The 229138-nt window shown below is 65.1% G+C and carries 186 protein-coding genes, 1 tRNA gene and 4 pseudogenes; 80 read left to right on the forward strand and 111 right to left on the reverse strand.

Translation table 11 applies throughout. The features are described 5' to 3' along the window. Positions 1–201 precede the first annotated feature (201 nt). Positions 202–2556: a protein-disulfide reductase DsbD family protein gene (locus C1720_RS07195; RefSeq protein ID WP_233199849.1), complete on the forward strand. Its 2355-nt coding sequence runs from the start codon at positions 202–204 to the stop codon at positions 2554–2556. 136 nt (positions 2557–2692) lie between these two features. On the opposite strand, the gene uvrA is transcribed toward C1720_RS07195, so the two are convergent. Both uvrA and prfA read right to left on the reverse strand, forming a co-directional pair. After that, entirely contained in the window at positions 2693–5809 is a 3117-nt protein-coding gene (gene uvrA, locus C1720_RS07200; protein WP_102283737.1) for an excinuclease ABC subunit UvrA, read from the reverse strand. 199 nt (positions 5810–6008) lie between these two features. Continuing rightward, positions 6009–7097: a peptide chain release factor 1 gene (gene prfA / locus C1720_RS07205; protein WP_102284562.1), complete on the reverse strand. Its 1089-nt coding sequence runs from the start codon at positions 7095–7097 to the stop codon at positions 6009–6011. 101 nt (positions 7098–7198) lie between these two features. Between prfA and murA the strand changes: the two genes are divergently transcribed. From murA to ispG, 6 genes are all read left to right on the forward strand, one after another. Next, positions 7199–8488: a UDP-N-acetylglucosamine 1-carboxyvinyltransferase gene (gene murA / locus C1720_RS07210; protein WP_102283738.1), complete on the forward strand. Its 1290-nt coding sequence runs from the start codon at positions 7199–7201 to the stop codon at positions 8486–8488. 259 nt (positions 8489–8747) lie between these two features. Further along, positions 8748–9173, forward strand: a complete 426-nt coding sequence (ndk, locus tag C1720_RS07215; protein WP_050714966.1) for a nucleoside-diphosphate kinase — start codon at positions 8748–8750, stop codon at positions 9171–9173. A 37-nt stretch (positions 9174–9210) separates the two neighbouring features. Next, positions 9211–10413 (forward strand): dual-specificity RNA methyltransferase RlmN, encoded by a 1203-nt coding sequence (gene rlmN, locus C1720_RS07220; RefSeq protein ID WP_102283739.1) that lies wholly within the window; start codon positions 9211–9213, stop codon positions 10411–10413. A 13-nt stretch (positions 10414–10426) separates the two neighbouring features. Continuing rightward, a complete protein-coding gene (gene pilW, locus C1720_RS07225; protein ID WP_233199851.1) occupies positions 10427–11260 on the forward strand; it encodes a type IV pilus biogenesis/stability protein PilW in 834 nt (277 codons plus the stop codon). Continuing rightward, on the forward strand, positions 11253–12257 hold the full coding sequence (locus C1720_RS07230) for a helix-turn-helix domain-containing protein (protein WP_158241660.1): 1005 nt from the start codon (positions 11253–11255) through the stop codon (positions 12255–12257). The genes pilW and C1720_RS07230 overlap by 8 nt, the downstream gene beginning before the upstream one ends. 58 nt (positions 12258–12315) lie before the next feature. Further along, positions 12316–13605 carry a flavodoxin-dependent (E)-4-hydroxy-3-methylbut-2-enyl-diphosphate synthase gene (gene ispG / locus C1720_RS07235; RefSeq protein WP_102283741.1) on the forward strand — a complete coding sequence of 430 codons (1290 nt, stop codon included), beginning with the start codon at positions 12316–12318 and terminating at the stop codon, positions 13603–13605. Between the two features lie 362 nt (positions 13606–13967). Here ispG and C1720_RS13680 read toward each other — a convergent pair whose 3' ends face one another. The 6 genes from C1720_RS13680 to C1720_RS07260 all read right to left on the reverse strand — a co-directional run bounded on the left by C1720_RS13680 (position 13968) and on the right by C1720_RS07260 (position 26042). Then, entirely contained in the window at positions 13968–14126 is a 159-nt protein-coding gene (locus C1720_RS13680) for a hypothetical protein (protein ID WP_158241661.1), read from the reverse strand. A 458-nt stretch (positions 14127–14584) separates the two neighbouring features. Beyond that, positions 14585–16114 carry an alanine/glycine:cation symporter family protein gene (locus C1720_RS07240; RefSeq protein WP_233199854.1) on the reverse strand — a complete coding sequence of 510 codons (1530 nt, stop codon included), beginning with the start codon at positions 16112–16114 and terminating at the stop codon, positions 14585–14587. 88 nt (positions 16115–16202) lie between these two features. Then, positions 16203–17729: a protein kinase domain-containing protein gene (locus C1720_RS07245; RefSeq protein ID WP_158241662.1), complete on the reverse strand. Its 1527-nt coding sequence runs from the start codon at positions 17727–17729 to the stop codon at positions 16203–16205. Between the two features lie 103 nt (positions 17730–17832). Continuing rightward, positions 17833–24027 carry an excinuclease ABC subunit UvrA gene (locus C1720_RS07250; RefSeq protein ID WP_439650768.1) on the reverse strand — a complete coding sequence of 2065 codons (6195 nt, stop codon included), beginning with the start codon at positions 24025–24027 and terminating at the stop codon, positions 17833–17835. Between the two features lie 258 nt (positions 24028–24285). After that, positions 24286–25206, reverse strand: a complete 921-nt coding sequence (locus C1720_RS07255; RefSeq protein WP_102283743.1) for a lysophospholipid acyltransferase family protein — start codon at positions 25204–25206, stop codon at positions 24286–24288. A gap of 5 nt (positions 25207–25211) precedes the next feature. Beyond that, positions 25212–26042 (reverse strand): lysophospholipid acyltransferase family protein, encoded by an 831-nt coding sequence (locus C1720_RS07260; RefSeq protein ID WP_102283744.1) that lies wholly within the window; start codon positions 26040–26042, stop codon positions 25212–25214. A 169-nt stretch (positions 26043–26211) separates the two neighbouring features. Here C1720_RS07260 and metK point away from each other — a divergent pair, with 169 nt between their 5' ends. The 5 genes from metK (at position 26212) to C1720_RS07280 (ending at position 31205) form a co-directional block, all read left to right on the forward strand. Next, on the forward strand, positions 26212–27393 hold the full coding sequence (gene metK / locus C1720_RS07265) for a methionine adenosyltransferase (RefSeq protein ID WP_102283745.1): 1182 nt from the start codon (positions 26212–26214) through the stop codon (positions 27391–27393). 24 nt (positions 27394–27417) lie between these two features. Further along, positions 27418–28257 carry a substrate-binding domain-containing protein gene (locus C1720_RS07270; RefSeq protein WP_102283746.1) on the forward strand — a complete coding sequence of 280 codons (840 nt, stop codon included), beginning with the start codon at positions 27418–27420 and terminating at the stop codon, positions 28255–28257. 111 nt (positions 28258–28368) lie between these two features. Next, positions 28369–28509: a hypothetical protein gene (locus C1720_RS13685; protein WP_158241664.1), complete on the forward strand. Its 141-nt coding sequence runs from the start codon at positions 28369–28371 to the stop codon at positions 28507–28509. Between the two features lie 149 nt (positions 28510–28658). Further along, on the forward strand, positions 28659–30002 hold the full coding sequence (argG, locus tag C1720_RS07275; RefSeq protein ID WP_102283747.1) for an argininosuccinate synthase: 1344 nt from the start codon (positions 28659–28661) through the stop codon (positions 30000–30002). A 441-nt stretch (positions 30003–30443) separates the two neighbouring features. Next, on the forward strand, positions 30444–31205 hold the full coding sequence (locus tag C1720_RS07280) for a TSUP family transporter (RefSeq protein ID WP_102283748.1): 762 nt from the start codon (positions 30444–30446) through the stop codon (positions 31203–31205). Positions 31206–31370: 165 nt separating this feature from the next. Here the strand turns inward: C1720_RS07280 and C1720_RS07285 are convergent, their stop codons facing one another. The 10 genes from C1720_RS07285 to tlpB all read right to left on the reverse strand — a co-directional run bounded on the left by C1720_RS07285 (position 31371) and on the right by tlpB (position 41271). After that, positions 31371–32315 carry a uracil-DNA glycosylase gene (locus C1720_RS07285; RefSeq protein ID WP_233199856.1) on the reverse strand — a complete coding sequence of 315 codons (945 nt, stop codon included), beginning with the start codon at positions 32313–32315 and terminating at the stop codon, positions 31371–31373. A 21-nt stretch (positions 32316–32336) separates the two neighbouring features. Beyond that, a complete protein-coding gene (gene rimI / locus C1720_RS07290) occupies positions 32337–32792 on the reverse strand; it encodes a ribosomal protein S18-alanine N-acetyltransferase (protein WP_233199858.1) in 456 nt (151 codons plus the stop codon). Next, the gene (tsaB, locus tag C1720_RS07295) at positions 32789–33541 is read right to left on the reverse strand and encodes a tRNA (adenosine(37)-N6)-threonylcarbamoyltransferase complex dimerization subunit type 1 TsaB (RefSeq protein WP_102283749.1); all 753 of its coding nucleotides are present in this window, start codon (positions 33539–33541) and stop codon (positions 32789–32791) included. Before tsaB ends, rimI begins: the two co-directional genes overlap by 4 nt. Positions 33542–33562: 21 nt before the next feature. Beyond that, complete coding sequence (locus C1720_RS07300) at positions 33563–33994, reverse strand: nuclear transport factor 2 family protein (protein WP_050714953.1); 432 nt, start codon at positions 33992–33994, stop codon at positions 33563–33565. Positions 33995–34156: 162 nt separating this feature from the next. Then, entirely contained in the window at positions 34157–34960 is an 804-nt protein-coding gene (trpC, locus tag C1720_RS07305; protein ID WP_102283750.1) for an indole-3-glycerol phosphate synthase TrpC, read from the reverse strand. Continuing rightward, positions 34957–35262: a hypothetical protein gene (locus C1720_RS07310; RefSeq protein ID WP_146006907.1), complete on the reverse strand. Its 306-nt coding sequence runs from the start codon at positions 35260–35262 to the stop codon at positions 34957–34959. Before C1720_RS07310 ends, trpC begins: the two co-directional genes overlap by 4 nt. Positions 35263–35323: 61 nt before the next feature. After that, entirely contained in the window at positions 35324–36349 is a 1026-nt protein-coding gene (gene trpD, locus C1720_RS07315; protein WP_102283752.1) for an anthranilate phosphoribosyltransferase, read from the reverse strand. A 271-nt stretch (positions 36350–36620) separates the two neighbouring features. Beyond that, complete coding sequence (locus C1720_RS07320; RefSeq protein ID WP_102283753.1) at positions 36621–37547, reverse strand: SGNH/GDSL hydrolase family protein; 927 nt, start codon at positions 37545–37547, stop codon at positions 36621–36623. A 130-nt stretch (positions 37548–37677) separates the two neighbouring features. Then, complete coding sequence (locus C1720_RS07325; RefSeq protein WP_102283754.1) at positions 37678–39057, reverse strand: Na+/H+ antiporter family protein; 1380 nt, start codon at positions 39055–39057, stop codon at positions 37678–37680. Positions 39058–39153: 96 nt separating this feature from the next. Beyond that, entirely contained in the window at positions 39154–41271 is a 2118-nt protein-coding gene (tlpB, locus tag C1720_RS07330; RefSeq protein WP_102283755.1) for a transporter-like protein TlpB, read from the reverse strand. 136 nt (positions 41272–41407) lie between these two features. Here tlpB and rpe point away from each other — a divergent pair, with 136 nt between their 5' ends. Beyond that, on the forward strand, positions 41408–42091 hold the full coding sequence (gene rpe, locus C1720_RS07335; protein WP_050716398.1) for a ribulose-phosphate 3-epimerase: 684 nt from the start codon (positions 41408–41410) through the stop codon (positions 42089–42091). 402 nt (positions 42092–42493) lie between these two features. Here rpe and C1720_RS07340 read toward each other — a convergent pair whose 3' ends face one another. The 5 genes and pseudogenes from C1720_RS07340 to C1720_RS14585 form a co-directional block, all read right to left on the reverse strand. Then, entirely contained in the window at positions 42494–42916 is a 423-nt protein-coding gene (locus C1720_RS07340) for a bactofilin family protein (protein WP_102283756.1), read from the reverse strand. A gap of 87 nt (positions 42917–43003) precedes the next feature. After that, on the reverse strand, positions 43004–43990 hold the full coding sequence (locus tag C1720_RS07345; RefSeq protein WP_102283757.1) for a M23 family metallopeptidase: 987 nt from the start codon (positions 43988–43990) through the stop codon (positions 43004–43006). A 216-nt stretch (positions 43991–44206) separates the two neighbouring features. After that, on the reverse strand, positions 44207–44998 hold the full coding sequence (locus C1720_RS07350) for an HAD-IIB family hydrolase (protein WP_050716397.1): 792 nt from the start codon (positions 44996–44998) through the stop codon (positions 44207–44209). A 218-nt stretch (positions 44999–45216) separates the two neighbouring features. Then, a complete protein-coding gene (locus C1720_RS07355; protein WP_233199859.1) occupies positions 45217–46854 on the reverse strand; it encodes a TonB-dependent receptor domain-containing protein in 1638 nt (545 codons plus the stop codon). Positions 46855–46878: 24 nt separating this feature from the next. Beyond that, a pseudogene (locus C1720_RS14585) lies at positions 46879–47205 on the reverse strand (TonB-dependent receptor plug domain-containing protein); the annotation flags it as partial. Here C1720_RS14585 and C1720_RS14230 point away from each other — a divergent pair. After that, a complete protein-coding gene (locus tag C1720_RS14230; protein ID WP_233199860.1) occupies positions 47204–47467 on the forward strand; it encodes a hypothetical protein in 264 nt (87 codons plus the stop codon). The pseudogene C1720_RS14585 and the gene C1720_RS14230 overlap by 2 nt on opposite strands. Before the next feature lie 646 nt (positions 47468–48113). On the opposite strand, the gene prmC is transcribed toward C1720_RS14230, so the two are convergent. From prmC to C1720_RS07375, 5 genes are all read right to left on the reverse strand, one after another. Next, the gene (gene prmC, locus C1720_RS07360; protein ID WP_102284568.1) at positions 48114–48998 is read right to left on the reverse strand and encodes a peptide chain release factor N(5)-glutamine methyltransferase; all 885 of its coding nucleotides are present in this window, start codon (positions 48996–48998) and stop codon (positions 48114–48116) included. Positions 48999–49196: 198 nt separating this feature from the next. Then, positions 49197–49661 carry a hypothetical protein gene (locus tag C1720_RS07365; RefSeq protein WP_146006908.1) on the reverse strand — a complete coding sequence of 155 codons (465 nt, stop codon included), beginning with the start codon at positions 49659–49661 and terminating at the stop codon, positions 49197–49199. A gap of 150 nt (positions 49662–49811) precedes the next feature. Then, positions 49812–49958 carry a hypothetical protein gene (locus C1720_RS13690; RefSeq protein ID WP_158241666.1) on the reverse strand — a complete coding sequence of 49 codons (147 nt, stop codon included), beginning with the start codon at positions 49956–49958 and terminating at the stop codon, positions 49812–49814. Positions 49959–50130: 172 nt separating this feature from the next. Continuing rightward, complete coding sequence (locus C1720_RS07370) at positions 50131–52152, reverse strand: TonB-dependent receptor domain-containing protein (RefSeq protein WP_158241667.1); 2022 nt, start codon at positions 52150–52152, stop codon at positions 50131–50133. Between the two features lie 122 nt (positions 52153–52274). Further along, positions 52275–52700 (reverse strand): cupin domain-containing protein, encoded by a 426-nt coding sequence (locus C1720_RS07375; protein WP_050714941.1) that lies wholly within the window; start codon positions 52698–52700, stop codon positions 52275–52277. Positions 52701–52958: 258 nt separating this feature from the next. Between C1720_RS07375 and C1720_RS07380 the strand changes: the two genes are divergently transcribed. From C1720_RS07380 to C1720_RS13695, 3 genes are all read left to right on the forward strand, one after another. Further along, a complete protein-coding gene (locus C1720_RS07380; RefSeq protein ID WP_102283761.1) occupies positions 52959–54035 on the forward strand; it encodes a CobW family GTP-binding protein in 1077 nt (358 codons plus the stop codon). Between the two features lie 94 nt (positions 54036–54129). Next, complete coding sequence (dksA, locus tag C1720_RS07385; RefSeq protein ID WP_102283762.1) at positions 54130–54741, forward strand: RNA polymerase-binding protein DksA; 612 nt, start codon at positions 54130–54132, stop codon at positions 54739–54741. A gap of 45 nt (positions 54742–54786) precedes the next feature. Continuing rightward, positions 54787–56553: an STAS domain-containing protein gene (locus C1720_RS13695; RefSeq protein WP_158241668.1), complete on the forward strand. Its 1767-nt coding sequence runs from the start codon at positions 54787–54789 to the stop codon at positions 56551–56553. 392 nt (positions 56554–56945) lie between these two features. Here C1720_RS13695 and trhP read toward each other — a convergent pair whose 3' ends face one another. After that, positions 56946–58349 carry a prephenate-dependent tRNA uridine(34) hydroxylase TrhP gene (gene trhP, locus C1720_RS07395; RefSeq protein WP_102283763.1) on the reverse strand — a complete coding sequence of 468 codons (1404 nt, stop codon included), beginning with the start codon at positions 58347–58349 and terminating at the stop codon, positions 56946–56948. A gap of 84 nt (positions 58350–58433) precedes the next feature. On the opposite strand from trhP, the gene C1720_RS13700 reads away from it, so the two are divergent. Next, a complete protein-coding gene (locus C1720_RS13700; protein ID WP_158241669.1) occupies positions 58434–58601 on the forward strand; it encodes a hypothetical protein in 168 nt (55 codons plus the stop codon). Between the two features lie 19 nt (positions 58602–58620). Here the strand turns inward: C1720_RS13700 and C1720_RS07400 are convergent, their stop codons facing one another. Further along, on the reverse strand, positions 58621–59169 hold the full coding sequence (locus tag C1720_RS07400) for a DUF4124 domain-containing protein (RefSeq protein WP_102283764.1): 549 nt from the start codon (positions 59167–59169) through the stop codon (positions 58621–58623). 188 nt (positions 59170–59357) lie between these two features. Between C1720_RS07400 and guaB the strand changes: the two genes are divergently transcribed. The 3 genes from guaB (at position 59358) to C1720_RS07415 (ending at position 63143) form a co-directional block, all read left to right on the forward strand. Beyond that, complete coding sequence (gene guaB / locus C1720_RS07405; RefSeq protein WP_102283765.1) at positions 59358–60827, forward strand: IMP dehydrogenase; 1470 nt, start codon at positions 59358–59360, stop codon at positions 60825–60827. Between the two features lie 101 nt (positions 60828–60928). Then, positions 60929–61561, forward strand: a complete 633-nt coding sequence (locus C1720_RS07410; protein WP_050714935.1) for an NYN domain-containing protein — start codon at positions 60929–60931, stop codon at positions 61559–61561. A 469-nt stretch (positions 61562–62030) separates the two neighbouring features. Next, a complete protein-coding gene (locus C1720_RS07415) occupies positions 62031–63143 on the forward strand; it encodes a 3-deoxy-7-phosphoheptulonate synthase (protein WP_102283766.1) in 1113 nt (370 codons plus the stop codon). A 158-nt stretch (positions 63144–63301) separates the two neighbouring features. On the opposite strand, the gene C1720_RS07420 is transcribed toward C1720_RS07415, so the two are convergent. Then, a complete protein-coding gene (locus C1720_RS07420) occupies positions 63302–64375 on the reverse strand; it encodes a helix-turn-helix transcriptional regulator (RefSeq protein ID WP_102283767.1) in 1074 nt (357 codons plus the stop codon). A 141-nt stretch (positions 64376–64516) separates the two neighbouring features. On the opposite strand from C1720_RS07420, the gene C1720_RS14505 reads away from it, so the two are divergent. The 3 genes from C1720_RS14505 to C1720_RS14245 all read left to right on the forward strand — a co-directional run bounded on the left by C1720_RS14505 (position 64517) and on the right by C1720_RS14245 (position 70644). Then, a complete protein-coding gene (locus C1720_RS14505; RefSeq protein ID WP_102283768.1) occupies positions 64517–66670 on the forward strand; it encodes a TonB-dependent receptor in 2154 nt (717 codons plus the stop codon). Between the two features lie 19 nt (positions 66671–66689). Beyond that, entirely contained in the window at positions 66690–67991 is a 1302-nt protein-coding gene (locus C1720_RS07430; RefSeq protein WP_102283769.1) for an MFS transporter, read from the forward strand. Between the two features lie 232 nt (positions 67992–68223). Then, the gene (locus C1720_RS14245; protein ID WP_102284569.1) at positions 68224–70644 is read left to right on the forward strand and encodes an ABC transporter ATP-binding protein; all 2421 of its coding nucleotides are present in this window, start codon (positions 68224–68226) and stop codon (positions 70642–70644) included. A 184-nt stretch (positions 70645–70828) separates the two neighbouring features. On the opposite strand, the gene C1720_RS07440 is transcribed toward C1720_RS14245, so the two are convergent. After that, positions 70829–72274, reverse strand: coding sequence for a TIGR03862 family flavoprotein (locus C1720_RS07440; RefSeq protein WP_102283770.1), 1446 nt, complete (start codon positions 72272–72274; stop codon positions 70829–70831). Here C1720_RS07440 and C1720_RS12925 point away from each other — a divergent pair. Then, positions 72273–72602 (forward strand): hypothetical protein, encoded by a 330-nt coding sequence (locus C1720_RS12925; RefSeq protein WP_146006909.1) that lies wholly within the window; start codon positions 72273–72275, stop codon positions 72600–72602. The two genes, C1720_RS07440 and C1720_RS12925, sit on opposite strands and share 2 nt — an antisense overlap. Positions 72603–72776: 174 nt before the next feature. Here the strand turns inward: C1720_RS12925 and purB are convergent, their stop codons facing one another. Continuing rightward, complete coding sequence (gene purB / locus C1720_RS07445) at positions 72777–74159, reverse strand: adenylosuccinate lyase (RefSeq protein WP_102284570.1); 1383 nt, start codon at positions 74157–74159, stop codon at positions 72777–72779. A 335-nt stretch (positions 74160–74494) separates the two neighbouring features. Here purB and C1720_RS12930 point away from each other — a divergent pair, with 335 nt between their 5' ends. The 7 genes from C1720_RS12930 to C1720_RS07475 all read left to right on the forward strand — a co-directional run bounded on the left by C1720_RS12930 (position 74495) and on the right by C1720_RS07475 (position 79213). Continuing rightward, complete coding sequence (locus tag C1720_RS12930; protein WP_146006910.1) at positions 74495–74851, forward strand: hypothetical protein; 357 nt, start codon at positions 74495–74497, stop codon at positions 74849–74851. Next, a complete protein-coding gene (locus C1720_RS07450) occupies positions 74835–75665 on the forward strand; it encodes an ABC transporter ATP-binding protein (protein WP_050714932.1) in 831 nt (276 codons plus the stop codon). Before C1720_RS12930 ends, C1720_RS07450 begins: the two co-directional genes overlap by 17 nt. Further along, positions 75662–76444: a lipid asymmetry maintenance ABC transporter permease subunit MlaE gene (gene mlaE, locus C1720_RS07455; RefSeq protein WP_050714931.1), complete on the forward strand. Its 783-nt coding sequence runs from the start codon at positions 75662–75664 to the stop codon at positions 76442–76444. The genes C1720_RS07450 and mlaE overlap by 4 nt, the downstream gene beginning before the upstream one ends. Before the next feature lie 20 nt (positions 76445–76464). After that, positions 76465–76935 (forward strand): outer membrane lipid asymmetry maintenance protein MlaD, encoded by a 471-nt coding sequence (mlaD, locus tag C1720_RS07460; RefSeq protein WP_050714930.1) that lies wholly within the window; start codon positions 76465–76467, stop codon positions 76933–76935. A 7-nt stretch (positions 76936–76942) separates the two neighbouring features. Further along, positions 76943–77749 carry an MlaA family lipoprotein gene (locus C1720_RS07465; RefSeq protein WP_102283771.1) on the forward strand — a complete coding sequence of 269 codons (807 nt, stop codon included), beginning with the start codon at positions 76943–76945 and terminating at the stop codon, positions 77747–77749. Positions 77750–78260: 511 nt separating this feature from the next. Further along, positions 78261–78929 carry an MlaC/ttg2D family ABC transporter substrate-binding protein gene (locus tag C1720_RS07470; RefSeq protein WP_050714928.1) on the forward strand — a complete coding sequence of 223 codons (669 nt, stop codon included), beginning with the start codon at positions 78261–78263 and terminating at the stop codon, positions 78927–78929. 8 nt (positions 78930–78937) lie between these two features. Then, the gene (locus tag C1720_RS07475; RefSeq protein WP_050716395.1) at positions 78938–79213 is read left to right on the forward strand and encodes an STAS domain-containing protein; all 276 of its coding nucleotides are present in this window, start codon (positions 78938–78940) and stop codon (positions 79211–79213) included. 205 nt (positions 79214–79418) lie between these two features. Here the strand turns inward: C1720_RS07475 and C1720_RS07480 are convergent, their stop codons facing one another. The 7 genes and pseudogenes from C1720_RS07480 to C1720_RS07510 all read right to left on the reverse strand — a co-directional run bounded on the left by C1720_RS07480 (position 79419) and on the right by C1720_RS07510 (position 85022). Further along, the gene (locus tag C1720_RS07480) at positions 79419–80513 is read right to left on the reverse strand and encodes an SGNH/GDSL hydrolase family protein (RefSeq protein ID WP_158241670.1); all 1095 of its coding nucleotides are present in this window, start codon (positions 80511–80513) and stop codon (positions 79419–79421) included. 7 nt (positions 80514–80520) lie between these two features. Beyond that, a complete protein-coding gene (locus tag C1720_RS07485; RefSeq protein WP_102283773.1) occupies positions 80521–81963 on the reverse strand; it encodes an MBOAT family O-acyltransferase in 1443 nt (480 codons plus the stop codon). A 208-nt stretch (positions 81964–82171) separates the two neighbouring features. Next, positions 82172–82645 carry an OST-HTH/LOTUS domain-containing protein gene (locus C1720_RS14255; protein WP_233200031.1) on the reverse strand — a complete coding sequence of 158 codons (474 nt, stop codon included), beginning with the start codon at positions 82643–82645 and terminating at the stop codon, positions 82172–82174. A 177-nt stretch (positions 82646–82822) separates the two neighbouring features. Next, positions 82823–83359: pseudogene (locus C1720_RS14590) on the reverse strand (NYN domain-containing protein); the annotation flags it as partial. Next, a complete protein-coding gene (locus C1720_RS07500; RefSeq protein WP_050714925.1) occupies positions 83356–83931 on the reverse strand; it encodes a cob(I)yrinic acid a,c-diamide adenosyltransferase in 576 nt (191 codons plus the stop codon). The pseudogene C1720_RS14590 and the gene C1720_RS07500, both read right to left, overlap by 4 nt. 29 nt (positions 83932–83960) lie before the next feature. Then, positions 83961–84413, reverse strand: a complete 453-nt coding sequence (aroQ, locus tag C1720_RS07505) for a type II 3-dehydroquinate dehydratase (protein WP_102283774.1) — start codon at positions 84411–84413, stop codon at positions 83961–83963. Between the two features lie 36 nt (positions 84414–84449). Then, positions 84450–85022: an adenine phosphoribosyltransferase gene (locus C1720_RS07510; RefSeq protein ID WP_050714923.1), complete on the reverse strand. Its 573-nt coding sequence runs from the start codon at positions 85020–85022 to the stop codon at positions 84450–84452. A 126-nt stretch (positions 85023–85148) separates the two neighbouring features. On the opposite strand from C1720_RS07510, the gene ruvB reads away from it, so the two are divergent. Continuing rightward, complete coding sequence (ruvB, locus tag C1720_RS07515; RefSeq protein WP_102283775.1) at positions 85149–86210, forward strand: Holliday junction branch migration DNA helicase RuvB; 1062 nt, start codon at positions 85149–85151, stop codon at positions 86208–86210. Between the two features lie 318 nt (positions 86211–86528). Here the strand turns inward: ruvB and mnmE are convergent, their stop codons facing one another. Beyond that, entirely contained in the window at positions 86529–87929 is a 1401-nt protein-coding gene (mnmE, locus tag C1720_RS07520) for a tRNA uridine-5-carboxymethylaminomethyl(34) synthesis GTPase MnmE (protein ID WP_233199861.1), read from the reverse strand. Between the two features lie 235 nt (positions 87930–88164). After that, a complete protein-coding gene (locus C1720_RS07525) occupies positions 88165–89064 on the reverse strand; it encodes a CsgG/HfaB family protein (protein ID WP_050714920.1) in 900 nt (299 codons plus the stop codon). A gap of 157 nt (positions 89065–89221) precedes the next feature. Here C1720_RS07525 and C1720_RS13705 point away from each other — a divergent pair, with 157 nt between their 5' ends. Then, positions 89222–89479 carry a hypothetical protein gene (locus C1720_RS13705; protein WP_158241671.1) on the forward strand — a complete coding sequence of 86 codons (258 nt, stop codon included), beginning with the start codon at positions 89222–89224 and terminating at the stop codon, positions 89477–89479. On the opposite strand, the gene C1720_RS07535 is transcribed toward C1720_RS13705, so the two are convergent. The 4 genes from C1720_RS07535 to corA all read right to left on the reverse strand — a co-directional run bounded on the left by C1720_RS07535 (position 89464) and on the right by corA (position 94154). After that, positions 89464–89886, reverse strand: a complete 423-nt coding sequence (locus tag C1720_RS07535; RefSeq protein ID WP_050714918.1) for a barstar family protein — start codon at positions 89884–89886, stop codon at positions 89464–89466. The genes C1720_RS13705 and C1720_RS07535 overlap by 16 nt on opposite strands. Before the next feature lie 23 nt (positions 89887–89909). Then, on the reverse strand, positions 89910–90305 hold the full coding sequence (locus tag C1720_RS07540; protein ID WP_102283777.1) for a ribonuclease domain-containing protein: 396 nt from the start codon (positions 90303–90305) through the stop codon (positions 89910–89912). 262 nt (positions 90306–90567) lie between these two features. Continuing rightward, the gene (locus C1720_RS07545; protein ID WP_102283778.1) at positions 90568–92901 is read right to left on the reverse strand and encodes an NADP-dependent malic enzyme; all 2334 of its coding nucleotides are present in this window, start codon (positions 92899–92901) and stop codon (positions 90568–90570) included. A gap of 266 nt (positions 92902–93167) precedes the next feature. Continuing rightward, positions 93168–94154, reverse strand: coding sequence for a magnesium/cobalt transporter CorA (gene corA, locus C1720_RS07550; protein WP_050714915.1), 987 nt, complete (start codon positions 94152–94154; stop codon positions 93168–93170). Positions 94155–94435: 281 nt separating this feature from the next. Here corA and C1720_RS07555 point away from each other — a divergent pair, with 281 nt between their 5' ends. Both C1720_RS07555 and hprK read left to right on the forward strand, forming a co-directional pair. After that, on the forward strand, positions 94436–94912 hold the full coding sequence (locus C1720_RS07555; RefSeq protein WP_050716394.1) for a PTS sugar transporter subunit IIA: 477 nt from the start codon (positions 94436–94438) through the stop codon (positions 94910–94912). A gap of 13 nt (positions 94913–94925) precedes the next feature. Next, positions 94926–95879 (forward strand): HPr(Ser) kinase/phosphatase, encoded by a 954-nt coding sequence (gene hprK / locus C1720_RS07560; RefSeq protein ID WP_102283779.1) that lies wholly within the window; start codon positions 94926–94928, stop codon positions 95877–95879. 305 nt (positions 95880–96184) lie between these two features. Here hprK and fur read toward each other — a convergent pair whose 3' ends face one another. Then, positions 96185–96640, reverse strand: a complete 456-nt coding sequence (gene fur / locus C1720_RS07565; protein ID WP_050714913.1) for a ferric iron uptake transcriptional regulator — start codon at positions 96638–96640, stop codon at positions 96185–96187. Between the two features lie 186 nt (positions 96641–96826). On the opposite strand from fur, the gene C1720_RS07570 reads away from it, so the two are divergent. The 3 genes from C1720_RS07570 (at position 96827) to C1720_RS07580 (ending at position 99866) form a co-directional block, all read left to right on the forward strand. Then, entirely contained in the window at positions 96827–97348 is a 522-nt protein-coding gene (locus tag C1720_RS07570; RefSeq protein ID WP_439650769.1) for an outer membrane protein assembly factor BamE, read from the forward strand. Positions 97349–97369: 21 nt separating this feature from the next. Continuing rightward, complete coding sequence (dapB, locus tag C1720_RS07575; protein ID WP_102283780.1) at positions 97370–98182, forward strand: 4-hydroxy-tetrahydrodipicolinate reductase; 813 nt, start codon at positions 97370–97372, stop codon at positions 98180–98182. A gap of 190 nt (positions 98183–98372) precedes the next feature. Beyond that, a complete protein-coding gene (locus C1720_RS07580) occupies positions 98373–99866 on the forward strand; it encodes a TrkH family potassium uptake protein (RefSeq protein ID WP_050714910.1) in 1494 nt (497 codons plus the stop codon). Between the two features lie 27 nt (positions 99867–99893). On the opposite strand, the gene C1720_RS07585 is transcribed toward C1720_RS07580, so the two are convergent. From C1720_RS07585 to C1720_RS12935, 3 genes are all read right to left on the reverse strand, one after another. Beyond that, complete coding sequence (locus C1720_RS07585) at positions 99894–100550, reverse strand: TetR/AcrR family transcriptional regulator (protein WP_102283781.1); 657 nt, start codon at positions 100548–100550, stop codon at positions 99894–99896. A 286-nt stretch (positions 100551–100836) separates the two neighbouring features. Beyond that, positions 100837–103281 (reverse strand): right-handed parallel beta-helix repeat-containing protein, encoded by a 2445-nt coding sequence (locus tag C1720_RS07590; RefSeq protein WP_146006911.1) that lies wholly within the window; start codon positions 103279–103281, stop codon positions 100837–100839. A gap of 684 nt (positions 103282–103965) precedes the next feature. After that, positions 103966–104721: a hypothetical protein gene (locus C1720_RS12935; protein WP_146006912.1), complete on the reverse strand. Its 756-nt coding sequence runs from the start codon at positions 104719–104721 to the stop codon at positions 103966–103968. Between the two features lie 291 nt (positions 104722–105012). Here C1720_RS12935 and glyQ point away from each other — a divergent pair, with 291 nt between their 5' ends. Beyond that, complete coding sequence (glyQ, locus tag C1720_RS07600; protein ID WP_050716393.1) at positions 105013–105921, forward strand: glycine--tRNA ligase subunit alpha; 909 nt, start codon at positions 105013–105015, stop codon at positions 105919–105921. 520 nt (positions 105922–106441) lie between these two features. On the opposite strand, the gene C1720_RS07605 is transcribed toward glyQ, so the two are convergent. Further along, positions 106442–107041, reverse strand: coding sequence for a hypothetical protein (locus C1720_RS07605; RefSeq protein WP_102283784.1), 600 nt, complete (start codon positions 107039–107041; stop codon positions 106442–106444). A 302-nt stretch (positions 107042–107343) separates the two neighbouring features. Here C1720_RS07605 and C1720_RS07610 point away from each other — a divergent pair, with 302 nt between their 5' ends. Further along, on the forward strand, positions 107344–109617 hold the full coding sequence (locus tag C1720_RS07610; RefSeq protein ID WP_233199863.1) for a heavy metal translocating P-type ATPase: 2274 nt from the start codon (positions 107344–107346) through the stop codon (positions 109615–109617). A 751-nt stretch (positions 109618–110368) separates the two neighbouring features. Here the strand turns inward: C1720_RS07610 and gyrB are convergent. The 3 genes from gyrB to dnaA all read right to left on the reverse strand — a co-directional run bounded on the left by gyrB (position 110369) and on the right by dnaA (position 115926). After that, positions 110369–112933, reverse strand: a complete 2565-nt coding sequence (gene gyrB / locus C1720_RS07615; RefSeq protein ID WP_102283785.1) for a DNA topoisomerase (ATP-hydrolyzing) subunit B — start codon at positions 112931–112933, stop codon at positions 110369–110371. A gap of 271 nt (positions 112934–113204) precedes the next feature. Beyond that, positions 113205–114335, reverse strand: a complete 1131-nt coding sequence (gene dnaN, locus C1720_RS07625; protein WP_050714899.1) for a DNA polymerase III subunit beta — start codon at positions 114333–114335, stop codon at positions 113205–113207. 148 nt (positions 114336–114483) lie between these two features. Continuing rightward, positions 114484–115926 (reverse strand): chromosomal replication initiator protein DnaA, encoded by a 1443-nt coding sequence (dnaA, locus tag C1720_RS07630; protein ID WP_102284575.1) that lies wholly within the window; start codon positions 115924–115926, stop codon positions 114484–114486. Between dnaA and C1720_RS12940 the strand changes: the two genes are divergently transcribed. The 5 genes from C1720_RS12940 to yidC all read left to right on the forward strand — a co-directional run bounded on the left by C1720_RS12940 (position 115925) and on the right by yidC (position 119004). Continuing rightward, positions 115925–116155 carry a hypothetical protein gene (locus C1720_RS12940; RefSeq protein ID WP_146006913.1) on the forward strand — a complete coding sequence of 77 codons (231 nt, stop codon included), beginning with the start codon at positions 115925–115927 and terminating at the stop codon, positions 116153–116155. The two genes, dnaA and C1720_RS12940, sit on opposite strands and share 2 nt — an antisense overlap. A 142-nt stretch (positions 116156–116297) precedes the next feature. Next, positions 116298–116432, forward strand: coding sequence for a 50S ribosomal protein L34 (rpmH, locus tag C1720_RS07635; RefSeq protein ID WP_006299042.1), 135 nt, complete (start codon positions 116298–116300; stop codon positions 116430–116432). Positions 116433–116458: 26 nt separating this feature from the next. Then, complete coding sequence (locus C1720_RS07640) at positions 116459–116974, forward strand: ribonuclease P protein component (protein WP_102283787.1); 516 nt, start codon at positions 116459–116461, stop codon at positions 116972–116974. Positions 116975–117013: 39 nt separating this feature from the next. Next, positions 117014–117316, forward strand: coding sequence for a membrane protein insertion efficiency factor YidD (yidD, locus tag C1720_RS07645; RefSeq protein WP_102283788.1), 303 nt, complete (start codon positions 117014–117016; stop codon positions 117314–117316). Continuing rightward, positions 117313–119004 carry a membrane protein insertase YidC gene (gene yidC / locus C1720_RS07650; RefSeq protein ID WP_102283789.1) on the forward strand — a complete coding sequence of 564 codons (1692 nt, stop codon included), beginning with the start codon at positions 117313–117315 and terminating at the stop codon, positions 119002–119004. Before yidD ends, yidC begins: the two co-directional genes overlap by 4 nt. Before the next feature lie 670 nt (positions 119005–119674). On the opposite strand, the gene lpxC is transcribed toward yidC, so the two are convergent. The 16 genes from lpxC to C1720_RS12945 all read right to left on the reverse strand — a co-directional run bounded on the left by lpxC (position 119675) and on the right by C1720_RS12945 (position 138760). Continuing rightward, a complete protein-coding gene (gene lpxC, locus C1720_RS07655) occupies positions 119675–120598 on the reverse strand; it encodes a UDP-3-O-acyl-N-acetylglucosamine deacetylase (RefSeq protein WP_102284576.1) in 924 nt (307 codons plus the stop codon). Between the two features lie 122 nt (positions 120599–120720). Beyond that, positions 120721–121947, reverse strand: a complete 1227-nt coding sequence (ftsZ, locus tag C1720_RS07660; RefSeq protein WP_102283790.1) for a cell division protein FtsZ — start codon at positions 121945–121947, stop codon at positions 120721–120723. A gap of 130 nt (positions 121948–122077) precedes the next feature. Then, the gene (gene ftsA / locus C1720_RS07665; RefSeq protein WP_102283791.1) at positions 122078–123307 is read right to left on the reverse strand and encodes a cell division protein FtsA; all 1230 of its coding nucleotides are present in this window, start codon (positions 123305–123307) and stop codon (positions 122078–122080) included. 31 nt (positions 123308–123338) lie between these two features. Continuing rightward, positions 123339–124172 carry a cell division protein FtsQ/DivIB gene (locus C1720_RS07670; RefSeq protein ID WP_102283792.1) on the reverse strand — a complete coding sequence of 278 codons (834 nt, stop codon included), beginning with the start codon at positions 124170–124172 and terminating at the stop codon, positions 123339–123341. After that, the gene (locus C1720_RS07675) at positions 124169–125137 is read right to left on the reverse strand and encodes a D-alanine--D-alanine ligase (RefSeq protein ID WP_102284577.1); all 969 of its coding nucleotides are present in this window, start codon (positions 125135–125137) and stop codon (positions 124169–124171) included. The genes C1720_RS07670 and C1720_RS07675 overlap by 4 nt, the downstream gene beginning before the upstream one ends. A 22-nt stretch (positions 125138–125159) precedes the next feature. Then, positions 125160–126578 carry a UDP-N-acetylmuramate--L-alanine ligase gene (murC, locus tag C1720_RS07680; protein ID WP_050714894.1) on the reverse strand — a complete coding sequence of 473 codons (1419 nt, stop codon included), beginning with the start codon at positions 126576–126578 and terminating at the stop codon, positions 125160–125162. Between the two features lie 258 nt (positions 126579–126836). Continuing rightward, on the reverse strand, positions 126837–127931 hold the full coding sequence (murG, locus tag C1720_RS07685; RefSeq protein WP_102283793.1) for an undecaprenyldiphospho-muramoylpentapeptide beta-N-acetylglucosaminyltransferase: 1095 nt from the start codon (positions 127929–127931) through the stop codon (positions 126837–126839). Next, positions 127928–129196 carry a putative lipid II flippase FtsW gene (ftsW, locus tag C1720_RS07690; RefSeq protein WP_102283794.1) on the reverse strand — a complete coding sequence of 423 codons (1269 nt, stop codon included), beginning with the start codon at positions 129194–129196 and terminating at the stop codon, positions 127928–127930. The genes murG and ftsW overlap by 4 nt, the downstream gene beginning before the upstream one ends. Continuing rightward, a complete protein-coding gene (gene murD, locus C1720_RS07695) occupies positions 129193–130698 on the reverse strand; it encodes a UDP-N-acetylmuramoyl-L-alanine--D-glutamate ligase (RefSeq protein WP_102283795.1) in 1506 nt (501 codons plus the stop codon). The genes ftsW and murD overlap by 4 nt, the downstream gene beginning before the upstream one ends. Before the next feature lie 4 nt (positions 130699–130702). Continuing rightward, on the reverse strand, positions 130703–131893 hold the full coding sequence (mraY, locus tag C1720_RS07700; protein WP_102283796.1) for a phospho-N-acetylmuramoyl-pentapeptide-transferase: 1191 nt from the start codon (positions 131891–131893) through the stop codon (positions 130703–130705). Further along, positions 131883–134936 carry a bifunctional UDP-N-acetylmuramoyl-L-alanyl-D-glutamate--2,6-diaminopimelate ligase MurE/UDP-N-acetylmuramoyl-tripeptide--D-alanyl-D-alanine ligase MurF gene (gene murF / locus C1720_RS07705; RefSeq protein WP_102283797.1) on the reverse strand — a complete coding sequence of 1018 codons (3054 nt, stop codon included), beginning with the start codon at positions 134934–134936 and terminating at the stop codon, positions 131883–131885. Before murF ends, mraY begins: the two co-directional genes overlap by 11 nt. Beyond that, a complete protein-coding gene (locus C1720_RS07710) occupies positions 134936–136657 on the reverse strand; it encodes a peptidoglycan D,D-transpeptidase FtsI family protein (RefSeq protein ID WP_102284578.1) in 1722 nt (573 codons plus the stop codon). Before C1720_RS07710 ends, murF begins: the two co-directional genes overlap by 1 nt. Positions 136658–136692: 35 nt before the next feature. Further along, the gene (ftsL, locus tag C1720_RS07715; protein ID WP_050714889.1) at positions 136693–136992 is read right to left on the reverse strand and encodes a cell division protein FtsL; all 300 of its coding nucleotides are present in this window, start codon (positions 136990–136992) and stop codon (positions 136693–136695) included. Further along, positions 136989–137951, reverse strand: coding sequence for a 16S rRNA (cytosine(1402)-N(4))-methyltransferase RsmH (gene rsmH, locus C1720_RS07720; RefSeq protein WP_102283798.1), 963 nt, complete (start codon positions 137949–137951; stop codon positions 136989–136991). Before rsmH ends, ftsL begins: the two co-directional genes overlap by 4 nt. After that, positions 137926–138354 (reverse strand): division/cell wall cluster transcriptional repressor MraZ, encoded by a 429-nt coding sequence (mraZ, locus tag C1720_RS07725; RefSeq protein WP_050714887.1) that lies wholly within the window; start codon positions 138352–138354, stop codon positions 137926–137928. Before mraZ ends, rsmH begins: the two co-directional genes overlap by 26 nt. Before the next feature lie 31 nt (positions 138355–138385). Beyond that, positions 138386–138760: a hypothetical protein gene (locus C1720_RS12945; protein WP_146006914.1), complete on the reverse strand. Its 375-nt coding sequence runs from the start codon at positions 138758–138760 to the stop codon at positions 138386–138388. Between C1720_RS12945 and C1720_RS07730 the strand changes: the two genes are divergently transcribed. From C1720_RS07730 to C1720_RS07745, 4 genes are all read left to right on the forward strand, one after another. Continuing rightward, a complete protein-coding gene (locus tag C1720_RS07730; RefSeq protein WP_199170975.1) occupies positions 138703–139893 on the forward strand; it encodes a deoxyguanosinetriphosphate triphosphohydrolase in 1191 nt (396 codons plus the stop codon). The genes C1720_RS12945 and C1720_RS07730 overlap by 58 nt on opposite strands. Before the next feature lie 359 nt (positions 139894–140252). After that, a complete protein-coding gene (locus C1720_RS07735; protein WP_102283799.1) occupies positions 140253–140513 on the forward strand; it encodes a lipopolysaccharide assembly protein LapA domain-containing protein in 261 nt (86 codons plus the stop codon). An 8-nt stretch (positions 140514–140521) separates the two neighbouring features. Further along, positions 140522–141721, forward strand: coding sequence for a lipopolysaccharide assembly protein LapB (locus C1720_RS07740; protein ID WP_102283800.1), 1200 nt, complete (start codon positions 140522–140524; stop codon positions 141719–141721). A 98-nt stretch (positions 141722–141819) separates the two neighbouring features. Next, a complete protein-coding gene (locus tag C1720_RS07745) occupies positions 141820–142842 on the forward strand; it encodes a recombination-associated protein RdgC (protein ID WP_102283801.1) in 1023 nt (340 codons plus the stop codon). Between the two features lie 245 nt (positions 142843–143087). On the opposite strand, the gene C1720_RS07750 is transcribed toward C1720_RS07745, so the two are convergent. Continuing rightward, complete coding sequence (locus C1720_RS07750; protein WP_102283802.1) at positions 143088–143795, reverse strand: class I SAM-dependent methyltransferase; 708 nt, start codon at positions 143793–143795, stop codon at positions 143088–143090. A 178-nt stretch (positions 143796–143973) separates the two neighbouring features. Further along, entirely contained in the window at positions 143974–144144 is a 171-nt protein-coding gene (locus C1720_RS13710) for a hypothetical protein (RefSeq protein ID WP_199170976.1), read from the reverse strand. Positions 144145–144521: 377 nt separating this feature from the next. Here C1720_RS13710 and C1720_RS14425 point away from each other — a divergent pair, with 377 nt between their 5' ends. Further along, a complete protein-coding gene (locus tag C1720_RS14425) occupies positions 144522–144647 on the forward strand; it encodes a hypothetical protein (RefSeq protein WP_255397816.1) in 126 nt (41 codons plus the stop codon). 313 nt (positions 144648–144960) lie between these two features. Next, positions 144961–146667, forward strand: a complete 1707-nt coding sequence (locus C1720_RS07765; RefSeq protein WP_102283805.1) for a vWA domain-containing protein — start codon at positions 144961–144963, stop codon at positions 146665–146667. A 237-nt stretch (positions 146668–146904) separates the two neighbouring features. Here C1720_RS07765 and C1720_RS07770 read toward each other — a convergent pair whose 3' ends face one another. After that, a complete protein-coding gene (locus C1720_RS07770; protein WP_102283806.1) occupies positions 146905–147357 on the reverse strand; it encodes a TonB-dependent receptor plug domain-containing protein in 453 nt (150 codons plus the stop codon). A 22-nt stretch (positions 147358–147379) separates the two neighbouring features. Beyond that, positions 147380–147805, reverse strand: a complete 426-nt coding sequence (locus C1720_RS12950; protein ID WP_146006915.1) for a hypothetical protein — start codon at positions 147803–147805, stop codon at positions 147380–147382. 114 nt (positions 147806–147919) lie between these two features. On the opposite strand from C1720_RS12950, the gene C1720_RS12955 reads away from it, so the two are divergent. The 5 genes from C1720_RS12955 to nagZ all read left to right on the forward strand — a co-directional run bounded on the left by C1720_RS12955 (position 147920) and on the right by nagZ (position 151728). Continuing rightward, positions 147920–148114, forward strand: a complete 195-nt coding sequence (locus C1720_RS12955) for a hypothetical protein (protein ID WP_146006916.1) — start codon at positions 147920–147922, stop codon at positions 148112–148114. A gap of 19 nt (positions 148115–148133) precedes the next feature. Continuing rightward, positions 148134–148217, forward strand: coding sequence for an aminopeptidase N C-terminal domain-containing protein (locus C1720_RS14595; RefSeq protein ID WP_369406078.1), 84 nt, complete (start codon positions 148134–148136; stop codon positions 148215–148217). Between the two features lie 52 nt (positions 148218–148269). After that, on the forward strand, positions 148270–148707 hold the full coding sequence (locus C1720_RS12960; RefSeq protein ID WP_146006917.1) for a hypothetical protein: 438 nt from the start codon (positions 148270–148272) through the stop codon (positions 148705–148707). A 165-nt stretch (positions 148708–148872) separates the two neighbouring features. Then, positions 148873–149877 (forward strand): helix-turn-helix transcriptional regulator, encoded by a 1005-nt coding sequence (locus C1720_RS14775; protein ID WP_500797087.1) that lies wholly within the window; start codon positions 148873–148875, stop codon positions 149875–149877. A 777-nt stretch (positions 149878–150654) separates the two neighbouring features. Continuing rightward, positions 150655–151728: a beta-N-acetylhexosaminidase gene (nagZ, locus tag C1720_RS07790; protein WP_102283810.1), complete on the forward strand. Its 1074-nt coding sequence runs from the start codon at positions 150655–150657 to the stop codon at positions 151726–151728. Between the two features lie 204 nt (positions 151729–151932). Here nagZ and smc read toward each other — a convergent pair whose 3' ends face one another. Next, a complete protein-coding gene (gene smc / locus C1720_RS07795) occupies positions 151933–155454 on the reverse strand; it encodes a chromosome segregation protein SMC (RefSeq protein WP_102284580.1) in 3522 nt (1173 codons plus the stop codon). A gap of 285 nt (positions 155455–155739) precedes the next feature. After that, positions 155740–156438 carry an ABC transporter ATP-binding protein gene (locus C1720_RS07800; protein ID WP_050714879.1) on the reverse strand — a complete coding sequence of 233 codons (699 nt, stop codon included), beginning with the start codon at positions 156436–156438 and terminating at the stop codon, positions 155740–155742. On the opposite strand from C1720_RS07800, the gene C1720_RS07805 reads away from it, so the two are divergent. Further along, positions 156437–157114 (forward strand): arylesterase, encoded by a 678-nt coding sequence (locus tag C1720_RS07805; protein WP_102283811.1) that lies wholly within the window; start codon positions 156437–156439, stop codon positions 157112–157114. The two genes, C1720_RS07800 and C1720_RS07805, sit on opposite strands and share 2 nt — an antisense overlap. 112 nt (positions 157115–157226) lie before the next feature. Here the strand turns inward: C1720_RS07805 and C1720_RS07810 are convergent, their stop codons facing one another. Beyond that, positions 157227–157673 (reverse strand): hypothetical protein, encoded by a 447-nt coding sequence (locus C1720_RS07810; RefSeq protein WP_146006919.1) that lies wholly within the window; start codon positions 157671–157673, stop codon positions 157227–157229. Between the two features lie 53 nt (positions 157674–157726). Here C1720_RS07810 and C1720_RS07815 point away from each other — a divergent pair, with 53 nt between their 5' ends. Further along, positions 157727–158659 (forward strand): 1,4-dihydroxy-2-naphthoate polyprenyltransferase, encoded by a 933-nt coding sequence (locus C1720_RS07815; RefSeq protein ID WP_102283813.1) that lies wholly within the window; start codon positions 157727–157729, stop codon positions 158657–158659. A 417-nt stretch (positions 158660–159076) separates the two neighbouring features. Beyond that, a complete protein-coding gene (gene sstT / locus C1720_RS07820; RefSeq protein ID WP_102283814.1) occupies positions 159077–160342 on the forward strand; it encodes a serine/threonine transporter SstT in 1266 nt (421 codons plus the stop codon). Positions 160343–160535: 193 nt separating this feature from the next. Here sstT and rsfS read toward each other — a convergent pair. The 4 genes and pseudogenes from rsfS to C1720_RS07840 all read right to left on the reverse strand — a co-directional run. Next, positions 160536–161027, reverse strand: a pseudogene (gene rsfS, locus C1720_RS07825) (ribosome silencing factor); the annotation flags it as partial. Beyond that, complete coding sequence (gene nadD, locus C1720_RS07830) at positions 161024–161740, reverse strand: nicotinate (nicotinamide) nucleotide adenylyltransferase (RefSeq protein ID WP_369406065.1); 717 nt, start codon at positions 161738–161740, stop codon at positions 161024–161026. The gene nadD and the pseudogene rsfS, both read right to left, overlap by 4 nt. Before the next feature lie 71 nt (positions 161741–161811). After that, on the reverse strand, positions 161812–162717 hold the full coding sequence (gene hemF, locus C1720_RS07835; protein WP_102284582.1) for an oxygen-dependent coproporphyrinogen oxidase: 906 nt from the start codon (positions 162715–162717) through the stop codon (positions 161812–161814). 499 nt (positions 162718–163216) lie between these two features. Then, the gene (locus C1720_RS07840) at positions 163217–164428 is read right to left on the reverse strand and encodes an aminotransferase-like domain-containing protein (protein ID WP_102283816.1); all 1212 of its coding nucleotides are present in this window, start codon (positions 164426–164428) and stop codon (positions 163217–163219) included. Between the two features lie 626 nt (positions 164429–165054). Between C1720_RS07840 and C1720_RS07845 the strand changes: the two genes are divergently transcribed. Genes C1720_RS07845 through C1720_RS07855 form a run of 3 tightly spaced genes read left to right on the forward strand, consistent with a single transcriptional unit; the run spans position 165055 to position 169457 of the window. Continuing rightward, on the forward strand, positions 165055–165792 hold the full coding sequence (locus tag C1720_RS07845; protein WP_233199867.1) for an ABC transporter ATP-binding protein: 738 nt from the start codon (positions 165055–165057) through the stop codon (positions 165790–165792). A 23-nt stretch (positions 165793–165815) separates the two neighbouring features. Next, positions 165816–168206, forward strand: a complete 2391-nt coding sequence (locus C1720_RS07850) for an ABC transporter permease (protein ID WP_102283817.1) — start codon at positions 165816–165818, stop codon at positions 168204–168206. Between the two features lie 27 nt (positions 168207–168233). Then, positions 168234–169457 (forward strand): efflux RND transporter periplasmic adaptor subunit, encoded by a 1224-nt coding sequence (locus C1720_RS07855; protein ID WP_102283818.1) that lies wholly within the window; start codon positions 168234–168236, stop codon positions 169455–169457. A 162-nt stretch (positions 169458–169619) separates the two neighbouring features. Here C1720_RS07855 and C1720_RS07860 read toward each other — a convergent pair whose 3' ends face one another. Continuing rightward, complete coding sequence (locus C1720_RS07860; protein WP_233199869.1) at positions 169620–170159, reverse strand: hemerythrin domain-containing protein; 540 nt, start codon at positions 170157–170159, stop codon at positions 169620–169622. A gap of 222 nt (positions 170160–170381) precedes the next feature. On the opposite strand from C1720_RS07860, the gene C1720_RS07865 reads away from it, so the two are divergent. After that, a complete protein-coding gene (locus tag C1720_RS07865; protein WP_158241674.1) occupies positions 170382–172280 on the forward strand; it encodes an autotransporter assembly complex protein TamA in 1899 nt (632 codons plus the stop codon). Between the two features lie 151 nt (positions 172281–172431). After that, positions 172432–176976 (forward strand): translocation/assembly module TamB domain-containing protein, encoded by a 4545-nt coding sequence (locus C1720_RS07870; protein WP_102283821.1) that lies wholly within the window; start codon positions 172432–172434, stop codon positions 176974–176976. A gap of 883 nt (positions 176977–177859) precedes the next feature. On the opposite strand, the gene C1720_RS13725 is transcribed toward C1720_RS07870, so the two are convergent. The 8 genes from C1720_RS13725 to C1720_RS07885 all read right to left on the reverse strand — a co-directional run bounded on the left by C1720_RS13725 (position 177860) and on the right by C1720_RS07885 (position 189482). Further along, positions 177860–178024 carry a hypothetical protein gene (locus tag C1720_RS13725; protein ID WP_158241675.1) on the reverse strand — a complete coding sequence of 55 codons (165 nt, stop codon included), beginning with the start codon at positions 178022–178024 and terminating at the stop codon, positions 177860–177862. 70 nt (positions 178025–178094) lie between these two features. Next, positions 178095–178748, reverse strand: coding sequence for a hypothetical protein (locus C1720_RS12965; protein WP_146006920.1), 654 nt, complete (start codon positions 178746–178748; stop codon positions 178095–178097). Positions 178749–178819: 71 nt separating this feature from the next. Beyond that, entirely contained in the window at positions 178820–179353 is a 534-nt protein-coding gene (locus tag C1720_RS12970) for a hypothetical protein (protein WP_146006921.1), read from the reverse strand. Positions 179354–179364: 11 nt separating this feature from the next. Next, complete coding sequence (locus tag C1720_RS12975) at positions 179365–180066, reverse strand: hypothetical protein (protein WP_146006922.1); 702 nt, start codon at positions 180064–180066, stop codon at positions 179365–179367. 3 nt (positions 180067–180069) lie between these two features. Further along, complete coding sequence (locus C1720_RS07875; RefSeq protein WP_102283822.1) at positions 180070–181527, reverse strand: RHS repeat domain-containing protein; 1458 nt, start codon at positions 181525–181527, stop codon at positions 180070–180072. 31 nt (positions 181528–181558) lie between these two features. Then, complete coding sequence (locus C1720_RS12980; protein WP_146006923.1) at positions 181559–182224, reverse strand: hypothetical protein; 666 nt, start codon at positions 182222–182224, stop codon at positions 181559–181561. A 4-nt stretch (positions 182225–182228) separates the two neighbouring features. Next, complete coding sequence (locus tag C1720_RS07880; protein ID WP_439650750.1) at positions 182229–187850, reverse strand: RHS repeat-associated core domain-containing protein; 5622 nt, start codon at positions 187848–187850, stop codon at positions 182229–182231. Between the two features lie 135 nt (positions 187851–187985). Further along, entirely contained in the window at positions 187986–189482 is a 1497-nt protein-coding gene (locus C1720_RS07885; RefSeq protein WP_102283824.1) for a helicase HerA-like C-terminal domain-containing protein, read from the reverse strand. A gap of 113 nt (positions 189483–189595) precedes the next feature. Here C1720_RS07885 and C1720_RS07890 point away from each other — a divergent pair, with 113 nt between their 5' ends. The 4 genes from C1720_RS07890 to purD all read left to right on the forward strand — a co-directional run bounded on the left by C1720_RS07890 (position 189596) and on the right by purD (position 192568). Continuing rightward, positions 189596–190321 carry a YebC/PmpR family DNA-binding transcriptional regulator gene (locus C1720_RS07890; RefSeq protein ID WP_050714861.1) on the forward strand — a complete coding sequence of 242 codons (726 nt, stop codon included), beginning with the start codon at positions 189596–189598 and terminating at the stop codon, positions 190319–190321. 104 nt (positions 190322–190425) lie between these two features. Further along, positions 190426–190983 (forward strand): hypothetical protein, encoded by a 558-nt coding sequence (locus C1720_RS07895; RefSeq protein ID WP_102283825.1) that lies wholly within the window; start codon positions 190426–190428, stop codon positions 190981–190983. After that, entirely contained in the window at positions 190980–191267 is a 288-nt protein-coding gene (locus C1720_RS07900; protein ID WP_102283826.1) for a hypothetical protein, read from the forward strand. Before C1720_RS07895 ends, C1720_RS07900 begins: the two co-directional genes overlap by 4 nt. Then, positions 191264–192568 carry a phosphoribosylamine--glycine ligase gene (gene purD, locus C1720_RS07905; RefSeq protein ID WP_050714858.1) on the forward strand — a complete coding sequence of 435 codons (1305 nt, stop codon included), beginning with the start codon at positions 191264–191266 and terminating at the stop codon, positions 192566–192568. The genes C1720_RS07900 and purD overlap by 4 nt, the downstream gene beginning before the upstream one ends. Positions 192569–192839: 271 nt before the next feature. Here the strand turns inward: purD and C1720_RS07910 are convergent, their stop codons facing one another. The 5 genes from C1720_RS07910 to efp all read right to left on the reverse strand — a co-directional run bounded on the left by C1720_RS07910 (position 192840) and on the right by efp (position 196999). Beyond that, entirely contained in the window at positions 192840–193829 is a 990-nt protein-coding gene (locus tag C1720_RS07910) for a L,D-transpeptidase family protein (RefSeq protein WP_102283827.1), read from the reverse strand. Between the two features lie 2 nt (positions 193830–193831). After that, positions 193832–195265, reverse strand: a complete 1434-nt coding sequence (gene glmU, locus C1720_RS07915) for a bifunctional UDP-N-acetylglucosamine diphosphorylase/glucosamine-1-phosphate N-acetyltransferase GlmU (RefSeq protein ID WP_102283828.1) — start codon at positions 195263–195265, stop codon at positions 193832–193834. A 71-nt stretch (positions 195266–195336) separates the two neighbouring features. Then, positions 195337–195413, reverse strand: a tRNA-Pro gene (locus tag C1720_RS07920). Between the two features lie 44 nt (positions 195414–195457). Beyond that, the gene (locus tag C1720_RS07925) at positions 195458–196312 is read right to left on the reverse strand and encodes an LOG family protein (protein WP_050716383.1); all 855 of its coding nucleotides are present in this window, start codon (positions 196310–196312) and stop codon (positions 195458–195460) included. Positions 196313–196444: 132 nt separating this feature from the next. Then, positions 196445–196999: an elongation factor P gene (gene efp / locus C1720_RS07930; RefSeq protein WP_050714855.1), complete on the reverse strand. Its 555-nt coding sequence runs from the start codon at positions 196997–196999 to the stop codon at positions 196445–196447. Positions 197000–197219: 220 nt separating this feature from the next. Here efp and C1720_RS07935 point away from each other — a divergent pair, with 220 nt between their 5' ends. Further along, positions 197220–198236 (forward strand): cell division protein ZipA C-terminal FtsZ-binding domain-containing protein, encoded by a 1017-nt coding sequence (locus C1720_RS07935; RefSeq protein WP_102283829.1) that lies wholly within the window; start codon positions 197220–197222, stop codon positions 198234–198236. Between the two features lie 309 nt (positions 198237–198545). On the opposite strand, the gene C1720_RS07940 is transcribed toward C1720_RS07935, so the two are convergent. From C1720_RS07940 to lysM, 5 genes and pseudogenes are all read right to left on the reverse strand, one after another. Further along, positions 198546–198827 carry a BTH_I0359 family protein gene (locus C1720_RS07940; protein WP_050714849.1) on the reverse strand — a complete coding sequence of 94 codons (282 nt, stop codon included), beginning with the start codon at positions 198825–198827 and terminating at the stop codon, positions 198546–198548. A 134-nt stretch (positions 198828–198961) separates the two neighbouring features. After that, positions 198962–200179, reverse strand: a complete 1218-nt coding sequence (locus tag C1720_RS07945; protein ID WP_146006924.1) for a hypothetical protein — start codon at positions 200177–200179, stop codon at positions 198962–198964. A 376-nt stretch (positions 200180–200555) separates the two neighbouring features. Then, positions 200556–200828: a transposase gene (locus tag C1720_RS13995; RefSeq protein ID WP_439650771.1), complete on the reverse strand. Its 273-nt coding sequence runs from the start codon at positions 200826–200828 to the stop codon at positions 200556–200558. Then, a pseudogene (locus tag C1720_RS07955) lies at positions 200750–201037 on the reverse strand (transposase); the annotation flags it as partial. The pseudogene C1720_RS07955 and the gene C1720_RS13995, both read right to left, overlap by 79 nt. Positions 201038–201156: 119 nt before the next feature. Beyond that, entirely contained in the window at positions 201157–201642 is a 486-nt protein-coding gene (gene lysM / locus C1720_RS07960; RefSeq protein ID WP_050714846.1) for a peptidoglycan-binding protein LysM, read from the reverse strand. Between the two features lie 67 nt (positions 201643–201709). Between lysM and C1720_RS07965 the strand changes: the two genes are divergently transcribed. Continuing rightward, positions 201710–202516: a type III pantothenate kinase gene (locus C1720_RS07965; protein ID WP_102283833.1), complete on the forward strand. Its 807-nt coding sequence runs from the start codon at positions 201710–201712 to the stop codon at positions 202514–202516. Between the two features lie 107 nt (positions 202517–202623). Here C1720_RS07965 and bamE read toward each other — a convergent pair whose 3' ends face one another. Then, entirely contained in the window at positions 202624–203202 is a 579-nt protein-coding gene (bamE, locus tag C1720_RS07970; RefSeq protein ID WP_050714844.1) for an outer membrane protein assembly factor BamE domain-containing protein, read from the reverse strand. A gap of 86 nt (positions 203203–203288) precedes the next feature. Here bamE and C1720_RS07975 point away from each other — a divergent pair, with 86 nt between their 5' ends. The 4 genes from C1720_RS07975 to lspA all read left to right on the forward strand — a co-directional run bounded on the left by C1720_RS07975 (position 203289) and on the right by lspA (position 209115). Next, positions 203289–204236: an alpha/beta fold hydrolase gene (locus C1720_RS07975; protein ID WP_102284583.1), complete on the forward strand. Its 948-nt coding sequence runs from the start codon at positions 203289–203291 to the stop codon at positions 204234–204236. Beyond that, positions 204233–205288 (forward strand): bifunctional riboflavin kinase/FAD synthetase, encoded by a 1056-nt coding sequence (locus C1720_RS07980; RefSeq protein WP_102283834.1) that lies wholly within the window; start codon positions 204233–204235, stop codon positions 205286–205288. Before C1720_RS07975 ends, C1720_RS07980 begins: the two co-directional genes overlap by 4 nt. Before the next feature lie 163 nt (positions 205289–205451). Continuing rightward, a complete protein-coding gene (ileS, locus tag C1720_RS07985; RefSeq protein ID WP_102284584.1) occupies positions 205452–208334 on the forward strand; it encodes an isoleucine--tRNA ligase in 2883 nt (960 codons plus the stop codon). Positions 208335–208569: 235 nt separating this feature from the next. Continuing rightward, a complete protein-coding gene (gene lspA, locus C1720_RS07990; RefSeq protein ID WP_102283835.1) occupies positions 208570–209115 on the forward strand; it encodes a signal peptidase II in 546 nt (181 codons plus the stop codon). A gap of 18 nt (positions 209116–209133) precedes the next feature. Here lspA and C1720_RS07995 read toward each other — a convergent pair whose 3' ends face one another. Further along, positions 209134–209814, reverse strand: coding sequence for a TetR/AcrR family transcriptional regulator (locus C1720_RS07995; protein ID WP_102283836.1), 681 nt, complete (start codon positions 209812–209814; stop codon positions 209134–209136). Between the two features lie 251 nt (positions 209815–210065). Between C1720_RS07995 and C1720_RS08000 the strand changes: the two genes are divergently transcribed. Then, positions 210066–212264 carry a TonB-dependent receptor gene (locus C1720_RS08000; RefSeq protein ID WP_102283837.1) on the forward strand — a complete coding sequence of 733 codons (2199 nt, stop codon included), beginning with the start codon at positions 210066–210068 and terminating at the stop codon, positions 212262–212264. Positions 212265–212538: 274 nt separating this feature from the next. On the opposite strand, the gene C1720_RS08005 is transcribed toward C1720_RS08000, so the two are convergent. The 9 genes from C1720_RS08005 to C1720_RS08045 all read right to left on the reverse strand — a co-directional run bounded on the left by C1720_RS08005 (position 212539) and on the right by C1720_RS08045 (position 221110). Beyond that, positions 212539–213210 carry a hypothetical protein gene (locus C1720_RS08005; protein ID WP_146006925.1) on the reverse strand — a complete coding sequence of 224 codons (672 nt, stop codon included), beginning with the start codon at positions 213208–213210 and terminating at the stop codon, positions 212539–212541. After that, positions 213211–213969 (reverse strand): pesticin C-terminus-like muramidase, encoded by a 759-nt coding sequence (locus C1720_RS08010; protein WP_158241676.1) that lies wholly within the window; start codon positions 213967–213969, stop codon positions 213211–213213. Between the two features lie 709 nt (positions 213970–214678). Then, on the reverse strand, positions 214679–215992 hold the full coding sequence (locus C1720_RS08015; protein ID WP_102283840.1) for a dihydroorotase: 1314 nt from the start codon (positions 215990–215992) through the stop codon (positions 214679–214681). A gap of 61 nt (positions 215993–216053) precedes the next feature. Beyond that, on the reverse strand, positions 216054–217016 hold the full coding sequence (locus C1720_RS08020) for an aspartate carbamoyltransferase catalytic subunit (protein WP_050714835.1): 963 nt from the start codon (positions 217014–217016) through the stop codon (positions 216054–216056). 46 nt (positions 217017–217062) lie between these two features. Continuing rightward, positions 217063–217563 (reverse strand): bifunctional pyr operon transcriptional regulator/uracil phosphoribosyltransferase PyrR, encoded by a 501-nt coding sequence (pyrR, locus tag C1720_RS08025; protein ID WP_102283841.1) that lies wholly within the window; start codon positions 217561–217563, stop codon positions 217063–217065. After that, entirely contained in the window at positions 217560–217988 is a 429-nt protein-coding gene (gene ruvX, locus C1720_RS08030) for a Holliday junction resolvase RuvX (protein ID WP_102283842.1), read from the reverse strand. The genes pyrR and ruvX overlap by 4 nt, the downstream gene beginning before the upstream one ends. Then, on the reverse strand, positions 217985–218587 hold the full coding sequence (locus C1720_RS08035; protein WP_050714832.1) for a YqgE/AlgH family protein: 603 nt from the start codon (positions 218585–218587) through the stop codon (positions 217985–217987). The genes ruvX and C1720_RS08035 overlap by 4 nt, the downstream gene beginning before the upstream one ends. Positions 218588–218882: 295 nt before the next feature. After that, positions 218883–220019, reverse strand: a complete 1137-nt coding sequence (locus C1720_RS08040; RefSeq protein WP_050714831.1) for a PilT/PilU family type 4a pilus ATPase — start codon at positions 220017–220019, stop codon at positions 218883–218885. 47 nt (positions 220020–220066) lie between these two features. After that, a complete protein-coding gene (locus C1720_RS08045; RefSeq protein WP_102283843.1) occupies positions 220067–221110 on the reverse strand; it encodes a type IV pilus twitching motility protein PilT in 1044 nt (347 codons plus the stop codon). Between the two features lie 588 nt (positions 221111–221698). Here C1720_RS08045 and C1720_RS08050 point away from each other — a divergent pair. The 4 genes from C1720_RS08050 to C1720_RS14265 all read left to right on the forward strand — a co-directional run bounded on the left by C1720_RS08050 (position 221699) and on the right by C1720_RS14265 (position 228776). Further along, on the forward strand, positions 221699–222889 hold the full coding sequence (locus tag C1720_RS08050; RefSeq protein WP_146006927.1) for a porin: 1191 nt from the start codon (positions 221699–221701) through the stop codon (positions 222887–222889). Between the two features lie 591 nt (positions 222890–223480). Further along, positions 223481–224932 (forward strand): NAD-dependent succinate-semialdehyde dehydrogenase, encoded by a 1452-nt coding sequence (locus tag C1720_RS08055; protein ID WP_102283845.1) that lies wholly within the window; start codon positions 223481–223483, stop codon positions 224930–224932. A gap of 48 nt (positions 224933–224980) precedes the next feature. After that, a complete protein-coding gene (locus tag C1720_RS08060; RefSeq protein ID WP_102283846.1) occupies positions 224981–225496 on the forward strand; it encodes a Fur family transcriptional regulator in 516 nt (171 codons plus the stop codon). Between the two features lie 853 nt (positions 225497–226349). Continuing rightward, the gene (locus C1720_RS14265; protein WP_369406079.1) at positions 226350–228776 is read left to right on the forward strand and encodes an ATP-binding cassette domain-containing protein; all 2427 of its coding nucleotides are present in this window, start codon (positions 226350–226352) and stop codon (positions 228774–228776) included. The last annotated feature ends 362 nt before the right edge of the window (positions 228777–229138 follow it).

Here is a 229138-nt window from a genome sequence, read left to right on the forward strand (position 1 = left end):
CAGGTAAAGAACGCGGCAGGCTGGTGGCGCGGCGAGGCGGCGGTTTCGCATCAGACCGGCCCGCGCCGCCAGCCTGCCGCGTTCTTTACCTGGAGCAAAGCCACAGGCTGCTGCTTGCAAAATGGGCCTGGCGGATGGAACCTGCCCGCCGGTTTTCGCTCAGAACGCCGCTTTTTGTATTCGACTGTTTCTTTTTTCGCCATGTCTTTTGCTGCGCCGCTTTTGTCTCGCCTTCGTTTCATGCGCCATTGGCTGCCCGCCCTGCTGGCGGCGGCTTTTTCGGCGGCCGCGCCCGCACAGGTGGCGGGGCTGAATGTGCTGGCCAGCGGCGCGCCTGACGATGAGGTGGCCACGCCGCAAGTGCGCGCGCAGCTGCTGGCTTACGCGCCGCAGGGCGTGCCCGTGGGCGCAGAGGCGGCGGAAGCAGCGAACGCCGCCCGCCGCCCCGTGTGGCTGGGCTTGCGGCTGGAGCATCAGCCGCATTGGCATACCTACTGGAAGAACCCGGGCGATTCGGGCCTGCCCACCAAGCTGGAGTGGACGCTGCCGCCCGGCGTGCGCGCAGGCGAAATCCAGTGGCCGCTGCCGCAGCGCCTTCCGCTGGGGCCGCTGGTGAACTATGGCTACGAGGGCACGGTGCTGCTGCCCGTGCCGCTGACCATCACGCCTGAATTCGAGCCAGGCCCGGCCGCCGAGGCGATGGAAGTGCGCCTGCATGCCTCCTGGCTGGTGTGCAAGCAAGAATGCATTCCGCAAGAGGGCGATTTCGCCATTCGCCTGCCGCTGCGCGGCTCATCGGCGCTCAATGGCGCGGCGTTCGAGCAGGCGCTGGGCCGCCTGCCGGCTGATTTGCCGTCTGGCGGGCAAACCGCCACGCTCAGCAGCGACGGCCAGCGCCTGCAAATGCGCATCAGCGGCCTGCCCGCCAGCGTGCAGGGCCAGCCTTTGCAGTGGTTTCCTGAAACGGGCGACATCATCACGGCGGCCGTGTCACCCGCGCGCGAGGGCGCGGCTTTGACGCCCGCCACCTGGTCGCAAAAGTGGGAGGGCGATGTCTGGACGGCCAGCCTGCCCGTGGCCGACACCCGCCTTGAAAGCCCGGCTGCGCTGCCGCTGCTGCTGGCCGCCGCCGATGGGCAAAGCTGGCGCGCCCATGCCGAAGTGCAGGGCCAGTGGCCCGCCGTGCAGCCGCCGGGCGGCGTGTCGCCGCAAATGGCTGCCGCGCTGCAAGAAGGCGCTGCCGCGTCCGCTCCTGCGTCTGCTTCTTCGCCCGCTTCTTCGCCCGCCTCTTCGCCCGCCTCTTCGCCTGCTGGCGCAGCCGCCGTGCCGGCCCGCGTGTTTTTCTTTGCCCTGCTGGGCGCGCTGCTGGGGGGCATGGTGCTCAATCTCATGCCCTGCGTGTTTCCGGTGCTGGCCATCAAGGTGATTGGCTTTGCCCGGCATGGCGACAACTTGCGCGCCCAGCGCGCCGGCGGGCTGGCCTACACGGCGGGCGTGGTGCTTTCTTTCGTGCTGCTGGGCGGACTGATGCTGGCGCTGCGCGCGGCCGGGGCGCAGCTGGGCTGGGGCTTTCAATTGCAGTCGCCGCTGGTCATCGCGCTGCTGGCGGCGCTGTTTGCCGTGCTGGGGCTGAACCTGGCGGGCGTTTTCGAGTTCGGCCAGTTTCTGCCCAGCCGCGTGGCCAGTTTGCAAGCCGAAAACCCCGTGATCGACAGCTTTCTCTCCGGCGTGCTGGCCGTGGCGGTGGCCTCGCCCTGCACGGCGCCTTTCATGGGCGCCTCGCTGGGGCTGGCCATTGGCCTGCCTGCGGCGCAAGCGCTGGCCATCTTCGCCGCGCTGGGGCTGGGCATGGCGCTGCCGTATCTGGCCGCCAGCTGGCTGCCCGCGCTGGCGCGCTGCCTGCCGCGCCCCGGCGCATGGATGGAGGTGTTCAAGAAATTCATGGCCTTTCCCATGTTCGCCACGGCCACGTGGCTGCTGTGGGTGCTGGGCCAGCAAAGCGGCATCAACGGCGCAGCCGCACTGCTGATGATTCTGGTGGCGCTGGCCATGCTGCTGTGGGCGCTGGGCCTGCAAGGGCGCGCCCGCATCGGCCTGGCCGCTTTTGCAGCGGCGGCCCTGATCGGCCTGCTGGCAGGCATTGGCCCCAACGTCACCCGCCTTGAGGAAAGCGCCGCTGCAACAGGCAACGCGGCCAGTGCGGGCAGCCGCTGGCAGCCCTGGTCTGACGCCGCCGTGCAGGCCGCGCTCAGCGAAGGCCACCCCGTTTTCATCGACTACACCGCCGCCTGGTGCGTGACGTGCCAATACAACAAGAAAACCACCCTCGCCAGCCAGCAGGTGCTCGATGCCTTTGACGCTGCCGGCGTGCGCACCTTCCGCGCCGACTGGACGCGGCGCGACCCCGTCATCAGCGCCCACCTGCAAAGCCTGGGCCGCAGCGGCGTGCCCACCTACGTGCTGCAAGCCAAGGGCCGTGCGCCCCAGGTATTCAGCGAAGTCATTGGCGTCGATGAAATTCTGGCCGGCCTCAAGGCGCTCGAAGCCGCGCCATGAAGCCGCTCAAAGCCCGGCCGCAGGCGCGTAGGAACGAAGGAGCGGAAACGCAGAAGCAGAACAGGCCGCCAAAGCCGCATATTCGCTCCCGAATCAATAGCGTGATGTCCTAGTGGAACGGGCGCAAAGCGGCATTTCAGCCTTCTGTATTTGCTCCTGTTTTTGATTTGGCCTGGGCGGGCGCTCCAGCCGCCGCCAGCGTTCGCGCCAGGTAGCGGCCCGTGTGGCTGGCGCAGCAGGCGGCCACGGCCTCGGGCCTGCCCTGAATGACCAGGCTGCCGCCGAGCGCGCCGCCTTCGGGGCCGAGGTCAATGAGCCAGTCGGCGGTTTTGATCACATCCAGGTTGTGCTCGATGACGACGACGGTGTTGCCCGCGTCGCATAGCTGCTGGAGCACTTTGAGCAGCATCTCGATATCGGCAAAGTGCAGGCCGGTGGTGGGTTCGTCCAGCACATACAGGGTTTTGCCCGTGCCCCGGCGCGAGAGTTCCAGCGCGAGCTTGACGCGCTGCGCCTCGCCGCCCGATAGCGTGGTGGCGCTTTGGCCCAGGGTGATGTAGCCCAGGCCCACTTCCAGCAGGGTTTGCAGCTTGCGGGCGATGGCGGGCTGGTCCTTGAAAAAGGCGTGCGCCTCTTCCACGGTCATGTCCAGAATCTGCGCGATGTGGCGGCCCTTCCACTGCACTTGCAGGGTTTCGCGGTTGTAGCGCTGGCCGTGGCAGATGTCGCAAGGCACATACACATCGGGCAGAAAGTGCATTTCCACTTTCACCACGCCGTCGCCCTGGCAGGCTTCGCAGCGGCCGCCGCCGCTGGCTTGCGGCACGTTGAAGGAAAAGCGCCCGGGGCCGTAGCCGCGCTCGCGGGCCGTGGCCGTTTCGGCCATCAGCTCGCGCATGGGCGTCATCAGGCCGGTGTAGGTGGCCGGGTTGCTGCGCGGGGTGCGGCCAATGGGGCTTTGGTCCACGGCAATCACTTTGTCAAAGTGTTCCAGCCCCTCGATGGCCTCGTGCGGGGCGGCTTCGGTTTGCGCGTGGTTGAGCTGGTGCGCGGCAACGGCCAGCAGCGTTTCATTGACCAGAGTGCTTTTGCCCGAGCCTGAAACGCCGGTCACGCAAGTGAGCAGCCCAATGGGAATGCTGACGTTCACGCCTTTGAGGTTGTTGCCGCGCGCGCCGACGATGCGCAGCGCGCCCCGGTCGGCTTTTGCGGCTTTTGCAGTTTTCGCGGCCTGGCCGCCCGCTTTTCTGCCGCCCGCCTGCTGGCCTGCCTCTTTGCCCCCTTCTTCGCCCGCCTCTCCGCCCGCTTCTTCGCGCAGGCAGGCCGGCAGGGCGCGCCGCCGGGGCACGGCGATGCGGCGCGCGCCGCTCAAGAACTGGCCGGTCACGGACTGCGGCTGCCGCGCCACTTCTTGCGCCGTGCCTTGCGCCATCACGCGGCCGCCGTGCACGCCCGCGCCCGGCCCCATGTCAATCACGCAATCGGCGGCGCGAATCATGTCTTCGTCGTGCTCGACCACCAGCACGCTGTTGCCCAGATCGCGCAAGTGCTGGAGCGTGGCGATGAGGCGGTCGTTGTCGCGCTGGTGCAGTCCGATGGAAGGCTCATCGAGCACATACATCACGCCCGTCAGGCCACTGCCGATTTGCGAAGCCAGGCGAATGCGCTGCGCTTCGCCGCCAGAAAGCGTTTCGGCGCTGCGCTCCAGGCTCAGATAGCCCAGGCCCACGTCGTTGAGAAATTTCAGGCGGCTGCCGATTTCCCGCACCACCTTGTCCGCAATGTCCGCGCGCGCGCCTTGCAGGCGCAGCGCGGCAAACCACGCCTGCGCGTCGGCCAGCGTGGCGCGACTGATTTCGTGAATGGCGCGGGCGTCCGCCCCCTCGCCCACCGTCACGCAGCGCGCCTCGGCGCGCAGGCGCGCGCCGCCGCATTCGGGGCACGTCTGGCGGCTGCGCAAGCGGGCCAGCTCCTCGCGCACCACGGCGGAGTCGGTCTCGCGCCAGCGGCGGGCCATGTTTGGAATCACGCCTTCAAACGGGTGCTTTTTGCGCGCCGTGCGCTGCGCCTGCTCTCCGGAAGCGAAGGTGTAGCTGAAGTTGATGGCTTCTTCGCCCGAGCCGTGCAGCACCACCTGCTGCACGCGCGCAGGCAGCGCCTCAAACGGCGTGTCCACACTGAAGCCGTAATGCCGCGCCAGGCCCTCCAGCATGGCGAAGTAAAAGGCGTTGCGCCGGTCCCAGCCCTTGATGGCGCCGCCGGCCAGGCTCAGCGAAGGAAAGGCCACCACGCGCTGCGGGTCAAAAAAATCCGTGCAGCCCAGCCCGTCGCACGCCGGGCAGGCGCCCGTGGGCGAGTTGAAGGAAAACAGGCGCGGCTCCAGCTCCGCCAGCGCCCAGTTGCAGCGCGGGCAGGCAAAGCGGGTGTTGAACAGATGCTCGCGGCCGCTGTCCATCTCCAGCGCAATGGCGCGGCCACCGGCCAGGCGCAGCGCGGCCTCGAAACTCTCGGCCAGGCGCTGGCGCTGCTGGGCCAGCGCTTCGCCTTCGCCCGCGCCGCGCACCTTGATGCGGTCGATCACCACGTCGATGTCGTGCTTTTCGGTCTTTTTCAGCGCGGGCACGTCCGCCGCTTCCAGCACCTGGCCGCCCACGCGAAAGCGCACGTAGCCCGCCGCCTGCATCTGCGCCAGCAAATCGGCGAACTCGCCTTTTTTGCCGCGCGCCACAGGCGCCAGCACCATCAGCTTCGTGCCTTCGGGCAGGGCCAGCACGGCATCCACCATCTGGCTGACGGTTTGCGCCTGCAAGGGCGTGCCGTGCTGCGGGCAGTGCGGCACGCCCGCGCGGGCGTAGAGCAGGCGCAGGTAGTCGTGAATTTCCGTCACCGTGCCCACGGTGGAGCGCGGGTTGTGGCTGGTGGCCTTTTGCTCGATGGCAATGGCCGGCGCCAGGCCCTCGATCAAGTCCACATCCGGCTTGTCCATGCGCTGCAAGAACTGCCGCGCGTAGGCCGAAAGGCTTTCCACATAGCGCCGCTGCCCTTCGGCGTAGAGCGTGTCAAAGGCCAGGCTGGACTTGCCCGAGCCGCTCAGCCCCGTGATGACCACGAGCTGATCGCGCGGAATGTCCAGATCGATGTTTTTCAGGTTGTGCGTGCGCGCGCCGCGCACGTGCATGGCCCGCTGGCGCAAGGCGGCAGCCAGCGGCAGGCCGTCATCAGCGGCGGCAAAAGCAGGAGATTTCGGAGTCATCGGCGGCAAAAAAGCAACCGGCCATTATCCGGGGCGCGGGCCGCCGCACCCTGGGCGCAGCAGCAGGCGGCAAGCCGTGGCAAGCGGGCGCTTTCAAATCAGAAACAGGAGCAAATTCAAGGGGCTTAAAAGCCTTGAGGTCCTAGTGGAACCTGCGCAACCCGCTATCAAAGAAAGAGCAAATCAATGCGCTGGCCGCTCATGGCATGAGCGCTGCCAGCTGCTCGGCCTCGCGGGCCGCTTGCAGGGCGTGCAGCACTTCGTCCAGGTCGCCTTCCATCACGGCGGCCAGTTTGTAGAGCGTGAGGTTGATGCGGTGGTCGCTCACGCGGCCTTGCGGAAAGTTGTAGGTGCGGATGCGGTCGCTGCGGTCGCCGCTGCCAATCAGGCCCTTGCGCGTGGCCGCTTCTTTGGCGGCGCGCTCGCTGCGCTCTTTTTCCTGCAGGCGCGCTTGCAGCACTTGCAGCGCGCGCGCCTTGTTGCTGTGCTGGCTGCGGCTGTCCTGGCATTCGGCCACCAGGCCCGTGGGCAGGTGCACCACGCGCACGGCGGAATCGGTTTTGTTGATGTGCTGGCCGCCCGCGCCGCTGGCGCGGAAGGTGTCGATGCGCAAATCGGCCGGGTTGAGCGTGACGGCGGCAGCCTCGTCCGGCTCGGGCATCACGGCCACGGTGGCGGCGCTGGTGTGGATGCGGCCTTGCGTTTCCGTCACGGGCACGCGCTGCACGCGGTGCCCGCCCGATTCGTAGCGCAGGCGGCCATACGCGCCTTCGCCCGCCACGCGCAGCACCACTTCCTTGTAGCCGCCCAGCTCGGCGGGCGATTCGCTCACCACTTCCACGCGCCAGCCCTGCGTTTCGGCGTAGCGGGTGTACATGCGGGCCAGATCGCCTGCGAACAGCGCCGATTCGTCGCCGCCCGTGCCCGCGCGGATTTCCACGAAGGCGTTGCGCTCGTCATCCGGGTCTTTGGGCAGCAGCAGGCGCTGCAACTCGCCCTCCAGCTGCGCCAGCTCGCTCTGGCAGGCGCAGATTTCTTCCTGCGCCATCTGCTGCATTTCCGCGTCTTGCGCGGCGTCTTGCAGCAGCGCCTGTGCGGCGGCCAGATCGGCTTCGCGCTGGCCGTAGCGCTGCCAGCGCGAGACCACGGCGCCCACTTCGGTGTGCTCGCGCGACAGGCGCATGAACTGCGTCATGTCGGCCATGATGTCGGGCCGCGTGAGCAGAAAGTCGATTTCGGAGAGGCGCTCGGCGCGCCGTGCGAGCTGCTGGCGTATGGAGTCGTGCATGGGGCGCGGATTGTCGCCGGGCCAGGCGGGCATGCCCATCAGGGATGAAGTAATCTCCCCGCCCGCATCTTTTCCGCGCCACGCCCCGCATCAATCTCCTCATGGACAAACTCCTCATTCGCGGCGGCCGCCGCCTGCAAGGCGAAGTCGTCATCTCCGGCGCAAAAAACGCCGCCCTGCCCGAAATGTGCGCCGCGCTGCTCACCACAGACCCCGTGCGCCTGACCAACGTGCCGCGCCTGCAAGACGTGGCCACCATGCGCCGCCTGCTGCAAAGCATGGGCATGGACGTGCAAACCGTGGGCGAGCGCGGCGGCATGCGCTTTCACTGCGCCGGCCCGCTGGAGCCGCGCGCGCCCTATGAGCTGGTCAAGACCATGCGCGCTTCCATTCTGGCGCTGGGGCCGCTTCTGGCGCGGCTGGGGCATGCCAGCGTGTCGCTGCCCGGCGGCTGCGCCATTGGGCAGCGGCCTGTGGATCAGCACATCAGCGGCCTGCGCGCGATGGGCGCCGAAATCGAAGTGGCGCACGGCTACATCCAGGCCCGCCTGCCCGCCGGACGCCAGCGCCTGCAAGGCGCGCGCATCACCACCGACATGATCACTGTCACCGGCACCGAAAACCTGCTCATGGCCGCCACGCTGGCCGAAGGCGAAACCGTGCTGGAAAACGCCGCGCAGGAGCCGGAAGTGGCCGATCTGGCCGAAATGCTCATCCGCATGGGCGCGCGCATCGAAGGCCACGGCAGCAGCCGCATCCGCGTGCAGGGCGTGCAGCGCCTGCACGGCTGCGAGCACGCCGTGGTGGCCGACCGCATCGAGGCGGGCACCTTCGCCGTGGCCGTGGCCGCCACGGGCGGCGATGTGCTGCTGCGCCACGCCCGCGCCGAACACCTGGGCGCCGTGCTGGAAAAACTGCGCGAGGCGGGCGTGCGCGTGCAGGAAGAAAACACGCCCGAAGGCAGCGCCCTGCGCGTGCAAAGCGAAGGCGCGGCGCATCTGAAGGCGCAGAACTTCCGCACCAGCGAATACCCCGGCTTTCCCACCGACATGCAGGCACAGTTCATGGCGCTCAATTGCGTGGCGCAAGGCCACAGCGCGGTGACGGAAACCATTTTTGAAAACCGCTTCATGCACGTGAACGAACTGGCCCGCCTGGGCGCGCGCATTCACGCGGAAGGCCGCACGGCCGATATAGACGGCGCGGCCAGCCTGACGGGCGCAACCGTCATGGCCACCGATTTGCGCGCCTCGGCCAGCCTGGTCATCGCCGCCCTGGTGGCCGAAGGGCAAACGCGCGTGGACCGCATCTACCACCTGGACCGGGGCTACGACCAGATGGAAGAAAAGCTGCGCGCCATAGGCGCGGACATCGAGCGCGTGAGCGCCTGAGAGCCTGCTTTGAGGCGGCCCAGGTCCGGCGCTGGCGGCCGTTTTTACCCGCTCCTCAATCGATAGCAAGCTCTCCAGTCTCTACCAGGACCTCAGGCTATTTAAGCGGCCTGAATTTGCTCCTGTTTACAAAGCAAAACGGGCTGTCTGCACGCGACGGCCCGCTTTGACTTGGCAAGACTTCACACAATCACGCCTCTAGAATAAACAATTTTTAATGGGGCGTATCCGCGCCCCGCTTTTTTGCAGAGAAACCAGCATGGCCATTGAACGCACTCTTTCCATCATCAAGCCCGATGCCGTCGCCAAGAACGTCATCGGCCAGATTTACGCCCGTTTTGAAGGCGCCGGCCTGAAAGTCGTGGCCGCCCGCATGGCGCATCTCTCGCGCCGTGAAGCCGAGCAGTTCTACGCCGTGCACAAAGAGCGCCCCTTCTTCAAGGATCTGGTGGACTTCATGGTCTCCGGCCCCGTGATGATTCAGGTGCTCGAAGGCGAAGGCGCGATTGCCAAAAACCGCGAGCTGATGGGCGCAACCGACCCCAAGAAGGCCGAAAAAGGCACCATCCGCGCCGATTTCGCCGACAGCATTGACGCCAACGCCGTGCACGGCTCCGACGCGCCTGAAACTGCCGCCGTGGAAGTGGCCTTCTTCTTCCCCGGCATGCAAATCTTCTCCCGCTAAAAAAGCCTTGAACAGGCAAAGCGCAGCGGCTGGCCCCATGACTGAAACAACCGTCAATCTGCTCGACTTTGACGCGCAAGGGCTGGCCGCCTTTTGCGAAACGCTGGGCGAAAAGCGCTTTCGCGCCACCCAGCTTTTCCGCTGGATTCACCAGCGCGGCGCCAGCGACTTTGCGCAAATGAGCGACTTGGCCAAATCGCTGCGCGACAAACTGGCGGGCCGCGCCAGCGTGACGGCGCTGCGCGCCATCAAGCAGCACGAATCGCGCGACGGCACCGTGAAGTGGCTGTTCGACGTGGGCGGCGGCAATGCGGTGGAAACCGTGTTCATCCCCGAAGACGACCGGGGCACGCTGTGCATTTCCTCGCAAGCGGGCTGCGCCGTGGGCTGCCGCTTCTGCTCCACCGGCCATCAGGGCTTCAGCCGCAACCTCACGTCGGGCGAAATCGTGGCGCAACTGTGGTTTGCCGAGCATTTCCTGCGCCGCAAGCTGGCAACCGGTCAGCGCGTGATTTCCAACGTGGTGATGATGGGCATGGGCGAGCCGCTGCAAAACTACGCCCGGCTGGTGCCCGCCCTGCGCACCATGCTCGACGACCATGCCTACGGCCTCTCGCGCCGCCGGCTCACGGTTTCCACCTCTGGCGTGGTGCCCATGATCGACCGGCTGGCCGCCGACTGCCCCGTGGCCCTGGCCGTTTCGCTGCACGCGCCCACGGATGAACTGCGCGACGCCCTCGTGCCGCTGAACCGCAAATACCCGCTGGCCGAGCTGCTGGCCGCCTGCACGCGCTACCTGGCGCATGCGCCGCGCGACTTCATCACTTTTGAATACTGCATGCTGGACGGCGTGAACGATCAGCCCTCGCATGCCAAGGCGCTGATCGCCCTGATGCGCGCCCATGCCGCCGACGGGCTGCGCTGCAAATTCAACCTGATTCCGTTCAATCCTTTCCCGCAATCGGGCCTGCTGCGCTCGCCTGCGGCCAGCGTGCAGGCGTTCGCGAAGATGCTCAATGACGCGGGCATCGTCACCACCGTGCGCAAAACGCGCGGCGACGACATCGACGCCGCCTGCGGCCAATTGGCGGGCGACGTACGCGACCGCACCCGCGTGGCCGAGCGCATGGCGCGCCAGCACACCGTGGTGCTGCACCGCATGCCGCGCCTGACGCCTGCCGCCCCCTCCGCCGCCCAGCCTGCCGCCGCCCGGCGGGCGGCCTCAGCCGATTTCATCTGAAGGAGCCTCTGTCATGAATGCCATGCCCGCTTCCCCGCTTTTTCGCAGCCTGGCGCTGGCCGCCGTTGTGCTGGCGCTGGCCGCCGCCCTGGGCGGCTGCGCCACTTCCGGCAGCAAAACTGGCATGGACGACGCCGTTTCCGCCGGCCTGATCACGCCCGACAACGAAACCGACGCCCGGCGCCGCGCCCGCACGCGCCTGGCGCTGGCGGCCAGCTACTTTGAAAACGGGCAGACCGCCGTGGCGCTGAGCGAACTCAAGCAGGTGCTGCAAATCGACCCCACCTTCCCGGACGCCTACAACCTCTCAGGCCTCATTTACATGTCTCTGGGCGACATGCCCATGGCCAGCGCCCAGTTGCAGCGCGCCCTGTCGCTCAATCCGCGCGACAGCAACACCTTGCACAACCTGGGCTGGATGTACTGCCAGCAAAAAAATTACGAACAGGCCAGCCAGATGTTCGACCGCGCCGTCAGCAACCCGCTGTACCCGGAGCGCGCCAAGACCCTGATGACCAAGGGCATCTGCGAGGCCCGCGCGGGCGACCGCACCAAGGCCGAAGCCACGCTGCTGAAAGCCTACGAGCTGGACCCTGGCAACCCCATCACCGGCTACAACCTCTCGCAGCTGCTGTTCCTGCGCGGCGACCTGGAGCGCGCGCGCTTTTACATCCGCCGCCTGAACAACAGCGAACTGGGCAACGCTGAATCGCTATGGCTGGGCATCAAGATCGAGCGCCAGCTTGGCCACACGGAAGCCGTGCTGCAACTGGCCGACCAGCTGCGCCGCCGCTACCCCAGCTCAAGCCAGCTGGTGTCCTATGAGCGGGGACGCTTCAATGAGTGAGCTGGCACGGCAGGGCCGCGACAGCGCTCCGGCGCCGCTGCCTTTGCGCGAGCAGGCGACCGCGCCCGCCCCGCTGGAGACTGACGCGCCGGCCGCCAAGTCCGAGCCGCCCGATGCGCCCGCCGTGCGCGCGGGCGTGATGCTGCGCCAGGTGCGTGAAGCCGCTGGCATCGACGCCGACCTGCTCGCCAATGCCCTGAAAGTGCCGCTGTACCGCATCGAGGCGCTGGAAGCCGGGCGTCTGGAGCTGCTGCCTGACATCACCTTCGCCCGGGGCCTGGCCGCATCCATCTGCCGCCACCTGGGGGGCGATGCCGCCGCCGTGCTGGCCTGCATGCCCACCTCGCGCCACGGCCTGTACAGCCCCGCCAGCAATGCGGGCTATGCGCCGTTTCACCGCGCCAGCGACCGGCCCGCATCGCTGCTGTCGCACTTGTTCAGCCGCCCGGTGCTGATCATCCTGGCGCTGCTGGCGCTGGGCGCGGCGGCGCTGTCTTTGCTGCCCACGCTGCCCATCCGGCTCAACGCCCCGGCGGAAACCACGCAGGACGGCGCGCGCGAAGACGGCGCTCACGCCCCCGCGCCCGGCATGGTGGTGGAAGCCGTCAGCGAACACTCTGACTCGCCGCTGGCGGCCCAGCCGCCTCTCCAGCCGGAGCCGCCGGCTTCTTCAACGCCCGCTCTTTCTGCGCCTGCCGCAGCGCCAGAAGCCACGCCCGCCGCCGCAGAAGCCGCGCCGGTTGCGCCCCAGCCCGCCGCCCCATTCATCGCCTTCGCCGCCACGCAGTCCACCTGGGTGAGCGTGCGTGACGCCAAAGGCAAAAACCTGCTGGACCGCACCCTCAAGGCGGGCGAGCAGGCCAGCGTGACCGAAGGCGAGCTGCCGCTGGCCGTGAAGATCGGCAAGGTTGATGGCGTCAGCGTCACCGTGCGCGGCGAGCCGTTTGACGCCAAAGCCCTGGCTCGCGGCAGTGTGGCCCGCTTTGAAGTGAAATAAGGCCCTTTTGCCGCTTTCACCGGCCAGAAGCGCACTGCCGCCAGGCCGGATTTCCACGATGCCTGAAACCGCCTCCGCCCAACCCATTGCCATCGTCCAGCCCGCCGCGCGCCGCTCGCGCCAGGCGCGCGTTTGCTGGGGCGCGCGCGTCGTCACTGTCGGCGGCGATGCGCCCGTGCGCGTGCAATCCATGACCAACACCGACACCGTGGATGCCATTGGCACCGCCATCCAGGTCAAGGAACTCGCGCAAGCCGGCAGCGAAATGGTGCGCCTGACGGTCAACACCCCCGAGGCCGCCGCCGAAGTGCCCCACATCCGCGAACAGCTTGACCGCATGGGCATCGACGTGCCGCTCATTGGCGACTTCCACTACAACGGCCATCGCCTGCTCACCGAATTTCCGGGCTGCGCCCAGGCCCTGTCCAAATACCGCATCAACCCCGGCAACGTCGGCAAAGGCGACAAAAAAGACAAGCAATTCGGCCAAATGATCGAAGCCGCCCTCAAGTGGGACAAGCCCGTGCGCATTGGCGTGAACTGGGGCAGCCTTGATCAAGACCTGCTGGCCGGCCTGATGGACGCCAACAACCGCCGCGCCCAGCCGTGGGAAGCGCGCCAGGTCATGTACGAGGCGCTCGTCACCTCCGCCATCGAATCGGCCGATCTGGCCGTGCGCCTGGGCATGGCGCCCGGGCAAGTCATCCTCAGCTGCAAAGTCAGCGGCGTGCAAGACCTCATCGCCGTCTATCGCGAACTGGCCCGCCGCTGCCGCTACCCCCTGCACCTGGGCCTGACCGAAGCGGGCATGGGCGCCAAAGGCACCGTCGCCTCGGCGGCCGCCCTGTCCATCCTGCTGCAAGAAGGCATCGGCGACACCATCCGCGTCAGCCTCACCCCCCAGCCCGGCGAAGCGCGCACGCAGGAAGTGCTGGTCGCCAGCGAAATTCTGCAAGCCATGGGCCTGCGCGCCTTCGTGCCCAGCGTCAGCGCCTGCCCCGGCTGCGGCCGCACCACCAGCACCACCTTCCAGGAGCTGGCCAAAGACATTGACGACTACCTGCGCGCCCAAATGCCCGTCTGGCGCGACCTGTACCCGGGCGTCGAGCGCCTGAAAGTCGCCGTCATGGGCTGCATCGTCAATGGCCCCGGCGAAAGCAAACACGCCGACATCGGCATCAGCCTGCCCGGCAACGGCGAATCGCCCGCCGCCCCTGTCTTCATCGACGGCGAAAAAGCCATGACCCTGCGCGGCGATCACATCGCGCAAGACTTCCAGCGCATCGTGGAAGACTACATCGCCGCCCGCTTCGGCAATGGCAACCCCGCTGCGGCAAAAGCCGCCTGAAGCGAAGGGCGTTATTTTGCTCCTTTATCAATAGCATGACGTCCTAGTGGAAAGCGCGCAGAGCGGTATTTTTTACCCCTGAAATTTGCTCTTGTTTTTAACAAGAGACACAGGTGCGGCGCAGAACGCAAGTGCACCTGAAGCCGCCGCCCACGCCCAGGCTGCCGCAGATTTTCAGAATCTTTCAACCCTTGCTCGAAGCCTGGCCGTAAAGGGCGGCGAATCAGAGTGGAATAAGACGGCGGAGATTTTGGTTTGTGGCATGCTGTTTCTCCTTATTTTAGGTTTCAGGTGACCTCGTCAGGATTTCCGCATCCTGCCAGCCAATTGCCACAACAGCAGCACTGCCAACATGACAAACGTCAGCATGCCCGCCGCAGATTTGACAACGGTAAAAATGGAGCGGCGACGGTAATTTGCGATGCTTTGGGGCAGGCAGAAACCACGGCAATCAGGCAAAACTCTTCCAGATAATCCAATACCGCTGAAACAACGGGCAGCAGCAGCAGCCGTTTTTTCAATATGCCCGAAGGCGCGTTCCCGCCAACAGCAGGCTGGTCAGACGAAGATAGGTATAGCCGAACAGCGCGGGATAAACCATGTCGGCGGCCATCTGGCGGTACAGATAAAACCGCCTGCCCTCTGCACCCAAGTTACCCAAATAGGTTTGCAGATAAACGCTGCCTTAATTGCACGGCAGCATATCGGGCAAAGTCAGGCCGTTTGAAAAACGGCTCAGTCCGGGCAGTATGTAAATAGCATCAGGAAATAAACGGCGTTGTTAAATCCCAGCCAGAACCAAAAAGGATGCAGGTGTTTTTTCATCAAACCCCTGCTTTTATTTTTGGAAACTTTTCAATCCGCAGATGGGCCTTGCTGCCCGCTTGCGCCCGACAAAACGTTTGCAACGCCCAAGATCGCCCGAGGCCGCGCTTTTCGCGCCCACGGGCGTGGCTTGGCACAGGCTCTCAGGCTGCCATTACCAGATATCGGCCTGCGGCACGCGGCCTTTGAGCTGCGGGTGGGCCGCCAGCCGGAAAACCGGCTCTTTCGAGCCGGCGCGCAACTGCGCCGAATAGTCTTTGAGCAGCATGAACACCAGCGGGCACAGCAGCACGATGGCCACCAGGTTGATGAAGGACATGATGCCCATCGACAAATCGCCCATGTCCCACACCAGCCCCACTTTGGCCACCGCGCCGAAGTACACGAAGGCCAGCACCGCCATGCGGAAGATGGCCAGCGTCAGGCGATGGCTGTGCAGGTACTGCACGTTGGACTCGGCGTAGGCGTAATTGCCAATCACCGAAGAAAACGCAAACATGAACAGCACCACCGCCAGGAAATACTGCCCGAAGCCCCCCACCTGGCTCTCCAGCGCCGATTGCGTGAGCTGAATGCCCGTGAGCGTGCCATCGGCGGGCATGTCAGACAGCAGCACGATGAAGGCCGTGCATGAGCACACCACGATGGTGTCCACAAACACGCCCAGCATCTGAATCATTCCTTGCGAGACCGGGTGCTTGACATCCGCTGCCGCTGCCGCGTTGGGCGCCGAACCCATGCCCGCCTCGTTGGAAAACAGCCCGCGCTTGATGCCCAGCTGCATGGCCTTGGCCGCCGCGCTGCCCGCCAGCCCGCCTGCGGCGGAGCGGAAGTCGAACGCGTTGTCAAAAATCAGGGCGAACATCTGCGGCACCCTGTCCAGATTCATGGCAATCACATACAGCGCCATCAGCAAATAGGCCGTCGCCATGATGGGCACCAGCGCCTCTGAAATGCGCGACACGCGGCGAATGCCGCCAAAAATGATGGGCGCAGTGATGATGATGAGCACCGCGCCCAGCGCATGGCGGTACACCTGCCAGTCTTGCTCGCAAGCGCCGCTGCCGCTGGCGCAGCCCGCCGCCGATTTCACCGCCTCGATGATCGTGTTGGACTGAATGGCGTTGAACACAAAGCCAAAACACAAAATCATGCTGAGCGCAAACACCGTGCCCAGCCAGCGCTGGCGCAGGCCATGCGTGATGTAGTACGCCGGCCCGCCGCGAAACTGGCGGTTGCCGTGGTCGCGCACCTTGAAAAGCTGCGCCAGCGACGATTCGGCAAACGCCGAACTCATGCCCAGCAGCGCTGTCATCCACATCCAGAACACCGCGCCCGGCCCGCCCGTGGAAATGGCAATGGCCACCCCGGCGATGTTGCCCGTGCCCACGCGGCTGGCCAGCCCCGTCACGAACGCCTGAAAGGGCGTGATGCCGTGCCCGTGCGCGTCATCGCCATCGCTGCGGCTGCCCAGCATCTCGCGCACGCTGCGCCCCAGCAGCCGCAACTGCACAAACCCCGTGCCCAGCGTGAACAGCATCCCCACGCCCAGCAGCATGTAAACCAGCCAGGTCCACAAAAAATCATTGCCCAGATTGATGCCGCATTGCAGCGCATCCAGCGCGCCGCCCCCATGCGGACTGGACGCCATGCACTGCTCAAAGGCCCCGGTCACATCAGCCATATTGCTTCCTTTTGTTGGTGAAAGGGGGCGATGGTAGGGCAGCAAGCATCAGCGGTGTTGCGCCTCAGTGTTGAGTCCGCTGTTTTGTTTAATCAAAATACATAAATTCTGGGTTGTGATGATTGTCTGTTGCCTTCAAAAATATATCAATATCTTCTTGAGTCAATTCATCATTTTCTATAGAAGATGCGATTAAATCGATGGCAGGAGTTTTGTCTAGCTTACCGCTTGAGGCATGCCCCTGCAGTACTATGAGAATGGCTGTTTTTTTAAAATTTCTTCTCCTAAGTTCATATCTATCAGAATCTATTTTTTGAGAGTTCCCCTCTTTATCATAATAATACCCACTCCCTATATCCTGAGGTAGAATATATCTCTTTTCTTCCCTATCAAAATAAGCTTCCAATATTGAGTCGCCATCATATTTTTCTCCATTTATTCTTGACAAAGGAAACGGATCGCACCCCCTCAAAGAAAGAATTGCGAAACTTTTATATAATTTTAATCTGTTCCTGTAAAAAATTATAGAGGATATATCAATCTCCTCATTATTCAAAATCCATTTTGTTGTTTGTTTTCTTACATTTTCCTCTTCAAGAGTCTTAATTTCTTCCAACGGAAGATCTCCTCCTTTCTCATAAACCACCCAATATTTATTGGGTTGTATATCTTTGCTTAATCGTCTCATGAAGTTATCAATAATTTTTACATCCTCTTTATGAATTAATTGACCAACAGGATATGGATTGATTAGATTTGCCAAAGAGGCCCTAATAATTTCATCAAAATCGAATATTTTTTTGCGTGGATCTAATTTAGATTTGACTTGTTTCCGAAATTCTCTAATTTCTTTTATTGATTGAAACCTTTCTTGAGGTTCTCGTCGAAGAGCTCTCTCTAAAAATTTATTGAAAAAATCAATTTGCTCCTCGCTCTCATCATTTTTTATTAAAGAGATGTCGTATCCTTGAAGAGGACAATCCTTGAATATCCAATATATAACTTGTGCGAGCGAGTAAATGTCTGCGGAGAAATTAACCTTTGTAGCGTCTCCAACCTGTTGCTCTGGCGCAGAAAACAGCCTATTTGCAAGCCTTTCTGATTGAGTTGTATTTTCCGCCTGCTTTGGAAAGTCTTGTTCTTTAAAATGAGCTATCCCAAAATCCCCTAGCACAAACAAATCTTTATCCTTGTCATAAAAAATATTTTCTGGCTTTATATCTCTGTGGATTATGTTGTATCCTTCCAGATGTTCCAATGCATTTAGCATTGAGTCGAACACCTTTTGGGCTAACTGGACCTTTTGGACTAGTAAATTTTCTTTGGGTAGCGTTCTGTCTTTATAATATGCCAGATTGCACTCATACTCTTTCATTATAATAATCGAATAATTGATCTCATCAATAGAGACATTGTCATAATGATAGATTCGAGATATATTTTCATGTGCTGCCATCTGGATATGGCAGAAATACTCATCTTTGAATCTATTTAATTTTTCTTGAATTACTGCTTGAGCTATGAATTTAATGGCAAAATTCTTTTCCTTGAATGAAAATGAGTAAACAAATCCATTCCCACCTTGACCTAGCTGTTTGTTAAAGCCAAATTGCACAATATTTGTTTTTAGCCCATTTTTTTTTAAAATAATCTACCAATGTCATGATTTTCTCCTTGAAGGCAAATTGATGCCTTGATTCAATTAGGCAAGTATTTATTTATTTTATAGTGCCCTCCACCGCCCGCCCCGTGTGCGTGCCCGCTTTCACCACATCTTCCGGCGTGCCGGCGGCGACCAGCTGGCCGCCGGCGTCGCCGCCTTCGGGGCCTAGGTCGATGATCCAGTCGGCTTCGGCGATGAGGTCCAGGTCGTGTTCGATGACGATGACGCTGTGGCCGGCGTCGACCAGGCGGTGCAGGACGTGGATGAGTTTTTCCACGTCTTGCATGTGCAGGCCGACGGTGGGTTCGTCGAGCACGTAGAGGGTGTGCGGGGCTTTGCGGCCCCGGCGGTTGAGGTCGTCGCGCACTTTGCTCAGTTCAGTGACGAGCTTGATGCGCTGGGCTTCGCCGCCGCTCAAGGTGGGGCTGGGCTGGCCGAGGGTGAGGTAGCCCAGGCCCACGTCGCGCAGCAGGTGCAGCGGGTGGCTGATGGCGGGCATGCTGGCGAAGAATTCGACGGCTTCGTCCACTTCCATTTGCAGCACTTCGCCGATGTTTTTGCCGCGCCAGGTGACGACCAGGGTTTCGGGCGAAAAGCGCGCGCCGTGGCAGGTTTCGCAGGGCACTTTCACGTCGGGCAGGAAGGCCATTTCGATGGTGCGCATGCCCTGGCCTTCGCAGGCGGGGCAGCGGCCTTCGCCGGTGTTGAAGGAAAAGCGCCCGGGGCCCCAGCCGCGCGCGCGCGCTTCCAGGGTGTCGGCAAAGAGTTTGCGCACGCTGTCCCAAAAGCCGATGTAGGTGGCGGGGCACGAGCGCGGGGTTTTGCCGATGGGGGTTTGATCGACTTCGAGCACGCGGTCGATGCCGCCAAAGCCTTTGAGGTCGGCGCAGCCCGTGGCGCTGCCTGCGCCACTGTTTTGATAGCTGCTGGCGCTTGATTGGCGTGCGCTGGAGCGGGTTTTGGCCGTTGTTCCGGCGGCGGCCTTGCTGGCGAGCAGGCGCTGCACGCTGCTCAGGAGCACGTCGCGGGCGAAGGTGGATTTGCCGCTGCCGCTCACGCCGGTGACGGCGACCAGGCGCTTGAGGGGCAGGGCCACGTTGATGTGGCGCAGGTTGTGCAGGCTGGCGTTTTGCAGCCAGAGCCAGCCGGGTTCGCTGCTGACGGGAAAGTCGCCCAGCGTTTGCAGGGCCTGGGCCATGCGGGCGGCGGCAGGCGGCTGGCCTTTGCCGGCGCCGCTGCGGACGGCCTGGCTGGCTTCTTGAACGCTGGCGGGCCAGTTCACTTCGCGGCGCGGGTGCAGGGGGTGGCGCATGGCCTGGCGCAGGTAGCGGCCCGTGGCGGATTCGGGCGCGGCGGCCAGGTCGGCCACGCTGCCCTGGGCGATGAGGCGGCCGCCGCGCACGCCCGCGCCGGGGCCGATGTCGATCAGGTGCTCGGCGCGGCGGATGGTGTCTTCGTCGTGCTCCACCACGACCAGCGTGTTGCCTTTGGCCGAGAGCTGGTGCAGCGCGTCCAGCAGGATGTGGTTGTCGCGCGCATGCAGGCCGATGGTGGGTTCGTCGAGCACGTAGCACACGCCTTGCAGGTTGCTGCCCAGCTGGGCGGCCAGGCGGATGCGCTGGGCTTCGCCGCCGCTGAGCGTGGGCGCGCCCCGGTCCAGCGTGAGGTAGCCCAGGCCCACTTGCTCCAGAAATTCAAGGCGGCTGCTGATTTCGGGCAGCAAATCGCGCGCAATCTCCGCTTCGCGCCCTTGTAGGCGCAGCGCGGCAAACCACTGGCGCAGCTGGCTGACGCTCATGCGGGCCAGTTCGGTGATGGCGATGCCGCCGTGGCTTCCGGGGCTTTCAAGGCTCTTTTCTGCTCCTTTTTCGATAGCTGCCCGCGCTGATTTCACTAGGACTTCAGGCCGATTTGGCTCTGAATCAGAGGGCTTGCCAGAAGGCGCGCCGCCCCATTCCGCTGGCAGCAGCACGTGCCGCGCCACGGGGTTCAGGCGCGTGCCGTAGCAGGCGGGGCAGGGTTGGCCCGTCAGCCCCTCTACGTCGGCTTCAGCAAAGCTTTGCTCGCGGCCTTTTGGGTCGCCCGCCAGTACGGAGTCATCCAGCGCCTGGCGCTGCTCGCGCGTGAGCAGCAAGCCGGTGCCCACGCATTCGGGGCACCAGCCGTGTTTGCTGTTGTAGGAAAACAGGCGCGGGTCTGGCTCGGCATAGCTGGTGTCGCACACGGGGCAGGCGCGGCGGGTGGAAAAGACGGCCACCTGCCCCATGCCGGCCGTGGGCTGGCCCGCTTGCAGCGCGGCAGGCAGGCCGCTGGCGCCGTGCAGCACGTGAACGATGCCTTTGCCGTGCTCCAGCGCGCGCGCCAGGCCGCTGCGCAAGGCGGCTTCGTTGCCGGGCGTCACGGGCAAGGTCAGCACGGGCAGCTCGATGGTGTGTTCCTTGAAGCGGTCGATGCGCGGGAAGGCGCTGGTGGGCAGAAATTCGCCATCCACGCGCAAGTGGGCGTAGCCGCGCGGGCGCGCCCATTCGGCCAGTTCGGTGTAAACGCCTTTGCGGCCCACCACCAGCGGGGCCATCAGGCAGATGGTTTGGCCCCGGTAGCGGGTGAGCAGCTGCGCGGCGATGCGTTCGGGCGTTTGCGGCTGCACGGGCGCGCCGTCGTGCACGCAGTGCTGCACGCCCAGCTTCACGTAGAGCAGGCGCAGAAAGTGCCAGACCTCGGTGATGGTGCCCACGGTGGATTTGCGCCCGCCGCGCGAGAGGCGCTGCTCGATGGCGACGGTGGGCGGTATGCCGTGCACGGCGTCCACATCCGGGCGGCCGGCGGGCTGCACGATGCTGCGGGCGTAGGCGTTCAGGCTTTCCAGATAGCGGCGCTGGCCTTCGCCAAAGAGGATGTCGAAGGCCAGCGTGGATTTGCCGCTGCCGCTCACGCCGGTGATGACGCTGAATTTGCCGCGCGGAATGCAAACGCTCAGGTTTTTCAGGTTGTGCTCGCGGGCGTGGACGATTTCAATCTCGGCCGGGGCGGGTGCGGCGGGTGCAGTGGATGCGGCATAGGCGGCGCGCGCTTCGGCGACTCCGGCCATTTCAGTGGCCGCTTGATCGGCGGCTTGATCGGCGGCTTCAGCCGCTTGCGCCATGCCCGCCGCCAGCGCGCGCTCGTATTCGCGCAGCGCCGCGCCGGTGTGCGAATGCGGACAGGCCGCCACTTCGGCGGGCGCGCCTTGCGCCACGATGCGCCCGCCCGCCTCGCCGCCTTCGGGGCCGAGGTCAATCAGCCAGTCGCTGGCGCGCATCACGTCCAGGTTGTGTTCGATGACGATGATGGAGTGCCCCGCTTGCAGCAGCTTGCGCAGCGCGCGCATGAGCTTGGCGATGTCGTCAAAGTGCAGGCCGCTGGTCGGCTCGTCAAACAGAAACAGCGTGCCTTTTTTGGCCACGGGCTGGCGCGACCGGCTGGCTGTTTGCGCAGCTTCGGCCAGGTGGCCTGCCAGTTTCAGGCGCTGCGCCTCGCCGCCGCTGAGCGTGGGCACGGGCTGGCCCAGCTTCACGTAGTCCAGCCCCACATCCATCAGCGGTTGCAGGGCGCGGATGACGTCGCGGTCTTGCGCAAAAAGCTGCGCGGCTTCGGCCACGGTGAGTTCCAGCACGTCGGCCACGTTCAGCGCGCGGGCGGCGGGGGCGGGGTCGGGCCTGCCGCTGGCCACTTCGGCCAGGCGTTCGGCGGCGGCGTCCAGATCGGCATCCGTGGCCAGGCTGCGCGCAGGGCGCTCTATCGTCACTTCCAGCACTTCGGGCCGCCAGCGGCGGCCGTTGCAGTCGGGGCAGCGCAGATACACGTCGCTCAAAAACTGCATTTCCACGTGCTCGAAGCCGCTGCCGCCGCAGGTGGGGCAGCGGCCGTCGCCGCTGTTGAAGCTGAATTTGGCGGCGGTGTAGCCGCGCTGGCGCGCCAGCGGCGCGGCGGCAAAGAGCTTGCGGATGGCGTCCCACGCGCCCACGTAGCTGGCCGGGTTGGAGCGCGCCGTTTTGCCGATGGGCGATTGATCGACGAACACCACGCCCGCCAGCTGTTCGGCGCCCAGCAGGCGCTCGTGCGCGCCGGGCGCTTCGGTGGCCTGGCCAAAGTGGCGCAGCAGCGCCGGGGCCAGCACGTTTTGAATCAGCGTGGATTTGCCCGAGCCGCTCACGCCCGTCACCGTCACCAGCCGTTGCAGGGGGAAGGCCACATCCAGCCCTTTGAGGTTGTGCTCGCGCGCGCCTTCCAGAATGAGCCGGGGCGTGCTGTCCTGCACGGGCCGCGCCTGCCCGGCGCTGATGCGCTTGCGCCCGCCCAGATACTGGCCGGTGAGCGTATCGGCCTGCCGCAATTGGGCGGGCGTGCCGTCAAACACGATGCGCCCGCCTGCCGCGCCGGGGCCGGGGCCAAAGTCCAGCACGCGGTCGGCGGCCAGCATCACGGCCGGGTCGTGCTCCACCACCACCAGCGTGTTGCCCGCGCGCTTGAGGCGCTGCATGGCGCGGTTGATGCGCGCCATGTCGCGCGGGTGCAGGCCAATGCTGGGTTCGTCCAGCACAAACAGCGTGTTCACCAGCGAAGTGCCCAGCGCCGTGGTGAGGTTGATGCGCTGCACTTCGCCGCCGCTCAGGGTGCGGCTTTGCCGGTCCAGCGTGAGGTAGTCCAGCCCCACGTCCGTCAGGTATTGCAGGCGCGCGCGGATTTCGTCCAGGATGAGCTTGCGCGCCTGCGCATCGGCGCTGGCGGCCGATGGCGCGGCGGCATCCGCCGCATCAGCGCGAGCGCCGGTTTCAGCTTCAGTTTCGGCATCAAATCGGCCGTTTGTCCTAGTGGAATCTGCGCTGGCAACTATCTTTTTGGTAGTAATTTCAGGCCCCGCCAGCCGGTCTGCGAACACGCGCAGGCGCTCGATGGGCAGCTGCATCACGTCATGCAGGCTCAGGCCCGGCAGGCTTTCAAGCTGCTCGCGCGTCCAGGCCACGCCGTGCGGCATGAAGCGCTGCGCGGGCGCCAGCACGGCATCGGCGTCGGCCTTGCTGCCCACGCGCCACAGGAGCGATTCGTCTTTGAGGCGCGCGCCGCCGCACGCCTCGCACGGGGTGTAGCTGCGGTATTTGGACAGCAGCACGCGGATGTGCATCTTGTAGGCCTTGCTCTCCAGATACTGGAAAAAGCGCCGCATGCCGTACCACTGCCGGCTCCAGTTGCCCTCGCGGAAATTCGGCGCGCCTTCAATCACCCATTGCCGCTGCTGCGGCGCAAGCTGCGCCCAGGGCGTGTCGCGCGGAATGCCCGCCGCTGCGGCGTGGCGCATCAAGTCTTGCTGGCACTCCTTCCACGCGGGCGTCTGAATCGGCTTGATGGCCCCGGCGCGCAAGCTCAGCCGCGCATCAGGCACCACCAGCCCCCAGTCCACGCCAATCACCCGCCCGAAGCCCCGGCACGCCTCGCACGCGCCCACTGGCGAGTTGAAGGAAAACATCGACGGCGACGGCTCGTGATAGCGCCGCCCGCTCTCCGGGCAATGCAGCCCCGTGGAAAAGCGCCAGAGCAGCGGCCCGCCGCTGTTTTCGCCGCCGTCTTGGCCGCTCAAGCCTTCTTTTTCGCCCTCATCCGCCAGCACATACGCCGCCATCTGCCCGCCGCCGCGCCGCAGCGCCACTTCAATGGCCTCCAGCACCCGCGCGCGCTCGGCGCGCCCCAGGCGGAAGCGGTCGGCCACCACATCCAGCACCTTGCGCCCGCCCTCTTGCCGCTCGGCCTGCACCCGCGTGAAGCCGCTGGCCGATAGCCACTGCTGCACCTCGTCGGCGCTGGCGCTGGCGGGCAGCTCCACGGCAAACGTGAGCGCCACGCGCGGATCGCCCGCTGCTTGGGCGCGGCGCAGCAGCTCGGCGTAAATGCTCTCGGCGCTGTCATGGCGCACCGGCAGCGCCGTTTGCGCGTCAAAAAGCTGCCCGGCGCGCGCGAACAGCAGCTTGATGTGGTCGTTCAGCTCCGTCATCGTGCCCACGGTGGAGCGCGAAGAGCGCACCGGATTGGTCTGGTCAATCGCAATCGCGGGCGGCACGCCCTCCACGCGGTCCACCGCCGGTTTGTCCATGCGGTCGAGAAACTGCCGCGCGTAGGCGCTGAAGGTTTCCACATAGCGCCGCTGCCCTTCGGCATACAGCGTGTCAAACACCAGGCTGGACTTGCCCGAGCCGCTCGGCCCCGTCACCACCGTCATCTCGCCCGTGCGAATGTCCACGTCCAGGTTTTTCAGGTTGTGCTGGCGCGCGCCGCGCAGGCGAATCAGCGGCGCGGCGGCGCGGGCAGCAGCCGGATCAGGCGCGGAATCAGGAACGGATGCAGAAACGGGGGCAGGCGTGCAAGCAGGGGTTTTCTTTTTGGGCATGCCCGCACAGATGCCCGCCAGCAGCAGGTTTTCAAGCAGCGCAGGCGCTGCCGCAAGGCGCGCCGCGCGCGAAGCCGCGCCAAAGGCTTTTCAGTACACCGGCGGCTCGCCTTCGGGCCGGGTTTTGAAGCGCTTGTGCACCCAGTAGTACTGCTCGGGCATGGCGTTGATCCACTCTTGCAGGCGCTCGTTCATGAGGGCCGTGTCGGCCTGCACGTCGTTCGTGGGATAGCCCTGCCAGGGGGCGTGCACCTGCACTTCGTAGCCAGCGGCGGTCATGCGGGTGATGACAGGGATGACGCGCGCGCGCCCCAGCCGGGCAAAGCGCGGCAGCGAGGGCACGGTGGCGGCGGGCACGCCGTAAAAGGGCACGAAGATGGACTCTTGCGGGCCGAAGTTCATGTCAGGCAGCAAATAGAGATAGCGGCCGCCGCGCAGGGCCTTGATGACGGGCTTGACGCCGTCTTCCCGGTTGAGCGGCTGCACGTCGCCAAAGCGCTGGCGGCCTTGGCGCATCCAGGCGTCCAGCGCCGCATCGCGCTGGATGGTGTAGATGGTGCAGCCGCGCTGGATGAGCCGCTGCATGATGGCCGAGCCGCCCGCGTCCATGCCGTAAAAGTGCGGAGCAAAAAGCACGGCGGCTTCGGGGCGGCGCAGCTCATCGGCCTGGCCGGTGATGCGCACGCGCTCCAGCAGCAGGCGGGGCGCGCCGTGCCAGACCCAGGCACGGTCCAGAAAAGCCTGAAAAAAGCAGATGAAGCTCTGGCGCGCCACCTGCCGGCGGCGCTTTTCGCTCCACTGCGGAAAGCACAGGCGCAAATTGACCAGGGCCACATGGCGGCGGCCGCGCGCCAGCGGCCAGCACAGGCTGCCCAGCAGCCAGCCCGCGCCGCGCAGCACGGGCAGCGGCAGCGGGGCGATCAGGCGCATGAGGCGCACGACCAGGCGGCCCGTCCAGCGGCCCCGCGCCGGATCTGCTTTTGCCGCTTGGGCGCAAGGAGATTCGCCCATGGCCTTCAGCCTTGCGGGCGCGGGTGCTTGTAGCGCCCGTAGCCCCAGAGGTATTGCTGCGGGCACTGGCGGATGAGGCGCTCCATCTCGGCGTTGATGTGCGCCACGGCGGCGGACAGCTCTTGCGGCAGCGGGCTTGACAGCGGCTGCACGTGCAGGCAAAAGCCCCGCGCGGCGGACAGGCGCTCGCCCCACACCAGCAGCGGCGTGGCGCCCGTTTGCAGCGCCAGGCGCGCCGCCAGCGTCATGGTGTAGGCGGGCTTGCCGAAAAAAGGCGTCCACTCGCCCAGCCCTTCGGGCGGCACCTGATCGGGCAGCAGGCCCACGGCATGGCCCGCGCGCAGGGCCTTGAGCATTTGCCGCACGCCCGCCAGCGTGGTGGGCGCGGTTTCCAGCCCCTCACGGCGGCGGGCGGTTTGCACCACTTCGGCCAGCGCCTTCTGGCGCGCGGGGCGGTAGAGCACCGTCAGCGGCCCGTATTGCGCCGAGTAGCGCGCGGCCAGTCCCTGCGCGGTGATCTCGAAGCAGCCCAGATGCGGCGTGAGAAACACGATGCCCCTGCCTGCCGCGTAGGCGGCATCGGCCGCTTCCCGCCCCTGCCACTGCACGGGCACGGGCGGGCCGAACCACAGGCGCGGCGTCTCGCACGCCATGCGGCCTGCATGCGCCACGGCGGCGCGCACCTGCCCGAAGGCGTAGCCCGCCTGCGCGGCGTTTTGCGCAAAACGCCTGCGGTAAGTGGGCGAAAACAGCCAGCTCAGCCAGCCCAGCGCCGCACCCACGCCGTGCAACAACCCCAACGGCCATCCGGATACAAGGCGATACAGCAAAAGCATGAAAACGCAAATAGGTAGAATGCGCAACTTGTCGCCGAGTTAACCGGGCAACTTGCAGGGCGACATTAAAAAATACTGCTAAAGCGTTCGCCAGGCTCCTTCCGGTTGCTTTGCAAAACGGTTTTGCAAACGCGGCGGCGACGCGCAACCCAAGGAGTTTATTCACATCATGGCGAACGACTTTCTCTTCACATCCGAATCCGTTTCCGAAGGCCACCCCGACAAGGTGGCCGACCAGATTTCCGACAGCATCCTGGACGCCATCCTCGCGCAAGACCCGCGCGCGCGCGTGGCCGCCGAAACGCTGACCAACACCGGCCTGGTGGTGCTGGCCGGCGAAATCAGCGCCAATGCCAACGTGGACTACATCCAGGTGGCGCGCGACACCATCAAGCGCATCGGCTACGACAACACCGACTACGGCATTGACTACAAAGGCTGCGCCGTCATGGTCTGCTACGACCGGCAAAGCAACGACATCGCCCAGGGCGTGGATCAGGCCAGCGACGACCACCTGAACACCGGCGCGGGCGATCAGGGCCTGATGTTCGGCTACGCCTGCGACGAAACGCCCACCCTCATGCCCGCGCCCATCCACTACGCCCACCGCCTGGTCGAACGCCAGGCCATGCTGCGCAAGGATGGCCGCCTGCCTTTTTTGCGCCCCGACGCCAAAAGCCAGGTCACGCTGCGCTACGTGGACGGCAAGCCCCACAGCATCGACACCGTGGTGCTCTCCACCCAGCACAGCCCTGACCAGAGCGAAAGCGCCACGAAGATGAAGGCCAGCTTCATCGAAGCCGTGATCGAGGAAATCATCAAGCCCGTGCTGCCCGCCGAGTGGCTCAAGGACACGCGCTTTCTCATCAACCCCACCGGGCGCTTCGTCGTCGGCGGCCCGCAAGGCGACTGCGGCCTGACGGGCCGCAAGATCATCGTGGACACCTACGGCGGCGCCTGCCCCCACGGCGGCGGCGCTTTCAGCGGCAAAGACCCCACCAAGGTGGACCGCAGCGCCGCCTACGCCGCCCGCTACGTGGCCAAGAACATCGTCGCCGCCGGGCTGGCGCGCCAGTGCCAAATCCAGGTGGCCTACGCCATCGGCGTGGCGCAGCCCATGAACATCACCGTCTACACCGAAGGCACCGGCAAGCTGCCTGACGAAAAACTGGCCCAGCTCGTGCGCGAACATTTCGATTTGCGCCCCAAGGGCATCATCGAAATGCTCAAGCTGCAACGCCCCATTTACGCCAAAACCGCCGCCTACGGCCACTTTGGCCGCAACGAGCCGGAATTCAGCTGGGAACAGACCGACAAGGCCGAAGCCCTGCGCGCCGCCGCCGGTCTGTAAGGCACGCCGCAGCGATCACGGGCCATGCAAGTGACACGAGCCGCCTGGCTATCCGCCTGCCTGCTGGCGCTGGCTGCCTGCCTGCCCGGCTGCACGCCCACGCGCGAGAGCGCGCCTTCAGCTGGGCAAGACACGGGGCAGGCCGCTTCCGGCGGCGCGCCCGCGCCTGGCGCAATCCGCCTCTGGGCCGACAGCGCCTTGCGCCCTGCCGTGCAGGCCATTGCCAGCCGCCACGAAGCGCGCACGGGCCAGCCCGTGGCGCTCACCTTCGGCCCTTCCGCCGCCTTGCGCCAGCGCATCAGCCAGGGACAGGAAGCCGACGTTTTCGTGGCCGCCGGCTCCACCCAGCCGCAGCAGCTGGCATCTGGCGGGCAATGGCAGCCGCCTGCCGTCATTGCCAAAGACAGCCTGTGCCTGATGACCGCGCCGCGCCTGACCGTGGCGCCTGCCACGGCGCTGGGCGCGCTGCTGCGCGCCGATGTGCGCGTGGGCGCCTATCAGCCCGGCGCCGAGCCGCTGGGCGATGCGTTCTGGCAATTGGTGGACCGCGCCGACCAGCTCCAGTCCGGCGCGCATGCCACGCTCACCGCCAAAGTTCATGTGCTCTCCGGCGGCCAGCCCCTGCGCGAAGAGCTGATGCAGGGCCGCATTGATGCCGCCGTGCAGGGCTGCATCGGCGCGGGCGCAGACGCCGCCTCCACCGCCCTGGGCATCACCCCGCTGCCCGCCGCGCTGGACACGGGCCTGCCCTACACCCTGACCTGGCGGCTCAAGGCTTCTGAAGCCGCCCGCCAACTGGCGCAGGCCATGCAGTCGCCCGAAGCGGCGCAGCAGTGGCGCGCCCTTGGCCTGCAAACGCCCTGAAAGGCTGTTCAAGGTTCATCCGCAGGCGCAAGCGGCTTGCGGTTTGCGCTTGGCCGTTCATCCCGATGCCCAAGCCTTTGCCCATCGCATCCAGATTGCAAGCAGGCTCTGATGACTGTCGCGCCCAATGGCCGCGCGCCCAGCCCGCGCCGGCCCCCAGCGCCGAAGGCCAAGCCCGTGCGCAGCCTGCCTGGAGCGCAAGAAGGCGGCCCGGGCAAGGCGGGCGGCATGATTTCGCTCCCCTATCCATAGCTAGATGTCCTAGTGGAAATTGCGCGAAACGGCATTTTGATGCCCCTTGATTCGCTCTTCTTTTTGACATTCACCGGTTGGCGAAAACAGGGCCTGGGGGCTGGTTCTAAGATACGTTTTTCATTTTTCACTCCCTAACTGTTTTCCACATGTCCACCATCTTGCAATCGCTTCCCGCTGGCCAGAAAGTCGGCATCGCCTTTTCCGGCGGCCTGGACACTTCCGCCGCCCTGCTGTGGATGCGCCAGAAAGGCGCCGTGCCCTGCGCCTACACGGCCAATCTGGGCCAGCCTGACGAAACGGATTACGAGGCCATTCCGCGCAAGGCCCTGCAATACGGCGCCAAGCTGGCGCGCCTGATTGACTGCCGCCGCCAGCTCGCGCACGAAGGCATCGCCGCCTTGCAATGCAGCGCCTTTCACATCAGCACGGCGGGCGTGACCTACTTCAACACCACGCCGCTGGGTCGCGCCGTCACGGGCACGATGCTGGTGAACGCCATGAAGGAAGACGATGTGAACATCTGGGGCGACGGCTCCACCTTCAAAGGCAACGACATCGAGCGCTTTTACCGCTACGGCCTGCTGGCCAACCCCGGCTTGCAAATCTACAAACCCTGGCTGGATCAGCGCTTCATCGACGAACTGGGCGGGCGCAAGGAAATGTCCGAGTTCCTGCGCGCATCAGGCTTTGACTACAAGATGAGCGCCGAAAAAGCCTACAGCACCGACAGCAACATGCTCGGCGCCACGCACGAGGCCAAAGACCTGGAAGAACTCTCCAGCGGCATCCGCATCGTCGAGCCGATCATGGGCGTGGCCTTCTGGCGCGCGGACGTGGACATCCGGCCCGAAGAAGTGCGCGTGCGCTTTGAAGAAGGCCAGCCCGTGGCGCTCAATGGCCAGACCTTTGACGACCCCGTGGCGCTCATGCTCCGCGCCAACGAAATCGGCGGCCGCCACGGGCTGGGCATGAGCGACCAGATTGAAAACCGCATCATCGAAGCCAAAAGCCGGGGCATTTACGAAGCGCCGGGCATGGCGCTGCTGCACGCGGCCTACGAGCGGCTGGTCACGGGCATTCACAACGAAGACACCATCGAGCAATACCGCATCAACGGCCTGAAGCTGGGCCGCCTGCTCTACCAGGGCCGCTGGTTTGACCCGCAGGCCATCATGCTGCGCGAGATGTCGCAGCGCTGGGTGGCGCGCGCCATCACGGGCGAAGTCACGCTGGAGCTGCGGCGCGGCAACGACTACAGCATCCTCAACACTGAAAGCCCCAACCTCACCTACGCGCCAGAGCGCCTGTCGATGGAAAAGGTGGAAAACGCCCCCTTCACGCCCGCCGACCGCATTGGGCAGCTGACCATGCGCAACCTCGACATCACCGACACGCGCGGCAAGCTCGGCGTGTATGCCCGCGCCGGACTGCTGCAACTGGGCCAAGACTCGGTGCTGCCGCAGCTTGGCCACACGCGCCAGCCGCAGTAAGCGCCTGCCCAGCGTCTGGCCGAAGGGGAAACAGGCGGATCAGGAGGGCGGATCGGGCCGGACTGCAAGGCGCAAGACGGCCCGAAGCCGCAGGCAGATGGCCAGCAGGCTCTGCCGGCTCCCGGGGCGTGACAGCAATACGGGCCGCCGCGCAATCGGGCAAATCCCAATAGGCAAGCGGCTTTTCCGCGCGTACAGTTCCCTCCATCGCAGCGCCGCAGGGCCTGGCCAGGCGAGCTGCCGCGAGGGGACCGAAGGAGACAAACCGCCAAGGCCAGCCTCCGCAAGAGGCACAAAAACACAAACAGGCCGCGCCAGTTGCATGAAGCGACCCGCACGCCGGGTTTTTACGGGCATCGCAAGATGCCCGTTTTTCTTGGCCTCTTCTTCTCATCCGCCCCGGGCGCAAGCCTCGCGATTCACCACTCACGGACAGGCCGCATGCTCGATCTGCTCATCGTCTCTTGCGCCTCGCTGCTGGCGGGGCTGATTGACGCCATCGTCGGCGGCGGCGGCCTGGTGCTGGTGCCCACGCTGTTTGCCGCCTACCCCGCCATGCCTCCGGCCACCTTGCTGGGCACCAACAAAAGCGCCTCGGTATGGGGCACGTTCATCGCCGCCGTGCAATACAGCCGCCAGGCGCCCATGCGCTGGCCCGTGCTGCTGCCGGCCGCCGCCGCTGCGCTGCTGGGTTCGCTGGGCGGCGCGTGGACGGTCACGCAAGTCGAACCAGACTTTTTGCGCCGCCTGCTGCCCCTCATCCTGATCGCCGTGCTGGCCTACACGCTGGCCCGCAAAGACCTGGGCCGCATCCACGCGCCGCGCTACGCCCTGCGCGGCGAGCAGCTGGCCGCCTCGCTCATCGGGCTGGGCATTGGCTGGTACGACGGCTTTTTCGGCCCCGGCACGGGCAGCTTCTTCATCTTTCTGTTCGTGCGGCTGCTGGGCTACGATTTTCTCAACGCCTCGGCGGCCGCCAAACTGCTGAACGTGGCCACCAATGTGGCCGCCATCGCCCTGTTCGCCGCCAAGGGGCATGTGTGGTGGCAGGCGGGCCTGGTCATGGCCGCTGCCAATGTGGCCGGCAGCCTGATCGGCACGCGGCTGGCGCTCAGGCACGGCGCGGGCTTTGTGCGCGGCGCGTTCATTCTGGTGGTCAGCGCGCTGATTCTGAAAACGGGCTACGACGCCTTCTTCAAGTAAAGGCGCATAAGCGCCTGATGCCGCATCTTGCGCTCCCTGCCAGCAGGCCGCAAGCGTCAGAAGCAGGATCAATTCGCTCCTGTATCAATAGCATGAGGTCCTAGTGTAACGGGCGCTGAAGCCGCTTTTGATGGCCCTGGATTTGCTCCTTTTTCTGGTGTGCATTCAGGGCTGCGTTTGCTCCCGCATCACTTGCAGGGCCAGGCACAAGTCCTGCCAGGCGCGGGCCTTGTCGGGCGGGTTGCGCAGCAGGTAGGACGGGTGGTAGGTGACGATGACGGGCACGCCCGCGTACTGGTGCGCGCGCCCGCGCAGGCGGCCAATCGGCTCGCTGGTTTGCAGCAGCGACTGCACGGCAAAGCGCCCCATCGCCAGAATGACTTGCGGCTGCACCAGCGCCACCTGGCGGCGCAGGTAAGGCTCGCAGCGGGCCACTTCGTCCGGCTGCGGGTTGCGGTTGCCGGGGGGGCGGCACTTGAGCACGTTGGCGATGTACACGCCCTCGGCAGGCGGGCCGCCGGCCTGGCCTTCCTGGCCCGCCTGGCCCGCGCGTTTTTCCAGCGCGTCGATGGCGTCGTCCGCGTGGCGCGACAGGCCCATGGCCGCCAGCATGGCATCGAGCAGCTTGCCCGCCGGGCCGACGAAAGGCTGGCCCTGCCGGTCTTCCTGCTCGCCGGGGGCTTCGCCAACCACCATCCAGCGGGCCTGGCGCGCGCCCGCGCCAAACACGGTCTGGCGGCGGGTTTCGCACAAGCCGCAAGCCTGGCACTGGGCGACGGCGGTTTGCAGCGCGGGCCAGTCCATGTCCGCGACGGCCTGGGCGCTGGCGGCGGACGCTTCGGGCCGGGCGGGCGCTTTGGGTGTTTCGGGCGTTCCGGGCGTTCTGGCCGGAGCCTTTGGCCCCGCAGGCGCCGCTTCTGCCCGCGCGGCAGCTGGCGGCGGCAAAACAGGCGCGGCGGCCCGCGCTTCAGGCGCTGCCGCATCGGGCTGGCACGGCTCTTTTTCTTTGGCGGGGCGGGCCTTGGCGCGGGGCAGCCAGTGGGTGCGGATGCCCATTTCGGCCAGCATGGCGCGCTGGCGCTCGCTCAGGGTGTCCCTCAAGGTGTCCATTTCGGCGGCTTTGGGGCGGGGTCAGAGATCCAGGCGCATGACGATGGCGTCTTCGCGCTGATTGTTGGCGCCCGGGTAGTAGCCGCGCCGCAGGCCCGCTTGCGTGAAGCCGCAGCGGCGGTATGCGCGCAAGGCGCGCTCGTTGCTGGCGCGCGCTTCCAGCCAGACGCACGCCGCGCCCTGCCCGCGCGCCCAGAGCGCAAGCGCCCGCAGCAGCACGCCGGCCAGGCCCTGGCCCTGGCTTTCGGGCGCCACGGCCAGGTTGAGCAAGTGCGCTTCCTGCACGCCGGGCATGGCCACAAGGTAGCCCAGCAGCCGCTCTCCGGCCATCAGGCCCAGCAGGCAGTTGCCTGCGGCCAGCGCGCTGGCAAAGTGCCCGCGCGTCCACGGATGGGCCTGCGCGGCTTGCTCAATGGCCAGCACGGCGTCCAGATGCGACGCCGTCAGGGCCTCCAGATGCGGCGCGGGGGCTGTCACGCGCAGCCCTCCGCCCGGCCTTGCTCCGCCCGCTTCTGCTTCGCTGCTTCCGCCGCGCGGGCGGCCAGCCGCTCGGCGGTGGTTTGCGCCACTTTGTCGCGGATGTACAGGGGCAGCGCCTGCTCGGCGGACAGGCCCTGCCCGGCGGCCAGCATGGGCGCGGCCAGCGCGAGCAAGGCCGTGGCAGCGGGCTGGGCAGGCAGGCGGGGCAGGCTGTCCAGCGCGGGCGGCAGGCGGCTGCCGCAGGCGCTGGCGGCGTTGCCCGCCAAGGCCCAGCCAGCGGCGGACTCGCCAGCGGGCAGGGCCAGCTCCTCGGGCGCGCACACGCGCGCGGCGTCCAGGGCGCGCCAGGCATCTGCCTGCCAGATGAAAGGGGCGGCATAAACCTCGCCCATGCGGGCGTCCAGCCAGGCGAGCGCGCGCGTGAGGCCGTGGCGCTGGCGGGCGTTTTCGGCCACGGCCAGCAGGGTGTCGATGGGCAGCACGGGCACGCCCGCGCCCCAGGCCAGCCCCTGGGCCACGGCGCAGGCGGTGCGCAGGCCGGTGAAAGCGCCGGGGCCGCGCCCGAAGGCGATGGCGTGCAGGCCGGCCACGGCCAGCTGCGCCTGCTCCAGCAGCGCCAGCGCCTGCTCAATGAGCGTGGCGGAGGCTTGCGCGCCGCCGGCCGCCTCGTGCGCGAACACCTGCGGGCCGCGCTGCACGGCGATGGAGAGCGTTTCGGTGCTGGTGTCAAAGGCCAGAAGATTCATGGCGCGGGCGCGTCTTGGGTTTCAGTGTTCAGACGGAGCCTGGGCCTGCTTGCGCAGCGCCGAGGCAATGAGCGTTTGCGTGCCAAACCAGCCCCAGTAGATGCGGTGGCGCTGGATGAGGCGGCCTTGCAGCTCCATGAATTCGAGAATGTCGATTTGCTCGCCCTGCGGCGTGGCGCGGGGGTATTCCCACACGAGCAGGCCGCCTGCGCTCAGAAAACGCCCGTCGCGGTGCCAGCGCACGAGTTCGTTGGGGCGGCGGCGCGTGCCTTCTTCGAGGAATTCACGGATTTGCGCGTGCCCGCGCAGCACGCCGCTGGCGCGGTTCAGGATGACGGGCACAAGGGGCGACTCCAGCTCGGCGTCTTCGGCGTAGAGCGCCAGCAGCGCGGGCACGTCGCGGCTGCGGGCGGCTTCGTGCCAGCGGGCGTAGATGAATTCGGCATCGGTCATGGATGGACTCCTTCTGGCGGCTGAAAAGCGCGGCGCTCTGGCGCATGCCGGGGCGGGAAGGCAGGCGCCATTTTTGCTCCTTGTTCCATAGCAATACCTCCTGGACGAATAAGCGCAGATGCCATTTCCAGGCCCCTGAATTCCGCTCCTCTTTTTTGCTCTTCAGCCGCCAAACAGCTCGGCCAGCGCGCGGCCTGGCTCGCTGGCGCGCATGAAGGTTTCGCCCACGAGGAAGGCGTGCACGCCTGCCTGGCGCAGGCGCTGCACGTCAGCGCGGGTGGCGATGCCGCTTTCGGCCACGGGCAGGCGGCCGGCGGGCAGGGCGGGCAGCAGATCGAGCGTGGTTTGCAGCGTGGTGGCGAAGGTGCGCAAGTTGCGGTTGTTGATGCCGATGAGCGGGGTTTTCAGGCGCAGCGCGCGCTCCAGCTCGGCGGCGTCGTGCACTTCGGCCAGCACGGCCATGTCCAGGCTGTGGGCCAGGGCTTCCAGCTCGGCCATTTGCGCGTCTTGCAGGCAGGCGGCGATGAGCAAGATGGCGTCGGCGCCCATTGCGCGGGCTTCGTAAACCTGCCAGGGGTCGATGATGAAGTCTTTGCGCAGCACGGGCAGGCCGCAGCTGGCGCGCGCCTGCTTGAGGTAGTCGGGGCAGCCCTGGAAGAACTGCCGGTCGGTGAGCACGGAAAGGCAGGCGGCGCGGGTGACGCCGTCGCCCTGGGCATAGCTTTGGGCGATGTCGGCGGGCGCGAAGTCGGCGCGGATGACGCCCTTGCTGGGGCTGGCTTTCTTGACTTCGGCGATGACGGCGGCCTGCCCGGCGGCCACTTTGGCGCGCAAGGCGGCGGTGAAGTCGCGCGTGAGCACGCGGCTTTCGGCGTCGGCGCGCATGGCGGGCAGGGGAATTTTTTTCTGGCCGGCGGCGATTTCCTCGCGCTTGACGGCGATGATTTTTTGCAGGATGTCGTTCATGGCTGGCGGGCGGTTTCAGCGGCGCTTTGTGCGGCGGCGGGCGCGCCGCCTGGTGTGCTGTTGGGCGTGTCGTTCTGTGCGCTGTTTGGCGCGTTGTTTGGCGCGTTTCCGGGCGCGCCGCCTGCCGCGCTTTCTATCTTGCTGCCCGTCTCGCCGCTTTCTTCATGAATGCCGCGCCGCAGGTTGCGGATGGTTTTGATGAGCATGAAGTAGGTCATCAAAGCGGCGATGACGATGACGATGGCGAGGGTGCCGAAGATTTTGAACAGCTCCGCCGTGGTGGGCATGTCGTGGTGGAACATGGGGCGCGCTCCTTTTCTTGCGTGTGGGCTGCCGGGGTGGCCTTGCGTGTTTCGTGCGGCTTCAGGCAGTGCGGCTGAAGGCTTGCACCTGCTCCAGCTTGGCTTGCGCCGCGCCGCTGGCAATGGCGGCGCGCGCCTGCTGCACGCCTTCGGCCAGGCTGGCGGCCACGCCGGCGGCGTAGAGCGCGCCGCCCGCGTTCAGGGCCACGATGTCTTGCGCCTGGCCCGGCTGGCCCGCGAGCACGGCGCGCACGATGGCGACCGATTCGGCGGGCGTGGCCACGCGGATGCCTTGCGGCGGCTGGGTGTCGAGGCCGAAGTCTTCGGGGCGGATTTCGTATTCGCGGATTTGGCCGTTTTGCAGCTCGGCCACGAGGGTGGGCGCGCCCAGGCTGATTTCGTCCATGCCGTCCAGCCCGTGCACCACGAGGGCGTGCCGCGCGCCCAGGGCTTGCAGCACGCGCGCCTGGATGCCGACCAGATCGGGGTGGAACACGCCCATGAGGATGTTGGGCGCGTCAGCCGGGTTGGTCAGGGGGCCGAGCAGGTTGAACAGGGTTTTCACGCCCATTTCCTTGCGGATGGCGGCCACGTTTTTCATGGCCGGGTGGTGGTTGGGCGCGAACATGAAGCCCACGCCGGTTTCGGCCACGCATTGGGCGATTTGCTGCGGCGTGAGGTTCAGCTGGATGCCCAGCGCCTCCACGGCATCGGCGCTGCCCGACTGGCTGGAGACGCTGCGCCCGCCGTGCTTGGCCACGCGCGCGCCGGCGGCGGCGGCCACGAACATGGCGCAGGTGCTGATGTTGAAGGTGCGCGCGCCGTCGCCGCCGGTGCCTACCACATCGACCAAATGCGTTTTGTCGGCAATGGGCACGGGCGTGGCGAATTCGCGCATGACTTGCGCGGCGGCGGTGATTTCGCCCACGGTTTCCTTTTTCACGCGCAGCGCGGCGGTGATGGCCGCCACCATCAGCGGCGAAATCTCGCCGCGCATGATCAGCCGCATCAGGTGCAGCATTTCGTCCTGAAAGATTTCGCGGTGCTCAATGGCGCGCAGCAGCGCCTCTTGCGGGGTGATGGGCATGTTTCAGGTCTTTCGGGGAGAACTCGGGAATTCAGGGATTCGGCAAACTCAAGAAGGCGGAGACGGGCAGGCCAATGAAAAAGGCCGCCTGTCGCCCCTTCGCGTCAGGCGGCCCTGCGCCTTGCCTGAAGGCTGGATTGCTTCATTAAAAGGAGCAAATTCAGGGCATCAAAAAGGCGCTTTGCGCAGTTTCCACCAGGAGCACACGCTATTGATACAATAGCGAAAAACGCTGCTTTGCCTGGGGCGCCGCCCGCCAGCGCTCAGGCGCTCACCAGTGGTCGCGCAGGCTCGAATAGGCGTTGTTGCCGTAGCTGCTGCTGCCGTACAGGCGGTTGGCCAGGGGGGTGAAATACAGCTTGTCGGCAAACAGGTACTGCTCCACCTTGGCGCCGCTGACCAGCGTGTTGTTGGTGCAGGTGGTGGCATCGGGCGTGGTGCACACGGGGTCTTTCGCGTTGGCGAAAAGCGGATCCTTCGTTTCGTTCGCAATCAGGTTGTAGAACAGGCCGGGGTTGATGGCCAGGACGGTGCGGCCCCATTTCGTGTCCGCCAGCGACAGCAGCATGGCGTCGTTGAAAGCCACGGACAGATCGCGGATGGCGTTGGCCTTGGCTTCGCCCTGCGCGCGCGCCCAGGGCGACAGGCCCAGGTTGTACACGCCTGAAACCACCACGTGCTTGGCCCCCGCCTCGGACAGGCGCTTGGCCAGATCGCCCAGCGCCGTGCCGGCGGCCTTGACCGTGGCCGTGGTCGTGGCGGAAATGCCGGTTTCGTTCACGGCGGTCACGATGTCGGTGTGGCCGCCGGAGAGGATGATCACGTCGCTGTCTTCAAACTTGTTGTTCAGCCTGGCCAGCAGCGCGTCCACCTGCGCGGACAAGCTGGGCGCGCCGCCGCCCGTGGGATCGGCGGCGGTGATGCGGGCATTGCCGCGCGCATAGCTCAGGCCGCCCGTGGAGCTGTCAGCCAGGGTCAGGCCGAAATGGGAGGCCAGCTGCTGCGTCCACAGCATGGAGCCGTCGTTGATGGTGTAGCGCTTGCCGTCGTGGCCCAGATCAATCATGCCGTCGCCCACGGCCATGAAACGCGTGGGCGTGAGCTGCTGCACGGTGGAGCCGGAGCCGCAAGCGGCCAGCAGGCTGGCCGCCGCCGCCAGCGCCACGGCGGCGGCGCGGGAGAACCAGGAAGTCTTCATGTGTCAGGTCTTTCCAGAAAAAAGGGGGAAAAGAAGAAAAGGGCGGGAAAAAAAATCGCGCCCGAGTTTAGAACCCCGGCAGGCAGCGGCCCGCGCGACCCCCTTGCGCCGCCTGGCCGCAGGCGGGCGCTTACAGCACCAGCGCCGCAACCCAGCCCGCCAGCAGCAGCGGAATGTTGTAGTGAATGAAGGTGGGAATGACGCTGTCTTTGACGTGGTTGTGCTGGCCGTCGGCATTGAAGCCCATTGTCGGGCCGAGGGTGGAGTCCGACGCAGGCGAGCCGGCATCGCCCAGCGCCCCGGCCGTGCCGATGATGGCCACCGTGGCCAGCGGAGAAAACCCCATGTGCACGCAAATCGGCACGTAAATGGCGGCAATGATCGGCAGCGTGGAAAACGAGCTGCCAATGCCCATCGTCACCAGCAGCCCCACCAGCAGCATGGCCAGCGAAACCAGCGACTTGCTGTTGCCGAAAAAAGCCACGCTGTCACGCACCAGCGGCTCGATGCCGCCCGTGGCATTCATCACGGCGGCAAAACCATTGGCGGCAATCATGATGAAAGCGACCATGCTCATCATGCGAATGCCGCTATTGAAAACCGTATCGGCCTGCTGCCAGTGAATCACGCGCGAAACCATGAAAATGGCAAAACCCAGCAGGCCCGCAAGAATCAGTGAACCGGTGTATTTCTGCGCCAGAAAGGCAATGCTCACGGCAATCACCGCGACAATAATATTTTCCCGCTTGACCGCCACCTGCTCCGCCGCCCCTTCAACCGGCAAATCCTGATAATGGCGCGGCTTGCGGTAGCTGAAGAAAATGGCCGCCGCCAGCCCCGCCAGCATGCCCAGCGCGGGAATGAACATGGCGTGGTAGATATTGACGCCGGATACATCCATGCCGAATTTGCTGATATTGCCGAGCAGGATTTTGTTCAGGAAAATGTCGCCAAAACCATAAGGCACGAACATGTAGGTGCAAACCAGCCCGAAGGTGATCACGCAGGCGAGCATGCGGCGGTCCAGCTGAAGGCGGTTCATCACCACCAGCAGCGGCGGCACCACCAGCGGAATGAAGGCGATGTGGATGGGAATGAGGTTTTGGCTCATGATGCTCATCAGCAAAAGCGCCGCAATCAGCAGCCATTTCACATAATGGCCGCTGCCTTGCGTGGCGCGCCTGACAATGACATTGGCCATGGCCTGCGACAGCCCCGAATAGGAAATGGCCACGGCAAAAGCGCCCAATACCGCGTAAGACAGCGCCGTGGTGGTGCCCGCCGTAATGCCTTCTTCAAAAACCTTGACCAGATACTTCAATTTCAGCACCACGCCCGGTTCAGTCACGCCCGCCACGGCATCGGGCGGCAAGGCGGCCAAAATGGTGGCGGCCGGAATATCCGCCATCAGCCCGCCCGCAAAGGCGCTGATGATCAGGCTGAAAACCACATGCACGCGCGCCAGCGACAGCGCCAGCATCAGGCACACGGCAAAAACGACTGGATTCATTCCAAAACTCCAAATGAAAATACAAAAAGATAACCGGCCATTGATACGGAACCCATCTGCTGAACGCAAATCCGCGCGCCGCGCAAATCACGGCTTTCAGTCTTGCCGCGCTGGCGGCTCTTTGGGAGAAGCCGGGTTGTCCGGGGCCGCGTTTTCACCGTCAGCGGCGGCGGCTGTTTCCATTTCGGCTACCAGGCGCGCGTCGGACTTGCGCGGCAGGATGAAGCCCAGAGGGTGGCGCCACATGCGCCGCCAGACGGCGCGGTAGATGCGGTGCCGCTCCACGTTGGAGATGTTGTGCGCCGTCAGCGCCAGGCGAAAGGCGAAATGAAAGCTGAACGCCACGTTCATCAGCCCTGTGAGCAGCGCTCCGGCCACGGCCCACCAGAAAGCGCTCTCGTGCAGCACGGCAGGGCCGAGCCGATGCGCGGCGGCAGCCATCTGGCCCGCCACGAGGGTGACGTGCCTCACTTCAAAGTGGATGCCGAAGAACTGGAGCACGGGCGGCGCCAGCCCCAGCATCAGCCCCAGCGAGATATTGGCGGCATAGCCGGAGATGTGTTCGCGCCAGTAGCAGCCCCAGCGCCGCGCGCGTTCTTTGCCCAGCCAGCGCGTGCTGCGCGGGTTGTAGGCAATGGCCGAATCGAGCTTGTGAAAGACAAACCAGTTTTCCACCCACCCGGCCACCACGCTGGAGGCAAACAGCAGCACGCCCGTGATGGCGGCAAAAAGCGGCGTGGGGCCAAACAGGTGATGGTCGGCGATGACGTGGCGCGCGTGTCCGGCCGTCATCATGCGGGTATCGCCCAGGGCCGCGAATGCCAGGCCCAGCAGCCAGGCCAGCGGGATCACCAGGACGAGATTGCCGGCGATGGCGGCGAATTGCGAGCGCAGCAAAAACATCACCTCGGTCACGAAGCCGTCTATGGCGCCCGGCGCGTTCAGGCTGCGCAGCTTGGCGGCCAGGGCCGGCGCGGTCATTGCGGGCTGCTTGGTGGCAATCGTCCAGTGCAGCAGCATCACCAGCACGAAAGCCAGCGAGTAGTTGATGCCCGCCGCCAGACCGCCCCAGAAGGCCGACAGCCCCAGCGTGTACAGAAACAGCTTGCCCCAGGTGGCCAGCGCCATCACCGCGCCGCCGCCCGCTGCGGCGCGCAGCATCTGGCGGTACTCCTTGCCGTTGCGCGTGATGTAGTGCTCGCCGCCTTCGGCATTGCGCTCGGTCACCTTGGCGGCCAGCAGCTGCGTGTTGCTGCGAATGAGCGCGCGCACGCTGAGCGTGTCGCGGCTGACGCGCACCAGATGCGAGAGCATTTGCGCCGCCGCCAGCACCGGCTCGGCCGTTTCCAGGCACAGCAGCAGGCCCTTGACGCGCAAGATGCGCTGGCGCATTTGCTGAATCTGGAACTCGATGTTCACCGAGATGCCGTGCTCCTGCAAATGCGCGTACACCGTGTTGGCGCTGGCGCGGCAGGCATCCAGATGCTCGCGAAACGCTGCAATGGCCTGCTGCGCGCCGGGCGACAAGCGCCCCTGCGTCTGCACGGCCGTGCGCAGGGCCTCGAACATCGCGGGCAAATCATGAAAGCGCCGCGCCTGGCGCGCCTCCATCGACATGCGGCTGCGAATGCCGGGCGACAGGCCAATGGCGCTGATCTGGCTGACGGCGTAGGTGAGCGCGTCCAGCAGCGCGCGCTCGGCGTAGTCGTATTGCGCGGCGCTGCCGGGGCCAGGCGGCTCCTCGTCAAACAGCAGCTCGCCCATGCGGCGGGCCGTTTCCTTGTCCAGCGCGCGCAGCCAGCGCGCGTCCAGCTCGCCCGGAAACAGCAGGTAAATCAGATCGGCCTGGTCGGTCGAATCGGGCGTGACCGGCAGCAGCTTCTTGCGCAGGCGGCGCGCCAGCTCGCTCAAGAAAGCCGCGCGCGGCGCAAAGCCCAAATCCGCCAGCAGCGGCGTCTCATCCGTGGTGGTGATGAACACCGCCCACCAGCGCCGCCAGCGCTGCCGCCAGTGCGGGCGCACCGCCACCGCGTCCAGCAGCGAACGCAGGCGCGTGAGCACGGCCTGCACCTCGTCTTCGCTGGGGTTTTGCCAATCGGCGCTGCCGCGCACCCAGTCCAGCAGGCCAATCAGCCACAAATGCCGCTCCACGCGCGGCGCGTTGGCATCCAGCGCTTCCAGATGCCGCACCAGTTCAAGCTGCGAACGGGCCATTCATCCACCCGCCAATTCATTTTTTGCCATGGGCAACGATGGTAGCGGCGCGACAATGCGCCCCTTTCACTGGCCCTTTCAGCCACGGTTTCACCCGCAGCCTCATCCGCCGCTGCCGCAACCCGCCCTGCTTCGCATGACCGCGCCCCGCCACTTCATCGCCCCTTCCATCCTCTCCGCCGACTTCGCCCGCCTGGGCGAAGAAGTGCGCAACGTGCTGGCCGCCGGCGCCGACTGGATTCACTTCGACGTCATGGACAACCACTACGTGCCCAACCTCACCTTCGGCCCCATGATCTGCGAAGCCCTGCGCCCCCACGCCCGCCTGCCAGACGGCCAAAGCGCCCCCATCGACGTGCACCTGATGGTGCAGCCCGTGGACGCGCTGGCCGCCGCCTTTGCCCGGGCGGGCGCGGCCACCATCAGCTTCCACCCCGAAGCCAGCGCCCACCCGCACCGCAGCGTGCAGGCCATCCGCGCCGCAGGCTGCCGCCCCGGCCTGGCCTTCAACCCCGCCACCCCGCTGGACGTGCTCGACTGGCTGATTGACGACATCGACCTCATCCTCATCATGAGCGTCAATCCCGGCTTTGGCGGCCAGAGCTTCATCGACAGCGCCCTGCGCAAAACCGAACAGGCGCGCCGCCGCATCGAGCAATCAGGCCGCGACATCCGCCTGCAAGTCGATGGCGGCATCAAGCCCGCCAACATCCGCCGCGTGGCCGACGCCGGGGCCGACACCTTCGTGGCCGGCAGCGCCATCTTCGGCCAGAGCGACTACGCCCAAACCATCGCCGCCATGCGCCAGGCGCTGGCCTGAAAACCGGCTCAAAGCCTGCCCATGAGTGCAAAAAGCGCGGCTCCGGGCGGCCTGCGCCTTGCAGCCTTGTTTCGCTCTTTTATTTAGAGCATGAGGTCCTAGTGGAATTTGCGCGAGACGGCATTTCTGGCGGCCTGAATTTGCTCCTGTTTTGATATGGCCTGGCAGGCTCCTTCCTGTCGCGCGGGCACGCCAGAGCGGGCCGCCGGAGCCGGAGCTGAAACCTTTGGGGCTGAAACGCGGCAAAGCGCCTGGGCTGCGCTTTTTGCACTCACGGGCAGGCTTCGAGCCGGTTCTTATTCCTTGCGCCCGTCTTGCGCGAGAGGCCCCTGCGGGCAGTTTGGCAGGCAGCGGGCATGAAAAAGCGCCCCGGAGGGCGCTGGCGAAGAATGCGGCGGCCGCTCACGCCTTGGCCGTGGCGCTCTCGCTGCCAGGCAGCAGGGGCGTGGAGGCGGCGTTGGGAACGCGCATGGTGACGCTGCCCTGATAGCGCGCGCCCGGATCCACTTGCAGGGTTTCGGCTTCGATGTTGCCCTGAATTTGCGCGGTGGACTGCAAATGCAGGCGGCCTGCGTGAACGTTGCCTTCGAGCCGGCCCAGCACCAGCAGATCGGAGGCATAGACATCGCCTTTGACCAGCCCCGTCTCGCCAATGACGGCGCTGCCCTCGCAGCGCAGCGTGCCGTGGATGCGGCCATCGAGCTTGATGGAGTTTTGCGTCGTGAGATCGCCTTCGAGCGTGCACTGCTCGGCAATCACGGTGTCAATCTGCTTGCTGGCGCTGAAGGGCGCGGGGGTGTTTTTGTCTTTGCCGGAACCGAACATGATGCTGCTGCCTTGCTTGGGAGAAAAAAGGAAAGGGCGGGAAAAACAGACTGGGATGAGCGGCTGGAAAAAGGCGGGGCCGCCGCTTCAGGGCACGGCCTCGGAGGCGGGCTTTTCAAGCTGCTTTCTGACGGGCGCGTTGAGCGAGAGGAACTGCTCCGGGTCAATGCGCTGGCCCTTGCTCTGCACCTCGTAATGCAGGTGCGGGCCGGTGGAGCGGCCCGTGGAACCCAGCTGGCCGATGACGCTGCCCGCTTCCACGTGCTGCCCGGCTTTCACGCTGATTTTGGAAAGGTGGGCATAAACCGTGCTGTAGCCGTGCGCATGGTCCACCATCACGACATTGCCGTAGCCGGACTGCACGCCCGCGAAGTGGACCTTGCCTTTGGCCGTGACGCGGATGGGCTGGCCCGTGCTGCCCTTCAGGTCCAGCCCGCCGTGGAATTCGCTGCCTTTTCCCGTGAAAGGGTTGGAGCGGTTGCCAAAACGAGAGCTGATGGGGCCGTTGTGCGGCATGCCCAGCGGCACGGATTGCAGCACTTGCAGCAAGTCGCCCGCGTCTTCCACCGCCGCCTGGCGGCCAGGGGCCTGGCGCACTTCGCGGCTTGAAACGGGGCCGCCCGCCGCCTTGTTGGGCTTGCCCCTGGGCGGCTCGACGGAGACGGGCTTGACGTTCACGCCGCGCGCTTTCAGGTATTCGCGCAGTTCGGCCAGCATGTGCTCGGACTTTTTCAGCTCGGCCAGCTTGGCGTCCACCTCGGCGGCCTTGGCGGCCATTTCGGCGGACTGGGTGTCCCGCGCCTGCTCCAGCTGCTGGCGCAGCGCCTCGATTTCGCGGGCGCGCTCTTCCAGCAACTGCTGATGTTCAACCTGCGCCTGCTGATGGCGCTCGCTTTGCGCCTGCCGCTGGCCCCAGTAGCCCCAGCCGATGGCGGCCAGCGCGCCCAGCAAGGCCACGATGACGGCGCCCAGCCCCATCAGCAGCGGACGCATGGACAACAGCAGGCGCGTATTGACTTCCACCGAGCGCGTCTGCTCGGGGGTGACGATGAGAACCGTGGAGCGATGAGTCATGGCCTGTAACGTTCAACAATGGATTGCCCGCCTTCATGGCAATCCGCAATCAATTCCTGGTCGCAAGCGGCCAAGTGTACCTTGTGTGACAAATGGTTTTACTGCACATAAAACCGTGTCAGCGCACATGAAAAGAGCCGGGCAGCCCGCTCTTGCGCGTGCATCTGGGCGCATCTTGCATGCGCATGGAGCCTGCCCGCCGCCTCCGGGGCATGGTCAGCCGCGCCCTTGCAGCACTGCCTGCGCCGCCTGCGCGAAGCCCGCGCCGCGCTCGCCCTGCGCCACGTAGCGCGGCAAGTGCTCCATGTGCGGCGCAAAGCGCGCCACGTTGGCCACGCCCACGCTGTTGGGAAAGTGCTGGAACATGCGCTGGTCGTTCGTGGAATCGCCCACGTACACCCAGTGCGCCATTTCGTCTGCCAGGCGGCGGCCCAGCAGCAGCTGCACGATCCAGTGCGCCCCGGCCAGCTTGTCATGCCCGCCAATCCAGCCATTGATGTGAATGCTGCTGACCGTGGCCGTCAGCCCCTCGGCCCGCATCAGCGCGGCGGCCTGCTCAATGGCGGCGGGCGGCAGATGCGTGAACTCGCCGTGGTCAATGGCAATGTCCGTCTCGCGCCCCGCGCTGTCTTGCGCCAGCCGCGCCAGCGGCACTTCGCGCAGCACGCGCGCGGCCACCGCTTGCAGGCGCGCGTAATTGGCCTGGCGGCGCGCGGCATCCGGCTCGAAATACCACTTGCGCAGTGCGCCGCCCTGCCGCGCCAGCGCCACCGCGCCGTTTTCCGCCACGATGGCGCTCAGCGGCCACGTGCGAGCGAACGGCTCGCTCCAGCCCGCCGGGCGGCCCGTGATGGCAATGACCGGCAGCCCCGCCGCGCGCAGCGCCTCAAGCGCAGCCAGCGCATCGGGCGTGATGGCGCCATCGGTCGTCAGCGTGTCGTCAATATCGGTCAGCACGCCCCGCACGTGGCGCCACGCGCCGGGGGGCAGCTGGTTCAGGGCAATCATCATGGGCAAGGGCCAGGCGGCAAAAGGCGCGCAGCATATCGCCAGCGTGTAAATGGGCGCAGATTGCTTCTGAAACAGGAGCGGATTCAAGGCGCTCAAATCAGCTGATGTCCTGGTAGAGACTTGAAAGGTTGCTCTTTTTATAGAAGCAGAAACAGGCCGCCCGGCAGCCCTGGACAGGGAGCGCCGGACGGCCTGCAAAGCAGCCGGGCTGTGCGTCAGAAGCGGGTGCTCAAGCCCACATAGATATTGCGGCCCTTGCCTACGCGCTGGGATGTTTCAGTAACAAAGGCGTTCATGTAGGAAGCGTCAAACACGTTCTTGATGCCGAACGTCACCTCCATGTCGCGCCCGAAGGGGCCGCTTGCCCAGGGGCGCGGCTGCCAGCGCGCATCCAGATCGACGATGGTGAACGCCTTGCGCACATACCACAGGCGCTGGCCTCGCGACATGGTGGTTTCGGGATTCTGTTTGGGCTTGAACCAGTGATTGACATTCAGGCCCAGCAGCAGGCCCGGCGCCGCCTGCCAGTGGCCGTGCAGATTGAGCTTGTCAGCGAAGGCATAGGGCACGTTTCGGCCCGTCGCGCGATCCGTTTGCCGCACGCGCGAATAGCCAAAACCCACATCGCCCCAGGCGTGCTGATACGTGCCCGTCCACTCAAAGCCGTGGCGTTTGACGCTGCCTGTATTCAAATAAGTGGCATATGCCTCGCTTTCAGGCGGCGTCTCATTCGGGCGCACGCGTTTCAACGAAATCATGTCCTTGATGCGGCCGCTGAACAGCATCAGCTTGGTTTCCAGCGAATCATTGGCCGCCCACAGGCCGTTTTTCGTCCATGAGAAACCGATTTCCGTTTCGCGCGCGGTTTCAGGTTTCAGCTCGTAATTTGGCAGATACCAATAATGCGGATTCAGCGGCCCGTTGCTATGCGTTTCATGCGGCGTGGGCGCTCGAAAAGCCTCCGCCCAGTTGCCGAGCAGATAAAGGCCATCTGCCACACGCACGCTAACGCCTACGCGCGGAGAAAAATGTGATTTCTTGGTCGAATACTGATGCTTGGCTACTTTACGCTCGAAACGGTCATAACGCCCGCCTAGCTGGAGAATCACGCCGCCATTCAAAAACGATGACTCAATGTGGCCATAAACGCCCGTGTCGTTATAGGTATTGGGCATGGAGCCAAAATCACTCAGCTCGCCGTCATTGAGCATCATTGCATCTTCATTGCGCTTCTCATAATCCACGCCCAGCAGCAGGCGGTGCTGGATGCGCCCAGTCTCGAAATGGGAGAGATTTTTGACGCGGAATCCGTAGCGCTTGTCTTCATTTTCATATTGGATAGGCAGAAGTTCATAATGCCGGTCATAGCTGCCCTTGGAGTGGAATGCTGTGGCCGTCAAATCAACCCACGGATTGGCAATGGGCTTGAATGTGTATTTGGCCACCCAGTCCTGCTGCTTGAGCTTTCCAATGACAGGGCCTGTTCTTTCGCTGTAATTGCTGTGCCACAGATTTTGCCAGACGGTAGCCACATCCATTCCGTAATCAAAATAGGAAAGCGAAATTTTCTGCTCCGGCGTGATTTTGAAGCCGCCTTGCAAATAGGCCACCGTCGTGTCTTCGTCCGTAGGCACCTTGCGGGTAGGCTGACCGTTGATATTGCCCCAGACGCGCGACATTTCCTGATCGCCGCGCCTGCCTTTCTTGCCATAGGCCATGAATTCAAAAGGCTGGTCCTTGGGCGCGAAAGCTCCGGCCAAATAGCCTTCGCGGTAATTGTTGTGTTCGTAGCGCAACTTGGCGACAAAACCCCTGTCCTTGCCTTCCGGCACAAAATCTTCAGCGGTTTTCATGCCCATGTCCACCACGCCGCCAATCGCGCCGCCGCCATATTGAATGGACGAAGCGCCCTTAACCACTTCCACGCGCTTGAGCAAATCAGGGTCGGAGCGGAATGAGGAAATATGGTTGGAAAACATGCTCAGCGAGCGCCGCACGCCGTCTTGCATGATGATGATGCGGTTTTCCGACTGGTAGCCAAAGCCGCGAATATGGAAGGACTGCCCCAGGCCTCGCCCGAAGTCATCGCCAATTGAAACGCCGGGCACGCTGCTTAGCGCGTCAATGGGCGTGCTGGCCGCCTCCAGTTGCTGCTCCTTCACGACGGAAACGGAACCGGGATAAGTCTGCAAATCCGTCGCCATGCTGGTGCCCGTGACGGTGACTTCAGGCAGGTTCGGGACTTTTTCTTTGTCTTTTTCCTGCGCCCGCTGCGCCTGCTGCGCAGCGGCCTGGCCCAACAAAAGAAAAATGCCGCAGGCCAAGGCGGAAAAACGCCAGAAAGGAGAATGGAGGGAACGCATCAGAAATCCACCAATGAAAAAACGGCCCCATGAAACGCAGGGGCCTGACGCGGTTTTCATCGTGGATAGCCGCTCGGCTGGCAGCTTTTTGACGCAATTGTAAAGAATTGCCTCGCAGCTGGATTGATAAACATCAAACCGATGGGGCCGCGTGAGCGGCAGCCCGAAAGCGGCGGATAAATAACGGCGGATGAATAGCAGCGGATGAATGACAGATTTTCGGTGCGGCTATTCCGGATTTTCAGTTTTCAGGCATGGCGCCAACCGAAATGGGCCTTTCAAGAATTTGCAACGCCCACGAACGCCCGAAACTGCGCTTTTGCGGGATGGGCGCTGCAACAGCAAACCGCTGCGCGCCTCGCTTTCCGAAGCCGGATTCTGACGCGGTTTTTGCGGTTGCTGCCGTTTCTGGAATTCCGTCCCATATCCCATCATCGCCCCAAGCCTTGGCGCAAAGAGTGCGAACACGGGTTGCCGCCTCGCCGCATTTCCTGCGGTTTGGGGCCGTGGAAAGAGAAAGAGCGGGCAGTGAGAGGTGCTGCATTGAATAAGCGGCCAGGAGAGGTTGCTATAGCTCTTTTATTTATAGCGCACTGTCCTAGTGGAATAAGCGCAGAGCAGGTATTCTGACTGCTTGAATTTGCTCCTGTTTTTGAGGCGGCCGGGCAGGCTTTGCTCAGCTGAAAGACTTGCTTGAGCCGCCCGGCCCGCGTGCCTGGCGGCAATCAGCCGCCCGCTGCGTTTCGCGCTCATGGCGGCTTGTTGCCTGGCCATTGCCCGCCGCTGCATCGCTCGATGCCTGCCAGGTCGCGGCGCGATTGCACGCGGACAAAGCCTGCGGCGGCCAGCAGCGCGCGCACGGCGGGGGCCTGGTTGTGGCCGTGCTCCAGCAGCAGCCAGCCGCCGGGGCGCAGATGGGGGCGCGCAGGCGCGGCGCGGGCGATGGCGTGGATGATGGCGCGGATGGCGTCCAGCCCATCCGCGCCGCTGGTCAGGGCCAGGCGCGGCTCGTGCGCCAGCGCGGGCAGGTGGGTGTCGCCCTCGGCGATGTAGGGGGGGTTGCTGACGATGAGGTCAAACGCGGGCGCGTCGGCCACGGCGCGCAGCCAGTCGCCTTGCCGCAGGTTCAGGCGCAGGGCCAGGCGCTGGGCGTTGGTGGCGGCCACGGCCAGGGCGTCAGCGCTGGCGTCGCTGGCCCAGATGTCGGCTTGCGGGCGCTGGCTGGCCAGGGCCAGGGCGATGGCGCCGCTGCCCGTGCCCAGGTCCAGCGCGCGCAAGGGGCGGAAAGGGGCTTGGGCTGGCAGGAGCGAAAGCGCCCAGTCCACCAGCGTTTCGGTGTCGTCACGCGGGTCGAGAACGCGCTCGTCCACTTGCAGCTCAAGCCCGTAGAACGCTTTGCGGCCCGTGAGGTAGGCCACTGGCTCGCCCGCCGCGCGGCGCCGGCACAGGCTGGCGAAGCGGCGGGCCTGCTCTGCGGGCAGCGCGTCACTGTCGTGCGCCAGCAGCCAGGCGCGCTCGTGCGCGGGGCGGCCCAGCGCGTGCAGCAGCAGCATGTGCGCTTCCAGGCGCGGCAGGCCGCTGGCGGCGGCTTGGGCCAGGGCCTGGGCCAGTGTGGCGGGAAGTGGAGTGGGCATGGGCGTGGATGATGCGGTGGGGCGGCCCGCTGTGCTCGCCAGCCGCCGCATGGTTAGCGGAGCGATTGTTCTTGGCCGAACCCGGCGCGGCAATCAGCACGGCATCCAACGCGTGCGCTTGCTCAGGAGGATCAGCCCAAATCAGCCCGTTTCATGGTTTCGATTTTTGCTCTGCACACTGGCTCTGCTTTTGCTCTGCTATTGCCCCTTGGCAAGCAGCAGCACAAGGTTTTGTGACGGCTCGAAGTAGGCATGGCACAGCCATGTTCCATGCGTGAAAAGCCCGTCAAGCTCCGGCGATGTCTGATAGCGCCCTTCAGGGATCAGGCGCTGGATGGCCGGGTGCGTGTCACCCGGCGGCTGTGCATGGGCAAGGCCTTCCAGTTGGCTGATTTTTTCAAGCAATGCAGCGTCTGGCCGGATCACTGCATCTATCCAGTAAAGGGATGGCCCCGGCATGGCCGGATCTCCCATTACCCCGCTTGTCCATTGGATGGATTTTGCGTTTTTCAGCATGGGAAAACGCGCGGCGATGGGGGCAAGCTCATTTCGAACCTTCCCATCGCCGGTTTTTGCCGCTTTCATTTCGGCGCTTCCAGGATTGGTTTCCATATTCGTCATGTCACAGCCATGCAGCCCCGCAAGGCAGAAAGCCATGATCATGCATCTTCTGGTTGTCATCTGTCCGTCCTGTTTTATTAGCTCCGTTGATATTGCCCGCCAATGGTCTTCTGCCTGTTTTCATTGCTGAAATACGTTTTGCCCGGCAGGCCCTGTCCATGATTGCAAAGCTTTGGCCTTCACGGTTGGCGGCTATTTTTCAACCGCTGCACGGATTATTTTCTGGTTGATATTGGAGGCAATATTGGTGCTTTTTGCCATGGCCTTTTCATCATCAAAAAAATGGGCTTCTCCGGTATTTTCTCTGTCGTGTGAACAAAAATCTAGGGCATCGTCCAAGTTCGGCCTTGTCCGTTTCGCACCATAAAGCATTGCACACCATTTGCAGGGAATCCACAAAAAGAGGAGCAAAAAAAGGCCCGTCAAACAGGCCTTGTCGCAGCGTCTGCGGGAAAGTTTGCTATGAACCAAGGAGCAAATTCTGCTCCTTGGCTTTTCGCCGCCTGCGGGTTCAGAACTTGATGTCCAGCCGCACCCAGAAGGAGCGGCCGGGTTCGTTGATGCGGGTGGTGGAGCCGGCGTTGGGGTTCAGGCCCAGGCCGTTGTAGAACTCGGGCGTTTGCACGGCTTTGGTGAGGTGCTCAGCGTAGGTGCGGTCAAAGATGTTGTCGATGCCGAAGTTCAGCCGGGCGTGCTGGTTGAAACGCCAGTGGCCGTGCACGCCAAAGACGGCAAAGCCGGGGGTGGGAGCGATGTCCACGCCATTGACGTTGCCGTCGCCCACGCTGACGCGGTTTTGCCGCGCGGCGGCGCGCATCACGCCGATGAGCGATGCCTGCTGGGTTTCGTAGCCGGCGCGCAGGCGCAGCTCCAGCGGGGGGATTTGCCCCAGGGGGCGGTGGTCGGTCTGGTTGCGGCCCCAGGTCCAGGCCAGGTCGCCGCCCACTTTGAAGTTGGCGGGCAGCGCGTAGTCGGCGCTGGCTTCAAAGCCGTAGCGTATGGCGCTGATGTTGCGGGCAAAGGAGTTGGCCGCCAGGTCGTTGAGGCGCGGGTTGTTCTTGTAGATGAGGATGTAGTCGTTGATGCGGTTGATGAAAGCCGAGCCGTTCAGGCGCAAGTTGCCTTCGGTGTAGCGGGTGCCCACATCAAGCTGGAGGCTTTTTTCGGGCTTGATATCGCGGTTGCGGTTGCGTTCCCAGAAGTCGGGGGCGCGCTGGGTGTAGCCCAGGCCCACGTAGTGATGCCAGGGGCGCGGGCCAAATTCAAAGCGGGTGAAGGCGGCCGTGAGGTTGTAGCGGTTTTTGCGCTGTTTGGCGTTTTGCCCGTACCAGAAGCCGGGGTAGGTGGTGGCGCGGGTGCGGTCGCGGCGCAGGCCGGCGACCCAGGCGCGGTCTTCGCCCAGGTTCATGCGGTTTTCAAGGAAGACGCCGATGTTGCTGGAGGTTTCGCTGCGGCTGCGGGCCAGGTTGGTGTAGGCGCGGCGGGCGCGGTGCTCGTCGGCGTACCAGTCCAGGCCGGCCGTGGTGCGGTTGGCGCCCCAGGCGAGTTCGGCGCTGGCCTTGGCGTTGCGGGTGATGCGGTCCGGATTGCCGCCCGCCAGCAGGCCCCGGAACTGGCGGCCCATGATGATGTCCTGGTGGCTGTAGCCGGTTTCGAAGCTGAGCTTTTGCAGCAAGGGGTTGATGTCGCTGATTTCGGCTTTGGCGCCGTAGGAGTTGCGGTCGGTCTTGCCCGAGTCCAGTTGCAGGCTGGCGAATTTGGCCTTGCTGCGGTTGGCGTCGGCAAAGAGTTCAAAGCGCAAATGGCGGGTGGGCGTGACGGCCAGGTTGAGCGAGCCGCTCTTGCGCGTGTACCAGGAGCGCACTTCGTTGCCGTCGCCGTCTTTGTAGTCGTCGCTTCTGCCCCGCGTGGCGATGGCGCGCAGGGAAACGAGGGGGTTGCCTGCAGCGAAGTCGCCAAAAGCGTCCACATAGCCAAAGCTGCCCAGCGACAGGGCGCCGTCGAACTCGGTGCTGAATTTGTCGTACACGCGCGGGTGGCGCACGAATTCCACCGCGCCAGCCACCAGGCCGGGGCCTTTGAGCACGGTTTGCGGGCCTTTGGTGACGACGAGTTCGTCATACGCCTGCGGGTTGATGTAGGAAGTGGGCGTGTCCATGCGGATGCCGCAGCCGCCGTAGAGGAACTGGTCATTGGCGGTGATGGCCAGGCGCGAGCCGCCCAGGCCGCGAAAGACCGGATCGCCCGCCTGCTGGCCCTTGCGCACCACGCCCATGTTGGGAATTTCCTTGAGCAGCGAGGCGCCGTCGGTCATGCGCGGGGCCACAGCGGGAGCGCGCGTGTCCACGCTGACCTGGCCGGCGATGGCCTCCTGCTTGTCCGTGACGAGCACGGCTGGCAGCGCGGGGTCTGCCTTGTCTTTCTTGGGCACGCTGGAAGCGGATGTTTGCGCGGCGGCGCTGGTGCACAGCGCGGCCAGGACCAGCGCCGAGGCGGCAGCCAGGGCGTGCGGGTGTGGGATGAAAGGTTTCATGACAGCTCTCATGACAGCTATTGGGCGGAAAAAAGGCCGCCCGTCCTGATAAGGAGGGCAGCCGGAAGAACGAAAGGAAGAAACGAATGGCGTGTGAAACAGCGGGAAATGCGCCTGCTGGCTCAGTGCTCGCTCTTGTCGGCGCTGCCCTTGGGCTTGATCACGGTGATTTGCAGCACCACGGGGTCTTTGCCCGTTTTGGCGAAGTGCAGCTGCCCGGCCGGGTGGGTGAAGATGCTGCCGGGCGGCAGGGTTTTGAGCTTGGCCTCGTCATACGTCTTGCCAAAGCCCAGCTCCAGCGTGCCGCTGATGACGGTCACGAAGAAATAGCCTTCTTTCGGGCCGTGCGGCTCCAGCTTCTTGTTCGGCTCGATGGTGACGCGGATGGTTTTGGTGGTGAATTCGCTGTTGTCGTCCAGCACGGCGCGGCCGTCCTTGAACGCCATTTCATTCGGGGTGAGCGCCACATCCGCCGCTTGCGCGGCTGCGCCGAAAGCCAGCAGAGCCGCCAGGCCGATGGATTGGGCAATGGTCTGAAAAGGTTTCATCTTGCAACTCCTCTATAAGAGATGAGCTGTGAATGGTATTGCAAACCAGATTTCTTCTTGTTGCGTTTTGTCAATGCCAGAAAGCCGATTCGCCGCCTGCGCCCGTGGTTGCTGGATTCGTTGCTATCGAAACAATAGAAACCCTGCCGCCGTATTAACCGTTTGCAAACATGGTTTCAAGGCATGCCGAACCGCCAGGCAGGCCCACGAATGCGGCGGTACACTCCGCGCCCTTTCAAACCGGCCCTTGTGCATCCAATGTCCCTCATCCCCGCCACCATCCTCACCGGCTTTCTCGGCTCCGGCAAAACCACGCTGCTGCGGCGCGTGCTGACCGAGGCGCACGGGCAGAAGATTGCCGTTATCGAAAACGAGTTTGGCGAGGAGAACATCGACAACGACATTCTGGTGAGCGACGACAAAGAGCAGATCGTTCAGATGAACAACGGCTGCGTGTGCTGCACCATCCGCGAAGACTTGCGCGCCACCCTGGCCGATCTGGCCGCCCGAAAGCGCAGCGGCGCGCTCGACTTCGAGCGCGTGATCATCGAAACCACCGGCCTGGCCGACCCTGGCCCCGTGGCGCAGACTTTTTTCATGGACGACGAAGTGGCCGAGCAATATCTGCTGGACGCCATCGTGACCCTGGTCGATGCCAAGCACGCCATGCAGCAGCTCGATGAGCGCCAGGAAGCGCGCCGCCAGGTGGGCTTTGCCGATCAGATCTTCATCAGCAAGGCTGATCTGGTGTCGGGCGACGAGCTGGCTGCGCTGCAACACCGTCTGGCGCACATGAACCCGCGCGCGGGGCAGCACGTCACGCACTTCGGGCAGGCGCCGCTTAAAAGCGTGCTGGATCTGCGCGGCTTCAACCTGAACGCGCGGCTGGACATTGACCCGGACTTTCTCAAGGAAGAAGACCACGGCCACGCCCATGACCACGGTCACCATGACCACGGCCACGAGGGCTGCGACCACGCGCATGACCACTGCCAGCACGGGCATCACCACCATCACGCGCACCACCACGCGCATGACGACGACGTGAAAAGCTTCGTTTTCCGCACCGAACGCGCTTTTGACCCGGCCCGGCTGGAAGACTTTCTGGGCGCCATCGTCAATATCTACGGCCCCAAGATGCTGCGCTACAAGGGCGTGCTGTGGATGAAGGACGTGCAGCGCAAAGTCATCTTCCAGGGCGTGCACCAGCTCATGGGCAGCGACCTGGGTCCGGCCTGGGCTGAAGGCGAAAAGCGCGTCAGCAAGATGGTGTTCATCGGCATCGACTTGCCGCGCGACATCTTTGAACAAGGGCTGTCGCAATGCCTGGTCTGAACCTAGCTTCAGGGCCAGACACGCTTTATACAATCGCCCGCCTATTTTTTCGCCCGGCCCCTGCGCCAGGCTCCAACCAAGGGAGAAGTGCCTCATGAAAACCACGGCTGGAAAAACTGCTTCAAAGGCCGCCAGCACCCGGCAAGCGCCGCCCGCGCAGGCAACGGTCAAGTCCAGGGCCAAAACGGCCACGGCCCACAAAAAGACATTGCCTCCCCCCGCTGCCAAGCCTGCCGCCGCAGCCCTGATCAAGAAAGATCCGCGCCTGGCTGACAACTGGAAAAACAAGCCCGCTCAAGAGCTGACCGACGCCGAGGTGCTTGCCATGCCCGATGACGAGTACATGAACGAAGCGCAGATGGCCTTTTTCCGCCACAAGCTTGTTGGCTTGAGAAACGGCATCCTGGAAAACGCCGACGAAACCACTGAGCACCTGCGCGAAGACACCATTGTTGTGCCCGATCCGGCCGATCGCGCCACCATCGAGGAAGAACACGCCCTGGAGCTGCGCACACGCGACCGCGAGCGCAAGCTGCTCAAAAAAATCGAGCAGTCCATTGCCCGCATTGACATGGGCGAATACGGTTATTGCGATGAAACCGGCGAGCCTATCGGCGTGGGCCGCCTGTTGGCGCGCCCCACGGCCACGCTCTCACTGGAAGCGCAGCAGCGGCGCGAACTCAAGCAAAAAATGTTTGGCGAGTAAGCGTCCGGCTGGCCGCCCGCCTGTGCCCGTTCGCATAATGCGCCCATGAGCAAGAACACCTCTCCCAGCGGCCTGCTCTCGCGGATGGCCAAGTTCGTCAAGAACTCGGCCACCGGCTGGTCAGATCTGGACCAGCTGGATTCCCGGCAAGATGCGTCCGACACGCGGCAGGCGCTCAAGGACATGATCGAGCGCAAGCGCCGCAACGACGCCTCGCGCCGTGACGAGTTCGAAACGCTGCGCAAAATCCGCCGTGGCGAAGTGGCCAAAAACAAGAGCTCCAGTTCAGACGCAGGCCCATCCAGCTACCTGAACAGCGCTCCTCCTGACGCCGTCCGGCCTCACCGCGCCCGCACGCTGGAAAGAAAGATCGACCAGATCGAAGAACAGATGGCGCAGGCCTGGTTCAAGAAACCCCGCAACGACGCTGCGCCCGAACCCCAGGCGCCTCCTCCCGAACCCGCGCCCCATGCTCCGCCCGCCGTCGAAAACACAGCTTTCGCCGCCACCGTGCCCATGTCCCATTTGCCGGAAGGCGTGGTCGAAGTGGTTCCGCCTTCAATGGAAGATGAGCACGACACCCTGGTGGACGCCCCCGCCACCAAAGCGGAAGAGCCGCCCACCCATGCTGACGCTCCTCACGAGCACGTTCCTCACGCCACAGGAGAAGACCGCGACGCCTACACCTTCGGCATCATGGGCGACTTCAACGTGGAAGTCTCCGCCGAGATGCCGCAAGACGCGGAGCTGGAAGAAAGCGCCATCCGCTTCGCCAATGGTGACGCCGCCGGAGCCGAAGAAAGCCTGCGCGCGCTGATTGCCGAAGGCGGCCCACGTCAGGATCATGAAGACACTTGGCTATGCCTGTTCGACCTCTACCGCGCCACGGCGCAGCAAGCCAAATTCGACGAAACCGCCATTGAATTTGCCAGCCGCTTTGGCCGCTCGGCCCCGCAGTGGGGCATGCTCACGCCTGAAAAACTGGCGCAAATGGCCCGCCATGCCAGTCCGAAAAACGCGCGCGCGGCGCTGGCCCAATGGGCCGCGCCCGCCACGCTCAGCGTGCAATCCTTGGCCGCGCTGGCAGGCGCCATCAAGCGCAACACGCCGCCTTGGCGCATCGACTGGCGCTCGCTCAAAAGCATCAACCCTGATGCCCTGCCAGCCCTGACAGAGCAGCTGCACCGCTGGGCCGACAGCGGCGACCGCATCAAATTCCTCGGTGCGGAAACACTGCTGGACATCCTGGCCGAAAAAACCCCCAACGAAGACCGCAACACCGACACGCAGTGGTGGACAGCGCGCCTGGCTCTGCTGCGCCTGATGGGCGAAATGGATGAATTCGACCTTGTGGCGCTTAATTACTGCGTCACCTACGAAGTTTCCCCGCCCGCCTGGCAAGCCCCTCGCTGCCACTACACGGCCATGACGCCCGAAGGCGAAACCATCCTGGCCGAGCTGGGCGGAGGAGAACCTGCCGCAGCCGCGCAGGACACGCACGCCCCGCAAGAAGACGTGCAGCTCGTCGAAGGCCACCTGCGCGCCCAGCTCAGCGGCGAAATCCTGGACGATCCCACGGCCATCCTCGCCCCCATCCGCGAGCGCCTCGGCGATGCCCGCTATGTCGAGTTGAACTGCCGCTTCGTGCTGCGCGTGGATTTCGCTGCCGCCGGCATGCTGCTCAACTGGGCGGCCGATCTGCAGGCACAGGAAAAAAAAGTTGCCTTCACCAACCTCAACCGCCTGATCGCCCTGTTTTTTGGCGTGGTCGGCATTCCCGAAGTCGCCCGCGTTTCACCCCGGCAGGACTGAAACCCCGTTTGACCTCCGCCAGCAAGGCGCAAAAAAGCTGGCCGGAATGGGCGCTTCGCAGGGGGCAGCGTTCTGCATTATTTGCTCCTTGATTCATAGCATGATGTCCTAGTGGAAACTGCGCTAGGCGGCATTTTTCACCCTCCAGATTTGCTCTTCTTTTTGGTGTGATCTGGCGGGCGGAAACCGTCTGGAACCTGACTGCCCTCTGTCCGAGGGACGCAAAAATGCGGACTCGGGCGCTCGTGGGCCTTGCAAATTCTCAGCGGGCTGCAAGCTCCGTCTTCAGTTTGCGCTTTGCTGCCCCATTCCGATTTCTGCGCTTTCGCCTCTCACGGCCGGATGGCGGACAGCATCTGAAGGCGTCGCGCGCCCATCAGCCACAACCGGATTCACGCAGCCTGCGGCTCGAATACGCGGGCAATCAGCGCGCCATCGGCGGGGCCGTCCATCGGAATCCACACGCGCAAGGGGTTGCCGCTGGCCACTTGCAGGCTCTGGCCTTCGGCGTTTTTCATGGCCGCCAGACGGCAGGTGCGGTTGCCGGCGGGGTGGATGATTTCGATCAGGTCGCCCACGGCGAAGCGGTTTTTGGTTTCCACTTCGGCCCAGCCGTCCGCGCAGGCGCGCACTTCGCCCACGAACTGGCTGCGGGTGGAGGTGGAGTGGCCGGTTTCGTAGTTCTGGTAGCTCTGGATAGGGTGGCGCTCCAGAAAGCCGCTGGTGTAGCCCCGGTTGGCCAGGCCCTCCAGCTCGGTGATGAGGGCGGGGTTGAAGGGGCGGCCCGCCACGGCGTCGTCGATGGCGCGGCGGTACACCTGCGCGGTGCGGGCCACGTAATACAGGCTTTTGGTGCGGCCTTCGATCTTGAGCGAGTCCACGCCAATGCGGCACAGGCGCTCTACCAGTTCAACCGCGCGCAAGTCCTTGCTGTTCATGATGTAGGTGCCGTGCTCGTCTTCCATGATGGGCATGAGCTGGCCGGGGCGGCCTTCTTCTTCGATGAGATAGACCTTGTCGGCTTTGGGATGGCGCTGCTGGCCGGTGGCGCTTGGCATGGCGCCGTCATGCACGGCTTCATGCGCAGCTTTTTCGGCGCGCTCTTGCTCGCTGGCGAAGCTGAAATCCGCCAGGCGCGCGCCTTGCGCCAGGGCTTCGCCGGTGTTGGGGTCCACGTCGGCCTCGTGCGTGGCGTAGTTCCAGCGGCAGGCGTTGGTGCAGGTGCCCTGGTTGGGGTCGCGCCGGTTGAAGTAGCCCGAAAGCAGGCAGCGGCCCGAGTAGGCCATGCACAGCGCGCCGTGCACGAACACTTCCAGCTCCATGTCGGGGCAGGCTTGGCGAATTTGCTCCACTTCTTTCAGGCTGAGTTCGCGCGAGAGGATGATGCGCGCCACGCCCACGCTTTGCCAAAAGCGCACGGCGGCCCAGTTGGTGGTGTTGGCCTGCACGCTCAAATGGATGGGCACGTGCGGCCACTTTTCGCGCACCTGCATGATCAGGCCGGGGTCGGCCATGATGAGTCCGTCCGGCCCCAGCGCAATCACAGGCTCCAGATCGCGCAGGTAGCTGCGCACCTTGTCGTTGTGCGCATAAAGGTTGCTGGTGACAAAGAATTTTTTGCCGCGTGCGTGCGCCTCGGCGATGCCCTGGGCCAGCTGTTCCAGCCGGAATTCGTTGTTGCGCGCGCGCAAGCTGTAGCGCGGCTGGCCAGCATAAACGGCGTCGGCGCCAAAGTCATAGGCGGCGCGCATTTTTTCAAGGCTGCCGGCGGGCAGCAGCAGTTCTGGGTTTTTCATGCGGGGGGATTGTCTGGGGGAGGCGGGACGGCCTCTTCAAAGCTGGCTTGCTATTAAACAGGAAGCAAATTCAGGCAGTCAAAAATGGGGATTGCGCTTTATCTGCGCCGAGATATTGCTATTGATCAAGAAGCAAAAAAGGCAAATAAATTCTGCTTCGTTTGCTCCGCGCATCTGCCGCGCAGGCAGCCGTCATCGGCAAAAACAAACCGCCTGCGAGAGGCGGTTGGCATGCAAGCGCGGGCGCTTTGAACCGGTGCTGAACAGGCGCTCAATTGCAGTCGTTGCGCATGACTTCTTCGATGCGCTTGGTTTCAGCGGCGCGCTGTTCGGGGCTCATGAAGGAGCGCCCGCCTTTTCCGTCTGATTGCATGATGCGCTGGCCTGAATCCAGCAGGGCTTTGGCCGAGATGGCGCGCTTGCAGTTTTCGGCCTTCTGGGCGGCCAGCCGGTCGGCTTCCGCCTTCTTCTTGGCGGCTTCTTCGGCTTCGGCTTTTTTCAGCTTTTCCTGTAGCGCCTTGTCTTGCGCTGCTGGCGCAGCGGCCTGGGGTGTGGATGCCTGGGGCGCAGCGGCTGGGGCGGCCGTGCTGTCGGCGGCGCTGCTTTCGGCTTTGTCCGCCGCCGGGGCGGGCGCAGCGGGGCGGGCGGCGGGCTGCTTGAGTATGTTTTTCTGCGGCGTGCCGGGCGGCGGCGGCTGGTCGCTGAAAACGCGGCGGCCGCTGCCGTCAATCCACTGGTATTGGGCATGGGCCGGAAGGCTGGCCGCCACGGCAAGGGCAGCGAAGGAGGCGGTGGCAAGGGCGCGGACGGTGAGTTTCATGGGGCTGCAAGGCTCTGGGTCAATGAAGGCGCTTATTGTGCGTCGCGCCTGGCCGCGCGCCAATGCCCGTTTAGCGGGGCAAATGTGCCGTAATGCGCAGAAACGGGCTGAATCTGGCGGCATGAGCGTGCTGCATGCGTGTGCTTGGAGGCCGCAAGTAGAATTCATTTTTTGCGGAGCCATACCCCATGCGCCTGATCGGCAATGCGCTCACCTTCGACGATGTGTTGTTGGTGCCAGCTTTCTCCCAGGTCCTGCCCAAGGACGCCAATCTCTCCACCCAGCTCACCCGCAACATCCGCCTGAATCTGCCGCTGCTGTCCGCCGCGATGGATACGGTGACGGAAGCGCGCCTGGCCATTGCCATGGCGCAAGAAGGCGGCATGGGCATCGTTCACAAAAACCTCACGGCGCAAGAGCAGGCCGCGCAGGTGGCCAAAGTCAAGCGCCATGAATCGGGCGTGCTGCGCGATCCGGTGGTCATCACACCGGAGCACACCGTGCGGCAAGTCAGCGATCTGTCGCACGAGCTGGGCGTGAGCGGCTTTCCGGTGGTGGACCACGGCAAGGTCGTGGGCATCGTCACCGGGCGCGATTTGCGCTTTGAAACCCGCTACGACATGCCCGTGCGCGAGATCATGACGCCGCGCGAGCGCCTCATCACCGTGCGCGAAGGTGCCACGCTGGAAGAGGCCAAGCAGCTGCTCAACAAGCACCGCCTGGAGCGCCTGCTGGTGGTCAATGACGCCTTTGAACTCAAGGGCCTGATCACCGTCAAGGACATCACCAAGCAAACCACCTTCCCCAATGCCGCGCGTGATGCTTCGGGTCGCCTGCGCGTGGGCGCCGCCGTAGGCGTAGGCGCAGGCACCGAAGAGCGTGTGGAAGCGCTGGTCAAAGCCGGCGTGGACGCCATCGTGGTCGATACTGCCCACGGCCACAGCAAGGGCGTGATCGAGCGCGTGCGCTGGGTCAAGAACAACTGGCCGCAAGTCGATGTGATTGGCGGCAACATCGCCACCGGCGCCGCTGCCCGCGCGCTGGCCGAGGCGGGCGCGGATGGCGTGAAAGTCGGCATCGGCCCGGGCAGCATCTGCACCACGCGCGTGATTGCGGGCGTGGGCGTGCCGCAAATCACGGCCATCGACAGCGTGGCCATGGCGCTCAAAGGCACGGGCGTGCCCCTCATCGCCGATGGCGGCGTGCGCTACAGCGGCGACATTGCCAAGGCCCTGGCCGCCGGCGCGCATGCCGTGATGATGGGCGGCGTGTTTGCCGGCACCGAAGAAGCGCCCGGCGAAATCGTGCTCTTTCAGGGCCGCAGCTACAAAAGCTACCGGGGCATGGGCAGCATTGGCGCCATGCAGCAAGGCAGCGCCGACCGCTACTTTCAGGAAAGCAGCACCGGCAACCCCAACGCCGACAAGCTCGTGCCCGAAGGCATTGAAGGCCGCGTGCCCTACAAAGGCAGCGTGGTCGCCATCATTTACCAAATGGCCGGCGGCCTGCGCGCCAGCATGGGCTACTGCGGCTGCGCCACCATCGAGGAAATGCGCGAAAAGGCCGAATTCGTGCAAATCACCGCCGCCGGCATTCGCGAATCGCACGTGCATGACGTGCAAATCACCAAGGAAGCGCCGAATTACCGCGCTGAATAATCCGCAGGGAAAATATTCATTCAAGGCCGGGAATGTGAATTTCCCGGCCTTGGTTTTTCTGGCTCATTCCAAACCATAAACCCGGCAAATCCCCAAAAGAGATGAAAACCAAACCAAGCTCCATGATCCGTATTGGCATTTTTTACGACGGCACCTTTTTCTGGCGCATCAGCAACCATTACAAACACCGCCACGAGCGCAGCAGCTACCTTTCGATAGACGGGCTGCACGACTTCATTCGCGCGCGCGTGGCCAGGCTGGAAACGGACGGCAACGCCGACCTTTGCAAAATCACCGAAGCACACTTTTTCAGGGGCCGCTTTTCGCTCAAATCCGTGCAGGCCATGAAAGACCCGGTCAAGCAATTGGAAGTGGACCGCTTTCAGGACCAGATCCTGATGCACTCCAGCATCGTGGCGCACTATCACCCCATGAACGAGGCGCTGGATCCGCCCGAAGAAAAAGGCATCGACGTCTGGATGGCGCTGGAAGCCTATGACCTGGCCGCGCACAAGAACCTGGATGTGGTGGTGCTCGTCTCGGGCGATTCGGACTTCGTGCCGCTCATTCGCAAGCTCAACGGCCTGGGCACGCGCGTGATGGTGGTGGCCGTGAACCTGGAAGGCTCCGCCAAAACCTCGCAAAAGCTCATGGACGAGGCGTCCTACACCCTCATGCTCTCCGAAGAAATCGACGTGCAGACCGATCCCAGGGTGGAAGGGCTGTTCCGCTGACTTGCGGCGCGCAAGAGCTTGCTCAAAGTCCGCCCGTGAGCGCGAAAAGCGCTGCTTCGGGCGCTTCGAATCAATGCAGAAAAAGAGAGCAAATTGAGCAGCCCGAAAATAGGCGCCTGCGCTTATTCCACTAGGACCTGATGCTATGGATAAAAGAGCGAATTCGACCCTGTCCTTTTCTTCTGCCAGCCCTTGGCTCTTTGCCTCCCGGCCCCTGTTCAGCGTCTGGCCATGAGCAGGGCAGGGGGCTGCCGTCGGTGTGCTAGAGTCCGCCGCCTATGACTTTCAGCCGCGCTTTCTGGTTTTGGTTCTGGTTTTCTCTGTCCCCGGCGGACGAGAGGCTGGCCTGTTGCTGAAAGCGCGCCGCAAAGCTTCCCGATCACATTCACCCGAAACCGCCGGAGCCTCACAAGCCCGGCGGTTTTTTCATGTCCATTCCATCCATTCACGTTTTGCAAGGAGAACCACGATGCCCCGCAATGCCCCGTCCTGGCGTTTGCCCTACGAGAAAACCGGCCCGACTGACGACGAACGCATCAAGGACATTGCCATGCTGCCCCCGCCCGAACACCTGATCCGCTTTTTTCCCATCAACGGCACGCACGCCGAAACCCTGGTGGCCGCCACGCGCGAGCGCACGAGCCGCATCATGCGGGGCGCGGATGACCGGCTGCTCGTGGTCATCGGCCCCTGCTCCATTCACGACCCCGCCGCCGCGCTGGACTACGCCCGCCGCCTCCAGCCGCTGCGCGAGCGCCACGCTGGCGCGCTGGAAATCGTGATGCGCGTGTACTTTGAAAAGCCGCGCACCACCGTCGGCTGGAAAGGGCTGATCAACGACCCGTATCTGGACGAGAGCTGCCGCATCGACGAGGGCCTGCGCATTGCGCGCCAGCTGCTGCTGGACATCAACCGCCTGGGCATGCCCGCCGCCAGCGAGTTTTTGGACGTGATTTCGCCGCAATACATTGGCGATCTCATCAGCTGGGGCGCCATTGGCGCGCGCACCACCGAAAGCCAGGTGCACCGCGAGCTGGCCAGCGGTCTTTCAGCGCCCATCGGCTTCAAGAACGGCACTGACGGCAACGTGAAAATCGCCATCGACGCCGTGCAGGCCGCCTCGCGCGGACACCACTTTCTCTCCGTAGGCAAGAGCGGGCAGGTCGCCATCGTGCACACCCAGGGCAACCCCGACTGCCACCTCATCCTGCGCGGCGGCAAGCAGCCCAACTACGACGACGCCAGCGTGCAGGCCGCCTGCCAGCAGCTGGCCGCCGCCGGCCTGCCCGAAACGCTCATGGTCGATTGCAGCCACGCCAACAGCAGCAAGCAGTACGAAAAGCAGCTGGATGTGGCGCACGACCTGGCCCGCCAGATCAGCGCAGGCTCGCGCCGCATCAGCGGCGTGATGCTGGAAAGCAACCTGCGCGCCGGCGCGCAGAAATTCACTCCCGGCCAGGACGACCCCGCCACCCTCGAATACGGCCAGAGCATCACCGACGCCTGCCTGGGCTGGGACGATTCCGAGGCGCTCATCAACGTGCTGGCCGAAGCCGTGCAGGCGCGGCGCGCGCGAGCCTGAAAGAGGTGCAGCAGCTCCAAAAAGAGAAGCGGATTCAAGCCAAGAAAAACGCCTTCTGCGCCCGTACTGCCAGGACCTCATGCTATTGACAAGGGAGCAAGATACCCTTGCCCGTCTGCCAACAGCCTGCGCTGGCTTGCCATGAAGCGCCGGGGCGCCTAGCCGGGCGCTCCGCCGGGTTCTGGCGGCTCTGGCACGTCTTCCCCGCCGCCGGGCCGCACCTGCGAAGGCAGGCAGCCGTGCGCCAGGCGGAAGGCGCGGGCGAAGTGGCTTTTGTTGCGGTAGCCCACGTGGCGCGCTACCTCATGCACCGGCTGGCAGCCCTGCTCCAGCAGCGCCAGCGCCTGCTCCATGCGCTGCTGGCGCACGTAGGCGGCAATGCCCATGCCCGTGCATTCGCGAAAACCGCTTTTGAGATAGCACTCGTTCAGGCCCACGCGCCGCGCCAGCGCGCTGATGGAAAAGTCATCCGCCGGATGGGCGCGGATGAGGTCGATGGCGTCATGCACCGCGCGGCGATGGCGGCCCTGCGGCCCGCCTGCCGGCCTTTCATGCGGCATGTCCAGCCACGCACCCAGTATCGCCAGCGCCAGCCCCTCGATTTGCAGGCGCTGCGCCAGCGCGGGCGGCTGCGTGGTCAGCAGCGCCTGAAGCCGTATGGCCGCGCGCGTGACAAAGCCTGACAGGCGGCTGGCCCGGTAACCCTCCGCCTGATGGCGGGCCAGCAGGTAGCCCTCGATGCGCCGCGCCGCCATGCTGCCGGGCGCATCGGCCAGCCAGCGCTCCAGCAAGGCGGCGCTGGCCGCAACATGGCATTGCGAGACCGCGCCCGCCAGCAGGGTGCTTTGCCGCCACTGGATCGGGCCGTTCTGGCTCCATACCTTGCCCTGTGCGCCGCTATCGTGCCGCCGCCCGCACCCGTCCACCCATGAAAAGCCGCCTGCCAGCTGCGCGTTCAGGCCCAGGCAGGGGGCGTATTTCTCGTCTTGCCGGTTGTGGCGCGTGATGCTCTGGCGCAGCTGCCCCTGCATCGCGCAGGCCAGCAGTCCGCCGCCAAAACTCTGGGCGGCTACCGTGCCGCTGTCTATCGCGGGCGAGGCGCAGCGCGCGCCAATGTGCAGGCGCTGCCTGTCAATCTGAACAGCGCCAGATGCCTGGCCTGCGCCGGTCCACGCCGCCGCGTGGCGCGTGAAGGTGTCGAAAAGTTCTTTTCCTGAAGAGCTGGCTGTCATTGCCTGTAAAGCCTTTGGTTTGCGGGTGATTTTTGTCAGGAGGCGCGCCGCAAGAATTTCCGGAACGGGGCCGTGATTCCTGAATGGAGCCTGGCAATTCAACAAGAATCGCTTGCATTGTGCGCAAAGGAGTATCCGCCCATGTCATTTGCTTTCAATTTCTGCCGTGACAACCCGATGGCGCCACGCCGGCTGGCGCTGGCGGCCTGCCTGGCCTGCGCAGCCGTGGCGGCGCAGGCTGCCGAGGCCGCCGCTGGCGAAAGGCGCAAGACCGCGCCCGCCGCCGAAGCGGCCACGCTGCCCGCCGTGACGGTGCAGGCGCGGCGTGAGGAAGAAAAGGCCAAGGATCTGCCCTTTACCGTCAATGTCATCAACGATGCGGCGCTGGAAGAGCGGCGCCTGAGCAGCCTGGAAGACGTGCTGCGCGGCACGCCGGGCGTGGAGGTCAATTCCTGGGGCGACGCGGGAAGCGCCAATGTGCGCATACGCGGCGTCGGCTCGCTTTTCCAGTCGGGCATGGATGACAGCTCGGTGGTAGTGAACGTGGACGGCGTCGCCGCCAGCGTGAGCCATGCGGGGCTGGGCACGCTGGATGTGGAGCAGGTGGAGGTTCTCAAAGGCCCGCAGGGCACGCTCTTTGGCCGCAGCAGCGCGGCCGGAGCCATCAACATCCGCACCCACCGTCCTGAACTGGGCCGCTGGACGGGCAGCGCGCGCGCCGAGGCGGGCAGCGACCACCAGCATCTGGCCGAAGGCGCGCTGAATGTTCCAATGGGAGAAACGCTGGCCGCGCGCCTGGCGCTGCGCCATAACGCGCAGGACTACGGCTACGACAACCGCCTGACGGGCAAGCCGGTTTCGCGCCCGGCGGATTCAGCCTGGCGCGCCAGCCTGCTGTGGCAGCCGCAGGCGGCCACTCACGTGCTGCTGCGCGCGGGGCGGCACGATGCGCGGCGCTACCAGAGCGTGATGCTGCTGCGTCCCTACGGCGAGCGCCCGGGGCAGGAGCTGGACAGCGCCGACCCGCTGGCGGGCAACCATTTCGTGATCGAGCAGCAGGCGCTGGAAGCGCAGCACGATCTGCCCTGGGCGCGGCTGACTTCCGTCACCAGCCGCCAGCGCCACCGCCTCAGCGAAAACGACCACACGGGCCGTGAGGTCATGCGCGCCTGGATGGGTATGGACGTCACCTTCCCTCTGGCCAAGCGCGAGCATGGCCACAACTGGAACCAGGAGCTGCGTCTGGCTTCCCTGCCCGGCAGCGCCGTCTTCTGGGTGGCGGGGCTGGACGTGTATCGCGCCAAATGGGGCAATGTCCAGAACCGGATGGGGCAGGGCTACGGTCATGACCTGACACACAACGCCGACGCCGCGTTTGGCGAAGCCACCTGGCCGCTGGGCGCAAGCGGCCTGAAGCTCACAGCGGGCCTGCGCCACTCGCGCGAGCGCAAGAGTTACGCGGGCGCCTACTCGGCGGGCGCAGCTCTATCCGATGCGCGCAGCCTGCGCGAGCGCCACACCACGGGCCGCGCAGGCCTGTCATGGGCGCTCACGCCGCAAACCAGCCTCTACGCCACGCTGGCGCGCGGCAGCAAGGCAGGCGGCTTCAATGGAAACGCCACGCAACCCGCCGACAGCGCGCCCTACCGCCCCGGCAAGGTGGACAGCCTGGAGCTGGGCGCCAAGCACGAGGGCGCCGATGGCCGCCTGCGGCTGGAAGCCGCGCTGTTTTCCAACCGCGTCAAAGACGACCATCTGCTGGCTTTTGACCCCGGCACCCAAGCCAGCTGGATGATCAACGCCAACACCCGCAGCCACGGTCTGGAGCTGAACGGCCACTGGCGCGCGGGCGCGGGCCTGACCTTCAGCGGCGGGCTGGCGTGGATCAGCGGCTCCATCCGCAGCCACGCCGTCACCAACGTGCCCGCAGGCGACGTGAACGTGGGCAACCGCCTGCCCGACGTGCCGCGCCTGTCGGCCCTGCTGGCCGTGCAGTGGCAGCGCGCGCTGCCCGCCTTCTGGGGCCTGGCCTCGCCCACGCTCAACGCGCGCCTGTCGGTGCGCCACGTGGGCAAGCGCGCCAACGACCCGCAAAACAGCTTTGATCTGGACAGCTACCGCAAAGTGGACTTGCGCGTGGGCATCGCCAGCGGCAACGCCGAGTTCTACATATGGGGCGACAACCTGGCGAACAAGCAGTACGACCTCTACGGCTACTACCTCACGCATGGGCTGGTGATCGGCGCGCCCGCGCGGGGCCGCAGCTTCGGGCTGGGGCTGGCCTACCGCTTCTGAGCGCACGAAAGAATCGCGCATGCCGGCAGCCGCCCCCGCGCCCGCCACGCCGCCGCTCACGCTACAGGAATGGGCGCTGCTCGCCAGCGCCTATCTCAGTCAATTCGTGGCTTCTGGCTTTTTCTTCATGGCGATGACGGCCATCCTGCGCGACCGGGGCGTGCCGCTGGAGCAGATTGGCTGGCTCTACATGCTGGGCATGGCGCCCGGCCTGAAGTTCTTGTGGGCGCCGCTGCTGGACCGCTATGGCTTTGGCGAGCGTGGCCACTACGGCACGTGGCTGGCGCTCATGCAGGCGCTGCTGCTGGCGACGCTGCTGTGGCTGGCAGCGCTGCCCATGCGCGAGAGCGATCCGGCGCCGCTGGCCGCCTTGCTGACAGGTTGCGCGCTCGTGTCGATATTGACTTCATGGCAGGACATCGCGGCCGACGGCCTTTCATGCCGCCTGCTCGGCCCCGCCCAGCGCGGCCTGGGCAACGCCATGCAAATGGCCTGCGGCATGCTGGGCTTTGCCGCCGGCGGCGGCGGCGTGCTGATGGCCTACGAGCGCTGGGGCTGGCAGAGCGCCATCCTGGGTCTGGCGCTGCTCAACGCCGTCACGCTGGCGCAGGCCCTGCTGTACCGCGAGCCGCCCCATGCGCGCCCGGCGCCGGAAGCGCGGCCCAGCCTGGGCGCGCAGTGGCTGCGCCTGTGGCGCTTCTGGCGGCAGCCGGGCACGGGCTGGCGCTGGGCCGCGCTGATCGCCACGGCCAATAGCGGCGTGTGCATGGCCTACATGCTGCTCACGCCCATGCTGGTGGACGCAGGCTGGAGCATGAGCAAGATCGGCGAGGTGGTGAACGTGTACGGCACGCTCATCGGATCGGCCTCCATGCTGGCTCTGGGCGCATTCATCCGGCGCTGGAGCGCGGCGCGCGCCATGCCCTGGGTGATGGCCGTGCAGGCGCTGGCCGTGGCCGCACTGGCGGCGGCGCTGCTGTTGGCGCTGGGCGATGACAGATGGGTGCTGGCGGGCGTGGCCGCCTACATGGCGCTCTACACCCCGCTGGACGTGCTGATGCCCACGCTGATGATGGGCCGCGCCAGCGCCGGTACGCCCGCCACTGATTTCTCGATGCAGCACGGCATCTACACCAGCATGGGCCTGTTCGTGGCGGGCGCGCTGGCCATGCAGGCGGCCGCTGCCTACGGTTACGGCGCGGCGCTGGTCCTGTCGCTGGCCGCCAGCGTGCTGGCGGGGCTGGCCGCGCCCTGGTTGTGGCGCAGCGCCAATGAACGGCAGGCGCGGGCGGAAAAGGCGGCAGAAGGAGCAGCCTCATGACGCCTCGGGAAAAACGGTCAAAAACGCCGCCAACGCCTGTGAAATGGGCGCTGGCAGCTATTTGTTTCATAGCGGCGGGCGGCCTTCGGGCCATAAGCGGCTCCACGGCCCGCCCGTCAGGGAGCCTGCGCGCATGAGCACACAAGACGTTTCCACGGCATCGTCCAATCCTTTGCCCAATCCTTCGCCCGGTTCATCGACCGCTGCCGCGCCGGACAACCCCTGGCGCATCATGGATCCCGTGCGCGGCCGCATCCGCTTTGCGATGGGGCTGGCCTGCGCTTCGGCGGCGCTGTCGGTGCTGGCGCTGGCGCTGGTGGCGCGCACGATTCAGGCGCTGCTGGACGCGCCCGGCCAGTGGCCCTGGCCGCCCATGCTGGCGCTGCTGGCCTGCACCGTGGCCGCCTACACGCTGCGGCTGGCCGCCTTCCGGCGCTCGCACTACGCCGCCTTCCGGCTGGAGGCGCTGCTGCGCATGCGGCTGGCCGAACACGTGGCCCGCCTGCCGCTGGGGCGCGTGCAGGCGCTGGGCGCGGGGCCGCTGGCCAAGGTGATGTTTGACGACGTGAAGGCGCTGCATGCCTTCGTGGCCGATTCCACGCCCATGTACGCCCGCGCCTACGCCGCGCCGCTCATCGCGCTGGCAGCGCTGCTGTGGCTGGACTGGCGGCTGGCGCTGGCCGCGCTGGCCGTGCCTGCGCTGGGCTTTGCCATCATGGGCGCCATCATGCGCGACACAAAAGGCATGGGCGACCGCTACGACGCCGCACGCGCGCAGGTGGCCGCCGCCGTGGTCGAGTTCGTGCAGGCCATGCCCGTGGTGCGCACGTTTGACAGCGGCAGCGCCAGCTTCGGGCGCTACCAGGCCGCGCTGGCCAAATACCTGACCGTGCTCAAGGAGTGGTACGCCAGCGTGCGCTTCACCTCGCGCTTTTCAATAGCCATTCTTTCCTCTTTGCCCACGCTGGCCGTGCTGCTGTGGCTGGGCGCGTGGCTGCTGGCGCGGCAGCGGCTGGATTTCGCCGCATGGGTGGCTGCGCTGCTCATTGGCGCAGGCGTGGCCGAGGCCATCATGCCGCTGATGGGCCTGCATCACCTGATCCGCAAAACGCGCATCAGCATCCACCGCATCCAGCAAGTGCTCGGCGAGCCGCCCCTGCCCGAGCCGCCCGCGCCTGGCGAGCAGCCGCAAGACGCCAGCGTGGCCTTTGAAAACGTCAGCTTCAGCTACGGCGCAAGCGAGGGCGATGCGGGCAACACGGGCGGTGAAGGCAAGGACGCCGCCCCCGCCCTGCAAGGCGTCAGCTTCACCGCCCCGGCAGGCAGCGTCACGGCGCTGGTCGGCCCCTCCGGCGCGGGCAAAAGCACCGTCGCGCGGCTCATTCCGCGCTTTTGGGACGCATCGCAAGGCTGCGTGCGCGTGGGCGGGGCCGACGTGCGCCGCATCGCCAGCGACACCCTCATGCAGCAAGTGGCCTTCGTCTTTCAGGACACCTTCCTCTTTGCCGACACCATTGCGGGCAACATCCGCCTGGGCTGCCCCGAAGCGACGCAGCAAGACGTGGAAAACGCCGCCCGCGCCGCGCAAGCGCACGAATTCATCAGCGAACTGCCCCAGGGCTACGACACGCTGGCTGGCGAGCGCGGCGTGTTCCTCTCGGGCGGGCAGCGCCAGCGCATCACCATTGCCCGCGCCATCTTGCAAAACCGGCCCATCCTGGTGCTGGACGAAGCCACGGCCTTTGCCGACGGCGAAAACGAAGCCGCGCTGGTGGCCGCCCTCTCAGAGCTGATGAAAGGCAAAACCGTGCTGCTGGTGGCGCACCGGCTCTCCACCGTGGAAGATGCCGACNCCCTGCTGGCCGTGCCGCCGCTGCCCCAGCTTTCGCCCGGGCAAACGCCGTTGCGCTTTGACATCGCCTTTGAAGGCATTGACTTTGCCTACGCCAGCGGCGGCCCCAAGGTGCTTTCCGGCTTTAGCGCCACGCTGCCCGCGCACAGCATGACCGCCTTCGTCGGCCCCTCGGGCGGGGGCAAAACCACCGTCACCCGCCTGCTCATGCGCCACGCCGACGCGCAAGCGGGCAGCGTGCGCATTGGCGGCGTGGACGTGCGCCACATTGCGCCCGAAACGCTCAACCGCCTGATCTCCGTCGTCTTTCAGGACGTTTACCTGTTTGACGACACCGTGCTGGCCAACATCCGCATGGCCCGCCCCGAAGCCACCGACGAAGAAGTCAGGCAGGCCGCCCGCGCCGCCCAGTGCCTGGACTTCATCGAACGCCTGCCGCAAGGCTGGCACACGCGCATCGGCGAAGCGGGCGGGCGCTTGTCGGGCGGCGAGCGCCAGCGCATCAGCATCGCACGCGCCCTGCTCAAAAACGCGCCCATCGTCGTGCTGGATGAGCCGACGGCGGCGCTGGACACCGAAAGCGAATGCGCCGTGCAGCGCGCCATTGAAACCCTGGTGCAGGAGCGCACCGTCATCGTCATCGCGCACCGCCTGTCCACCATCGTGGGCGCACGGCAAATCATCGTGATCGACCAGGGCCGCGCACTGGAAGCGGGCACGCACGAAGAGCTGCTGCAAAAAAACGGCCGCTACGCCGCCCTGTGGCGCGCCCAGCAGCAAGCCAAGCAGTGGCGGGCATAGCCCTCTGGGCGGCCTNTCATCGTGATCGACCAGGGCCGCGCACTGGAAGCGGGCACGCACGAAGAGCTGCTGCAAAAAAACGGCCGCTACGCCGCCCTGTGGCGCGCCCAGCAGCAAGCCAAGCAGTGGCGGGCATAGCCCTCTGGGCGGCCTATATTCGCTCCTGTATCCATAGCATGAGGTCCTAGAAGAATGTGCGCGAGGCAGGTTTAACACCGCCTGAATTTGCTCCTGTTTTTGTCGCTGCCTGGCTGGTGAAATCCGCTCCCGGCTCCGCTTGCAGCCAGCGGCGCATGGCCTGTCCGGCCACGTGGCCGCTGGCCAGGCAGGCGGTGAGCAGGTAGCCGCCGGTGGGCGCTTCCCAGTCCAGCATTTCGCCCGCGCAGAAAAGGCCCGGCCAGCGGCGCAGCATGAGGCCGTCTGTCAGGTGCTCCAGCCGCACGCCGCCAGCGGTGCTGATGGCTTCCTGCACGGGGCGGGGGGCGGTCAGGCGCACGGGCAGGGCCTTGATGGCGGCGGCCAGCCCGGCGGCTTCGCTTTCGCTGCCCGTCCGCAGGGCGGCGCGGGGCAGCAGCTCGTGCAGCAAGGCGGTTTTGATGGCGTCCAGCCGGAGTTTTTTGCGCAGGTGGCTGGCCAGGCTCTGGCTGCCGCGCGGCGCGAGCAGGGCGGCCTGCACCTGGGCGGCGCTGAGGGCGGGCAGCAGATCCAGCCAGAAGACGGCGTGGCCGTGGGCGGCGATGGTTTCGCGCAGCAGGGCGCTGGCGGCGTAGATGAGACTGCCTTCCACGCCGGTGGCAGTGACCACGAATTCACCCTGGCGCTCAAACAGCGCCGCGCCTTGCGGGCCTGTGCCGGGGGCCGTGACGCGCAGGGCCACGGATTTGAGCGGCTGGCCCGCAAAGCGCTGCGCGAAATAGGGCGACCAGCCGGAGCCGCCGGGGCCTGCCGCGTCAAATCCGCAGTTGGCCGGGCGCAGGGGGGCGATGAGATCCGTCACGCCGGGCGCGGCCAGCCAGCGTGTCCACGCGCCGTCCGATCCCAGGCGCGGCCAGCTCGCGCCGCCCAGCGCCAGCAGGCCCGCGCTGGCTTGCACGCAGCGCGCGCCGTCAGGCGTTTCCAGGCGGAAGATGACGCCCGCGCCCGCCTGGCCAGGCCCTTCCGGCGCGGCGGGCCGCGCGCCCACGCAGCGGTGGCGCATGTGCAGGCGCACGGGCGCGCCGCCGCTGGCGGGCTGGCGCAGGCGGTGCAGCCAGGCGCGCAGCAGGGGGGCGGCTTTCATTTCTTGCGGAAAAACGCGGCCCGATGTGCCCACGAAGGTGGCCACGCCCAGCGCCGCCGCCCACTCGCGCACGGCCTGCGGGCCAAAGGCTTGCAGCCAGGCGGCTGCTTCGGCCTGCCGCGCGCCGTAGCGGCGGATGAAGGCGGGCAGCGGCTCGCTGTGCGTGAGGTTCAGCCCGCCTTTGCCCGCCAGCAGGAATTTGCGGCCAGCGGAGGGCATGGCGTCAAACACGTCCACAGGCACGCCCGCCTGCGACAGCACTTGCGCCGCCATCAGCCCCGCCGGGCCGGCGCCGATGATGGCGGCGGTCACGCGGGCGGCGGGCGCGGCGGCGTCAGGCGCGCCGGTCATGGGCGGTTTTCACTTTCATGGCGATGGCGAGGGGGCTGCGGGCGAGTGGTTTTCATCAGAAAAAGGAGCAAATTTAGAGGGCTTCAAAACGGCGCTTGCGCAGATTCCACTAGGACCTCGTGCTATTGGTTCGGTAGCAGATTCAAGCCTTTTACCCTTCCTTTTCCGGGCCTGCGCGGGCGCGCTGGCTTGCGGGCGCTTCAGGCTTTCGCTTTTGGCTTTCTCTGGCCGCTTTTCCCCTGCGGGAGAAGCTCGGGAAAAGGGAGGGACAGCTTCTTTGGAACAGCGCTGGCGCCGCGCATGGCGTGCTCTTGCGGCCAGATTTTGAACAGGCTCTCGAAAACAGGAGCGGATTCAATGGCCTGAAAACGGCTCCAGCGCCCATTCCGCCGGGACTTCATGCTACGAATCGAGGAGCAAGATAAACGCTTTTTCAGGTGGCGCTGCTCTGGTCAGCCAGAGCCGCGCGCCCATGACGGCTGCGGTCTGCGCGGCGGCGCGTTCAGACGCGCCGCGCCAGCTCGGCGGCCTTGCCGGTGTAGCGGGCGGGAGTGAGGGCGAGCAGGCGCGCTTTTTCGGCGGCGGGAATGTCCAGTTCGTTGATGAGCGCGTGCAGCGCCTCGCGCGTGACGTGCTGGCCGCGCGTGGCGGCCTTGAGCTTTTCATACGCGCCGGGCACGCCAAAGCGGCGCATCACGGTCTGGATGGGTTCGGCCAGCACTTCCCAGGCGGCGTCCAGATCGGCCTCCAGCGCGGGGGCGTTCAGCTCCAGCTTGTTCAGGCCCGCAAGCAGCGACTGGCAGGCCAGCACGGCGTAGCCCAGCGCCACGCCCATGTTGCGCAGCACGGTGGAATCGGTCAGATCGCGCTGCCAGCGGCTGATGGGCAGCTTTTCGGCCAGGTGACGCAGCAGCGCGTTGGCCAGGCCCAGGTTGCCTTCGGCGTTTTCAAAGTCGATGGGATTGACTTTGTGCGGCATGGTGCTGGAGCCGATTTCGCCCGCCTTGAGCTTTTGCTTGAAGTAGCCCAGGCTGATGTAGCCCCAGATGTCGCGGCAGGCGTCGATCAGGATGGTGTTGGCGCGCGCCACGGCGTCGAACAGCTCGGCCATGTAGTCGTGCGGCTCGATCTGGATGCTGTAGGGCTGAAACGCCAGGCCCAGGCCTTGCGGGGCGGGCTGTTCGATCACGCGGCGGCTGAAGGCTTCCCAGTCGAAATCAGGCCAGGCGGCCAGGTGCGCGTTGTAGTTGCCCACGGCCCCGTTCATCTTGGCCAGCAGCCGCACGCCGGCCACGCGTTCGCGCGCAGCGGCCAGGCGGGCGGCGATGTTCGCCAGCTCCTTGCCCACGGTGGTGGGGCTGGCCGTTTGCCCGTGCGTGCGGCTGAGCATGGGCTGCGCCGCGTGCTCATGCGCCAGATCGCGCAGGCGCGCCAGCACGGCATCCAGCCCTTGCAGCCAGATGTCGCGCCCGGCCTGCAATTGCAGCGCGTGGCTGGTGTTGTTGATGTCTTCGCTGGTGCAGGCAAAGTGAACGAATTCGGCCGCCGCCAGCAGCGCGGGGCGGCCCGCGAAGCGGCTTTTGATCCAGTATTCGACGGCTTTGACGTCGTGGTTGGTTTCTTTTTCCTTGTCTTTGATGGCTTGCGCGTCGGCTTCGCTGAAGTTGCGCACGAGCGCCAGCAAAAAGGCGCGGTCGTCAGCGGGCAGCGGGGCGAATTCGGCAAAGCCTGCGTCCGAGAGGGCGATGAACCACGTCAGCTCCACTTGCACGCGGCGCTGCATGTAGCCAAATTCGCTCATCACGGGCCGCAGCGCGGCCAGTTTGGCGGCGTAGCGGCCATCCAGCGGAGAAAGGGCGGTGAGGGAAGAAAGGGCGTTTTGCATGGGGCGCGGATTGTAGGAGCCGCCCCCTGAAAACAAGGCCGGGCAAAAACCGCCCCGGAAACCGCCCAGACCGGGACGGCGCAAAAAAAAGAGAAAAGGCTGCCAGGCGACCCGGAGCGAAAGGAGGAGGGAGGAGGAAATGCCACTCCGGGTTTGCAGCGCCCCTCGGAGGAAACGCCGTGCGGGCCTGGCAGCTTGAAAAGCGAAGCAAAAGCGCGAAGCAAAAGTGCGAAGCAAAAGTGCAATGGGCCTGGCTCAGGACTTGTCCACGCCATTCAGACCCGCGAGTATCGGCCCAAAAAGCGGCGCGGGCGTGAGAAAGAGTAAACGGCTCAATGCTTTATGCAGAAGGCAATTTGCAGCCTGGCGTTTATATGAGCGCCATTCATATTCACGCAAAAATGCCATCCGGCCCGGCTGTTTGGGCCGGTTTATTTGGCATGAAGGTATTTATGCAAACGCCTGCCGCAAGCGCTTCAATGCCTCGAAAAGCCGCTCTTTTTCGCAGCAGGCGCCCAAGGGAAAATCTCGTATCGTGCCCGGCCTCGATTTTTTGGGGCCGGCTGGCCGCTGCTTTCGCCCGCAGGCTTTCTGGCTCTTTGCCAGGCGGCATTCCTCATGCCTTGCGCGGAATGCCTTTTTCGCCCTTTCCCTGTCTCTCGCCTTCACCTGCCCATGCCAGAAACCTCTGAAACGCCCCAGGCCGCCAGCGGCGCGCTGGTGGAGCTGCGCGATGTGGTGTTCGGTTATGGCCAGCGCGTGGTGCTCGACGGCATGTCGCTGACCGTGCCGCGCGGCAAGGTAACGGCGCTCATGGGCGCTTCCGGCGGCGGCAAGACGACGGTGCTGCGCCTGATTGGCGGGCAGCAGCGCGCGCAGTCGGGCCAGGTGCTGTTTGACGGGCGCGATGTGGGCGGCATGGGCCAGGCGCGGCTTTACGCCACGCGGCGGCGCATGGGCATGCTGTTTCAGTTCGGGGCGCTGTTCACGGATTTGTCGGTGTTTGAAAACGTGGCTTTCCCCTTGCGCGAGCACACCGATTTGCCGCCCGCGCTGATTCGCGACATCGTGCTGATGAAGCTGGATGCCGTGGGCCTGCGCGGCGCGCGCGATTTGATGCCCGCCGAAATTTCCGGCGGCATGGCGCGGCGCGTGGCGCTGGCGCGCGCCATCGCGCTGGACCCGGAGCTGGTGATGTATGACGAGCCGTTTGCCGGGCTGGACCCGATTTCGCTGGGTACGGCAGCGCGCCTGATTCGCCAGCTCAATGACGCGCTGGGCATCACCAGCCTCGTCGTCTCGCACGATGTGGACGAAACCTTCCGCATTGCCGACCGCGTGCTCATTCTGGCCAATGGCCGCGTGGCCGCCGAAGGCACGCCCGATGAAGTGCGCGGCAGCGCCGATCCGCTGGTGCGCCAGTTCATCCGCGCCGAGCCTGATGGCCCTGTGCATTTTCACTACCCCGGCCCCAGCGCCGAGCAAGACTACGGAGCGCTGGCATGAAGGGGCTGCATCCCGCCCGCGTGGGCTACGCCGCGCGCCGCCTGCTGGCCGATCTGGGCCGTGCGGCGCGCCTGTTTTGGCGGCTGCTGGCGCTGGCCGGGCCGGCGCTGCGGCGCTTCGCGCTGGTGCGCGACCAGATTCACTTTCTGGGCAACCACTCGCTGGCCATCATCGCCGTCTCGGGCCTGTTCGTGGGCTTTGTGCTGGCGCTTCAGGGCTACAACATCCTCCAGCGCTACGGCTCGGCAGAGGCTGTGGGGCTGATGGTGGCGCTGTCGCTTGTGCGCGAACTGGGGCCGGTGGTGACGGCGCTGCTGTTTGCCGGGCGCGCGGGCACCTCGCTCACGGCAGAAATCGGGCTGATGAAGGCGGGCGAGCAGCTTTCGGCGATGGAGATGATGGCCATTGACCCCGTGCGCCGCATCCTCGCGCCGCGCTTTTGGGCGGGCGTCATCGTCATGCCGCTGCTGGCGGCCGTGTTCAATGCCGTCGGCATTCTGGGCGGCTGGGTGGTGAGCGTGCCCATGATTGGCGTGGACCCCGGCATGTTCTGGAGCCAGATGCAAGGCGGCGTGAGCGTGTGGGCGGACCTGGGCAACGGCATCGTCAAAAGCGTGGTATTCGGCGTGACCGTCACCTTCGTGGCCCTGCTGCAAGGCTACGCCGCCCGCCCCACGGCCGAAGGCGTGGCCCGCGCCACCACGCGCACCGTCGTCATGGCCTCGCTGCTGGTGCTGGGGCTGGACTTCGTGCTCACCGCATTCATGTTCAGTCTTTGAGAAAAAAGGAAAAACGCCTCATGGAGCGCTCCAAAAACGATGTCTGGGTGGGCCTGTTCGTGCTCATCGGCGCGGCCGCCCTCGTCTTTCTGGCCCTGCAATCGGCCAATTTGCTGAGCCTGAACTGGCAGCCCACCTACCGCGTCACCGCGCTGTTTGACAACATCGGCGGCCTCAAACCCAAGGCCGCCGTGCGCAGCGCGGGCGTGCTCGTGGGCCGCGTGGCCGACATCCGCTTTGACGACCAGCGCTTTCAGGCGCAAGTCACGCTGGAGATGGACACGCGCTACCACTTTCCCAAAGACAGCTCGCTGAAAGTGCTCACCAGCGGCCTGCTGGGCGAGCAATACATCGGCGTGGAAGCGGGCGCTTCGGAAGAAAACCTGGCAGCGGGCGACGTGGTCAAGTCCACCCAAAGCGCCGTCGTGCTTGAAAACGTCATCAGCCAGTTCCTCTACAACAGCGCCGCCGACGGCGGCGACAAAAAGTAAAACGCCCATGAAGACCCACGCCCGCACCCTGTGCAAGCTGGCCGCAGCCAGCGTGGCCCTGGCCTTGTCGGCCTGCGCCAGCGCCCCCGGCGGCAACCCGCACGATCCCTGGGAAAACTACAACCGCTCCATGACGCGCTTTAACACCGCTGTGGACGATGCCGTCATGCGTCCCGTGGCCACGGCCTACCAGAAGGCCATGCCGCAGCCCGTGCGCACCGGGGTTGGCAACTTCTTCGACAACCTCTCCGACGTCTGGTCCTTCGTCAATAACGTGCTGCAAGCCAAGCCGGAGCGGGCGCTGCACTCCTTCTGGCGCGTCATCGTCAATACCACCATCGGCTTGGGCGGCGTGCTCGACCCCGCCAGCGAAATGCGCATCCGCCGCTACCGCGAAGACTTCGGACAGACCCTGGCCTGGTGGGGCGTGCCGCCCGGCCCCTACTTCGTGGTGCCGCTGCTTGGCCCCTCCACCCTGCGCGACGCGCTCAGCATGCCCGCCGACTACTACGGCAACCCGCGCGCCCACGTCCACAACATCCGCTTGCGCAACAGCCTGGCTGCGCTGAGCTTCGTGGATGCGCGCTCGCGCCTGCTCGGCGTGGAAGACGTGCTCAGCGGCGCATCCATTGACGACTACGCCTTCACCCGCGACGCCTGGCTGCAAAAGCGCCGCAACGACGTGTACGACGGCAACCCGCCAGCCGAACCGGGCCAGGATGACGGCTACCCCGACTACGACAACCCTGACGCTACCCCCGCAGCCCAGCCCGATGCCGCCCCAGCCAGCCAGGCGGATGGCGGCGCGCCATAAACCGGCTGCTGGATGGAGCCGCCCCAAACCACCCTGTCCGCGCCTGCAAGAGGCCAGCGAAAAGACGGCAGAAAGCGGCAAATTTTGCTCCTTAATCCGTAGCATTAGGTCCTAGAAGAGCTTGCGCAACCACTGTTTTTTGCCAGCCTGAATTTGCTCCTTTTTTGATAAGCCCCCGCACCTTCGTATCCCTTGCCAGAGAACCTGCTCGCAGCCTGTTCGCGGGCGCAAAAGTGCGGAGAGCCGGGTGGTCTTGGGCCATGCAGCTCGTCTCAATTCGCCGCCCCTTGCGGCCGGCGGCAAACAAGCGTTGCGCCCGCGTCCGTCAGCGATCCGGATGGCTGCTCTGAACTGAAGCCATGACGCCCGCGCGGCTCCTGGCGGCTGCGGGCCACTTCTTTCGCAGACACTTTGTAACCGGCTGCGCCAGCGCGCGCCGCCAATCTGCATTCCAATACGCCCCCTGCCCGCCGCCCTTCTGGCGGCGCACCATGAAACGAAGGGAACCCTCATGCAAAACAACACCCCGCTCTCCGCCCTGCCGCGCCGCGCCCTGCTGCTGGGCGCGCCCGCCCTGGCCGCCACGCTGGCGCTGGGCCTGCCCGCCGCCCGCGCCGCTGGCGAAACGCCGGATGCCTGGATTGGCCGCCTCTCGCAGGAAGTGCTGCAAACCATCAAGGCCGACAAGGCCATGCAGGCAGGCGACATAGACCGTCTCATGCAGCTGGTGGACGAAAAAATCATGCCCAACATCAACTTCCGCCGCATGACGGCTTCTGCCGTCGGCCCCGGCTGGCGGCAGGCCAGCGAGGCGCAGCGCAAGCGGCTGGAGCAGGAATTCAAGATGCTGCTGGTGCGCACCTATGCGGGCGCGCTCAAGAAGGTGAAGGACCAGACCTTCGACATCCGCCCCATGCCCTCCAAGGCTGCGGGAGACGACGAAATCACCGTGCGCACCCTGATCCAAAGCAGCGGCGGCAGCGAGCCAGTGCAGCTGGACTACCGCCTTGAAAAGGCCCCCGGCAGCAGCTCCGGCTGGAAGATTTACGACCTCAACATCATGGGCGTATGGCTCATCGCCAACTACCGGCCCCAGTTCTCGCAGCAGGTCAATCAAAGCGGCATCGACGGCCTGATCGCCTCGCTCGTCGAGCGCAACAAGAGCAACGCCGCCAAGTGAGCGCTGACATGCTGGTGCTGCCCGCCGAACTCACCCACAAGCAGGCCGCCGCCTGCCTTGTGATGCTGCGCCAGGCCACCCACACCGCTGGCGAACAGACCGTGGTGGCCGACGCTTCAGCCCTCACGCAGTTTGACTCTTCAGCCCTGGCCGTGCTGCTCGAATGCCGCCGCAGCTGCCTGCTGGAAGGCAAGCGCTTCGCCGTCCACGGCATGCCCGCCCGCCTGGCCGAGCTGGCCCGCCTGTACGGCGTGGCCGCCCTGCTGCCGCCCGCCGCCGCCTGAGAACCTGTTCAAAATCTGTCCATGGGGGCGGCAAAGCGCGGCCTTGCACGCTCTTCAGCAGGGGACGGATGCGCTTGAGCCTCTCCCGGCTGATGTTGCTTGGGGCTGCTTTTTCATCTCATGAGCTTTTCATTTTTCGTGAGAGGTTTTGAACAGGTTCAGAGCTGCGCATTGCTCTTGTTCTGATAGCGGCCAGCGCCCGTATTCAAAGGGCTGGAGCCGGATTGGGCGGCATGGCAGGCGGGCGGGCCGCCGCCTCTGCGCTGGTTTTTGTGTCTGCTTTGGGCGCGGCGGCGGGCGCGTATTCGATGAACTGGCGCACGTGGCTGGCCAGCCGCCTCTGGCCGGGCAGGGCCAGGTGGATGCCGTCGGCGTGGCGCACGCGGGTGAGCTTGCCTTCCAGGCGGATGCTGTCGGCGTAGCTTGGCGTGCCGTCGCCCAGCAGCTCTTCGGTGGGCAGCCAGAGCGCGGCGGCGTCCAGGTTTTGCGCCAGCACGGCGTTCAGGCGGCGGATGCGCTGTCCGTAGTCATTGGCGCGCATCAGCGGCAGGCCAATCCAGATGACGGACGCGCCCGCCTGGCGCGCGGCGCGGGTGATGCGCAAGGCGCGCGCGGCGTAGGCTTCGTCCCACTCGGGCGTGCCAAAGCGTTTGCGGCTGCGGCTTTCAAAAAAATCCCAAGGGTCGTTCGCGCCCAGGAAAACGACGACCAGGCGCGTGTCCGGGTGCTGGCGCAAGGCCGCTTCCACCGCCTGCGGCCAATTGAAGTAGGCGGCGTTGGTCAGGCCCGTGCTGTGGCGGCTCAGGTTGATGGAGCGGATGCCGCCTTCGCGCAGCAGCGTCCGCTGGAGCAAAGGGGCGATGCTTTGCATCATGGAGTCGCCCACGAACAGCACTTTGTCTGCCGCAGCCAGGCGTATGACGGGCGGCGCGGCGTTTTCTTGCGGCGCGGCAGGTGTTTGGGGCGCTTCAGGCGCGGGCGGCACGGGCGGCAATTCAGGGATGCCGGGCGCTTCGGGCGAGACTTCATTTGCCGTGCTATCAGCGGCCAGGCCCGCCGCCACGGCTTGTTCCATAGAAGCGGGGCCGTCATGCCAGGCTTGCAGGCGGGCGCGCAGGGCCGCTGCGCTGCGCCACTGCGGCCAGGCGTTCAGGCGCTCCAGCGGGCTGCGCTGATGCCAGGTTTGCAGCCACCAGGCGTTGAATGAGTCTTGCCCGAACCACAGCGTGAGCGCGCCAGTGAACGCCAGCGCCGCAAACAGCCCTGCCGCGCCCACGCGCCGGCCCGCGTGCGCGTTCATCACCCCTTCAGAACCCCGCATAAATGAACCCCGGCACACCCGGAGGCGCCACGATGATGAGCAAGCCCATGAGCGCGCTGGCGGGCAGCGCCCACGCCAGCACGGGCAGGCGCTGCATCAGCGCCACGCAGGCGGCAAAGGCGGCGGCCAGCGGGCGGCACAGCAGCCAGGCGGCGGCCAGCAGCGCCAGCCAGGCCAGCGCGCGCGGCGGCGGCAGCGTGGCCCAGGGCGTATCGGGCGCGGCCAGCGCCTGCCACACGGCGGCCAGGCTTTCCGCGTCGGTCACGCGAAACACCACGAAGGCCAGGCACACGAAATGCGCCGTGGCCAGCCGCCCCGCAAAGCGCCCCGCCGCCGTGCCCGCCAGCGCGTTGCGCCGCCCGGCCAGCGCATCGCCCGCATTCAGCAGCACAAGGCCCGCGCCGTGCGCCAGCCCCCAGAGCAAAAAATTCCAGCCTTGCCCGTGCCACGCGCCCGACAGCCCCAGCGCCAGCAGCAAATTCAGCTGCGTGCGCGCAAAACCGTGGCGGCTGCCGCCCAGCGGGATATAGATGTAATCGCGTATCCAGGTGGAAAGGCTGATATGCCAGCGGTTCCAGAATTCGCGCAAATTGTGCGCCGCCAGCGGCTGCATGAAATTGAGCGGAATATGAAAACCCAGCAGCATGGCCAGGCCAATCACCAAATCGGAATAACCCGAAAAATCAAAAAAAAGCTGCGCCGTATAGCCGTAAATGGCCGTCAATACCGTCAGCGGCGCGTGCTGCATGGGATTGTCAAAAACCGGGTCCACCAATTGTTCGGCCAGCGCGCCGGCCAGAAACCATTTTTTGGTAATGCCCAGCAAAATCAGGCACACCGCCAGCGCCGGGTTCAGCAGGCGGCGCGGCCGCCGCGTCTGAATCTGAATGGCCGCGCCCGCGTGCAGCCCCTCCACGCTTTTTTGCAGCCCCGCGCGGAAAATGGGGCCGCTGGTCACCGTGGGGAAAAAGCCCAGGTGCAAAACCAGCTCATGCCATTTCAGCGCCAGACTGGCCGGGCGCTGGCGCAGCCAGTCCAGATACGCAATGGCCTGAAATGAATACCACGAAAGCCCCAGCGGAAAAATCAGCGCCGCCACCGGCTCTTGCAAAGGCGCGGGAAAATGGGCTGCGAAAAAATCGTGATATTTGAAAAAACCCAGATTGGCCGCAATCAGGGCCGCGCCCGCGCCCAGCCAGCGCTTTTTTGCCTTTTCATGGCGGGATTGGGCAATGCCGCACGCCACGCCGAAAACGCCCGTGGCAAAAACCAGCAGCGCCGCCGCGAAATACGGATTGGCCAGCCACAGCATGAACAGGCTGGCCGCCAGCAGCAGCGCGTTTTGCGCCCCCGGCCACGGGCGCAGCGCCCAGTAGGCCGGAAACAGCAGCATGAAAAACGCCGCGAACTCGATGGACAGCAGGCTCATGCCGCGCAGACGCCTGACGCCAGCGGCCAGCTGCTGGCAGGTCCGGCTGGAAGGCTTATTTCGCTATGGTATCCATAGCATGATGTCCTAGTGAAAAGCGCGCAAAAGCCACTTTCATCCCCCTTGAATTCGCTCCTGTTTCTGATGCTTCCGGGCGCGGACGGGCAGGGGCTGGGCGCATGGGCGGGGCGGCGCGGCATGGGGCGGCTCATTGGCCTTGTGGCGCGCTGGCACGGCCTGCGGCTTGTGCCAAGCGCATGCGCTGGCCCTGAATTTCAAGACCATGCACGGTTTTGAACGAATCAGGCCAATCCTTGAAGCCGTAATCCAGATAAGACCAGCGCGATCCAATGAATTGGCCTGCCGCTTCCATATCCATCCAGCCTTGCGCGTCCTGGATTTTCGGGGCGGCTGCGTTGAGCAGCTTGATCAATTCGCCATATGGAATTTTGCGGCAATACATCTGATATAAGCCGTCATGGCGAAATTGCAGGCCGCCCAAGGCTTTCAGCATGCCCGAGAGCTTGGCGTAGCCATAATTGCGGGGGTCAAAATCAGGCTGAGTCTGGACCAGGTATTGGCCAATTTGCCCCACGTGCGCCCAGCCTGTGGCTTCATCCGTATTTTGTTTGATGGCCGTGTAAAGCAGCGTGCGCAATACGCCATCTATGGGTTTTCGCATATTTGCAGCTGGCGGCGGATTATTTGCCGTAGCGGATGACGAAAGAGATGAATCAGGCTTTTCCGCTTTGCCGGATTCGGGTTTTGCCATGCCGTTTTCCGCTTCATTTTGAAGGTTTTCAAGGTAAATGAAACGGTCGCAGGCGTTGCGAAAAGCTTCGGGCGTTTTTTTATTGCCGAATCCATATGCGACGAGTCCATTGGCGCGTATTCTGGCGGCCAGGGGCGTGAAATCGCTGTCGCTGGAAACCAGGCAGAAACCATCAAAAGCGCCGCTGTAGAGCAAGTCCATCGCGTCGATGATCAGTTTCATATCCGTCGCGTCCTTGCCTTTGGTATAGGCGAACTGCTGCATGGGCATGACGGCGTGCCTTGAGAACCTGTTCAAAGTCCGCCCGTGGATGCGAAAAGTGCGGACTCGGGCGGTCTGCGGCGTTGCAAATCCTCGCCGGGCCATAAGGCCCGTCTGCGGTTTGTGCCTTGCAGCCCATCCCGATCCGCACTTTCGCCCCTCACGGCCAGACTCCGAACAGATTCTTGGCAGGATTTCTTTGCTCCAGCCTTGTGGCGGCCGGCTCCAGTCGCCGTCAATGCGCTTGACGCTGGCGATGCCGTATTTGGCGATTTCCGCGAACAGCCCGGCTGCGGCGGCGGCTGATGCGTTGTCGGCGTCGATCAGGACGGCCAGCTTGTGGGGCGTGGCGGGCGGGTTCATGCGCCGCTTTGCTCCAGCCGTTCGCTTTTCCAGTACACGTCGTCGCCCGCGCTGCCGTCGGGGCGGTGGCGGTTGAGCACGCGGGCGAGCACGAACATCAGGTCAGAGAGGCGGTTGAGGTACTGGCGCGGGGCGGGGCGCAGGTTTTCGGCTTCGCAGACGGCCACGACGGCGCGTTCGGCGCGGCGCGCCACGGTGCGGCACACGTGCGATTGCGCGGCGGCGCGCGTGCCGGCGGGCAGGATGAATTCCTGAAGGCGCGGCAGCGCGGCGTTGTAGCGCTCAAGGGCGGCGTCCAGCTGCGCCAGCGCGTCGTCCTTGAGCAGTTCAAAGCCCGGAATGGAGATTTCGCCGCCCAGGTTGAAGAGCTGGTGCTGGATGTCGATGAGCAGTTCGCGCACGTCGGCGGGCAGGTCTTCGCACAGCAGCAGGCCGATGTGGCTGTTGAGTTCGTCCACATCGCCCATGGCGTGCGGGCGCAGGCTGTTTTTGGACACGCGGGTGTTGTTGCCCAGGCCGGTGGTGCCGTCGTCGCCGGTGCGGGTGGCGATTTGGGTGAGGCGTTTGCCCATGGCTTGTCTCCTTTCAGGTTTCGGGATGGTCAGCGTGGATGCCGGGCACAGGGGCCGAAGGCGGCCGCCGCGCGCAGCGCCAGCAGGTACGAATCCGCGCCAAAGCCGCAGATTTGCCCGCGCGCAACGTGGGCAATGTGCGAGTGGTGCCGGAACGGCTCGCGGGCGTGGATGTTGGACAGGTGCACTTCCACCACGGGGCAGCGCAGGATGGCCAGCGCGTCGCTGATGGCCACGCTGGTGTGCGACCACGCGCCGGCGTTGATGAGCACGGCGTCCACGCCTTCGCGGTGCGCCTGGTGGATGCGCTCGCACATCTGGCCTTCGTGGTTGGTTTGAAAGCAGGCCAGCCGCACGCCTAGCTCGTCAGCCAGGCGCTGCATGGCGGCGTCAATATCGGCCAGCGTGGCCGTGCCGTAGTGGGCCGGGTCGCGCTGGCCGAGCATGTTCAGATTGATGCCGTGCAAGGCGAGGATGTGCATGGTGCGGTCTCCAAAAAAAGCAGGGAAGGGCGCCTTTCAGCGCCCGTCAAATTCCACCAGCGTGAACAGCGGCAGGCCGCTTTCGCGCAGGCGCGCAGAGCCGCCCAGCTCCGGCAAATCGACGATGGCCGCGCCTTCGGTGACTTCGGCGCCCAGGCGCTCCAGCAGGCGGCGGCCCGCCATCATGGTGCCGCCGGTGGCAATCAGGTCGTCAATCAGCAGCACGCGGTCGCCGGGCTTGACGGCATCGGCGTGCAGCTCCACCGTGGCGCTGCCGTATTCCAGCTCGTAGGTTTCTTCCACCGTGGTGAAGGGCAGCTTGCCTTTTTTGCGGATGGGCACAAAGCCCACGTTCAGCTCGTAGGCCACCACGCTGCCCAGGATGAAGCCGCGCGCGTCCAGCCCCGCCACCACGTCCGGGCGCAGGGCAGGCGTCATGTAGCGGTGCACGAAGGCGTCAATCAGCACGCGGAAAACGCGCGGGTTTTGCAGCAGCGGCGTGATGTCGCGAAACTGCACGCCCGGCGCGGGCCAGTCGGGCACGGTGCGGATGTGGCTGCGCAGGTATTCCGTGATGGCGGCGGGCGGCGAGGCAGAGGCGGAAAGCATGGCGTCTGTTTCAAAGTGTGTGGAACGCTTTATTTTGCGCTGTGCGAACGCGGTTTTCCGCTCGCGGCCAGTCTTTCGCGGCGGCGCGCCGGCAGGCCTGCCCCCGCAGGCATACTTGCGCGCCTCATGAGCATTCATACAGACGATTTCGCTCCGGCCGCTGGCGCTGCGCGGCGCGTGGTTTCAGCCGCGCCCGCCTCGCCCAACGAAGAAGCGCTGGAGCGCGCCTTGCGCCCGAAGCTGCTGGACGAATACGTGGGCCAGGCCAAGGCGCGCGAGCAGCTTGAAATCTTCATCAGCGCGGCCCGCAAGCGCCAGGAAGCGCTCGATCACGTGCTGCTTTTTGGCCCGCCCGGGCTGGGCAAAACCACGCTCAGCCACATCATCGCGCACGAGCTGGGCGTGCAACTGCGCCAGACCAGCGGGCCGGTGCTGGAAAAGCCCAAAGACCTGGCGGCGCTGCTCACCAACCTGGAGCGCAACGATGTGCTTTTCATCGACGAAATCCACCGCTTAAGCCCCGTGGTGGAAGAAATTCTCTACCCCGCGCTGGAGGACTATCAGATCGACATCATGATTGGCGAAGGGCCGGCCGCGCGCAGCATCAAGCTCGACTTGCAGCCCTTCACCCTGGTGGGCGCGACCACGCGCGCGGGCATGCTCACCAACCCCTTGCGCGACCGCTTCGGCATCGTGGCGCGGCTGGAGTTCTACACGCCTGACGAGCTGGCGCGCATCGTCACGCGCTCGGCGGCGCTGCTGAATGTGCCGGCCGACGCCGACGGCGCCATGGAAATCGCCCGCCGCAGCCGGGGCACGCCGCGCATTGCCAACCGCCTGCTGCGCCGCGTGCGCGACTATGCCGACGTGAAAGGGCAGGGCCGCATCACGCAAGAAATGGCCCGCCGGGCGCTGGCCATGCTCGACGTGGACCCGCAAGGCTTTGACCTGATGGACCGCAAGCTGCTGGAAGCCGTGATTCACCGCTTTGACGGCGGCCCCGTGGGCCTGGACAACGTGGCCGCCGCCATTGGCGAAGAGCCGGGCACCATTGAAGATGTGATTGAGCCTTATCTCATCCAGCAGGGCTATTTGCAACGCACTCCGCGCGGGCGCGTGGCCACGCAAGCCGCCTGGCGGCATTTGGGGCTGGCCGCGCCGCAGCGCGAAGGCGGCGGGCTGTTTTGAAAAACAGGTTGATCAGCAGAGTTTGGGCTTTCCTGATCCTGGATGCCAGCCGAATGCACCATGACGAGCTGACGCCAGCGGCTTGACAGCCTGTGATCTGCGCGCCAAAGATGGCCTTCATCATTTGCCGGACGCTACGCCGTCAGCAATGCCCACTCTTGCTCATCACGGCCATGTGTCCGGCCAACACCTGTCGCAGCTCATCTGTCATGTCACTTGGGGCATGACTGGAATTTGAGGCAAGACAAGAGCGATAACGGCTTTTCGCGGCCCATTTTCGGCGGCAGGTGGGTTGATCGGCAGCCCGGAGGCTCTCCCCTACTTGCCAATGCAAAAGCGCGAGAAGATGACGCCCAGCAAGTCGTCGGGCGTGAATTCGCCGGTGATCTCGCCTAGCGCCTGCTGGGCCAGGCGCAGTTCTTCGGCCAGCAGGTCGATGGCGGGCGGGCTGGCGTGTAGCCAGTTGTGCGCGGCTTGCAGGCACTGCTCCGTGCGGCGCAGGGCGGCCAGGTGGCGTTCGCGGGCGATGATGAGACTTTCGCCCGCCGTGGCCTGCCAGCCGGCCGTGCGCAGCAGGCGCTGGCGCAAGGCGTCCAGCCCCTGGCCGGTGCGGGCCGAGATCAGCAGGGCGTCTGGCGGCAGGGCGGGCGTTTCTTGCGGGGGCAGGGCGTCGGCTTTGTTCCAGATGTGAATCAGGGGCGCGGCGGGCGCGTCAGCGGCGATGCGCCCGGCGATGCGTGCGTCTTCGGCTGCGTGGGCGGCGTCGGCTTGGCGGGTGGCGTCGTGCAGCAGCAGCACGGCGTCGGCTTGGCCGATGTGTTGCCAGGCGCGGGCGATGCCGATGCGCTCGGCTTCGTCGCTGCTGTCGCGCAGGCCTGCTGTGTCGAGCACGTGCAGGGGCACGCCTTCGATTTGGATGGTTTGCTGGACGATGTCGCGCGTGGTGCCGGCTTGCGCGGTGACGATGGCCAGTTCCGTCCCGGCCAGGGCGTTGAGCAGGGAGCTTTTGCCAGCGTTGGGCTGTCCGGCAATGACGACTTTGATGCCTTCGCGCAGCAGCGCGCCTTGTTGGGCGCTGGCGAGCACATCATGAAGTTGCTGGCGCAGGGCGGCGAGTTGGCCGCTGGCGCCGGCCTGGGTGAGAAAGTCGATTTCTTCTTCGGGGAAGTCCAGCGTGGCTTCGGTGAGCATGCGCAGCTGGATCAGCCCTTGCAGCAGCGTTTGGATGCGCGCGGAGAAGGCGCCTGCCAGTGAGCGGCTGGCGCTGCGGGCGGCGGCGGCGGTGCTGGCGTCGATCAGGTCGGCCACGGCTTCGGCTTGCGCCAGGTCGAGTTTGCCGTTCAGAAAGGCGCGTTCGGTGAATTCGCCGGGCCGCGCCAGCCGCAGGCCGGGCAGCAGTTTTTCGGCGGCTTGCAGGCAGCGCGCCAGCAGCAGTTGCAGCACGACGGGGCCGCCGTGGGCTTGCAGCTCCAGCACGTCTTCGCCGGTGTAGGAGTGCGGCGCGGGGAAAAAGAGCGCCAGTCCGTGGTCGATGGGGCTGCCGTCTGCGTCCAGAAACGGCAGGTAGGTGGCTTGCCGCGCTTGCAGCGTTCGCCCGCATAGCGCTTGCGCCAGCGGCATCAGGCGCGGCCCCGAAACGCGCACGATGCCCACGGCGCCGCGCCCGGGCGCGGTGGCAATGGCGGCAATGGGATCGTCAGGGGTGGATAGCGCGGTCACGGCAAGATGAGGAGGAAACGAAACGGCCCCGCATGATAGGAGGAGAGAGCAGGCGCCAAAGCGGGTATGCCAGCTTGTTTTTTCAATACCCAATTGGCTTTGGGTCTTGGTGCAGGCTGGACAGGCTGCTATGTTTTTTGCGGTTTGAACACACTTGATTGCAGCAAGCCAGACAAAAACGGCTGCCGCCGCTGGTGTGCGGGGCAGCCGTTCAGGGCTTTTGATGCCTTGCGGTTTACCTGGAGCGCCTGGTTTTGCCGCGCTTGGGGGCGGTTTGCGGGGTGTAGGTTTGCGAGGGCGCAGCGGCGCCATCCACCGTCAGGCGGCCGCCGCCGCCCAGGCCCTGGCCTTGCACGGACTGGGCCTTGTAGCTGCGCAGGGCGCGAACCATTTGGTTGTAGGCATCCATGAAAGCAGCGGTGATGACCTTGCCTTGCGGAGTGCGCTGGTAGCCGCCGAGGCCCGCGCCTGCGCTGCCGCCAAAGAGCGCGCCAAAGCCGCCAAAGTCCATTTTGGAAGCGCTGCCTTCGGAGGCGGCTATTTGCACGCCGGAGCGGTTGTCCACCAGGGTGAGCATGGTAGACGCCTGGCGGGTTTTCGTGCCCGCCGCCAAGGCGCCCGCGACGGCGCCTGCGTTGCCGAAGAGGCCGCCAATGCTTGCCAGCGCACCGCCTGTGTTGTCTTCACTGAAGATGATTTCAGGCGAGAGGCCGTAGTCGGAAGCGACCATCTGGCCACGGCCAAAGTTGCTGCCCTGGCGCATTTCGCCCGATTGCATCAGCTCGCGCTCGCGGCTCATGGCACGCATGCCAGCAGCGCCGCGCTCCACCACGACGAAGCAGTTGGATTGCTGGATCAGCAGGCGCAGCAGGTTGGAAGTGGGGGGCAGTTTGTACTCGTTGCGCAAGATGGTGTACCAGCCTGCGTCCTGGTTTTCCACCAGCGAGATGGTGCCCAGGGGAGAGCTGCATTTTTCAAGCTCGGAGCTTTCGCCAGTGGCTGCGCCGCCTGCCGCGCTGCCGGTGGCAACGGTCTTGGCATCTTGCGAACCCATTTTCATGTCGGTGCTGACGCAGCCTGTCAGCAGCATGAGCGAGCCAGCCGCAGCGGCCAGGGCCAGTTTTCGGGTGAACATTGATATTGACTCCATCAAAAGTGAGAGAAGACAGCCGCCTTGCGAGCGCAAATGGACGCAGCCGCTGGCGGGGTGTTACTGAAAAATTAAAAAGGCACGCAATGTGCGGGCCTTTGTATGTGTTTGCATGCAAACGCTTGCAAATATACCGTGATGAATGGATTCAGGCCGCACCAGCAAAAACCCGCCTTGCGGCGGGTTCTGGAACTGGCGCGCTGACCAAAAGGGCGTTTCAGGCGGCCGATTGCCAGTAGGCGCTGAAAGGGTTGCTCATGCGCAGCGCTTCGGCGGTGATGTCCACCAGTTTGTCGGCGGGGAGTTTTTCGGTGTCTTCCTCGAAAGCTTCGCCTTCATGGGCCTCATTGGCCCGTTCTGCCTGGCCGGGTTGCGCAGAACGGGCTACAGAAAAGAATAGAAGCAGCGGAAGGGGATGCGCCGGTCGCCCCAGTAATCGGCAGCTTCGCGGAAGGTGTCGAGCAGTTGCTCGCGGGCGTCCTTGTCGAATTTGGGCGTGGCGGGAATTTGCTCCAGCAGCACCACGAAGCCGGGCTGCGGGCCGCTTTTGTGCAGCGGGTCGGTCATGCAGTCGTACAGGGCATCAAAGTTCTTGCCGAAGTGGGGCGGAAAGCAGAACTGCTCGGCAATGGATTCCAGCACGTCCTGCTTGGTATGGGCGTGCGCCAGGTTGGCATAGAGAAAGTGCTGGCCCAGTTGCGCGGCGATGTCCTGGAGTTCATGCGCATGAAAGGCGCGGATGGATTGCACGATGTTGGGTCGCACGCGCTTGAAGGGCGATTCCTGGATTTGGGGAGGCAAATTCATTTGAGTTGCTTGGTGAAGGTTGTTCAGGGCTGAATCCGGCGGAAGCTGCTGTAGTGATCGGCGCTGTAGTAGCAGGCGTCAGGCGCCACGGGCTGCCATCCGCCGCAGACGATGCGCCGCCCGCCACGGTGGCGCACGCCTGGTGTGCGCACGGTGTATTCGCGGTAGTAACCACGCCTTTGCACAGGCAGAAGGCGCTCGCGGTTGCCGAAAACCGTGCCGTCTTTCTCGAAGGGGAAAGGGCCGCCAGCAAGAATGAGCCAATAGGTGCGCTGGCCCTGCGCGGGCAAATCAGCCAAGGCCACTGCCGCTGAAGCCGGAGCTTCGGGCGCAGGTCCGCGAGCGTGAAGTGCGCTTGCCGACGCCAGCAGGCAGGCAGCCAAGGTGAGCGCGCGGATGATGCTGGCTTTCATCTTCATGACGGAAAAACAGCCCGCGAGTGTGCCGCAAGGGGTATCAAAAAGCAAGCGCTCCATCTGGAGCGCGGGGCGGCTTTCGGAACCTGCTCAGCATCTGGCCGGAGGGACGAAAGAGCGGATTGGGATGGGTTGCAAGGCGCAATCCCGCAGACGGACCTTGTAGCCCTGCGAGGCGTTTGCAATGCCCTCGAGCGCCCTAGTCCGCGTTTCCCGCATTCACGGACAGACTTTGAGCAGGTTTTTGAGAGCCGCCTCTTTTCTCTCATTCGTGAGCGGCGTTGGCGTCGGCCACGGCCAGTGCAGTCATGTTCACGATGCGGCGCACGGTGGTGCTGGGCGTGAGGATGTGCACGGGCCGCGCGGCGCCCAGCAGCATGGGGCCGATGGCGATGTTGCCGCCGGCGGCGACCTTGAGCAGGTTGTAGGCGATGTTGGCGGCGTCGATGCCGGGCAGCACGAGCAAGTTGGCGTCTCCAGTGAGGGGGCTGTCGGGCATGAGGGTTTTGCGCAGGGCGCTGTCGAGTGCGGCGTCGCCGTGCATTTCGCCATCGGCTTGCAGCCAGGGGGCCTGCTCTTGCAGCAGGGCCAGGGCCTGGCGCATTTTCACGGCGCTGGGCTGGCTGGATGAGCCAAAGCTGGAGTGCGACAGCAAGGCGGCTTTGGGTTTGAGGCCAAAGCGCATCATTTCTTCAGCGGCCATGATGGTGATTTCGGCCAGCTGCTCCGCGCTGGGGTCGTAGTTGATGTGCGTGTCCACCATGAAGACCTGGCGGCCCGGCAGCATCAGCCCGTTCATGGCGGCGTAGGTGCGCGCGCCGGGTTTTTTGCCGATGACCTGGTCGATGTATCTCAGGTGCGCGGCATGCACGCCCCAGGTGCCGCAGATCAGGCCGTCTACGTCGCCGGCGCGCAGCAGCATGCAGCCAATGAGCGAGAAGCGGCGGCGCATTTCGATTTGGGCCATGGGCGCGGTGACGCCACGGCGTTTGGCCAGTTCGTAGTACTGCTGCCAAAAGTGCGTGTAGCGATCGTCTTGCTCCACGTTCACCACGTCGTAGTGCACGCCTTGCTGCAGGCGCAGGCCGAATTTTTCGATGCGCTGGGCGATGATGGCCGGGCGGCCAATGAGCGTGGGCCGGGCCAGCCCGTCATCGACCACGATTTGGGCGGCGCGCAGCACGCGTTCTTCTTCGCCTTCGGCGTAGGCCACGCGCTTGCGCCCGGGCGCGGCTGCGCGGGCGGCAGCGAAGATGGGCTTCATGGCGGTGCCCGAGGCATAGACGAAGTGCTGGAGCCGCTCGATGTAGGCGGCCATGTCTTCGATGGGGCGGCTGGCCACGCCGGAGGCGGCAGCGGCTTGCGCCACGGCGGGCGCGATTTTCATCATCAGGCGCGGATCGAAGGGCTTGGGGATCAGGTATTCCGGCCCGAAGCTGAGTTTTTCGCCCACGTAGGCGCGTGCGACCACTTCGCTTTGCTCGGCCTGCGCCAGGTCGGCAATGGCGTGCACGGCGGCGAGTTTCATCTCGTCGGTGATGGTGGTGGCCCCGCAGTCCAGCGCGCCACGGAAGATGTAGGGAAAGCACAGCACGTTGTTGACCTGGTTGGGGTAGTCCGTGCGGCCCGTGGCGATGAGCGCGTCATCGCGCACGGCCTTGATTTCTTCCGGCATGATTTCCGGCGTGGGGTTGGCCAGCGCCAGCACGAGCGGGCGGGGGGCCATGCGCCGCACCATGTCTTGCTTGAGCACGCCGCCAGCGGACAGGCCCAGGAAGATGTCTGCGCCGTCAATCACTTCAGCCAGCGTGCGCAGGCTGGTTTTTTGCGCATAGACGGCTTTGTCGGCATCCATCAGTTCGGTGCGGCCTTCATAGACCAGGCCCTTGATGTCAGTCACCCACACGTTTTCGCGCCGGATGCCCAGTTTGACGAGCAGGCCCGTGCAGGCCAGCGCCGCAGCGCCTGCGCCGCTGACCACCAGCTTCACGTCTTGCAGCCGCTTGCCCACCACTTTCAGCCCGTTCATCACGGCAGCGCCCACTACGATGGCGGTGCCGTGCTGGTCGTCGTGAAAAACGGGAATCTTCATGCGTTCGCGCAGCTTGCGCTCCACATGAAAGCAGTCGGGCGCCTTGATGTCTTCCAGGTTGATGCCGCCAAACGTAGGCTCCAGTGCGGCGATGATGTCCACCAGCCGGTCGGGGTCGTTCTCGTTGATTTCAATGTCGAACACGTCGATGCCCGAGAACTTCTTGAACAAAACGGCCTTGCCTTCCATGACCGGTTTGCCCGCCAGCGGGCCGATGTCGCCCAGCCCCAGCACCGCCGTGCCGTTGGTGACCACGCCCACCAGATTGCCGCGCGCCGTGTAGCGGAAAGCCGCCGCCGGATTGGCCTTGATTTCTTCACAGGGCGCGGCCACGCCAGGGCTGTAGGCCAGCGCCAGCTCGTACTGGTTGACCAGCTGCTTGGTGGGCGCAATGGCGATCTTGCCCGGCACGGGTTTCTCGTGGTATTCCAGCGCGGCCTGGCGCAGCAGCTCGCGCTTTTCTGCGCTGGTGGGCTTTGGGGCGGCATGCGAGGAAGAAGTGGACATGTGTTTTGACAGGAAAGGGTGAGAAAGACCCGCAAACGGGCCAGCCAAAGAAAAATTCTAGAAACGGAAAACAGGCTGGCAATGCCGTTTTTCCCTGATTGGCGTCACGGCCCACGACAGCGCCCCGGCGTGCAGCTATGAAATCAGAAGCAAATTCAGGCCGCCTGAAATTGCTTTTGTCGCCTGTTTGGCGAGAGGTGGCGCTATTGTTCTGGGAGCTAATCTGCCTTGGCCAGCGCGGTTCAATAGGGAGCGCAGACGCGCCCTCACTTCAGCCAGCCGCGCCGCCTGAAATACAGCATGGGCAGCGCCGCGCTGGCAATCATCAGAAGAATGCCCCAGGCGTAGCCGTATTTCCAGCCCAGCTCGGGCATGTGCTGGAAGTTCATGCCATAGACGCTGGCCACCAGCGTGGGCGGCAGCAGGGCCACGCTGGCCACGGAAAAGAGCTTGATGATCTTGTTTTGATTGATGTTGATGAAGCCGACGGTGGCGTCCATCAGAAAGTTGATCTTGTCAAACAAGAAAGTGGTGTGACCATCCAGCGAGTCGATATCGCGCAGGATCTGGCGCGCTTCTTCGAACTGCTCGGCATCCAGCATCTTGCTGCGCATGAGAAAGCTGACGGCGCGGCGCGTGTCCATCATGTTGCGGCGAATGCGCCCGTTCATGTCTTCCTGCCGGGCGATGGCCGCCAGCACTTCGCTGGCGACCTCATCGCCCACGTTGCCGTCCAGCACCTTCTTGCTGGCCGCTTCCAGATCGTCATAAATGCCTTCGAGCGTGTCGGCGCAGTATTCGGCATCGGCGTCAAAGAGCTTGAGCAACACTTCGCGCGCGTCGGTCAGCAGGCCGGGCATGCGGCGCGCGCGCAGGCGCAGCAGCCGGAAGGCGGGCACGGTTTCGTCGTGAATGGAAAACAGCACGCCGTGGCTGCGCAGCTGCTCGTTGGCCTGATTGACGATGAAGGCCACGCGCACCTGGCGCGGCTCGTCAAAATCAGCCACCAGAAAATCGCTGCGGATGTGCAAATCGCCGTTGTCTTCTTCGTAGAAGCGGGCCGATTCCTCGATGTCGTCGTCCATCGCGTCTTCTGGAATTGACAGGCCGTAGTGCTGGCGCACCCAGCGTTTTTCTTCCGGCGTGGGCGTTTCCAGATCAACCCAGATGGGGCGGAACTGCTCCAGCTCCTGTAGCGACTCGATTTCTTCCTGGAACAGGCGCCCGTTTGAAAGTGTGAAGACATTGAGCATGGAGCGGCTTTCCGGCTGGGTGTTGCGGGGAAGGTGTCGCGCGCTCTGCCTTTGTCTGCCTTGTTTGCGCGCGCAAAAGCGCCGGATTATGTCAGCGCGCACTGAATCGCGCCTGTTTCGCGCTCTTGCACGCGATTTCGGCTGGAATTGGTGTAAATTCGGCCCGATAGTGCAATAAAAAGCAAAAGGCTATAGGCTCCATCCAAACTTAAGCCGCACCGGGCACTCCCGGGGCGGTTTTTTTTCGGCCCGCAACCAGATTCCTGCGCCTCATGCAACCACTGAACCGTCTTGCCGCCATCCTTCCGGTCTCACGCGTGCTCGTGGGCGCGGATGTCACCAGCAAAAAACGCGCCTTTGAGGAGGCGGGCCTGCTGTTCGAGAGCCTGCATGGCCTCTCGCGCGCGCTGATCACCGACAGCCTTTTTGCCCGCGAGCGCCTGGGTTCCACAGGCCTGGGGCACGGCGTGGCCATTCCTCACGGACGCATCAAAGGCTTGCAAGCGCCCATGGCAGCCGTGCTGCAGCTGGCGCGCCCCATCGGCTTTGATGCGCCGGATGACCAGCCGGTCACGCTGCTCATTTTTCTGCTGGTACCGGAAACGGCCACGCAAAAGCATCTTGAAATCCTCTCGGAGATCGCCGAGCTGCTCAGCGACAGCGCGCAGCGCGAAAAACTCAAGACTGCCGCCAGCGCAGACGAGCTGCACAGCCTGATTGATCGCTGGCAGCCTGCCGCGCCAGCGCCGGAAAACTGAGCGCGCTTGCGGCATGAAGCCTACCGCCATCAGCGCCGACGAGCTGTTTGAAGACCGTCTCGCCATCTTGCGCTGGCAATGGATTGCCGGGCGCAACGCGCCGGAGCGCCGCTTTGATGAAGAGGCCGTGCGCGAGGCCCACTCCGGCGCCGATCTGGTGGGGCATCTCAACTACGTCCACCCCTATCGCGTGCAAATTGTCGGAGCGCGTGAAATCAGCTATCTCACCCGTGGCGCGCCCGAAGACTGCGCCCGGCGCGTGGCCCGCATCGTCACGCTCCAGCCGCCCGTGCTGGTGCTGTGCGATGGACAAACGGCTCCGCCCGCGCTGGTCACCCTCTGCGAGGAAGCCAAGATCCCCCTTTTTGCCACGGACCAGCCCGCCGGCTTCGTGGTGGATGTGCTGCGCTCCTACCTGTCCAAGCACTTTGCCGACCGCACCACCATGCACGGCGTGTTCATGGACATCCTGGGGCTGGGCGTTCTCATCACCGGCGAATCCGGCCAAGGCAAAAGCGAGCTGGGGCTGGAGCTGGTGTCTCGCGGCCACGGCCTGGTGGCTGACGATGCGGTGGATTTGGCACGCATCAATGAAAACACCATTGAAGGCCGTTGCCCCGAGCTGCTGCAAAACCTGCTGGAAGTGCGCGGCATCGGCCTGCTGGATATTCGCGCCATCTTTGGCGAATCCGCCGTGCGCCGCCGCATGCGGCTGCGCCTGATCGTGCACCTGGTGCGCAGTGAAACCCTGGAGCGCGATTACGAACGTCTGCCGCACGAACCCCTGTCGCAAGACGTGCTGGGCGTGCCCGTGCGCAAAGCCATCATCCCCGTGGTGGCGGGCCGCAACATTGCCGTGCTGGTTGAAGCCGCCGTGCGCAACACCATCTTGCAGCTGCGCGGCATTCACACTTATCAGGAATTCCTGGAGCGCCACCGCAAGGCCATGCTGCAAGGCGAGGCCTGAGAACCTGCTCGAAGTCTCTGTTCATGAGCGCGAAAAGCGCGGACGGGATGTAAACAGTGAATGCGCTGGGACAATCTAGCTATTACATTTGTAGCTATACGTCCTAGTGGAAACTGCGCAGAACGGCATTTTCATGCCGTTTAATTTGCTCCTCTTTTTGATATGGATTGATATTGTCTGGCGGATGGAAGCGGACGGGAGCGCCGCCAGAGCTTCAACAAAAAATGCGCCAGCCCTTTGCAGAGCTGGCGCATCCAATGTGGGTTCAAGCGCAGAAACGGCGCCAGGAGAGCGGCTGAGCGCTTTCAGTGTTTGCTTTCGCCTGCGCCCTGACGTTCCTCGCGGTGCTCGCAGGCATTTTTGGTGCAGCGTCCGTACAGGCTCAAGGCATGCTCGCTGAGCGAGAAACCGTGCTTTTTGGCGACTGAATTCTGGCGGCGCTCGATTTCGGGATCGAAAAACTCCTCTACCCGGCCGCAGTCCAGGCAGACCAAATGGTCGTGATGCTGCTCGCCGCGCAGCTCGTAGATGGCCTTGGTCGCCTCGAAATGACTGCGCGTGAGAATGCCTGCCTGTTCAAACTGCATGAGCACGCGATACACCGTGGCCAAGCCAATGTCGGCGTTTTCCGCCAGCAGGTGGCGGTAGACATCTTCGGCGGCCATGTGGCGCTGCCCGCTTTTCTGGAAGATTTCCAGAATTTTCATGCGCGGCTGTGTGGCCTTCAGACCCGTGCTTTTGATTTCCTCAATCGTGTCCATGATGACGCTCCGTTGATGCAGTGTTGGGCGGGAAAATGCGTGTAATAAGAATCGCGCCAAGCGGCCGTACAGAGCCAATCTGGGGCCAAATGCTGCAACTACAATGGCGCGCCTCCATTGTGCATGAGCTTTTCCATGTTTGTATTCACGCCGTCGCAAAGACGTATCGTTTCCTTGTCTTTGGTCATGCTGGCGTTGCCAGCATTTTTCATGCTGGCCGGGTGCAGCCGCTTCAATCGCGCCACGCAGAGCATGGCTGGCGCGCTGACCATGTACAAGCCTGAAGTGGTGCAAGGCAACTTCATCTCCAGTGAGCAGGTGCAGGCATTGCGCCCCGGCATGACGCGCGTGCAGGTTCGCGACACGCTGGGCACGCCGCTGACCACCAGCATTTTTCATGCGGACCGCTGGGATTACGTGTTCACCATGAAACGAGTGAGGGTCGAGCCGCAGAAATACCGCCTCACCGTTTTTTTCAAGGGCGATGAGCTGGACCGCTACGAGGGCGATGAGATGCCCAGCGAAACCGAATTCGTGAACCGCATCAGCCCAAAGCGCACGCTGAAGGTTCCTCATCTTGAGGCGTCCGAGGAGCAGCTGGCCCGCTTCGCCCCGGCCGAAGGCGCTGCCGCGTCAGCTGATGCCGAAACCGAAGCGCCAGCGTCCGCCGCCAGCAGCTATCCGCCGCTGGAAAGCGCCGCTCCCTGAAGTCTGATTTCGAGTCCACGCATGACTGATACTGCCTTGCCTATCGCCATTGCTGGCGCCACTGGCCGCATGGGCCAAATGCTGATCGCCGCCGTCAGGGCCGCGCCCGATTGCCGTCTGAGCGGCGCGCTGGATCGCGCGGGCAGCCCCGCTCTGGGGCAGGACGCAGGCGCCAGCGCAGGCCAGCCTATGGGCGTGGCCATTACCGCCGATCTGACCGCTGGCCTGGCGGGCGCGCGGGTGCTGATTGATTTCACGCGCCCCGAAGCCACCATGCGGCACTTGGCCGCCTGTCGCGCGCAAGGCGTGGCGCTGGTTATCGGCACCACGGGCTTTTCAGAAGCGCAAAAGGCCGATATCGCTGCGGCGGCGCGGCACATTCCCATCGTCATGTCACCCAACATGAGCGTGGGCGTGAACGTGACCTTCAAGCTTCTGGAAATGGCCGCCAAGGCGCTTTCCACGGGCTATGACATCGAGATCATTGAGGCGCACCACCGCCACAAGGTGGACGCGCCCAGCGGCACGGCCCTGAAAATGGGCGAAGTCATTGCCGCAGCCCTGGGCCGCAATTTGCAGGAGTGCGCCGTATTCGAGCGCCACGGCCACACTGGCGAGCGCCAGCCGCAGCAAATTGGCTTTGCCACCATACGCGGGGGCGATATCGTGGGCGACCACACCGCTCTTTTCGCGGGTGAAGGCGAGCGTATTGAAATCAGCCACAAATCCAGCAGCCGGGCGGGCTATGCGCAGGGCAGCTTGCATGCCGCCCGCTTCCTGGCCGGGCGCTCCAGCGGCCTGTTCGATATGTTCGACGTGCTGGGCTTGCGCTGAGACGTTTTTCTGTTGCTCCCCGCTCCCGAAACCATCGCTGCAAATCCAGGCTGCGCCAGCGCTTGCGGCCGATTGGCTCCCAAGGCTGGACATTCTTTTTTCCAGGCAGCTCCTGCCGCTTGCGCGCCTGTGGCGCAGCGCCAGTTTGCGGCGGCTTGCCGCCTAGGGATTCCGGCGGGCATTTCGCTCCATGTTCATCAAGAAAAATCCGAACGCCATCGTCGCCCGCTTCAATAGCGCTTTTCTGGTGCTGTCGTGGGCGCTCATGGGTTTTGCCGCCACGTTTGCCGTGCCGCTGGGCTTTTCGCTGATGGACGAGTCGGCGCCATTCGCCCACGTCTGGACAGGCTGCATGCTGTTTACCTGGGTCAGCGGGGCGCTGCTGTGGCGCAAGACGCGCAACCGCCGCCGCGAACTGACGATCAAGGACGGTTTTTTGCTGGTCACCCTGGTGTGGCTGGTGCTGCCCGCCTATGCGGCGCTGCCGTTCATGTTCACCGTGCATGGCATGAGCTGGTTTGACGCCTACTTTGAAGCCATGAGCGGCCTGACGGCCACGGGCGCCACGGCGCTGGCGGGGCTGGATCTGCTGGCCACCCCCGTGAACGTGTGGCGCTGCTTTTTGCAGCTCATTGGCGGGCTGGGCATCATGCTGCTGGTGGTGGCCGTGCTGCCGTTTCTGGGGCTGGGCGGCACGCAGCTGTACAAGGCCGAAACGCCGGGGCCGATGAAAGACACGCGCCTGACGCCGCGCATCGCCGAAACGGCGCGGGGCCTGTGGGGCGTGTATTTCGTGCTGTCAGCCGCCTGCATGTGGGCCTACCACGCCTGCGGCATGAGCTGGGCCGATGCCTTCATGCACATGTGCACCACGGTCGGGCTGGGCGGCTTTTCGTCGCATGACAAGAGCTTTGGCTACTGGGACATTCCGGCGCTGGAATGGACGGCCACGCTGTTCATGCTGCTCTCGGGCGTGAGCTTTGCGCTGTATTTCAGGGCCTGGCAGCGCCGCTCGCTGCGCCCCATTGCGCAAGATGTGGAAGTGCGCGCCTACGTGCAAATCTTGCTGGTGTGCACGGCCATCGTGGCGGGCATGCTGATGTATGGCGGCATCTACAGCGAAAGCGATGAGGCCGTGCGCCAAGCCGCCTTTCAAGTCGTCTCGCTGGCCACCACCACCGGCTATGCCGCCACCGATTACCTGCTGTGGCCCACCTTTGTGCCGGTTCTGATGCTGTTTCTGGGCTGCTTTGTCTCGTGCGCAGGCTCCACGGGCGGGGGCATCAAGCTGGTGCGCATGCTGGTGCTGGTGCGGCTGGCGCGGCGCGAGCTGGTGCGCATCATTCACCCGCGCGTGGTTCACCACGTCACGCTGGGGCGCGGCGGCGCGGTTTCGCCTGATGTCATCTGGGCCATCATGGCCTTCATGCTCATCTATGGCGGCGCCATGACGGCGCTGACGCTGCTCATGCTCGCTTCCGGGCTGGATGTGGTGACCGCCTTTTCCGCCGTCATCGCCTGCCTGAACAACATCGGCCCCGGCATGGGCAAGATAGGCCCGGCGGGCAACTTCGGCGTGCTCAATGACTTTCAGATCACCATCTGCACCTTTGCCATGCTGCTGGGCCGGCTGGAGCTGCTGTCAGTGCTGGTGCTGCTGACGCCGCAGTTCTGGCGCAGCTGACGGCCCGCGCGGCATCTGCCTGCCCGCTTATTTTTTTCCGCCTGCCTGCGCCCACGCTTGCCCCACGGCTTGAAGGCCCGCCAGGGCAAAGCGGTACATGTGCTCGGCAATGACTTCATGCGGCATTTCGCGCACGGCCTGCGCGGGGCCGGGAATGCCGATGGCGCTGACAGTGAGCATGATGAGCGGCGCCACCGTGCTGACGGCGCAGCGCAGCAAGGCTGGCTCGTGCGGCGGAATGCCGGAGACCTCACTGAGAATGCGCAGCACCGGGCGCGCCTTCTGCGGCACCTGGGCTTGCAGCATTTGCAGCAGCTGGGGCGAAGGGTTGCCCAGCTCGCGCGCCAGCGCGCGGCCATGCCAGCTGGAGGCATTGACGCAGTTTTTGGCCAGCAAAGCCAGCAGCGCGCGCAGTTTTTCGGAAGCGGGCTGCGCGCTGTCAGCCAGCGCCCGCAGCTCTTCTTCACTGATGAAGTGGCGGTGCGCTTCGGCCAGCGTGGCCTGGAGCAGCCCCTCGCGGCCGCCAAAGTGGTAGTTGATGGAGGCCAGATCCACTGCGGCCAGCGCGGCAATGGCCTTGCTGGGCGTGGCGGCGAAACCGCTTTGGGCCATGAGCGTGCCTGCGGCTTGCAGGATGCGGGCGCGCGTGGCTTCGCCATCGGTGCGGAGCAGGCGTTGGGTCATGAGGGGCGATTTTGCAGGCGGGCCGCAGCGCGGATGGAGCGCCGCGAAAAAGTGGATTTCCTTCCTGCGCGGCTTTCTTGACGCACTGAGGCTGCTGCCGTCCCTCTCGCATCCATCGCCGCTGGCCTATGGTGGCGATGACGGGGCGGCTAGCCTTCGTTGGAAAGAGCGTATTTAGCTCCTGATTTGATAGGGGGCTGCGCAGGTTTCACTAGGACTCCAACGCTTTTCATGGCCTTGGATTTGCTCCTTTTTTGATGGCGCTGCACGGCCGCTCGTGGGCTGCTCATGGGCCGCCCAAGGGCCGGCCGTTGTACTGGTTGCCTCGCATGGTGGCGGTGACGCGGTTCAGGCTCAGCCAGTAGTCGGGTGGGCTGGAGGCGTCAGCGAGGATGGTGTTGCCTTCCATCTCCAGGCTGCCAGCGGCGTTGGCGGCGCTGGCAATGCGCAGATAGGGGTTGTCCAGCGGGCCGCGCAGCTCGAAGGTGTTGTTCTTGAGGGTGATGCGGGCGGCGTTGGTGCTGATGTCTGCCGCTTCGGTATAGCTCAGGTTGTTTTCGGTAATGCGGAAGGTGTTGCCTTGCACGGTCACGCTGCCGCGCTGGTTGCCGTCGGAGCCGTTTTCCGTGATGCCGAGGGGCACGCCTTTTTGCAGTGGGGTGCTGCGCACGATGGCGGTGTTGTTCAGCACGCGGATGTCGCCGGAGCCTTTGCCGGGGCCTCTGCGGCCTGAGCGGGGCTGGTAGCTGGTGTCGTTGAAGATGCCGATGAGCCAGGTGGCGGATTCGCCGCTGATTTCGTTGTTGGCGATGGTGAGCGTGTAGTCGATGGCTTGCTCGTGGTTGCGGCATTCGATGCCATAGGTTCTGGCTTCGCCTTTGTGGGCGGCCAGCCCGGTGATTTTGTTGTTGATGATTTCATAGACGCCGGGGCCTTCGCTGCGCAGGTCAAAGAAGGCGGAGTTGGCGTCAAGATGGATGCCAGCCACGCCAAAGTAGGCGTTGTCGCCCCCGCTGGCGGGCATGCGAAAGTCCGGGTCAAGTGCGATGGTGTTGTTCGCAATGCGCACGCGCGTCATGGAAAACTGGCGGTTGTAGACGGAGATGCCGTAGAGCCGGTCGCCATTGGCCTGGTTGTTTTCAATGACGATGTCGTTGCCGTCGTGCACGTCCAGCCCCTTGCGGTAGTTGTGGTCGGTGACGTTGCGCGAGAAGTTCACGCCGAAGTTGTAGCTGCCCGCTTCGGTGGCGATGCCATAGCCGGTGCCGCCGTCGTTTTCATGGCCGTTGCGCGCCAGCAGGTTGCCGGTGGCGGTGAAGTTTTCCTGGAAGGCCACGAGCGCGCCCGCCACGCGGTTGTGGTGGAGATGGCTGTTGACAAGGCGGTTGTTGCGGCTCACGGGCACTTGACTGCGGCCAATGCGGCCAATGCGGTAGAGCGCTTTGTAGCTGACGTCCACCGCCCGCTCCCTGGGGTTGGTTCCCGGGTAGCGGCTGTGCGCCTTGGCCGAGGTGAAGAGCACGCCCGCGCGATTGGCGCCGCTGACTTCAACGGCGTCGATGGTGGTGTTGTCGGCGTCGCTGACCAGAATGCCGCTCACTTTGCCAAAGTAGGTGTCGCCCTTGCGGTAGAAGAAGTTGGCGTTGGTGTATCTGACGGCGAGGTTGGCAATGGTTTTGCCGCTGAGACCGTCGATGAGCACGCCTGCGTGGTCGCGGATGTCGTCTGCGTTGAAGTTGGAATCGAACGGCTTGCCCGTCTGCGGCCAGCCGAAGAGGATTTCGGTTCGGTCCGGGCCATCGCCAAAGAGGGCGGTGACGTTCTTGTTGCTTTCGTCTAGCTTGATCTGCTGGCTGATGAGCAGTTTGCCGCTCAGGCGCAGAGCGGCCTTTTCCTGATGTGCAGCGGCCAGCGCCTTGCGGATGGCCTCAATGCTGTCGCGCTGGCCGCTGGCGTCAGCGCCGAAATCAGCCACATCCAAATACCTGCCAAAGCGCGCATGCGTATGCACCGTGTAGCCGCCGGGGTTGGGCTGGGGCGCGGCGGCGGCCACTTGCGAGGTGGGAGCGCTTTCCACCTGCTCGGCGTAGCCTGCCTGGTCGGTATAGGCGGCGCGCACCGTGAGTGTTTTGCCGATGTCGTCTTGCCGCACCGTGTAACTGGCGGACTGGGCGGCGGCAATGAGCGAGCCGCTGGCAAGCCATTGATACGCCACGCCCTGGGCGGGCACACCGTTGCCGTCCGACAGCTGCGCCGTCAGCGTTTGGCCCACGATGGCATAGCCTTCAATGCGCACGGAGCCTTGCAGATTGCTGGAGAGCACCGCTTCCGTGGGCGCGCTGCGCAAATTTTCCGCGTGGCCGCGCAAATCGGTATAGCTGGCCTGCACATGCACGGCCCGGCCCGTGTCGCTGGCTTCCAGGCGGTAGCTGTCCGCAATGGCGCTGTCTATGGGCTGGCCGTCTGAATACCACTGGTAGGCCACGGCGGAAGGCACGCCGTCTTCATCCGCCAGCGTGGCGGTGAGCATCTGGCCGACGACTGCCTTGCCGCTGATGCCCAACTGGCCCGCGCGATTTGGCTCGGGCGCGGGCGTGACCGTAGGCGCTGGGCTGGGCGTGACCGTAGGCGCGGAAGTGGGAGTGGCCGTGGGCGATGGCGTGGATGGGCGGCTTGGCGCGGGAGTTGGTGTGGGTAAGGGCGGTGTGGGCGAGGGCGCCGGCAGAGGCACACCAGGAGAAGCGGGCGGCGGGGAAGGCGTGGAAGGAGACGCGGCTTCGCCATCATCTCCGCCGCCGCAGCCTAGCATCAGCACGGCTGCTGCGGCTGCCACTGTCCATAGCCGGATGGCACGAAAAACAGGCAACGGCGTGCGCATACACATCCCCTTTCAGTTTTTGTGATATGAGCGTATCTTAAACCGTTACATGAACTATGTAACGAAATCAATGCGCCGCAGGAAAGGAAAGCAAGCACTCACTGGCCCAGGGTGAAGCTGGCGTGCCTGCGGCGCAGGCAGGCGTGGTTGATGGTCGAAGTGCTGCTCCAGCCTGTTGCATTTGCTCAATGGCATCGAAAAGAGGAGCAGATTCAGAGGGTTGGATATGCCGGTCTGCGCTGTTCCTACTGAGAGATGTTGCTATTTAAAAAAGAACAAATCCATAGGCTGCTCAAGATGGCATCCGGATTGGTTTCCGAGGCCAGGCTTCGCCAGCGCTTGCCGAAAGCCATCGCGCTGTGTACGGCCACGTGTTTGAATTCCGTGAGACCGGCAAAAACTCTCGTTTTGGCGATGCCGCCATCAGCGCGAGCGCTGCATCGGTGGAATCAGCATCCGCACGCTTTGGCGAAGGCAGGCAAAAAAATGCCGCCGTGCGGAGCAGCGGCGGCATGGTTTCGGAAAGTGCTCTGGCGGTCAGACGGCGCCGTTTTTGTCTTGGCGGTGCGCCTGCCGCTGCCGCGCGGCCAAGCCTGCCACACCAAGGCCCGCCAGCAATAGCGCCCAAGGCGCGTCAGCGGGCACGGCCTGCACGGCGCTGGCGGGCGCGGCGTTGCAATTGGCGGTGATGGTCACGGTGGCGTAAATGCCCATTGGGCCTGCGCCCAGCGTAGCTTCAGCGTTCTTGACTTCGAGAATGAGTTGGTTGGCCTCGTGGGTCCAGGCCAGCGTCGGGGTGAATGCGGCGCTCAGCGCGCCAAAACCAGACTGCGCGGTGGTAACGAAAGCGCCGCCGGGATTGGCCGTGTTGGACACGCCCGTTCGCAGCAGGTCGTTATCCACGGATACCTGAATGGAAGTCTGGACGCTGCTCAGGTCAATGCGGTTGTTCACCTGAATGCCTGGCGAGCGGAAAGGAATGGGGTTGGTGGTGTCGAACGTTGGGTTGGTGGCCGGGTCGGCGGGCGATAGCCACGCCGTCCCTGCGGGAGGCGTACTGCCGGATGGGTACCAGGCGCTGTGCTTGTATGTAGTAGTGGCAGCGCCCCATGAGCCGCTGTGCTGCCGCTCCCAGCCGGCTCCTGTGGCAAACGTCAGGGGCGTGGCCGGGCCTGCTGCGGCCGTGGGGCAGGTGAGTGAAAGCGCGGACTGGCCGTGGGCCGCGCTGGCCAAGGCTGCCAGGGCAACAGCGCCAGCGAGATGGCGCAAGACAGTCACAGTACGATGAACCATGTTTTCTCCTTAAGTTGAATTCGCACAAAGCTTGCATGACACAAGAACAGAATTACGCGTTTTTACGGCCAACAAGTGAAATTGGTAATGTTTGTTCCAAATAGATGCATCAAATACAGGGAACACCGATTGTTGCCTATGTAATACGCAAGCGTCGGACTGTCACGTGAGCGGGCGCGGCGCAGGGTGAAGCGCTTGTTCCGCACGCGCTCCGCGCGGGCCTGCCGCCTAGAATCCTGCGCTTTGCCTGCTTCATCCGTTCAATGGCGCTTGCACGCGCCTGATGCCACCATGCTCAGCTTCCAGCAAATCATCCTTACCCTCCAGAAATACTGGGCCGATCAGGGCTGCGCCCTTTTGCAGCCGTATGACATGGAAGTGGGCGCGGGCACCAGCCACACGGCCACCTTTTTGCGCGCCATCGGCCCGGAGCCGTGGAAAGCCGCCTACGTGCAGCCCAGCCGCCGCCCCAAAGATGGCCGCTACGGCGATAACCCCAACCGCCTTCAGCACTACTACCAGTACCAGGTGGTGCTCAAGCCCGCGCCGGACAACATCCTGGATTTGTACCTGGGCAGCCTGCGCGCGCTGGGTTTTGACCTGAAGAAAAACGACGTGCGCTTTGTGGAAGACGACTGGGAAAACCCTACGCTCGGCGCCTGGGGCCTGGGCTGGGAGGTGTGGCTCAATGGCATGGAGGTCACGCAGTTCACCTACTTCCAGCAAGTCGGCGGCATTGACTGCCGCCCCGCCACGGGCGAAATCACCTACGGGCTGGAGCGCCTGGCCATGTACCTGCAAGGCGTGGACAACGTCTACAAGCTGCTGTGGACCGAGGGGCTGACCTACGGCGACGTCTATCACCAAAACGAAGTGGAGCAATCGGCCTACAACTTCGAGCACAGCGATGCCGATTTTTTGTTCGCCGCCTTTGCCGCGCACGAGAAAAAAGCGCTGGAACTCATTGAAGAAAAACTGGCCTTGCCCGCCTACGAACAAGTGCTCAAGGCCGCCCACACCTTCAACTTGCTGGACGCGCGCGGGGCCATCTCCGTGACCGAGCGCGCTGCCTATATTGGCCGCATCCGCACCCTGGCGCGCGCCGTGGCCCAAAGCTACTACGACAGCCGTGAGCGCCTGGGCTTTCCGCTGGCGCCGCGCGAGTGGGTGGCGCAAATCACGCCGAAAAAGGCAGATTGAGGTTTTGCCGCAGGCCGCTCGCGCCCGGCGGCCTGCCTGGGCCAGCCGTTTTCCTGCTTTCCCGATCAGCCTTTGCCCTGAGCTTGCCAGAGTGCATCAAAAACAGGAGCGAATTTGAGGGGCATAAATACCGGTTTGCGCCCTTTTCACTAAGACCTATTGCTATGGATAAAGGAGCTATATCGAAGCATGCTCCGCATCCATTCCCTGCCAGCGCGTTTCGTGCGCCGTGCGCACGCATGGGAGCTGTTTCAAGAAACCGGCCGCCAGTTGGGCGCTGAAGCGGCGGCCAGAAAAATGGCTGACGGGCAAACCCGTCAGCCATGAGGGAAAAGCTTGAACCCAGTCGCAAGCCGTTTGCGCGATGGGCGTAGCGGCTTTTATGCCAGAACCCGTTTAAAGCCTGGCCGTGATGGGGGCGGACCGGAATGGGCCGCCAACCGCAGACGGGCCTTGCAGCCCTGCGGGAATTTGGACCCGAATCTGCGCTTTTGCACCCACGGACAGGCTCCGAACGGTCTCAATTGGCCGGTTCGGGCTGACGCACCTTGAATTGGCGGCATTCGGCTGCGTCCCAGCGTTTGTTGCAGTGCTTCCAGCCGCAGGCGTTGCGCTTGAACGGATTGTTGCCAGCCTGGCGCAGACACTGGCCCAAGGGCGTGCGGGCGCTGTTGCCTTGGTGCGAGAGGAGATCGCCGCCTTCCGGGCACTGGCCCTTGCCCCAGCGGCCCTGGCAGTGCTGGCGCATGCAGCGGCTGCGTGCTACGGGATTGATGCCAACGTGATCCAGGCAGCTTTTGAGGCTGAGATTTGGATTGGCGTGCGGGTTGGCGCCAGAGCTGAAGGGGCGTGGGCGGTTTTGCGTTTCCTCCGCTTCTTCGGCATCGGGCGCGGCACGGCGCGCCGGACTGCGGGCCTGCCGGGCGCGGCTGGGGCCAACGCGCTCGGGTTCGGGGTATTCGCCGCGCGCCTTGGCTTCACGATATTGGCGCAGGGATTCAGCGGCTTGTGGCGAATTGCCGCTGGCGTGAACGGGCCAGGCCGCCAGCCAGGCGGTCAGCGCCAGCAGACAGGCCATGAACGCGCGGACGGCGTTGATGCGATGAAAGTGCAACGGCATTTCAAGCTCCTTTCAGAAGAAAAATGTTGCTGAATGCGCTCACCTTAACAGTGCCGGGCCGCAGTCTTGTTGCGGACTGTTTCGTCCGGCTTTATTCGCAGCAGGGCGCGGGGGCAGACCAGGCGAGACGCGCCAAGAAGTTTCCGGTTTGCGGATGCCAGCGGCCACTCATCAACAGGTTCGCGCTGGCGTGGCGCTTGCGAGATAGCCGCCCGCACGTTCAGCCGCTCGTTTTCCATTCAGCCGATAGGGCGATGGGGGCGGTTTGGCAGCGCGCTCGTGACAAGGCGCACACTACGGGCATGAACGACGAAAACACTTCCCTTCACAGTCTGGACTTGGGCGTGGGCGGCATGACCTGCGCCAGTTGTGTGGCGCGCGTGGAGCGGGCGCTGAAAAAAGTGCCAGGCGTGCAGCAGGCGGCGGTGAATCTGGCGACCGAAAGCGCGCGCGTGACATATGCCGCCAGCGCAGACGCGGCCAGCATGCCGGCGCTGCTGCGCCGCGCCGTGCGCGACGCGGGCTACGAGCCGCGCGCCGCCGATGCCGCGCTGGCCGCGCCCGAAGGCGGCCCGTGGGCGGGCTTTGCGCCCGTGGGGCTGGGGCTGCTTTTGTGCGCGCCGCTGGTGCTGCCCATGCTGCTGATGCCGCTGGGCGTGGCGTGGATGCCGCCCGCGTGGGTGCAGTTCGCGCTGGCCACGCCGGTGCAATTTGTGCTGGGCGCGCGTTTTTACAAATCGGCCTGGCACGCACTGAAAAACGGCAGCGGCAACATGGAGCTGCTGGTGTCGGTGGGCACCACGGCGGCCTGGCTGCTTTCGGTGTGGATGTGGCTGTTTTCAGCGCCGGGCAGCGGGCACGCGCACGGCGCGGACGCTGGCGCTTCCGCGCATCTGTACTTTGAAAGCGCCGCCGTGGTGGTGACGCTGGTGCGGCTGGGCAAGTGGCTGGAAGAGCGCGCCAAGCGGCAAACCACATCGGCCATACGCGCGCTGCACGCGCTGCGGCCCGAGGTGGCGCATTTGATTGACTGGGACGGCAGCGAAAAGGACATTCCCGTCGATGAGCTGCGCGCGGGCGACATGCTGGCCGTGCGCCCCGGCGAGCGCATTCCGGCCGATGGCGTGGTGGCCGAAGGCAGCACGCAAGTGGATGAATCCATGCTCACCGGCGAGCCGCTGCCCGTGCCCAAGGCGGCGGGCGACAAGCTCACGGGCGGCGCCATCAACGGCGAAGGCCGCGTGCGCCTGCAAGTGACGGCGGCGGGCAGCGAAAGCGTGCTGGCGCACATCATCCGTCTGGTGCAAGACGCGCAAGCCGTCAAGGCCCCCGTGCAGCGGCTGGTCGATCGGGTGGCCGCCGTGTTCGTGCCCGTGGTGCTGGGGCTGGCGCTGCTGACTTTTGCGGGCTGGTGGCTGGCCGGGCTGGGCGTGGAAGGGGCGGTGATTCGCGCCGTGGCCGTGCTCGTCATCGCCTGCCCGTGCGCGCTGGGGCTGGCCACGCCCACGGCCATCATGGCGGGCACGGGCGTGGCCGCGCGCCACGGCATTTTGGTGAAAGACGCCGTGGCGCTGGAGACCGCGCACAAAGTGCGCACAGTGGCTTTCGACAAAACCGGCACGCTCACCGTCGGCCAGCCGCGCCTGCTGCGCCTGCTGCCCGCGCCCGGCGTGCAGGAAGCGGGCGCGCTGCAACAAGCCGCCAGCCTGCAATCGGGCAGCGAACACCCGCTGGCGCGCGCCGTGCTGGCCGCCGCGCAGCAGCAAGGCATCAAGACCGAAGCGCCGCAAGACGCGCGCGCCGTGCCCGGGCGCGGCACGCAAGGCGTGGTGCAGGGGCAGGCCGTGCTCATCGGCAGCCTGCGCTGGATGCAGGAGCTGGACGTGGACTTGTCGCCCTTTGCCGCCGCCTTGCAAGAGCAGCAGGCGCAAGGAGCCACGGTGTCCGTCATGGCCGTGCGGCCAGGCGATGCGGGCGGCGATGAAGGCAGCGATGCGCCGCCGCAAGCCGTGGCGCTGCTGGCCTTTGGCGACGAAGCCAAGCCCGGCGCGCGCCAGGCCATTGAAACGCTGCACCGGCAGGGCATACGCGCCGTGATGATTTCCGGCGACAACCGCAGCGCCGCCGAGGGCATGGCGCGCCGCCTGGGCCTGAAGCCCGAGGCGGGCGAAGTGCTGGCCGACGTGCTGCCCGGCGGCAAGGCCGAGGCCATCGCCCGGCTCAAGACCGCAGGCGGCGCGGTGGCGATGGTGGGCGACGGCGTGAACGACGCCCCCGCGCTGGCCGCCGCCGATGTGGGGCTGGCCATGGGCAGCGGCGCCGACGTGGCCATGCACGCCGCCGGCATCACCCTGATGCGCGGCGACATCGCGCTTGTGCCCGCCGCGCTGGACATCTCGCGCCGCACGGTCGCCAAGATTCGCCAGAACCTGTTCTGGGCCTTCATCTACAACACGGCGGGCATCCCGCTGGCGGCCTTCGGCCTGCTCAGCCCCGTGCTGGCAGGCGCGGCCATGGCGCTGTCGTCGGTGAGCGTGATGAGCAACGCGCTGCTGCTGCGGCGCTGGAAGCCGTGAGGCAAAAGGGCAGCGCCAACAGCGCCGATGCAGCGCGCAGAACCTGTTCAAAGCCCGGTCATGAACCGGTCTTTGCAGTCCCCTGGTAACCGCTTATTTCGCTACTTGTTTAATAGCATCAAATCCCGTTAAACCATGCGGGAGAGGCATTTTCTTGGCCTTGGATTTGCTCTTCAGAATGAAGCAAGAAGTGCAAGGCTGTGGACACGCCTTGCCGCTCATTCCGATCCGTCCTTTCGTCCCTCGCGGATCGCGCGGACTGCACAGGCCGGCAGGCTGGGTGAGGGAGACAAACCGCCTTGGCCCTGCCGAAAGATCGCTCTGGCAATCGTGAAGTCATGACCATGCGGGCCGAATCCCGTTGGTCAGGCATGAAGCGAGAGGATGGCGCCGCCTGGGCTGCTTGAGTCTGGAAAAGAAGCCCTCCATCAGATAACGGCACTCCATTCACCAAACTGGCGCGGGTCCACTGCGAACAGGGCCGCCAGTGCGCTCAGGCATGAGGCACGGCTTCAGTAAAGGAAAGGAGGGTGCTTTTCCGCTCCTCTTCACTCAGCAGGATCACCGGGTATGCCAAGGCAGTGCGGGGCCAATAGATCCTAAAAAGAGAGCGAATTTAATGGGGTAAAAACATCGCTCTGCGCACTTTCCACTAGGACCTGATGCTATGAATAGAGGAGCGGAATAACGCCTTTCGCTTTCCGTCTGCGTCTGTCTGCTGTTTCCGCTCCGCTGGCCAGGCCCAAGGTCTTCAGGCGTCGATGTTCATGGCGCGCAGGGCGTTGGTTTCGATGAATTCGCGGCGCGGTTCGACTTCGTCGCCCATGAGGGTGGTGAAAACGCGGTCGGCTTCGATGGCGTCGTCAATTTGCACGCGCAGCAGGCGGCGGACGGCGGGGTCCATGGTGGTTTCCCAGAGTTGCTCGGGGTTCATTTCGCCCAGGCCCTTGTAGCGCTGGCGGGCGGTGGTGCGTTCGGCTTCGCTGATGAGCCAGTTCATGGCCTGGTGAAAGCTGGTGATGGCGGCCTCGCGCATTTTTTCGCCTTCGCCGCGCGTGACTTTGGCGCCGGCGCCCAGCAGCTGGCCGAAGGTGAGGGCGGCGTCGTGCAGGGCGGCGTAGTCGGCGCCGCGCATGAAGTCTTGCGTGATGACGCTGCTTTTGGTGTTGCCGTGCTTGCGGCGGCTGATGCGCAGCAGGGGCGCGCCGGTGCGAGGGTCGGTTTCGTGGGTGACGCGCACGGCGTTGCCGTTGATTTGGTCGGCTTGCAGGCGGCGGGCCAGGGCTTCGGCGCTGGCGCTCAGGTTGTCTACATCGAGCGTGACGCCGCCGGCGATGGCGCGCAGGGCGTCGGCGTCCATGAAGTGGCTCAGGCGCTCGATGATGTGTTCGGTGACCTGGAATTTGTGGGCCAGATCGGCCAGCGGCTCGCCGGAAAGGGCGCGCGGTTGTTCGCCGCCGGTGTGCAAGGTGGCGTCGCGCAGGGCGATGCGGGTGAGAAAGGATTCCAGCGCGTTGGCGTCTTTCAGGTACAGCTCTTCTTTGCCGGCCTTGACTTTGTAGAGCGGCGGCTGGGCGATGTAGATGTGGCCGCGCTCGACGATTTCGGGCATTTGCCGGTAGAAGAAGGTGAGCAGCAGGGTGCGGATGTGGGCGCCGTCCACGTCGGCGTCGGTCATGATGATGACGCGGTGGTAGCGCAGCTTGTCGATGTTGAAGTCGTCCTGGCTGCCTTTGCCCGATTCGGGGTCGGTTTTGCCGATGCCGGTGCCCAGCGCCGTGATGAGGGTGACGATTTCCTGGCTGGACAGGAGTTTTTCGTAGCGGGCGCGTTCGACGTTGAGAATCTTGCCGCGCAGGGGCAGGATGGCCTGGAACTTGCGGTCGCGCCCCTGCTTGGCGCTGCCGCCGGCGGAGTCGCCCTCGACGATGTAGATCTCGCACAGGGCGGGGTCTTTTTCCTGGCAGTCGGCGAGCTTGCCGGGCAGGCCCATGCCGTCGAGCACGCCTTTTCGGCGGGTCATTTCGCGGGCCTTGCGGGCGGCTTCGCGGGCGCGGGCGGCGTCGATGATCTTGCCGCACAAGATTTTGGCGTCGGCCGGGGTTTCTTCGAGGAAGTCGGTGAGCGCGCGGGCGACGATGTCTTCCACCGGCGCGCGCACTTCGCTGGAGACGAGTTTGTCCTTGGTCTGGCTGGAGAACTTGGGTTCGGGCACTTTCACCGAGAGCACGGCGCACAGGCCCTCGCGCATGTCGTCGCCGGAGACTTCCACTTTGGCTTTCTTGGCCAGTTCGTTGTCGGCGATGTATTTGCCGATGACGCGGGTCATGGCCGCGCGCAGGCCCGTGAGGTGCGTGCCGCCGTCGCGCTGGGGGATGTTGTTGGTAAAGCACAGCACTTGTTCGCTGTAGCCGTCGTTCCACTGCATGGCGACTTCCACGCCGATTTCGGTGCCGGCGATGCCGCCGTAGCTTTCGGCGGGGCGGCTGCCGCTGGCGTAAAACGTGGTGGGGTGCAGCACGCGCCGCGCGCCGTTGATGAAGGCGACAAAGCCTTTGACGCCGCCGCTGCCGGCGAAGTCGTCTTCTTTGCCGGTGCGCTCGTCGATCAGGCGGATGCGCACGCCGTTGTTCAGAAAGCTCAGCTCGCGCAGGCGCTTGGCGAGGATGTCGTACTGGAAGGTGTGGTTCTCGCGGAAGATGTCGGTGTCAGGCAGGAAGCGCACTTCGGTGCCGCGCTGATCGGTGTCGCCAGTGATGCGCATGGGCGAGACTTCAACGCCGTCCACCTTTTCCAGCAGGGGGTTTTGCACGATGCCGCGCGAGAACTGGAGTTCGTGCACCTTGCCTTCGCGGCGCACCACCAGCCGCAGCCACTGGCTCAGGGCATTGACGCAGGACACGCCCACGCCGTGCAGGCCGCCGGAGACTTTGTAGCTGTTTTGGTTGAATTTGCCGCCCGCGTGCAGTTCGGTGAGGGCGATTTGCGCGGCGCTGCGGCGCGGCTCGTGCTTGTCGTCCATCTTCACGCCGGTGGGAATGCCCCGGCCGTTGTCTGCCACGCTCACGGAGTTGTCGCCGTGGATGGTGATGAGGATGTCGTCGCAAAAACCGGCCAGCGCCTCGTCGATGGAGTTGTCCACCACTTCAAACACGAGGTGATGCAGGCCCGTGCCGTCGCTGGTGTCGCCGATGTACATGCCGGGGCGTTTGCGCACGGCTTCCAGCCCTTCAAGAATCTGGATGGCGCCTTCGCCGTAGCCGCCGCCGTCTGCGGGCGGCAGGGCGTCGGGCGCGGGGGTGTTTTCTTCGGTCATGGGAATGATCCTTTCAGAGGGGCCTGGGCTGTGGCCCGTGGCGCAAGAGCGCGCGCGGGCTGCTTTTGAAAAGCCGAAACCCACCGTGCGGGGCGGGTTGGGCGAGGCGGTTTACATCAAGAAAAAGAGCGAATTCGAGGTGCCTGAAAAGGCCTTCTGCGCACGTTTCACTAGGACTTGTTGCTATTGAATCAGGAGCTATTTCAGGGGCTGACTGAGGCATGGGGGAGAAGCGGGCGCGAGGGCCGCCGCCCGCTTTGTGCGCCCTGGCTCAGATGCGCATGGGCATGACGACGTATTTGAAGTTGTCATCGCCCGGCAAGGTGATGAGCGCGGAGCTGTTGGCGTCTTGCAGGCCGATGGTGATCATCTCTTGCTGCTTGAGGGTGGAGAGCACGTCCATCAGGTAGGTGACGTTGAAGCCGATTTCGATGGCGTCGCCGCCGTAGTCAATGTCCAGCTCATCCACCGCCTCTTCCTGCTCGGCGTTGCTGGAGGCGATGCGCAGCGTGCCCGGCTCCAGGTTCAGGCGCACGCCCTTGAATTTGTCGCTGGTCATGATGGCGGTGCGTTGCAGGCACGCCAGCAGCACGGCGCGGCCCAGCGTGACGCTGTTCTTCGGGCTTTGCGGGATGACGCGGTTGTAGTCAGGGAATTTGCCCTCCACCAGCTTGGTGACGAACTCCATGCCGCCAAAGCTGAATTTGGCCTGGTTGGCGGCGAACTGCATTTCAATCATGGGCGCTTGCTCGCCTTCGGGCGCGGCGGCGTCAGACAGCAGGCGCTCCAGCTCGATGACGGTTTTGCGCGGCAGGATGACTTGCTGCCGGGGCACTTCCACATCCAGCGTGGCGCTGGTGAAGGCCAGGCGGTGCCCGTCAGTGGCCACCAGGCTCAGGCGCTTGCCGTCGGTCTCGAACAAGATGCCGTTGAGGTAGTAGCGGATGTCGTGCACGGCCATGGAAAACGACACCTGCCCCAGCAAATCCTTCAGCGTTTTCTGCGGCACGCTGAAGGCAGGACCAAAGCCGGGCGCTTCCTGCACGAGCGGGAAGTCTTCGGCGGGCAGGGTTTGCAGGGTGAAACGGCTTTTGCCGCCCTTGAGCAGGAGCTTTTCCTGCTGCGACTCCAGGCTCACGGTCTGGTCGGCGGGCATGGTGCGCAAAATGTCGATGAGCTTGCGCACGCCCACGGTGGTGGCAAAGCTGCCTTCGTCGCCGCCCAGCTCGGCATGGGTGCGAATCTGGATTTCCAGATCGCTGGTGGTGAGCTGGATGCTGCCGCCTTCCTTTTTCAGCAGCACGTTGGCCAGCACGGGCAGCGTGTGGCGGCGCTCCACGATGCCCGCCACCGATTGCAGGGCGGACAGGAGCTGGTCTTGCGAGGTTTTCAGGACGATCATGTGGTTTTCCCGGGAAATCTGGCGGCGTATTGTGACTTTGGAAAAGCTATTGATAAGAGCGCGATGAAACGGGCCTGAATCCGCCTCTCGTCCTACAGGAATACGAGGGTTCAGCTATTGATTCATGAGCGAATGCAGCCTGGACGCTTCATCCCTTGATGGTTTGCTCCAGCACATGCAGCTGCTGGTTCAGTTCGGTGTCTTGCTTGCGGTCAGCGCCGATCTTGCGCACGGCGTGCAGCACGGTGGTGTGATCGCGCCCGCCGAAGGACTCGCCAATTTCAGGCAGGCTTTTTTGTGTCAGCTCCTTGGCCAGGTACATGGCGATCTGGCGCGGCCTGGCAATGGCGGCGGGACGGCGCTTGCTGTACATGTCAGCCACTTTGATTTTGTAGAAGTCGGCCACGGCCTTCTGGATGTTTTCCACGCTGATCTGGCGGTTTTTGATGGACAGCAGATCGCGCAGCGCCTCTTTGGCCATCTGGATGGAGAGCTTTTCGCCATTGAAGCGCGAGTAGGCCAGCACCTTGTGCAGCGCGCCTTCCAGCTCGCGCACGTTGGAATGCACGCCCTTGGCGATGAAAAAGGCCACTTCTTCGGGCAGCTCCACGTCCACGGCGGCGGCCTTGTTCATCAGGATGGCCACGCGCATCTCGAACTCCGGCGGCTCCAGCGCCACCGTCAGGCCCGAATCAAAGCGCGAGACCAGGCGCTCGTGAATGTTGGTCAGCCCCTTGGGGTAGGTGTCGCTGGTCATCACCACGTGGCTTTTCTTGGCCAGCAGCGCCTCGAAGGTGTTGAAGAACTCTTCTTGCGTTTTTTCCTTGTTGCCGGTGAAAAACTGCACGTCGTCGATCAGCAGCAAGTCAAGCGAGTGGTACTTCTCGCGAATGGACTCGAAATTCTTGTTCATGGAGGCGCGCACCACGTCCGAGACGAACTGCTCGGCGTGGATGTAGAGCACGCGCGCTTGCGGATTGAGCTGCTGCAAACGGTTGCCCGTGGCGTGCATCAAGTGCGTTTTGCCCAGGCCCACGCCGCCATAAATGAACAGCGGGTTGTAGAGCTTGCCGGGCGCGCTGGCCACGTGCAGCGCGGCAGCGTGCGCCATGCGGTTGGCGGTGCCTTCCACCATCGTCTCGAAAGTCAGGGACGGATTGAGCTGGCTGCGCGGACGCTCGGCGGGCGCAGGCGCGCCAGCCTGCTGAGGCTCTTGCTGGGCGGTTTGGATGGTTGGGGCGGCTTGTGCCGGCGCCGGGCGCGCGGCGGCCGCTTTGGGCCGGGCTGCGGGCGCGGCGGCCACGGCCAGGCGCACCTGCACGGGCGCGCCACAGACTTCTTCCAGCGCAGCGGCGATGTGGCCTGCGTATTTCTCGCGCACGAAGTCCAGCTTGAAACGGTTGGGAGCGAACACGGTGACGCTGGCGCCTTCGTCATCCATCTGCGCCGTCAGCGGCTTGATCCAGAGGTCAAACAGCTTCTGGTCGATTTGCTGCGACAGGGCTTCGACGCAAGCGGGCCAGGGCGAAGCGGCGTGCGGGAAGGAAGCAACTGGAGAAGAAGCAGAGGGCGGGCGGGCGGCGCTGGGCATGGAGAGACGAGCGGAAAGCAGCAAACGAAAAACAGAAGGGCGGCAGATGAAGCAGCAGGCCAAAGCGACGGGCGGCGCCCGGGCGGCGCTGAGCGCAGGGCGCGGAAAGCGCGGCGGCGGGCCAAGCCTGCGGCGCTTGCGCATTCCCATGACAGCGAAAAGGAAACAGGAGTCGAAGCGCGCGGAAAACGGAGCCGGGCAAAAATTCTATCCACAGGCTGCGGCTTGACACAATCCCGCCCCTGATGGCATGCAATTGCCCGTGCCCGCTGATGATGGCGGAATTTGTGATAATCCGACGTTTACCTGCGCTGCGGCGCAGCTGCTTTTTTTCCGACTCTCGTACTGCAAAAAGGACAAGCATCATGGCCATGAAACGCACTTATCAGCCCTCCAAGATCCGCCGCGCCCGCACGCACGGCTTTTTGGTGCGCATGAAAACGCGCGGCGGCCGCGCCGTCATCAACGCCCGCCGCGCCAAGGGCCGCAAACGCCTGGCCGTCTGAGCCGTCGCGGCGGCTTCAAAAGGCACATGAGCGCAGGGGCAGCAGGCGAACCAGACGCGGCGGGCCGCGCGCTTTCAGCCGCAGCGTCCCGCTCTTGGCTGCGGCTGAAAACGCGCGCCCAATATCAGGCCGTGCTCAAAAATCCGCCAGCAGCCCGCACGACGCATTTCGCGCTGCACCGTCTGGCGTGGAGCGGCAGCGCCGCCGTAACGCCTGCCGAAAGGCAAAAACCGGTCTTCACACCCGCCAGCGGCGTGTGGCTGGGCGCGATGGCGCCCAAGCGCTGGGCGCGCCGCGCCGTCACGCGCAACGCCATCCGGCGCCAGATTTATGCGTTGGGGCAGCAAAAGGCGGGCGGCTGGCCCGCTGGCGCCTGGCTGGTGCGTTTGCGCGCCGGCTTTGACCGCAGCCAGTTTCCCAGCGCTTCATCCACTGCCCTCAAACGCGCCGTTCGCAGTGAGCTGGAGCGGCTTTTCGCGCGCGCCTTGCCGTCTGCAAACACAAAGCCCGCAGCGGATTCACTGCCGCCCGGCCTTTCTTAACCGCCCAATCGCTTCCCGGATTGCCTTTCTTTTCTCGCCATGCGCAAGCTGCTCATTGCCCTGGTTCGCGGCTACCGCCTGTTGCTGTCGCCCTGGCTGGGATCGGCCTGCCGCTTTGAGCCGACTTGCTCTCTTTACGCCATTGAAGCGCTGGAGCGCCACGGCGCGCTGGCAGGCAGCTACCTCACACTGCGGCGGCTGGGCCGCTGCGGTCCCTGGTGCGCAGGCGGCCATGATCCCGTGCCTGACGCGCCGCCGCGCCTCTGCCGTCTTTTCACTTCGCCGCCGGCTGTTTCACGCCGCCCGCCAGCGTCCGCTTCCCCAACCGAACCAACTCCATGAACGACATTCGCCGCACCATCCTGTGGGTCGTTTTTGCCCTCTCCAGCATCTTGCTGTGGGACAAATGGCAGGTCCACAACGGCCGCCCGGCCACGTTCTTTCCCAGCCCGGCGGCCACAGCCCAAGGGCCGCAAGGCGCGGGCGCTGCGCCTTCAGCCGTGCCTGCGGCCACGGGCGCATCCGGCGCTTCTGCGCTTTTGCCCGGCCAGGCCGCGCCAGCCGCTCTGCAACCGGCCAGCGAGCGCATCGAAGTCACCACCGACGTGATGAAGCTCGTGTTCGATACCCGGGGCGGCTCCATCATCCACAGCGAATTTCTGGCGTATGACGAGGCGGGCCGCCCCGGCAAACCCTTCGTGCTGCTGGACGACAGCCGCGAGCGCATCTACCAGGCCCAGTCCGGCCTGGCCAACCCGCAAGGCGCGCCTTTGCCCACGCACGAAACCGTCATGCAGTTCAGCGGCGAGCGCGCGCTCAAGGACGGCGAAAACACCCTCACCCTGCGCTTTGAATCGCCCGAAATCGGCGGCGTCAGGCTTGTAAAAACCTACACGCTGGAGCGCGGCTCCTACGTCATCCACACTGCGCACGAAATCATCAACGGCGGCCAGCAGCCCGTTTCGCCCCAGCTCTACGTTCAGCTGGTGCGCGATGGCGGCAAGGAAGCGGGCGAGACCGGCTTTTATTCCACCTTCACCGGCCCGGCCTTCTACACGCCCGAAAAGAAATACCAGAAGGTTGAATTCAAAGACATCGCCAAAGGCGACGCCAGCTACCAGAAAACATCGCCAAACGGCGGCTACGTCGCCATGGTGCAGCACTACTTCGCCAGCGCCTGGGCCTTCGATGAACAAACCGCGCTGGAAAACTCCGCCCGCCAGGTGTCGCCCAACCTGTATGCAGCCACCATGCTCACGCAGCCCAGGCTGGTAGCGCCTGGCGCAAGCGAAACGCTCAATGCGCGCCTGTTCATCGGCCCGCAAATCGAAACCGTGCTGGAGCATGTGGCCCCCGGCCTGGAACTGGTCAAGGACTATGGCTGGTTCACCATCCTCTCCAAGCCGCTGTATGCCCTGCTCAACTGGCTGCACAGCCTGCTGGGCAACTGGGGCTGGGCCATCGTCGCCCTGGTCGTGCTGCTGAAAATCGCCTTCTACTGGCTCAACGCCAAGGCCTACGCCAGCATGGCGAAGATGAAAGCCATCAGCCCGCGCATCACGGCCCTGCGCGAGCGCTACAAGGACAAGCCGCAAGACATGCAGCGCGAGATGATGCGCATCTACCGCGAAGAAAAAGTGAACCCCCTGGGCGGCTGCCTGCCCATCCTGATCCAGATTCCGGTGTTCATTGCCCTGTACTGGGTGCTGCTGTCCAGCGTGGAAATGCGCGGCGCGCCCTGGATTCTGTGGGTCACTGACCTGTCGGTGAAAGACCCCTACTACATCCTGCCGCTGGTCATGGCGCTCACCACCCTGTTTCAAACGGCGCTCAACCCGCTGCCGCCCGATCCCATGCAGGCCAAGATGATGTGGATCATGCCGCTCGTGTTCAGCGTCATGTTCTTCTTCTTCCCTGCGGGCCTGGTGCTCTACTGGATCACCAACAACATCCTCACCATCGCCCAGCAGTGGATCATCAACACGCGCCTGGGCGTGCCACCGCAGTTCAACCTGCCCAAGTTCAAGTAAAACGAAAAAGCCCGCAATTGCGGGCTTTCTCGCGTTTGTCCGCGCACCGTTTTTGGGAATGCGTTGCGGAAGGAGGCGGCGCTTCAACGCAGATGTGTTCGCTTCCGCCTTGCGGCGGCCTTTCACGGCAAAGCGAAGTTCTGACGTTGGACAAACGCGCTGGTCACATGTCCTATCGCCCGCAAATCTTCAGAGCGTGTTCACAATCTGCCCGGAATTGCGAAAAGTGCAAGCTCAGGCGGGCTTGCGGGCGATTGGCCGCTGCGCGCCCCTGAGCGGATGGCACCCACCAAATGGCATCAGAAACAGGAGCGAATTTGGGAGGCATGAAACACTGCTTTGCGCAATCCCTACTAGGACATCATGCTATTGATAAAGTAGCGAAATATTGCCCGCCCGCTTTTTCGAGATGAGGCTAAAAGCAGATTCAAAGGCACTCTTGAAGGCACAGGCAACAGGTGGCAGATGCTGGATGCGCCTCTGTCATGCTTGTCTATTCATAGCTTAATGTCCTCGTGAAATGTGCGCGAAACGGCGGTTTCTGCCCGTAAGTTCGCTCCTCTCTTTGAGGCAATATGACAAGCTGGTTTTGCTGTTTGACAAAGCCTTGCTGCATGGCGAACCTTTCGGAGGCGCCGTTGGCATCTATACACGGATTGCAGGCGGTTTTCTACCAAGCTTTGGCCAGCTGGCCAAAGCCTGCTGGAGCCTGCTGCTCGTCTGCGAAGCTCACGATTTCATAAGCGTCGGGCTGCGCCAGCAGTGCGCGCAGTAGCTGGTTGTTCAGCGCATGGCCAGAGCGGAAAGCGCTGTAGGCTGCCAGCATGGCGTGGCCTATGCAATAGAGGTCGCCGATGGCATCCAGAATCTTGTGCTTGGCGAATTCTTCGTCGTAGCGCAGGCCATCGGGGTTGAGCACTTTCACGTCGTCCATCACGATGGCGTTGTCCAGTCCGCCGCCCAGCGCCAGGCCATGTGAGCGCATGGCTTCGACATCGCGGCTGAAGGCGAAGGTGCGCGCGCGCGCGATGTCACGGCTGTAGCGGCCTGATCCCAGATCAAACGTCACGCGTTGCGTGGTCGCGTCCACGGCGGGGTGGCTGAATTCGATTTCAAAGCTCAGTGTGAAGCCGTGCAGCGGCTCCAGCCGCGCCCATTTAAGCTGAGGCCCTTCGCCTTCGCGCACTTCCACGGGCCGTTTGACACGCACGAACCGCTTGGGCGCGGGCTGGATCTCGATGCCCGCGCTTTGGAGGAGATAGACGAAAGCAGAGGCGGAGCCGTCCAGAATGGGAACTTCTTCCGCCGTGATGTCGATGTAGAGGTTGTCGATGCCTACGCCTGCACAGGCCGACATCAGGTGTTCGATGGTGCGTACGCGCACGTCGCCCTGAGTCAAGGTGGTGGCTAGGCGCGTGTCATTGACCGAATCGGCGCGCACGGCGATGGTGACGGGCGCGGCCAGGTCGGTGCGCCGGAACACGATGCCCGTGTTCACGGGCGCAGGGCGCAGCGTCAGCTCAACGCGCTTGCCGCCGTGCAGGCCAACGCCTGCGGCGTGGACGATGGATTTGAGGGTGCGTTGCGCAAGCATGGTTTCAGGTGATCGGAGCGCGTCAGCAAAAAAGCCGGTGACGCAAGCGGCAAAAGGCCGGATGGCTTTTTGCACAGCCATCCAGCCTCTTGGGGGCAGGGCGCCTGGAACGTGCGCGAAATTCAGTCTGCCTGCTTGCGCAAAAAGGCAGGAATATCGTAGTTATCCACTCCGCCGCTGGCGGCCGGGCGCGCGGCGGGCGCTCCGGGGCGGGCGGTGCCTGCGCGCGCAGGCGAGGCGCGAAACGCCGAGGAAGACAGGCCCAGGTGACCGAAGTCGGAGGTCTGGAAGCCATTGCCTGCGGCGGGCGTGGACAGCATCACGTTGTCCGTGCCCGTGCGCAAGCCGCCTTGCAGCACCGACATGGGCTGGCGCATGGCGTTGGGGTTGGACAGGCCCGTGGCTACCACGGTCACGCGGATTTCATCGCCGAGCGCGTCGTCATAGGCCGCGCCATAGATGGTTTGCGCTTCAGGCGAGGCATAGTGGCGAATGGCCTCCATGGCCGTTTTGGATTCGTTCAGCTTGAGTGAACCGCGCGCCGCCGTAATGAGCACCAGAACGCCACGCGCGCCGGAGAGATCAATGCCTTCCAGCAAGGGGCAGGCCACGGCTTTCTCTGCGGCAATGCGGGCGCGATCGGGGCCGCTGGCCGTCGCCGTTCCCATCATGGCTTTGCCGGGTTCGCTCATGACGGTGCGCACGTCTTCAAAGTCCACGTTTACGAAGCCATAGTCGTTGATGATTTCAGCGATGCCGCCCACGGCGTTTTTCAGCACATCGTTGGCTTCAGCGAAGGCGTCTTCCTGCGTGATGTCGTCGCCCAGCACGTCAAGCAGTTTTTCATTGAGCACCACGACCAGCGAATCGACGTTGGCCTCCAGCTCCTGCAAGCCCGCCTCGGCATTGGCCATGCGGCGTCCGCCTTCCCATTCAAAAGGCTTGGTGACCACGCCCACGGTCAAAATGCCCATGTCTTTGGCAATACGCGCAACCACGGGGGCGGCGCCGGTGCCCGTGCCGCCGCCCATGCCTGCCGTGATGAACAGCATGTGCGCGCCCCGGATGGCTTGGCGGATTTCGTCGGCGGCGGCTTCAGCGGCTTCGCGGCCCTTGTCAGGCTTGCTGCCAGCGCCCAAGCCGCTGGTGCCCAGCTGAATGGCCTGACCCGCGCGGGTACGGCCCAATGCCTGCGCATCCGTATTGGCACTAATGAATTCGACGCCTTGCACATTGCGGTTAATCATGTGATCTACGGCGTTGCTGCCGCCGCCGCCTACGCCGATGACCTTGATGCGTGTTCCTGTATTGAAGCCGCTGGCATCGGTGTCGATCATTTCAATGGGCATTTTTCTGTCCTTTATTTGGTTTTCTGCGCTGTCACAGAGGGAAAGTCAATGAAATCTTTTGCTACAACCCCGGATGATCCGGAGAATGAATAAACCAAGGCATTATTTTGCAGGAAATATGGTGTTCATGTCATAGATTCCCTATAAAAAAGTCCCTGATACGGCTGAACATCAATTTGATGCCGCCCGCTTCTGCGGCTTTGAAGCCACGCATGCGCGCCAGGCGCGCTTCTTCCAGCAAACCCATGACCGTGGCCACCCGAGGGTGCGCCAGCATGTCGGACATTTCCTGCGCGCGCCTGGGCACGGCCACGCGCACGGGTTTGAGAAAAATGTCTTCGCCCAGATCAACCATGCCCGGCATGGAGGCGCTGCCGCCTGTCAGCACGATGCCTGCGGATTGCATCTGCTCTTCCAGGCCGGACTCGTGAATGACTTGCTGAACGAGGGAGAAGATTTCAACCACGCGCGGCTCGATCACGCCCGCCAGCGCCTGCTTGCTGATCTGGCGCAAGTCCTGCTCGCCCATGCCGCTCACGTCCACATCCACTTCACGGGGCGCCAGCATCTGCTTGGCCACGCCATGCTCCACCTTGGTGTGCTCGGCGTTTTCCATGGTGGTGTGCAGGCCGATGGCGATGTCGCTGGTCATCAGCTCGCCCGCAATGGGAATGACGGCCGTGTGGCGTATGGCGCCGCCAAAGAAGATGGACACATCGGTCGTGCCCGCGCCAATGTCCACGCAGACGGCGCCCAGCTCGCGCTCGTCGTCCGTCAGAACGGCTAGGCCCGAAGCCAGCGGGTTGAGCATGATCTGGTCCACCTCCAGGCCGCAGCGGCGCACGCACTTGAGCACGTTTTCGGCCGCGCTTTGCGCGCCGGTGACGATGTGCGCGCGCGTTTGCAGCCGTTTGCCGCTCATGCCCACGGGTTCGCGCACCAGATTGCCGTCGATGATGAATTCCTGCGGTTCCACCAGCAGCAGGCGCTGGTCGGCCGCCGTGTTGACGGTCTTGGCCGAATCCACCGCGCGCGCCACGTCCTGCACGGTGACTTCCTTGCCCTTGACCATCACCATGCCGCTGGTGTTGAGGCTGCGGATATGGCTGCCTGTCAGGCCCGTGTGAACGCGGCTGATGTTGCAGCCCGCCGTCTGCTCGGCCTCCTTGATGGCCTGGTCAATGCTGCCTACCGTGGCTTCAATGTCCACCACCACGCCGCGCTTGATGCCCTTGCTGACCGCTGTGCCCAGCCCTACCAGGCGCAGCTGGCCGTCGGGCTGCACTTCGCAAGTCACGGCCATGACTTTGGCGGTGCCTATGTCCAGGCCGGTGATCAGGTTCTTGTGTTCTTTCGCCATAACGTTTCTCTTGTGCGTCCTTCTCCTGAAGTCAGGGCTGTGCGTGAGTGGTGCTGATGCCGTGCAGCCGCAAGGCGTAGCCGCCGGAGTGGCGCAAGTCCGCCGAGGCAATGGCTTGCGGCTGGCGCTGGTGGCGCGCCGCCACTTCGCCCGCCGTGGCCGCGAACTGCGCCAGGCGCGTGACCAGCTCGTCCGCCGTGCCGCCGCCCAGCTCCAGCGTGGCGTTCTGGTTCAGGCGGGCGCGCCAGTTGCCGCGCTCAAGCAAGGTCAGCTCCTGCATGCGCAGGCCAAGAGGCGCGAGCAGGGGCGCCAGCCGCTGATACATGGCCAGCACTTCGGCCGCCTGATCCGGCGGCCCATCCAGCCGGGGCATGGAAGACATGGATCCGGATGCGGCCGTTTCGCTTTCCGGCGCCAGACCGTCAGGATCGGCGCTGCCGTCGTCGTCTCCATCCTGCCCGTCAAAGATTTCGCCTTGGGCATTGAGCAGCTGCTTGCCCTCTTCTCCCCAGTAGGCCACGGGCACGTGCTCCTGCAAGGTCACGTGCAGCAGATTCGGGAACTCCCGCCGCACCACGGCCCGCCGCACCCAGGGGGCGGATTCAAAAGCCGCTTGCGCCTGCGCCATTTGCAGGGTGATGAAGTTGCCCTGCAGCAGCGGCACGATGTTGGCTTGCAGGCTGCTTGCGCTGTTGTGCTCCACATCGCCATCCACGGTGATTCGCCCTATGGCGAACACGGGCTGGCGCAGCGCCCACCATGCGGCAGCGGCCACGCACGCCAGCGCCACGCCGGCCAGCAGCAATCTGGCGGCGAAGTCCATCAGGCGCACGTCCCACGACGCCATGGCAGGCGCGCCGCTCATGCGCGGCCCTCCGCGTAGTCCAGCGTGGCCTCGGCCAGCAGGCGCAGGCACAAGTCCTCGTAGTCCAGGCCCGTGGCGCGGGCGGCCATGGGCGCGAGGGAGTGGCTGGTCATGCCGGGCGAGGTGTTGATCTCCAGCAGCCAGGGCTGGCGCGTGGCGCGGTCAATCATTACGTCCAGCCGCCCCCAGCCACGGCAGCCGATCACGCGATAGGCGCGCTCGGCCAGGGCATGCAGCCGGGCTTCTTCCTGCGGCGGCAGGCCGCTGGGCACGTGGTAGCGCGTGTCGTTGCTAAGGTATTTGTGCTCGTAGTCGTAGTTGCCGCCTGGCGCTTCAATGCGCACGGTGGCTTGTGCTTGCGCCGTCTCGCCCGCGCCCAGCACCAGGCAAGTCACTTCCTCGCCGTCTATGAACTGCTCGCACAGCACGTCGGCGTCCAGGCGGGCAGCGGCTTCAACGGCGGCGGCCAGCTCGCCGGCCTGCATGACTTTGGTCAGCCCCAGCGAAGAGCCTTCGCGCGCGGGCTTGACGATGAGCGGCAGCCCCAGCGTCTGCACCACCTCTTGCAACTTCTGCGGGGCATGGCCGCCCTGGCGCAAAAAGACGTGGCGCGGCGTGGGCAGCCCTTCGGCCAGCCACACGCGCTTGGTCATGATTTTGTCGATGGCAATGCTGCAAGCCTGCACGCCCGCGCCGGTGTAGGGCAGGCCCAGCAGCTCCAGCGCGCCCTGCACGGTGCCGTCTTCGCCGTAGCGGCCATGCAGGGCGATGAAGCAGCGGGCAAAGCCTTCGCGCCGCAGCTCGCCCAGGTCGCGCTCTGCGGGGTCGAAAGGGTGGGCGTCCACGCCGCGCGCGCGTAGCGCCTGCAAAACGCCCTGTCCCGATTGCAACGAGATTTCGCGCTCCGACGAGCGCCCGCCCATGAGAACGGCCACTTTGCCAAACGGCTTGTCTTGCACGGTCATGCTGTTTTCTTCCAATGAATCATCAGGCTGCAATTTTGATAGCAGGCCGGGCCTGCTCCAGCACTTTGGCGGGCACGCCGCCAATGGAACCCGCGCCCATGCACATCACCACGTCGCCCGCGCGCGCGTGGGTCAGGATGGCTTGCGGCATGTCGGCAATGTCGTCCACGAACACCGGCTCCACCTGGCCTGCCACGCGCAGCGCGCGCGCCAGCGTGCGGCCATCGGCGTGGGCCACAGGCTCTTCGCCGGCGGCATACACCTCGGCCAGCAGCACAGCGTCGGCACTGCCGATGACTTTCACGAAATCCTCGAAGCAGTCGCGCGTGCGGCTGTAGCGGTGCGGCTGGAAGGCCAGCACCAGCCGCCGCCCCGGAAACGCGCCGCGCGCCGCCGCCAGCGTGGCCGCCATTTCCACGGGGTGGTGGCCGTAGTCGTCTATCAGCGTGAAGCGCCCGCCTCCGGCGGCCTGCACTTCGCCGTAGCGCTGGAAGCGCCGGCCCACGCCGTTGAATTCGGCCAGGGCTTTTTGCACGGCCGCGTCAGGCAGGTTCAGCTCGGTGGCAATGGCAATGGCGGCCAGCGCGTTGAGCACGTTGTGCTCGCCCGCCAGATTGAGCGTGACGGGCATGTCCGGCAGGCGTATGCCATTGGCGCGCTGCACCGTGAACTGCATCTGGCCGCCAGCGGCGCGCACGTCCACGGCGCGCACTTGCGCATCCTGGCCAAAGCCGTAGGTCGTCACGGGGCAGTTCACCTCTTGCAGGATTTCGCGCACCGCCGGGCTTTCCACGCACAGCACGGCCACGCCGTAAAAGGGCATGCGGTGCAGGAAGTCGACAAAGGCTTTTTTCAGCCGCGCGAAGTCGTGGCCGTAGGTTTCCATGTGGTCGGCGTCGATGTTGGTGACGGCCGCCATCACGGGCATGAGGTTGAGAAACGACGCGTCCGATTCATCCGCCTCGGCCACGATGTATTCGCCCGCGCCCAGCCGCGCATTGACGCCGGCGCTGTTGAGCCGCCCGCCAATCACGAACGTGGGGTCCAGCCCCGCCTCGGCCAGCACGCTGGCCACCAGGCTGGTGGTGGTGGTTTTGCCGTGCGTGCCCGCAATGGCGATGCCCTTGCGCAGGCGCATCAGCTCGGCCAGCATCACGGCGCGCGGCACCACGGGAATGCGCTTTTCGCGCGCGGCCAGCACTTCCGGGTTGTCGGGCTTGACGGCAGTGGAAGTCACCACGGCGTCAGCGCCCTCGATGTGCGCAGCCTCGTGCCCCACGAAGGCGCGTATGCCCAGCTGCTGCAAGCGCCGCAGCGTGGCGCTGTCGGCCAGGTCCGAGCCGCTGATGACGTAGCCCAGGTTGTGCAGCACTTCGGCGATGCCGCTCATGCCGGCACCGCCCATACCGACGAAGTGAATGCGGCGTATGGCTTGTTTCATGGTGTCAGGTCTTTCAAGATGTCCAGGGCCTCTGTTTGCGCGCCTGCACAGCTGGATGATTCGCTTCTTTTTCCATAGCATGATGTCCTAGTGAAACGTGCGCAGCAGGCGTTTTCGATGCCTTTGATTTGCTCCTGATTCCGGAGTAACTTGGTGGAATGGCGCAGGCATGCCTTCCAGCCTGCTCCGGGCCGTCCGGCCTGATGGAACGAGGGCCTTGCGCTCTCATCCCGACAGCAAGGGGCAAGACTGGGGCGTTCATGGCTGGCACAGCTCCTGGCAGGCGTCGGCCACGGCCTGCGCCGCACCGGTTTTCTGTTTTTCCCGGGCCGCCTGCGCTTGCTTGAGCAGCGCACTGCGGCTGGCGCTGCCCAGCAGGCGCGCGAGCTTTTGCGGCGTGAGATCGGCCTGCTGAATCAGCTGGCCCGCGCCGGCATCGGTCAGAAAGCGCGCGTTGGCGCTCTGGTGGTCGTCCACGGCGTAGGGAAAAGGCACGAACAGCGCGGCCGCGCCCACGGCGGCCAGCTCCGTCACCGTGGCCGCGCCCGCGCGGCAAATCACCCAGTCGGCATCGGCAAACGCCTGCGCCATGTCGTCAATGAAGGGCACGGTTTCGGCCTGCACGCCAGCGGCGGCGTAGGCGGCCTTGAGCGCATCAATCTGCTTGGCGCCGCTTTGGTGCAGCACCTGCGGGCGCTCGCCTTCAGGCAACAGGGCCAGCGCCTGCGGCACGATGTCATTGAGCGCCTTCGCGCCCAGGCTGCCGCCTACCACCAGCAGGCGCAGCGGGCCGCTGCGGCCCGCAAAGCGTTCGGCAGGCGGCGGCACCTGCAAAAAGGCCGATCGCAACGGGTTGCCCACCCATTCGCCGCGCGGCAGCGTGCCCGGAAAGGCGGTGAACACGCGCCGCGCCAGCCGCGCCAGCAGCCGGTTGGACAGGCCCGCCACCGAGTTCTGCTCGTGCAGCACCAGCGGCTTGCCGCACAAGGCGCCTGCCAGCGCGCCCGGCACGGTCACGTAGCCGCCCATGCCAATCAGCACGTCGGGCCGCACGCGGCGCACCACGGCGCGCGCCTGGCGCAAAGCGCGCCACAGCCGCCAGGGCAGCGCCAGCAGCGCGCGCCAGCCCTTGCCGCGCACGCCGCCAAATTCAATGGCCTCAAAGGCAAAGCCGCGCGGCGGCGCCAGCTGCTCTTCCATGCTGCCGGGCGTGCCCAGCCAGTGCACGCGCCAGCCGCGCGCGCGCAGCTCTTCGGCCACGGCCAGGCCGGGAAAGATGTGGCCGCCGGTGCCCCCGGCCATCATCAGGGCGCAAGGCGGCGGGTTCTGGCTTGTCTGGTTTGCCTGGCTCATGCGCGCGCTCCATAGCCGTACATCAGCTGGCGGTTTTCCGCGTCCACGCGCAGCACGATGGCCAGCGCCACCAGATTGACCACCAGCGCCGAGCCGCCGTAGCTCATGAGCGGCAGCGTCAGCCCCTTGGTGGGCAGCGCGCCCAGATTCACGCCGATGTGAATGAATGCCTGAAAGCCCAGCCACAGGCCGATGCCCTGCGCCACCAGCCCCGAATACACGCGGTCAATGGCGATGGCCTGCCGCCCGATGAGAAGGATGCGGCGCGTCAGCCACATAAAGGCCAGCGTCACGCACACCACGCCCGCCAGGCCCAGCTCTTCGCCGATGACGGCCAGCAGAAAGTCGGTGTACGGCTCGGGCAGCCAGTGCAGCTTTTCCACGCTCGCGCCCAGCCCCACGCCCCACAGCTCGCCGCGCCCCAGCGCGATGAGCGCCTGCGTGAGCTGGTAGCCCTTGTTGCGGGCGATTTCCGGATCCCAGGGGTTCATGAAGGCCAGCATGCGGGCGCGCCGCATGTCCGAGAAGTACAGGATGAGCGCCATCACCGCCGCCGTGAGCGCCAGCACGATCAGGAAGATGCGCCAGTTCACCCCGCCCAGCCACAAAATGCCCAACGCGATGATGGCGATCACGATGAAAGTGCCCATGTCGGGCTGCTTCATCAGCAAGATGCCCAGCAGGCCCACAATGCCCACCAGCGGAAACACCGTGCGCACGAAGCCGTCGCCGCTCTCAATGCGCCGCACCATGTAGCCCGCCACGTAAAGCGGCGTGACGACTTTCAGCAGCTCCGCCGGCTGGAAAGTGAACACGCCGAAGTTGATCCAGCGCCGCGCGTTGTTGTAGACCACGCCCACGCCCGGCAGCAGCACGGCGATCAGCAGCGCCAGCATGACCACGAAAATCCAGGATGAATACCGCTCCCACCACAGCATGGGCACCTGAAAGGCCAGCGCGGCGGCAATCAGGCCGATGACCATCCACTTGAGCTGCCCCAGCAGGAAGTTGTAGGGCGACAGGTGCGCAAAGCGCGGGCTGTCGGGCAGCGCGATGGTGGCCGAAAACACCATGACCAGCCCCAGCGCGAGCAGGCACGCGGCCACCCAGATCAGCGCCTGATCCATCTCCGGCACGCGCGTGGGCGTGCTGGCCACGCGCACGTATTGCGCGCCGCCAATGCGCACGGGCAAATCGTCCACCGCCGCGCGGGCCGGGCGCGCGGCCCAGCCCGCGCCAAACAGGGATGCGAACAACTGCCTCACGGCGCGGCCTCCAGCAGCGCGCCCGCTTCGGCGGCCTGCGCCTGCACGGCTTGCGCGAAGGCTTCGGCGCGGTGCGCGTAGTCGCGGAACATGTCCATGCTGGCGCAGGCGGGCGAGAGCAGCACGGCGTCGCCCGGCTGCGCGGCGCGGCGGCACAGGGCCACGGCCTCGTCCATGCTGGCGGCCTCGTGCAGGCTGACGCCAGTGTCAGCCAGCGCCTGGCGGATTTGCGGCGCATCGCGCCCGATCAGCACCACCGCGCGGGCGCAGCGCGCCACGGGCGCGGCCAGCGGCGAAAAATCCTGCCCCTTGCCCAGCCCGCCCAGAATGACAGCCAGCTTGCGGCCGGCCCCCAGGCCTTGCAGGGCCGCCACGGTGGCGCCCACGTTCGTGCCTTTGCTGTCGTCAAAGTATTCGACCCCGGCAAAGCGGCCTATGGATTGCACGCGGTGCGGCTCGCCCCGGTATTCGCGCAGGCCGTAGAGCATGGGCGCCAGCGGGCAGCCCGCCGCGTGCGCCAGCGCCAGCGCCGCCAGCGCGTTGAGCGCGTTGTGGCGGCCCTGAATGCGCAGGGCGTCTGCGGGCATGAGGCGCTGCAAGTGCAGCGCATCGTCCGCGCCCTTTGGGCCTTCGGCATCGTGCGCGCGCACCAGCCAGGTCATGCCATGAACCGTTTCCAGCCCGTAATCGCCTGGCTGCGCGGGCAGGCCGCTGCCAAAAGTGATGACCGTGCGCGGCGCGGGCCGGGGCGCTCCTTTGGTCGATCCTTTGGCTGTTTTCACTGCCACGGGCGCGGGGCGCATGGCGGCCACCCATTCGTCATCGCGGTTGAGCACCATCGCGCCAGCTGCGCCAAACACGCGCGCCTTGGCCGCCGCGTAAGCCTGCATGCTGCCGTGCCAGTCCAGATGGTCTTGCGTGACGTTGAGCACGGTGGCCGCCGCCGGCTCGAAGGCATGCGCGGCGTCCAGCTGAAAGCTGGACAGCTCCAGCACCCAGACATCAGGCAGGGCATCGGCTTGCAGCCTTTCGGTGAGCGTGTCCAGCAGCGTGGGGCCGATGTTGCCGGCCACGGCCACTGTTTTGCCCGCGCGCTCTGCGAGCTGGCCCGTGAGCGCCGTCACGGTGGTCTTGCCATTGGTGCCCGTGATGGCGATGACGGCGGGCGCGTAGCCGCGCTGCGCCTTCAGGTCGGCCAGCGCCTGGCTGAACAAGTCCAGCTCGCCCGATACGGCCACGCCGCGCCGCGCCGCTTCGTCCAGCACGGGCTGCAACTGGGCCGGGGCCAGGCCGGGGCTGCGCAGCACGCAAGTCACGGTTTCATCCACCAGGCTGGCGGTCAGTGCGCCGCCCGCAAAGCGCACGCCTTCAGGCAGGCTGGCGCGCTGCGGCGGGGCCTCGCGCGTGTCGGCCACCGTCACCTGGTCGCCCTGGCGCAAGCGCCAGCGCGCCATCGCCAGCCCCGAAAGGCCCAGACCCAGAATCAGCACGTGTGCGCCCATCGCCCTACCTCAGCTTCAGCGTTGCCAGCCCGGCCATGCACAGCAGCATGGTGATGATCCAGAAGCGGATGACCACTTGCGTTTCGGCCCAGCCCTGTTTTTCAAAGTGATGGTGCAGCGGCGCCATCTTCAGCAGCCGCCGGCCTTCGCCGTAGCGGCGTTTGGTGTATTTGAAATAGGCCACTTGCGCGACGACCGACAGCACCTCGGCCACGAACACGCCGCCCATGATGGCCAGCACGATTTCCTGGCGCACCACCACGGCCACCGCGCCCAGCGCGCCGCCCAGCGCCAGCGCGCCCACATCGCCCATGAACACGCGCGCCGGCGGCGCGTTGAACCACAAAAAAGCCAGGCCCGCGCCCATCATGGCGGCGCAAAACACCAGCACTTCTCCCGCGCCGGGAATAAAGGGAAACAGCAGGTATTTCGAGAACACCGCGCTGCCGCTCACGTAGGCGAAGATGCCCAGCGAGGAGCCGACCATGATGACCGGCATGATGGCCAGCCCGTCCAGCCCGTCGGTGAAGTTCACGGCGTTGCTGGAGCCGACGATGACGCAAAAGCTCAGCGCCACAAAACCCAGCACGCCCGCCGGGTAGCCGATTTCCTTGAAAAACGGCACCAGCAGCGTCAGCCGCGCGGCGTTTTCGGGCGCGAAATCCAGCGGCAGGCCCGCCGCCACCCATTGCGTGAACAGCGCCCAGGCTTCCTGCGTGGAATTGCCCAGCAGGCTGAAGGCCAGCAGCAGCACGGCCAGCAGGCCCACCAGCGTCTGCCACATGAATTTCTCGCGCGAGCGCATGCCCTCCGGGTCTTTGCGCACCACCTTGCGCCAGTCGTCCACCCAGCCGATGGCGCCAAAGCCAAAAGTCACCAGCAGCACGATCCACACGAAGCGGTTGGAGAGGTCAAACCACAGCAGCGTGGCCACCGCAATGGCCAGCAGCACCAGCACGCCGCCCATCGTGGGCGTGCCGTTTTTGGCCAGGTGCGTCTGCATGGCGTAAGCGCGCACGGGCTGGCCGATCTTCAGCTCCGTCAGGCGGCGGATGACCCAGGGGCCAAAGGCAATGCCGATCAGCAGCGCCGTCATGGCGGCCATGACGGCGCGGAAGGTGATGTACTGAAAGATGCGCAGGAAACCCCACTCGGGCATCACGCCTTGCAGCCACGCGGCCAGATTAAGCAGCACCGCTTGCTCCTTGTCGTTCCAGTGTCCGCACGAGCCGCTCCATCTGCATGAAGCGCGAGCCCTTGACGGCGATGCAGCCCGCTTGCGGCAGCAGCGCCAGCGCCGCCGCTTGCAGGGCATCCATGTTTTCAAAATGACGGCCGCCCGCGCCAAAGGCCCGCACGGCGTGCGGCGTCAGCCCGCCCAGCGCCAGCAAATGCGTGACGCCCCGGCTGCGGGCATACGCGCCCGCTTCGGCATGAAAAGCCGCGCCCTGGCGGCCCACCTCGCCCATGTCGCCCAGCGCCAGCACGCGCGGGGCGGGCATGCCCGCCAGCACGTCAATGAGCGCCAGCACGGAATCGGGGTTGGCGTTGTAGGTGTCGTCAATCAGCGTGACGGCGCGGCCTGCCACGTGCAGCAGCGCCGCGCGCGAGCGGCCCGCCACGGGGCGAAAGGCTGTCAGCCCTGCCACCATCGCCTCAACCGGCGCGCCCGCCGCCACGGCGCAGGCCAGCGCGGCCAGCGCATTGAGCAGGTTGTGGCGGCCTGCGGCGTGCAGGCTGAAAGCCACTTCGCCCACGGGCGTGACGGCACTGGCGCGCCAGCTTTCGCCTTGCCAGAGCGCCTCGCGCGCGAACACGCCCGCGCCTGCGGCCTGCTCTCCAAATGTGAGCAGGCGGTGCGGCCCCGCAAGCGATGTCCACAGCTTTTCATGGGCATCGCCCGCCGGAAAAATGGCCGTGCCGCCTGCTTGCAGGCAGCCAAAGACACTGCCGTTTTCCCGCGCCACGGCTTCCACGCCCGGCATGAATTCCTGATGCTCGCGCTGCGCGTTGTTCACCAGCGCCACGGCAGGCGCGGCCATGCGGGCCAGCACGGCGATTTCGCCGGGGTGGTTCATGCCCAGCTCCACCACGGCCACGCGGTGTGCGGGGCGCAGGCGCAGCAGGGTCAGCGGCACGCCCACGTCGTTGTTCAGGTTGCCTTGCGTGGCCAGCGCGGCGCTGCCGTGCCAGGCGCGGAAGATGGCGGCCAGCATTTGCGTGACAGTGGTTTTGCCGTTGCTGCCCGTCACGGCCACCAGCGGCCCGGCAAAGCAGCGGCGGCGCCAGCCAGCGGCCATTTGCCCCAGCGCGCGGCGGGCATCGGGCGCGGCCAGGCCGGGCAGACCGCTGGCTTGCAGCTGCGGCCAGCTGGCGGCATCCACCAGCGCGCAGGCCGCGCCTTTGCGCGCGGCTTCGGGCAGAAAGTCGGCGGCGTCGAATCGCTCGCCGCGCAGCGCCACGAACAAGTCGCCCGGCGCGAGCGTGCGCGTGTCGGTGTGCACGCGGGCCACGGGCGTGGCCGCATCGCCTGCCAGCTGCGCGCCTTCCACCCATTGCGCCACTTCGCCCAGCGTCAGGCCCATGCCTTGCGCCGCCGGGTCGTTGCCAGAGGCTGGTTTGCTATTGCTTTGATAGCTGGAAGTCCCCGTATTTAAAGGACCTGCGCCGGTTTTGGCTCTGTTTTGGGCCAAGGCGCGGCGGGCTTCGGCCTGATCCGAGAAGGGGCGGCGCTCGCCCTTGATTTCCTGATAGTCCTCATGGCCCTTGCCAGCGATCAGCACCACGTCCGCCGGCTGGGCCGCCTGCAAGGCCAGGGCGATGGCGCGGGCGCGGTCCGGCTCGGCGCGCGGCTGGCTGCCGGGCGGCAGGCCGCGCAGCACGTCGGCCATGATGGCTTGCGGGTCTTCATCGCGCGGGTTGTCGCTGGTGACGAGCACTTCATCGGCCAGCCGCGCGGCGGCCGCGCCCATCAGCGGGCGCTTGCCCTTGTCGCGGTTGCCGCCGCAGCCGAACACGGCCCAGAGCCGCCCGCCGCGCGCTGCCGCCAGCGGGCGCAAGGCTTGCAGGGCTTTTTCCAGCGCGTCGGGCGTGTGGGCGTAGTCCACCACGGCCAGCGGCTGGCCGGCCGCGGCAATCTGCTCCATGCGGCCCGGCACGGCGGGCAGGCGGCTGCACGCACGCGCGGCGGCGGCCAGCGGCACGCCCAGCGCGCGCATGGCGGCCATCACGCCCAGCACATTGCTGACGTTGTAGGCGCCCACCAAGTCTGTTTGCAGCGCGTGGGCCGCGCCGCCTGCTTCATGCACGGTGAAGGCCAGCCCTTGCGGGCGCTGCTCCAGCCCGCTGGCCCACAGGCGCGCGCCTGCGGCGGGCGCCGCGCCGCCCTGGCACAGCGCGCAGCCCCACACGTCCACGCCGCGCTGGCCGGTGGCTTCGGCCAGCGCGAGGCCTTGCGGGTCGTCCAGGTTGATGACGGCCGCTTGCAGGCCGGGCCAGGCAAACAGCGCGGCCTTGGCCTGCCAGTAAGCCTGCATGCTGCCGTGCCAGTCCAGATGGTCTTGCGTGAAATTGGTGAACACGGCCACGCGCACGACCAGCCCGGCCATGCGGCGCTCGGCCAGGCCGATGGAAGAGGCCTCCATCGCGCACGAGCGCGCGCCTTCGTCCAGCATGCGGCGCAGCCCGGCTTGCAGCTGCACGGGGTCGGGCGTGGTCAGGCCCGTGGCCTGCAAGCGGCCCGGCAGGCCCATGCCCAAAGTGCCCGCAAAGCCGCATGGATTCAGCGCGGGCAGCTCCTGATCTGATGGCAAACCGGGATGCGAGAGCGCCGCCGCCAGCCACCAGGCGCTGGAGGTTTTGCCATTGGTGCCCGTGATGGCGATGACGGGCATGCGCTGCGAAGGGTGGCCGTAGAACGCGGCGGCCACCCGGCCGGCCTGCGCTTTCAGGCCGGGCAGGCAGGCCACGGGCGCGCCAGCGGGCAGGCCGGCCAGCGCGGCCTGCGCTTCTTCGGGCGAGGCGGGCGGCTCCATCAGGCAGGCCGCAGCGCCTTGCGCCAGCGCGGCGGTCAAGAAGCGCCGCCCGTCGGCCGCTGCGCCGGGCCAGGCGATGAAGCCGTCTCCTGCCTGCACCTGGCGGCTGTCGGTGCGCAGCTGGCCGCGCACGCGCTGGCGCAGCCACTGGGCGGCTTCTTCGGGCGTGCGCAAGTGCGCAATGGGGGCGTCAGCCAGGGGCATCACATGGACTCCTCTGCCGCGTCGCTCACGATTTGCGGCTTGACTTTCAGGTCGGGCTGCACGCCCAGCGTGCGCAGCGCCTGCTCGGTGACCAGGCTGAACAGGGGCGCGGCCACCAGGCCGCCGTAGTAGCCGCCGCTGCTTGGCTCGTCAATCATCACGACGATGACCAGCTTCGGGTCGCTGATGGGCGCCATGCCCACGAACCACGAGCGGTATTTGCCATCGCCATAAGAGCGGCCCACCAGCTTGCGGGCCGTGCCGGATTTGCCGCCCACGGAGTAGCTGTCGGTCTGCGCCTGCTGCCCCGTGCCGCCGGGGCCGGTGGCCATTTGCAGCATCTTGCGGATGGCGCCGGCCGTCTTGGCGGTGAACACCCGCGCGCCCTGCTCCAGCGGGTGGTTTTCGTCCACGCGGTTCAGGCGCAGGCGCGTGACATGCCCGTCTCCGGCAAAGGCCGAATAGGCGCGCGCCAGCTGCACCAGGGAGGCCGAGAGGCCGTAGCCGTAAGACATGGTGGCCTTTTCCGTGGGCCGCCACTGCTTCCAGGGGCGCAAGCGGCCCAGCGCCGCGCCCTTGAGGCCGATTTCGGGCCGCTGGCCGAAGCCCAGCGCGGTGTAGCTGTCCCACATTTGCTGGGGCTGGAGCTTTTGCGAGATCTTGAGCGAGCCGACGTTGCTGGACTTCTTGATCACGCCTTCCACCGTGAGCGTGCCGTAGTTGTGCACGTCGCGGATGGTGAAGCGGTCCAGCTGGTAGTAGCCGGGCGCGGTGTTGATGAGCGTCTGCGGCGTCACTTGCCCGGCGTCCAGCGCCATGGCCACCGTCACGGGCTTCATGCTGGAGCCAGGCTCGAACGCTTCGGCCAGCGCCATGTTGCGAAAGCGCTCCTGCCCGGCCTTTTTCCACTTCTCGCGGTTCGGCCACTCTTCCGGCTCGTAGCTGGGGTAATTGACCATGGCGATGATTTCGCCCGTCAGCGCATCCAGCGCCACCACGCTGCCGGCGCGCGCCTTGTGCTGCATGACGGCATCGCGCAGCTTGCGGTAGGCGTAGGCCTGGATGCGCGCGTCAATGGACAGATACACATCCTGCCCGTCCACCGGCGGCTCTTCTTCGCCCACCACCTCGATCACGTGGCCCAGCTGGTCACGGATGACGCGGCGCGAGCCGGGACGGCCCGCCAGCTCCTTTTCATACAGGCGCTCGGCGCCTTCCAGCCCCACATTGCTGTCTCCTGCAAACCCCACCACGTGGGCGGCGGCAGCGCCTTCGGGGTATTTGCGGAAGAAGTCGCGCTGCACTTCCAGCCCCTTCATCTTGAGCGCGGCCACTTCGGCGGCCACCGAGGCGTCCAGATAGCGCTTCAGCCAGACGAAGTTCTTGCTCACGTCGTCGAGCTTGCGGTCCAGCTCGGCCTGCGGCACGTCCAGAATTTTTGCCAGCTGCGCGCGCTTGATGCCGTCTTCCTCGCGCACCTGGCGCGGGCGCACCGCCACGCTCACGGTCACGATGGAAGAGGCCAGAATTTGCCCATTGCGGTCCAGAATGCGCCCGCGCGTGGCGGGCAGGCTCATCGTGGTGACCAAGTGCACCTCGCCTTTTTGCTGGAGAAATTCCTTGCTCAGCACCTGCACATGAATGGCGCGCCCGACCAGCCCCAGAAAGACCAGGGCCAGGCCGGCCATGATGAAGCGGCTGCGCCACACGGGCGTTTTCATGTCCAGCAGCGGGCTTTGGGCGTAGCGGATGTCGTTCACGGCGCCTCCCCGCTTTGCGCCGCTGCGGGCGCAGCCTTGAGCTTCACGCGCTCCGTGATGGATGGCGTGGCCAGACGCATGCCCAGCCGCTGCATGGCCACCTCCTCCACGCGCAGGGAAGTGGCCAGCGCGCGCTTTTGCACTTCCAGCCGCGCCCGCTCCGAATCCAGGCGGCGCTCTTCGGCCATGGCCACATCCAGCTCGGCAAACAGGCGGCGCGCCTCGTGCTGCACGCGCACCATGTGCAGCGCGCTCATCACCACGGCCACCAGCAGGCAAAAAGCCAGTTTGTTCATGCCGCCTCCCCGCTCCAGGGCGCGGCCGTGCGCTCGGCCACGCGCAAGATGGCGCTGCGCGCGCGCGGATTGGCCGCCACCTCGCGCTCGCCGGGGCGCGTGCGGCCCAGCAGGCGCAAGGGCAGCGCCTGCGGCGCGGCAAACGGCGCGCGGCGGTCCACCACTTCACGCGAGTGGCGGGCCATGAACTGCTTGACGATGCGGTCTTCCAGCGAGTGAAAGCTGATGACGGCCAGCCGCCCGCCTTCGGCCAGCACGCCCAGGCTGGCCCGCAAGGCGGCGGCCAGATCGTCCAGCTCGCCATTGATGAAGATACGCAGCGCCTGAAAAGTGCGCGTGGCCGGGTGCTGGCCCGGCTCGCGCGTTTTCACCGCGCCGGCCACCAGCTGCGCCAGCTCCGCCGTGCCCGTCAGCGGCTTTTGCTGGCGGCGCGCGGCGATGGCGCGGGCAATGGCGCGGGCAAAGCGCTCCTCGCCAAAGTCGCGGATCACGCGGGCGATGTCTTCTTCCGCCGCTTCGGCCAGCCACTGGGCGGCGCTTGTGCCGCGCGTGGGGTCCATGCGCATGTCCAGCGGGCCATCGGCGCGCAAGGAAAAGCCGCGCGCCGGGTTGTCAATCTGCGGGGAACTCACGCCCAAATCCATCAGCACCCCGTCCACGCTGGCGGGCGCCAGCGCGCCCAGCGCCGTAAAGCTCGCGTGGCGGCATTCAAAGCGCGCGTCGCCCATGCGCGCGGCCTCGTCCATCGCCTCCGGGTCTTTGTCAAAAGCAATCAGCCGCCCGGCAGGCCCCAGGCGCTCCAGAATGGCGCGGCTGTGCCCGCCCCGGCCAAAAGTGGCGTCCACATAGCAGCCTGCGGGACGGGTGACGAGCGCGTCCACCGCCTCCGCCAGCAAAACCGTGGTGTGTGTCCAAGCCTGCACGCCAGCGCCCTCACAAGCAGATGTCCGCCAGCGCATCGGGCATGGGCGCCTGCATGCTCTGCGCCTCTTTGGCACGGTAAGTGGCCCGGTCCCACAGCTCCAGATGGCTGAGCATGCCCAGCAAGATGGCCTCGCGCGAAATGCCCGCCGCCTCGCGCAGCTCCGGCGCAATCAGCACGCGGCCCGCGCCGTCCATCTCCACATCCACGGCATGGCCCAGATAAATGCGCTTCCACCACTGCGCCGACATGGGCAGCGCCGCCACGCGCTCGCGGAACTTCTCCCACTCGGGCCGGGGAAACAGCAGCAGGCAGCCTTCCGGGTGGCGCGTGAGCGTGAGCTGGCTGCCGCAGCACTCGCGCAGGGCGTCACGATGCCGGGTCGGCATGGAAAGCCTCCCTTTGGCATCAAGAACGATGGACGACGGCCCCTGGAACAACGCGCACCCTTTCAAAAGGCCCGAAATCCAGTCAGAACACCACTTGCTGACTGCTTTTTGACCCTTTCAACCCACTTTTTTGCAAGGCCGGGAATGTAGCAAGGAAAGCCTTTTTCCGCCGATGGGAGCTACAAACTCTTTCAAAGGAATCAATGGTTTGGCTGTATTTGTATTCAGGTGTTTTCAGGCCGTCCGGCGGATGCAGACCTGGCAGCAAAGCCTGAAATTCGCTCCTGTATCCATAGCGTGATGTCCTAGTGAAATCAGCGCAGGAGCCATTTTTACGCCTGTATATTTGCTCCTTTTTCTGATTGGAAAACGGCAAAGTCCGCCAAGGCGTGCGCCACAATGCCCGCGCCGCCGGCCTTCCCGCCCCCGGCCTTTTTCCGCTTTGCCATGACTTCATCTCTCGCCCCCTGGGCCAGCCGCCCCGGCCTCTCGCGCGGCAGGCGCTACCCGCAGCCGCCCGCGCCCACGCGCAGCGAGTTCCAGCGCGACCGCGACCGCATCGTTCACTCCTCGGCCTTCCGGCGGCTGGTTTACAAAACGCAGGTGTTCGTGAACCACGAAGGCGACATGTTCCGCACGCGCCTCACGCACAGCCTGGAAGTGGCGCAGCTGGCCCGCGCCATCGCCCGCGCGCTGAATCTGGAAGAAGACCTGGCGGAAGCCATCGCCCTCGCGCACGATCTGGGCCACACCCCTTTTGGCCACGCCGGGCAAGACGCGCTCAACGCCTGCATGGCCGCGCACGGCGGCTTTGAGCACAACCTGCAAAGCCTGCGCGTGGTCGATGTGCTGGAGCAGCGCTATCCCGATTACGACGGCCTGAACCTCTGCTTTGAAACCCGCGAAGGCATCCTCAAGCACTGCTCGCCATCCAACGCCCGCCGCATCGAACAGGCCGAGCCGGGCGGCGTGGCCCGCCGCTTTCTGGACGGCACGCAGCCCTCGCTGGAAGCGCAGCTGACCAACCTGGCCGACGAAATCGCCTACAACGCGCATGACCTGGACGACGGCGTGCGCTCCGGCCTGCTCACGCTGGAACAGGTGGCCGCCGAGCCGCTGGCGGCCCGCTTTCACGCCCAGGCGCTGGCCGAACACCCCAGGCTGCAAGGCCGCCGCCTGCTCTACGAAACCATTCGCCGCATGCTCAGCGAGCAGGTATACGACGTGATCCGCCACACCCGCGCCGCCCTGGCCGAAGCCGCCCCAGCCAGCGCCGACGCCGCGCGCGCCGCCCCCGCGCCGCTGGTGCGCTTTGGCAGCGACATGCGCGCGCAATCCAGCGCGCTCAAACGCTTTCTCTTCGCCAACCTCTACCGCCACCCGCAAGTGGAAGCAACCATGCAGGCCGCCCGCCAGATCGTGCGGGAGCTGTTTGCCGCCTACTGCGCCGACCCCGCGCAGATGCCCGCCAGCTTCGCCGCCCGCGCGGAACGCGAGCGCGCCGTGGCCGATTTCATCGCAGGCATGACCGACCGCTTCGCCATCAGCGAGCACGAGCGCCTCACAGGCCGCCGGCTCATGCCCCGGTAGGCGAGGCGGCGCCCCAAAGCCCCGGCGCCAGCCCACGGCCCGCCAGCGAACGCCAAAAGGCGGATCGAAACGAGCCTGACGCAGGCAGCAGCCCGGCGCTATTTCGCTCTTCTATCCATAGCATGAGGTCCTAGTGCATATTGCGCTGAAGGGCATATGCTGCCCCTCAAATTTGCTCCTGTTTTTAATTGGAAACAGTGCACCAGCCCTCGATGACAACGGGCAGATGGAGGCCATCAGCAGCTGGCCCAGCGGCCATGCGCCCGCGCTTTTCGTCTGCGCTTTTTGCGCCCACGGTCAGGTTCTGAACAGCTTTTTAGAATCCCGCCTCTTTTTCCCGCCCGCCCCGTCTTTAGCCCATGCCCCAAGTTCCGAGGCCGCTCAAATGGCTGCTGAAAGCTGCGCTGTTTCTGCTTTTGTTCGCCTTTGCGCTCAACAACCAGCATGAAGCCGTTTTGCGCTTTGCCTTCGGGTTGTACTGGCAGGCCCCCATGGCGCTGATCGTGCTGCTGGCCTTTGCGGCGGGGCTGGCGGCGGGCGTGGCGGGCATGCTGCCCGCCTGGCGCAGGCGGCAGGCGGCAGGCGGCGGCAATGGCGGCGGCAACGCGCGCCAGGAGTGAGAGGCGTCATGGAATTCGATCTGAGCTGGGTTCTGCTGGGCTTTCCCTTCGTGTTTGCGCTGGGCTGGTGGGCCTCGCGCATTGACTGGCGGCAGTGGCGGCTGGAAAACAGCCAGGCGCCCCGGGCCTATTTCAAGGGCCTGAACTTTCTGCTCAACGAGCAGCAGGATCAGGCCATAGACGCCTTCATCGAAGCCGTGCAGAAAGACCCCGAAACCAGCGATCTGCACTTTGCGCTGGGCAGCCTCTTTCGCCGCCGGGGCGAATTTGACCGCGCCATTCGCGTGCACGAGCACCTTCTTTCGCGTGCCGACCTGCCCCGCGACGACCGCGAGCGCGCCCGCCACGAGCTGGCGCTGGACTTCATGAAAGCGGGCCTGTATGACCGCGCCGAAGCCGCCTGGGCCGATCTGGAGCGCACCGCTTACGCGCAAGAGGCCGCGCTGGGCCAACTGGTCATTTGCGAGCGCTGGCATGACTGGCCGCGCGCCGCCGCGCTGGCGCAAAAGCTGCTGGCAGGCCAGGGCCAGATGCCGCTGACGCACGATCTGGCGCGCAACCTCGCCCACAACCTGGCGCACTACCTGTGCGAGCAAGCCGCCGCCGCGCAAGAGCCGGGCGAAAAACTCGCCCTGCTGGAGCAGGCGCAAGCGCGCGCGCCCGACGCTGCCCGCCCCCGCGTGGAACGCGCCCGCCTGCTGGCCGCCCAGGGCCAGCCGCAAGCCGCGCTGCAAGCGCTGGCCGAGCTGCCCGCGCACGCCCCGCAAGCGCTGCCGCTGGTGGCCTGCGAGATGGTGGCGCTGGCCGCCCAGTGCCAGGCGCTGCCGCAAACCCGCGCCCTGCTGGAGCAAAGCTACGCGCAAGCGCCCGCGCTGGATGTGGCCGAAGCCCTGGCGCAAGCCTGCCGCGCCAGCGGCACCAGCGATACCGGCGACGCCAGCCAGCAGCAGGCGCGCCAGATTTACGTGCGCCATCTGGAGCAAACCCCCTCGCTCAACGCCGCCGCCCGCTGGCTGGCGGGCGCGCCCATCGCCCCGCCCGAAACGCACGCCGCCGTGCAGCGCGCCGTGGAGCGCGCCGCCCGGCCGCTGGCCTGCTACCGCTGCGCGGCCTGCGGCTTTACCGCCAAAACCCACTTCTGGCAATGCCCCGGCTGCCAGGCATGGGACACCATGCCCCCGCGCCGCGTGGAAGAGCTGGACAAATAGGCCGCCGCACCCCGCCATTTCCAGCCCCGTCCCGCCGCGCGCCGCCCTGAAGCCGCCGCGCCTTTCTTCCCGTTCCCCCGCCTTTCGCAGACTTTTTCATGTTCAAAAACCTCATCCTCTACCGCATCCAGCCCGGCTGGCAGCCCGATGCCGCCCGGCTGGAGCAGGCGCTGGCCGCCGAGCCTTTTGCCGAATGCAGCGCCACCCAGCAAAAGTCCGCCGGCTGGCTGCCCCCGCGCGGCCACGCGCACGGCGCGCTGCTGGAAACCGTGGACGGCCAGTGGCTCATGCGCTTTGCCATCGAAACCAAATCCGTGCCTTCGGACGCCATCCGCCGCAAAGTAGAAGAAGAAGCCGCCCGCATCGAAGCCGCGCAAGGCCGCAAGCCCGGCAAAAAAGAGCTGCGCGACATGAAAGACGACGCCCTGCTGGCCCTGCTGCCGCAAGCCTTCGCCCGCCGCGCCGCCTGCTGGGTGTGGATCGACCCGCAAGCGCGCCTGCTCGCCATTGACGCAGGCAGCCAGGGCCGGGCCGACGAAATCACCACCAGCCTCATGCGCACAGCTGGCGGCGGCCCGGGCGCGCTGGCGCTGGCGCTGCTGCAAACGCGCACGGCCCCGCAGGCGGCCATGGCCGCATGGCTGGCCAGCGAAGATGGCGCTGCGCTGCACCCCGAATTCAGCATCGAGCGCGAATGCGAACTCAAAGGCAGCGGCGAAGAGCCGGCCGTCGTGCGCTTTGCCCGCCACCCGCTGGAAACGCCCGAAGTGCGCCAGCACATTCAGGAAGGCAAGCTGCCCACCCGCCTGGCGCTGGGCTGGGCCGGCCGCATGAGCTTTGTGCTCACGCAAGCGCTGCAACTGAAAAAACTGCGCTACGCCGACGGCCTGTTCGACAAAGACGGCCAAAGCGACAACCGCGACGAGCGCTTTGATGCCGACGCGGCCCTGGCCACGGGCGAACTCTCACGCCTCATCCCCGATTTGATCGAGGCACTGGGCGGCGAAATGAACGAAATGGGCGAACCCGGCAGCGCCGCGCCCCCATCCGCCCCGCCCGCCAGCGCACCGCTTGCAGACGACAACAAGCCGGGCGGACGCGATCAAGGCCCGCCTTTCTGAAAAACCGCCCAAAGCCTGGCCGCAAGCGCAGGCAACGCCCCAGTTTAACTACAAAAACAGGAGCAAATTTCAGGCCCCAAAAACGCCCCCATCTCATGGTTTTAGGGGCTTAGCTGCTATCAAAGCAGAAGCAAGAAAACGTGGGTCTGCGGGCGCGGGCGGCTGCTGAAAAGCCGCTTGCGATCAGATTGGAAGCAGCTTTCCGAACTTGTTCACGATGTGGCTACAAGGGCCTGCACCCCTTTTCATGCCCGCCGCAGCGCCCAGCCAGCGAAATCAGGCACGCGGAAAAACAGGCTGGGCGGCGTGAAGCCGCAGCTCTCGGCCAGCGCGGCAAACGCTTCAGGCGTGAGCGGAAAAAAGTCTTGTTGCAGGCGGGAACGCATGACTTGCGCCTTCTCGGCGGGCAGGCCCAGGGCCGTCACGCACTCAATCAGCGCCTCGCGCTCATCAGGCTGGGCGGCAATCAAATCGCTGAGCAGCAGCGGCGCGCCGGGCTTCAGGCGCCGGGCAATGCCTTCGAGCAACTGGCGCTTGCCCTCCAGGCTTTCAATAAAGTGCATGACCAGGTGGCAGACAGCGGCGTCGTGCGGCTCTTGCGGGGCGCTGTCCAGAAAGCCGCCGTGCCAGTCGATCTGCGGCACGCCCGCCGCCAGGCACTTCTGCCGCGCCAGCGCCAGCATCTCGGGCATCGGCTCCACGGCGGTGTAGCGCCACGATTTGCCCACCTGCGGCGCCAACTGGTGCAGCGGCAGCAAGGGCGCGACGGTGGCCGCGCCCAGGGCCAGCACGCGGGCGCCATCAGGCAGCCGCTGCCCCAGCAGGGCCGCGGCACCGTGGTGCAGCACGGCATAGCCAGGCACAAGAGAGTAAATGCGGCTGTCGTAATGCTGCACTTCCTGCGCAGTGAAGTGCGAGAGGCTGGAGCGCGGATCGGGCAATGGCTGTGTCATGGCAAAGGAATGGAAGGGTGTGAAAAGAAAAAAAGCTGGGAAAGCCGTCTGGCAATTCGCCCCCGGCCCCGCGAAAGCGGGCGGCCCGAAAGCGGTACAGGAGTTGTTCTGGGCGGATCTTTTTTAGCTCCTTTATCCATAGCATGAGGTCCTAGATAAATGTGCGCTGAGGCCGTTTTCATAGGGCTTTTATTCGCTCCTTTTTTTGATGCACCAGCCCTCGCGCGAGCGCATCCATCCAGCGCCCTGCCAGCGCAGCCATGCCAGCGGAAGCGACAGCCAGCGCGGCCACCAGCGCAGCGCTGCCCGCGCCGTCAAGCAGCCAGCCGGCCAGCGGCATGAGCGCCAAGCGCCCCAAAGCGAAGAAGCTGGCTTGCAGGCCGTAGTCCGCCGCCTGGCAGGCGGGGCGCGCGTTCCGTCATCAGAACCTGCTCACCGTCTGGCCGTGAGGGGCAAAAGTGCGGATCAGGATGGGCTGCAAGGCGCAGGCGGGCCTTGTGGCACGGCGAGGATTGGCAACGCCGCAGAGCGACCGAGGCCGCGCTTTTCGCACCCACGGCCAGACTCTGAACAGGTTCCCAGACTTTCACAAGCATTTCTACAAAAGCTACGTGGGCAAGCCCGTTGGCGATCTGGACAAGGAAGGCCCCGTCAATGCGCAAGAACTTGAAAGGGCGCTCCAGGTGGGCGCCCTTTTTGCCGGACATGGCATGGCAGCGAGCCTGAATGCTGTTTCTTGAGCGGCTGAAGGCCTTGCCAGCGGTGGAATTTGACCCGTCAAACCGTGTGGGCATTACTGATGCAACAGGCGTTGCAGAGGGCAGCAGTGAGTTTTTGGAACGGCGCGTCTGATTGATATTGCAAAGACTGCCATGCTCGGCTTACGATGGATTCCACTATTTAAACGCGTTACCACTTATGGAAAGGAGCGATGCAATGCAACTGGAACATTTGTCAATCGACGGGCGGCGCAAGCTGCCGTTTTGCATCTTTCATGCGCTGCTGGGGCGCTGGCTCCGGTGGACCTTGCTGGCCATGCTGGCGCTGGGCTGGCAGGCGGCGATGGCGACGCCAATTNGGCCGGCTGCTGTGGGACATAACGGATGGAAATAACGAACCCAACCAGCGTGCGCTATGCGAGCAATACTGCCAGGACGCCATCACAGTGCCTTTTGCCAGCGTTTCGGCCAGCGCCATTTACCCCGGCGGCGCGCGTGGCACGGCCCCTTTGAGCGGCATTTCAGACTTTCACAAGCATTTCTACAAAAGCTACGTGGGCAAGCCCGTTGGCGATCTGGACAAGGAAGGCCCCGTCAATGCGCAAGAACTTGAAAGGGCGCTCCAGGTGGGCGCCCTTTTTGCCGAGCATGGCATGGCGGCGAGCATCAGCAGAACCTATAGCCCGCATGCGTTCAAGGAGCTGGACAAGCCTGTAACACTGATATGGAAGCAGCTGAAAACGGGCACGATGCCGGGGCTGGACAAATTCGAGGTGCTGTTTTACGCGCAAAAGCTGGACCGGCTGCTGATGAAGCTGGACGCGGGCGTGTTAAATCCATTATCCGAGTCGCCCAATGTTTATCAATGGGAAATGCCGCAAGAAAAGGTGGCCGTGCTGCGCAGGGAGCTGGAAAAGCACGAAGGCCAAAAGGATGAATACAAAGTGGCCATTGTGGTGAAAGGCACGGCCACGGGGGCGCAGGCTGCGGCAGGCAAGGTGGAAACAGGGCCTTATTACGGCAATGCGGAAATATTCACGCTTAGCCCGGGCCTGCGCTATAGCGTGATTGCCGTGGACAGCTCTGGCAGCAATCAATGGACGGACCCGGGCAATTTGCGCATTCTGGCGGCCAATGGCATGGTGCAGGATATGGCGCAGGTCAATGAAAACGCCGCCTTGCTGGGCCTGCGGCCCCACATGGTGGCGGCGGTGGATTTTGACCGGCGAATCATGCGGCTGGCTGACTTCACGCTGGCGCAGGAGCTGGCGCCGAAGAATGTGTTCAATGCCATTGACTCCTGGGGCGGAACCAACATTGTGGGCGCCATTATTTACAGCGTGCAGATGCTCATTGAAAAACGCCCCGTGCCGCCGCAGCCGTTCAGTTATGACGAAAACACGCCGCGCATTTACTTGCTGAGCGATCTGGATGACGAGGGCGGATTCAATGGCGTGATATCGGCCATCAATCAGGCCACGGCCAGCAACATCATCATCAACCTGGGCCATTTGGTGCCGCTGAACGTGAAGGCGGCCGGCGCCGCAGCGGGCGATTTGCGCGGCGAGAGCCAGCGGCCGCAAAAGCTGGCGGAGCCGCTGGACCCGGTGATTGAGGCGCTGCTGGCTGGAGGAGGGTCTTACGCCGTGCTGGAAAACGCGCAGGCGCAGCAGGCCTGGCGGCGCCTGATGGCGCAGCTGAGCGCCACGCCGCCGTGGGCGCGCACGAGCGTCAATTTGCCGCTGGACGTGAGGCTGTATGGCTATGCCCGCGCGGGTGCGGCCGAGCCGGTTTATCTGTTCACAGCGCCTGCCAGCGGCAGAGTGCGCGTGGTGGTGGACGGCAAGGGGCATTTCGTGCCTGCGCTGACCGTTGATGGCACGGGAGCGCAGGTCAGCCTGGGGCAGGACCAATACGCGCTGGAGTTTGATGTGACGGCAGGGCAGACCTACCGCATCAACCTGAACGAGCCTGTTTCGGCGCAGGGGCTTTACAGCATTGTGCTGCGGCAAATCGTCACGCCGCCTGCACCGGCGGGCCAGGTCACGCCGGTGCCTGCCAGCCATCCGCTGGCGCTGGGCGCTCTGGGGGCACTGGTGCTGTGTGCGGCGCGCAGGCGGTTGCGCGGGCGGGCGTGTGGGCGGACGCGGTAAGTGGCGCGCGTGAATGAAACGGGGCGCAGGCCCCGTTTTTGCATGCGTAGATGGGCGGGGCGCCCGTGCGCAGTCCCGGGGCGGGCGGCTACTGGGCGCAACAAGCCGCTGCGCGCCGTGCGCCCGCCGGGATGCATAAGAAAAAGGAGCAAATCTGAAAGGGCTGAAACGGCTTTTGCGCTCATTCCACCGGGGTTTCATACTATGAATATAGGAGCAAAAATAGGCAGCCAGCTTTCAGCCTGCCGGGCACTTTCCGCGCCTGCTGCGCCCTTGCAGGCGCAGTGTGAGGCGGCCGTTGTACTGCTGGCGGCCGTCTTCGCGGCGGCCCGTGTGCAGGTTGCGAATGAAGCCGTCTTGCCGCATGAACTCGCCCGCAACGCCCAGATACGCGCGGCCCGGCTTCAGGGCGCGGCTGGCATCGGCGCGCAGCACGGCGCGCCGGCGGCTGCCGCCTTCAGCTGACAGCAGGGCATAGGGCGCATCGCCCGGCTGGCGCGTGACGACGCTGATCACCCCCGCCTGCGCGTTGCGCCCGTAAAGAGTGGACTGCGGGCCGCGCAGCACCTCCACGCTTTGCGCGCTCAGCAGGCTGTCGCCAAAACCCTGCCCGCGCAGCGTGGGCACGCCATCCACCAGCAGCGCCACGGCAGACGAAAAGCCGACGATGTTGGCCGTCATGTCGCGCATCACCGGTGGCGCTAGAGCCTGTTTACGGTCTAGTCGTGAGGTGCAAAAGTGCGGATCGGGATGGGCTGCAAGGCGCAAACCGCAGGCGGGCCTTGTGGCCCGGCGAGGATTTGCAACGCCGCAGACCGCCTGAGTCCGTGCTTTTGCGCCCACGGACAGACCGTGAACAGGCTCTGGGGCTGCTTTGCCCCACAGGCTGAAAAGTCAGACCGGGCGTCATCTGCGCCACGCCCTGCAAATCGCGCACGCCTTCGCTGGCCAGCTCCTCGCCCGCAAAAGCCGTTACGCCAGCGGCCACTGCGTCCAGAGGCTGGCTTTGCTTGTTCACCGTCACGGTCACAGCGGGCAGCGTCTTGCCAGCATCATGTGCGTCAGGTGAGCCGGGCGAACCGGATGAGTCCGGCAGCGCCTGCGCCGCCAGGCGCGCAGAAACGGCAAGGAGTGACAAGGCAAAACAGGCGAAACGCATAGAACAACCCAAGACAAGGCAATGCCCGCATTCTGGGAAATGTTCGCATTCATGAAAATATGCAAACCAGCCAGATTCACATGCAAAACCGACATGCCCCTGCCCACATGCCGCCTCACCCCAGCAGACGCACACGCCGAGCGGCGCGGCCCCTGGAGCCGCACCCGCCTGCCGCCCGCGCTGGGCGACTGCCACAGCGACAGTGTGAGCCTGGCCCCGGGCCTGACCCTGATTGCCACCCGCTACCGGCCCGAGCGCGACCTGGTGGAAGATGATGCAGCGCATTGAGCCGCAGCGCCAAGCCCTAATGCGGCAGCAATTGCAGGCACTCGCCAATATGCCCGACCTTTCCAAAGACGTGCGCGAGATTGTGGAGAAGATTTTGGGCTAGGGCGGTTTCAGGCAGCCTGCACCCGCCACCGCCCACCTAAAAGGATACTGCAATGAAAAAATCCGCATCTGCCTGCCTGCTGATGGCTTTGGCGTTTGCCGTGCAGGACGAGCTTTTTGTCCTTACGGCAGCGGCGGCGTTGTCGGGCTTGTTTGCCGCCGTTTCCCTGTCGCTGCTGCGCACCTTTTTCCGGCACGAATTTCGGGCACGGAAGCGGGTTGTCTGCTGCCAACTGGCAACGCTGGTTTGTATGGCGGTTTTTTTGGCGTGGTTGCCGCGCGAATATGCGGCGATAGACATTTCGGCAGCGCAAAGAATGGGGCAGCCCTGCCGCGAAAAAGGGTGTTATGAATCAGAATATTTTGAAATCAGGCATTATTTGACCAGACGATACCGGTTATCAAAAGACCACCGCTGCGTCCAAGTGATGAGCATGCACCTTTCATGGCCGAAATTCCATCGGCAGGAATGCGTACCGGAGAACGGATAAAGCCGATAGGCAAATTTATAGCGGATTAAAATAAAAATGCTACAAAGCGCGAGCCGCAGGGCATACAGACAATACGCCAACGCAGTCGCATTGCGCTTTTAATCCACTTAATAGGACAAAAGCCGCCGCTGCCTGCCGCGCCCGCTGCTGAGCCTGACCTTCGGGCTGCAAGGCCACTCGTCTTTTGAAGAGCGGCGCGGCCAGCAGCTTCGCTTTGACTGCGGCAGCGTCACCATCTCCAGCTTCATCGACGCCCAAGGCGAGCGCCGCTACAGCGGCAGCGCCGAGCAACACGTCGAGCAACTGCGCCTGCAACTGGATGAAGAGCTGCTCACCGCCTACTTGGGCGAGGCCGCTGCCCGCCAGCTTTTGCGCCATGCCAGCGGCGTGCGCCTGCTGGCCTGCCGCCCCGCCAGCGCCGCCGCCCTGGCCCATGCCCGCGCTCTGGCCTGGCAGGCCGCCCATCCGGCGCCAGACACGCCGGGCAGGCTGCTGGCCCTGCACGCTGGCGCGCTGGCCCTGTTGCACGAGCAACTGCGCCTGCTGCCCGCCAGCGGCCCCACGCCCCTGTCCGCCGCGCCCCCAGCCGAAAGCCCTCGCTTGCTGCGTCNAGACACGCCGGGCAGGCTGCTGGCCCTGCACGCTGGCGCGCTGGCCCTGTTGCACGAGCAACTGCGCCTGCTGCCCGCCAGCGGCCCCACGCCCCTGCCCGCCGCCCCCCCAGCCGAAAGCCCTCGCTTGCTGCGTCCGCAGGAGGCCGCCCGCATGGAGCAGGCCCGCCGCTGGCTGCTGGCGCACGCGCATGAAAGCGTTTCCATCCGCCGCCTGGCCGACGAGCTGCACATGAGCGAAAGCCGCCTGCGCCGCAGCTTCCGCCAGGCTTGGGGCGGCAGTCCGCAAGACTTTCACACCCGCGCGCGCATGGCGCTGGCCCTGCGCCACCTGCAAGCCGGCTGCCGCGTGACTGAAACCGCCTGGCGTGTGGGCTACGGCCAGCCCGGCAATTTCAGCCAGGCTTTCACCCGCCACTTCGGCTATCCGCCCAGCCAGGCGCGCTTCTTAAAAAATTGCGAACAGGTTCTCAGCCCCTGTAAGGCCCACACCAACGCTGATGAAAGCTGCAGCGCCTGCGCCAATTCAGTCATGCGACAGACAAGCAACGCCGCATGAGTCGCCACCCGCGCCACCGCGCCACTTCGCCTTTGCCGCCCGCCGCTGGAGCTGGCGGCGGGCCATGCGCGCCCAAACTGGCAAGGGCAATAGCAAGCGTGCGAACAGGAAAATAAATACAAAACAAAGGGTTGCAATGCACAGGCGCGGAACAAACCACAAGCAGAGCCGCTTGCAGGCGGATTCGCATTCAGCTTTGTCGCAGCCCCAAATCCATTCGCGTTCTGCCCACGAAGGGTGAAAACGCCCGCCAGAAACGGCCCCGGTGGGCGCTCTTACTTCTTTTTCACTCCTTTTTAGAGAGCAAATTCAAGGTCCAGAAAACGCCCCCATTGCACGGTTTTAGGGGCTTTGCTGCTATTAAAACAGGAGCTAAACAAGCGGCAGTTTGCAAAGCGCGGGCAGCAGCCCAACCGGCCGATGGGCAGCTTGCGGCAGGCTTGTTGCCGCCCGAAATCTGTTCAGCAGCTGCGTGCGGGCGCATCGCAAGGCCCGGCCCAAGTCCCGCCCGCAGCCCTGCCTTCACGCGTTTCACTCCTTTTTTGAGAGCAAATTTCAGGCTACAAAAACGCCCCTATCGCACGGTTTTAGGTGCTTTGATGCTATCGGAGCAGGAGCTTGAAACGATGGCTTGTGAAGCGTGGGCGGCTGCGGGAAGCGGTTGATGGGCTGACGTGAAACGGGGGGCCAAGGCTGCGGATGGCGCGGGCTTTTCACGCAGACTTTTCGCGCGGGCTTTGGTTCAATCGCGGCTTCGTTTTTTCACCCGCACGGCTCATGCCCCACGCTCCGCTCATCATCGACATCGCAGGCGCCGCCCTCACGGCGGAAGACCGCCGCCGCATCGCCCATCCGCTGACGGGCGGCGTCATTTTGTTCACGCGCAACTGGCAAAGCCGCCAGCAGATTGCGGCGCTGACGGCGGCCATCCGCGTCATCCGGCCTGATGCGCTCATTGCCATTGACCACGAAGGCGGCCGCGTGCAGCGCTTTCGCGAAGGGGGCTTCACGCCGCTGCCGCCCATGCGCGCCCTGGGCCGCCTGTGGGAGGAAGACGCCCTGCAGGCGCTGGCCGCCGCCACTGCCTGCGGCTACGTGCTCGCCGCCGAGCTGCGCGCCTGCGGCATTGATCTTTCGTTCACCCCTGTGCTCGATCTGGACTGGGGCCGCAGCGCCGTGATTGGCGACCGCGCCCTGCACCCGCAGCCGCAAGCGGCGGCCCAGCTGGCCAAAAGCCTGCTGCACGGCCTGCTGCTGGCGGGCATGAAGGGCTGCGGCAAGCACTTTCCCGGCCACGGCTACACGCAGGCCGATTCGCACACGCACCTGCCGCAAGACGGGCGGCCGCTGGCCGAGCTGCTTCAGGCCGATGCCGCGCCCTACGGCTGGCTGGGCCTGGCGCTGCCCGCCGTCATGCCCGCGCACGTCATCTACCCGCAAGTGGACGAGCGCCCCGCCGGTTTTTCGCCTTACTGGCTGCAAGACGTGCTGCGCGGCCTGCTGGGTTTTGACGGCGCCATCGTCAGCGACGATTTGGGCATGGCCGCTGCGCGCCAGATGCAGGGCCGCCAGCTCACCCACGCCGAAGCCGCCTGCGCGGCGCTGAACGCGGGGTGCGACCTGGCGCTGCTGTGCAACCAGTGTCTCGACGGCGGCGCGGCGCTGGATGCCGCGCTGGAGGGGCTGCAAGCCGCCCGGGGCGTGCACTGGCAGCCCCGGCCCGCCAGCGAGGCCCGCCGCCGCGCGCTGCTGCCTGCTTTTGACGCGCCAGACTGGGCCGCCCTCATGGCCCAGCCCGCCTACCAGCAGGCGCTGTCGCTCGTTGAAAAACTCGCCGTGCGCCGGGGCTGAAAAGCGGTTCAGAGCGCGCTGCCCACGGCCTTCTCGGCAGAGCGCCCGGCAGCCAGCCGGATGGCATCAAAAACAGGAGCGGATTCAGGAGGCCTCAAAACGGCTTCTGCGCTTTTTCCACTAGGACGTCATGCTATGAATGAAGGAGCGAAAACAGGCTTTCCGCAGCTTGTTCCCGCCGCCCGTTTTGCCTGAGGCTGCAGCCTACTGCGCCATGCGGATGGCGCTTTCCATGTCCACGGCGACGATGCGCGAGACGCCTTGCTCCTGCATGGTCACGCCGATGAGCTGCTCGGCCATTTCCATCGCAATCTTGTTGTGGCTGATGAAAAGAAACTGCGTGCCCTGGCCGCTCATGGCCGTGACCAGGCGCGCGTAGCGCTCGGTGTTGGCGTCGTCCAGCGGGGCGTCCACTTCGTCGAGCAGGCAAAAGGGCGCGGGGTTGAGCTGGAAGATGGCAAAGACCAGGGCAATGGCCGTCAGCGCCTTTTCGCCGCCGGAGAGCAGGTGAATGGTCTGGTTTTTCTTGCCCGGCGGCTGGGCCATGACTTGCACGCCCGCGTCCAGGATTTCGTCGCCGGTCATCACCAGGCGCGCCTGGCCGCCGCCGAACAGTTCGGGAAACATGCGGCCAAAGTGCTCATTGACGGTGTGGAAGGTGTGGCCCAGCAGCTCGCGCGTTTCCTGGTCAATCTTGCGGATGGCGTCTTCCAGCGTGTTCATGGCCTCGGTGAGGTCATGGCTTTGCGCGTCGAGAAACTGCTTGCGCTCGCGGGCGGCGGCCAGCTCTTGCAGGGCGGCCAGATTGACGGCGCCCAGCGCCGCAATGCTGCGGTGCAGGCGGTCGATTTCGCCTTGCAGGCCGTGCAGGCGCACGCCGCTTTCTTCGATGGACCGGGCCACGGCGGCCAGGTCGGCGCCTGCGTCGGCCAGCAGCTGGGTGTATTGCTCGGCGCCCAGGCGCGCGGCCTGCTCCTTGAGTTGCAGCTCGGTGATGCGCTGGCGCAGCGGCTCCAGCTCGCGCTCGAGCTGCATGCGGCGCTCGTCGCTGGCGCGCAGGCGCTGGGTGAGGTCGTCATAGCGGCTGCGCTGGGCGGCCAGGGCCTGCTCGCGTTCGAGCTTGGTCGCCAGGGCCTGTTGCAGGCCGCCCTGGGCGGCGGATTCATTCAAGCGGGCCAGTTCTTCTTCGGCGCGGGCCGCTTCGCCTTGCAGGCTGGCGGTTTGCGCGGCGGCGGTGTCGATGGCGCGGGCCAGTTCGGCGCGGCGCGCTTGCAGGCTGCGGCGGGCGAACTGGGCTTCTTGCGCCTGGCGCTCCAGGCCGCGCTGCTGCTCGCGGGCGGCTTGCAGCTGGCGGTCGGCTTGCATCACGCGGCTTTCAAGCTGGGCGTGGCGCTCTTGCTGGTCGGCCAGCTGCATGTCCAGCTCTTCAAAGCGGGCTTCGGCGCTGGCCTGGCGCTCTTGCAGCTCATCGAGCGCGGCGCGGGTTTCGGCCAGGTCGGCGTCCAGCTGGCGGCTGCGCTCTTGCGCCTGGTCGGCCAGCTGGGTCAGGCGCAGGTTTTGCACTTGCAGCTCGTGCGCGCGGTTTTGCGCTTCGGCGCGCTCGCGCTGGGCGGCGTCCAGGCGCTGGGCGGCGTCGGCGCAGGCGGCTTCGGCCTTGTGCAGGGCGGCCTGGGTTTCTTCGGCAATGAGGGTTTGGGCGCGCAGCTGCTTTTGCAGGTTTTCGATTTCTTGCGCGCGGGCCAGCAGGCCGGCCTGTTCCGAGTCGGGCGCGTAAAAGCTCACGCCGTGCGCGGTGACGCTGTGGCCGCCGGGCACATAGACCGTCTGGCCGGGCGCGAGCTGCGCACGCAGGGCCAGGGCTTCGGGCAGGGCGCTGGCGCAAAAGCAGCCGGCCAGCCAGTGGGCAAGCAGGGCGTGCAAGGCGGCGTCGTGCAGGCGCAGGCGGCTGGCCAGGGGCTGAAGGCCCGCCGCCTGCCCGGCAGGGCCTGCCGCCGATGGCGTGGGCAGCGCGTAGAAGGCCAGGCGCGCGGGCGGGGCGTCTGGCGCGAAGGCGGCGGCCTGCTCCAGGCGGCTGATTTCCAGCGCGCCCAGGCGCTCGCGCAGGGCGGCTTCGAGCGCGCTTTCCCAGCCCGGCTCGGCTTGCAGGCGGCTCCACAGGCCCGGCAGGGCGTGCAGGCCATGTTTTTGCAGCCAAGGCTGGAGCTTGCCGCCGGTTTTCACTTTTTCCTGCAAGGCTTGCAGAGCGCTGAGGCTGGCGGCCAGTTCGGTTTGGCGGGCGGCTTCGGCGCCAGCGGCCTGCTGGCGCGCGCGGCGCTCTTCTTCCAGCGCGGGGGCCTGCTCTTGCAGCGCTTGCAGGCGGGTTTGCAGCGCCTGGGCGGCGGCGGCGGCTTGCGCCAGTTCGGCTTGCAGGGCCGCCAGGCGCTGGGCGTCGGGCGCGGCCAGGGCGCGGCGCTCGGCTTGCAGGCGCTCGTGGCGCTGCTGCTGCTGGCGGGTTTGCTCGGCCAGGCCGCGCTGCTCGGCGGCCAGCACCTGGATTTGCTGCTGCACCTGCGCCACGGCGGCGGCCTGCTGGCTGGCGGCGGCTTGTGCGGCGCGATGGGCGTCTTCCAGGCCGGGCAGGGCGTGCTGCTGCTCTTCGAGCTGCGCGGCAAGACATTCGGCCTGTTCTTCGGCCTGCGTGTCTTGCTCTGCCAGCTCTTCGGTTTGCGCCTGGGCCTCGGCCTGGCGGCCCGCCCATTCGGCGGCCTGCTCTTTCAGCTGCGCCAGGCGCTGGGCGGCGCGCTCGCGGTTTTCCAGCACGAAGCGGATTTCGGCTTCCAGCTTGCCCACTTCGGCGCTGGCCTCATACAGCAGGCCCTGGGCCTGATTGACTTCGCTGCCCGCTTCGTAGTGGGCCTGGCGCACGGCTTCCAGATCGGCCTCCACGCGGCGCAAGTCGGCGCTGCGCGATTCCAGATCGTTGCGGGCCTGGTCGGTGTCGGCCTTCAGGTGGCTTTGCCCCTGCTCGGCCTCGCTGCGCTTGAGAAACCACTGCTGGTGCTGGCGCAAGGTGGCGGCCTCTTGCAGCTCGTTGTATTGGCGCGCGACTTCGGCCTGCTGCTCCAGCTTTTCAAGGTTGGCGTTCAGCTCGCGCAGGATGTCTTGCACGCGGGTGAGGTTCTCGCGCGTGTCTTCCAGGCGGCCCTGGGTTTCGCGGCGGCGTTCCTTGTATTTGCTCACGCCCGCCGCTTCTTCCAGAAACAGGCGCAGCTCTTCGGGGCGCGATTCGATGATGCGGCTGATGGTGCCCTGCCCGATGATGGCGTAGGCGCGCGGCCCCAGGCCCGTGCCGAGGAACACGTCTTGCACGTCGCGCCGCCGCACGGGCTGGTTGTTGATGAAGTAGCTGCTCGCGCCCTCGCGCGTGAGCACGCGGCGCACGGCGATTTCGGTGAACTGGCCCCACTGGCCGCCCGCGCGGTGGTCGCTGTTGTCAAACGTGAGTTCAACCGAGGAGCGGCTGGCCGCCTTGCGCGTGGTGGTGCCGTTGAAGATCACGTCCTGCATGGACTCGCCGCGCAGCTCGCTGGCCCGGGACTCGCCCAGCACCCAGCGCACCGCGTCCATGATGTTGGACTTGCCGCAGCCGTTCGGCCCCACCACGCCCACCAGCTGCCCGGGCAGCATGAACTGGGTGGGTTCGGCAAACGACTTGAAGCCCGAGAGCTTGATGGAATTCAGACGCACGGCGCAGGCGGAAAGTAAAGGCGCAAAAAAGCGGCGGATGATAGGCCGCCGCCGCCACGCAGGCCAGCCGCGCCGCGCGCCCGAAGCGGCAGACAAGAAGCGGCCCGTGCTTTAGAAACAGGAGCTGATTTGAGGGGTTGAAAATCAGCCTCTGCGCAGGTTCCACTAGGACGTCATGCTATTGATGAAGGAGCGAAAAAGGCTGGTTGCACGCCTTGCGAGCCGGGGCGCACGGGGCGTCTGGCGTGGAATGGGGCTGGCCCAGGCAGCGCCTGCCAGCATTGTTCATTCGCCCTCCGACACCCGTCCCGCTTCCACCACCAGCCGCCGCTCGCACAGCGCGGCCAGGGCGCGGTCGTGGGTGACGAGCACGAGCGTGGTGCCCAGCTCGCGGTTCATCTCCAGCATCAGCTGCATCACGCGCTCGCCGGTGGCGAAGTCCAGGCTGCCCGTCGGCTCATCGGCCAGCAAGGCGGCGGGGCGCATGACGAAGGCGCGCGCCAGCGCCACGCGCTGCTGCTCGCCGCCGGAAAGCAGCTTGGGGTAATGCCCCAGGCGCGCGGCCAGGCCCACGCGCGCCAGCATCTCGCTGGCCTGCTGGCGCGCGCGCGGCGCGCCGGCCAGCTCCAGCGGCAGCATCACGTTTTCCAGCGCCGTCATGCCGCCCACGAGCTGGAAGTTCTGGAACACGAAGCCCAGCCGCCGGGCGCGGATGGCGGCGCGCGCGTCTTCATCTACCGCAAACAAATCCTGCCCGGCAATGCGCACCGTGCCGCTGCTGGGCACGTCCAGCCCCGCAATCAGCGACAGCAGCGTGCTTTTGCCGGAGCCGGAAGCGCCGACGATGGCCGCCGTCTGCCGCTGCGCCAGCGCAAAGCTCACGTCACGCAAAATGGGCAGCTCGCCCGTGGCGTCGCGCACGGTTTTGCACAGGCGCTGCACCTCGATCAGGGGCGGCGCTTCATTCACTGGTTCTCCACTCATGTCCATTCAGGGCCTCAAACGCCGCAACTTTATCTGCCAGCTTGCCGCCGCACTCGCGCTGCCTGCCGGGGCGCGGGCGCAAGCACAAGCGCAAAGGCCCGCCATCCTCGTGGTGGGCGACTCGCTTTCAGCCGAATACGGCCTGCCGCGCGGCACGGGCTGGGTGGCGCTGCTGGAGCAAAAGCTCGCCGCTGAAAAGCAGGGCCAGCAAAGAGACTGGCGTGTGCTCAATGCCAGCATCTCGGGCGACACCACCGCTGGCGGCCGCGCGCGCCTGCCCGGCCTGCTCAAAAAGCATCAGCCCGCCATCGTCATCATCGAGCTGGGCGGCAACGATGCCCTGCGCGGCCTGCCGCTGGATGCCACCGAAGCCAACCTGCTGGCCATGACGCAGACGGCCCAAAAAACCGGCGCGCGCGTGCTGCTTGCCGGCATGCAGGCCCCGCCCAACTACGGCGTGGACTACACCCGGCGCTTTGCCGGCATCTACCCCCGCATCGCCCGGCAGACAGGCGCTGCCCTCGCGCCCTTTTTGCTCGCTGGCGTGGCCGACCAGCCCGACGCCCTGGCGCACTTTCAGCCCGACCGCATCCACCCCAAGGCCGAGGCGCATCCGGCCATTCTGAACAACGTGTGGGAGCCGCTGCAAAAGCTGCTGCATGGCGGGCGTGAGTAGCGGGCGTGAGTAGCGGGCGTGAGTAGCGGGCGTGAGTAGCGGGCGTGAGTAGCGGGCGTGAATAGCGGGCGTGAATAGCGGGCGGGGCGCGCCCGCAATGCATTTTCATCGCTCACCGCAAGCGCATGGTTTTCATGTTTTCCGCTCCAAATGGCTCCAGGATGCTGCCGGATATTTGAAACGCCATCCGCAATTCAATGGCAATAAGGGCCTCGCCGTGAAAGGCGCATCGTGCCGCCATTTTCATGAAATCTGAGAAATAAGCGCTTTGCGTACCGGCGGATGAAAAGCACATTCTGCATTTCATCCGGCCTTGCTCTTCTGGCAAAAATGCAGGGTATTGGCGCTTTTCAGCCTGGCGCGGCGGATTTTGCAGGACGAGGCGATTCATTTTTTTCAAGCCGAATATGCGCAAGACTGCCATTTGTTTTGCGGGCGGAGTGATGCGCCATTTCGAAAGCGGTTTTCTGTTTGCATATTCACCCATTTGCGCCAACGCGCATGCGCCCGGCCCGTTTTTGTGCTCTTTTTTGCGCTCTTGCCTGAAAGCGGGTCGCATCTTCGGGTTTCCAGCGCCCTTGAATCCTGTGGCGCAACGCTAGGATTGGCCGGATGAAGTCTTCCGCCGTCTCGTGGGTTGAAGTGGTCCGGCTGCGAACCCTGCCTGCATCCATTGCGCCTGTTTTGCTGGGAACGGGCATTGCCTTTGCGCTGGGCGCGGCCTCGTGGGCGCGCGCGCTGCTGGCGGCGGGCGTGGCGCTGGCCCTGCAAATTGGCTGCAACATCGCCAACGACTATTTCGACGGCCTGCGCGGCGTGGATGACGTGCGCTGCGGCCCGCCACGGCTGACGGCTTCGGGCGCCGTTGCGCCCGCTGCGGTGATGGCGCTGGCGCTGGCCAGCTTCGCCGTGGCCGTGGCGCTGGGGCTGGCGCTGCTGGCGCTGTGCGGGCAGTGGTGGATGCTGGGCCTGGGGGCGGCGGCCATTGCGGCGGCGTGGTTTTACACGGGCGGCCCGCGCCCTTACGGCTATCGCGGGCTGGGCGAGGTGTTCGTGTTTCTTTTTTTCGGGCTGATGGCCACTTGCGGCACCACGTACGTGCAGGCCGGGCGCGTGCCGCTGTGGGGCTGGGTGGCTGGCGCGGGCGTGGGGCTGATTGCCTGTGCGCTGCTGATGGTGAACAACCTGCGCGATATCCACACCGATCCCGTTCACGGCAAGATCACGCTGGCCGTGCGCCTGGGCGAGCGGCGCGCGCGGCAGGCGTTCATGATTTTGCTGATCGCCCCGTGTCTGCTGGGCTTGCTGGCCCTGGCGGGCGCTGGCGCGGAGGTGGCGCCTTTTTTTCCGCGCCCCGGCATGGCGCTGCTCATGGCGGCGCTGCTGGCGCTGTGGGGGCTGATGGTGCGCCGCGCGGGCCGGCCGGTGCTGCGCCTGGCCATTGGGCGCGAGCTGGCGCCTTCGCTGCGCGATGCCGGTCTGTACGAGCTGCTCTACAGCCTGAGCCTGACGGGCGCGCTGGTGGCGCTGGTGGCGCTGGTTTGAGGCGGGCCGCCTGGAGCGCCGAAAGCTTCCTTGCGGCAGTGATGGCTGCGCCTGCCGCGCTGTTCTTTCCAGCCGGGGAGCCGTGCGGATGGGGCAGGGCCTGCGGGCCGCCCCAGCCTGCTGGTGCGCATCAGAGTGGTTCATAAAAAAAGGAGCGGATTCAGGGTGCCGAAAACCCGCTTTGCGCTGGTTCCACTGGGACGTATTGCTATGAATAGGATAGCTAAATAAGCCGGTCTGTCCGGCCCGCCGTGTTCGCGCCCGCGTTTCGTGCCTGCGTTTCGCGCCCGCGCGGCGCACTCTGCCGGGGCGCGAGCTTGCAGGCGCGGTCTCCGGGGGGGCAGGTGTGCAATCCGTCACAATCCACATGCAAGCGGCGCGCGTTTTGTGTCGCCATTTTTTTCAGGAGTTCAAGCAATGGAGAAACAAGGTTTCATCGCCCGGCTGGACCGGCTGGGGCTGGTGATGCAGATCGTCATCGGCCTGGCGGCGGGCGTTTTGGTGGGCGCTGTGGCGCACAACGCCCTGCCGGCCGATCCGGACGTGGCTGCGCCGCAGTTCGTGACCCTGGTGGGCGAGCTGGGCAAGCTGCTGGGCGGGCTGTTCGTAGGCGCGCTCAAGGCGGCGGCGCCGGTGATGGTGTTTGTGCTGGTGCTCTCGGCGGTTTCGCAGCACCGCAAGGGCAATCCGACCAACATCCGCCCCATTCTGGCGCTGTATCTGGTGGGCACGTTCGCGGCCGCGCTGGTGGCCGTGGCGGCCAGTTTCGCCTTTCCGTCCACGCTTTCGTTCAAGGGCGTGGAGGCGGCCCAGAAGGTGGCGCCCGGCGGCATTGCCGAGGTGCTGCGCAACCTGCTGATGAACCTGGTGGCCAACCCGGTGCAGGCGGTTTCTTCGGGCAACTACATCGGCATTCTGGGCTGGGCCGTGCTGCTGGGCATTTCGCTGCGCCATGCCGCAGACGGCACGCGGGCCATGCTGGCCGATCTGGCCGAGGCCGTCTCCAGCGTGGTGCGCTGGATCATCCGCTTTGCGCCGCTGGGCATCTTCGGGCTGGTGCTCACCACCATCGTGGTGGAAGGTTTCAAGGGCATTTACCAATACATCCACCTGCTGGCCGTGCTGCTGGGGGCGATGGCCGTGGTGGCGCTGGTGGTCAATCCGCTGCTGGTGTTTTCGCAAACGCGGCGCAACCCCTTCCCGCTGGTGTTCACCTGCCTGCGCGAAAGCGGCGTGACGGCTTTTTTCACCCGCAGCTCGGCGGCCAATATTCCGGTGAACATGGCGCTGTGCAAAAAGCTCGGCCTGCATGAAGACACGTATTCCGTCTCCATTCCCCTGGGCGCGACCATCAACATGGCCGGCGCGGCCATCACCATCACGGTGCTGTCAATGGCGGCTGTGCACACGCTGGGCGGGCAGGTTGATTTCTGGACGGCGCTGGTGCTGAGCGTGGTGGCCTCGCTGGGCGCTTGCGGCGCTTCGGGCGTGGCTGGCGGCTCGCTGCTGCTGATTCCGATGGCGTGCAGCCTGTTCGCCATTGACAACGACACGGCCATGCAGGTGGTGGGCGTGGGTTTCATCATTGGCGTCATTCAGGATTCAGCCGAAACGGCGCTGAACTCTTCGACCGACGTGCTGTTTACCGCTGCCGTGGACGACGCGCACAAGTCGCCCCGATGAACGCGCCGTAACCTGCCATGAGCGCGCCGCAACAAGCGGCCGCCCGTTTCTGACACGTTTCTGATGCCGATGGCCGCTCACGCGGCCATCTTTTTTGGGGCTGCGCGGGCGCGCCTCACGGCTTTTCGCGGCCCCGCGCCCGCCCGCAGCTTCAGGAAAGAGAAAGAAGCCGCAAGGGCCGCTGGCTTTATCCGGCCGCCGTTTTCTTTGCGGCGGGCTTGCGCGGCGCGGCAGCTTTGCGGGCGGCGGGCCGGGCGGGCGCTTCAGGCGGGGCGCTTGGCCCGGCGGCGGCCTTGGCGCGCGCGGCGGCGGCTTTTTCGGCGCCGGTCTTAAGGCGCACGGGCTTGCCGCCCCAGATTTCTTCCAGCTTGTAGTACTGGCGGAAGGCCGGCTGCATGATGTGGGCGACGGCGGGGCCGCAGTCCACGATGATCCATTCGCCGTTGTCTTCGCCTTCGGTCAGGGGCTTGCCCAGGCCGCTTTCGCGCACCTTGTCGCGCACGCTGGCGGCCAGCGCCTTGGTCTGGCGGTTGCTGGCGCCGCTGGCGATGATCACGCGCTCGAACAGCGGCGAGAGCGCTTCGGTGTTGAAAACGCGGATGTCTTGCGCCTTCACGTCTTCCAGCGCATCGACAATGGCGCGCTGGAGTTTCTGGATTTTTTTCTGGGCGGTGGTGTCGCTCATGAGCTTGCCGGGTGTGTGTAGAGATGGTGGCGGGCAATATACCGCGCCACTGAAGGCGGCACGCAGCCTTGCAGGGGCAGGCCCTGGGCGGCGAGCTGGCGCGCCTGCGTGGAGCTGTGGGGCATGGCCGGCAGGCGCAACACGTGGACGCGGGCGGCCGCCTGCAAGGCGGGCGGCAGGCCCGGCAGCGGGCAAAGCGGATCGAAAGGCGCATGCCCCTGGCCGTCCTGACCCGCGCGGATGGCAATGGAAAGCGCGGCCATTTCAAGAATGCGCGCCGCGTCTTTCCAGGTGTGAAAGGCAGCAGCCTGGTCGGCGCCGATTTGCAGATAGAGCGCCGCGCCCGGGTATTCGGCTTGCAGCGCGGCCAGCGTGTCGATGGTGTAGCTGGGGCCGTCGCGGCGCGTCTCGCGCCCGTCCACCACGCAGCGCGGCTCATGGGCGAAAGCCAGGCGGCACATGGCCAGCCGCTGCGCGGCGGGGGTGAGCGGGCGGCTTTTGTGCCAGGCCTGGCCGGTGGGGGTGACGTGCAGGCGGCTCAGGCCCAGCTGGCGCACAGCGGCGCGCGCCAGGGCCATGTGGGCGTAGTGCGGCGGATCGAACGCGCCGCCGAACAGGCCGATGCGCGGCGGGCCGGGGGGGCGGGAGGCGTTTTCGGGCACTTCAATTCGCTCCTTGTTCGATAGCGCAGGGTCTTCGCCAACAGGGCGCAAGATGCCTTTTCATGAGGCTGAATCCGCTCTGCTTTCAATAGCGTGACAAGACAGGACGCGGCCCGCCTGGCTCAAACCCAGTCCCGTGGCTGAAGGTAGAAGTCCGTCAGCTTCGCTTCCGGCGTGCCCGGTTCGGGCTGGCGCTGCCAGGCCCAGCGCGCCAGCGGCGGCATCGACAGCAGGATGGACTCGGCGCGCCCGCCCGATTGCAGGCCGAAGTGCGTGCCCCGGTCCCACACCAGATTGAATTCCACGTAGCGCCCCCGGCGGTAGAGCTGGTGCTGGCGCTCGCGCTCGCCCCAGGGCATGCCCTGGCGGCGCTGCACGATGGGCAAATACGCAGGCAAAAAGGCATTGCCCACGGCCTGCATCAATGCAAAGCCGCCATCCAGGCTGCCTTCGGCGTAATCGTCAAAAAAAATGCCGCCAATGCCGCGCTGCTCGCCGCGATGGTGGTTGCGGAAATATTCATCGCACCACTTCTTGAAGCGCGGATATTTGTCTGCGCCAAAGGGCGCCACGGCATCGCGGCAGGCGGCGTGAAAGCTGGCGCAGTCTTCATCAAAGCCGTAATGCGGCGTCAAATCCATGCCGCCGCCAAACCAGCAGGTTTTTGCATCGCTTTGGCCTGCCGAAATCATGCGCACATTCATGTGCACCGTGGGCGCGTAAGGGTTGAGCGGGTGGAACACCAGCGACACGCCCATCGCCTCGAACGGCGCGCCCGCCAATTTGGGCCGGCGCTGCGTGGCGGAAGGCGGCAGGCCGGGGCCGCGCACATGCGAAAAGCCAATGCCCGCGCGCTCGAACACCGCGCCGCCTTCCATGATTTGCGTGACGCCCTCGCCTTGCAGCGCCTCGCCCGGCGCTTTGCGCCAAGGCTCGCGCGCAAAGCGCCCGTGCCCGTCCGCCTGCTCAATGGCGGCGGCGATGCGCGATTGCAGATCGAGAAGATAGGAGCGGAGGGTTTCGGTCATGGCTGTGGCGGCTGATGGCAGCCGGTGGCGGCAAAACGCCGTTTGTAAGGCCAGGCGCGCCAGGCCAGACGCGAAAGCGGGCAAAAGCAGCAGGCACGAAGGGCTTTTGCCTGGCGGCCCCAAGACCGGTTCAAAGCTTGGCCTGGCCTGGCCTGGCCGTGAAGGCGGCGGATCGGCATGAACCGCAAGGCGCCAACGGGCCTGCCAGCGGCGGCCCGGCGGAGACGGGCAAGGCCCGTAAGCGCGCAAGGCCGTGCTTTTTGGGCTTGCACGGACGGAATCTCGGTCTCCGCCCGCAGCCTGCCACGCAAGCGCAAGTGCAAGCCAGGAAAAGGGAAGGGGGAAGGCGCTGGCAGCCTTTATTTCGCTCCTTTAACCATAGCATGATGTCCTAGTGGAATCTGCGCAAGGCGTCATTCTTACCCCTTCAAATTTGCTCCTGCTTCTGATGCCCTCCCAGCAGGCAGCGCCTGCGGCGCGGAAACGCTGGAACTGGCTCTCAGACCCGCAGCGCGCGCGCCAGGCGCGCCACGCCTTCGCGGATGTCGTCCTCGCCTGCCGTGGCAAAAGAAAGGCGCAGCGTGGCGGCGTCGGGCTGGGTGGCGAAAAAAGGCGCGCCGGGCACGAAGGCCACGCCCTGGGCAATGGCCTTGGGTGCGAGCGCCGCGCCATCGGCCAGCGCGCCGCCAGCGCCCGTCAGCCGCGCCCAGATGAACAGGCCGCCCTGGGGCGGGGTGAAGGCGATGGCCTGGCCCAGCTGCTCGTGCAGCGCCTGGCCCATGACGCGCGCGCGCCGGGCATAGACGCGGCGCGCGTTTTCCAGCGCCTGGCCCAGGTGTCCGGCGGCCAGGTAATTGGCGGCCACGGCCTGGGCGAAGGCGCTGGTGTTGGCGTCGCTGAACTGTTTGCACATCACGGCCTGGGCCAGCAGCGGCGTGGGCGCAGTCATCCAGCCCAGCCGCAGGCCGGGCGAGAGGATTTTGGAGAGGCTGCCGCAGTGAATGAGCCAGTCGCGGCTGCCCGGCACTTCGGACGTGAGAGCGAGCAGGCTGGGCGGCGGCGGCGCGTCAAACCACAGCTGGCCGTAGGGGTCGTCTTCGATGATCAGGGTTTGATGCCGCACCGCCAGCTCCAGCACGCGGCGGCGGCGCTCCAGCGTGAGCGTGGCCCCGCCGGGGTTGCCGAAAGTGGGAATGAGATAGACAAAGCGCGGGCGGTGCTCTTCAATGAGCCGCTCCAGCGCATCGGGCTGCACGCCGTGGGCATCGGCCGGAGCGCTGATGACTTGCGCGCCGTAGAGGCGAAAACACTGGATGGCGGCCAGGAAGGTGGGGCCTTCGACGATGACTTTGCAGCCCGGCTCGGCCAGTGTTTTGCCGATCAGGTCCAGCGCCTGCTGGCTGCCGGTGGTGACGATGAGCTGCTGGGCCTGCACATCGGCCCCGCGCGATTGCATGAGCGCGGCCAGCTGCTCGCGCAGGGGCATGAAGCCTTCGGTCGCGCCGTATTGCAGCGCTTGCGCAGCCTGCTGCGCAAGCGCCTGGCGGGCGGCTTCTTCGATGTGCGCCACATCAAACAGGGCACTGTCGGGAAAGCCGCCCGCAAAACTGATGATGCCGGGCCGGCCCAGCAGCTTGAACACTTCGCGGATGGCGGAGGTTTCCACATGGCCCAGGCGCTGGGCGAAGGGGTAGGAGGGGGCTGGCTGCATGGATGAACCGCTTGGAGAAACAAAGGGAACAAAGAAAAGCCACCCGCCGGGGGGTGGCTTGAAGTGGTGCCTGAGGCCGGAATCGAACCGGCACGCCTTGCGGCCAGGGATTTTCTTCCCGCTTCGGCTTTCGCCGCCGGCGGCTTTTCGCGCAGGAAAAGCCGCCGTTCGTGGGCTGGAGCACGCCTTCGCCCTGGCCTTGCGGCTTTAGGCGCCCGCCGTCTGCTCTCTACACCTTCCTGCACTGGCAGGCTTGGCTCGGCGTTGGCCGGGCACGGGGCCGGGGGCGTTCGCCGAATTTGACGGGTTTCACTCCGGGCGTTTCCGCGCGGAGGCTCAAATTGTTTCAAGTCCCTTGTGTCTACCGATTTCACCACTCAGGCTTTTTTTCCTGGAATCCGCCGTGCAGTCGTCTGAAAGGGCGTTTTTCCGCTCCTTCATTCATAGCGCGATCTCGCGTGAATACGGCGAGGACGGGCCTTTTCATGGGCTTGAATCTGCTCTTGTTATCAAAGCAGGTTTCGCTGTTTCCACGGCGGCGGCGCGGGCTGGCTGGCCGCGCGCCGGGTTCCGGAAAGGTGCAGATTGTCGCAGAGGCGGCGAATGCCTTTCGCATAATCTGCCGCATGCGCACGCCTGAAATGCCTGAAGTTGCAGCCGCTGCGCCCGTTTTCCGGGCGCAAGGGCTGACCAAGACCTATCACATGGGCGATGTGCAGGTGCGCGCGCTGCGCGGGGTGGATCTGGCGCTGGAGCGCGGCGAGCTGGTGGTGGTGCTGGGGCCTTCGGGCAGCGGCAAGTCCACCTTGCTGAACATTCTGGGCGGGCTGGATGTGCCCAGCAGCGGGCAGGTGTTTTATGGCGGCGAGGATTTGAGCCGCGCCGATGACGCGGCGCTCACGCGCTTTCGGCGCGAGCACGTGGGCTTCGTGTTCCAGTTCTACAACCTGATTGCAAGCCTGACGGCGCGCGAGAACGTGGCGGTGGTCACGGAAATCGCCCGCCATCCGCTCGCGCCCGAAGAGGCGCTGGCGCTGGTGGGGCTGACGGCGCGGCTGGACCACTTTCCCGCGCAGCTTTCGGGCGGCGAGCAGCAGCGCGTGGCCATTGCGCGCGCCATTGCCAAGCGGCCTGCGGTGCTGCTGTGCGACGAGCCGACGGGCGCGCTGGACTCAGCCACGGGCGTGCGCGTGCTCCAGGCGCTGGAGCAGGTAAACGCCGAAATGGGCGCCACCACGGTCATCATCACCCACAACGCCGACATCGCCCGCATGGCCAGCCGCGTGCTGTGGATGCAAGACGGCCAGATCGTGCGCGAGCAGCGCAATGCCACTCGCCAGCAGGCGGCCAGCCTGCAATGGTGAGCCGCTGAAGGAAAAGGCCAAGCATGCCGGTATCCGCCCTGACCCGCAAGGCGCTGCGCGATTTGTGGCTGATGCGCGGGCAGGCGCTGGCCATTGCGCTGGTGATTGCGGCGGGCATTGCCATGCTGGTGATGTCGCAATCCACGCTGGACTCGCTGCGCACCACGCGCGACATGCTGTATGCCCAGCAGCGCTTTGCGCACGTGTGGGCGCACCTCAAGCGCGCGCCCAGCGCGGTGGAGCGGCAAATTGCCGATCTGCCCGGCGTGGCCGAAACGGAAACCCGCATCGTCTCGTTCGCCAAGATGGAAGTGCCCGGCTTTGCCGACCCCGTGCAGGCGCTCATGCAGTCGCTGCCTGACGACGGCCAGCCGCGCCTCAACCGCGTGCACCTGCGCACGGGCCGCATGCTGGCGCCGGGCGCGCAAGACGAAATCCTGATCAGCGACGCCTTCGCCAAGGCGCACCGGCTCAAGCCGGGCGACCGCCTGCGCCTGACGGTGCACGGGCGCACGCAGTGGTTCCGCCTGGCGGGCATTGCCGTGTCCGCCGAGCATCTGTACCAGATCAAGCACGGCGGCATGTTTCCCGACTACGAGCGCTACGCCATCGTCTGGGCGCCGCGCCGGGCGATGGAAGCGGCGATGGACATGAAAGGCGCGTTCAACCAGATCGTGATCCGCCTGGCGCACGCCGGCACGGCCAGCGCGCGCCTTCAGCAAGAGCAGCAAGTCATCCGCGCCACCGACCGCATCCTGCAACGCTACGGCGGCATCGGCGCCACGGGCCGCATGGAGCAGATGTCGTTTCGCTTCCTGCATGAAGAACTCAAGCAGCTGGCCACCAACGTGTGGCTGTTTCCGGCCATCTTCCTGGGCGTGGCGGCGTTTTTGCTCAACGTGGTGTTCAAGCGCCTCATCGGCATGCAGCGCGACCAGGTGGCCACGCTCAAGGCCTTTGGCTATGGCACCTGGCAGGTGGCGCTGCACTACGGGCAGATCGTCACCCTCATCTGCCTGCTTGGCGCGGTCATCGGCACGCTGGCCGGCGCGTGGCTGGGCACGCTTTTGGCGGGGCAGTACCAGAAGAATTTCCGCTTTCCCTATCTGGTGTTCAGCACGGATGCCCAGGTGGTGGCCATTGGCGCGGCCATCAGCCTGCTGGCCGCACTGGCGGGCACGGGCCACGCCGTTTTCGCCGCCGCCAGCGAGCCGGTGGCGCAGGCCATGCGCCCGCCCGCGCCCGAAAGCTTTCGCCCCACGCTCATCGAGCGGCTGGGGCTGACGCGCTGGCTCTCGCAGCCCACGCGCATGATCCTGCGGCAGCTGGAGCGCCGCCCCTTCAAGGCGCTGATGACCGTCATTGGCCTGGCGCTGGCTGGCGGCATCGTCATGATGTCGGACTTCCAGATCGCCGCCATCAACCACCTGCTGGCCGTCGAATTCGGCCTGGCGCGGCATTACGACGTGGCCGCCTCCTTCACCGAAGCCGCGCCGCGCCGCGCCCTGCACGAGCTGCGCGCCCTGCCCGGCGTACGCGCCGTGGAAGGCACGCGCACCGTGCCCGTGCGCATCGGGCATCTGAACCATCAAATGCTCACCGCCATCGAGGGCCTGCCTGAAAACGCCCGCATGCGCCGCCCTTTCAGCGCCAGCTTGCAGCACAAGCCAGCGCCTCCCACGGGCCTGATGCTGGGCACGTGGCTGGCCCGCCGCCTGGGCGTGCAGCCCGGCGACACCGTGTGGGTGGAAGTGATGGAAGGCCGCCAGCCGCGCCTGACCCTGCCCGTGACGCAGCTGCTGGATGAATCCCTGGGCATGAACGCCTACATGAGCCTGCCCGCCCTCAACCGCGCCCTGGGCGACGACGATCTGGCCAGCAGCGCCTTCCTGCTGGTGGACAAGGGCATGGAAACCAGCGTGCTGCGCGAGCTGGACCGCCGCCCGCTGGTCTCCAGCGCCGAATCACAAGCCGCCTCGCTGCGCAACTACCGCAGCACCATCTCCACCTTCACCCGCATCTTCACCCTCATGGCCACCCTCATGGGCGCCATCATCAATTTCGGCGTGGTCTACAACTCGGCGCGCATGTCGCTGTCAGAGCGCACGCGCGAGCTGGCCAGCCTGCGCGTGCTGGGCTTCACGCGCGGCGAAGTCAGCTACATCCTGCTGGGCGAGCTGGCGCTTTTGGTGCTGCTGTCGCTGCCCGTGGCCGCCGCCGTGGGCTACGCCCTGTCGGCCTTCGTGGCGCATGGCATGAGCACGGAGCTGTTTCGCGTGCCCCTCATCGTGCGGCCTTCCACCTTCGCCTTTCCCTCGTTTGTGACCTGCGTGAGCGCCATCATCTCGGCCCTGGCCGTGAACTGGCGCGTGCGCCGCCTTGACCTGATCGAGGCGCTCAAAACCCGCGAATAAAGCCCCTTTGCCCCCTCCGAGCCGCCCATGACCCTTCCGCGCAAAGCCCTCTACTTCGTTCTGGCCGCCAGCTTCATCGGCGCGCTGGCCTTTCTCACCTGGCGCGAGCCGCGCCAGCTGGCCGCCACCGGCGCCGTCACGCAAGGCCCCCTGCAGGAAACCTTCACCGAAGAAGCCAAAACGCGGCTGAAACAGCGCTACGCCATCGCCGCCCCCGTCTCCGGCACGCTCCAGCGCATCACCCTGGAGCCGGGCGACGCCGTGCAGGAAGGCCAGCCCGTGGCCTACATCGCCCCCGCCGCCAGCACCTTGCTCGACGACCGCAGCCGCGCCCAGGCCGAAGCCGACGTGAAAAGCGGCCAAAGCCAGCAAGCCGCCGCCAGCCAGCGCATCGCCGCCGCGCGCGCCGCCCACCAGCTCGCGCAAGCCAGCCTCAAGCGCGCCCGCGCCCTGGCCGCCGGCCAGGCCGCCTCGCAAGAAGCGCTGGACCAGGCCCAGGCCGCCGCCACGCGCGCTGCCGCCGAACTGGCCGCCGCCCAGGCCGACGAGCAAGCCGCCATCGCCCGCGTGGCCGCCGCCCGCGCCACGCTCGCCCATGAAGGCGCGGCAGGTGAAAGCGGCGCCCGCGCGCCCCAGCCCGTGCTCTCGCCCGTCAGCGGCGTGGTGCTGCGCCGCAGCCTGCAAAGCGCCACCCCCGTGGCCGCCGGCCAAAGCCTGATGGAAGTGGGCGACACCGCCCAGCTTGAAATCGAAGCCGAAGTCCTGTCCACCGACGCCGTGCGCCTGGCCCCCGGCATGGCCGCCCGCGTGCTGCGCTGGGGCGGCGAAGGCGCGCTGCAAGCGCGCGTGACCCGCGTGGAACCCGGCGGCTTCACCAAAGTCTCCGCCCTGGGCGTGCAAGAGCAGCGCACCCGCGTCATCCTGGAACTCACCAGCCCCCGCGCCGACTGGGCGGCCCTGGGCGACGCCTGGCGCGTTGAAACCGAATTCATCACCCGCCAGGAAGAAAACGCCGTGCAAGTGCCCGCCAGCGCCCTTTTCCGCACCGCCGCCACCGAAGGCGGCGCGGGCAGCACAGGCGGCTGGGCGCTGTATGTCGTGGAAAACGGCCGCGCGCGCCTGACCCCCGTGCGCATCGGCCTGCGCTCGGACGCCGCCGCGCAAATCCTCGAAGGCGCGGCCCCCGGCCAGACCGTCATCCTCCAGCCCGACGACCGCATCCACGACGGCGTGCGCATCCAGCCCGCCTGAACGTCCCATGAACGCCTGATTACGCTCCTTTATCTGTAGCGTGAAGTCCTAGTGGAATGGGCGCGGAAGCCGTTTTTAATGCCTGAATATTTGCTCCTGTTTCTGATGTCCACGGGCGAACCTTGAACGGGTTCCGGGGGCCATCAGGCGGCGCGGCCCGCTTCACTTGCTCTTGCGCCGCGCGGCCATTTCGGCGCCCATTTCGGCCAGCGGCTGCGGCTCCAGCAGGGACTGGGCGGCGGGGTAGGCCAGGGTTTCTTCCAAAGGAATGTGGGTGGCGTAGATGCCGGTGAAGCGGCGCACCAGGGCGCGGTCTTCATCGGTGAGCGCGGGGGCATCGGGCGCCTGCCAGGCTTGCAGGCGCGGGCGCAGGGCGGCCCAGAGTTCGGCCATGCGCACGTGATCGGCCTTCAGGGTGGCCACGGCCTGGCGCAGCCGTGCGTCGGGTGAGTGCTCGAGCAGGGGAAAGACGTGGCGCTCTTCGTCTTCGTGATGGTGGGGGGCGGCCATGTTGAAGTAGCGCAGCACGTCTTGCACGGCCGAGCGCGACTGCGCGTCGTGGCCGTTTTCGTCGATGTGGCGGACGATGCGCTCCAGCAAATCGAGGCTGCGCTGCACGCGGTCGTGACAGGCTTCCATCATTTCAAAGGGCTGGTCAAAAGAGGCGGCGGGGGCGGAAAAACCGGGCAGGCTGCGGCTCATGGGTTTCATCCTTGATGGGCAAAGGTGGCAAAAGGCGGGGCGTTCGGTTGAATGTCCGGGCTTTCGGGCTTTCGGGCGCTGCCGGACTCGCAAAAACCCCTGAACGGCAAATAGTTGGCATTTGCGGCGGGCTTCGGGGCGGGGGGTTGCTTTTACACTTCCGCCCCGATGCGCCTGCCCGATTGTTCCCCCAAGAAGCGGCCACGCCTGGGCGTGGCGGCAATGACCCTGCTGACAGGCTTGTCAGCGGCCCTGATGCCCTGCGCGGCGGCGCGGGCGGATGATGCCCCGGCCGCTGCCGGTGCGCCCGCCGCTGAATCCGCCCCGGACGCCGCCGGAAACGCCGCTGAAAAGCCCGCCTTCACCATTGAAGTGCAAACGGCCAATGAAGAGCTGAAAACGCTGCTGGAGCGCCATAACGATTTGCGCCGCTACCAGTCCGTGCCCGATCTGGACGCTGCCGAGCTGGACCGCCTGATGGCGCTGGCCGAAAGCGGGCTGAAGGGCCTGCTGGCCGCGCAGGGCTATTTCTCGCCGCAGATCACGCTCACGCGGCAAGCCGCCGCACAGCCGCCCGTGGTGCGTATTGCCGTGGAGCCGGGCGAGCAGGCGATGGTGGAGGCGGCGGACATCGCCTTTGCGGGCGACATCGCGCACTCCGCCGACCCGGCCGCCGCAGAGCAGCAAAAAGCCATCCGCGAAGACTGGGCGCTGGGCGCGGGCAAGGGCTTTACGCAAGAGGCGTGGAGCAGCGCCAAATCCGGCGCGCTGCGCCAGCTCATTGCCAAACGCTATCCGGCAGGCCGCATTGGCCGCAGCCAGGCCGATGTGGATGAAGCCGCGCGCAGCGTGAAGCTGGGCGTGACGCTGGACTCCGGCCCGCTGTACCGCCTCGGCCCCGTGCAAGTCACGGGCAACCGGCGCTACCCCGCCTTTTTGCCCGGGCGGCTGGCGCAGCTGGCCGTGGGCGAGCCGTATGACCAGGCGCGCCTGGCCGACGCGCAGCAGCGCCTGATCAGCAGCGGCTATTACGACGCGGCCTACGTCTCTGTCGATCCGCAAGAGCGCAGCGAAAGCGAGGGCCAGGACGAAAACGCAGCCCCTGCCGCCGCCGTCACCGCCCCCGTGCAAATGCAGGTGACCGAAGCGCCGCTGAAAAAAGCCACGCTGGGCCTGGGCTTCACTACCGACGGCGGCCCGCGCATCACGCTGGAGCACCGCCACAACCGCGTGCCTTGGCTCGGCTGGCGCGCCGTGAGCAAGGCGCAGCTGGAAGCGGCCAACACCTTCATCGAAAGCGACCTGCTTGCCATGCCCGCCGCCAGCGGCTGGCGCTGGGGCGCGCTGGCCAAACTCAGCCGCGTCAAAGACGACGATCTGACCACCTACAACCGCCAGCTGCGCTTTGGCCGCTCGCAAAGCCGCGAGCGCTCCGAACGCAACTTCTACGTGCAATACGACCTCTCGCGCGTCAAGGGCGCCGACGGCCAGTACGTCACCGACGAGATGACGGGCGACGGCTCCGCGCTCTCGTTCAACTTCATATGGACCACGCGGCGCTTCAACCATCTGTCTGACCCCACCGGCGGCTGGGGCCTGGGCTTTGAGCTGGGCGGCGGCATCACCATCAACGGCAAGCGCCAGCCCTTCACGCGCGGCGTGGCGCGCTGGCTGGGCTACATCCCCTTGGGCCACAGCGCCGCCAGCAGCCGCTTGGCCGTGCGCGCCGAAGCGGGCGCGGTGCTCAGCCCCGACGGCGCGCGCGTGCCCAGCGCCCTGCTCTTTCGCGCCGGCGGCGACAACAGCGTGCGCGGCTACGGCTGGCGCGACATCGGCATTGCGCGCGGCGGCATCACCGCCCCCGGCCACTACATGATGACCGCCAGCCTGGAGTGGCAGCGCCCCATCCTCAACAGCGAAGGGCGGCCCAGCGGCATCGAATACGTCGCCTTCATCGACGCGGGCGACGTGGCCGAAAACCCCGGCTCGCTCACCCCGCGTCTGGGCATCGGCACGGGCGCGCGCGTGAAAACGCCCGTCGGCCCCATGACCGCCGCCATCGCCTACGGCGCCAAGACGCGCAAATTCAGGCTGCACCTGTCGGTGGGCTTCGTGTTCTGAAGCGGCTTGCAGGGCCTTTATTTGCTCCTTGTTTCATAGCATGAGGTCCCCGCTGATATTGCGACAACCGCGTTTTTCAGCACCCTGAATTTGCTCCTGTTTCTGATGCGGCTTTGCCGGCCGCCGCTGACCCTTTCCGCCCTCTTTCGCCATGAGCACCGCTCCTTCATCCGCCACCCCCCTGCCCGAAGCGCCTGCCGCCGCGCCCCCGCGCTCCCAGCGCCCCCGGCGCCGCTGGCCGCGCCGCCTGGCCTGGCTGCTGCTGGCGCTGCTTGTGGCCGCGCTGCTGGCGCTCATCGTGCTGTGGCGCTGGGCGGCTTCGCCCGGCTCGCTGGAGCAGGCGCTCGCCTGGGCGCAGCCCTACATGCCGGCCGCCCTGCAAATCGAAGGGCTGCAAGGCTCCGTGCTGCACGGCGGCCAGGCCGCGAAAGTGCGCTGGAGCGAGGGCGGCCTGACCGTGGAGGCGGACGAGGCCCAGGCGCGCTGGCATCTGCTTTCTTTGCTGCGCGGCAAGCTGCGCCTGGACGAGCTGGGCGCGGCCCGCATCCGCGTGGACGACGCCCGGCCGCCCAGCGACGAAGCGCCCGCCGCCGGGCCGCCCGCGCCGCTGGAGCTGCCGCTGCGCGTGGAGGTGAACGCCTTTCACGCCGGGGCCGTGGAGCTGGCCCAGCCCGGCCTGCGCATCACCAATATTGCGGGCAGCTACCACTTCAACCAGCTCATGCACCTGCTGCGGCTGGACAGCGCCAGCCTGATGGGCGGCCGCTACAGCGCCAGCGCGCGCCTGCGCAACGACGCCAGCGCGCGCCTGAACATTTCGCTGCGCGGCGAATTCAGCCTGCAAGCCTTGCAGCAGGCGCTGCCGCAAAGCGCGCCGCCCGCTGAAACGCCTGCTGAAACACCCGCTGACGCGCCTGCCGCCGATGCCTCGCCCCGCCTGCTGCTGCGCGCCCACTTGAGCGGCCCCATGAGCGACATGCGCCTTGCGGCCCGCCTGCGCGAGCAGCATCCCGCTGACAAAAACGCGCTGGACACGGCGCAAGAGCGCGACATCGACGCACTGGGCGAGCGCCTGCTGCATGGCGATGAAGAAGCCGCCAACGCCTTGCCTGACGCCCCGCCTGCGCCGCATGCACAAGGCGGCGCAGCCAGCGATGCGCAAAACGAAGCGCAAAACGAAGCACAAAACGATACGCAAGGCGATGCGGAAAATAGCCCGCAAGTGCCGCGCGCCGATCTGGCCGCGCGCATCACGCCCTGGGCCGCCCAGCCCGTGGCCCAGGCGCAGGCCCGCTTCGCCTGGCTGGATCTGGCCCCCTTCTGGCCCGCTGCGCCGCAAACGCGCCTGTCCGGCCAGGTGCGCATCGACCCCGCCGATGCCGCCCCCAACAACGCCAATGAAGCCAGCGCCAATGAAGCCAGCGCCGCCGCGCCGCAGTGGAACGTGCAGGCCAGCCTCACCAACGCGCGCCCCGGCCCGTGGGATGCGCACCGCCTGCCGCTGCAAAAGCTTCAGGCCCGCCTGAGCCTGCCATCCGGCCCGCAAGGCCTGGGCGTGCGCGTTCAGCAACTGAGCGCCGATCTGGCGGGCGGCACGCTGCAAGCAGACGGCCACTGGCTGCCTTCAGAAACCCATTCAGAGGCCCAAACGCCGCAAACCCCCGTGGCATCAGCGCAGCCCGCTATCGAAAACAAAGCAAATGACGCAACGAATGCCAGCCCGCAGCCCCCGGGCGGCTGGCGCGTGAACGCCACGCTCGAAGGCATCCGCCCCGCCGCGCTGCACACGGCGCTGGCAGCGCAGCCCCTGTCCGGCCACGTGCGGGCCAGCGCCCCGGCGCAAGGCGGCCCGCAGACGGCCCAGACGGCCCAGACGGATGCCGCCGATGCCGCCCCCGCGCCCATCACCTTCGATGTGGATTTGCAAGCCGCCGCCGCTGACGCCGCCAGCGCCGCCCAGCCCGCCGCCAGCGCCCTGGCCACGCCCGCGCAGGAAATCACGCAAGAAATCGCACAAGAAATGGCCCGCTTGCGCCTGCGCCAGCTCACCGCCCAGGGCACATGGCAAGCCGGCCCGCAAGGCCAGGCCAGCGCAGGCCGGCTGGAGCTGCCCACGCTCACGCTGCACGCGGCCGATGCGCAGCTGCACGCCAGCGGCGTGCAAGTGCGCCTGGCCGATCAGTCCGGCCAGGGCCAGCTGGCGCTCACGGCCCCCGGCCTGAAACTGGCGCTGCAAGGCAGCGCCGCCCCGGCCAGCGGCAAAGGCCAGGCCGAAGTGCAAGCGGCCAGCCTCGCGCAAACCCTGCAATGGCTGCAAACCCTGCCCGCGCTGCCCGCCAGCGTGCGGCAGGCGCTGGCAGACACGCTGCTCACAGGCCGCGCCAGCCTGCAAGGCCAGTGGCAAGGCGGCTGGCGCGACCCGGCCGTGAAACTCACGCTCGCCGCGCCTGAGCTGGAGTGGCGCGCCAGCGCTGACGCCGCCCCGCTCAAGCTGCAAGGGGCCGAAGCGCGCGCCACGGGCCGCCTGCAAGACGCCAGCGTCTTTCTCAAAGGCACGGCGCGGCAGGCGGGCCGCCGTGCCACTTTGCAAACGCAAGCGCGCGTGCGCTCCGTGCCATCCCAATCTGCCTCCAAAGCTGTTTCAGGCTGGCAGGCCGCCTTCAGCCAGCTTGACATCACGGCGCAAGACCCCGATTACGCCCCCGCCGCATGGCGCGCCGCGCTGAAGTCGCCCTTCACGCTCACGCTTGAAAACGGCCCGGCAGGCGGCCAGCCCAACGCCAAAACAGGGGCGGAAAAAACCGCCCCGCTGTCCGTGGCCGCCAGCGCGGGCGCGCTCGCGCTCTCGCCCGCCAGCGCGGCGCAGCCCGCCACGCTCTCGTGGGATCACCTGAAATGGGCCGATGCGCGCTGGAGCGCCAAGGGCAAGCTGCAAAACGTGCCGCTCGCCTGGGCCGCGCTCATCCCGGGCGCGGAGCTGCAAAAAAGCCTGGAGCCGGTGCTCGACATCGCTGGCAGCGCCATCCTGGCCGCCGAATGGGACGCCGAATGGGCGCGCGGGCAGCCCTTGCGCCTGCAAGCGGCCGTGGAGCGCACGCAAGGCGACCTCATCCTGCCGCCGCTGCCCGGCGCGCCCCAGCGCCAAAGCGCGGGCCTGCAAGCCGCCCGCGTGTCGCTCAACGTGCAAGGCCAGGACGCCACCGCCCGCCTGCTGTGGCAACCCCGCCAGATCGGCCAGGCCGAAGGCCAGCTGCAAACCCGGCTGGCCGCAGGCGACGCCCCCTGGAGCGCGCCCGAGCCGTGGCCCGCCGATGCGCCCCTGCAAGGGCATCTGAGCGCCAAACTGCCCCGTGTGGCCGCCTGGTCGCTGCTGGCGCCGCCCGGCTGGCGGCTGCGCGGCGCGCTCGATGCCGACTTGCGCATCAGCGGCACCCGCAGCGCCCCGCAATGGAGCGGCCAGATCGGCGCAGACGGCCTGGCCCTGCGCTCCGTGGCCGACGGCTTTGAACTCAAAAACGGCGAACTGCGCGCGCGCCTGCAAGGCGAGCAGCTCGTCATCGAGCGCCTCACCCTCCAAGGCGGCGGCAAGGCCCCCGGCAAAAAAGCCGCCGAAAACCAAACCGCCCAGGCCGCCCAGCCCGCCAGCGCCTTGGCGGACGGCGGCTCCGTCACCGCCAGCGGCCAGGCCGGCTGGGCGGGCGGGCAATGGAGCGCCCGCATCGACGCCACATTAAGCGGCCTGCGCCCCAGCATCCGGCCTGACCGCCAGATAGCCCTGTCCGGCAAGCTGCAAGCGGCCATGCAAGGCAGCGCCGCCACGCTCGATGGCCAATTGCGCGTAGATCAGGCGCACATCGAACTGCCCGACGACAGCGCCCCCACGCTGGACGACGACGTGGTGATCCACCGCGCCGATGGCCGCCGCGAAAGCGCGCAAGACGCCGAAGCCGAAAAAAAGCAGCGGCAAGCCAGCCAGCGCGAAGCCAAAACCACCCTCGCCGCCCGGCTCGGCCTGGACCTGGGCAACGCCTTCACCCTGCGCGGACAAGGCATCGACACGCGCCTGACCGGGCAGCTTCAGGCCACGGCCAGCGGCCCCATCGGCACGCTGCCGCGCGTCAGCGGCGAAATCCGCACCGAAGGCGGCACCTTCCGCGCCTACGGCCAGCAGCTGCAAATCAGCAAAGGCGTCGTGCGCTTCAACGGCGCGGCCGACAACCCCGTGCTCGACATCCTGGCCCTGCGCCCCAACTACCAAAGCGACCAGCAAGCCGGCGTGCGCGTGACCGGCACCGCCCTGCTGCCCAGCGTGCGCCTGTATTCCAAGCCCGAACTCTCCGACAGCCAGACGCTGGCCTGGCTGCTGCTGGGCCGCGCCGCTCCATCCGGCGGCGCAGAAGCCGCCATGCTCCAGCAAGCCGCCCTGGCCGCCTTGAGCGGGCGCGACGGCAAAAGCATGGCCTCCCGCGTGGGCCTGGACGAACTCTCTTTAGGCGAAGGCTCCGGCAGCGGCAGCACCAGCCTCACCGTCGGCAAGCGCCTCTCGGACAAGCTCTACACCACCTACGAACAAACCCTGGGCAGCGCCATGGGCACCCTGTTCATCTACTACGAACTCTCGCGCCGCTGGCTCGTGCGCGGCCAGGCCGGCGAGCAAGCCGCCCTGGACGTGATCTACCGCATCTCCTACGACTAAGCGCCCGTTCAGAGCCTGGCCGCGAGGGGCGAAAGAGCCGATCGGAATCGCTTCAAGGCGCCATCCGCAGACACAAGCCTTGCAGCTTGCCGGGAACCTGTTCAGAGCCTGGCCATGAGGAGCGAAAGCGCAGGAATCAGGCTGAACGGCAAGGCGCCAACCGCAGACGGGCCTTGTGACCCGGCAAGGACTCGCAACGCCGCAGACCGCCCCAATCCCCCTTTTGCCCCCCGCAGACCGATGGCAAACAGGATCCAAGCCCGCCACCCGCCCGCAAACCGGCCCCAAAACAGACGCGGAAACAGACCTGAAAACAGGCTGCCAGCACGAAAGACAGCCGGGTTTCACATCAGAAAGCGGAGCAAATTCAGGAGCCTAAAAACGGCTCTCGCGCAGTATCCACTAAGACCTAATGCTATCGTTCAAGGAGCGAAATAGAAGCAAAACGCAAGCGCCTGCCAAGCAGGCCGCCCGGCCCCTCACTTGCGGCCCATCATGCGTGCTCAGCACGCCGCGCGGGACTTGGCGGCCCGCCGGATCGCCGTAACGGGTCAAGGCGTGCGGCTGGCTTGTGCCTTCATGGCCGTGCAGTCCGCTTGCACGCAGCCTGGCGCCATGGCGGCAGCGTCGTATCGCCAGCTTCTGTTCGCGGTTTAACTCGCGCCCTGGCCGCCGATTTTTTCCGTGGCCCGGGTCAGCCGGCCTTGGCGTCGCGCTGGTAGCTGTATTGGGCCAAGGCGCTGCCGTCGGCTTTTGGTGGCGGATTGGGGCCAGGCGCCCGGCGGCGTCATGGCTGAATTGGGCGCTGACCAGGTTTGCAAGCGGCCGCCTGCATCCCAGCGGGTTTGGAGGGTGTGTTCGCCTGGGTCGGCAAAGCTTGCGCTCAGTTGCGTGCGCTGGCTGGCTGCGTCTCTGGGAGCGTGGTTTCGTTCAGGCATTCGACTGAAGCAAAGCAATCATTGGCGCCAGCAAGAAGTAGTGAAGCTCCTGCTAATAAACAAAAAATCACCAGCAATATGCGCAACTTCATATTTTTCAGGCGCATCATGCGCCTTCTTAATCCAAGCTAAACGATAGAAATATCTTAAACCGCATTCAATATGCTACATATACCTCAATCATAGATTCATGTTTACCAATTTATTATACCTAATATAATCATCTTCAACGATCTTTCTCAGCTCATTCCAATCAGACGCTGAAGTAATCTCCCCATAAATTGAAAGCCGATTGCGCACCTGGCACCCCATAAAATCATCAGGATAAAAAAATCCCGAAAACTTAAGCGGAACAGCAAATTCAATTTTGCTCTCAATAAAACCAGATTCCTCTAGGAACTTTCTACATCTTCTACTTAAATCTATCCAATATTCTCCATATAAGAAACCGTCTCTTGATGTATTATTTTCCAGATGAACAAAAAAATCATTCTGCCATGATTCTGGAAAATAATTTGACACCAATTCTTCCATATCTTGATAAATTAGCAAATCCTCCTTTGATGAAAAATCACACATAGATTCAATGAAGTGCATAAACCTCAAAGCCGGATAAAACCCGCTTATGAACATCTGATAAGCAGGATTGATAATCCTGTAATTGTAATTGCAATCCAAGCATACTGCAGTATCATGCTCGCTTTTTTCAACTGGAATCAATTCGCGCACATAGAAATAATCCAATTGTTTTTCTGGCGCCATCAAGCAAAAGTTGAAAATATAATATGGCTCATTTGCAATATAATCTCCATGAGTTCGTTCAAGGACCTTCAATTATTACTCCAAGAAAATTATAGGCGTGACGATAATAATGATCATCTCTTTCGTTCGTGTTAAACCAATGATTAATCGATCTGGTAGATGACCCCAGAAGTTTGAAGATCATTAAAACAAACGCCAGTTATTGTTTCGGCCAGCTTTGTTAGCGTTGCAAAAGAAGGCATATTTTCTATATCAACACAATCAGTAAAATTTTCAGCATCGATGTCATTTAATGGTCTTCCAATATTGGCATGCACCTCTCCCTCTATGCAGATCCATTGCCGCCTTAAATCACCATCCTTATGGTATTCAAACCAAAGTCCACCCGTCACATCCTGGGAGAGCATCATCAGTATTTCGCCATGTTTAGATGCAGCAGAAAGTTGGTCTGTTAATAGTTCATCGAAACACTGGGCAGAATTGCCCATCATCACATTCCAATTGGCGGTATCTGACGCCATGACGGTCAAATGTGAATCATCAGCTTCAATTGCCGCTTCCAAGGCATTATTCACTTTCTTCCCGGAGCATTTATCTAATACTAAGTGATGACGCTGCAACAGATATTCTCGCATCTGTCTTTCATTGCCCAAAAAATACATTACATACAGGTTCATTTATCAACTCCTCAGGATGCTTGCCACTCTCGATCCAGAGCCAACTTCTTTTTCTCAATCCAGTTCATGAAGTCCTCTGGGACAATAATTCTCTTCCGCACTGCGCTATCCAGCGCCAGCTGATAGCTGTCTGGATTCCATTTTTTAAAATTTCCATTCAATATCTCACTATCCAAAAGAATGGATTTTGCTTCTTCATATTTGCCCGCAAGCAATAAATAGCACACTTTATCATATAATGTGGAAGCACATTCGCCTATCGATATATTCTTTTTCTTCAAGTGATCTGGAATATAGTCAAATTCTTCAGGAGGTGCCGATCTTTTCCCGAGAAAGAAGTCGGTTAAGTCAAGCATTATTTCTGGATTAGAAATTACATCAAACCATTTCCACATCGCCTCTTGTAAAAGTTTTAAAGCAAGTTCCGGTTTTTCAAATGGATAGCAATATAAATCGGTATCACATGCATCTCCTGTCTGTGGCCTTAAAAGTCCATCAGCACAAAAAGCATCAACATCGTTCAACATCACATCATCAGAATAAGCAAGATTCAGGAAAATATAAATGAATTTTTCATCTCTTATTTCTATATCATGAACACGCACCAGCCATGCTATGGGTTTATTTTTCATGAATTTCCAATATCCTCCTCTCCCAACATGACGAAAACCTTCTTTTAGCAGGAATCGATGAATTTCTTTAGGTGCGCCCATGTGTCAATCCAATATATGAATAATATTAAACATCATATCATCCGCATTGCCATTACTTGCTTCGATGGCCCATCTTTGCATAATCCTCATCTGATCTGGAGTTGGTTTGTGAAAGAAAATAACAGACATCTTGATTCCAAGATTTTGTTGTGCTATTCGTATGAATTCTTGGAATTGATTTTTTCTTAAGGCATTAAAAGATGTTTTGATCTCGATTAACTTGCCCCCTTTTACGTAAGCATCCGGGATGAAACAACCCTTTTTTATTTTGGGAAGTCCCTTGCCGCCAGAAAAGCACTGAGTATTCTTGCGGAGACCAAACATCTCTACCATGATTTTCTCAAAGTCAGATCCTCCTTTAAATTTATGTAGCCAAAATTTAGACTTCAGATATTTATTCACGCTCAACAAAGATTTGGCTAGATTCTTTGGGCTGGTGATAACTGGGATACCTGTAGCCATTTCAAAGGCGATTTCTCCCATTGTTTTCATTACAATGCTAACTCCACCTCTAAATGACAGACCACGCATGGCTGATACTTGGAAACCTGAAGCTGAAACAGAAATCAGCCCGAAATCCCCGCCCGGATCAATATGATTGACCGGATCGGCATTGCCATACAGATACTTGTTCAGCGTCAGCGGAATGCTCTGGCTGCCCGGGTGCTCGTCCATCGAGATGAAGCGCCCCGTTTTCGGGTCGTAGTCCCTGGCTCTGAGGTGGTATAGCCCCGTGGCGCTGTCGTAGCTCTCGCCCGTGTAGCGGTGCCGCGTGGGGCTGGCTGGATCCGGGTTCAGCTCGTTGCCGAATGCATCAAAGTCCAGCGTTTCGATGATTTGGCCGCTCTCGTCAGTGATCAGCCGCGCGCTGCCTTGGCCGTCTTCGTAGACGTGCAGCGTTTTGCCTTGTCTTTGTTCGCTGATGAGTTGTCCTACGCCATCGGGGGTGTGCGTGTAGCGCGTTTCTTGCCACGGGCCGCCATTGATGCGGGTTCTCTCCAGCACGATTTCGCTGTAGGGGCGGGCGGTGTCCAGGATCCATTGCGTTTCCTGTTTTTGACCGCCTGCCTCCCGGGTGCGGCTGATGCGCCGGCCTAGTGCGTCGTAGCCGTAGCGGATGCTGGTGCTGCCGTCGCTGGCTTTGAGCAGCCGGTTGTCGCTGCTCCATTCGTAGCGGATGGTTTGCGCAGGGGTGCTCTTTTCGATCAGATTGCCTCGGCCGTCCCAGCGGTAGGTGGTTTTGGGGCCTGTGGCCGTTTGTTCTTCTGTGAGCTGGTCCAGGCTGTTGTAGGCGTAGCGGGTTTTTTGGCCGTCGCAGTCTTTTTCTGTCCGGTTGCCTGTGCTGTCGTAGCTGTAGCGGCAAGCTGTATACGCGCCTAAATCATCATTTGCGTCGCATATAGCGCAAATAAACAATAAAACACAGGCAAGCCACTGCACATCATTAATCAGTTCGTTCAAACAAATTAATCACTCATGCCTGATGATTATCTTATAAGTTTGTCCTAATCAAAGACGAGAGTCCTTTGTTCAATATGTCATCCGAATATGGTGGATATCCATCAACCTCCTCACACTCATACACATACAAATAACGCATCATGGCAGCAAAACTTAAGGTTCTCGCATTAAATCCTGGGCAATCCAATATACACTCAAATTCTCCATCAATCGTCTCAACACAAGAATTTAAATATAAATAATCATTAGGAAAATTGATTCCAATTACAATCAATCCATCTATAAAATCCAGCTTGGAGGCAGAATTATCCAAATCCATCCCATACGAGAAATATTCCTGATCGGTAGAATTTATTCCGTTTTCCTTGAGGAAGGAATAATACTCAAAATCTATGCTGGACAGATAGTTAATTCTATCAACCGGGAACAATGATCCCGTTCGATTTATGATGATATCATCTCCATACTTAATATCAGGCATAGATGATTTTAGAAAATCCACATATGAGGCAGGAAACTTTTTCAGTCCCAGTCGTTTGCAATTTTCGTTTATGACTTTTTCATCAATACCACGATCAAATCTCAATCCGCTCAGCAGTGAAGCCTTTTCTTTTTTCATCGCGATATTCGCCCAACCGGAAAGAAACGCCTTCCAATCAGAGCGTCCAGAATCATAACCTGACAGCATATTAATCATAGTCTCACCGTTTGCAAATATACCCAGAAGCGGGCATTCCAGACATTGGAACCACTATATATTTCTCATTTACTGATACTTTGCACTTTGTATGCAGCCATCTTGCCAATGCACCTACAGCTCTATTTTGTGAAGCAGAAACACTCCGTAAAGATGGAATATTTTGTTCGCCACCTTCAACATGAATAGCCATAGGATATTCATCACAGTCTGTTCCAGTCATTCCCGAACAGCTTCTATTAGGGCCAATGTGATGTCTCAACCAACTTCTGTCATGCGATTTGTACCGCCGCGTAACAACTTTTGGTTTAAAGAGATTCGCTTGCGCATCAGAAATATGATCCTGTATTTGATCATTGTCATTACCAATTATCAACATAGGAAGAACTGGGTCGCAGTTACTCCGTCCTTTTACTCTAGAGTCTTCCATGCAACGCCTAATGTTTTCCTTAACTGCTGTATCAACAGCAAATATCACTGACATATTAGAAGCAACCGTGACGGATGTCGCAAGGGCCAACATAACTTTTGTTTTAACAGTGACCGCTGTCCCTACAGATACACCAGCAGATTGCACGCGCAAATTTGTTTGAAAATTTATCCCAATACTGACATCAGCCAAAGTGGTGAAATTCCCGCTCGGATCCACATGATTGACCGGATCTGCATTGCCATACAGATACTTGTTGAGCGTGAGCGGAATGCTCTGGCTGCCCGGGTGTGCGTCCATCGAGATGAAGCGCCCCGTTTTCGGGTCGTAGTCCCTGGCTCTGAGGTGGTATAGCCCCGTGGCGCTGTCGTAGCTCTCGCCCGTGTAGCGGTGTCTGCTCTCTTTCGCAGCGCCTGCTTCTTCATTGCCAAACGCATCAAAGTCCAGCGTTTCGATGATCTGTCCGCTCTCGTCAGTGATCAGCCGCGCGCTGCCTTGGCCGTCTTCGTAGACGTGCAGCGTTTTGCCTTGTCTTTGTTCGCTGATGAGTTGTCCTACGCCATCGGGGGTGTGCGTGTAGCGCGTTTCTTGCCATGTGCCGCCGTTTTGGCGGCTTCGTTCCAGCACGATTTCGCTGTAGGGGCGGGCGGTGTCCAGGATCCATTGCGTTTCCTGTTTTTGACCGCCGGTTTCCTGGGTGCGGCTGATGCGCCGGCCTAGTGCGTCGTAGCCATAGCGGATGCTGGCGCTGCCGTCGCTGGCTTTGAGCAGCCGGTTGTCGCTGCTCCATTCGTAGCGGATGGTGGCCGATGGGGTGCTCTTTTCGAGCAGATTGCCTCGGCCGTCCCAGCGGTAGGTGGTTTTGGGGCCTGTGGCCGTTTGTTCTTCTGTGAGCTGGTCCAGGCTGTTGTAGACGTAGCGGGTCTTTTGTCCGTCGCAGTCTTTTTCTGTCCGGTTGCCTGTGCTGTCGTGGCTGTAGCGGCATGTGCGGGTGATGCCTGCTGCGCTGATGCTTTCCCGGGTGAGCTTGCCGTCGGCGTCGTATTCCCAGCTTTTGTTTGTGCTTTGGCCGCCGGTTTCTTCCGTGGCGCGGGTCAGCCGGCCTTTGGCGTCGCGCTGGTAGCTGTATTGGGCCAGGGCGCTGCCGTCGGCTTTTTGGTGGCGGATTTGGGCCAGGCGCCCGGCAGCGTCGTAGCTGTAGTGGCTGCTGGCGCCGTTGGCGCGTTTGATTTGGATGAGGCGCCCGGCGGCGTCGTGGCTGAATTGGGCGCTGCCTTGGGCATTTTGGATGCTGTTCAGGCTTTGCAAGCGGCCGCCTGCGTCCCAGCGGGTTTGGAGGGTGTGTTCGCCTTGGCCGGCAAAGCTTGCGATGAGTTGCGTGCGCTGGCTGGCTGCGTCCCAGGCGGCGGCGCTTTGGCCGTGCGGGCCGGTTTCGCTGGTTTGGCGGCCCAGCGCGTCCAGTGTTTGCTGGATTAATCCGCGCTGGCTGTCGCTCCAGCTGGCTGCTCTGCCGTGGGGGTCGTAGCCGATTTGCAGTGTGCCGTCCGGGCGTGTCTGGCCTGTGGCGCGTCCTTGGCTGTAGCTGTAGCTGATTTGCGTGCCATCCAATTGCTGTTGGACGGTGAGGTTGCCGTCGGCATCATGGATCAGCTTCTCCTGGCTGCCGTCTGGCAGGCGGCGGCTGGTTCGGCGTCCGCCCAGGTCGTAGCCGTATTGGGTGGTTCTGCCCAGGGCGTCGGTTTGGCTCAGCAGCTGGCCGGCTTCGTTCCATTCGTAGCGGGTGGCTGCGCCGCTGGGTTGTGTGGTTTGGATCAGGCGTGCGGCGCTGTCGTAGGCGTAGCGTTGGCTGTGGCCGGTTTCGTCGGTGTCGGCGGTTTTTTGGCCCGCTGCGTCCCAGGCGCTGCTGCTGACGGCGCCGCCTGGCCAGCGGGTGCGCACTTTTCTGCCGGCGCTGTCGTAGTCGTAGGCGGTTTGTTTGCCGTCGGCTGCCGTGATGCTGGCGATTTGGCCCGCTTCACTGTAGGCCGTGCGCTGGCTGTGGCCCAGGGGGTCGGTGGTTTTGACGATGCGGCCCGCTGCGTCGTATTCGTAGCGGGTTTTGCGGCCCAGCGCGTCCTGGCTTTCGGTGAGCTGGCCTGCGGCGTCGTATTGGTTGCGGCTGATGCCGCCTGCGGCGTCCACGGTTTCGATGGCGCGGCCCAGTGCGTCGTAGCGGGTTTGCGTGCATAGGCCGCTGTTTGCGCCGCTGGCCGCTTCGCAGTGTTTGGTTTGGCGGCCTTCGCTGTCCCAGGCCCAGGTGTCGATGAGGCCGTCAGGGTGTTCGGTTCTGACGGTGCGGCCCAGCGCGTCGTGGCGGTGGACGGTGGCCAGGCCCAGCGGGCTGGTTTGTTTGATGAGATCGCCTGCGGCGTTGTAGTCGCTGCGGGTGATGTGGCCCAGGGGGTCGGTTTGGGCGGTGATGCGCCCTTGCGCGTCATGGGCGGTGCGGCTTTGCGCTTCTTGCGCCGCTTGGCCCGCTTGCAGCCGGATGGCGGTGCTTTGCGCGCTGATGCGCCCTTGCGCGTCTCGCGTGTAGGTGGTTTGGGCGCCGTCCGGGGCGGTCTGGCTGGCAAGCTGGAGGGCGCCGCCTGTCAGCGCGTAGCCGTAGCGGGTGACGCGCCCCAGGGGGTCGGAGAGGCTGAGCAGGCTGCCTTTTGGGGTGTAGTTCAGGTGGCTGACGCCGCCGCCAGGCTGGGTGAGGCTGGCCAGCTCGCCTGCGCCGCTGTAGCTGTAGAGGGTGTTCAGGCCGCCGGGCTGGCGCTGTTCGGTGACGTTGCCGCTGGCGTCGTAGACGGTGCTGCTTTGCCGCCCCAGGGGATCGGTTTCACGGGTGACGTTGCCGTAGGCGTCGTATTCGCGCCGCGTGGTGCGGCCCAGCGGGTCGGTGACGGCGGTTTCGTTGTCGTTGGCGTCGTATTGGTAGCGGGTGATGCCGCCTAGCGCGTCGGTGATTTGCGTGACGTTGCCGCGTTCGTCGTAGTCGTAGACGGTGGTGTGGCCCAGCCGGTCTTTGACGCTTTGGCGCCGCTGGCTGTCTTGGTGGCTGATGCTGACGCTTTGGCCCAGGGCGTCGGTTTGTTTGATGACGCGCCCCTGGCTGTCGTATTCGGCTTTGAGTTGCAGGCGGCCCGCCGGGTCGCTGTAGCGGGTCAGCGCGTGCGGCTGGCTTGCGTCTTCGTAGCCGTAGGCCGCTTGTGTGCCGTCTGGCTCGATGGCGGCGGCAAGGTTGCCCGCCGCGTCGTAGCTGTAGCGCCGCTGCACGCCGCCAGGGCCTGTGATGCGGGTGATGCGCCTTTGCGCGTCGCGTTCAAAGCGCAGGCTCCAGCCGCCCGAGTGGCGGATGCCGTCAGCGGCAAATTGCACGGTGTTGCCTTGCCGGTCCTTGATTTGCTGGATGCCGCCTGCCAGGCCACGGCTGCCGTCCAGAATGAATTCCACGCCTTCGCGCGTGGTGTATTTCCACTGGGTGGGGTTGTAGGTTTCTCCTGAGCCGTAGTCGGTGAGCTGGCCGCCGACGATGCGCAGGTCCAGCCAGCTGCCCAGCGCTTCAAGGCTGGCGCCCGAGTGGCCCCGGCCGCGCGGGCGCCAGGTGATGTGGGCGCTGGGGTTGCTGGCCCACTGGATGGGGGTGACGCATTCAGGCTCCGCACGGGCTTCAAATTGCTCCAGCCGGCCGCCTGGCAGGCGCACGGCCACCACGCGGCTGCCTGCGGGGCGGATGCAGATCTTGCGGCCAAAGCCCGCGCCGCTTTGTTCGGCGCTCCAGCTGCGGCCGACGATGCCGTTGGTCTGGATGGCTACGTCCTGGTATTGCACGCTCCAGCCGTAGCCAAAGTCCAGCGCTTCGTGGCGTCTGAGGCTGTCGTAGGTGCGCACCACTTGCAGCGGCAGGCCTTCGATGTCAAAGCTCAGGTCTTCAAAGGCCAGGCGCAAGGGGGCGGCCTTTTGCTGGCCGCTGATGGCAACGCTGATGCGGGCGCTGGCTTCTTTGCCCGCCGTGTCGCGCACGATCAGGGCAATGTCGTACAGGCCGTTGGCCAGCGCTTGCGGATGGAGCCGCCCCAGCTCGCCGCCTGCGGCTACGGGGGCATTGCCCCGCTTGAGGCGGCTCCACTGGTTTTGCCCGGCTGCGCTGATGAGCAGCTCGTATTCGGCAAAGTGGCTGTCCGTGGCCTGGCCCAGGATGGCCGCCGGCTCCGTGACGTCCGCCACCACGATGTCCGCAGAGTCGCCCGGGCTGCTGATGCGCGCNGTCGGGGTCGGGGTCGGGGTCGGGGTCGGCGTATTTGTTTGCAGCTTGGCGCGCAAGTCAAAGCTCAGGCTCTGGCCGCTGGCCGCGTCGGTTTGCAGCAGACTGGCATCAGCCACAGCCGCCGGAGTCAGCGTGGCGGTAACGCTCAGGCGCTGGCCGGGCTGCCATTCGGGCACAGGCAGCGATAGCGCCAAGGCGGCATCGTCAGGGGCGCTGGCGCTCAAAGCGCTTTGGTTGCCCAGCTGCCCCGTGGCGGCGCGCGCGAGCAAATCGCCCGTGTGGTAGCCCGGCTCGGCCGCCTCCCAGCGATCGGCGCGGATTTGTCCGGCTGGCGTGCCCGGGCCTGTTGGCTGCCGGGCGGTTTCGTTGAAGAAGGTGTTTTGTGCCGCTTCAATGTCGGCATCGGCCAGCGCCGTCAGGCGCAGGCCGCGTATGGGCTGGCCGCTGGTATTGACCAGCTCCCAGGTCCAGGCCGTGCCGCCTTGCGGCGCGCTCTGGCGCTGCCAGGTGGCGGCAATACCCAGAGCGTTCAGGTTCAGCGCCGTCTGCGCCGCGCCTTCGGCCGTGTGTGCCGCCTGCTGGCCGCCCAGGCTGGCAAACAGGGTCAGCCGCTCCACGCTCACGGGCGCCGTCTGCGCTTGTGCCGCCACGCCCGCCGCCAGCAGCGCCAGCGCCGCCAGCCCGCCACGGGCGGCGCCCGCTTCTTGACGCAGCTTGCTTTGCGGCACGCACTGGCGCAAATGTGCAGTTTCACCTTGTTTCATCATCAACCCTGAGCAGAAATATTTGTAGACAGTCGTAGCAACCAATTTACCCTGCCTGCAATGCCCCGCCAACACACGGGGATATAGGCCCCTCAGAAAGACAGGCGGCGTGCCTTTGGTTGAATAAAGCCCGCTCCGCATCAAAAAGCGGAGCAAATTTAAGGTCTTAGAAACGACTCTTGCGCAGCATCCACTAGGACCTATTGCTATCGTTTGAGGAGCGAAATACAAGCAAGACGCAAGTGCCTGCCAGGCATACCGCCCGGCTCCGGCCCCTCACTTGCGGCCCATCATGCTGCCCAGCACGCCGCGCAGGATTTGGCGGCCCAAGTTGTTGCCGACGGTGCGGGTGGTGGATTTGATGAGGGTTTGCACCAGACCGTCGTGTTTGCCGCCGCGCGGGCCGGTGGTGCCAAAGAGCAGGTCGCGCGCCATGCCCATCAGGCCGCCGCCGGCCTGGCCGTCTGCTGCGCCGCCTGCCGCTGCTGCCGTCTGGCCTGCGCGGGCCTTGAGCACTTCGTAGGCGGATTCGCGGTCTACGGCTTTTTCGTAGTGGCCGGCGACCAGGGAGTTTTGCAGCAGCGCCTGGCGTTCGGCTTCGGTGGCGGGGCCGATGCGGCTGGCGGGCGGGATGACGAAGGCGCGCTGGGTGATGCCGGGGCGGCCTTTTTCATCGAGCAGGCTGATGAGCGCTTCGCCTACGGCCAGGCTGGTGATGGCGCTTTCCACGTCAAGCGCGGGGTTGGCGCGCATGGTTTGCGCGGTGGCCTTGACGGCTTTCTGGTCGCGCGGGGTGAAGGCGCGCAGGGCGTGTTGCACGCGGTTGCCCAGCTGGGCGAGCACGGTGTCGGGCACGTCCATCGGGTTTTGGGTGACGAAGTACACGCCCACGCCTTTGCTGCGCACCAGGCGCACGACGAGTTCTATGCGCTCCAGCAGGGCTTTGGGCGCGTCGGCAAAGAGCAGGTGGGCTTCGTCGAAGAAAAAGACCATCTTCGGCTTTTCGGGGTCGCCTATTTCGGGCAGGCGCTCGAACAGCTCGGAGAGCAGCCACAGCAAGAAGGTGGCGTACAGGCGCGGGGCCTGCATGAGTTTGTCGGCGATGAGGATATTGACGACGCCCTGGCCGCCTTCTGCGGTTTGCATCATGTCGTCGATGTCGAGCATGGGTTCGCCGAAGAAGCCGTCGCCGCCCTGGCTTTCGATCTGGAGCAGCGCGCGCTGGATGGCGCCGATGCTGGCGCTGCTGATGTTGCCGTAGGCGGTGGTGAATTGCTTGGCGTTGTCGCCCACGTGCTGGAGCATGGCGCGCAGGTCTTTGGCGTCGAGCAGGAGCAGGCCGCTGTCGTCGGCAATCTTGAAGACGATGTTGAGCACGCCCGCTTGCGTGTCGTTCAGGCCCAGCATGCGGCCCAGCAGCAGCGGCCCCATGTCTGAAATGGTGGCGCGCACGGGGTGGCCTTGCGCGCCGAACACGTCCCAGAGCGTGACGGGGCAGGCGCGCCCCTCCGGCACGGGCAGGCCGCGCTCTTCCAGGGTGGCGGCCAGCTTGCCTTCGATATGGCCGCTTTGGCTGATGCCGGTGAGATCGCCCTTCACATCGGCCAGGAACACGGGCACGCCCATGTGGCTGAACGATTCGGCCAGTTTTTGCAGCGTGACGGTTTTGCCCGTGCCGGTGGCGCCGGTGATCAGGCCGTGGCGGTTGGCCATGCCGGGCAGCAGAAAACACGATTCGCCGCCGTGCCGGGCAAGCAGGATGGGGTCGGCCATGAAAAGGGTTCCTTCCGAGGGGTGAAAGAGGGAAAAAGGCCCGTGAAAAGTGGGCGAAACGTAGAATCAGCGCGGATTTTCATGGATTCTTTTGACTGCGAAGGACTTGGTTTATGGCTGGCCACAGCAAATGGGCAAATATTCAGCACCGCAAGGGGCGGCAGGACGAAAAACGCCAGCGCGTGTGGACGCGCGTGGTGCGCGAAATCATGGTGGCCGCGCGCACGGGCGGGGGCGATCCGAATGCCAATCCGCGCCTGCGCCTGGCCATTGACAAAGCCAAGGCGGCCAACATGCCCGCCGACACCATCAAGCGCAACATTGACAAGGCCACGGGCAACCTGGAAGGCGTGAGCTACGAGGAAATCCGCTACGAGGGCTACGGCATCGGCGGCGCGGCCATCATCGTGGACGCCATGACCGACAACCGCGTGCGCACCGTGGCCGATGTGCGCCATGTCTTTTCCAAGTACGGCGGCAACATGGGTTCCGAAGGTTCGGTGGCCTTTCAGTTCAAGCACTGCGGCCAGCTCATCTTCGCGCCCGGCACGAGCGAGGAAAAGGTGATGGAGGCCGCGCTGGAAGCAGGCGCTGAAGACGTGATCACCGGTGAAGACGGCGCCATTGAAGTCATCACCGCCCCCGGCGACTTTGAAGCCGTGAAAAACGCGCTGGAAGCCGCCGGTCTCAAGCCCGAAATCGCCGAAGTGACCATGCGCGCCGAAAACACCATCGAGCTGGGCGGCGAAGAGGCCGCCAAGATGCAAAAGCTGCTGGACATGCTGGAAGACCTGGACGACGTGCAAGACGTGTTTCACAACGCCGAGCTGGACTTTTGAACACACTCTTTGGTGCTTTTTTGCTCCTGATTCAATAGCTTGAGGTCCCCGCCAATCCAGCGGCCAACGCCTTTTCACACCCCCTGAATTTGCTCCTTTTTTCAATGCCATACCGCCCGCCCGCCCCTCACGCCAGCGCCCGCACACAAGCCGCCCGCACTCTGGCTGCGCCGTTGCTGGCCGCGCTGTGGCTGGCCGCAGGCAGCGCCCAGGCCGCCAGCGGCGCGGGCGCGGCAGGCAAGGCGCTGGATGCGCTGCTGGCCCAGGGCAACCTGGCGTTTGACAACCTCGCCGCCGCCTGCCAGACGGCTGCGCCCGGCATGGCCTCCACCTGGCAGGCGCAAGCGCCCGCCGTGCGGCAAAAGCTCATGCAGGCCGCGCACATGGCCTTTGTGAACGTGCCTGAACTCCAGCGCCCCTTGAGCCGCTCGCCGCATGACGAAACGCGCCAGACGCTCCAGCGCGCCGCCAGCCAGATGAAGCAGGCCGCTCCGCTGGCGCTCGTCACGGGCCAGCCGTTTTGCCAGTCCATGCTCAATCAGGTGCAGCAGGCCGACGTGGCGGCGCTGGCGCGCCACATGCGGCAAAACTACGAGCGCATCCGCCAGCAGGTGCGCGCCCAGTTGCTGCCCCACAAGCGAAGAAAGGCTGCTTCCTCATGACTCCCGCCCGCTCCGCTGCCACTGCCGCCGCCAGCGCCGCAAGCCTCGCGGCGCTGGCCGTCCTGCTGCTGACTGCCTGCGGCGGCGACGTATCGTGGTGCGGCAGCAGCGGGCGCGATGGCGGGCACGTTGCCATTGGCTACAACACCGACCCGCCCCACTGCCCGCAGCCCAGGCGCGAAGAAGTCAAAGAAGCCAGCCTGGCTGCGCTGACGGCGGGCCTGCGCATCTCCGCCGCCCCCCTTTCTCCCACACCCGAACCCACCTCCGAATCCGCTCCATGAAAGTTCTCGTTATTGGCTCCGGCGGCCGCGAACACGCGCTGGCCTGGCGGCTGGCCCGCTCGCCCAAAGTGCAACAGGTCTATGTGGCCCCCGGCAACGGCGGCACCGCCAGCGCGCCGGAGCTGAAAAACGTGCCCATCACCAATCTGGCCGAACTGCGCGAATGGGCGCAGGCCGAAAAAATCGGCCTCACGGTCGTTGGCCCCGAGCAGCCCCTGGCCGCCGGCGTGGTCGATGACTTCCGCGCCCACGGCCTGCGCATCTTCGGCCCCACCAAAGCGGCCGCGCAGCTGGAAAGCTCCAAGGCTTTCAGCAAAGACTTCATGCAGCGCCACGGCATTCCCACCGCCGCCTACGAGACTTTCACGGATGCCGCCGCCGCCCGCGCCTACGTTGAAAAAACGGGCGCGCCCATCGTCGTCAAGGCCGACGGCCTGGCTGCGGGCAAAGGCGTGGTCGTGGCCGCCACCAAGGAAGAAGCCTTTGCCGCCATTGACGACATGCTCGGCGGCAACACCCTCGGCGTGGCGCACAACGCGGGCGCTGACGGCCAGGCCGTGCCCCGCGTGGTCATCGAAGAATGCCTGCAAGGCGAAGAAGCCAGCTTCATCGTTTTGTGCGACGGCAAAAACGTCATTCCCCTTGCCACCAGCCAGGACCACAAGCGCCTGAAAGACGGCGACCAAGGCCCCAACACCGGCGGCATGGGCGCGTATTCGCCCGCCCCCGTCGTCACGCCCGACGTGCACGCCCGCGCCATGCGCGACATCATCCTGCCCACCGTGCGCGGCATGGACAAGGACGGCATCTCCTACACCGGCTTTCTGTATGCCGGCCTGATGATCGACGCGCAAGGCCGCCCCAAAACGCTGGAATTCAACTGCCGCATGGGCGACCCCGAAACCCAGCCCATCATGCTGCGCCTCAAATCCGACCTGCTTGAAGTGCTGCTGGCCGCCACCTCCGGCAAGCTGGGCGAAGTGCAGCTCGAATGGGACCGCCGCCCGGCCCTGGGCGTGGTGATGGCCGCCGCCGGCTACCCGCTTGCGCCCAAGAAGGGCGACCTCATCACCGGCCTGCCCAAGCCGCAGGACGACGCCGTCGTCTTCCACGCCGGCACCACGCTGGACGAGAGCGGCCAGCTCAAAACCTCCGGCGGCCGCGTGCTCTGCGCCACCGCCCTGGCCGACTCCCTCAAGCAAGCCCAGGCCCGCGCCTACGACCTGGCCCGCGCCATCCACTTCGACGGCGCGCAATACCGCCGCGACATCGGCTACCGCGCCCTCAAGTCCGGCAGCTGACCCGTGCCAGCCGCGCGTTGCCAGTCTTTGAATCTGAAGCGGCGCGGCCTCGCAACAAAGTCATGAGGGCCTTGAAAAAGGCCGTTTTTCTGGCGAGGCCAGAAGCCCGTGCGGGCCTGCCAGAAAGCAACAAAAACAGGAGCGAATTCAGGGCGTCAAAAATGCCGCTTCGCGCAATATCCACTAGGACATCATGCTATGAATGAAGGAGCGGAAATGGTGCGCTGCGCCCGGCTCTCCGTGCATTCCCGGCCGCTCCTTGCGCAGGCATTCAAAGCTTCCAGGCGGCCAGGTGCAGATCGCCCACGGCGGGCAAGTCGCTGAGAACGAGGGTGCTGCCGGGCGTGATGCGCGCGCGCAGGCGCTGGCTGAAGGCGGCGTCAGACGGCAGCACGGTCTGCCACAGGGTGGCGTCAGCCGCATTGCCGCTCTGGCCGGGCGCTTGCCAGTGGCCTGGGGGCTGCCATCTCAAGGGCGCTGCGGCCAGCGGCAGAGCTTGCTGGCGCGCGCCGGGCGGCAGGGGCGCGGCGGCGGCCACCTGGCCCGCCTCCAGCACGAACAGGCGCTGCTGGGGCAGGCTGACGAGCAGCGCCAGGGGCGGAGCGGCCAGGCTGGCAGGCGCGCCTGTTAAAAGGCTGGCGGAAACCGGCGCCGCGCTGGCGGCGGTTTCTCTCCACCACGCCGTGGCGGCGAGCATTTCAGGCTGTAGCAGGGGGCGGCCCAGCGGGTCGATGGGGGCCAGGGTGGTGAAGGCGTCGGCAGGCTGGTTGAGCACGGCCACGGTGTCGCCCAGCGAGAGCGCGCCGAAAAGCTGCGGCGCGAAGCTGGCGGGCAGGCGGATGCAGCCGTGCGAGGCGGGAAAGCCCGGCAGCGCGCCGGAGTGAAAGGCGATGCCGCTCCAGGTCAGCCGCACCATCCACGGCATGGGGGCGTTGCCGTAGGTGCTGGAGCGGTGAAAGCGCCGCTTTTCCAGCACCTGAAAGCGCCCGGTGGGCGTGCCATAGCCGCGCTTGCCCGTGCTCACGCTGGTGTAGCCAATGGCGATGCCGTTGCGGTAAATCTGCGCATGCTGCGTGTACAGATTGACAACGGCGACCACGGGGCCGGCGGGCGAGAGTTCCGGCAGCCAGAAAGACCGGCCCGGCGCGATGGGGTAGGCGCTGCGGCGTTTGCGCTGGCTGCGGGCTTGCGCGCGCGCCAACGGAGCGGCGGCCAGCGCGAACGCGGCGGCTTGCAACCAGCGGCGGCGGGGCAGCGGCATGGTCAGCCTTTGGACGGCTTGGCGGGGCGCTGCCAGCCGGGCAGGCTGCTTTGGCGGCCGCGCGCAATGGCCAGCGCGCCGGGGGCGGTGTCTTGGGTGATGACCGAGCCGGCCGCCACGGTGCCGCCCGCGCCCAGGGTGACGGGGGCCACGAGCACGCAGTTGCTGCCCACGTGCACGTCTGCCCCGATGGTGGTGCGGTGCTTGCGGGCGCCGTCGTAATTGGCGGTGATGCTGCCTGCGCCGTAGTTCACGCGCTCGCCCACGGTGGCGTCGCCCAGATAGGCCAGGTGGTTGGCCTTGGCGCCTGGGGCGAGGGTGGAATTCTTGACTTCGACGAAGTTGCCAATGTGCACGTCAGCGCCCAGCTGCGCGCCGGGGCGCAGGCGGGCGTAGGGGCCGATGAGCGCGCCAGCGCCCACGCGCACGCCTTGCGGCGCGCCGCCGTCAATGTGGGTGAAGGGGTGAATGCGCGCGCCCGCTTCGATGCAGGCATTGGCGATGACGCAGTGCGCGCCGATGCGCACGCCGTCGCCCAGGCTGACATGGCCTTCAAACAGGCAGCCGATGTCGATTTCCACGTCTTGCCCGCATTCGAGCGTGCCGCGCACGTCCAGGCGGGCGGGGTCGGCCAGGCGCACGCCTTGCGCCATCAGGGCATCGGCCATGCGGCGCTGGGCTTCGCGCTCCAGCGCGGCCAGCTGGGCGGGGCTGTTGACGCCCGCCACCTGGGCGGCATCTGCCGTTTTGAGGGCCGTAACGGCTTCGCCCGCCGCCACGGCGTGGCGCACCACGTCGGTCAGATAGAACTCCTGCTGGGCGTTGTCGCTGGACAGCAGCGGCAGCAGGCGGCGCAGCAGGGCCGTGGGCGCGGCCATGATGCCGCTGTAGCACTCGCGCACGGCCAGCTGGGCGGGCGTGGCGTCTTTTTGCTCCACGATGGCCTGCACGCTTTCGCCGCTGCGGATGACGCGGCCATAGCCCGTGGGGTCTTCAAAGTCAATGGTGAGCAGCGCCAGCCGCCGGCCGCCGCACGCCTGGGCCAGCGCGCCCAGCGTGGCGGGCTGAATCAGCGGCACATCGCCCGAGAGAATGAGGGTGATGCCGCCGTCATCCAGCAAGGGCAGGGCCTGCTGCGCGGCATGCCCCGTGCCCAGCTGCGGCTGCTGCAAGGCGGTGAGGCACTGCATGGCGCCCGCCCGCTGGTTTGCCTGCGCGCTGGCCTGCGCGTGCCATTCGGCGCAAAAGGCTTGCACTTCTTGCGCGCCATGCCCCGTGACCACCACGCAGCGGCGCGCGCCCAGCTGCGCGGCTGCATCCAGCACATGCCCCAGCATGGGCCGCCCGGCCAGGCGCTGGAGCACTTTGGGCAGGCGGCTTTTCATGCGCGTGCCCTTGCCCGCAGCCAAAACGATGATGTCAAGCGGTGTCGTCATTTGCAAAATGTATCAAAAGGGGCGAAAAAAAGCCGCCAAGCGCATGGCTTTGGCGGCTTTGGGTGTGGGGATGGTCGGCGTGGCGGGATTCGAACTCGCGACCCCTTGCACCCCATGCAAGTGCGCTACCAGGCTGCGCTACACGCCGAACAAGCCGCAAAGTATAGCCTGAAATAGCCGGTTGAAACCGGCCTAGAGGTTGTAGAAACGCCTGATCTGGTTCCAGGCTTCCTGGGGATCGTCCACGGTGCAAAACAGCTCCAGGTCTTCGGGCGAGATGGCGCCTTCTTCGGCCAGAACGTCCAGGTGCAGCAGGCGGCTCCAGTAGTCGCTGCCAAACAGAATGATGGGCACGGGCTGGGCCTTGCGCGTTTGCACGAGGGTGAGCACTTCAAACAGCTCGTCCAGCGTGCCAAAGCCGCCCGGAAAGGCCACCATCGCCTTGGCGCGCATCATGAAATGCATCTTGCGCAAGGCGAAGTAGTGGAACTTGAAGGCCAGATGCGGCGAAACATAGGGGTTGGTCGATTGCTCGTGCGGCAGCGTGATGTTCAGCCCCACCGAAGGCGCGCCCATGTCGTGTGCGCCACGGTTGGCTGCTTCCATCACGCCGGGGCCGCCGCCCGTGCAGATGTAAAAGCGCTCGCCGGGCGGCTGCGTCAGGCCGTAGCGCGCGACGAGACGGCCAAACTCGCGCGACTGCTCGTAGTAGCGCGAAGTGCGCACGGCGCGCTCGGCCAGCGTGATGGCCTGGGCATCGCCCTTTTCGCGCGCGGCTTGCAGGCGGCGGGCGGCTTCGTCCGGCGGCAGAAAACGCGCACTGCCAAACACGACGATGGTGTGATGCACGTGCGCCTGCTGCATGCCCAAATCGGGTTTGAGCATTTCAAGCTGAAAGCGGATGCCGCGCGCTTCGCGGCGCGAGAGAAATTCGGGGTCGTCAAAAGCCAGGCGGTAGGCCTCGGCCTTGAGCAGATCGTCTTCCGGCAAGGAAGCAATGGCGTTTGAGTGGCGCAAGGCGTCTCTGAGGTCTGGTGTGGATTGCATGGGCGGCGATGGTAAGGGCGCGTCTGCGCGCTGATCGGGCAGCAAAGCGGCCATGCCACCTGCAAGAAAAAAGCCCCTTGCTTTCAGCGGCAAGGGGCTTGGCAAGCGGCGCAAAAGCAGCGCGCAGGCGGCTTACACGCGCTTGCGGTATTCGCCCGTGCGGGTGTCGATTTCAATCTTGTCGCCCTGGTTCACGAACAGCGGCACGGCCACTTCAAAACCGGTTGCAATCTTGGCGGGCTTGAGCACCTTGCCGGAGGTGTCGCCCTTGACGCCAGGCTCCGTCCAGGTGATTTCGCGCACCACGGTGGTGGGCAGCTCCACGGCAATGGCCTTGCCGTCGTAGAACTCCACTTCGCAGGACATGCCGTCTTCCAGGTAGTTCAGCGCGTCGCCCATGTTTTCGGCTTCCACTTCGTACTGGTTGAACTCGCCATCCATGAAAACGTACATGGGATCGGCGAAGTAGGAATAGGTGCATTCCTTGTGGTCGAGAATGACCTGCTCCATCTTGTCGTCAGCCTTGAACACGACTTCGGCGCCCATGTTGCCCAGCAGGGCCTTGAGCTTCATGCGCACCGTGGCCGCGCCACGGCCGCCCCGGGCGTATTCGGTCTTGAGGACGATCATCGGATCTTTGCCGTGCATGATGACGTTGCCGGCGCGGATTTCCTGGGCGATTTTCATAGTGAGGCTTTCCAGAGAACGGGCAGGCTTGAGCAATGATCCGCCTGCAAACGAACAAAGCCCGCCTGCTAGGCGCGGGCGGGCGGGAAGAAGAAAACGCGCGATTCTAGCCTTGCCATCCCGTCTTGCCAAACCGCCTCTTCTGCCGCGCTGCATGACGAATGTGCGGCGGCAGGCCCGCCCCTAGAATCCGGAAACATCCTCAAGCATTTGAAACCTCATGGACTCTTTGCAAGCTGGGCTGGCCCTTGCGGGCGGCGCGATATTGCTGGGCATCATCGCCTACAACGCCTGGGTGGTGCGCCGCAATACGCCCCGGCAGGCCGAGCGGCTGGAGCCTGAGGGGCCGCCAGAAAGCGGCGAAGCCGCCGACCCCGCGCTGGATGCCGCCAGCCTGCCCGCCGCGCCCCCCGTGCAAGGGCGGCTGGACGAGCGCATCGACAGCATCATTCCAATCGCGCTGGACGCGCCCGTGAGCGGCGAAGAACTCATGGCCCGCCTGCCCGCCACGCACCGCATTGGCAGCAAGCCCTTTGCGATCGAAGCGCACCACCGTATGACCGGCAAGTGGGAGCCGCCCCAGCACGGCTGGCTTTATGACGCCTGCCGCGCCGGCGTGCAGCTGGCCAACCGCGCTGGCGCGCTCACGCAGGTGGAATTTTCCGAATTCGTCATCAAGACGCAGGCTTTCGCCGACGCCATCGGCGGCGCGGCCGACAGCCCCGACATGCTGCAAGAAGTGGCCCGCGCCAAGGAACTGGACAAATTCGCTTCCGAACACGACATGCAGCTCGTGCTGGACCTGCGCGCGCGCGCCACGCCGTGGAGCCTGGGCTTCGTGAACCAGCAGGCCGCCAAACTGGGCTTCGTGGCCGGGGCCGTGGCAGGCCGCATGGTGCTGCCTTCGCCCAAGGCGGGCATGCCGCACCTGGTGGAGCTGAGCTACGACCCGCAAATAGCCCTGTCCGACAACAAAGACAACATCCCCCTGCACCAGATCGCCCTGAGCCTGGATGTGCCCCAGGTCGCGCCGGAAGAAAACGCCTTTGACAGCCTGCTGCAAGCCGCCTCGGCGCTGGCGCAAGCCATGGACGGCATCATCACCGACCCCGCAGGCCATGCGCTCTCGGAGCAGGCCATGTCGGAAATCCGCGCGGGCCTGCGCACCTTCTACAAAGCCCTGGTCAAACACAAGCTGCCCGCAGGCTCGCCCGTGGCGCGGCGGCTGTTCAGCTGAGAGCGCGCCCGCAGCCCGCCCGCCAGCGCGAAAAAAGCGAACGGGCATGCGCGTGGCCAGACAGGCGCGGCCAAGCCGGGGCAAGACGCAAAGCAGGGCGCTATTTCGCTCCTCTATCCATAGCATGATGTCCTAGTAGAAACTGCGCGAAACGCTATTTCGACTGCCTTGAATCTGCTCCTGTTTTTGGTGCCGTCCGGCCAGCGCGATTCATTCCGGGCGCCTGTTTCGCCAACCCGCCGCAAGCGCCGCGCGCCCACAAAAAAACGCCTCGGCGAGGCGTTTTTTTGTGGCGGGCGGGCGCCCGGCTCAATGCACGATCACCGGGTTTTGCGCCAGCTCGGCGTAACCCTCCAGCGCATCTTCCACCTCTTCCTGCGTGGGCGTTCTCTCCTGCCAGGCTTCAATGCGCTGCTGGAACATCTCGGCCCACAGCCCGTCCAGATATAGCTCCTTGCCCGAGCGCTTGTCCACAATCTCGAAGCCGTGGCGGGCCAGCCGGGGGGCATCCTCGGGCAGGCTGCCGTCGTGCGGCACGTCTGACAGCAGGTGCAGCACGGCAAAGGATTCAGAGTCATAAAGAGTGCGCATCGTGGTTCCTTGAAACGGTCCGAGTATGGGGCCTTGAACGCCTGTCTGCGGCCAGACAGTGCAGGCAAGGGCCTCTACATGCCCGCTGCACGGCTGTTTTTCAATGCCCCGCCCGCGCTTGAAGGCGCGGCCGCTCAACCGCCCGCCTTGCCGCTGGCCGCCTTGCGCTCGCTCAGCGGCAGCCAGCCGGCGGGCGCGGTTTCGGGCTGGCCCGCTTCGCGCAGGCGCTGGCGCATGACTTCGGCTTCAGGGCGCAGCAGCGTGGCGCGCAAGTCGTATTTGTCTGTGTAGTTGGGCAGCCAGCCTTCCATCAGCCAGCGGCGCTGGCGCAGCTCTTCCTTCCAGCGGGCCTGTTGCGGCTCGCCTTCGGTGAGCTGAACCAGCAGAGCAAGCGCCACCATCTGGCGCACCATGAGGTTGTCCGGCTCGGCAGCCACGTGGGCAGCAATGGTGCGGCACTGCTGCTGACGCAGGGGCGTGGTAGCGGCGGCAGGCGGCTTGCGGCAAGCCGAGCCGGTTTGACTGCACATTTGCCGCATCTCCGTCAGGCCGTTGTAGGGCACGGCGGCCCACAAGCCCACGGCGTAGATGTCTGAAATGCTCTCTTTTTCATTCAGGTCCGAAAGGCCCGGCAGGTTCAGGCCCGCCAGTTCAAGCTGTTTGGACGGCTCGGGCCAGGCCACGTTCTGAAACGCTTCGTGCAGCAGCGGCCCCAGGCGGCGTTCGTAAAAGAGCGCCCTCGGGGCTTCGGCGGCGCGTTGCAGAGCCTGCTCGCGCCCGGCGCTGCCTTCGGGGTGCAGCGCGGCCAGCGCCAGCCAGGGCGCGGCGTTGTCAGGTTCCTGCTGCGCCAGGCGCTCCAGCAGCGCTTGCGGGTCGCAATCGGCCTGAAGGCTGCGGAATTCACCGGGCTGCGCGACGGCGCCCGGCTTGTCAGCAGGCGCTTTTTTGCCAGCGCACAGGCCTTGCGACAGCCACAGCGCTACAGGCTCGGCTGGCTGGCCCTCGCGCACGGCCTGCTGGTAGAACTGGCGCTGCTTTTCTCTGTCGCTGGCGGACTGGCTCTGGTCCGGCGGGTCAGCGCCAATGGCGCGCATCACATACATCGCCATGAGCAGGCTGCGCGAATCGCCGCGCGCGGCCAGCGCCTTGGCGTGCTCGCGCAGGGCCTGGGCGGCCTCGCGCTTCCACTGCGCATAGACCTGCTCCAGCACGCTTTCATCAATGGCGGTGGATTCGGCCGGTTCAGCCGATAGGGCAGGCGCGGCGCAGACCCCTGCGGCCAGGCTCGCCAGCAGGCCGCCCAGCAGCCAGCGCGCGGCAGATTGAGAAAAAGCAAGGCGGAGAGCGGGCATGGCATTTCCTTTCTTGGGTTTGGCCCCGCATTGTGAGATGCGGTCACAGCGCAAGGCAAGCCGGATGCAGCCCGGCTGCCCCGGACGAAGCCCGAAAAGCGCCTGCGCGAAGGCCGCTTCCGCTTTTTGAAACCGCTGGACAAAGAAGCTTATTTGCTCCTTTATAAATAGCAATATGTCCTAGTGAAAACAGCGCAGAAAGGCATTTTTGATGCCTTTAATCTGCTCCTGTTTCTGATGATCTCTAGCAGACAAGTTCGCCCTGAGAGACTGTTCTCAAAACTATCCCAAAAGCCTGGCCACGCGCCGAATGCAAGCAATCTTGACGAATGCTTCGGCTGAAGCCACGCTGACCTCGTAGTCCTTGCTCATTCTTCTAGAGCATGTTCCAGCCAAACATGCTCAGCGCCCAATTGATCAGGCTGCCCGAGTAGCTGCCATCGACAAAGATGGTCTTCAGACTCTCAAAGTACAAGAACAGCCTGATCAGCAAAGCCCAGGCTCCTGCCCGGTCTTGAATGCCAGCCGAGTGCACCACCACGGCCAGCAGCAGCCCCATTGTGTCTGAGGCTATGTGGCGCTTGTGCCCTTTGACTCTTTTGCCTGCGTCATATCCGTGCTGCCCTCTTTTGAGACGGTCTTGAGCGATTGGGAGTCGATGATGGCCACGCTGGGCTTGGCGCGTACTTGCTGGCGCAGCAGCGCCAGCAGCGCATCCCATACGCCGCGCTGACGCCAGCGGGCAAAGGTGTTGTAGACCTGTTTGCAGGGCGGGTAGTCCTTGGGCAGTGCGTGCCACTGGCAACCCGTGGCTTGCACATGGAAGATGGCGTTGATCATGTCCCGGGCGCTGCGTACCCGGGGTCTGCCTGCGCGTTACCTGCCGGAAAGCGCTTTTGCACCTCACTGTTCGTCGGTCATGTCACTTGGATACATGACGATCGTTTGCCGTAAATTCTCTCTTTGAGGACAGGCGCTTAGAGCGGCGGAATGCGCAGTTTCTGGCCGGGGTAGATTTTGTCGGGATGGGTGAGCATGGGTTTGTTGGCCTCGAAGATCACCGGGTATTTGCTGGCGTCGCCGTAGTATTTCTTGGCAATGGCTGAGAGGGTGTCGCCCTTGACCACGTCATGAAATTGCGAGGGCTTTTCCTGCGGGAACTGCAAACCGTTTTCCACGCTGCTGACGCTGCCGACGTTGCCTGCCGCCAAGGCGGCCTTTTCTGCGGCGGCCTGGCTGGGAGCCTGGCCCGTGAGGGTGACTTTGCCGCTGGCGCCGTCAAAGCGGACGGCCAGGTCCGTCAGGCCCAGGCTTTGCTGCTCAATGTAGGTTTTGATGGCGGCGCTTGCCTTGGCATTGAGATCGTCCAGGGTGGCCGTGTTGTTCGCAGCCTTGGCTTCTTCGACTTCCTTGCTGCCGAACAGTTTTTCGCCAGCGTCCTTGATGAAGCTGAACAGTCCCATATCAGTGCTCCTTTGCTTGGGGTGAGAGAAGCGGGCATTGTGCCTTGCGCCGCTACCATCGCGGCCCATGAGTTTTTTGGCCATTGACGTAGGCAACACGCGTCTGAAGTGGACGCTGTATGAGCGCCCGGCCCCGGGCGCGCAGGCGCTGGCGCGCGGCGTGGAATTTCTGGAGCAGATCGACCGCCTGGCTGACACCGGCTGGGCGGGCCTGCCGGAGCCGCAGTCCATGCTGGGCTGCATCGTGGCCGGGCAGGCCATACGCCACCGCGTGCATGAGCAGATGGAAATCTGGAGCGTGGAGCCGCACTGGGTGGTGGCCAGCAGCGCCGAGGCGAGCCTGATCAATGGCTATGACTACCCTGCGCGGCTGGGGGCTGACCGCTGGGTGGCCATGATCGGCGCGCGCCACCATGTGCTGGCCCGGGAAGGCCGGGCGCGCCCCATTTTGCTGGTGATGGTGGGCACGGCCGTGACGGTGGAAGCCATTGACGCCGAAGGCCGCTTTCTGGGCGGCCTGATCCTGCCGGGCCACGGCATCATGCTGCGCGCGCTGGAATCGGGCACGGCCGGCCTGCACGTGCCCACGGGCGAAGTGTGCGAATTTCCTACCAACACCAGCGACGGGCTGACCAGCGGCGGCACCTACGCCATCGCAGGCGCTTGCGAGCGCATGGCGCAGCACCTGCGCGCGCGCTGCGGGGAAGAACCCGCGTGCGTCATGACGGGCGGCGCAGGCTGGAAGATGCTGCCCAGCATGGCGCGCCCCTACGAGTTGGTGGAAAGCCTGATCTTCGATGGCCTGCTGGTCATCGCCCAGGCGCGGGGCCTGGGCGCGGCGAACGGGGCTGCTGCCCGTTTGCTCCATTTTTGATAGCTGCCCGCGCTGATTCCACGGGGACTTGAGGCCGATTTGGCCCTGATTGGCAAGAGCGCAGGCGCTGCGCCCGGCCCCCGCGTTTCGGAATAGGCGCTCAGGCGTCAGCGCATGAGCACGCGCGCCAGCGTGCCGGGCGCGCCTGAAACTTCGCGCACTTTGCCAGCGGCGTTGAAATGCACCTGGTATTCCTCAAAGCTGCCCAGCCAGTAGCGCCAGGCGTCCGTGTCCAAAGCAGGGTTTTCGCTGCTGACCGGGTAGCCCAGCGCCATGATGACCTGCTCGCGCGTCATGCCCACGCGCACCCGGGCTGTGCGGATGGCCTCTTGCACTTTCTGCGGCCAGCGGGCCAGCGCCTTGGCCGGATCGGTTCTGACGATGTAGCGCTCGGTGAACTGGGCATCGTCCAGATCGCGGCTGTAGTCGTTGCCCAGGCGATAAGGCTCGCCCTTGATGGTGATGTGCACCCGGTAGCGGCCATGCCCGGTGATTTGCACGGGCGTGCCCGCCTGGATCAGCCGCGTGCCGTTGCCCGTGTAGTTGATGTCGCTGATCCAGTCGCCGCTGACCCGCATGGTGCAGCACAGCCAGCCGCTATAGACCGGCTGGGCTTGCGCCGGAGCGCAAAAAGCCGCCGCGCAGGCCAGGGCGGCGGCGCGAGAAAGGCTTGCAAGGTGTGTCATGGTGGCCTCCTGTTTCAAATCGTGAATTGATCGCATTTTGCATGTCCATCCAGGCGCGGCAAGGCCATGCCGGAAAATGGCCGCCCATGAACGCATCCGCTTACACCCCTTTGCGCCCGCTGCGCTCGCGCCACGTGGCGCTGCGGCACATCAGCATGCACTTGAGCGAATGGGGCGCGCCGCCGGGCGATGCGGACGCGCCGCTGCTGGTGCTGCTGCACGGGTGGATGGATGTGGGCGCGTCGTTCCAGTTCGTGGCCGATGCCTTCAGCGACGGTTTTGCGCGCTCGCGCCGCATGGTGGCGCCCGACTGGCGCGGCTTTGGCCTGACGCGCCAAAGCGGCCCGGTGGATCACTACACGATTGCCGATTGCCTGGGCGATCTGGACGCGCTGCTGACGCTGCTGGCGCCGGATGGCGCGCCGGTCGATCTGGCGGGCCACAGCCTGGGCGGGCACATTGCCATGCTGTATGCGGGTGCGCGGCCGCAGCGCGTGCGGCGCGTGGTGAATCTGGAAGGCTTCGGCCTGCCCGCTGCGGCGCCTGAACAGGCGCCCGCGCGCATGGCGCAGTGGCTGGATGAGCTGGCCCGGCTGCATCAGGGCCAGGCGGGGCTGAAGCCTTATGCCAATGCCGCCGCCGTGGCCGAGCGCCTGCGGCAAAACAATCCGCGCCTGCCCGCCGACAAGGCGCTGTGGCTGGCCGGGCATTGGGCGCAGCCGGACGGGCAGGGCCTGTGGCGCGTGCTGGGCGATCCGGCGCACAAGGTCATCAGCCCTTACCTTTTCCGGCTGGAGGAGACGCTGGCGGCCTATCGCGCCATCACCGCGCCCGTGCTGGCCGCGCACGCGCTGGATGAAAAGGGGCGCGACAGCCTGGGCCTGCTCTGGCGCGGCCAGTACACGCTGGCCGAATACCTGGAGCGCATGCGCAGCGTGCCCGATTGCCGCATCGAGGCCGTGCAGGGCGCGGGCCACATGCTGCACCACGACCAGCCGCAGGCCGTGGCGCGGCTGATGGAGTCCTTTCTATGAAGATTTTTCGCGGGCTGCGCCATCCGGGCATTGCGCCGGGCTGCGCGCTCACCATTGGCAATTTCGACGGCGTGCACCGGGGCCATCAGGCCATGCTGGCGCGCCTGTGCAGCGAGGCGGCGCGGCGCGGCGTGCCCAGTTGCGTGCTGACTTTCGAGCCGCACCCGCGCGACTGGTTTGCCGCCGCTACGGGGCAGCCCGATCTGGCGCCGCCGCGCATCAGCGCCTTGCGTGACAAGCTGGCCGAGCTGGCGCGCTGCGGGGTGGATCAGGCGGTGGTGTTGCCATTCAACGCGGCGCTGGCGGCGATGCCCGCGCAGGATTTCATTGACGACGTGCTGCTCAAGGGCCTGGGCGCGCGCCATGTGCTGGTGGGCGACGACTTTCGCTTTGGCGCCAGGCGGGCAGGCGACTTCGCCTTGCTGCAAGCGGCGGGCGCGCGGCGCGGGTTTGACGTGGCGCGCATGCCCTCTTACGAAGTGCAGGGGCAGCGCGTGTCATCCACTGCCGTGCGCGAGGCGCTGGCGGCGGGCGACATGGCCGCCGCCGCCAGCCTGCTGGGGCGGCCCTACGCCATCAGCGGGCATGTGGTGCATGGCCGCAAGCTGGGGCGCGCGCTGGCCGAGAGCGCGCCGGGGCGGCAAGACGGCTTTCGCACGCTGAACCTGCGCTTTTCACGCCGCGCCTGCGCCTGGCAGCCGGCGGCCAGCGGCATTTTTGCCGTGCGGGTATCGGGGCTGGGCAGCGCGCCGCTGCCGGGCGTGGCCAATCTGGGCGTGCGCCCTTCGCTGGATGCGCACGACATCAACGGCGGCCGCGTGCTGCTGGAAGCGCACGTTTTTGACTGGCCCGCCAGCCTCGGCCCCGAGGGGGGCTACGGTAAGATTATTTGCGTGGAACTCATCTGGAAACTGCACGAAGAAAAGCGCTATCACAGCCTGGCGGCGCTGGCCGAAGGCATCGCGCGCGATGGCGCCCAGGCGCGCGCGTGGTTCGAGCGCCATCCAGCGGCAGCAGCGGCAGCGGCCCATCCGGCCACGGGTCGAATTTGAAGGGGCGGCGGGCCGTCCTGAAGACGCGGCCTGCCACTGGCCCCGCCCCGCTTCTCTCCCCCCATCCGTTTCCCCTTTTCACTCATTTTTTGATCGCTGCCCGCGCTTGTGCGGCGGGCGCTGGCGGCCCTTTCAGGCCGGAAAAAACCTGATCCACTCCACCATGAGCAACGACAGCAAGCAAGCAAGCCAAGCCAAGAGCTACCGCGACACCCTGAACCTGCCCGACACGCCTTTTCCCATGCGGGGCGAACTGCCCAAACGCGAGCCGGGCTGGATTGCCAGCTGGGAAGGCAGCGAAAAAAGCGGCGGCCTGTACCAGCGCTTGCGCGCCGCGCGCTGCGGCCACCCCAAATTCGTGCTGCACGACGGCCCGCCCTACGCCAACGGCCAGCTTCACATGGGCCATGCCGTCAACAAGATTCTGAAAGACATGATCAACAAGGCGCGCATGCTCGATGGCTTTGACGCGCAATACGTGCCCGGCTGGGACTGCCACGGCCTGCCCATTGAAAACGCGGTGGAAAAAAAGTTTGGCCGCAAGCTGGGCCGCGACGAAATGCAGGCCCAAAGCCGCGCTTACGCCACGGCGCAAATCGCCCAGCAAAAGCAGGACTTCAAGCGCCTGGGCGTGCTGGGCGACTGGGACAACCCCTACCTGACCATGAACTTCGGCAACGAAGCCGACGAGCTGCGCGCCTTCAAGCGCGTGATCGAGCGCGGCTTTGTCTATCGCGGCCTCAAGCCCGTGTATTGGTGCTTTGACTGCGCGTCTTCGCTGGCCGAGTTTGAAATCGAATACCAGGACAAGCAAAGCGGCACGCTGGATGTGGCCTTTGAGGCCGACAACCCGCAGGCGCTGGCCGCCGCCTTTGGCCTGGACAGCCTGCCCGGCCCCGCCTACGCCGTCATCTGGACCACCACGGCCTGGACGCTGCCCGCCAACCAGGCGCTCAACGCCAACCCCGATCTGGAATACGCGCTCGTCAGCACCCCGCGCGGCGTGCTCCTGCTGGGCCGCAAGCTGGTAGAGCAGGCGCTGGAGCGCTACGGCCTGAAGGGCGACATCATCGCCACCGCCAAAGGCCAGGCGCTGGCCGGGCTGGCCTTCCGCCACCCGCTGCATGACGCGGCCGACGCCGGCAGCGGCCCCTACAGCTACCGGCGCCTGTCGCCCGTGTATCTGGCCGACTACGTCAGCGACAGCGACGGCACCGGCATCGTCCACTCTGCGCCCGCCTACGGCGTGGACGACTACCAGTCCTGCATGGCCCACGGCATGCGCACGGACGACATCCTCAACCCCGTGCAGCCGCACGGCAGCTACGTGGACGAGCTGCCCCTGTTCGGCGGCCTCAATATCTGGAAAGCCTGCCCCGTCATCGTCGAGGCGCTGAACCAGGCCGGCCGCCTGCTGGCCTCCAGCCCGCTGCAACACAGCTACCCGCACTGCTGGCGGCACAAAACGCCCGTCATCTACCGCGCCGCCGCGCAATGGTTCATTCGCATGGACGAAGGCGAAGGCGTCTTCACCAAAGACAAGGCCCCCAAAACCCTGCGCCAGCTTGCGCTGGAAGCCATCGACCACACCAGCTTCTACCCCGAAAACGGGCGCGCCCGTCTGCGCGACATGATTGCGGGCCGGCCCGACTGGGTCATCAGCCGCCAGCGCGCCTGGGGCGTGCCCATTCCCTTTTTCCTGCACAAGGAAACGGGCGAGCTGCACCCGCGCACCATGCAAATCATCGACCAGGCCGCCGACATGATTGAAAAAGGCGGCGTCGAAGCCTGGAGCCGCGCCAGCGCCGAAGACATCCTCGGCCCGCAAGATGCGCCGCACTACACCAAAAGCACCGACATCCTGGAAGTGTGGTTTGACTCCGGCTCCACCTTCTGGCACGTGCTGCGCGGCTCGCACCAGGCGCTGGCGCACGACAGCGGCCCCGAAGCCGACCTCTACCTGGAAGGGCACGACCAGCACCGGGGGTGGTTTCACTCCTCGCTGCTGCTTTCCTGCGCCATTCATGGCCGCGCGCCCTATCGCGGCCTGCTCACCCACGGCTTCACGGTAGACAGCCAGGGCCGCAAGATGAGCAAATCGCTGGGCAACGGCATCGACTTGCAGCAAGCCTTCAAAAAGTGGGGCGCGGAAATCATCCGCCTCTGGGTCGCCGCCAGCGACTACTCCGGCGACATCGCGGGCGACGACAAAATCATGGCCCGTGTGATCGACGGCTACCGCCGCATCCGCAACACCCTGCGCTTTTTGCTGGCCAACGTCAGCGACTTTGACGCGGAAAAAGACGCCGTGCCGTTTGAGCAGCTGACCGAAATCGACCGCTGGGCGCTCACGCGCGCCGCCGCGCTGCAATCCGAATTCATCCAGCACTTTCGCGTGTATGAATTCCACCCCGTCGTCGCCAAGCTCCAGCTCTTTTGCTCCGAAGACCTGGGCGGCTTTTATCTCGACATCCTCAAAGACCGCCTCTACACCACCGCCGCCACGGGCCACGCCCGCCGCAGCGCGCAAACGGCGCTATGGCACATCACCCAGGCCATGCTGCGCTGGATGGCGCCCTTTTTGAGCTTCACCGCCGAAGAAGCCTGGCCCTTCATCGGCAAAACCGGCCAATCCATCTTCTTTGAAACCTTCCACAACCTGCCTGCGGGCGACGACGCCCTGCTGGCCAAATGGCAGCGCCTGCGCGAAATCCGCGACGTGGCCAACAAGGAAATCGAATCCCTGCGCGAAGCCGGGCAAATCGGCGCTTCCCTGCAAGCCGAAATCGCCGTCACCGCCGCGCCCGAAGACCACGCCCTGCTCGCCAGCCTGGGCGCGGAGCTGCCCTTTGTCTTCATCACCTCCAAAGCGCAATTGCAGCCCGGCAGCGCCCTGGGCGTGCAAGTGCGCCCCAGCGCCCACGCCAAATGCGAACGCTGCTGGCACTACGAGCCTGAAGTCAGCCCAACGCAAGCCATCTGCCAGCGCTGCGCCGGCAACATCAGCGGCGAAAGCGCACGGCAAGAGCAGCGCGCCTTTGTCTGATTTCCGCAGCCCCGCCAGTGGCGCGGCGTCCCGGCCATCCTGCGGACGCCGCGCTTCTCGCCCCCACGGACAGACTTGAACAGGCCGCTCATGCCCCCGCGCCGCCTTGCCGGCGCATCAAGAACAAGAGCGAAAAAAAGGGGCCCAATCAGCATGATGTCCTAGTGAAACCTGCGCAGGCAGCTATTGAAAAAATAGCAAACAAAGCGCCTGCCTTCTTCCGTCCTTGCCTCACATGGCCAAAAAAAACACTCCCGCCGCCCGCGCCGGAACCACGGCTGACACGACTCGCCTGGCCTTCTGGCTCCTGCTGGCCGCGCTTGTCATCGTGCTGGACCAGTTCACCAAATGGCTCATCGTGGGCCATTACCGGCTGGGCGATGTCACGCCCGTCACCAGCTTTTTCAACGTCGTGCGCGCGCACAACACGGGCGCGGCCTTTTCCTTTCTGGCGCAGGCGGGCGGCTGGCAGCGCTGGCTGTTCACCGGGCTGGGGGCGGCGGCGGCCCTGTTCATCGTGGCCCTGCTGCGCGGGCATGGCGGGCAGCGCCTGTTTGCCTTTTCGCTCAGCATGATTCTGGGCGGGGCCATTGGCAATGTGATTGACCGCGTGGTCCACGGCTACGTGGTGGACTTTCTGGACTTTCACTGGCGTTTTCTGAACGGCCTGTTCCACCACGGCCACTTTCCGGCCTTCAACGTGGCCGACATGGCCATCACCGCTGGCGTGGCGGGCCTGCTGCTCGATGAGCTGCTGCGCGTGCTGCGGGGGCGCAAGTAGCGCGGGCGGCGGGCCAGTTCAATCTGGCGGCGCGGCAGTGCGGCCCAGCCGCAGCAGCGCGCCGGCAATGAGCGCGCGCATGCCGCGCTCGAAATCGGCTTCGATCTCGGCCCTGTCCGCGCTGTTTTCCTGCGCGCTGGCGTGCGGCGCTTCGGGCGTGGCGCAGACGGTGTCGGCCACGGCGATGCAGTGAAAGGCCACCATCGCCAGCGTCTGGCGCGCGTCTTCCTTGGAGATGCCGAAAGCGCGCGCCACCTGGGCGTGGTGCTCGTCAATGCGCGCCGTCATGGCGGGCGTGGCGGCGGCGCGGCGGATGAGCCAGGGCGCCAGCCCCGGATACGCCCGGGCCAGTTCACGCAGTGAATGGGTGAAGGCCAGCAGGTAGGCCTCCAGATCACCGCTTCCCTTGCCGCTTTCGCCCTTTTCGCCCTTTTCGCCCTCCGCGCCGCCGCCTTCTGCGCCCTCTTGCGGCAGCGGGGGCATTTGCCAGCGCTCAAAAATTTCGGCGGCCACCAGGCGCTTGAGTTCTTCCAGATTCGGCACGTGCTTGTAAAGCGCCACGTGGCTCACGCCCAGCGCGCTGGCCACGCCGGTGAAGGTAAGGGCGGGCAGGCCGATTTGCATGCCGGCTTCTGCAATGCGTTCGCGGGTCAGGGTGCGGGGGCGGCCCCGCGCGGGGGCTGGCGGCTCGTTGCTCATGGAATGCCTTCTTTGCTGGGCCATGCCGCTGCGGCATGGCGGGGCGGATTGTCCACGGCAGCTTAAGGCGCCTCGGAAAAAGGAGCGAATTCAGGCAGCGGAAAACAGCTTTCGCGCAGATTCCACTAGGACATCACGCTATGGATAAAGGAGCGAAATCAGGCTTCACATGCGAATTAGTTTAATATGATGCAACTAAATCAGTCCGCAGCCCTGACGGGCTGCTTTCGTTCACGTTGCAGGAGCATCACATGAAGCCATTCCATTCCAACTCGACGCGGGGCAAAAGGGCGCTGCTGTCCGCCCTGGCGCTGGCGGCGGCGGCCGCGTCGGCGCAGACGGCGCAAACAGCACAAACAGCGCCAGCAGAGAACGCGAAGCAGCCCGCCACGCTGCCCGAGGTGAAAGTGCAGGAGGCCGCCGCCGCGCCCGTTTACGCGGGCGGCCACGTGGCCACGCGCGCCCGCCTGGGCCTGCTGGGCGGCAAAGACTTCATGGAAACGCCGTTTTCCACCATCGCCTACACCGAAAGCTTCATGGAAGACAGCCAGGCGGGCGACGTGAGCGACGTCATCGCCCGCAATGATCCGGCGGTGTTTGCCAGCGGCGCGCCGGGCGAGAGCAACGAGAGCTACACGATTCGCGGCCTGCCTTCGCTCGTGGCCGACGTGATGCTCAACGGCCTGCCCGGCATGGCCGCCTACTTCCGCAACGCGCCCGAGATGCTGGAGCGCGTGGAAGTGCTCAAGGGGCCATCAGCCCTGCTCAACGGCATGCCGCCCAAGGGCACCACGGGCGGCGCGGTCAATCTGGTTCCGAAGCGCGCGGGCAGCGAGCCGCTGGCGCGCGTCAAGGCCATTTACCAGTCGGACAGCCACTTTGGCAGCCATGTGGATGTGGGCCGCCGCCTGGGCGAACAGCAGCAGTTCGGCGTGCGCTTCAACGGCGTTTGGCGCAACGGCGAAACCGCCGTGAACACGCAGCGCAAGAAAGCCACGCTGGCCTCGCTGGGGCTGGACTGGCGCGGCGCGGGCGGGCGCGCCCGCGTCTCGGCCGACTTGTACCGCACGCAAGACCGCGTCAAGGGCATGACGCGCGGGCTGACGCTTGCGCCCGGCCTGACCGTGCCCGCGCCGCCCCGGCCCGATGTGTCATGGAACCCGCCCTGGGCCTATTACGACAGCGTGGACAAAGGGGCCATGCTGCGCGGCGAGTTCGATTGGGGCCAAAACCTGACGGCCTGGGCCGCCGCCGGCGCCAGCCACACGGCGTTTGACACGCTCATGGGCATCGGGCAAGTCATCAACGCAGCGGGCGACATGCGCCTGAACTTCGGCGGCGTGGCCGACACGGCCCGAAGGCGCTCCGCCGAAGCGGGCCTCAAAGGCCGGCTGCACACGGGCGCCGTGGGCCACCAGCTCGCGCTCCAGCTCACGCACTACAGCGAAAACTACCGCCTCAACGGCGCCATGGGCCTGCTGCCCGGCGGCTGGACCACCAGCCTCTACCACCCCGCGTGGGGGCCGCAAGTGGCGCTGCCCAGCCCCGCCCCGGCCATCACCCGCACCGACACGCGCCTGTCCAGCATCGGCGCAGCCGACACGCTCTCCTTCATGCAAGAGCGCCTGCAAATCACGCTGGGCGCGCGCCGCCAGCAGGTAAAAAGCGCCACCTTCAGCGGCGCAAGCGGCGCGCAGCTGGGCGCGCGCTACAGCCAAAGCGCCACCACGCCCTCTGTCGCCATCCTCTACAAGGCCGGCAGCCGCATATCGCTCTACGCCAACTACGCAGAGGGCTTGAGCCAAGGGGCCATCGCGCCCGCCACCGCCGCCAACGCGGGCCAGGCCTTCCCGCCCTTCAAAACGCGGCAGAAAGAAGCGGGCCTCAAGCTCGACCTGGGCGAATTCGCGCACACCTTCAGCGTGTTTGAAATCAGGCGGCCCGGCAGCTACACCGACTTGCTCACCAACTTCTTCTCATTCGGCGGCATGCAGCGCAACCGGGGCGTGGAATGGGGCTTTTTCGGACAGGCCCGGCCCGGCCTGCGCCTGATGGGCGGCCTGGCCTGGACGCAGGCCAAGGTGATTCACGCCGCCCAGGCCGCCCACGAAGGCCGCCAGGCCACGGGCGTGCCCAGGTGGCAGGCCAAGCTGGGCGTGGAATGGGACGCGGGCACGGCCTGGCCCGCCGCGCAGGGCCTGACGCTCACGGCCCATGCCGCCGCCGCATCGCGGCAATACCTCAGCGCGGACAACGCGCTGTCCATCCCCGGCCGCGCCGTCATCGACCTGGGCGCGCGCTACGCCACGCGCGTGGCGGGCCGCCCGTTCACCTTGCGCGCCACGCTGGCCAACGCGGCCAACCGCGCCTACTGGACCAAGCCCTACTTCGCCAGCCTGGCCATGGGCGAGCCGCGCACACTGCGGCTTTCGGCAACGCTGGATTTCTGAACAGGACGGAATGCAGCAGGAGCTTTAGCTCCTCTATTCATAGCATGGGGTCCTGGTGGAACGTGCGCAGACTGGCATTTTGGCGTGCTCGAATTCGCTCCTGTTTTGGATGCATGCTTCAGGGCAAAGAGCCTTCCCGGAGCCTGTTCGCAATCTGTCCGTGACGCGAAAAACGCAGAACCGGGCACCCTGCGGCGTTTGCCAATCCTCGCCGGGGCGCAAGACCCGGCTGCGCCTTGCGCCCCGCTCCGGTCCGCACTTTCACGGCCCCAGCTCACCGCCCAGACGGTTTTTTTGCGGCCGGAACGCGGAAATCGCCATCCCAGGTTTTGACCGTGGAGCTGGTTCTTCTGAAAATCTGGACGATGCTGGTGAGATGCTCTTTCCCATCTTTCATCTGCGAGCGGTACGTTGAATTAATCAGTATGTCACGGCCGGCAAAATAAAAGATATAGCCTGGGCCACCTGAACCTCCAGTAAAACTGACCATGTAGTTTTGCCGCTCCGGAGTGATGCCATAGGGCTTCAATAGCTTGCTGATGGCCGCCAAGTCATCATCGTCAGCGTCATAGATAATAACGCCGATATTTCTCTGTATGAGATTCTGCGGCATTCGCCGGTGTTCATCCCTGCACCAGTGATACCAAGTTGTCTGGCGGCACATCGAGTCGGAAAATGGCGGATAAAACAGCATCTCGTGATTGCTTCTTTCCTCCCTGGTGTGCGGATAATATTCAAAAAAATCGTCATGGCGTACGAAGGATAGTTTCTGCCCTTCAAAGAAGGTTGAGTCCGATATTTCGGCATCGTCTGTCGGAGGGGGAATGCTTTTGACCATGACATAGGTGCCTTCCAGGCGTGGATAATAAAAATGCGCCTTCTTGCCCTTTGCGGCGGCGCTGCCGCACGCCAGGGCAAGCAGCATGGCCCAAAGCATTCGTTTCATTTACTTTGCCTCCTGTCCTTCAGGCTTTACCTTGTGTCTTTCTTCATGTATGCAAGACAGCCAGGCTTCAAGATAATCATGCTCCTTGTTGATTCGTTTTTCCTGCCCCGGATAATTGGCAGGAACCAGCTTGTCAAGCGCGTCCCGAACCAGGCCCAGAGAGAAAGACTTGGCAATGGCTTTGGATGCGGGAATTTGCAGATTGCCATTTTGCCACTTTCTTGAAAACAAAATGGTTTGCTCCTCAATGGCGAGTTCTTTGAATTCCCTGTGTTTTTTTATATCCTTTGTCAGATCTTTATATTCCCTAGCCAGGTCTTTGAGCATTTCATTTTTCATTTCCGCGACAACCTGCTCCACTTCCTGTTTGCTCAGGCTCAGCGGTTTTTCCTTCAGCTTTTCTATGGCCTGGCCCCGGATCAGCCCCATGTAAGGCTCCAGCTTGGCAATCAGCTCTTGCTTGATGCCGAAATTGCGCAGGCGGTCTTTATAAGCTTCCGGGGCCTGCTGCCCCAGATCCACGCCCACGCCAATCGTGACGCCCGAGCGGTTGTCTTTGCCCTTGAGCATGTTGCGGCCATTGATTTCCTCTGTCGCCCTGTCAATGGAAATGGCTCCGTCCTTTGAAACCACCAGATCGGCGGGCCACCAGGGAACATAGCCGTTCAGGGCCAGGCCGCCTTCAAATTTGGCAATGGTTCCAAAGTCAATCTTTGTGCCGTGCGTTTCATTGATTTTTTCGGCGGCGGCGGCGCTCATGCGGAGATTGGGGTTCACCCTAGGGCCGTAATAGTCCGCGCGGGTGCGCTGCCCTGCTTTCTTGGCATGCGCCTTGTCAATCACCACGATGCCATTGCGAAATGAGCCGGGGCCGAAGTTTTTTTCCACCTGGTAGAGCACGGCGTCCCAGTCGGCTGGGTCGAGCTGCTGCCTGAGGGTTTCATTGGTTTGTTGTGCGGCTTTTTGCGCGGCGCTCAGTTCCGGGGCCGCGTGGGCGGGGCCGAGGGGATGCTGGCCTTCGGGGTTCTGGGCCAGGTCGCGCAGGGTCTGGCCGGGCTGCGCAGCGGACTGCCCCGCCGGGGCGGGCGCAGCGGATGGGGCGTGAGGCTGGGCGTCTTGTGGCTGCGTGGCGGGCAGACGAGGGGCGGATGGGGGACGAACGCCTGTGACCATGATGAAAGCTCCTTTGAACAAAGTGAATGGGAGCGCGCATCGTGCGCTTTGCGGCAGGCGTTTGGCAATAGGGGTCGTTCTATATGTATGCGCTTACATACTGGTAGTTGTATTTATTTTCTGGCTGAACGCGCATCAAAAAAAGGAGCAAATTCGAGGGGGCTGAAATTCCTCTCTGCGCTTTCTGCACTAGGACCCAATGCTATGAATCAAGGAGCGAAAACAGAGCGGCGGACGGCTTATCTCGCTTCATGCATTCACGGCCGCGTCTGCGGGCTGTCTTGCGGCCGGGTTTTCAGGCTTCAAACGCCACTTGCCCGCCGACCAGCGCGAAGCGCACCTGGCCTGTGGCTTCTTGCCGGGCGAAGGGCGTGGCTGCGCCCTGGCTGCGCAGTTGGGCGGGGTCGATGGGCCAGCGCGCTTGCGGGTTGAAGACGCACACGTCGGCCATGCCGCCTTCGGTGAGGCGGCCCAGGCTGGCTTGCAGCGAACCCAGGGCCGCGCCCAGCACGTGGGCCGGGCCGCTGGTGATGGCTTGCAGCGCGCGCCGCAGGCCGGGGCCGCCTGGGGCTTGCCCCCAGCGCAGGGCCAGGGGCAGCAGCAGCTCCAGGCCGGCGGCGCCGGGCTGGGCCTGGGCAAAGGGCAGGGTTTTGGCGTCGGCGGTGACGGGGGTGTGGTCGGAGACGAGCGCGTCGATCGTGCCGTCGGCCAGGGCGTCGGACAGCGCCTGGCGGTCGGCCGGCTGGCGCAGCGGCGGCAGCAGGCGGGCGGCGGAGTCGAAGTAGCCCAGGTCTTCGTCGCTCAGGTGCAGGGAGTTGATGCTGACGTCGGCGGTGATGTTCAGCCCTTCGGCCTTGGCCTGGCGCAGCAGCGCCACGCCTTTGGCGCTGGAGAGGCGGCAGATGTGTACGCGCGGGCTGCCCGCGTGGCCGGCGCCGAAGGCGCGCAGCAGCTCCAGCAGGGTTTGCAGGGCGATGGTTTCGGCGGCGGCGGGGATGCCGGCCAGGCCCATGCGGCTGGCGATGGCGCCGCTGGCGGCCACGCCTGCGCCCAGCCAGGCGTCTTGCGGGCGCAGCCAGACGGCGTAGCCGAAGGTGCTGGCGTATTGCAGGGCGCGGTGCAGCACTTGCGTGTTGATCAGGGGGGCGTCGGCCTGGCCGAAGGCGATGCAGCCGGCTTCGGTCAGTTCGGCCATTTCGGTGAGTTGCTCGCCAGCCAGGCCGCGCGTGAGCGCGCCCAGCGGCAGCACGCGCGACTGGTGCAGGCGCTCGGCGCGCATCTTGAGCATTTCAACCAGGCCCGGCTCGTCGAGCACGGGGTCGGTGTCGGGCGGGCAGACCAGGCTGGTGACGCCGCCTGCAATGGCCGCGCCCACTTCGCTTTCCAGCATGCGGGCGTGTTCGTTGCCCGGCTCGCCCAGGCGCGCGCACAGGTCGATCAGGCCGGGGGCAACGATGCAGCCGGCGGCGTTCAGGCGCCGGTCGGGCGTGAAACTGCCGGGCGCTTTGCCGATGGCGACGATGCGGCCTGCGGCAATGGCGATGTCGGCCACTTCGTCGCGGCCGCTGGCCGGGTCAATCACACGGCCTTGTTCGATGAGGAGTTTCATGGTGCTGCGAAGAAAGAGGGGGTTGCGGGCGCTTCGGAGAGCCTGTTTTCCGAACAGGTTTTCAGGCGGCGTTGCCTGCCACGATGCTCAGCGCCGCCATGCGCACGGCGATGCCGAAAGTCACTTGCGGCAGGATGACGCTTTGGCCGCCATCGACCACGGCGGAGTCGATTTCCACGCCCCGGTTGATGGGGCCGGGGTGCATCACGATGGCGTCGGGCCGGGCGCGCCGCAGCCGCTCGGGCGTGAGGCCAAAGCGCCGGAAATATTCCTGGCTGCTGGGCAGCAGCGCGCCGCTCATGCGCTCGTTTTGCAGGCGCAGCATGATGATGACGTCGCAGTCGCGGATGCCTTCTTCCAGGTCATGGAACACGCGCGCGCCCATTGCGGCGAAATCGGCGGGCGCGAGCGTGCGGGGGCCGACCACGCGCACTTCGCCCGCGCCCAGGGTTTTGAGCGCGTGAATGTCGGAGCGCGCCACGCGCGAGTGCAGCACGTCGCCCACGATGGCCACCGTGAGGCTGGAGAAGTCTTTTTTGTAGTGGCGGATGGTGTACATGTCCAGCAGCGCCTGCGTGGGGTGCGCGTGGCGGCCGTCGCCCGCATTGACCACGTGCACGTGCGGGGCCACGTGCTGCGCCACCAGGTAGGGCGCGCCGCTTTCGCCGTGGCGCACCACGAAGATGTCGGCGGCCATTGCGCTGAGGTTGGCGATGGTGTCCAGCAGGCTTTCACCCTTGGCGGTGGATGAGCGCGCGATGTCCAGCGTGTAGACGTCTGCCGACAGGCGCGTGGCCGCGATGTCGAAAGTGGTGCGCGTGCGCGTGGAGTTTTCAAAGAACAGGTTGAACACGCTCTTGCCGCGCAGCAGGGGCACTTTCTTGACTTCGCGGTCGTTCACGCTCACGAACTGCGAGGCCGTGTCGAGAATGTGCGTGATGACTTCGCGCGGCAGCCCTTCGGTGGACAGCAGGTGAATCAGCTCGCCGTTTTTGTTGAGCTGGGGGTTGGGTGTGTTTGGCATGGCGGCGCAAGGCAGTGCAGGAAGAAGGGAAGGGGGCCGGTCAGGTTCAGCGCGGGCGCACGTTCAGCTCGAAGCGCCCGTTTTCATCGCGCGCCAGCGCCAGGGACTGCGCGGCGGGCAGGGCCACGCGGGCCGCAGCGGCGTCAGCGGCCACGGGCAGCTCGCGGCCGGCGCGATCGACCAGCACGGCCAGGCGCACGCGGGCGGGGCGGCCATAGTCAAACAGCTCGTTCAACACGGCGCGGATGGTGCGGCCCGTGTGCAGCACGTCATCGAGCAAAAGGATGTCGCTGCCGTCCACTTCAAAGGGCAGGCGCGTCTGGCCGCTGCTGCTCAGGCCCCGGCTGGCGAAATCGTCGCGGTGCAGGGCGGAAGACACCGCGCCCGGTTCGCCCTCGCGGCCCAGATCGGCATGCAGGCGCTCGGCCAGCCACCAGCCGCCGGAGATCACGCCCGCCAGCCGCGTGTGCGGCCCCATGAGCGGCTGCACGGCGCGGCGCAGCTCGGCGTAAAGCGATTCGGCATCGAGTGCCAGGCTTGCGGTCATGGAAGGCTCCTCAAAAACTGTTCCAGGATGATGGCGGCGCTGGCCGCGTCCACGTCTTTCGCGCCCATCGTGTGCATTTCTTCGCGCGCCTCTGTGGTGCTGTAGCGCTCGTCCACCTCATGCACGGGCAGGCCAAAGCGCCCGCGCAGCTGGCGCGCGAACTGGCGCGCGCGCGCGGTGTTTTCATGCGGCGCGCCATCGGGGTGAAAGGGCACGCCCACCACCAGCGCGTCGGGCTGCCACTGGGCGATGCGCTCGGCCACCAGCGGCCAGCGCGCCTTGCCTTCGGCGCGGATCACGCCTTGCGGCGTGGCGCTGCGGGTGATGCGGTTGCCCGTGGCCACGCCCGTGCGCTTGAGGCCGAAATCAAAGGCCATGAAGGACACGGCGGAAGTTGCCACGGGGGAAGAAGCGCCGCCGCTCATGCGTGGCCTGCGCCGGGCGTGATTGACCATGCCTGCAAGCCCAGCAGGCCCAGCGCCTGCTCGTAGCGCTGCTCAGCAGGCGCGTCAAAAATGATGTCGGGCGTGGCCTGCACCGTCAGCCAGCTGTTGTCAGCCATCTCCGATTCAAGCTGCCCCTCATCCCATGCGGAATAGCCCAGCATCACCATCAGCCGCCGGGGGCCGCCGCCCAGGGAAACGGCTTCCAGCACGTCGCGCGAGACGGTCATCTCCAGCCCGCCGGGCACGATCAGCGTGGAGGAATAAGCCGTTTCGTCGGCCTTGAGTTCATCCGCGCGCACCGGGTCGTGCAGCACGAAGCCGCGCTCGGTTTGCACCGGCCCGCCCATGTAAACCTGCCGCGCGCCCATGCCGGCGCTGGGCAGGGGCAGATCCAGCTGCTCGAACAGGTCTGAAAGCGTGACATCGCCCGGCTTGTTCACCACCAGCCCCAGCGCGCCTTTGGCGCTGTGCTCGCACACATAGACCACGCTGCGCGAGAAAAAGCGGTCTTCCATGCCCGGCATGGCAATCAAAAAATGGTTGGTGAGGTTGAAAGACTGCGGCGCGTCGTCGGGCATGGGGCGGATTCTAGGGCGCGGCGCCCGTCTGGCGGCCTGCCCGGCAGCAGGGGTTGCGGCGCTGGCGGCGCGGGTTTTCAGGGCCGGATTGCAAGCAGGCTCTCCGGCAAGACGCCAGGCGCAGGCGGACGGAAAGATCGCATGCGGGCGGCGCGAAAACTGGCTTCATTTGCTACTGCATCCATAGCATGAGGTCCTAGTACAGCCAGCGCGAGACGGTGTTTTCGCCCCTTGAATTTGCTCCTGTTTTTGATGCCGCCCGGCGGCCTGCGCCGGCCAGCAGGCGGGCTGGGGCCTACATGATTTCGAGGTGCTCGGTGCCTGCGGCCAGGTCAAGCGTCTTGGCGCGCTGGCTGGAGAGCTTGATTTGCAGGCGCAGGTCATTGGCCGAGTCGGCGTTGCGCAGGGCGTCTTCGTAGCTGATGAGGTGGGCTTCAAACAGGTCGAACAGCGACTGGTCGAAAGTCTGCATGCCCAGCTCGCGGCTCTTTTTCATGATTTCCTTGATTTCAGTGACTTCGCCCTTGAAGATGAGGTCGGAAATCAGCGGCGTGTTGAGCATGATTTCAACGGCGGCAATGCGGCCCTTGCCGCTTTCGCGCGGAATCAGGCGCTGCGAAATGAGCGCGCGCAGGTTCAGCGACAAGTCCATCAGCAGCTGGGCGCGCCGCTCTTCGGGGAAGAAGTTGATGATGCGGTCCAGCGCCTGGTTGGAGCTGTTGGCGTGCAGCGTGGCCAGGCACAGGTGGCCGGTTTCAGCGAAGGCCACGGCGTGCTCCATCGTCTCGCGGTCGCGGATTTCGCCCATCAAAATGACGTCGGGCGCCTGGCGCAGGGTGTTTTTCAGCGCGGCTTCCCAGCCTTCGGTGTCCAGCCCCACTTCACGCTGGGTGACGATGCAGTTCTTGTGCGGGTGCACGAACTCCACCGGGTCTTCCACGGTGATGATGTGGCCGTAGCTGTTGAGGTTGCGCCAGTCCACCATGGCCGCCAGCGTGGTGGACTTGCCCGAGCCGGTGGCGCCCACCAGAATGGCCAGGCCGCGCTTGGTCATGGCCACGTCTTTCAGGATTTGCGGCATGCCCAGCGTGTCGATGGTGGGCAGCTCCTGCGGAATGACCCGCAGCACCATGCCCACCTTGCCCGCCTGCACGAAGGCATTGCAGCGAAAGCGCCCGATGCCCGCAGGCGAGATGGCGAAGTTGCATTCCTTGGTGGCTTCAAACTCGGCGGCCTGCTTGTCGCTCATGACCGAGCGCACGAGGGTGAGCGTGTGCGCGGGCGTGAGCGGCTGGGCCGAAAGCTTGGTGACCTTGCCGTCCACCTTGATGGCGGGCGGAAAGTCGGCGGTGATGAACAAGTCGCTGCCCTTGCGGGTGAGCATGAGTTTGAGCAAATCGTTGATGAATTTGCTGGCCTGATCGCGTTCCATGTGCGTGCGGGAGAAAGTGGATGAACCGGGAAGGCGGCCGGAGATGATCAGCCGGGGAAGTTTTCAGGAATCTTGGCCTTGGAGCGCGCCTCGGCTGCGCTGATGACGTTGCGGCGCACCAGCTCGGTGAGGTTCTGGTCCAGCGTCTGCATGCCCAGCGACTGCCCGGTCTGGATGGCCGAGTACATCTGCGCCACCTTGGCCTCGCGGATCAGGTTGCGGATGGCGGGCGTGCCAATCATGATTTCATGCGCGGCCACGCGGCCGGAGCCGTCCTTGTTCTTGCACAGCGTCTGCGAAATCACGGCCTGAAGCGACTCGGAGAGCATGGCGCGCACCATTTCCTTTTCTTCAGCCGGAAACACGTCAATGATGCGGTCGATGGTCTTGGCGGCGCTGGAAGTGTGCAGCGTGCCGAACACCAGGTGGCCCGTTTCGGCAGCGGTCATGGCCAGGCGGATGGTTTCCAGATCGCGCATTTCGCCCACGAGAATGGCGTCCGGGTCTTCACGCAGCGCCGAGCGCAGGGCATTGGCGAAGCTGTGCGTCATGGGGCCGACTTCACGCTGGTTGATCAGGCACTTTTTCGATTCGTGCACGAACTCGATCGGGTCTTCCACCGTCAGCACGTGGGCGTATTCGGTTTCGTTGAGGTGGTTGATCATGGCCGCCAGCGTGGTGGACTTGCCCGAACCCGTTGGCCCCGTCACCAGCACCAGCCCGCGCGGCTTGAGCGCCAGGTCGCCAAAAATCCTGGGGCAGTTCAGCTGCTCCAGCGTCAGAATCTTGCTGGGAATGGTGCGCAGCACGCCCGCCGCGCCCCGGTTCTGGTTGAAGGCATTCACGCGAAAGCGCGCCAGCCCTTCAATCTCGAACGAAAAATCCACCTCCAGGTTTTCCTCATACACCTTGCGCTGGGTGTCGTTCATGATGTCGTAGAGCATGGCGAACACCTCCTTGTGCTCCAGCGGCTCCACATTGAGGCGGCGCACGTCGCCATTGACGCGGATCATGGGCGGCAGGCCGGCAGACAGGTGCAAGTCAGAGGCCTTGTTCTTGACGCTGAAGGCCAGCAGCTGGGTGATGTCCACGTTGTGATTTCCTTGAAGAAAAAAGCAAGCGCGCCAAGGCGGTTGCGGTTTGATACGCCGCGCAGATTATGACGACGATTGAAACAAACATAAACCATGCGCGTCGGCAAATAGCCGCAGCGCGCAGCGGCAGACCCGCGCCCGCCTGGTGCGGCGGCAGACTGAAGCAGCGCTTTCAAGCGCCGCGCCACTTGCCAGAACGAAGCAAAAACAGGAGCAAATCAACGGGGCCTGAAATGCCCGTCTGCGCTTATTCCACCGGGACATGCTGCTACGAATAAAGAAGCTGAATCAGCAAACGGCGCCCGGCCCGGCCAGCATGCGGGGCGCTTGCGTGGCGCGGACGCCCGGATGCCGCTGCCCGGCACTGAAAACTGGCGCGGGAAAGCGGCTTCCCGGAATCCTTTCAGCGCCCGCTCCCAGAGAACCGTCGCTCATACTGCTATTTGTTCGATGGCGGCAAAGCCCGCCAAACCGTGCGGCAGGGGGTATTGCCGGGCCTTGAATTGGCCCGGGTTCCTGCTGTGAAACCGGGGCGCTGCCTGCGCCTGCGGACAGGCTTCAAGCGGATTTCCGGCCCTGGCCCGGTTGAAAAAGCGCAACACCTGCCGCGCAGGCCCCGGCGCCGCCCGGGAAAAGAGATTGGCGCGGGCAAATGGCGGCGCGGCTTCGCGTTTTTACGGGCCTGGCCTGTTGGCGCTCGAACAAGACTGTGATTTAATGCACACCGTTTTTCGCGCCCTGCAAAGGGTTTATTCACCATTGCCCTTGATTGGAAAGGAAATCCAAATGAAAAAGAATCTGCCGGCCCTGGCCGTTTTGACGCTGCTTTGCGGCGCTGCATACGCCCAATCTTCGGTCACGCTGTATGGCGTGGCGGATGTGGGGATTGGGAAAATGAGTGGGCAGAAAACGGGGATGATTAGCGGTGATGTGGTAAATAACGCAACTAGCTATATCGGTTTCCGGGGTATTGAGGATTTGGGTGGCGGTCTGAAAGCGGGTTTCAGGCTGGAGCAATACGTCAATATGGAAAATGGCGCAACGGCTTCCGCCAACGGATTTTTAAGGCAGGGGAATGAAACCTATGGCCGCGCCGCCCATTTGTGGTTGGAAGGCGGTTTTGGGCAATTCAAGATGGGACGTTCTGAAACACCCAGCTATAACGCAATAACGAAATGGAGCATTGTGGGCGATGCTAGCTATTCTCCATCTTTGCAACGTTATGGAGCTGCGGGACGTTGGGCGCGCTCTAATAGTCAATTTAGCTATAAAACACCCGTATTGGGCGGATTCAGTGCCGAAGTCGCTTTTATCGCTAAAGGCGATCACGGCGACAAGGCCAAATATGACCTGAATTTGACTTATGAAAATGGCCCGCTTGCGGCGGGTATTGCATACAACAAGATTCAGGATGCCAAGGCTAATTATGCCTTGGGTGCTAAATATGATTTTGGTATGTTTGCCCTGTCGGCTGGATATTATGATACCCGTAATGCACAGCTTGCTACGCCACTTCCTGGCGGGGGTAATATTAAATTGGCCGGTTTCAGTATTGGTGGCTCTGTTAAATTTGATAATATTTCGCTGGCAATTGAATTGCAACGCCAGCGCAAGAGTGAAGTTCACTATCAGAATATGATCCAGAAATACAAGAAATACACAGAGGGCGTGGTGGAGGCAAAATATGCCTTGTCCAAGCGCACTTTTGTTTACGCCGATTACCTGCGTCTGGGGAACAAAAACAACTACGGTCTCGGCATTCAACATCGCTTCTGATGCTTGAATAGATATTGCGCAAACGGCCTGATGGGGAATTGAAGAGCCTGCATGCCGTATGGACTGCGGCCATATGGCCGGGGCAAGCGGGTTTTCTTCCATTCATTTCCCCCTTTCAATTGAACAATTGAAACGCAGCGGCCCGGCGCGCCGCCATTCAACCCCGCCAGCCCCGGCGGGGTTGAATTTTTTTGGCCGCCGCCTGATGGGCGGCCCCGAAAACCTGCCGAAACGGCCCGGCTCATCCGGGGCAAAAACCGCATGGAAATGCCGCATGGAAATGCCCCATCACCATGCAGGCATTCGGAAACGTTTCAGGCCCCGGGCGCGGCGCATGGAGCTTCTTGCTTGATCCCTCTCTGTTTTGCTCTTTTTCAGGAGCAAATTCAAGGCCCCGAAAAGGCCCTTTCTCGCAAGGTTCAACGGGCTTTGCTGCTATTGAAGAAGTAGCGAAATCCGGCGGGCTTCAGGCCGTGCCCGGGCGGCTGGCGCGGCGCGTGAAACGGGCCAGGCCCGGCGGAGCGGATTTCTACAATCCGGGCCATTCCTGCCTCTTGCCCTGTCCCTTGCCTTCTCTGGACGAAAACCGCCATGCCCCTTGCCCAGCTTCAAGACCCGGCCCTGCTGAAAACCGATGCTTTTATCAACGGCCAGTGGCGCTCTGGCGAGGGCCGCTTTGCGGTCACGGACCCGGCCACGGGGCGGCATTTGGCCGACGTGGCGGATGTGTCGGCCGGGCAAGTGCGCGAGGCCATTGCCGCCGCCGAAGCGGCCTGGCCCGCCTGGCGCGCGCTCACGGGCAAAGCGCGGCACGCGGCGCTGCTGCGCTGGTTTGAGCTGCTCATGCAGCACCAGCAAGACCTGGCCCGCATCATGACCGCCGAGCAGGGCAAGCCGCTGGCCGAGGCGCTGGGCGAGGTGGCCTACGGCGCCAGCTTCGTGCAGTGGTTTGCCGAGCAGGCCCGGCGCGCCAGCGGCGAAATGCCCGCCGCGCCCGCGCCCGGCCAGCGCCTGCTGGTCATGCGCCAGCCCATAGGCGTGTGCGCGGCCATCACGCCCTGGAACTTTCCGCTGGCCATGATCACGCGCAAGGTGGCCCCGGCGCTGGCGGCGGGCTGCCCCGTGGTCATCAAGCCCGCGCAGCTCACGCCGCTGACGGCCCTGGCCGCCGCAGAGCTGGCCGCGCGCGCGGGCCTGCCCGCTGGCGTGCTCAACGTCATCACCGGCACGCAAACGGCGGCCTACAGCCAGGCGCTGTGCGAAAGCGAGGCGGTGCGCCATGTGAGCTTTACCGGCAGCACGCAAGTGGGCCGCGTGCTCATGGCGCAGTGCGCGCCCACGGTGAAAAAGCTGGCGCTGGAGCTGGGCGGCAACGCGCCCTTCATTGTTTTTGACGATGCCGATGTGCCCGCCGCCGTGCAGGGCGCTTTTGCCAGCAAGTTCCGCAACGCGGGCCAAACCTGCGTGTGCGCCAACCGCTTTTACGTGCAGGCGGGTGTGTATGACGAATTCGTCAGCCGCCTGGCCGAGCGCGCGCGCGCGGCCAAGGTGGGCAACGGCTTTGAGCCGGGCGTGGAAATCGGCCCGCTCATCAATCAAGCCGCGCTGCAAAAAGTGCAGCAGCACGTGGACGACGCGCTGGCCAAAGGCGGCCGCCTGGCCGCAGGCGGCCACGCGCTGCACGGGCGGTTTTTCGAGCCAACCGTCATCGCCCACGCCCGCGCCGACATGCTTTGCGCGCGCGAGGAAACCTTTGGCCCGCTGGCGCCCGTGTTCCGCTTTGAAACCGAGGCCGAGGCCATCGCCGCCGCCAACGCCACGGAATTTGGCCTGGCCAGCTACTTCTACAGCCGCGACGTGGCGCGCGTGTTCCGCGTCAGCGAAGCGCTGGAATGCGGCATGGTGGGCGTGAACACGGGGCTGATCTCCAACGAAGCGGCCCCTTTTGGCGGCGTCAAGCAATCGGGCCTGGGCCGCGAAGGCTCCGCGCACGGCCTGGACGAATACCTTGAAATGAAATACGTGTGCCTGGGCGGCCTGTAGCCGCAGCCCCCAGGCCTGCGCCCCTTCAGAAAACCACTCTTTTCCCACATGAGCCGCAGCCCCGCCCCACGCCCCGCCCGCCGCCGCGCCATCGCGCTCAACCCCGCGCAGAAAAGCCAGCTGGCCGCCGCCCAGGCGCGCTGCGCCGCGCAAGGCAGCCAGCTCACGCCCGTGCGCACGGAAGTGCTCTCGCTGCTGATCCGCCGGGGCGGCGCCGCCAAGGCGTATGACCTGCTCACCGACATGCAGGCCCGCCAGCCGGGCGTGGCGCCCATGACGGTCTATCGCGCGCTGGACTTTCTGGTGGAGCAGGGCCTGGCGCACAAAGTGGCCGCCAACAGCACTTTTGTTTTGTGCCAGCACGAAGGCCCGCACGCCCCGCACGCGCGCATCGTCATGCTGGTGTGCGCCCAATGCGGCGGCACCACCGAGTGCAGCGACCCGCGCGTGGCCCAGGCGCTGGACGAAGCCCTGCACGACACCGGCTTTGCCGCGCAAAGCGTGGAAGTCAAGGGCCTGTGCGCCGCCTGCCGCGCGAAAAGCGGCGCCCAGCCGCCCGCCTGACGCAACCGGCCCGGCGCGGCCGTCCGGTTCATCCGGCAAGCGCTTCAGAAGCGCCCCGCGCGCGAACGCCCAGGGAGCAAGGCGGCGCCAGAAGCGGAATCAGCCGGTTTTTAGCTCCTTCATTCATAGCATGATGTCATAGTGGAATCTGCGCAGAGCGCCATTTCAGCCCCTTGGATTCGCTCCTGTTTCTGATGCAGCCCGGCAGCCCGGGCAAGCCCTGCGGCAGCCGTCAGCCGCACCGGCTCACGAACTGGCCGCAAGCGCGGGGTTCACGGCCAGCGCGAAAGCCGCGCATCAGCACGCAAAAACAGGAGCGAATTCAGGGGCCATCAAAAAGGCTTCTGCGCTTTCTGCACCAGGACATCGCGCTATCTTTTCGGAAGCGGAAAACAAGGCGGCTTCGCTCATGCACCACGGCGGGAAATTTCCGGCTGCGGCATGGGTTTTTCCCGCGCGGGCGTTGGGTCTGGGTGAGAATGGCTCTGTTTTGGAGCCGGTTCAGCGTCTGGCCGTGACAGGCTGCGGACCGGGGCAGGCCGCAAGGCGCGGACAGGTTTTGTGCGGTGTGGCTCGCCGGAGATAGGCAAGCCCCGCGAGCGCCCAAGGTTGCACTTGCGCGCCTGCGGAACGGACTTTGAGCTGGCTCTTGCGGCGGCATCGGCCCGTGGCCGGCCGCCGCCTGCTGCTGGAAGGAGACATGCAAGCAATGGAACCAAACCGCGCGCCCACCTCTGCGCCTTCATCTGCGCCTCTATCTGCGCCTTCAGCCCCGCCCGCCGCCGCGCGGGCGGCTGCGCCCAATTCCTCATCCGCTCCCCCGCCTGCCGCGCCGGACAACCCCTGGCGCATCATGGATCCGGTGCGCGGCCGCATCCGCTTTGCGATGGGGCTGGCTTGCGCCTCGGCGGCGCTGTCGGTGCTGTCGCTGGCGCTGCTGGCGCAGGTGCTGCATGCGCTGCTGGCCGCGCCGGGGCAGTGGCCCTGGCCGCCCATGCTGGCGCTGCTGGGCAGCACGGTGGCGGCCTATGTGCTGCGGCAGGCGGCGTTCAACCAGTCGCACTACGCCGCCTTCCGGCTGGAAGTGCTGCTGCGCTCGCAACTGGCCGCGCATGTGGCCCGTCTGCCGCTGGGGCGCGTGCAGGCGCTGGGCGCGGGGCCGCTGGCCAAGGTGATGTTTGACGACGTGAAGGCGCTGCATGTGTTCGTGGCCGATTCCACGCCGCTGTACGCGCGCGCCTACGCCGCGCCGCTCATCACGCTGGCGGCGCTGCTGTGGCTGGACTGGCGGCTGGCGCTGGCCGCGCTGGCCGTGCCCGCGCTGGGCTTTGCCGTCATGGGCCTGCTCATGCGCAAAAGCAGCGAGCTGAACATGAACGAGCGCTACAACGCCGCGCGCGAGCAGGTGGCCGCCAGCATTGTTGAATTCGTGCAGGCCATGCCCGTGGTGCGCACGTTTGACAGCGGCAGCGCCAGCTTCGGGCGCTACCAGGCCGCGCTGGCGGCGTATCTGGCCGTGCTCAAGGAGTGGTACGCGCGGCTGGGCTTTTCGGCGCGCTTTTCCATGACGGTGCTCTCGGCCCTGCCCACGCTGGCGGCGCTGCTGTGGCTGGGCGGCTGGTGGCTGGCGGCCGGCAAGCTGGCTTTCAGCGTGTGGGTGGCCGCGCTGCTCATTGGCGCGGGCATGGCCGAGGCCATGATGCCCTTCATGGTGCTCTACCACCTGATCGATGCCGCCAAGCTCAGCATCCACCGCATCCAGCAAGTGCTCAGCGAGCCGCCCCTGCCCGAGCCACCCGCGCCTGGCGAGCAGCCGCAAGACGCCAGCGTGGCCTTTGAAAACGTCAGCTTCAGCTACGGCGCAAGCGAGGGCGATGCGGGCAGCACGGGCGGTGAAGGCAAGGACGCCGCCCCCGCCCTGCAAGGCGTCAGCTTCACTGCCCCGGCAGGCAGCGTCACGGCGCTGGTCGGCCCCTCCGGCGCGGGCAAAAGCACCGTCGCGCGGCTCATTCCGCGCTTTTGGGACGCATCGCAAGGCTGCGTGCGCGTGGGCGGGGCCGACGTGCGCCGCATCGCCAGCGACACCCTCATGCAGCAAGTGGCCTTCGTCTTTCAGGACACCTTCCTCTTTGCCGACACCATTGCCAACAACATCCGCCTGGGCTGCCCCGAAGCGACGCAGCAAGACGTGGAAAACGCCGCCCGCGCCGCACAAGCGCACGAATTCATCAGCGAACTGCCCCAGGGCTACGACACGCTGGCTGGCGAGCGCGGCGTGTTCCTCTCGGGCGGGCAGCGCCAGCGCATCACCATTGCCCGCGCCATCTTGCAAAACCGGCCCATCCTGGTGCTGGACGAAGCCACGGCCTTTGCCGACCCCGAAAACGAAGCCGCGCTGGTGGCCGCCCTCTCAGAGCTGATGAAAGGCAAAACCGTGCTGCTGGTGGCGCACCGGCTCTCCACCGTGGAAGATGCCGNACCCCTGCTGGCCGTGCCGCCGCTGCCCCAGCTTTCGCCCGGGCAAACGCCGTTGCGCTTTGACATCGCCTTTGAAGGCATTGACTTTGCCTACGCCAGCGGCGGCCCCAAGGTGCTTTCCGGCTTTAGCGCCACGCTGCCCGCGCACAGCATGACCGCCTTCGTCGGCCCCTCGGGCGGGGGCAAAACCACCGTCACCCGCCTGCTCATGCGCCACGCCGACGCGCAAGCGGGCAGCGTGCGCATTGGCGGCGTGGACGTGCGCCACATTGCGCCCGAAACGCTCAACCGCCTGATCTCCGTCGTCTTTCAGGACGTTTACCTGTTTGACGACACCGTGCTGGCCAACATCCGCATGGCCCGCCCCGAAGCCACCGACGAAGAAGTCAGGCAGGCCGCCCGCGCCGCCCAGTGCCTGGACTTCATCGAACGCCTGCCGCAAGGCTGGCACACGCGCATCGGCGAAGCGGGCGGGCGCTTGTCGGGCGGCGAGCGCCAGCGCATCAGCATCGCACGCGCCCTGCTCAAAAACGCGCCCATCGTCGTGCTGGATGAGCCGACGGCGGCGCTGGACACCGAAAGCGAATGCGCCGTGCAGCGCGCCATTGAAACCCTGGTGCAGGAGCGCACCGTCATCGTCATCGCGCACCGCCTGTCCACCATCGTGGGCGCACGGCAAATCATCGTGATCGACCAGGGCCGCGCACTGGAAGCGGGCACGCACGAAGAGCTGCTGCAAAAAAACGGCCGCTACGCCGCCCTGTGGCGCGCCCAGCAGCAAGCCAAGCAGTGGCGGGCATAGCCCTCTGGGCGGCCTCNCATCGTGATCGACCAGGGCCGCGCACTGGAAGCGGGCACGCACGAAGAGCTGCTGCAAAAAAACGGCCGCTACGCCGCCCTGTGGCGCGCCCAGCAGCAAGCCAAGCAGTGGCGGGCATAGCCCTCTGGGCGGCCTCAATTCGCTCCTGTATCCATAGCATGAGGTCTTAGAGGAATGTGCGCAAAGCAGGTTTAAAGCCCGCCTGAATTTGCTCCTGTTTTTGATAAAAAACGCGCCACGGCAATCCAGCCTGCCCGGCAGGCGTGCAGGGCTTTCTGGCTGGCGAAGTGCACGGCTTGAACGGGCAAGGCCCGCTGATTGGGTGCGGCGGCGGCGCACTCCAG

Origin of the sequence: Ottowia massiliensis, from assembly GCF_900240305.1 — a bacterium.
Lineage (GTDB): Bacteria > Pseudomonadota > Gammaproteobacteria > Burkholderiales > Burkholderiaceae_C > Ottowia > Ottowia massiliensis.

Bases quoted from the DNA above. Each gene is read 5' to 3' on its own strand.
- C1720_RS07195 (WP_233199849.1), top strand. From the start codon at position 202: ATGTCTTTTGCTGCGCCGCTTTTGTCTCGCCTTCGTTTCATGCGCCAT.
- uvrA (WP_102283737.1), bottom strand. From the start codon at position 5,809: ATGACTCCGAAATCTCCTGCTTTTGCCGCCGCTGATGACGGCCTGCCG.
- prfA (WP_102284562.1), bottom strand. From the start codon at position 7,097: ATGCACGACTCCATACGCCAGCAGCTCGCACGGCGCGCCGAGCGCCTC.
- murA (WP_102283738.1), top strand. From the start codon at position 7,199: ATGGACAAACTCCTCATTCGCGGCGGCCGCCGCCTGCAAGGCGAAGTC.
- ndk (WP_050714966.1), top strand. From the start codon at position 8,748: ATGGCCATTGAACGCACTCTTTCCATCATCAAGCCCGATGCCGTCGCC.
- rlmN (WP_102283739.1), top strand. From the start codon at position 9,211: ATGACTGAAACAACCGTCAATCTGCTCGACTTTGACGCGCAAGGGCTG.
- pilW (WP_233199851.1), top strand. From the start codon at position 10,427: ATGAATGCCATGCCCGCTTCCCCGCTTTTTCGCAGCCTGGCGCTGGCC.
- C1720_RS07230 (WP_158241660.1), top strand. From the start codon at position 11,253: ATGAGTGAGCTGGCACGGCAGGGCCGCGACAGCGCTCCGGCGCCGCTG.
- ispG (WP_102283741.1), top strand. From the start codon at position 12,316: ATGCCTGAAACCGCCTCCGCCCAACCCATTGCCATCGTCCAGCCCGCC.
- C1720_RS07240 (WP_233199854.1), bottom strand. From the start codon at position 16,114: ATGGCTGATGTGACCGGGGCCTTTGAGCAGTGCATGGCGTCCAGTCCG.
- C1720_RS07250 (WP_439650768.1), bottom strand. From the start codon at position 24,027: ATGACGGTGGTGACGGGGCCGAGCGGCTCGGGCAAGTCCAGCCTGGTG.
- C1720_RS07255 (WP_102283743.1), bottom strand. From the start codon at position 25,206: ATGGGCGAATCTCCTTGCGCCCAAGCGGCAAAAGCAGATCCGGCGCGG.
- C1720_RS07260 (WP_102283744.1), bottom strand. From the start codon at position 26,042: ATGCTTTTGCTGTATCGCCTTGTATCCGGATGGCCGTTGGGGTTGTTG.
- metK (WP_102283745.1), top strand. From the start codon at position 26,212: ATGGCGAACGACTTTCTCTTCACATCCGAATCCGTTTCCGAAGGCCAC.
- C1720_RS07270 (WP_102283746.1), top strand. From the start codon at position 27,418: ATGCAAGTGACACGAGCCGCCTGGCTATCCGCCTGCCTGCTGGCGCTG.
- C1720_RS13685 (WP_158241664.1), top strand. From the start codon at position 28,369: ATGACTGTCGCGCCCAATGGCCGCGCGCCCAGCCCGCGCCGGCCCCCA.
- argG (WP_102283747.1), top strand. From the start codon at position 28,659: ATGTCCACCATCTTGCAATCGCTTCCCGCTGGCCAGAAAGTCGGCATC.
- C1720_RS07280 (WP_102283748.1), top strand. From the start codon at position 30,444: ATGCTCGATCTGCTCATCGTCTCTTGCGCCTCGCTGCTGGCGGGGCTG.
- C1720_RS07285 (WP_233199856.1), bottom strand. From the start codon at position 32,315: ATGGACACCTTGAGGGACACCCTGAGCGAGCGCCAGCGCGCCATGCTG.
- tsaB (WP_102283749.1), bottom strand. From the start codon at position 33,541: ATGAATCTTCTGGCCTTTGACACCAGCACCGAAACGCTCTCCATCGCC.
- C1720_RS07300 (WP_050714953.1), bottom strand. From the start codon at position 33,994: ATGACCGATGCCGAATTCATCTACGCCCGCTGGCACGAAGCCGCCCGC.
- trpC (WP_102283750.1), bottom strand. From the start codon at position 34,960: ATGAACGACATCCTGCAAAAAATCATCGCCGTCAAGCGCGAGGAAATC.
- C1720_RS07310 (WP_146006907.1), bottom strand. From the start codon at position 35,262: ATGTTCCACCACGACATGCCCACCACGGCGGAGCTGTTCAAAATCTTC.
- trpD (WP_102283752.1), bottom strand. From the start codon at position 36,349: ATGCCCATCACCCCGCAAGAGGCGCTGCTGCGCGCCATTGAGCACCGC.
- C1720_RS07320 (WP_102283753.1), bottom strand. From the start codon at position 37,547: ATGAAGACTTCCTGGTTCTCCCGCGCCGCCGCCGTGGCGCTGGCGGCG.
- C1720_RS07325 (WP_102283754.1), bottom strand. From the start codon at position 39,057: ATGAATCCAGTCGTTTTTGCCGTGTGCCTGATGCTGGCGCTGTCGCTG.
- tlpB (WP_102283755.1), bottom strand. From the start codon at position 41,271: ATGGCCCGTTCGCAGCTTGAACTGGTGCGGCATCTGGAAGCGCTGGAT.
- rpe (WP_050716398.1), top strand. From the start codon at position 41,408: ATGACCGCGCCCCGCCACTTCATCGCCCCTTCCATCCTCTCCGCCGAC.
- C1720_RS07340 (WP_102283756.1), bottom strand. From the start codon at position 42,916: ATGTTCGGTTCCGGCAAAGACAAAAACACCCCCGCGCCCTTCAGCGCC.
- C1720_RS07345 (WP_102283757.1), bottom strand. From the start codon at position 43,990: ATGACTCATCGCTCCACGGTTCTCATCGTCACCCCCGAGCAGACGCGC.
- C1720_RS07350 (WP_050716397.1), bottom strand. From the start codon at position 44,998: ATGATTGCCCTGAACCAGCTGCCCCCCGGCGCGTGGCGCCACGTGCGG.
- C1720_RS07355 (WP_233199859.1), bottom strand. From the start codon at position 46,854: ATGAAAACCGCTGAAGATTTTGTGCCGGAAGGCAAGGACAGGGGTTTT.
- C1720_RS14230 (WP_233199860.1), top strand. From the start codon at position 47,204: ATGCTGGTGCCCGTGACGGTGACTTCAGGCAGGTTCGGGACTTTTTCT.
- prmC (WP_102284568.1), bottom strand. From the start codon at position 48,998: ATGCCCACTCCACTTCCCGCCACACTGGCCCAGGCCCTGGCCCAAGCC.
- C1720_RS07365 (WP_146006908.1), bottom strand. From the start codon at position 49,661: ATGATCATGGCTTTCTGCCTTGCGGGGCTGCATGGCTGTGACATGACG.
- C1720_RS07370 (WP_158241667.1), bottom strand. From the start codon at position 52,152: ATGAAACCTTTCATCCCACACCCGCACGCCCTGGCTGCCGCCTCGGCG.
- C1720_RS07375 (WP_050714941.1), bottom strand. From the start codon at position 52,700: ATGAAACCTTTTCAGACCATTGCCCAATCCATCGGCCTGGCGGCTCTG.
- C1720_RS07380 (WP_102283761.1), top strand. From the start codon at position 52,959: ATGTCCCTCATCCCCGCCACCATCCTCACCGGCTTTCTCGGCTCCGGC.
- dksA (WP_102283762.1), top strand. From the start codon at position 54,130: ATGAAAACCACGGCTGGAAAAACTGCTTCAAAGGCCGCCAGCACCCGG.
- C1720_RS13695 (WP_158241668.1), top strand. From the start codon at position 54,787: ATGAGCAAGAACACCTCTCCCAGCGGCCTGCTCTCGCGGATGGCCAAG.
- trhP (WP_102283763.1), bottom strand. From the start codon at position 58,349: ATGAAAAACCCAGAACTGCTGCTGCCCGCCGGCAGCCTTGAAAAAATG.
- C1720_RS13700 (WP_158241669.1), top strand. From the start codon at position 58,434: ATGGGGATTGCGCTTTATCTGCGCCGAGATATTGCTATTGATCAAGAA.
- C1720_RS07400 (WP_102283764.1), bottom strand. From the start codon at position 59,169: ATGAAACTCACCGTCCGCGCCCTTGCCACCGCCTCCTTCGCTGCCCTT.
- guaB (WP_102283765.1), top strand. From the start codon at position 59,358: ATGCGCCTGATCGGCAATGCGCTCACCTTCGACGATGTGTTGTTGGTG.
- C1720_RS07410 (WP_050714935.1), top strand. From the start codon at position 60,929: ATGAAAACCAAACCAAGCTCCATGATCCGTATTGGCATTTTTTACGAC.
- C1720_RS07415 (WP_102283766.1), top strand. From the start codon at position 62,031: ATGCCCCGCAATGCCCCGTCCTGGCGTTTGCCCTACGAGAAAACCGGC.
- C1720_RS07420 (WP_102283767.1), bottom strand. From the start codon at position 64,375: ATGACAGCCAGCTCTTCAGGAAAAGAACTTTTCGACACCTTCACGCGC.
- C1720_RS14505 (WP_102283768.1), top strand. From the start codon at position 64,517: ATGTCATTTGCTTTCAATTTCTGCCGTGACAACCCGATGGCGCCACGC.
- C1720_RS07430 (WP_102283769.1), top strand. From the start codon at position 66,690: ATGCCGGCAGCCGCCCCCGCGCCCGCCACGCCGCCGCTCACGCTACAG.
- C1720_RS12925 (WP_146006909.1), top strand. From the start codon at position 72,273: ATGGGCGGTTTTCACTTTCATGGCGATGGCGAGGGGGCTGCGGGCGAG.
- C1720_RS07440 (WP_102283770.1), bottom strand. From the start codon at position 72,274: ATGACCGGCGCGCCTGACGCCGCCGCGCCCGCCGCCCGCGTGACCGCC.
- purB (WP_102284570.1), bottom strand. From the start codon at position 74,159: ATGCAAAACGCCCTTTCTTCCCTCACCGCCCTTTCTCCGCTGGATGGC.
- C1720_RS12930 (WP_146006910.1), top strand. From the start codon at position 74,495: ATGCTTTATGCAGAAGGCAATTTGCAGCCTGGCGTTTATATGAGCGCC.
- C1720_RS07450 (WP_050714932.1), top strand. From the start codon at position 74,835: ATGCCAGAAACCTCTGAAACGCCCCAGGCCGCCAGCGGCGCGCTGGTG.
- mlaE (WP_050714931.1), top strand. From the start codon at position 75,662: ATGAAGGGGCTGCATCCCGCCCGCGTGGGCTACGCCGCGCGCCGCCTG.
- mlaD (WP_050714930.1), top strand. From the start codon at position 76,465: ATGGAGCGCTCCAAAAACGATGTCTGGGTGGGCCTGTTCGTGCTCATC.
- C1720_RS07465 (WP_102283771.1), top strand. From the start codon at position 76,943: ATGAAGACCCACGCCCGCACCCTGTGCAAGCTGGCCGCAGCCAGCGTG.
- C1720_RS07470 (WP_050714928.1), top strand. From the start codon at position 78,261: ATGCAAAACAACACCCCGCTCTCCGCCCTGCCGCGCCGCGCCCTGCTG.
- C1720_RS07475 (WP_050716395.1), top strand. From the start codon at position 78,938: ATGCTGGTGCTGCCCGCCGAACTCACCCACAAGCAGGCCGCCGCCTGC.
- C1720_RS07480 (WP_158241670.1), bottom strand. From the start codon at position 80,513: ATGAACGCGCACGCGGGCCGGCGCGTGGGCGCGGCAGGGCTGTTTGCG.
- C1720_RS07485 (WP_102283773.1), bottom strand. From the start codon at position 81,963: ATGAGCCTGCTGTCCATCGAGTTCGCGGCGTTTTTCATGCTGCTGTTT.
- C1720_RS14255 (WP_233200031.1), bottom strand. From the start codon at position 82,645: ATGCGAAAACCCATAGATGGCGTATTGCGCACGCTGCTTTACACGGCC.
- C1720_RS07500 (WP_050714925.1), bottom strand. From the start codon at position 83,931: ATGGGCAAACGCCTCACCCAAATCGCCACCCGCACCGGCGACGACGGC.
- aroQ (WP_102283774.1), bottom strand. From the start codon at position 84,413: ATGCACATCCTCGCCTTGCACGGCATCAATCTGAACATGCTCGGCCAG.
- C1720_RS07510 (WP_050714923.1), bottom strand. From the start codon at position 85,022: ATGCTTTCCGCCTCTGCCTCGCCGCCCGCCGCCATCACGGAATACCTG.
- ruvB (WP_102283775.1), top strand. From the start codon at position 85,149: ATGAGCATTCATACAGACGATTTCGCTCCGGCCGCTGGCGCTGCGCGG.
- C1720_RS07525 (WP_050714920.1), bottom strand. From the start codon at position 89,064: ATGTTCACCCGAAAACTGGCCCTGGCCGCTGCGGCTGGCTCGCTCATG.
- C1720_RS13705 (WP_158241671.1), top strand. From the start codon at position 89,222: ATGGATTCAGGCCGCACCAGCAAAAACCCGCCTTGCGGCGGGTTCTGG.
- C1720_RS07535 (WP_050714918.1), bottom strand. From the start codon at position 89,886: ATGAATTTGCCTCCCCAAATCCAGGAATCGCCCTTCAAGCGCGTGCGA.
- C1720_RS07540 (WP_102283777.1), bottom strand. From the start codon at position 90,305: ATGAAGATGAAAGCCAGCATCATCCGCGCGCTCACCTTGGCTGCCTGC.
- C1720_RS07545 (WP_102283778.1), bottom strand. From the start codon at position 92,901: ATGTCCACTTCTTCCTCGCATGCCGCCCCAAAGCCCACCAGCGCAGAA.
- corA (WP_050714915.1), bottom strand. From the start codon at position 94,154: ATGCTCAATGTCTTCACACTTTCAAACGGGCGCCTGTTCCAGGAAGAA.
- hprK (WP_102283779.1), top strand. From the start codon at position 94,926: ATGAAGCCTACCGCCATCAGCGCCGACGAGCTGTTTGAAGACCGTCTC.
- fur (WP_050714913.1), bottom strand. From the start codon at position 96,640: ATGGACACGATTGAGGAAATCAAAAGCACGGGTCTGAAGGCCACACAG.
- C1720_RS07570 (WP_439650769.1), top strand. From the start codon at position 96,827: ATGCTGGCGTTGCCAGCATTTTTCATGCTGGCCGGGTGCAGCCGCTTC.
- dapB (WP_102283780.1), top strand. From the start codon at position 97,370: ATGACTGATACTGCCTTGCCTATCGCCATTGCTGGCGCCACTGGCCGC.
- C1720_RS07580 (WP_050714910.1), top strand. From the start codon at position 98,373: ATGTTCATCAAGAAAAATCCGAACGCCATCGTCGCCCGCTTCAATAGC.
- C1720_RS07585 (WP_102283781.1), bottom strand. From the start codon at position 100,550: ATGACCCAACGCCTGCTCCGCACCGATGGCGAAGCCACGCGCGCCCGC.
- C1720_RS12935 (WP_146006912.1), bottom strand. From the start codon at position 104,721: ATGGTTCATCGTACTGTGACTGTCTTGCGCCATCTCGCTGGCGCTGTT.
- glyQ (WP_050716393.1), top strand. From the start codon at position 105,013: ATGCTCAGCTTCCAGCAAATCATCCTTACCCTCCAGAAATACTGGGCC.
- C1720_RS07605 (WP_102283784.1), bottom strand. From the start codon at position 107,041: ATGCCGTTGCACTTTCATCGCATCAACGCCGTCCGCGCGTTCATGGCC.
- C1720_RS07610 (WP_233199863.1), top strand. From the start codon at position 107,344: ATGAACGACGAAAACACTTCCCTTCACAGTCTGGACTTGGGCGTGGGC.
- gyrB (WP_102283785.1), bottom strand. From the start codon at position 112,933: ATGACCGAAGAAAACACCCCCGCGCCCGACGCCCTGCCGCCCGCAGAC.
- dnaN (WP_050714899.1), bottom strand. From the start codon at position 114,335: ATGATCGTCCTGAAAACCTCGCAAGACCAGCTCCTGTCCGCCCTGCAA.
- C1720_RS12940 (WP_146006913.1), top strand. From the start codon at position 115,925: ATGGAGAGACGAGCGGAAAGCAGCAAACGAAAAACAGAAGGGCGGCAG.
- dnaA (WP_102284575.1), bottom strand. From the start codon at position 115,926: ATGCCCAGCGCCGCCCGCCCGCCCTCTGCTTCTTCTCCAGTTGCTTCC.
- rpmH (WP_006299042.1), top strand. From the start codon at position 116,298: ATGAAACGCACTTATCAGCCCTCCAAGATCCGCCGCGCCCGCACGCAC.
- C1720_RS07640 (WP_102283787.1), top strand. From the start codon at position 116,459: ATGAGCGCAGGGGCAGCAGGCGAACCAGACGCGGCGGGCCGCGCGCTT.
- yidD (WP_102283788.1), top strand. From the start codon at position 117,014: ATGCGCAAGCTGCTCATTGCCCTGGTTCGCGGCTACCGCCTGTTGCTG.
- yidC (WP_102283789.1), top strand. From the start codon at position 117,313: ATGAACGACATTCGCCGCACCATCCTGTGGGTCGTTTTTGCCCTCTCC.
- lpxC (WP_102284576.1), bottom strand. From the start codon at position 120,598: ATGCTTGCGCAACGCACCCTCAAATCCATCGTCCACGCCGCAGGCGTT.
- ftsZ (WP_102283790.1), bottom strand. From the start codon at position 121,947: ATGCCCATTGAAATGATCGACACCGATGCCAGCGGCTTCAATACAGGA.
- ftsA (WP_102283791.1), bottom strand. From the start codon at position 123,307: ATGGCGAAAGAACACAAGAACCTGATCACCGGCCTGGACATAGGCACC.
- C1720_RS07670 (WP_102283792.1), bottom strand. From the start codon at position 124,172: ATGAGCGGCGCGCCTGCCATGGCGTCGTGGGACGTGCGCCTGATGGAC.
- C1720_RS07675 (WP_102284577.1), bottom strand. From the start codon at position 125,137: ATGACCGTGCAAGACAAGCCGTTTGGCAAAGTGGCCGTTCTCATGGGC.
- murC (WP_050714894.1), bottom strand. From the start codon at position 126,578: ATGAAACAAGCCATACGCCGCATTCACTTCGTCGGTATGGGCGGTGCC.
- murG (WP_102283793.1), bottom strand. From the start codon at position 127,931: ATGAGCCAGGCAAACCAGACAAGCCAGAACCCGCCGCCTTGCGCCCTG.
- murD (WP_102283795.1), bottom strand. From the start codon at position 130,698: ATGGGCGCACACGTGCTGATTCTGGGTCTGGGCCTTTCGGGGCTGGCG.
- murF (WP_102283797.1), bottom strand. From the start codon at position 134,936: ATGCCCCTGGCTGACGCCCCCATTGCGCACTTGCGCACGCCCGAAGAA.
- C1720_RS07710 (WP_102284578.1), bottom strand. From the start codon at position 136,657: ATGAAAACGCCCGTGTGGCGCAGCCGCTTCATCATGGCCGGCCTGGCC.
- ftsL (WP_050714889.1), bottom strand. From the start codon at position 136,992: ATGAACAAACTGGCTTTTTGCCTGCTGGTGGCCGTGGTGATGAGCGCG.
- rsmH (WP_102283798.1), bottom strand. From the start codon at position 137,951: ATGCGCTGGCGGACATCTGCTTGTGAGGGCGCTGGCGTGCAGGCTTGG.
- C1720_RS07730 (WP_199170975.1), top strand. From the start codon at position 138,703: ATGCCCGCGCCGCCGGCCTTCCCGCCCCCGGCCTTTTTCCGCTTTGCC.
- C1720_RS12945 (WP_146006914.1), bottom strand. From the start codon at position 138,760: ATGAAGTCATGGCAAAGCGGAAAAAGGCCGGGGGCGGGAAGGCCGGCG.
- C1720_RS07735 (WP_102283799.1), top strand. From the start codon at position 140,253: ATGCCCCAAGTTCCGAGGCCGCTCAAATGGCTGCTGAAAGCTGCGCTG.
- C1720_RS07740 (WP_102283800.1), top strand. From the start codon at position 140,522: ATGGAATTCGATCTGAGCTGGGTTCTGCTGGGCTTTCCCTTCGTGTTT.
- C1720_RS07745 (WP_102283801.1), top strand. From the start codon at position 141,820: ATGTTCAAAAACCTCATCCTCTACCGCATCCAGCCCGGCTGGCAGCCC.
- C1720_RS07750 (WP_102283802.1), bottom strand. From the start codon at position 143,795: ATGACACAGCCATTGCCCGATCCGCGCTCCAGCCTCTCGCACTTCACT.
- C1720_RS14425 (WP_255397816.1), top strand. From the start codon at position 144,522: ATGCTGTTTCTTGAGCGGCTGAAGGCCTTGCCAGCGGTGGAATTTGAC.
- C1720_RS07770 (WP_102283806.1), bottom strand. From the start codon at position 147,357: ATGCGCGACATGACGGCCAACATCGTCGGCTTTTCGTCTGCCGTGGCG.
- C1720_RS12955 (WP_146006916.1), top strand. From the start codon at position 147,920: ATGCCCCTGCCCACATGCCGCCTCACCCCAGCAGACGCACACGCCGAG.
- C1720_RS14595 (WP_369406078.1), top strand. From the start codon at position 148,134: ATGCGGCAGCAATTGCAGGCACTCGCCAATATGCCCGACCTTTCCAAA.
- C1720_RS12960 (WP_146006917.1), top strand. From the start codon at position 148,270: ATGAAAAAATCCGCATCTGCCTGCCTGCTGATGGCTTTGGCGTTTGCC.
- nagZ (WP_102283810.1), top strand. From the start codon at position 150,655: ATGCCCCACGCTCCGCTCATCATCGACATCGCAGGCGCCGCCCTCACG.
- C1720_RS07805 (WP_102283811.1), top strand. From the start codon at position 156,437: ATGTCCATTCAGGGCCTCAAACGCCGCAACTTTATCTGCCAGCTTGCC.
- C1720_RS07800 (WP_050714879.1), bottom strand. From the start codon at position 156,438: ATGAGTGGAGAACCAGTGAATGAAGCGCCGCCCCTGATCGAGGTGCAG.
- C1720_RS07810 (WP_146006919.1), bottom strand. From the start codon at position 157,673: ATGCGACCCGCTTTCAGGCAAGAGCGCAAAAAAGAGCACAAAAACGGG.
- C1720_RS07815 (WP_102283813.1), top strand. From the start codon at position 157,727: ATGAAGTCTTCCGCCGTCTCGTGGGTTGAAGTGGTCCGGCTGCGAACC.
- sstT (WP_102283814.1), top strand. From the start codon at position 159,077: ATGGAGAAACAAGGTTTCATCGCCCGGCTGGACCGGCTGGGGCTGGTG.
- hemF (WP_102284582.1), bottom strand. From the start codon at position 162,717: ATGACCGAAACCCTCCGCTCCTATCTTCTCGATCTGCAATCGCGCATC.
- C1720_RS07840 (WP_102283816.1), bottom strand. From the start codon at position 164,428: ATGCAGCCAGCCCCCTCCTACCCCTTCGCCCAGCGCCTGGGCCATGTG.
- C1720_RS07845 (WP_233199867.1), top strand. From the start codon at position 165,055: ATGCGCACGCCTGAAATGCCTGAAGTTGCAGCCGCTGCGCCCGTTTTC.
- C1720_RS07850 (WP_102283817.1), top strand. From the start codon at position 165,816: ATGCCGGTATCCGCCCTGACCCGCAAGGCGCTGCGCGATTTGTGGCTG.
- C1720_RS07855 (WP_102283818.1), top strand. From the start codon at position 168,234: ATGACCCTTCCGCGCAAAGCCCTCTACTTCGTTCTGGCCGCCAGCTTC.
- C1720_RS07860 (WP_233199869.1), bottom strand. From the start codon at position 170,159: ATGAGCCGCAGCCTGCCCGGTTTTTCCGCCCCCGCCGCCTCTTTTGAC.
- C1720_RS07865 (WP_158241674.1), top strand. From the start codon at position 170,382: ATGACCCTGCTGACAGGCTTGTCAGCGGCCCTGATGCCCTGCGCGGCG.
- C1720_RS07870 (WP_102283821.1), top strand. From the start codon at position 172,432: ATGAGCACCGCTCCTTCATCCGCCACCCCCCTGCCCGAAGCGCCTGCC.
- C1720_RS13725 (WP_158241675.1), bottom strand. From the start codon at position 178,024: ATGATGCGCCTGAAAAATATGAAGTTGCGCATATTGCTGGTGATTTTT.
- C1720_RS12970 (WP_146006921.1), bottom strand. From the start codon at position 179,353: ATGAACCTGTATGTAATGTATTTTTTGGGCAATGAAAGACAGATGCGA.
- C1720_RS12975 (WP_146006922.1), bottom strand. From the start codon at position 180,066: ATGGGCGCACCTAAAGAAATTCATCGATTCCTGCTAAAAGAAGGTTTT.
- C1720_RS12980 (WP_146006923.1), bottom strand. From the start codon at position 182,224: ATGATTAATATGCTGTCAGGTTATGATTCTGGACGCTCTGATTGGAAG.
- C1720_RS07885 (WP_102283824.1), bottom strand. From the start codon at position 189,482: ATGGCCGACCCCATCCTGCTTGCCCGGCACGGCGGCGAATCGTGTTTT.
- C1720_RS07890 (WP_050714861.1), top strand. From the start codon at position 189,596: ATGGCTGGCCACAGCAAATGGGCAAATATTCAGCACCGCAAGGGGCGG.
- C1720_RS07895 (WP_102283825.1), top strand. From the start codon at position 190,426: ATGCCATACCGCCCGCCCGCCCCTCACGCCAGCGCCCGCACACAAGCC.
- C1720_RS07900 (WP_102283826.1), top strand. From the start codon at position 190,980: ATGACTCCCGCCCGCTCCGCTGCCACTGCCGCCGCCAGCGCCGCAAGC.
- purD (WP_050714858.1), top strand. From the start codon at position 191,264: ATGAAAGTTCTCGTTATTGGCTCCGGCGGCCGCGAACACGCGCTGGCC.
- C1720_RS07910 (WP_102283827.1), bottom strand. From the start codon at position 193,829: ATGCCGCTGCCCCGCCGCCGCTGGTTGCAAGCCGCCGCGTTCGCGCTG.
- glmU (WP_102283828.1), bottom strand. From the start codon at position 195,265: ATGACGACACCGCTTGACATCATCGTTTTGGCTGCGGGCAAGGGCACG.
- C1720_RS07925 (WP_050716383.1), bottom strand. From the start codon at position 196,312: ATGCAATCCACACCAGACCTCAGAGACGCCTTGCGCCACTCAAACGCC.
- efp (WP_050714855.1), bottom strand. From the start codon at position 196,999: ATGAAAATCGCCCAGGAAATCCGCGCCGGCAACGTCATCATGCACGGC.
- C1720_RS07935 (WP_102283829.1), top strand. From the start codon at position 197,220: ATGGACTCTTTGCAAGCTGGGCTGGCCCTTGCGGGCGGCGCGATATTG.
- C1720_RS07940 (WP_050714849.1), bottom strand. From the start codon at position 198,827: ATGCGCACTCTTTATGACTCTGAATCCTTTGCCGTGCTGCACCTGCTG.
- C1720_RS07945 (WP_146006924.1), bottom strand. From the start codon at position 200,179: ATGCCCGCTCTCCGCCTTGCTTTTTCTCAATCTGCCGCGCGCTGGCTG.
- lysM (WP_050714846.1), bottom strand. From the start codon at position 201,642: ATGGGACTGTTCAGCTTCATCAAGGACGCTGGCGAAAAACTGTTCGGC.
- C1720_RS07965 (WP_102283833.1), top strand. From the start codon at position 201,710: ATGAGTTTTTTGGCCATTGACGTAGGCAACACGCGTCTGAAGTGGACG.
- bamE (WP_050714844.1), bottom strand. From the start codon at position 203,202: ATGACACACCTTGCAAGCCTTTCTCGCGCCGCCGCCCTGGCCTGCGCG.
- C1720_RS07975 (WP_102284583.1), top strand. From the start codon at position 203,289: ATGAACGCATCCGCTTACACCCCTTTGCGCCCGCTGCGCTCGCGCCAC.
- C1720_RS07980 (WP_102283834.1), top strand. From the start codon at position 204,233: ATGAAGATTTTTCGCGGGCTGCGCCATCCGGGCATTGCGCCGGGCTGC.
- ileS (WP_102284584.1), top strand. From the start codon at position 205,452: ATGAGCAACGACAGCAAGCAAGCAAGCCAAGCCAAGAGCTACCGCGAC.
- lspA (WP_102283835.1), top strand. From the start codon at position 208,570: ATGGCCAAAAAAAACACTCCCGCCGCCCGCGCCGGAACCACGGCTGAC.
- C1720_RS07995 (WP_102283836.1), bottom strand. From the start codon at position 209,814: ATGAGCAACGAGCCGCCAGCCCCCGCGCGGGGCCGCCCCCGCACCCTG.
- C1720_RS08000 (WP_102283837.1), top strand. From the start codon at position 210,066: ATGAAGCCATTCCATTCCAACTCGACGCGGGGCAAAAGGGCGCTGCTG.
- C1720_RS08005 (WP_146006925.1), bottom strand. From the start codon at position 213,210: ATGAAACGAATGCTTTGGGCCATGCTGCTTGCCCTGGCGTGCGGCAGC.
- C1720_RS08010 (WP_158241676.1), bottom strand. From the start codon at position 213,969: ATGAGCGCCGCCGCCGCCGAAAAAATCAATGAAACGCACGGCACAAAG.
- C1720_RS08015 (WP_102283840.1), bottom strand. From the start codon at position 215,992: ATGAAACTCCTCATCGAACAAGGCCGTGTGATTGACCCGGCCAGCGGC.
- C1720_RS08020 (WP_050714835.1), bottom strand. From the start codon at position 217,016: ATGCCAAACACACCCAACCCCCAGCTCAACAAAAACGGCGAGCTGATT.
- pyrR (WP_102283841.1), bottom strand. From the start codon at position 217,563: ATGACCGCAAGCCTGGCACTCGATGCCGAATCGCTTTACGCCGAGCTG.
- ruvX (WP_102283842.1), bottom strand. From the start codon at position 217,988: ATGAGCGGCGGCGCTTCTTCCCCCGTGGCAACTTCCGCCGTGTCCTTC.
- C1720_RS08035 (WP_050714832.1), bottom strand. From the start codon at position 218,587: ATGCCCGACGACGCGCCGCAGTCTTTCAACCTCACCAACCATTTTTTG.
- C1720_RS08040 (WP_050714831.1), bottom strand. From the start codon at position 220,019: ATGGAACGCGATCAGGCCAGCAAATTCATCAACGATTTGCTCAAACTC.
- C1720_RS08055 (WP_102283845.1), top strand. From the start codon at position 223,481: ATGCCCCTTGCCCAGCTTCAAGACCCGGCCCTGCTGAAAACCGATGCT.
- C1720_RS08060 (WP_102283846.1), top strand. From the start codon at position 224,981: ATGAGCCGCAGCCCCGCCCCACGCCCCGCCCGCCGCCGCGCCATCGCG.